We start from the raw sequence: 224193 nt of genomic DNA on the forward strand, positions 1-224193 counted from the left end.
GCGGCTGCGGCGGATGATCTCCTCCTACGTCGGGGAGAACAAGGAGTTCGCCCGGCAGTACCTCTCCGGCGAGCTCGAGGTCGAGCTGACGCCTCAGGGCACGCTCGCCGAGCGCATGCGCGCGGGCGGCTCGGGCATCCCCGGCTTCTACACCGCCACCGGCGTCGGCACCCAGGTCGCCGAGGGTGGCCTGCCGTGGAAGTACGACTCCGAGGGCAACGTGGTCGTGGCCTCGCCGCCGAAGGAGACCAAGGTCTTCTCGACGGCGGAGGGGGACAAGGAGTACGTCCTGGAGGAGGCCATCGTGGCCGACTTCGGGCTGGTGCGGGCCTGGAAGGGCGACCGCCACGGCAACCTCGTCTACCGCGACTCAGCGCGCAACTTCAACCCGCTCGCCGCGATGTGCGGGCGGGTCACGATCGCCGAGGTCGAGGAGCTCGTCGAGCCCGGCGAGCTCGACCCCAACGACATCCACACCCCCGGTGTCTACGTGCAGCGGGTGGTCGCGCTGACGTCGGAGCAGGCCGCCGACAAGCGGATCGAGAAGACCACCACGCGACCGCGCCCGGCCGGCCTGGCGGACGACGCGGCGACGCACGGACTGGGAGGCTGACATGAGCTGGAGTCGTGAGGAGATGGCGGCACGTGCCGCCAGCGAGCTCAAGGACGGGTCGTACGTCAACCTCGGCATCGGGCTGCCGACGCTGGTGCCCAACTACGTCGGCGACGACGTCGAGCTGGTGCTGCAGAGCGAGAACGGCATCCTCGGCGTGGGGGCGTACCCCTTCGAGGGCGAGGAGGACCCCGACCTGATCAACGCGGGCAAGGAGACGGTGACCCTGCGCAGGGGCGCGTCGTTCTTCGACTCCGCGCAGTCGTTCGGGATGATCCGCGGCGGCAAGATCGACGCCGCGATCCTCGGCGCCATGCAGGTCTCGGTCAACGGCGACATCGCCAACTGGATGATCCCCGGCAAGATGGTCAAGGGCATGGGCGGTGCGATGGACCTGGTCCACGGAGCCAAGCGGGTGATCGTGCTGATGGAGCACACCGCCAAGGACGGCTCCCTGAAGATCCTCGACGAGTGCGACCTGCCCTACACCGGCAAGCGCGTGGTGCAGCGGATCATCACCGACCTCGCGGTGATCGACGTCATCGACCCCGCGACCGGCGAGGTCGCGCCGTCGGGCACCCTCGGTGAGCGGGTGCTCAAGCTCGTTGAGCTCGCGCCGGGTGTCACCGAGGACGAGGTGCGGGAGAAGACCGGGCCTGAGCTGGTCTGAGGCCCTGCGGGAAGTCCCCGGATATCCGGGGACTTCCCCGGTTATCAGCCGAGATCTCGGCCCACAACCGGGAGACTCGGGTGCAGAGCCCGGTCCGGCCTCAGCCCGCCGACCAGTCCGGCAGCTGCTGGAGCGACCAGCGGTTGCCGTCGGGGTCGGCGAGGAAGACGAAGCGACCCCACTGCATCTCCTGGACCTCGCTCACCTCGATGCCCCGCTCGAGGAGCTCGGCGCGTACGGCGTCCGCGTCGGCCACGACCGCCTGGAGGTTGTCGAGCGACCCCGGCTCCAGTCGGGTGAGCCCCTTGCCGAAGGCGATCGAGCAGGCCGACCCCGGCGGGGTCATCTGCACGAACCGCACGTGGTCGCTGACCTCGTGGTCGTGGTCGGCGCTGAAGCCGACCCGTTCGTAGAACTCCTTGGCCCGGTCGACATCGGTCACAGGCACCATCACCAGCTCCAGCCTCATGTCCATGCCTCGAGGCTAGGCACGGATCCGGTCGATCCGCGTCCGGATGGCGCGCCGGGGCGCGCAGCGCCGCTTGCCGTGTGTTATCTCTAGTAACCCACTAGACAAAGACAAGGAAGCGCATGGACGCCCTCTGGTACATCCCCAACCAGGTCACCCCCGGCCACCGGTCCGACACGACGGTGGCCGGCCACAACAGCCTCGCGCGCCTGACCGAGCTGGCCCGGCTCACCGAGCAGCACGGCTGGGGAGGGGCGCTCATCGGCACCGGCTGGAAGCGGCCCGACACCTTCACGGTGGCCACCGCGCTGGCCGCAGCCACGACGACGTTCAACCCGCTCGTCGCGATCCGGCCCGGCTACTGGACGCCGGCGCACTTCGCGTCGTCGGCCGCCACCCTCGACCAGCTGAGCGGCGGTCGGGTGCGGGTCAACGTCGTGAGCGGGCCCGACCACCAGCCGCAGTACGGCGACGACGAGGGGGACCAGGCGCAGCGCTACGCCCGGACGCGTGAGTTCATGCGCCTGGTCCGCAGGCTCTGGACCGAGGACGACGTCACGTTCGAGGGCGAGCACTACCGCTCCGAGGGCGCGACGCTCGAGCACAAGCCGGTCGCGCGCGAGGGACGCCCGCACCCACAGCTGTACTTCGGGGGCGCGTCCGAGGCCGCGCAGCGCACGGCGGCGGCCGAGGCCGACGTCCAGCTCTTCTGGGGCGAGCCGCTCGACGGCGTCGCCGCGCGCATCGACCACCTGAGGTCGCTGAGCGCCGAGGTCGAGCGCGACCTCCCGCCGTTGCAGTACGGCCTGCGCATCACCACGCTGGTGCGCGACACCACCGAGGAGGCGTGGGCCGACGCCGAGGCGCGCGTCGCGGCGATGGCCGAGGGGCGCGACGAGTGGGAGGCCGACCCCGGCCGCCGCGTCGCGGAGGGTCAGCAGCGCCTGCTCGACCTCGCCGACCGGGGTGACGTGCTCGACGACTGCCTCTACACCGCTCCCGGCCGCGTCGGGGGCGGAGGCGCCGGCACGACCTGGCTCGTGGGCTCGCCCGACGACGTGGCCAAGGCGCTCCTGCGCTACGCCGACCTCGGCATCACCCACTTCGTGCTCAGCGACACGCCGTACGAGCGGGAGATCGCGCGCGTCGGCGACTCGTTGCTGCCGCTCCTGCGCTCGGCCTGACGCGTGCAAGCCGGGGTGACAGGGAGAACCGGTCACCCAAAACTGTGGTTTGTCGACCAACTTACATTACTTTGAAGACTCGTCCCCGATAGGAGAACTGTGATGTCACGACGAGGGCTCATCAGCCCCCTCACCCGCGCGGCCCTGGTGGCCACCACCACCATGCTGGCCCTGTCGGCCTGCGGCGGTGAGCAGGCGGGCCCCAAGCTCGAGCTCACCGCGGCCCTGCCCGACGCACCCGCCGACGGCACCACCCTCCGCGTCGGCGACCCCGCGACCCAGGTGGCCCTGGAGACCTCCGGTCTCATCGACGACCTCGACGTCGACGTCGAGTGGGCCAACATCACCGGCGGTCCCAAGACGCTGGAGGCCTTCCGTGCAGACGCGATCGACATCGGCTCCGTGGCCGACATCCCGCCGCTCTTCGCCCACTGGACCGGCACCGACGTGCGCATCGTCGCGGCCCGCGAGACCGTCGACCCGATGGAGCACCCGACCTACGAGCTCGGGGTCGCTCCCGGCGTCGACGTGACGTCGATCGAGGACCTGAAGGGCAAGAAGATCGCCTACAGCCCCGGCCAGGCCCAGGGCGCGCTCGTGCTCAACGTGCTGCGCGAGGCCGGCCTGACCCAGGACGACGTCGAGCTCGTCGAGATGCAGAGCGTCGACGACGCCTTCTCGGTCGCGCTGGCCGGCAAGCAGGTCGACGTGGCACCGCTCGGCCAGACGCTCGTCAAGACCTACCTCGCGAAGTACGAGCGCGACGGCGCGACCACCATCCAGCCCGGTGTCCGCGACGACGCCTGGACGCTCTACGCGCCGACGACCGTCCTGGAGGACGCCGACAAGGCCGCCGCCATCAAGGACTACGTCGGCGTCTGGGCCGAGGCCCAGCAGTGGATCTCCGACCACCCCGACGAGTTCGCCCAGGCCTACTACGTCGACCACGAGGGCCTCTCGCCCGAGGACGCGACGTACGTCGTCGACGCGCTCGGCGAGTTCACCGTCCCGACCGACTGGGACGAGTTCATCGCGCGCCACCAGCAGACCGTGGACACCCTGGTGGAGGAGCAGGACCAGGAGCCGCTCGACGTGGAGACGATCTACGACCGCCGCTTCGAGAAGGCGATCGCCGCCGCGGTCTCGAGCGAGGGGAAGGGGTCATGACCACCCTCACCGCTCCCACCCGCCCGCTCGCGGAGGCCGAGGACGTACGCCCGACGCGTCGCCGGCTCGGCCCGGGCGAGCCGATCCGCTTCGGCGGCCTGATCGGGATCGTGGCCCTGCTCGCCGCCTGGGTCGTCGGGTCGGCCACCGGCCTGCTCGACCCGCGCACCCTCACCGAGCCGTGGACCGTGGTGGCGACGGCCGAGACCCTGATCGAGAACGGGCGCCTCACCGACAGTTTGGTGACGTCGGGGATCCGCGCCGCGCTGGGCCTGGGCCTCGGCGTGCTCGTCGGCACCGTGCTCGCCCTCGTCTCCGGGCTGTCGCGGATCGGGGAGTCCCTGATCGACGGACCCATCCAGGTCAAGCGCTCCATCCCGACGCTGGCGCTGATCCCGCTGCTCATCCTCTGGCTGGGCATCGGCGAGCCGATGAAGGTGATCACCATCGCGCTGGCCGTCTTCGTGCCGGTCTACATCCACACCCACAACGGCCTGCGCACCATCGAGGGCCGCTACGCCGAGCTCGCCGAGACCCTCGGCGTGACGCGCACCGAGTTCGTGCGGCACGTGGTGCTGCCCGGCGCGATGCCCGGCTTCCTGCTCGGCATGCGCTTCGCGGTCACCTCGTCGCTGCTGGCGCTCGTGGTCGTCGAGGTCATCAACGCGACGAGCGGGATCGGCCACATGATCACGCTCGCCTCCAACTACGGCCAGACCGACATCATCGTCGTCGGCCTCGTCGTCTACGCCCTGCTCGGCGTCACCGCCGACGCAGCAGTCCGCATCATCGAGAGGAAGGCCCTGTCATGGCGTCGTACGCTCGCGAGCTGAGCACCCAGCCCGAACCAGCCGTCCGGGTGCAGGCCCTGCACCGCAGCTTCAACGAGGCCGGGGGCGTGCTCAACGGCCTCGACCTCGACATCGCCCCCGGCGAGTTCGTGGCCCTCCTGGGCCGCAGCGGGTCGGGCAAGAGCACGCTGCTGCGCGCCCTCGCCGGCCTCGACCGCGGCGTCGCCGGACACGGCCGCATCGAGGTGCCGGCGAAGGTCTCGGTGGTCTTCCAGGACTCGCGGCTGCTGCCGTGGAAGCGGGTGCTCGACAACGTCACCCTCGGCCTCCGCACGCCCGACGCCGCCCAGCGCGGCTCGCAGGCGCTGGCCGAGGTCGGCCTCGCCGGTCGGGAGGGGGCGTGGCCCCACGAGCTCTCCGGCGGTGAGCAGCAGCGCGCCTCGCTGGCCCGCTCGCTGGTGCGCGACCCGCAGCTGCTGCTCGCCGACGAGCCGTTCGGCGCGTTGGACGCGCTCACCCGGATCCGGATGCACACCCTGCTGCGCCGGTTGTGCGAGGTGCACCAGCCCGCGGTCCTGCTGGTCACCCACGACGTCGACGAGGCGATCGTGCTCGCCGACCGCGTGATCGTGCTCGACGGCGGCGTGGTGCGCCACGACGCCCGCATCGACCTCGACGGCCGGCGCTCGCAGGCCGACCCGGCGTTCGCCCGGCTGCGCGCGCAGCTGCTCACCGAGCTCGGCGTCGAGGACGACCACGACGCGGCCCCGCGCCCCACGGTCGGACAGCTCAGCGAGAGGGCGGCCTCGTGACGCGTCAGCTGCACCTCAACCTCTTCATCTACCCCGACGGCCACCACGAGGCGGCCTGGCGCCGCCCGGAGTCGCAGCCCGAGCGGATCACCGACATCACCTACTACCAGGAGCTCGCGCAGCGCGCCGAGGCCGCGAAGATGGACGCCGTCTTCTTCGCCGACGGCCCGGCGCTGGCCGACAACATCGCGTACGCCGCCCGCGGCGGCCTCGAGCCGATCACCAAGATGACCGCCATCGCCGCGGCCACCGAGCGGATCGGCGTCATCGGGACGTCCTCGACGACCTACAACGAGCCCTACAACCTGGCCCGGCAGTTCGCCTCGCTCGACCACCTGAGCAACGGCCGGGTGGGGTGGAACATCGTCACCACCTCCTCGGCCGCGGCGGCGCACAACTTCGGCCTCGAGGCGCATCCCGCCCATGCCCAGCGCTACGAGCGCGCCGAGGAGTTCCTCGAGGTCGTCACCAAGCTCTGGGACAGCTGGGAGGACGACGCCGTCCTCGCCGACCGCGAGAGCGGCATCTACGCCGACACCGACAAGATCCACCGCATCGACCACGAGGGTCCGCACTTCTCGGTGGCCGGCCCGCTCAACGCACCGCGCTCGCCGCAGGGCCGGCCGGTCTACGTGCAGGCCGGCTCGTCCCCGGACGGGCGCGCCTTCGCGCCCCGCTGGGCGGAGGCGATCTTCACCGCGCACCAGACGCTGCAGAGCGCGCAGGAGTTCTACGCCGACATCAAGGCGCGCGCGCGGTCGGTGGGGCGCGACCCCGGGCAGCCCAAGGTGCTGCCCGGGATCAGCCCGTTCATCGGCTCGACCGCCGCGGAGGCCCGGGCGCTGGAGGAGGAGTTCAACGACCTCACCCAGCCGGCGTACTCCCTGCGCCAGCTCGGCAACCTCGTCGGTGTCGACCTGACGTCGTACGACCTCGACGGGCCGTTCCCGACCGAGGTCGTGGCGCCCGTGGGCGACCGCGCGTTCCACAGCCGCTCGCAGCTGGTGCTCGACATCGTGGCGCGCGAGCAGCCCACGATCCGCCAGCTCTGCCACCGCCTCGCAGGGGCGCGCGGGCACCGGGTGGTCGCGGGCACGCCCGTCGACGTCGCCGACACCATCCAGGAGTGGGCCGAGCACGGCGCCGCCGACGGCTTCAACGTGATGCCGCCGTGGCTGCCGGGCGGGATCGAGGTCTTCATCGACGAGGTCGTGCCGATCCTGCGCGAGCGCGGGTTGTTCCGCACGGAGTACACAGGAAGCACGCTGCGCGACCACCTCGGCCTCGCGCGCCCCGCCAGCCAGTACGCCCCCTCGATCCAGGAGAAGACCGCATGAGCAGCTTCGAGCACTACCGCCCCCTCGGCCGCACCGGCGTCCAGGTCAGCCCGCTGACCCTCGGCGCGATGATGTTCGGCGCCTGGGGCAACCCCGACCACGACGAGTCCATCGCGATCATCCACCGCGCGCTCGACGCCGGGATCAACGTCATCGACACCGCCGACGTCTACGCCCGCGGCGAGTCCGAGGAGATCGTCGGCAAGGCGCTGCAGGCCCGCAAGGGAAGCCGCGACGACGTCTTCCTCGCCACCAAGTTCCACGGCAACATGCACGACGACGACCCCAACCAGGCCGGCAGCTCACGGCGCTGGATCGTCCGCGAGGTCGAGCACTCGCTGCGCCGGCTCCAGGTCGACCACATCGACCTCTACCAGGTGCACCGCCCGCGCCCGGAGGTCGACATCGACGAGACGCTCGGCGCGCTGACGGACCTCGTGCGGCAGGGCAAGATCCGCTACATCGGCACCTCGACCTTCCTGCCCTCGCAGGTCGTGGAGGCCCAGTGGGTCGCCGAGAAGCGCCAGCGCGAGCGCCCCGTCACCGAGCAGCCGCCCTACTCGATCCTCGCCCGCGAGGTGGAGCGCGACATCCTGCCGACCGCGCAGAAGTACGGCCTCGGCGTGCTGCCGTGGAGCCCGCTCGCCGGCGGGTGGCTCTCGGGCCGCTACCGCCGCGGCGAGGACCTGTCGTTCACCTCGAGCCGGCTGCAGCGCCAGCCCGCCCGGCACGACCCCTCGTCGCCGGAGAACAAGGCCAAGCTGGAGGCGGTGTTCGAGCTGCAGGAGCTCGCCGACGAGGCCGGGCTGTCGCTGATCCACCTCGCGCTCGGCTTCGTGCTCGCGCACCCGGCGGTGTCGTCGGCCATCATCGGCCCCCGCACCCTCGAGCAGCTCGAGTCGCAGCTCGGGGTGGAGAAGGTGGCGCTGCCGGCCGACGTGCTGGACCGCATCGACGAGATCGTCCCGCCCGGGACGACCCTCAACGAGGCCGACCGCGGCTACGCGCCGCCGGCGCTCGTCGACGCGTCGCTGCGTCGCCGCTGAGCAGGGGGGCGGGGCGTTCCCCGACGAGGGGTGTGAGTCATCTCTCGTCGGGGAACATCGGCGGCCGCGGCGTCGCTGAGGACGGTCGTACAGTCCTCAACTTTCCTTGGAGGCAGTCCCACATGTCCCGTGCATTCGAGTCCCTCACCGTCGGCCGCTGGCAGCTCCCGCAGCGCTTCGTGATGGCGCCGCTGACGCGCAACCGCGCCGGCGCCGGCCACGCGCCGACCGCCCTGAACGCCGAGTACTACGGCCAGCGCGCCGGCGCCGGGCTGATCATCACCGAGGGCGTCGCGCCGAGCCAGGCCGGCCAGGGCTACCTCAACGTGCCCGGCCTCTACACCGACGAGCAGGTCGCCGGCTGGCGCCTGGTCGCCGACGCCGTGCACGCCGACGGCGGCGTGGTCGTCGCGCAGCTCATGCACGCCGGTCGCATCGCCCACGCCGACAACAAGGACGGCGTCGAGACCGTCGCCCCCAGCGCTGTGCAGGCGCCCGGCGAGATGGTCACCGCCGAGGGTCCGAAGGCCCACGACGTGCCCCGTGCGGTCGAGACCGACGAGGTCGCCGGGCTCGTGGCCGACTACGTCACCGCCGCGCGCAACGCAGTGGCCGCGGGCCTCGACGGTGTCGAGGTGCACGCCGCCAACGGCTACCTGCTCCACCAGTTCCTCGACCCGACGATCAACCTGCGCGACGACGTCTACGGCGGCTCGCCGGAGAACCGCGCCCGCTTCGTCGTCGAGGTCGTCACCGCGGTCGCCGAGGCCATCGGCGCTGACCGCGTGGGCCTGCGGCTCAGCCCGGGCCACCAGTTCAACGGCATCGGCGAGGAGATCGGCACCGACCTCACCGCGACCTACCGCGCGGTCGTCGACGGCGTCGCCCCGCTGGGCCTGGCTTACCTCAGCCTGCTGGCCAGCCCGCTGGAGCCGCTCGAGTCGCTGGTGCGCGACCTGCGCGAGCGCTTCGACGGCGTGGTGCTGCTCAACGACGGGTTCGGCGACCTCACCACGCTCGACTCGGTGGAGAAGCTGCTCGGCACCGGCCTGGCCGACGCCGTCGTGGTGGGCCGCCAGTTCCTGGCCAACCCCGACCTCGTCGAGCGCTGGCGCAAGGGCGCCGACCTCAACGAGCCCGACCCGTCCACCTTCTACGGCGGCGGCGCCGAGGGCTACACCGACTACCCCACGCTCGAGCAGGCCTCCTGAGCCAAGCCTGTCAGGACGTCGTCGCGGTCCGTGAGGCCGCGACGACGCCCACCACTCCGGCGGCGGCCGCCATCGCGAACACCGCGAGGAACGGGTCGCCGCCGGAGCGCTCGGCCAGCGCGAACACCGCCCCCGCGCTCGACAACGCGAGAGCCGCGCCGAGGGAGTCGGCGATCGACAGCGCGGAGGAGTTGAAGCCTCGGTCGCGGTCGGTCGACTGCTCCAGCATGGCCACACCCAGCCGCGGGTAGGCGAAGCCCATCCCGGCGCCTGCGAGGACGTACGCCGCCCCCGGCAGCACGGCGGGCGGGCGCACGCCGGCGTCGAGCACCGCCACGGTCGCCGCGAGGCACGTGACCCCGAGCAGCACCACGGACGTGCCGACGACCATCGCGCGCCGGTGCGAGACCCGCTCGCCGAGGCGCGCCTGGAGCTGGCTCGCGCTCGCCCACGTGATGCCGACGCACGTGAGCGCGATGCCCGCACGTCCCGGGCCCAGGCCCCAGTGCTCCTGCAGGACGTAGACGATGTAGGCCTCGGTCGAGAAGAAGACCGCGCTCAGCAGTCCGCGCAGCGCCACCACGGCCGGCAGGCCGCGCGCGGCTCGCCGGGCGCCCCGCGGGAGCAGCCGCCCCAGCGCGACCCACACGACCGCAGCTGCGAGCAGCGCGCCGAGTGCGGCGTACCCGGTCGCCGAGCCGAGCAGCTCGACGGCGAGCACCGCGACCGCGGCGGCGAGCGCCCACCACAGGCGCGACCGCGGCGTGTGCGTGCCCTCGGCGTGCGGCTCGAGGCGGCGCAGCGCCGGCGCGAGGAGCGCGAGCGCACCCACGACGAGGACGACTGCGCCCAGGAACACCCAGCGCCAGCTCCACACGTCGGCGACGAGGGCGGCGACGCCCGGCCCGAAGAGGGCGGGCAGCACCCACGCGGCAGCGAACGACGCGAACACCGCAGGGCGCAGCGCGGGTGGGTAGACGAGGCCGACGATGACGTAGAGGCCGACCGTCAGCGCCCCGCCGCCGAGGCCCTGGAGGACGCGCCCCGCGAGCAGCACCTCCATCGTCGGCGCGATCCCGCAGACCAGCAGGCCGAGGGAGAACAGCGCCATCGACGCCAGGAGGGGCACCACCGGTCCCGTCCGGTCGCTCCAGGCCCCGGCGGCCACCATGCCGACCACGCTGCTGGCCAGCGGAGCGGCGAAGGCGAGCGCGAAGAGCCCGAGCCCGTCGAGGTCGCGCGCCACCGTGGGCATGATCGTGGCGACCGCCATCGCCTCGAAGGCGACGAAGGCGATCAGGCCGAACATCGCGACCGTGGTCGCGGCGTAGGCGGGGGAGAGGATCCGCTCCCGCGGCGCCGGCGTGGTCTCACTCACGCCCCGACGCTAGGACCCCGATCCACAGCGGCGCGCAGCGGGACCAGTGGAATATCGCGACCGGGGGCGGCGCTGTGCCGTCAGTGACCTCACCTGCTCCAGCCCTCTCCGTCCTCGACCTCGTGACCGTCCGCAGCGACCAGACCACCGGGGACGCCCTCGCCGCGTCGCGCGGTCTCGCCCAGGTCGCCGACGAGCTCGGCTACCGCCGCTACTGGGTCGCCGAGCACCACAACATGCCGGCCGTGGCGTCCACCAACCCGCCGGTGATCATCGCGATGCTCGCCGCGGCCACCTCGCGCATCCGGGTCGGCTCGGGCGGCGTGATGCTGCCCAACCACGCGCCGCTCGTGGTCCCGGAGCAGTTCGCGCTGCTGGAGGCGGCGTACCCCGGTCGCATCGACCTCGGCATCGGCCGCGCTCCCGGCACGGACCCGCTCACCCGCTACGTCCTGCGCGGCAGCAGCGCGGAGTCGGCCGACGAGGCGGTGACCCGGTTCCCCGACTACGTCGACGACATCCGCACCCTCATGTCCACCGAGGGCGTCGAGCTGCAGATCGGCCCGCGGCGCCAGCCGCTGCGCGCCACCCCTGCGGCCCGCTCAGTCGCCGAGATGTGGCTGCTCGGCTCGTCGGACTACTCCGCCCGCCTCGCCGCGGAGAAGGGCCTTCCCTACGTCTTCGCCCACCACTTCTCCGGTGAGGGCACCGGCGCCGCGCTGGAGCTCTACCGCTCGACCTACCGGCCCTCCCGGGAGCACCCCGAGCCCCGCACCTTCCTCACCGTCAACGCCGTCGTCGCCGAGACCGAGGAGGAGGCACGCCGCCGCGCGCTGCCCAACGTGCAGCAGATGATCGCGCTGCGCACTGGTGCCCCGCTCCACCCGCAGCGCCTCGTCGAGGACGCCGAGGCCGTCGAGATGACGCCCGACCAGCGCGCCCTCGGTCGCGCCATGCAGGGCCGCTGGATCGTCGGCTCGCCCGTCCAGGCGCGGGCACGCCTCGCCGAGCTGGCAGCGACGTACGCCGTCGACGAGGTGATGGTGCACCCGGTGGCCGGCGCCGGGCTCGGCACCGACGCGCGTACGTCGCCCGCGCGCGAGGAGACGCTGCGCCTGCTCGCTGCCTAGTGCCGCTCCTCCAGGCCGACGGCCTCGCGCAGGTTGTCCGCAGCCTCGCGCAGCTCGGGGTCGTCGGCGGCGCGGGAGTCCATCAGGGCGGCCAGCGCCTCGGCCAGCACGTTGAGCTTCTCCTGCATGGCCTCGGCGTTGCGCCGCCCGGCGTTCTCCAGCAGGACGAGCAGCAGCAGCGACAGCACGCCGCCGAAGGTGTGGATCGCCAGCTCCCACTTCGTGGTGCTCTTCCACAGCGGATAGCTGGCCGCCCAGATGACGACGACCGCCACCACGACGGCGAAGAACGGCGCGCGGCTGATCACCTTCGTCGACACCTCGACGAACCTCTCGAAGGGGTTGAGACCCCTGCTCTTCTCCCGGCTCTCGGCCGCAGCTGTGCGCTCCATCCCCGGAATCTAGCGGTGGCCCGCGCCGAGTAGGGTGCGAGCCATGACCCAGTGGGAATACCAGGTGGCGCCGATTCCGCTCCACAACGAAGCGCTCATGCTCAACAACTTCGGCCAGGACGGCTGGGAGCTGGTGGCGATCCACACCAACGCCCAGGGCGGCCTGGTGGCCTTCCTCAAGCGCGCGAAGGCCTCCTGATGGGCGCCGAGGCCCGCCTCGCCGAGCTGGGCATCACCGTGCCGGAGGTCGTGCCGCCCGTCGCGGCCTACCAGCCCACCGCGCGCAGCGGCGACCTCGTCTTCACCGCCGGCCAGCTGCCCGCGCGTGACGGCGAGATGATCGCGGTCGGCAAGCTCGGCGCCGAGGTGAGCGAGGAGCAGGGCTACGAGTGCGCGCGCCAGTGCGCCCTCAACGCGCTCGCCGCGGTGAAGGCCGAGATCGGCTCGCTCGACGACGTCAAGCGCGTCGTGAAGGTCGTCGTCTTCGTTGCCTCCACCCCCGACTTCACCGGCCAGCCCAAGGTCGCCAACGGCGCCTCCGAGCTGCTCGGCGAGGTCTTCGGCGAGGCCGGCAAGCACGCCCGCTCCGCCGTGGGCGTCTCGGTGCTGCCGCTCGACGTGCCGGTCGAGGTCGAGATCGTCGTCGAGGTCTGAGCGTGCAGCGCCTCCCGCTGCCCGAGGCACTCGTCGCCCAGGCCCGGTCGTACGCCGCCGGCGACGCCGCCCCGGCCGAGCCGCGTGACGCGGCCACGGTCGTGCTGCTGCGTCCCGGCGCGGCCGGCCCCGACGTCTACCTGCTGCGCCGGCAGACCTCGATGGCCTTCGCCGGTGGCATGTGCGTGTTCCCCGGGGGCGGGGTCGACCCGCGCGACTTCGACGACGAGCTGGTCGACCGCGGCCTGTGGGCCGGGCCCACGCCGGCCGAGTGGGCGTCGCGGCTCGGGTGCGAGGAGCCGAAGGCCCGCGCGCTGGTGTGCGCCGCTGTGCGCGAGACCTTCGAGGAGTCCGGCGTCCTCCTCGCCGGGGCCGGCCCCGACGCGGTGGTCGCCGACACGACCGGTGCCGGCTGGGAGGCCGACCGGGTCGCTCTGGAGTCGCGCGAGGTGTCGCTGACCGAGTTCCTCGAGAAGCGCTCGCTCGTGCTGCGCACCGACCTCCTCGGCGCCTGGTCGGGGTGGCTGACGCCGGTCTTCGAGCCGCGCCGCTACCGCACCTGGTTCTTCGTGGCCCACCTGCCCGAGGGCCAGGTCACCCGCGACGTGTCGACCGAGTCGTCGTCGGTCACCTGGACCGGAGCCCTGGACGCCGTCGCGCAGGTCGAGCGCGAGGAGATCCTCATGCTGCCCCCGACCTGGCTGACCTGCCTCGAGGTCGGCCAGCACGCCGACCCCGACGCGGTGCTCGCCGAGGCGCAGGCTCGCCGCGTCGACATGTTCATGCCGGAGGTCGTCGCCGACGGCGACGAGTTCATCCTGTCCACGCCGCCGCACTACGCAGCACTGATCGCGCAGCGATGACCTGGACCGGGGGGTCCTTCGGGTCGACCGGTCAGTGCGTGCTGGCGCCCAACGCCGACATCATGACGCTCGACGGCACCAACACGTGGGTGCTGCGCAACCCCGGCTCGTCCCGCTCGGTCGTCGTCGACCCCGGCCCGTCGATCACCGCCCACCTCGACGCGATCGACGCCGCCGCGGGCGACGTGTCGGTCGTGCTGCTGACCCACCACCACGCCGACCACAGCGAGGCTGCCAGGGAGTACGCCGAGCGTCACGGCTGCGGCGTACGAGCGCTGGACCCGGCCTACCGCCTCGGCTCCGAGGGCTTGGTCGAGGGTGACGTGGTCGCCGTGGGCGACCTCGAGGTGCACGTCGTCGCGACCCCCGGCCACACCGCCGACTCGCTGTCCTTCGTCGTGCCGCAGGACCACGCCGTGCTCACCGGCGACACCGTGCTCGGCCGCGGCACCACCGTCGTGGCGCACCCCGACGGCCAGCTCGGCGCCTACCTCTCCTCGCTCGAGCGGCTCCACAACCTCTGCGGCGAGCAGGGCATCACCACGGTCTGGCCCGGCCACGGACCGGTGATCGACGACGCACTGGGCGCGCTCGACTTCTACCTCGCGCACCGGCGCCAGCGCCTCGACCAGGTGCGCGAGGCGCTGCGTGACCTGCACGCCGTCGCCCGCGAGGGCGGGGGCTTCCCGCACGAGGACCTGCCGCGCGCGATCGTGGAGGTCGTCTACGCCGACGTCGACCCGGTGCTCTGGGGGGCGGCGGAGATGTCGGTGCGCGCGCAGCTGGCGTACCTCACCGAGCGGTAGGGGCTTGCGCCGGCGCCCGCTGAGGCGTGAGGTGGGGGGATGGACACCCAGCACCGAGCCGTCGTCGTCCTCTCCCGCGCGCTCGACCAGGCCGGCGACGCGCTCGCCGCGATCCACCCCGACGACCTCGACCGCCCCACACCCTGCTCCGGGTGGACGGTGCGCGAGCTCGCCGACCACCTCGCGGGCGCGCCGCATCGCTTCCTGCGCTCGGCACGCGGTGAGGAGGTCGACTGGAGCGCCAGCGCTGACGTCGGTGACGACCCGGCGGTCCTCGCCGCGCACTTCCGCGCCCACGCCGACGACCTTCTCCACCACTGGCACGGCCAGCCCGACGACCACGTCGCCCAGGCCGACTGGCAGAGCGCCGAGCTGGGCGTGCACACCTGGGACCTCGTGCAGGCGCTGGGGCGGCCGCTGCGCCTCGACGACGAGGTCGCCCAGCGCGGGCTGGCCTTCATGCGGCAGGGGCTGACCGAGGACAACCGCGGTGAGGCCTTCGGCGCACCCGTGCCAGTCGCCGACGACGCGTCGGCGTACGACCGGCTGGTCGCCTTCGCGGGACGCGACCCCCGGGCTTAGACGCGCGGCAGGAACCGGCGCCAGAGCCACCGCAGGCCCAGCAGCACGGCGATAGCTGCCGCCACGCCGAGGCCGATGATCCAGGAGATGTCGCGCTGGTCGGGGGCCAGGACGTCACCGAAGTCGTGGGTCAGTGCCTGCGACGACGTGCCGTCGAGGTCGGGTATGAGGTCGACGGCGATGCTCAGCGGCACAGCGTTCTGCGGGATGTCGCGCGCGACGATGCGGTAGGTCCACTCCGACCGGGGGCGCTCGGGCGAGGTGAAGAGGACCAGGTGCTGGCCCTCGACGTACGAGCCGGGAGGCCCGTAGGCCTGCGCCACGACGAGGTGGTCGGTCGCCCAGCCGAGCGGCGTCACGGAGGCGCCCTCGGGGTAGAGGTCCGCGGGAAGGACCCGTCCGATGGTCCTGCCCCCGGGGTCGACGAAGGTGGCTGCGTCCTCGTCGGTCCTGGGTGATGCCACCGCGACCAGCTCTCCTGTCGGGGACGGGATCCCGCGCAGCGCTGACGTCGGGAGGGGTCGCCCACCCTGCCCGGCGACGGGCAACACCCCTCCCGAGCTCGCGCCGCGACGGTCCTCGCCGGTCCAGAGGAGCCGCCGCGAGCCCGGGACCCACTCCAGGGTGGTCACGTCGGCGTGCTCGTCGTCGCCGGGGTAGTAGCTCGAGGTCCCGTCCTCGAGGTCGAGCACGTGGATGCCGCCGCGATTGCGCCACGCCAGGTGGAGGCCGTCCGGGGACAGCGCGAGTGGACCACGGTCGGCGGACAGGTCAGGCAGGTCGAGCGCGTGATAGCGGCCGTCGGTCGCGCCGATGACGACCGGCTGGGCGACAGAGGAGAAGAACGCCACCGAGGCGGGTCCAACCGCGAGGTCCGGCTCGAGCCCGAGCTCGCCCGGGTCCTGGATCCGGCTGGGGATCGCGCCACCCGCCACCTCCTCGCCGGACGCCGTACGCAGCTCGCGGTCCGTCGAGACGAGGGCGGCCGCACCGCCGACCGAGGCCAGGATCGCCAGCACGGCGGCGACGGCGAGCACCTGCCCGCGTCGCCGCGCACGGCGACCGCGGTCCCACAGGGACGGGTCGGGGGAGAAGGTCTGGGTGCGGGCGAGGGCGTCGAGCTCCTCGCGCAGGTCGGTGCTCATGCGTCTGCTCCCACCAGGTCGGCGAGCTCGGGGGCCAGGACGCGCAACCGCTGCAGGGCCTGGCGCGACATGGACTTGACCGCGCCGCTGGAGATGCCCAGCACGGTGGCCGTCTGGACCTCGGTGAGGTCCTCGAAGTAGCGCAGCACCAGCACCGTGCGCTGGCGTGCGGTCAGGCGGCGCAGGGCCTGCTCGAGACTGAGCCGCAACGTGGGGTCGGCGGCGGCGACCGGGGCGTCGTACGACTCCAGCGGGGTCTCGGCGAGCTTGCGCCGACGCCACCAGGAGATGTTCTGATGATACATCGCGCGCCGGACGTAGGCCTCGGGCGAGGTGTGGATGCGTTCCCAGTGCTTCGCCGCCTGGACCAGCGCGGACTGCACGAGGTCCTCGGCGAGGTGGTGGTCGCCCGTCAGCAGGTACGCCGTGCGCGCGAGCGCGGGCCCGCGTGCGTGGACGAACTCGTCGAACCCGGATCTGTCGGTCATCTGCCCCCCTCACGACGTACGACGCACGCGGGCGCCGGTTCGGGGGTCAGTGGTGAAAGAAACGTTGCTTTCAGCGAGCGCGGCGCGAGAGGCGCTCGAGGTCCATGATCACCACGGAGCGGGGCTCCAGGCGCAGCCAGCCGCGCGAGGCGAAGTCGGCGAGCGCCTTGTTGACCGTCTCGCGGGAGGCGCCGACCAGCTGGGCGAGCTCCTCCTGGGTGAGGTCGTGGTGGACGTGGACGCCGTCGTCGGCGGTGCGGCCGAAGCGGTCGGCGAGGTCGAGCAGCGCCTTGGCGACGCGGCCGGGGACGTCGGAGAAGACCAGGTCGGCGACGACGTCGTTGGACTTGCGCAGCCGGCCGGCAAGCTGCGACAGCAGCCCGCGCGCGACCTGCGGGCGGCCCTCGAGCCACTTCAGCAGGTCGTCGTGCGAGAGCGAGGCGAAGGTGGCGTCGGTGACGGCGGTGACCGTCGCCGAGCGCGGGCCGGGGTCGAAGAGGGAGAGCTCGCCGAACATCTGGCCGGGGCCCATGATCGCCAGCAGGTTCTCCCGGCCGTCGGAGGAGGAGCGGCCGAGCTTCACCTTGCCCTCGGTGACGACGTAGAGCTTGTCGCCGGAGTCGCCCTCGTGGAAGAGCACGTCGCCGCGACGCAGCGTGGTCTCGGCCATCGAACCGCCCAGCGCGGTCGCCGCCTCGTCGTCGAGCGAGCTGAACAGCGGTGCCTGCCGAAGCACGTCGTTGTCCACGTCAATCCTCCAAGTGAGTGCGGTCCCTCGCCGGGCCCGGGGGCGAGCCCGCGGGATCGTGCCCGATCCTAGCCGTGGTCTGGGTCACAAGGGCCACTCCGGGCCGGTGCGGCAGCGTGAACTTGGCGGTTCGGGGCCTGTCGGAGCAGGACCGTACGCTTGGCCGCGTGCCTGCCCCCAGCGTGATCGCGAAGCCCGACACCTCGCTCGTGCGTCGGGCGCGCAAGATGGAGCGGATCCTCGCCGAGACCTATCCCGACGCGGCCGCCGAGCTCGACTTCACCAACGCCTTCGAGTGCCTGGTGGTCACCGTGGTCTCCGCGCAGACCACCGACAGGAGGGTCAACGCCGCCAGCCCGGCGCTCTTCGCGGCCTACCCCACGCCCGAGGCGATGGCCGCGGCTCCGCGCGAGCACATGGAGCAGCTGCTCGGCCCGCTCGGCTTCTTCCGCGCCAAGACCGACTCGGTGCTCAAGCTCAGCCAGGCGCTCGTCGAGCGCTACGACGGCCAGGTGCCCGACCGCCTCGAGGAGCTCGTCACCCTGCCCGGCGTGGGCCGCAAGACCGCCAACGTCGTGCTGGGCAACGCCTTCGGCAAGCCCGGGATCACCGTCGACACCCACTTCGGACGTCTCGCGCGCCGCTTCGGCTGGACCGAGGAGACCGACCCGGTGAAGGTCGAGCACGCGGTCGGCGCCCTCTTCCCCAAGCGCGACTGGACGATGCTGTCGCACCACCTCATCTGGCACGGGCGCCGGCGCTGCCACGCCAAGAAGCCGGCCTGCGGCGCGTGCCCGATCGCCAGGCTGTGCCCCTCCTTCGGCACCGGCCCGACCGACCCGGTCGAGGCGGAGAAGCTCGTCACCACGCAGGGGCCGGCGTGAGGCCTGCCCTGGTCGCCGGCCTGGTCGGCGCGCTGCTCGCCGCGTCGCTGACCGCGTGCACCTCCGACGGTGGCGGCATCGACGTACGCCCTCCGGACGTGAAGGTCGACACCCCGGCGCTGCGCAAGGCCAAGGACCGCATCGGCATGGAGGACTGCGAGCCGGGCTCGGGTGAGCCGGTCGACGGCGGCCTGCCGTCGGTCACGCTGCCCTGCCTGGCCGGTGGGCCTGACGTCGACCTGTCCTCGCTCCGCGGACCGATGGTCATCAACCTCTGGCAGGCCAACTGCGGACCATGCCGCAAGGAGATGCCCGCGCTGCAGGCCTTCCACGAGCGCTACGCCGGCGAGGTGGCGGTCGTGGGCATCGACTTCAACGACGTCCACCCCGACGGTGCGATGGCACTGGCCGAGGAGACGGGCGCGACCTACCCGTCGGTCGCCGACCCCGGCGGCGACCTGATGGCCCAGGAGGCCTTCGCCATCGCGCGTCGCGGCCTGCCGGTCTTCCTGTTCGTCGACGAGTCGGGTCGGGTCGTGGGCGAGGACTCCGGCGGCATCACGTCGGTCGCCGAGGTCGAGGACCTGGTCGCCGAGCACCTCGGGATCGAGCTGTGAACCCACCCGAGACGAGCGGCCTGCCGGGCTGGCTCGGGCCGGTCGTCGAGGCGGCCTCCACGATCACCGTCCACGAGCTGACCCGCTTCATGCCGCCGGAGGACGCCGACGCACGGCGGGGAGCGGTGCTGATGGTCTTCGCCGACCGCGACGACGACCCCACTGGCCCCGACGACCTCGCCCACCGCGGCGAGCTGCTGCTCACCGAGCGGGCCCACCACATGCGCTCGCACCCCGGCCAGGTGTCGTTCCCGGGCGGCTCGCTCGACGAGGGCGAGACCGCGCGCGAGGCGGCGCTGCGCGAGGCGCACGAGGAGATCGGCCTCGACCCCGCGGAGGTCGAGGTCTTCGGCGAGCTGCCCGAGCTGTGGCTGCCGCCGAGCAACTTCGCGGTGACCCCGGTCCTGGGCTACTGGCGCGACCGCGGGCAGGTGCGCATCGCGAGCCCCGACGAGGTGCACGAGATCCACCACGTCGCGATCGCCGAGCTGCTCGACCCGCAGCACCGGATCAACGTGCGCCACCCCAGCGGCTGGACCGGTCCGGGCTTCCTGATCGGCCCCGACAAGGACGTCATCCTGTGGGGCTTCACCGCCGGCATCATCGCCCGGCTCTTCTCCTACCTCGGGTGGGTCGAGGACTGGGACCGGGCGCGGGTGCGTGACCTGCCCGACCACATGCTGCAAGGTGAGCCTCGACAGTCCGACCTGGCACCTGACCCCAGGCCGAACAACGCCAGCCCCAACACCCGGCTCGAGGAGTAGCGATGAACGTCCTCGACTGGTGCCTGGTCGCACTCGTGGGGATCTACGCCCTCTCCGGCTACTGGCAGGGCTTCATCACCGGCGCCTGCGCCACCGCCGGCCTCCTCCTCGGCGGCCTGCTGGGCATCTGGGCCGCGCCGCTCGCGCTCGGCGACGCGGCGCCGTCGCTGTGGGTGTCGCTGGGTGCGCTCTTCATCGTGATCATCTCCGCCTCGCTCGGCCAGGCGCTCTTCCAGTACGTCGGCGCCCGCATCCGCGACCGCATCACCTGGCAGCCGGTCCGGGCCGTCGACGCCATCGGCGGGTCGGCGCTGAGCGCGGTCGCGGTGCTGCTGGTGGCGTGGGCGCTGGGCGTCGCGGTGTCCGGCACCCGCATCGGTGGCATCACCCCGCTGGTGCGTGACTCCACGATCCTGGCCCGCGTCGACGAGACGCTGCCGCCCGACTCCGGCCGGGTCCTGCAGACCTTCAACAACGTCGTCGGCACGACCTTCTTCCCGCGCTACCTCGAGCCCTTCGCCCCCGAGCGCATCGTCGCGGTCAAGCCGGGCGACCCGCGCATGCTAACCGACCCCGACGTGATGGCCGCCGAGGCCAGCGTGGTCAAGGTGCGCGGCGCCAACGGCTGCGGCAGCGGCGTCGAGGGATCGGGCTTCTTCTACGCCCCGGGCCGGCTGATGACCAACGCCCACGTCGTGGCCGGCGTGACCCGCCCGGAGGTCGAGGTGGCCGGCTCCACGGTGGTCGCCTCGGTCGTGCTCTACGACCCCGACCTCGACATCGCGGTGCTCGCCGTCCCCGACGTCGGCGTGCCGCGGCTCGCGCTCGACACCGAGGCCGGGCCGCGCGACCCGGTCGCCGTCCTCGGCTACCCCCAGGACGGCCCCTACGACGTGCAGTCGGGCCGGATCCGCTCCGAGCAGCGCCTGCGCTCGCCCGACATCTACGGCGACGGCACCGTCATCCGCCAGGTCTACTCGCTGCGCGCGCTCATCCGGCCCGGCAACTCCGGTGGCCCCATCGTCACCTCGTCGGGCGAGGTCGCCGGCCTGGTGTTCGCAGCGTCGGTGAGCGACCAGGACACCGGCTACGCGCTGACCGCGAGCCAGCTCGCGGAGTCCGCGGCGCAGGGCCTCACGCGCGAGGCGCCGGTCGACACCGGCACCTGCGTGCGCTGAGGCGTCGTACGAGCCTCAGCCCTTGCCCTTGAGGGCCTGCGGGATCTGCTTGCCCTGCTCGATCGCGCGCTCGGGCGCCTTCACCTGCTTGACCTGCTTGAGGCCGATGAAGGCGAGCAGGCCGGCGATGAGGAGGTAGAGGCCGAAGACGATCAGGAAGGCCCAGTGCAGGTCGAGGCCCGCGCCGTTCCAGTGGATGAAGTAGGCGATCGACACCGACAGCATGATCACGGCGAGCAGGCCGAGGAACGCCGCGCCGGCGAAGAGGCCGATGCCGACGCCGCCGTGCTTGACGCTGACCTTGATCTCGCTCTTGGCCAGCTGGATCTCCTTGGAGATCAGCGTCGAGATGTCGCGCTGCGCGTCCATGACGAGCTTGCCGATCGTCGGGTCGCCCTGGAGATCGGTGCCGGGCTTGACCGGTTCGGTTGCCATGGAGCTTGTCCTTCGGTGTACGCCGGGGGCTGAGTGCGTCGACCCTACCAACGGCCCCGTCTACACTGGGGCCTCAGGTGAGCCGGGAAGTCTGGTCGGCCCGCGGCGTGTCGTCGCGGTCAGTAGTTACCCCGCCGACCCCCGAAGGATGCGCCCGCGCATGACCTCCCCCCCGAAGAACCCGCACGAGCCCGGCATCGACGTCGACGACGACCTGTGGGAGTCCGGCCCGGTCTACAGCGCCAGCAACCGCCCACTGGCGCGCCTGGTCGCGCGACCGGTGCGCGAGTTCCTCCGGGTCGAGGCGGCCGGCTCGCTGCTGCTGATGCTCGCCGCGGTGGTCGCGCTGGTGTGGGCCAACAGCCCGTGGGCGTCGTCGTACGACGCGCTGTGGCACACCCACCTCGTGCTCGACGTGGGCCCGCTGCACCTCGACGAGTCGCTGCAGCACTGGGTCAACGACGCGCTGATGGTGATCTTCTTCTTCGTGGTCGGGCTCGAGATCAAGTACGAGCTGGTCAACGGCGACCTGCGCGACCCCCGCACGGCCGCGCTGCCGATCGTCGCCGCCGTCGGCGGGATGGCCGTGCCGGCGCTGCTCTACGTCGCGCTCAACCCGCCGGGCAGCGAGGGCAACGCCGGCTGGGGCATCCCGATGGCGACCGACATCGCCTTCGCGGTCGGTGTGCTCGGCGTGCTGGGCAGGAGGATCCCGTCGGCGGCCCGGCTCTTCCTGCTGACCCTGGCGATCGTCGACGACATCGGCGCGATCCTGGTGATCGCGGTGTTCTACACCAGCGACCTGTCGCTGGGCTGGCTCGCGATCGCGATCGGCCTGCTCGCCCTGATGGTGGTCGCGCGACGGCTGCGGATCTGGACGGTCGTGGTCTACGCCGTCCTCGGCGTCGGCGTCTGGTTCGCCCTGCTCGAGTCGGGCGTGCACGCCACCCTGGCCGGCGTCGCGATCGGCCTGCTCGCACCGGCCACCTCCCTGCTCAACGAGGAGGTCGCCCGCGGCTACGCCACCGAGGCGCTGCGCGACCGTCGCCTCGACCCCGACGAGCTGGACAAGATGCGGTTCCTGCTCAAGGAGTCGGTCTCCGTGGTCGAGCGGCTGCAGAGCTCGCTGCACCCGGTGTCGGCCTACGTCGTGCTCCCCGTCTTCGCGCTCGCCAACGCCGGCGTCGAGCTGGGCGCCTTCGGGAAGGTCTTCACCGAGCCCGTCGGCGTCGGCATCGTGCTGGGCCTCGTGCTCGGCAAGCCGGTCGGCATCTTCCTGGCCTCGTTCGTCGCCGTACGCCTCGGGCTGGGCAGGCTGCCCGAGGACACCACCTGGCCGATGCTGCTGGGCCTCGGCGCCGTCGGCGGCATCGGCTTCACGGTGTCGATCTTCATCGCCGGGCTGTCGTTCCCGGGCGCCGACCTGCTGACCGAGGAGGCGAAGATCGCGATCCTGCTGGCCTCGCTGGTCGCGGCGGTGGTCGGCGTGCTGGTGCTGCTGGCGGCCACGCGGCGTACGTCCGACGCGGCGGAGCCGGCCGCCTGACTCCGAGCGTCATACGAACCCGCACCGATAGGTGCGGGTTCGTATGACGGATCGCGTGGAGCGCGGGGAGAGAGCGTCAGGACTCAGTCCTCGGAGGCGGCCGAGCCCTCCTTGCCCTTGATCAGGTCCATCACCGTCGAGTCGGCGAGGGTGGTCACGTCGCCGACCTCGCGGTGCTCGGCGACGTCCTTGAGCAGGCGGCGCATGATCTTGCCGGAGCGGGTCTTGGGCAGCTCGGGCACGACCATGATCTGGCGCGGCTTGGCGATCGCGCCGATCTCCTTCTGCACGTGCTTGCGCAGCTCCTCGACGATGTCGGGTCCGCCGTCGCCGGCAGCCTCGCGCAGGATCACGAAGGCACACACCGCCTGGCCGGTGGTCTCGTCGGCCGCGCCGACCACGGCCGCCTCGGCGACCTTGGGGTGCGACACGAGCGCCGACTCGATCTCGGTGGTGGACAGGCGGTGGCCGGAGACGTTCATGACGTCGTCGACGCGCCCGAGCAGCCAGATGTCGCCGTCCTCGTCGAGCTTGGCGCCGTCGCCGGCGAAGTAGAGGCCCTCCCAGCGCGACCAGTAGGTGTCCTTGAAGCGCTGGTCGTCGCCCCACAGCGTGCGGAGCATCGCGGGCCACGGCTCGCGGATCACGAGGTAGCCGCCGTTGCCGTTGCCCACCGACTCCGCGTCGTCGTTGACCACGTCGATCGCCACACCGGGCAGGGCCTTCATCGCCGACCCGGGCTTGCCGGCGGTGACGCCGGGCAGCGGGCTGATGAGGATCTGGCCGGTCTCGGTCTGCCACCACGTGTCGACGATCGGGCAGCGCTCGCCGCCGATGACCTCGCGGTACCACATGTAGGCCTCGGGGTTGATCGGCTCACCGACCGAGCCGAGGAGCCGCAGCGAGGAGAGGTCGTAGGCGTCGGGGACCTCGCGGCCCTGCTTCATGAAGGTGCGGATCGCGGTGGGTGCGGTGTAGAAGATCGAGACCTTGTAGTCCTGGATGATCTGCCACCAGCGGCCCTTCTCGGGCGTGCCCTCGTACATCACCTGGGTCGCGCCGTTGGCGAGCGGGCCGTAGGCCATGTAGGAGTGGCCGGTCACCCAGCCGACGTCGGCGGTGCACCAGTAGACGTCGTCGTCCTTGAGGTCGAAGACCGACCAGTGGGTGTACGACGTCCCGGTGAGGTAGCCGCCGGTGGTGTGCAGGATGCCCTTGGGCTTGCCGGTGGTGCCGGAGGTGTACATGACGTAGAGCGGGTGCTCGGAGTCGTGCATCTCGGGCTCGTGCTCGGCAGAGGCGCCGTCGACGACGTCGTGCCACCACACGTCGCGCGCGTCGTCCCACGCGACGTCCTGGCCGGTGCGGCGTACGACGAGCACGTGGCGCACCAGGTCGCCGGTCTTCTCCACGGCCTCGTCGACGGCGGGCTTGAGGGCGCTGGCGGCACCGCGGCGGTAGCCGCCGTCGGAGGTGATGACGACGTGGGCCTCGCAGTCGGTGACGCGCGAGGCGAGCGCGTCGGCGGAGAAGCCGCCGAACACGACGGTGTGGGGGGCGCCGAGGCGGGCGCAGGCGAGCATCGCGACGACGACCTCGGGGATCATCGGCATGTAGATCGCGACGCGGTCGCCCTTCTGCACGCCGAGGTCGGTCAGCGCGTTGGCGGCCTTCGACACCTCGTCCTTGAGCTGGGCGTAGGTGATGTCGCGAGTGTCGTCGTCCGGTTCACCCACCCAGTGGATGGCGACCTTGTCTCCGTTGCCGGCCGCGACGTGGCGGTCCACGCAGTTGACCGAGGCGTTGAGGGTGCCGCCGACGAACCACTTGGCGAACGGCGGGTCCGTCCAGTCGAGGACCTGGTCCCACTTCGTGCCCCAGTCGAGCCGCTCGGCGGCCTCGGCCCAGAACGCCTCGCGGTCGGCGTCGGCGCGGGCGTAGGCCTCCTCCTTGACGTTGGCGGCGGCCGCCAGCTCGGCGGGGGGCTCGAAGCGGCGCTCCTCGCGCGACAGGTTGGACAGGGCCGGACTCTTCGGGGACTGCTCGGACAAGGCTCTCTCCTGGTGCGGGGCACGTGCTGGGGTGATGGGGGTGACCCCCTCGCCGAACCTACTCCGGCTCGACGAGGGGGTCACGGGTCAGTGCTGGACGGCCTGCTCGGCGCCGGCGCCGGTGAGGGCGCGGACCTCGAGCTCGGTGTAGCGCTCCTCCGCCGACGGCTCCTTCGACGTGATGCTCCCGAGGTAGCCGAGGAGGAAGCCGAGCGGGATCGACACGATGCCGGGGTTCTCCAGCGGGAACCACGAGATGTCGATGCTGGTCGGCAGCAGCGAGAGGTTCTTGCCGGTGATCGGGTCGAGTCCCTTGCCGGACACGACCGGGCTGAAGATCACCAGGCCGACCGACGAGATGAGCCCGCCGTAGATGCTCCAGAGCGCTCCGCGGGTGTTGAAGCGGCGCCAGAACATGTTGTAGATGATGGCCGGCAGGTTGGCCGACGCCGCGACCGCGAAGGCCAGGGCGACGAGGAAGGCGATGTTGAGCTTCTGCGCCGGGATCGCCAGGACGATCGCGACCAGGCCGATGACGCCCGCCGCGATCCGCGAGACGCGGATCTCCTGCTCCTCCGACGCCGTGCCGTCCTTCATCACCGAGTTGTAGATGTCGTGGGCCACCGACACCGACGAGGTCAGCGTCAGGCCCGCGACCACGGCGAGGATCGTCGCGAACGCGACCGCCGCGATCAGTGCCAGCAGCACCGCGCCGCCGGTCGAGCCCGGCCCACCGCCCGCGGCCTCGGCGAGCAGCGGCGAGGCCAGGTTGCCGCCCGACGCGGCCACCTCGGCGTACGCGTCCTTGTCGAGCAGGGCCGCGGCACCGAAGCCGAGGACCAGCGTGAACAGGTAGAACGCGCCGATCAGGCCGATCGCCCACAGCACCGACTTGCGCGCGTCCCGCGAGGTCGGGGTCGTGTAGAAGCGGATCAGGATGTGCGGCAGGCCCGCCGTGCCGAGCACCAGGGCGATGGCCAGGGAGATGAAGTCGATCTTCTTGTGCAGCTCGGGGCCGTACTTCAAGCCCGGCTCGAGGAACGCCTGGCCCTTGCCGCTGTTGGTGGCGGCGGTGCCAAGGAGCTCGGAGAGGTTGAAGCCGAACTTGGCGAGCACGATCACCACGATCAGCGCGGAGCCGATCATCAGCAGCACGGCCTTGACGATCTGCACCCAGGTCGTGCCCTTCATGCCGCCGACGGTGACGTAGAAGATCATCAGCGCGCCCACGAAGAAGATCGTCAGGTTCTTCAGCGCCTCGCTCTGCACGCCGAGCAGCAGGGCCACGAGAGCGCCCGCGCCGACCATCTGGGCGAGGAGGTAGAAGATCGAGACGACCACGGTGGAGGTGGCCGCCGCCATGCGCACCGGCTTCTGCTTCATCCGGTAGGCCAGCTGGTCGGCCATCGTGTAGCGACCGGAGTTGCGCAGCACCTCCGCGACGAGCAGCAGGGCGACCAGCCACGCGACGAGGAAGCCGATGGAGTAGAGGAAGCCGTCGTAGCCCGACAGCGCGATCGCGCCGGAGATGCCCAGGAACGAGGCGGCCGACATGTAGTCGCCGCCGATGGCGAGACCGTTCTGGAAGCCGGAGAACCCACGTCCGCCGGCGTAGTGGTCGGCCGCGCCGGAGGAGTTGCGACTGGCCCAGATGGTGATGCCGACGGTGATCGCGACGACGCCGAGGAACAGCGCCGTGGTGAGGATCTGGTGGCCTTCCATGGTCAGAGACCTCCGTTGTCGGCACGCCCGTCGAGCGTGCGGTGGTAGTCCTCGGTCAGCTGGCGGGCCAGCGGGTCGAGGTGGGTGTTGGAGTAGCGGCTGTAGAGGAAGGCGATGAGGAACGTCGTCAGGAACTGCAGCAGCCCGAAGACCAGCGCGACGTTGATGTTGCCGGCGACCTTCGTGCTCATGAAGTCGTGGGCGAACATCGACAGCAGGACGTAGAGGGCGTACCAGGCCAGGAACGCGGCCGTGGCCGGGATGATGAACTTGCGATAGCGGCCGCGGAGCTCGGCGAACTCCGGTCGTGCCGACAACTCGTCGTAGACGGGGTCGTGGCGCGCGGCCTGATCGTGGGCGTCGTGTGTCACGTCAGGGTCCTTCCGGGCATGGCCACCGGGTGTGACCGCCGTCACCGTGACACCGGTCGCGACCGGGCGGGGAGGGGCACGCACGCCCGGGTCGGCCGATGGGCGTACGCCGTCGCCCAACGGTGGGTGCCACGCGACGAGCGGTCGTGGGACGCTTCGCCCGTGGACGACGACATCTCACCGCGCCGGGCGGCGCAGACACTGGGCATCACGTGGGTCCTGATCCTGCTGGGCGTGCTCGCCGTGGGGTGGGTGCTCACGCACCCGCTGCAGTCGACGGTGGACCCCTGGGACAACAGCGTGAACCGCTGGTTCGAGGACCACCGCACCTCCGGGCTCGACGTGGCGGCCGACATCGGCAGCAAGGTCGCCGACACGATCATCGGCCTCGCGCTGGCGCTCGTCCTCGCGATCGTGGTCTCCCGCAAGGTGCGCAGCTGGCGGCCGGCCATCTACTACGCCGTCCTCGTCGGGCCGACGCTGGCGCTCTACCTCATCGTCACCGCGCTCGTCCCGCGCGACCGGCCGCCGGTGAAGATCCTCGACCCCGGGCTGGTGCCCGACCACAGCTTCCCGTCGGGCCACGTCTTCACCTCGATCGTCGTCTACTGCGCGACCGCGCTGCTCCTCAACGCCTACTTCCCGCGGTGGCGCAGCTGGACCTGGCTGCTGTTCCTCGTGCCGCTCGTCGTGGCGCCGTCGCGGCTCTACCAGGGGGCGCACCACCCGACCGACGTGATGACGAGCCTGCTGTTCGCGCCGATCTGGGTCGCGGTCGTGGCGCACGTCCTGCTGCCCGAGCCGGCCGCCCGGGAGGACGACCGCTCGCCTGACATGGTGGGGGCATGACCTCTCCCTCCTCGTCTCGCGTCGTCGTCGTGACCGGCGCCAACGGCCTCGTCGGCAGCCATGTCGTGAGCGCCCTGGCCGAGCGCGGGGCGCGGGTGCGCGCCGTCGTACGCCGTGTCGGCACCGCGCCGCAGGCGCCGGGCGTCGAGGAACACGTGGGTGACTTCGGCGACCCGGCCTTCGCCGACGAGGTGGTCGCCGGCGCCGACGCGCTCGTGACGACCGTGCACCCGCTGGGGTCCGGCCGCGACGACCAGCGCCGCGTCGGCCTCGACGGCACCCTCGCGGTGGCCGAGGCCGCGGTGGCGGCCGCCGTCCCGCTCCTCGTCCACGTCTCCACCGCGGCCGTCTACGACCGCAGCCCGGGTGTCGGCGACGTCACCGAGGACTCAGCCCTGGTGGCCGACGACGCCGACGACTACGCCGTCGTCAAGCGCGACGTCGACGACGCCCTGGGCCGCCTGCGCGGCACGACCCGGGTGCTGCTGCGCCCGCCGGCCATCCTGGGTGCGGGCGCGTCCTCGGTGTGGAACACCGTGCAGCCAGCCGCGATCCGCGACGACGAGTCACGCCGCCACGGTGTCGCCGAGCAGTCCTTCGCCTGGGTGCACGTCGACGACCTGGCCGCGATCGCGGCCGACCTCGCCACCGGCGCGATCGCGACCGGGCACGACGTCGCGGCCGGTCCCGTCGAGGACGGCTGCACCCCGGTCAACGTGTCCGCCGGCCCCGCCACGTGGGGTGACTACCTCGGCGCCGTCACCTCGGCGCTCGGCGTCGAGCCCGTGTGGGACGAGCGACCCGTGTGGACCGGCCGCGTCCGCGCCGACCGGGCGCAGGGCTGGGGCTGGACGCCGCGGGTGTCGCTGGAGGACGCGCTGGCCGAGCTGCAGGCCGGGTTGCGCTCGTCGTAGCGGTTCAGGAGGAGGTGACGTCGTCCCGCACCACCCGCCACAGCGAGGAAGTAGGTATCTGCGGCCCAGTGCTCTACGGTGGAGGTGTTGAAGGGACGGAGCACCCAGCCGTCCTGGTTGCGCACAGTGCGCGACTCGTATCTCGTACTCCTGGTTTCGGTTCGCTGGACATCAGTACGCATGGATGTCTTCAGCGGCCGGAGGGCACGTCGCCCCCGGCACCGAACAAAGGAAATCATCATGGCTCAGGGCACCGTCAAGTGGTTCAACGCTGACAAGGGCTTCGGCTTCATCGCGCAGGACGGTGGCGGCGAGGACGTGTTCGTCCACTTCTCCGCCATCCAGTCCAACGGCTACAAGTCGCTCGACGAGAACCAGAAGGTCGAGTTCGACCTCGCCCAGGGCCCCAAGGGCCCCCAGGCCGAGAACGTTCGCGTCTCTTCCTGATCTTCGCCGCGTTGGCCCCCGACCGCAGCTGCGGTCGGGGGCCTTCGTGCATTTGCGGGTGCGTCTCCGAGGCTGCGCTCAGAGCACCGAGAAGCCGTCGGGCAGCCCACGCCGCCCGGTGACCGCGAGGAGCAGCGGGCCCGCGGCGTCACCGTCGGCGGCCAGCCGGGCCACCAGCCGCAGGGCCTGCGCCGCGGGTCGCGGCGGGGGCTCGCTCGCCAGGCCGAGCGCGCCGGCGAGGTCGAGGGTGTGCACGACGAGCTCGAACGTGCGGGTGGGCAGGTAGTCGGCCAGGCGCATCCCGCCGGCCACCGTCGTCAGCAGCTCGGTGCCGTCGCAGGCCGTGACCGTCGGCACGACGCGTGCGGCGATCGTGGCCACGGCGTCCGCCGGATCGTCGCCGAGCGCCTCCCCGGCCTCGCGGCCCCGGGTCGCCACGTCCGGTCCGGCGGCGATGGCGCGCGTCGCCGGGTAGTAGTCGGCGGCCGACTCGACGTCGACGCGCTCGGCAGGACGCGCGAGGTAGGCCTCGACGGTCAGCATCGACCGGCTGGTGTGGCCGACCAGGCTGCGCACGTCCCACTCGCCCAGCCCGGGCTGCGACCAGCGGTCGCCGACGCGGGCCGCGGTCGCGACGAACCAGTGCGCGGCCTCGGCGAATCCGCCGCGCGTGTCGTCCCAGGCGTCCATGCCTCGAAGGCTAGACCGCCGAGGGCCCGTCGCTCAGCGCGGCGGACGGCGTACGGCGCCGAGGGCGACCTGGGCGACCCCAGCCCCGAGCATCGCGACGACCTGGCTGAGCGACCGCAGGTGGAGAGGAGTCATGGCCCGCAGTACCCCGTCGTGGCGCCGGCATGCGCGCGTGAGGTCGTGAGGAAGATGTGACGGTCCCGCCACCGCCGCGGCAGGTCGCCCGTCACACCTCGCGGCGAGGCTCCTCGCCATGAGCACGCAGACCCCCACCCGCCGTAGCCGCCGCTGGATCGAGGACTGGCGTCCCGAGGACGCCGAGTTCTGGGAGACGACCGGTCACTCCGTGGCCCGCCGCAACCTCGTCTGGTCGATCTTCGCCGAGCACGTCGGCTTCAGCGTCTGGCTGATCTGGAGCGTGTCGTCGGCCTTCCTGCTGGCGCAGGGCTTCACGTTCACCCCGCAGCAGCTGTTCCTGCTGGTGGCGCTGCCCAACCTGGTCGGCTCGCTGCTGCGGCTGCCCTACACCTTCGCGGTGCCGAAGTTCGGCGGGCGCAACTGGACCATCGTGAGCGGGCTGATGCTGCTGGTGCCGACGCTGCTCTTCGCCTACGCCGTGCAGGACCCGACGACGCCCTACTGGGCCTTCTGCCTGATCGCCATGACCGCCGGGGTCGGCGGCGGCAACTTCGCCTCGTCGATGGCCAACATCAACTTCTTCTACCCCTCCGACCGCAAGGGCGCCGCGCTCGGCCTCAACGCCGCCGGCGGCAACCTCGGCGTCTCGCTGATCCAGCTGCTGCTCCCGGTGATGGTCGGCGGTGCCGGCATCTTCGGCCTGGTGCAGGCCTCGGGCAGCGGCATCCACCTCGAGCGGGCGGCGTACGTCTATGCGGGGCTGGCGCTGCTGGCCACCGCGGCCGCCTGGCTGCGGATGGACAACCTCGCGACCGTCTCGTCCTCGCCGCGGGAGCAGATGCAGGTGGTGAAGCAGCGCGAGACCTGGCTGCTGTCGCTGCTCTACATCGGCACGTTCGGCTCGTTCATCGGCTACTCCGCGGCGATGCCGCTGCTGATCAAGCTCAACTTCTGGGTGCCCGAGCCCGCGCCGCTCGGCACCGGCATCTTCTTCGCCTTCTACGCCTTCCTCGGCGCCGGCGTCGGCTCGCTCACCCGGCCGCTCGGCGGCTGGCTGGCCGACCGCTGGGGCGGCGCGCGGGTGACGCTGGCGTCGTTCGTGGCGATGACGGTCTTCACGCTCGGAGTGCTGTGGACCGTCGGCCGGCTCACCCCGAACCCGACCGCGGATCCGGCGATCGCGACGCAGAACGCCGACTGGTTCCCGCTGTTCCTCGGCTTCTTCCTCTGCATCTTCGCCGCCACCGGCGTCGGCAACGGCTCGGTCTACAAGATGATCCCGGCGCTGTGGAAGGCCAAGGCGGAGCGTACGACGACTCCCGGCACGCCCGAGCGCACCGCCGCGCTCACCACCGCCACGCGCCAGTCGTCGTCCGCGCTCGGCGTGATCGGGGCCGTCGGCGCGATGGGTGGCTTCCTCGTGCCGCTGGCCTTCTCCGCACCGTGGGTGGCCGACCCGCTGTCGTCGACAAAGGGCGCCTTCACGGTGTTCACCGGCTACTACCTGCTCTGCGCGGTCATGACCTGGGCGCTCTACCTGCGCCGGCCGGTGCGCGCGCACGGCCTCGCCGCCGCCGAGATCTGAGTCGTCGATGGCGACCGAGACCCACTGCCCCTACTGCTCGCTGCAGTGCGGGATGCGCCTCGCCGGGCGGCGTGTGCCGGAGGTGCAGGCGTGGGAGGAGTTCCCGGTCAACCGCGGCGCGCTGTGCCGCAAGGGCTGGGCCGCCGCCGGGCTCTACGGCAGCCGCGAGCGCCTCACCTCGCCGCTGGTGCGCGACCGTGAGAGCGGTGAGTGGTCGGCCGTGTCGTGGGACGACGCCCTCGACCGGGTCGCGGCCGGCATCCGTGCCGCGCAGGCGGCGAAGGGGCCCGACGGGGTGGCGGTCTTCGGCGGCGGGGGCCTGACCAACGAGAAGGCCTACTCCCTCGGCAAGCTCGCGCGCGCAGCGCTCGGCACCTCGCAGATCGACTACAACGGCCGCTGGTGCATGTCGTCGGCCGCCTCGGCCGGCATCCGCGCCTTCGGCCTCGACCGCGGCCTGCCCTTCCCGCTGGCCGACGTCGAGGAGGCCGACGTGCTGGTGCTCGTCGGCTCCAACCTCGCCGAGACCATGCCCCCGGCCGCGCGTCACCTCGACCGGCTGCGCGAGCGCGGCGGTCGCGTCGTCGTCATCGACCCGCGGCGTACGCCGACCGCGGACCGCGCCGACCTCGTCCTGCAGCCGGTGCCCGGCACCGACCTCGCCCTCGCGCTCGGGGTGCTGCACCTGCTGGTCGCCGCCGCTGCGGTAGACGAGGACTACCTCGCGGCCCGGACCACCGGGTGGGAGTCGGTGCGTGACTCGGTCGCCGGCTGGTGGCCCGAGCGGGGCGAGCGGGTGACGGGCATCGAGGCACATGAGCTGCGGGCGCTGGCGGCGATGCTGGCGGGTTCGCCCAAGGTCATGGTGCTCACCGCGCGCGGCGCCGAGCAGCACTCCACCGGCTCCGACACCGTGCTGGCCTGGATCAACGTCGCGCTCGCTCTCGGCATGGTCGGCAAGCGCGGCGCGGGATACGGCTGCCTCACCGGGCAGGGCAACGGCCAGGGCGGTCGCGAGCACGGGCAGAAGGCCGACCAGCTCCCCGGCTACCGCCGCATCGACGACCCCGCCGCCCGCGCCCACGTCGCAGGGGTCTGGGGGGTCGACCCCGACACGCTGCCCGGCCCCGGGCGGTCGGCGTACGAGCTGCTCGACGCGCTCGGCACCGACGACGGCCCCTCCGCGCTGCTGGTGATGGGCTCCAACATCGTCGTCAGCGCGCCCAACGCCACCCACGTCACCTCGCGGCTGGAGGCGCTCGACCTGCTCGTGGTCTGCGACGTGGTGATGTCGGAGACCGCGGCGATCGCCGACGTGGTGCTGCCGGTGACGCAGTGGGCCGAGGAGACCGGCACGATGACCAACCTCGAGGGCCGCGTCGTGCTGCGGCAGAAGGCGATCACGCCGCCGTCGGGCGTGCGCTCCGACCTCGACGTCATCGCCGGCCTGGCCGCGCGGCTCTCCGACGTGCCGTTCGCGACCGACCCGGAGGAGGTCTTCGCCGAGCTCGGCCGGGCCTCGGCGGGCGGACCGGCCGACTACTCCTCGATCACCTACGACCGGATCCGCGACGAGGGCGGGGTGTTCTGGGGCGGCGAGCGGCTCTTCGCCGAGACGTTCGCGCACGTCGACGGCCGCGCCCGGATGTACGCCGTCGAGCACCGCGGCGCCGCCGAGGTCCCGTGTGCGGACTACCCCGTGCACCTCACGACCGGGCGGGTGCTCGCGCAGTACCAGTCCGGCGCGCAGACGCGGCGCACCCGCGCGCTGCCCGACGACGGGCCGTTCGTCGAGCTGCACCCGCTCCTGGCCGGGCGACTCGGAGTCGCTGCGGGAGACCCGGTGCGGGTCGCGACGCGGCGCGGCTCGATGGCCGCGCCGGCCCGGGTGGTGACCACGATCCGCCCCGACACCGTCTTCGTGCCGTTCCACTGGGTCGGCGCCAACCGGCTGACCAACGACGCCCTCGACCCCGCGTCGCGGATGCCGGAGTTCAAGGTGTGCGCCGCGTCGGTCGCCTCGCTGCTCGAGGAGGTCGCGCAGCGACCGTCACGAGACCCGGTCACCCATGCCTGAGCGCGTCGTGGTCGTCGGCGGCGGCATGGCCGCCGTGCGCCTCGCCGAGCAGCTGGTGGGCGCCGACGTGCAGCTCACCGTCCTCGCCGACGAGCCGCACGCCCCCTACAACCGCATCCTGCTCTCCGCCGTCCTCGAGGGCACCCACCCCGCTGACGCGCTCACCCTGCGCTCGCCGGAGTGGTTCGCGGAGCGCGGCTTCGACCTGCGCCTCGGCGCGCGGGTGCTGGAGCTCGACCGGGCCGCCGGCGACGTCGTGCTGACTGATGGGGAACGAGTCGCATTCGATCGGCTCGTGCTGGCCTGCGGTTCGATCCCCACGCTGCCGCCGATCCGGGGGCTGGTGCGCCGCGACGGCACCCTAGACCCGCGGGTGCACCCGTTCCGCACGCTCGCCGACTGCACCCGGTTGTCCACCGCGCTGACCTCGCTGGTCGAGGAAGGGCGAAGCCCTGTCACGAGACCTCGAGCCGTCGTCGTCGGCGGCGGCCTCCTCGGCCTCCAGGTCGCCCGAGCACTCGCGGTGCGCGGCGTGCTGACCGAGGTCGTCGAGGGCGCCGAGCACCTCCTCGCCAGCCAGGTCGGCCCCGCCGCGGGTGGCGTGCTGGCTCGCGACCTGCGGCGCCTCGGCACCGAGGTCTACACCGGCGCCCGCGCGGTCCGGATGACCGACGACGGGGTGCAGCTCGACAACGGGGCGGTCCTGCCGACCGACCTGGTCGTGCTCACCGCCGGCGGCCGCCCATCGACCGCACTTGCCAGGCGCGCGGGGCTGATGGTCCGTCGCGGGGTCGTCGTCGACAGCACGCTGACCAGCGTCACCGACGACCGCGTCCAGGCCATCGGCGACTGCGCCGAGCACCGGCGGCGTACGACCGGGTTCGTCCCGCCGGCCTGGGAGCAGGCTGACGTGCTCGCCCGGGTGATCCGGGGCGAGGCGGCGTCGTACGACGGGCTCCGCAACGTCGCGCGGCTGCGCGCGACCGGCCTCGAGGTCGCCGTCCTCGGCGACCCGCTGACCGCCGAGGGCGAGGTGGTCGAGGTGACCAACCCGGTCTCCGGATCGCACCGGCGCCTCGTCGTCCATGGCGGGCGCATCGTCGCGGCCGCCCTGGTCGGCGACCTGTCGCGCGTCGGGCTGATCACCCAGCTCTACGACCGCGGCACGATCCTCGGCCCCGACGAGCCCGGCCAGCTGCTGCTCCCCGAGGCCGCCGAGGCACCCACGCCGCTGCCCGACGAGGCGGAGGTGTGCGCCTGCGCCGGCGTCACGGCCGGGGAGGTGCGGGCGTGCGGCTCGGTGGCGCAGTGCGTCGAGGCGACCCGCGCGACCACCGGCTGCGGCGGCTGCGCTGACGTCGTACGCCGCCTCGTCGGCGGCACGACGCGGGAGCGGGTGCCGGTCGGCTGAGCGACAACTTCTATGCGGAAGCCGTCGTCCCAGACCCGTGCTGGTCAAGGTCTCGCTCGGCGTCGCCGCCGTGGCGCTCGGGTTCGCGGGCGGGGTGCGGCTGGAGCACATGATGAGCGGTGAGCCGTCGCCTGTCGTCCGCGCGCTCGACCCCGCCGCGCACGCCGGGGAGACGGCGTACGAGGAGTGCCCGCGGCTGCCCGCCGACCCGCCCTACCCGGTCAACGACCACGGCATGACCTACGGCTCGGGCGCCGGGATCGACGCGGAGGATCCGGGCCCGGACCTCGTCTCGGCGTACGGCACCGACGGCCGGTGCGGCTTCGTCCGCGCTGCCGACCGACCGCAGCCCGAGCGCACGCTCGCCGGAGCCCTCGCCGCGACGCCCGAGAGTCGCGAGATCCCGCTCTACGCGCAGGACGGCGTCACGGTGATCGGGGTGTTCGGCGGCGGGGCACCCCGACGCTAGACCGGGATTGTGCGGAGCCAGCGCCGGGGCGACCATGCGGAGATGGGCGACATCGAGCTGGAGCTGACCCGGACGATCAAGGCGCCGGCCGCCGACGTCTTCGCGCGGCTGGCCGACATCGAGGGGCACAACGAGTGGATGCCCACCAAGGGCAGCATCCGGCGCCGGAGCACGCAGACCTCGCCCGGCCCGCCGGCGGTCGGCACGACCTACGAGGACGCGACCGTGATGGGGCGGATCCCTGGCGAGATCGTCGAGCTCGAGCCGCCGCGCCGGCTGGTCTACCACTGGTGGGACAAGACCTCGTCGGGGCGGACCAAGACCGAGGGCTGGCCCGGCTACACGCTCGAGTCGGTGGGGGAGCGGGAGACGCTCGTACGCCACGACGCGCGGCTGCGTGCCCACGGCACGTGGCGTCTCGCGACGCCGATGCTGCGGCTCATGGCACAGCGGGAGCGGACGGCAGTGCTGGATGCGCTGGAGAAGTCCTTCGCCTAGCGGGCCTCGGGTCAGCTGCCCACGAACACGCGCCCCATGGCGAAGATGCCGCGCTGCGGGATCCAGAAGTCGCCGATGCGCGCCTGTTCGGCCAACGGCGCGGGAGGCCCCAGGTCCTGACCGTTGATCACGGCGCTCGAGTCCACGACCCGCCAGATCAGCCGTGGGTTGGCGTCGAACGGGAGGCCGTTGGCCGTGAGCCCCGTCATGCTGACCTTGCCCACCCCCAGTGTCGACGTCGCGACGGCACCCATCGCCTTGAGCATCTTCTGCGACCTCCAGGCGGAGAGCGGCAGCCTGTTGCCGACCTGGCTCATCACGCGCGTCATCGGCGAGCTGTCGAGCGTGACCCGCCAGTCGAGCAGCTGCCCGGCGGAGACGTGCAGCGTGTCGGCTGCCTCCCAGGTGATGTCGATGTCGACGACCGTCGACTCCTGCACGCCGTGGCCGAACCAGCGCGAGCAGGCGAACTCGGGCTGCGCGGACTCGTAGAAGCGCCACTGCCCGTCGGGAGCTCGGTGCCATACCGAGGTGAACTGGTCACCGACGGACGAGGCGGTCCAGCGGCGCAGCCCGAGCACGTGACCAGAGGCGAACGTCTGGCCCATGACGCCGTAGCCCGAGACCCGCTCCTCCTCGCCGGGAGGAAGCAGGGGGCGTCGCTCTGACGCGAGCGCGTGGTCGCGTGGTGAGTCCACGACCCCACGGTCCTCCGCCCGACACGCGCCCGCAAGAGTCACTGATGCGCGCTCCAGCCCGTGAAGGACCTCTCCGACCGCGTCCGCCACACCGCCTACGAACACCCCGAGTCACTGCGTGACCAGATCAACCTCATCACCGGCGGCGACTACTGGCCCTACGCCACCTCCACCAGCCGCCACGTCGACCTCGACCACCCGGTCCCCTACGACCACGGCGACGACTCCCGAGAACCTCCGCCGGACCAGACCGGCTCCCACAACTCCGGCCCCCTCGGCCGACGACACCACCGCTGGAAGACCCACGCGGGCTACCAGTCACGCCAGTGCGGCGAAGGCCGCTACGTCTGGCTCACCCCCCACGGCCTGGGCTTCCTCGTCGACCACACCGGCNCCCGCCGGACCAGACCGGCTCCCACAACTCCGGCCCCCTCGGCCGACGACACCACCGCTGGAAGACCCACGCGGGCTACCAGTCACGCCAGTGCGGCGAAGGACGCTACGTCTGGCTCACCCCCCACGGCCTGGGGTTCCTGGTCGACCACACCGGCACCCACCGCATCCACCCCGAGAAGGCACGGATGATCCTCGAAGCCCCGGCCGGAGTGGACATCTACCCGAGCTGAGAAGCACGGCGCGTATGGGCCCAGGATCCGCAGGCACTGGGAGTTCTTCGCGGCGGTATGGGCTAGGTCGGGCGGACACGATGCGTGCAGCAAGACCCACCCGTCATGCCGTCCTCGTACCCCTCGTGCCCTTAAGGGTGCAGACTGGTCATCGCACGGGGAAGGAGCGCCATGCCTGAGCTGGTCGTCGATTTCATCACCTCGCTCGACGGGTATGCCTCCGCGGAGGGCTGGCCTGGCTGGTGGGGCCTGGAGGGACCGGATTACCTGGCCTGGTTGGCCGAGAGTCCCGAGAAGGACTACCTGGTCCTGTTGGGCGCCAACACCTACCGGCTCATGTACGGCCTCACCCGGGAAGGCGAACCGGGGACTGACGTCTTGGGAGGCATGTCCAAAGTCGTCTTCTCCAGGGCCCTGACCGGGCCGTTGCAGTGGGAGAACTCGACTCTAGTTGCCGGCGACGCCGTAGATGCTGTGCGGGAGATGAGGCACACCGGTGCGAGGTCCATGCGCACCATTGGCAGCCTTGCTCTGTGCCGGTCGCTGTTGACAGCCGGGCTCGTGGACCGATTCCGGGTGGTGATCTTCCCCGTGATCACCGGGGCGACCGGCAGCGAGCGGATCTACGACGGCTATCCCGACGTCGCCCTCGACATGACGAACAGTCGTACCTTCGACGGCCAAATCCAGCTGGTCGAATACCGGCCGAGGGTGCTGGACGGCCCGCCGGGCACGTCCTGAGAGTCGTCTCCCCCGCGCCCTCTCCTGGATCGGTGACGATCAAGGTCACGACCGGTTCGCGGCGGGCTGGGCTACTCGCGTGAAAAACCCCCCCAACAGCAGCCGCACCCGCACCACCGTCGCCCCCGGCGCCGACTCCACCGAGATCCCACCCCCGTGCCGCTCGACCACGATCCGGCGCGAGATGTCGAGGCCCAGCCCCGTCCCCTTCCCGACCTCCTTGGTCGTGAAGAACGGCTCGAAGGCATGCGCCGCGACCTCGCCGGTCATCCCCGGGCCGGTGTCGCAGATCTCGACGACGACGTGGCTGCCGTCGGCGTACGTCCGCACCGTCAGGGTGCCGGAGCCGTCCATGGCGTCGACGGCGTTGTCGATGAGGTTCGTCCAGACCTGGTTGAGCTCGCCGGGGTTGGCGGTGACGGTGGGGACGGAGTCGTCGTACTCCCGAACGACCGTGACGCCGTCGCGCAGCTTGTGGCCGAGCATGATCAACGTGCTCTCGAGGCCGTCGACGACGCGGACGTCTTGCACGGCGGCGCGGTCGAGCTGGGAGTAGGACTTCACTGCGGAGACCAGGTCGGAGATGCGGCGCGTGGCGTTCTGCGCCTCCGCGATCAGCGCGGTCGTGGTCACCGAGCTCGCCACCCACTCCAGGCCGGCCTGCAGCGCCGAGCCCGACAGGGTGGCTGCTGCCTGGTCGAGCCAGCCAGTCGTCACACCGGCCGCGGCCAGCGCGGGCGCGATCACCCATGACCGGTCGATGGAGTTGAGATCGAGCCAATCCGTGAGCGAGTCCTCCAGGTCGGAGAGCGCGACCCCGGTCGGCACCGAAGACGGGTCGATCGAGCGGCGCAGCTCGTCGATCCCGACGAACTGCTCCGCGGAGATGCCCTCGCCGGCCAGCCGCTGGAGGGAGGAGAAGACGTCGTCGCTCGACTGCTGCAGCGCGCCGACCGAGCGCACGGCGGCGGACGCGGGGTTGTTGATCTCGTGCGCCAGCCCGGCGGCCAGGGTGCCGAGCGCGACGAGGGCCTCGCGCTGGCGGGCGTTGACCTCGATGCGCCGGGCCGTGCCGATGAGCCCACGCAGCAGGTGGACCGCGAAGGGGAACCACGCCTCGCCGAGGCGAGCGAGCTCGGCCGCCGGCAGCCGGAAGACGCGCGTCGGCGCGCCCACCCGGGCCGATCCCATGTAGACGCCGTGCTCGTCCCACGCGCGGAAGCCGCCGGCCCACTGTCCGGGGTCGGCCATGGTCGCCATGGTCTGCTCCTCGTGGCCGATGCGACGCACGAGGTCGATGCGGCCCGCGAGCAGCAGCCACCAGTCGTCGGCCGGGCGACCCTCGTCGAAGAGCCGCGCGCCGGCGTCGTACGACTCCTCCCGCCCCGCAGCCGCGAGGGCCGCGACCTGGTCGTCGGTGAAGGCGTCGAGGATCGCGACCGCGCGCAGCTCGTCGAAGAGGGTCATGTCTGCGCCAGGTAGCGGTGGACGAGGTAGACCGACATCGCGCCCTCGCCGACGGCGGAGGCGACGCGCTTCATCGAGTCGCGGCGCACGTCGCCGGCAGCGAAGACGCCGGGCACGCTGGTCTCCAGTGCGAACGGCCCGCGCTCCAGCGGCCATGACACGTCACCCGGCAGGTCGGGGCCGGTGAGCACGAAACCGTGGTCGTCGCGCGCGACGGCGTCGCCGAGCCAGTCGGTGTGCGGGGCGGCGCCGATAAAGACGAAGACCCAGCTCGTCTCGACCTCCTCGGTGTCACCCGTGTCGCGATCCACCAGCGTGAGGGCCTCGAGGTGCCCGTCGCCGCGCGCGCCGCCGACCTCGGTGCGCAGCCGCACCTCGACATTGGGTGCGGTGAGGATCCGACCCACGAGGTATTGCGACATCGACGCCTCCAGCGAGGCGCCGCGCACGACCAGGACGACCCGCTTGGCGTAGCGGGCGAAGTTGAGCGCGGCCTGGCCGGCCGAGTTGGCCGCGCCGACGACGTACACGTCCTCGCCGACCGTCTGCGCCGCCTCGCTCGCGCTCGCGCCGTAGTGCAGCCCGCGCCCGACGAGCGCGTCGAGGCCGGGTGCCTCGAGGCGGCGGTACGACACCCCGCTGGCCACCAGCACCGCGCGCGCCTCGATGTCGGCCGAGCCGTCGAGCAGCACCGCCCGGACGGGGCCGCGGGTCTCGAAGCCGACGACGTCGCGGGTGAGCACCATCTCGGCACCGAACCGCGACGCCTGTGCGACGGCGCGGTGGGTGAGGTCGGCGCCGGAGAGCCCCTTGGGGAAGCCGAGGTAGTTCTCGATCGACGCGCTCTGCCCGGCCTGGCCGCCCGGAGCGTCACGCTCGACGACGACCGTCGCGAGCCCCTCGGAGGCGGCGTACACCGCTGCGGCGAGACCCGCCGGGCCGCCGCCGACGATGCAGAGGTCGTAGAGCGGCTTCTCCGCGCGGGTGTGCAGGCCGAGCGCGTCGGCGAGCTCGACGGTGGTGGGGGAGCGCAGCGCGACGCCGTCCGGGAGCGCCACCACGGGCAGGTCGTCGGTGCCGGCCCCGGCGAGCTCCAGCAGCCGTGCCGCCTCGTCGGACTGGTCGACCTCGAGCCAGCGGTAGGGCACGTGGTTGTGGGTGAGGAAGGTCTTCACCTCCACCGTCCGCTCCGACCAGCGGTGGCCGACGACGCGCACCTCGGAGTCGCGGTCGGGGTGGTCGTGGGCCCAGTCGCGCAGGAGGTCGTCGAGGACGGGATAGAGCCGCTCCTCGGGCGGGTCCCACGGCTTCATCAGGTAGTAGTCGAGGGCGATGTCGTTGATCGCGCGGATCGCGACGTCGGTGTCGGCGTACGCCGTCAGGAGCACCAGCTTGGAGTCCGGGGACTGCTGGCGCACCTCCTTCAGCACCTCGATGCCCGACATCTGGGGCATGCGCTGGTCGGAGACGACGGCGGCGATCGGTCGGTCCTTGAGCAGCTGGTCGGCAAGGATCTCCAGCGCCTCCGCGCCCGAGGTCGCGCGCAGCACGCGGTGGTCCTCGCCGTAGCGCTGGCGCAGGTCGCGGACGACGGCGGCGACCACCGCGACGTCGTCGTCGATCGCGAGGATGGCGGGCTTGGCCATCGGCGCCTCCCCCCTCCGGTCCCTCGGACGCTACCTGCGTTGCTGCGGGGCCGACAGGTGGTCGAGACCAGCTCTCGGGGCGAGCTGCCCTCCGACGGGTCGCGTTCCGGGCTCCCCGAACGTGCAGGGGGCTAGTCTGGGAGGACTCTCGTGGACGGTGCGTCCGGTGCTCGGTCGCCACCGTAGGAAAGGGCAACGATGCAGCTGCACGCCGTGATCGTCCCGCCGCCTGACGTGGTCCAGAGCGCCCTCGGGGCGGCGCACGACCTGATCCCGTCGGCGCCGCCTGTGACCGAGGAGCCTAAGCGCGGACGCCTGGACCGGCTCCTCGGCCGTCGGCAGGTCGAGCCCCAGGGCGCCGCGCCCGTCGTCTCCCTCGTGCCCACCGCGCCCGAAGCCGTGTTCGTCCGCCTGGCCAAGTTCGGCAACGTCACCGGGGATGATGTCGCCGTTCTCGTCAAGGCCCTCGAAGCCGAGGCACGCTCGTGGCCGGCACCGGTGCTGCACGTCACCAAGGTGGTGGTGGCCGACGCCCATCCGTTCGAGGTCACGGCCCAGCTCGAGGGCGACGTCGGCGCCCTGCGCGACATCTATAGCCACGTCATCGAGGTCGCCCGCCTGCAACGCTTCTACCTCGACCGGCGCAACTTCCGCAGCCAGCTCACCAGCCTCGGCTCGCTCGAGGGCGAGGGCGGGGCGCCCGTCCCCGACTCGGTCGCCGGCGCCGAGGTCCCCCACCCGGGTGTGCGCTGGTCGCCGTCCCACATCACGCTCCTCCGGACGTCTGTCACCAGTGGTGGGACGACCTACGCCGAGGTCGCACGGATCGAGCTGGCGCACGGAGCCGCCGAGGAGCTGGACGTCCGCACGGGCGCGTGAGGGCTGGCTGCCGTAGCCACCAGCGGAGCTACTCGTTGGTAGGGGTGACCGTCGTCACCCGAGAGGCCCGTCATGCACCGACTCATCGCAGCTGCCGCCGTCAGCATCCTCACGGCCGCGTCCGCCCCGTTCCTCGGCTCCCCGGCCACCGCCGCCGACACGGTCACCACGACCGACGGCTGCATCCAGAGCATCCCCGACCCGGGCACGACCGCCCCGGTCGACATCTGCTTCACGCTGTTCCGCCCTGCCGGGGCGTCGCGGTCGCACCAGGTGCCGATGGTGCTGCACAGCCACGGCTGGGGCGGCAGCCGTACGACGGACCCGGCCGCGTTCAGCTATCTCACCGATGCCGGCTTCGGGGTGCTGAGCTTCGACCAGCGCGGCTTCGGGGAGAGCGGTGGCCAGGCCTACATCGAGAACCCCGACGTCGAGGGCAAGGACGTCCAGAAGATCGTCGACCTCGTCGCCGCCCAGGACTGGGTGCAGAAGCAGAAGCCCGGCGACCCCGTGCTCGGTGCGATCGGCGGCTCCTACGGCGGCGGCTACCAGTTCGTCGGCGCCTTCAGCGAGCTGCGCGACAAGGGCGCGACGCGCTTCGACGCGCTGGTCCCGGAGATCACCTGGTTCTCCCTGACGCAGAGCCTCTTCCCGCAGGGCGTGCCGCGCACCGAGTGGGCCTCCGCGCTCACCGCGGCAGCGCTGCCGACCGACGCGCTGCCGCCGATCGTCATCCAGGGCTTCGCCGAGGCCGCCGCGACCGGCAACGTGCCGGCGTACCTCTATGACTTCCTCGACAAGAACGGCCCGGAGTGGCACGTGCGGCAGGGCCGCAAGCTCGACATCCCGGTGCTCTTCGGGCAGGGCGAGACCGACAACCTCTTCCCGCTCGAGCAGGGCTTCAAGAACTTCAGCCGCGCGCTCACCGACAGCGCCCGCTCGCGCAGCATCTTCCTGGGCTACAACGGCGGCCACACCCTGCCGTCGCTGCTGCCGGCCGGGTCGAACTTCGACGTCCCGCTGGCGACGACCGATGCGTGCTCGCCGACGCTCGGCAGCCCCACCTTCGCCGACCTCGGCCTGCGCTTCCTCCAGCAGAACCTGATGGGCGAGAAGGCCGGTCTGACCGGCTTCGGGAAGTACCACCTCACCACCGCCGGCGGGCGCTGCGTCACCGTCCCCGCCGTCACGCCGAACACCGACGTCGAGCTCGGGCAGGTCGTCTCCACCGTCGGCGCCGGTGCGCCCATCGCGTACCCGGTCGCGCAGGGCCCGCTGACGATCGCCGGCTCGCCCACCCTGGACGGCACGCTGACCACGCTCGGCCTCGACAACCGCGCCTTCCTGGCCCTGTCGGTCGGCACCAGCCCGCTCGACGCCAAGATCGTGCAGAACAACATGCTGCCGATCCGCGAGAGCGGCATCGTGATCGACAAGCCGCGCCGCGGCGTCGAGCTGCCGTCCGTCGCGGTCGACGTGCCTGCCGGGCAGACGCTGTTCCTCACCGTCTCGCCGATCTCCGACATGTCCTCGGGCTTCGGCTCGCGGGTCGTCGGGGCGATGCGGATGAAGGACGTCGTGGTGCACCTGCCGGTGACGACGCGCTAGAAGTCGCCCGTCCCGCGCAGCGGGCGCGGCCGGCCGTCCGGGTCGTAGAAGAGCCGGTACGCCGTCCGCGCCCACGCGCGCGTCCGGCGCGGCAGCTCGGGCGGCTCGTGGACGCCGATCCGGCTGCCGGGCGCGCCCACCCGTGAGCGCCACAGGGTCATCGGGTCGTCGATGTCGAGGAGCCGCTCGTCGTCGGCCGGCAGCCCGAGGTGCTCGGCCCACAGCGTCGTACGCAGGGAGCGCGGCAGCTCGCCGTCGGGATCGACGACCGCACAGGTCAGCTCGGAGTCGTGCGTCCACGAGCGCAGGTTGAGGTTGTCGGACCCGATGGTCATCCAGGCGTCGTCGACGATGCAGACCTTGGCGTGGACGTAGACCGGCGTGCCGGCGTCGTTGTGCAGGTCGAACATCTCGAAGCGGTCGCCGCCGGCATCGCGCAGGCGCTGCCACGCGAGCCGCTGGCCGTGGAGCATCGGCGGCCCTGCCACCCGGTTGTCCTCCTCGGGGAAGCGGGGCACGACCGCGATGACGTGCAGCCCGGGCTCGCGGCGCAGCGCGTCGGCGAGCGTGGCGGCGACGACCTCGGACCAGAAGTACTGGTCCTCGATGTAGACGAGCCGACGCGCCCGGCCGAAGGCGCGGGAGTAGGCGCGGGCGATGGAGCGCTCGCCGTGCGGGGCGAAGGGGTACGCCGGCCGCTTGGCGGGGTAGGTGCGCAGCACCTGCACCTTGTGCCGCCCGGCCTCCGGCGGCGGGTCCCACCGCTCGGGCAGGGACTCGGGGTGGCGCGGCATCCGGGCGATGCGGTGGGCCGTGGCGCGGTAGGGGTTGCGGTGGTCGAGCGGCGTGCCGTCGTCCCAGCGCTCGGTGAAGGTGTCGAGCACGTGGGCCACGGCCGGGCCGCGGATCTCCGCCATCGCGTCGTGCCAGGGCGGGGTGTCGCCGTACCTGTCGTCGAGCGGCGGTGCCTGCGGGTCGCCGGCGTGCGAGGCGTCGTCGCGCCTGCCGTGGCTCAGGTCGATGCCGCCGACGAACGCGACGTCCTGGTCGGGATGGTCCTTGCGGCGCACGACCAGCAGCTTCTGGTGGTGCGAGCCGCCGCGGCGCACCCGCTCGTCGAGCAGCGCCTCGCCGCCGCACTCGTTGAGGATGCGGCCGAGGTGGCCGTTCTCCTCGCCGTTGAGCTGGCCGGGGTGCGAGCGCCACATGAGCGCGCGGACCTCGACGCCGCGGGCGACGGCCGACTTCAGCAGCTCCCCGACGGTCGGGCCGTCGTCGGTCAGCCGCTCGTCGGAGTCACCGCGCCAGTCGGTGAAGAAGATCCGGTCCCCGGCCCCCGTCGCGCCGACGACCTCGACGAGGCGGGCGAAGTAGTCGGCGCCGTGCACCCGCGGCACGACGTGGTTGCCCGAGGTCCAGGGGCGCTCGGTCTCGGGGAGGAACCAGTCGTTCACGCCCTCAGGTTCCCAGCCCGCGGCGTTCCAGTCACCCGTGCGACCCTCGTGGGGTGGTCCCTCCCGTCCGTGCCCTCTCCTCCGAGACGCTCGGTGCGTGGCTCGTGAAGGCCAGCGGCGGCCTCACGTCGACACAGGCCCACCTGCGCGCCGGGTTCGCCGAGGCGCGCACCTGGTGCGTGCGACCGACCTACCGCACCGAGCTGGTCGCGCCCGGGCAGCGCTTGCTGCTGTGGGTCAGCGGCTGGAGCGCCGACCACCCGCCCGGGATCTGGGCGCACGGGCGCACCACCGGCGTCGCCGCCGACGGCGTCATGCCCGTCGAGCTGACTGCCCTCGCACAGCCGCTGCTGCGCTCGGAGCTCGTCGGCGACGCCGCGCTCTCGGCCATGGAGGTGCTGCGGATGCCGGCCGGCAGCAACCCGTCGTACGTCACGCCGGCGCAGCTCGCCGTGCTGGAGCGGATGAGTCCGGAGCTGCGACGCCGGTAGCGGCTTCGTCAGGGACGTCTCACGAGCACAGATCGATGTAGGCGCCGGTCATGACGGTGGCCGCTGCATCGATGCTCAGGTCCTTCTCCTCGCTGAGGGCAAGTGCGATCTCCCCCTCGGGAGTCCCGCTGTCCAGCAGCTCGCACACCACGCCGCCGTATTGGGTCAGCGTGTCGTCCGGAGTGGCGTCGAGCTCGCCACCAGCGTCGAGGTCTCGAACCGTCTGCAGGTAGCGCTTGACCTTGTTTGCGGGGAACGACGTCTCGGCGGACTCGCTCTCGCCGAAGAGGGAGTCATCGAAGCCACTGTCGTCGGGCTCAATGAAGGGTGCGATGAGGGACTCGTCGACATCTCCACCCGCAGCGAGCACACGTCGGCACTGGCTCGCGAAGTCGCTCTTGGCCGACTCCAGCTCAGGCATCAGCTCGTTGAGGCGTGCCAGAGCAGCTGCCTGGTCACCGCTGCCCTGCAGGGCGCTGACCTTGTCGTAGACAACCGACATGTCCGAAGCAGCGTCGGCCAGCCCGTCCCAGCGCTCGTCGTCCAGCGCTGCTCCCGCCGCCGTGTTCGCTGAGGAGCGGACCGTCGCGATGTACTGAGCCATCCCGCCGTCGCCGAGCAGCAGGACGTCGTTGCAGACGCCGGCGGCATCCTCCAGCACAGCCGACGTTTCCGCCGGGGTCGTCTCGCCGGCACTGGGACTCGACGACGGAGAGTTGTCGTTGCTCCCAGATCCCCCGCATCCTCCGGCGAGGAGGCCGGCTGAGGTCACGAGGGCCGCGATGGCATACCGGAGACGCATGAGGCGGATGGTAGGTGCAGGTCGACAGCGGACGTGGAGGAATGCGGAAGTGCCCCGGGCGACGTGTCCTGTGCGTGAGGCCGTGCCGCCCAGTTTTCCTGCCTGAAACATTGCGGAACGCCCCCGACAACATCCGCTTCCTACCGTCCTCGGCATGGTCACAGGCAAGCGTCAGCGGATCGTCGTCGTCGGGCACGGCATGGTCGGGCACCGGTTCGCCCAGGCTGCCGTCGAGCGCGGGCTGACCGAGACCCACGACGTCCTCGTGATCGGGGAGGAGCCGCGGGCGGCGTACGACCGGGTGGGGCTGACGAGCTGGTTCGGCCTCGGGTCCGAGGCGCTGTCGCTGCTGCCCGGCGGGGAGTACGACGACCCGCGCGTGCGGCTCGTGCTCGACAGCGTCGTGACCGAGATCGACCGCGTCCAGAAGACCGTCACGGTCGTGTCGCCGCCGAGCGCCGCGGTTGACCTCCTGACCAACCCCGGTGCGGTGACCGTCCACGACTACGACGTGCTGGTCCTCGCCACGGGCGCGGCGCCCTTCGTCCCCCCGGTCGAGGGCCGCGGCAAGGACGGCTGCTTCGTCTACCGCACCATCGAGGACCTCGAGGCGATCAAGGCGGCCAGCGAGCGCGCCACCAGCGGCATCGTCATCGGCGGCGGGCTGCTGGGCCTCGAGGCCGCCAACGCGCTCGTCCAGCTGGGCTTGAGCACGCACGTGGTCGAGATGGCGCCGCGACTGATGCCCGTGCAGCTCGACGACGCGGCCGGCACCACGCTCGTGCGGCACGTGGAGAAGCTCGGCGTGAAGGTGCACACCGGGGTGCTGACCGAGGAGATCGAGGGTGACGACGCGGTCACCGGCCTGCGTGTGAGGCAGGCCGGTACCGAGGAGGGCGCCCCGACGGAGGTCGTCGAGGCGCAGGTCGTCGTCTTCTCCGCTGGCATCCGGCCGCGGGACGCCCTGGCCCGCGAGTGCGACCTCGAGGTCGCCCCGCGCGGCGGCGTGCTGGTCGACGAGCAGTGCCGCACCGCCGACCCCGCCATCTTCGCGATCGGGGAGTGCGCGGCGCCGGGCGGCACGATGTACGGCCTGGTCGCGCCCGGCTACGCGATGGCCGAGGTCGTCGTCGACGCGCTGCTCGACGGCCCCGGCAGCTTCACCGGCGCCGACATGTCCACCAAGCTCAAGCTCCTCGGCGTCGACGTGGCGAGCTTCGGCGACGCGTTCGCGACGACCGAGGGCGCGCTCGAGCTGACGTACGCCGACGCGGTGAGCGGGGTCTACAAGAAGCTCGTCGTGAGCGAGGACGGTCGGCGGCTGCTCGGCGGGATCCTCGTCGGCGACGCGTCGGCGTACGGCATCCTGCGGCCGATGGTCAGCAGCGGGCTTGCCCTGCCCGACAACCCCGAGCAGCTGATCCTGCCGGCCAGCAGCGGTGCGCCGATGGGCATGCCCGACGAGGCGCAGGTGTGCTCGTGCAACGACGTGACCAAGGCCGACATCCTGCACGCGGTGTCCGAGCAGGGCTGCGAGGACGTCGCCGCGGTCAAGCAGTGCACCCGCGCCGGCACGACCTGCGGCTCGTGCGTGGCGACGGTCAAGAACCTCGTCGAGGAGCACTTCGCCAGTCAGGGCTTGGTCGTCGACAAGGGACTGTGCGAGCACTTCCGGCTCACCCGGCAGGAGCTCTTCGACGTCGTCGCGGTGCACGGCTACCGCCGCTTCGACGACATCGTCGAGGCGCACGGCACCGGCCGCGGCTGCGACCTCTGCAAGCCCGCGATCGCGAGCATCCTGGCCAGCCAGACCAGCACCCACATCCTCGAGCCCGCGACCGCGGGCCTGCAGGACACCAACGACAAGTACCTCGCCAACATCCAGCGCAACGGCACCTACTCGGTCGTCCCGCGCATCCCCGGCGGCGAGATCACCCCCGAGAAGCTGATCGTGATCGGCGAGGTCGCGCGCGACTACGGGCTCTACACCAAGATCACCGGCGGCCAGCGCATCGACCTCTTCGGCGCCCGGATGGAGCAGCTCCCGGCGATCTGGAAGCGGCTCGTCGACGCCGGCTTCGAGTCCGGCCACGCCTACGGCAAGTCGCTGCGCACGGTGAAGTCGTGCGTGGGCTCGACGTGGTGCCGCTTCGGCGTGCAGGACTCGGTCGGCCTGGCGATCGCGCTGGAGCTGCGCTACCGCGGGCTGCGCAGCCCCCACAAGCTCAAGGGCGGCGTCAGCGGGTGCGCGCGCGAGTGCGCCGAGGCGCGCGGCAAGGACTTCGGCGTCATCGCGACCGAGAAGGGGTGGAACCTCTACGTCGGCGGCAACGGCGGCGCCACGCCTGCGCATGCGCGGCTGCTCGCCGGGGACCTCGACACCGAGACGCTGGTCTCCTACCTCGACCGCTTCCTCATGTACTACGTGCGCACCGCCGACCGGCTCCAGCGCACCTCCACCTGGATCGAGCAGCTCGAGGGCGGGCTCGACCGGGTGCGCGAGGTGGTGGTCGACGACGCGCTCGGCCTCGGTGCGGAGCTCGAGGCGGAGATGGCGCGGCACGTGGGTGGGTACGCCGACGAGTGGGCCGAGACGCTGGCCGACCCCGCGAAGCTGGAGCGATTCGTCTCCTTCGTCAACGCCCCGGACACCCCCGACCCGACGATCGCCTTCACGACCGAGCGCGACCAGATCCAGCCCGTCGCGCCCGCGCTGATCCCTGTGGGAGCCCCGGCATGAGCGCCACCATGACCTCGACGGCGGTGTGCACCGTCGAGACGGTGCCCCTCGAGGGCGGCGTCGCGGCCCTGGTCGACGGGGTGGCCGTCGCGGTGTTCCGGACGCACGACGGCGCGGTCTTCGCCCTGTCGAACCTCGACCCGTTCAGCGGGGCGTCGGTGCTGTCCCGCGGGATCGTGGGGTCCCGCGGGGACGTGCCGGTGGTCAGCTCGCCGATGTACAAACAGGCCTTCGACCTGCGCACCGGCGCCTGCCTCGACGACGACGCCGTGCGCGTGACGGCGTACGACGTCTCGGTGGTCGACGGCGTCGTGCTCGTCGGTGCCCCGCGGGAGGTCACGTGAGCCTGCCGCTGTCGGGGTTCCGGATCGGGGTCACCGCTGCTCGCAAGGCCGAGGAGCAGGTGGCCCTGCTGGAGCGCCGCGGCGCGAGCGTCGAGTGGGCCGCCGCGTTGTCGCTGGAGCCCAACCACGTCGACCTCGCCGAGCTGCTGGCCGCGACGAAGGAGGTCGTCGCCGAGCCGGTCGACCTCTTCCTCGCCACCACCGGCATCGGGATGAAGGCCTGGCTCGACGCGGCCACCGAGGCGGGCCTGTACGACGACCTCGTGGCGGTCCTCGGGCGGGCCGAGATCCTGGCCCGCGGCCCGAAGAGCGTCGGCGTGCTGCGTCGCCACGGGCTGCGCGAGCTCTGGTCGCCGGAGTCGGAGTGCTTCGAGGACGTCCTCGCGCACCTGCGCGGGCGCGACCTCACCGGCAAGCGGATCGTCGTGCAGGAGCACGGCCAGTCGCTGTCGATGGCCGCGCACGCTCTGCGCCGGCAGGGCGCGTCGGTGCTGACGGTGCCGATCTACCGGGTGGAGTCCGCCGACGACCCGTCGCCGATGTTCCACCTGATCGACCGGATCGCCGACCGCGAGCTCGACGCGGTCACCTTCACGTCCGCCCCCGCGGTCGCGGCCCTGATGGAGGCGGCGTACTCCGTGGGGCGGCGCGACGACGTCATCTCTGCCTTCCAGTCCGACGTGGTCGCCTCCTGCGTCGGCCCGGTCACCGCGGCGGCCTTCGAGATGTGGGGCGTGCCGACGATCTTCCCCGACCGCTCGCGGCTGGCCGGGATGATCAAGCAGCTCGAGACCGAGCTGCCGACGCGCCGCGACGGCGTCGACGTACGCCTCTCCGACGGGCGCACGCTGATCGTGCACTCAGACTCGCTCCTGCTCGACGGGGTGCCGGTGGAGCTGTCACCCGCGCCGCTGTCGGTGCTGATGGCGCTGCTGGTGAACCCCGGCTTCGTGGTCTCCCGGCGCGCGCTGCTCGCTGCGCTCCCGTCGGGGCAGGCGGGGTCGGAGCACGCGGTCGAGATGGCGGTGGCGCGGCTGCGTGCGGCCATCGGGACGAAGGCGGTGCTCACGGTGGTGAAGCGGGGGTATCGGCTGGCGGTGGGGTGAGGGCCCCCGTCAGGTCTCGCCGCCGATGTCGAACTCGTAGGCCTCGAAGACGAGGTCGGAGCCGCGCTGCCGGTGCCGGACGAGCCGTCCGAGCAGCGCAGTGCCTTCGCGGCGTACTGCGTCCACGTCACTGTTGAGGTCCGGGGCGGCCAACCGGGTCAGCAGCTGGTCGGTCTGGTCACCGATCAGCGCGTGCTCCCGCGTGAGGCCGTCGACGGCGCCCGACAGCCGCGGCGAGGTCCTGAGGACGTCTCCGTAGAGGCCGCGAGGGCCCTCGGTGATGTCGATGTGTGCCCGGAAGTCACCCGAGACCTCCGACAGTGCGGCCTGCACGCGTTGGGCCCAGCGTGAGCGATCCGCGGCGGCCGGTGCGGCCAGGGCATCCTCCAGCGCGCCCATGGACTCCCGGAGCTCGGCACGGTGGCGCCGCAGCTCTTCCAGGAGGTCCCGCTCCGTCGACCTCTCCACCTGTTCCTCCGGCGTGCGTGAGGAGCAGTCCCGGCGGGTGAGCCGACGCCGGTCGTGCTGGTCGGTCTACGAGTGCTGTGATGCCGTCTGGTCGGCCATCAGGCCGAGCTGAGCCATCATGGATCCGGTGTCGAAGTACGACCTCTGGCTCCGGACCTTGCCGTTGCTGAACTCCATGACGTCACACAGCTGCAGGGTCATCGATCGCCCTGTCGCCGGGATGTCACCCATGCTGGTGGCCAGGGTCCCGGTGTGGGTGCCCCGTCCGGTGTACTCGACCACGACCTGGTCGCCGGACTCGATCACCCGGTCGATCGTCACCTTGCCGTCAGGGAAGCCGTCGGCCCACATCGTGCTGTACTGCCGTGAGCCCTCGATGCCCTCGAAGGTGTCACCCGAGCCGACGATCGTGATGGTCGCGTCCGGGGTCATCGCCTCGGCCATCTCGTCGAAGTTCCGCTCGTTCCATGCTTCGTGCAACCTGCGTGCGAGGTCTGCGTTGTCTGCCATTTGAGCCTCCGCTCTGGCGCCAGCTCACTTCGGTCCACGCTAGTCCCGACACCACGCGATGAGAAGGGCGGGTGAGGTGGGATGTTCAGCTCCAGGTTCATGCCCTGCGGCGCCTGCGGTGAGTCCCTCGATCGGACGGCTCTCCGGGTGCACGAGTGTGCGCCCGAGCGCCTCGCCGACTACGAGATGTTCGGCCTGCGCCACGAGGTCGCGCAGCTGGAGGCGGAGGTCCGCCGCTACCTGGCGACGGCTGCCGGACGCTTCGAGACCTGGCTCGCCGCCCGGCACGTACGCCGCGGTGCATGAGGCTGCCTCAGCTGCACTCGCCGGTGAGGGTCGCCGTGCGGAGCACTGCTTCGAGTCCGTGCTGGTCACGCAGCGGGCCGGCAACCATGTAGGCGTCGTTTCCCTGGTAGCGGTAGGCGACGAAGCGGACCTCGCCCACCTCGGGTGTCCACGTGTAGCGAAGCTCTCCGCTGGCGGAGTCGCCGCGGCCGTGACCGTCGACCACAAAAAGGTCCAGACCAGGAGTGCCTCGAAGGGCTCTGACCTTGCTCGACAGCTGAGGACGCAGGGCACCCTCCCCGCGATAGCCCATCGTGAGCACGTCCGGACGCCCGGGGGCATTGAAGCGTGCCTGGCCCTCCGGCGTCAGGACCAACGGCCAGTCGCGCGGCGCCATGACGCGCATGGCTGCTCCTTGGGAGGACCACGTCACCGTTCGGAACTCCAGGTGCGCCCCCAGGGGCGACGTGTCGTGGTCCGCAGCGGCGGCCGGGCCGCCAGCGGCCAGGCAGGCCGACAGCACTCCGGTCGCGAGCACGGCACTCAGTCGCTTCATGGCACTCCTCGGGGTCGGCTTGTCCCCGTGTGACGCCGCTGAGGTCACGAAGGTTGTCCCACGCTGATCGTCGCTGCGCCGAAGAGGGGGTTCGCCGTCAGTAGCCGCCGCCGAGACCGCCGTCGCCCCCGCCGCCGTAGAGGATCACCACGACGAGGAGGACCGCGGCCAGGACCGCCGCGATCCAGAGCAGCCAGCGGGGGTGGGACACGAGGCGACCAGACGCAGGTGTGGTTGCTCGGACGCGTCAGTCGCGCAGCGCAGGGCAGTTGCCCCGATCGACCGGTGCGTTCTCGAACCCGACCGGCGGCAGGGGAAGGGTCTGGGCCGGGTTGTTCTCACGGATCGCCGTGATCGCCGTGGGGTTGGCCCCACCGGCGAAGTCGGACTGCCCGCATGCGTTGGCAGGCAGCGCGACGTGGTGGAAGGCGAGGGCCGGCGCGGCGCTCGACAGGACGATGGCCGAGGTGGCGATCGACGTCGCGAGGGCAAGGCGTGCTCGGGGCATGGTTCCTCCTGGAAGTAGCGACTACTCAGGACAGACGGTCCGCGAGGGTGGAGGGTTCACGTCGTCGGCGCTTCGCCTGGGCGAATACCCCGATGACCTCCCCTGCCCGCCCGCCTAGGGTGCCGGGATGGCCGTACGACTCCACGCGCTGACGGTCCTCGCCTCGGACCCCGACGGCCTCGCCTCGTTCTGGGGCGACCTGCTCGGGTGGGAGCGCTCGGGCCTCGACCTGCTGCCGGACGCCGATGCGCCGATGCGGTTGTCCTTCGAGCACGCCGACCTGCCGCATGACCTGCTCAACCAGCTCCACCTCCACCTGACGAGCTACACCGCCTCGCAGCAGGCCAACGTCGACCGCGCCCTGTCGCTCGGCGCCACGCACCTCGACGTCGGGCAGCTCCCCGACGAGGGCCACGTCGTGCTCGCCGACCCGGAGGGCAACGAGTTCTGCATCATCGAGGAGACGAACAACTGGCTCGCCGGGACGGGCTTCCTCGGCGAGGTGGCCGCCGACGGCACGCGCGAGGTCGGTGTCTTCTGGTCCGCGGCGCTCGACTGGCCGCTCCTCCACGACGAGGACGGCGAGACCGGCATCAAGCCGCCCGCGGGCGGGATGTGGATCGCCTGGGGTGGACCGCCGCTCAACGAGCGCGCTCCGCGCAACCGGATGCACTTCGTGCTCACCGCCTCCGGTGACCTGGACGCGGAGGTGTCGCGTCTGGTCGGGCTCGGGGCCTCGGTCACCGAGCACCGCGGCGACGAGGTCGAGATGGCCGACCCGGACGGGAACGAGTTCTGGGTGCGGGGTCTCAGGTGATCGGCACGCGGATGATCGGGACCGGCAGTCCTGCCGCACGGATCGGGTCGAGCGTGGCGTCGGAGATCCCGGCAGTGAAGTCCTCGTAGCCGAACACCTTGAACAGCGCGTCGTTGCCGAACTTGGAGCTGTCGGCGACGAAGAACGCCTCTCCGGCGATCGAACGCATCTTGCGCTTCAGCTCGATCTCATAGCTCGATGCGGCATAGATCCCGTCCTCCAGGACGTGACCTGCGCCGAAGATGGCCACGTTCACGCGCATCGTCTCGATCTGCTGTATCGACGTCGGCCCCCACATGGCAAATCCGTTGGGCAGCAGCTCACCGCCGATGAAGACGAGGTTGAGGTTGGGCTTCTTCGCGACCTCGAGTCCGACCCGCAGGTCGTGCGTGACCACGGTCAGTCGCTCGTGGTGGAGCGCGCGCGCGACCTCGAGCGCCGTCGTGCCGCCGTCGAGCAGGATCGACTGCCCCTCGAGGATCCGGTCGGCCATGGCCGCGCCGATCGCGCGCTTCTCCGCCGCCCGGACGGTCGGCTTGCTCTCGTGACCGTGGTCGGCCCGGCCGACCGGCACGGCGCCTCCGTGGGTCCGGCTGACCTGACCCTGCAGCTGCAGTCGTTCGAGGTCGCGCCGGATGGTCGAGCTGTCCACGTCGAAGGCCTCTGCCAGCGCGTTCACGCTCTGGAATCCACGCTCGTTCAGCAGGGCCGTGATGTCCGCGAGCCGCGACATCGCGCTGCTCCTCTCTCGAAAGTGTGCAGAGCGTATCAGGCACCGAATGCGCGATAACGCGCACGAACTCGAAAGAAATCGCGCAAAAAGTGCGCCCTAACTGTCGACATGTGCGGCTCGACGTGACTATGGTCACCCGAAGTTGGGCGGAACCAGGCGACATGCGCGGTTCGCGGGCCCCACCAGACAAGGGAGAGAACATGAGGGTTCGGAAGAGTGTTCGGCTTGCGACCGCGGCGCTGACTGCGAGCGCCCTGCTCGCCGGGTGCGGGTCCGTGGGTGGCAGCGGTGAGGGCGGTGCCGTCGGCGACAAGGACCTGAAGCCGGAGGACATGACCATGGTCACGGTCGTGAAGCTGACCGGCATCGCCTGGTTCGACCGCATGGCGGAGGGTGTGCAGACGTTCGGCGAACGCACAGGCGTCGATGCCCGGGAGGAGGGCGCCGACGACGTCAGCCCGGAGAAGCAGATCCAGATCATCCAGGACCTGATCCCGCAGCAGCCGACCGCGATCACGGTCGTTCCCAACTCGCCCGAGGCCCTGTCCAGCGTCCTCGCCCAGGCCCGCAAGCAGGGCATCGTCGTGGTGTCGCACGAGGCCACCGGCATCGAGAACGTCGACATCGACATCGAGGCGTTCGACAACGCGGCCTACGGCGAGGAGATCATGGACAACCTCGGGGAGTGCATGGGCGGCAAGGGCGAGTACGTCCAGTTCGTCGGCGGCCTGACCGCCAAGACCCACATGGAGTGGGTCGGAGCGGCCTACGACAAGCAGCAGACCGAGTTCCCCGACATGAAGCGCGTCGAGGACCCCATCGAGAGCACCGACAACGAGGAAGCGGCGTACAAGAAGGCCAAGGAGGTGCTCGCGAAGTACCCCGACATCAAGGGCTTCCAGGGCTCGGCCGGCAACGACGTCCCCGGCATCGCCCGCGCCGTCGAGGAGGCAGGCCTGGAGGACGAGGTGTGCGTCATGGGCACCTCGATCCCGTCGGCTGCGGAGAAGTACCTCGCTAACGGCTCGATCGACAAGATCTTCTTCTGGGACCCCGCCCTGGCCGGCGAGGCACAGCTGCAGATCGCGATGATGCTCGCGCAGGGCGAGACGATCGAGGACGGGACCGACCTCGGGATCGAGGGCTACGAGTCGATCAAGAAGCTCGACGGCTACGACAACGTGTTCGTCGGTGACGCATCTGTCGCCGCGGACGCCGAGACCGCCAAGCAGTACGACTTCTGATCGACGAGCACTCTCGTGCAGGGGCCGGCCACCACGTGGCCGGCCCCCTCCCTGGAAAGGTCCCACCCATGGTCCAGCCAGAGCAGGCGGACGCGCGCCAGCCCGTGCTCGCCGTACGTGACATCACCAAGACGTACGGCGGCGTGCGGGCGCTGTCCGACGTCTCCCTCGAGCTGATGCCGGGCGAGGTGCACTGCCTCGCGGGCGAGAACGGATGCGGCAAGTCGACGCTCATCAAGATCATCTCGGGGGCCGAGCGTCCCGACCGTGGTGAGATCGTCATCGATGGAGTGGCGCACCCGGCGATGGACCCGGCCGGCGCGATCCGCAGCGGGATCCAGGTGATCTACCAGGACTTCTCGCTGTTCCCCAACCTCACCGTCGCGGAGAACATCACGCTCACCTCGGCGGTGGCGGACGGCAAGAGGCTCTACTCCGCAGCCGCGCTGCGGCCGGCAGCCGACAGGATCGTCGCCGAGCTGGGCCTCGACCTGGACCTCGACGCCGACGTGGAGCGTCTCACCGTCGCGGACCGACAGCTCACGGCCATCTGCCGGGCACTGGTGCACGAGGCGCGCGTCATCATCATGGACGAGCCCACCACGGCCCTCACCCACAGCGAGGTCGCCAGGCTCTTCGCCCTCGTCGAGCGGCTCCGCGACCGCGGTGTCGCCCTGGTGTTCGTGTCGCACAAGCTCGACGAGGTGCTCGAGGTCTCGCAGCGCGTGACGATCCTGCGATCGGGCCGACACGTCGTCACGGCCGCGGCCGGGGAGCTGAGCCCGGCCGCCATCGCACACCACATGACCGGTCGCGAGATCAACGAGGAGCGCGTCGTCAGCGCGCTGCCGATCGACGCGCCCACCGTGCTGGACGTGCGCGAGCTGAACCTGGCAGGAGCTTTCGAGGACGTCACGTTCAGCCTGCGACGCGGAGAGATCCTCGGGGTCACGGGCCTGTTGGGCTCGGGTCGCACCGAGATCGCCGAGGCCCTCTTCGGCATCACCCGACCCGACAGCGGCACCGTCCACGTGGACGGAGCACCGCTCACGGGCCATCGGATCGAAGACGCGGTGCGGGCCGGCATCGGCTACGTCCCGGAGGACCGGCTCACCCAGGGCCTGTTCCTGGAGAAGTCGATCGCGGACAACATCATCGCCGGCTCCCTCGACAGGCACCGGAGCCGCTCGCGCCTGCTCGACCGGGCCCGGGTCCGGTCCACCATCCAGTCGCTCTTCGAGCGCCTGAAGGTCAAGGCCCCCAACACCCGTGCCGTCGTACGGTCGCTGTCCGGGGGCAACGCGCAGCGCGTGGTCATCGCCAAGTGGCTGGCCACCCAGCCCAAGGTCTTGATGCTCAACGGCCCGACCGTCGGCGTCGACGTGGGTTCGAAGGCAGAGATCCTCGAGATCCTGCGCAACGAGGCGGAGCGAGGGATGGGCGTCATCGTCATCTCCGACGACGCCCCCGAGCTCGTCTCCTGCTGCCACCGGGTCCTGATCGTGCGTCGAGGACGGATCGTGCACGAGCTCGCCGGGGACGACGTCACCGTGTCCCGCATCCAGGATCGGATGGCCGCATGAGCACCGCCACGACCACTCGCAACGCCGAAGCCGCGAGCGACCTGCTGCGCCGACTGCGCGGCCCCAACAACGAGGGGATCCTCGCGCTCATCCTCATCGGTCTGGTCGTCGTGACGTCGATCGCCAACCCGACCTTCTTCTCCGTCCCCACGATGTTCGCGGTGCTCCGCAACAGCATCGTCCCGCTCATCTTCGCCCTCGGCGTCCTCATCGTGATCATCTCCGGAGGCATCGACGTCTCGTTCCCGGCCATCGCGGTCTTCGCGGCGTACTCCACGGTGCGGGCCGCGGGGGACATCGTCGACCCGGGGCTGGTGGGGGCGTTCGCGTTCGCCCTCGCGCTGGGTGCGCTGCTGGGTCTGCTCAACGGCGTCGTGATTGCGCGGTTCCGGCTCCCGACGCTGATCGTGACCCTCGGTTCACAGGGGATCTTCGTCGGCGTGCTGCTGACCTACGTCGGCTCACGCTACGTCGCGGAGCTCCCCGGGTCACTCGCGGCGCTGTCCAAGACCAACCTGCTCGAGGTGTCGAGCGACGGGCGCAACGCCTTCCTCCACGTGATGATCGTGCCGGCGGTCCTGATGTGCCTCTTCGTCTCGTGGCTGCTGCGGCGCACGATGTTCGGCCGCGGCGTCTACGCCATCGGCGGCGACGTCGAGGCGGCACGGCGGGCCGGCTTCCCGGTGGTGCGGATCCAGCTGTTCATCTACGTCCTCGTCGGCATGATGGCCGCCACCGCCGGGGTCATCTACATGATCATGGGCCGCAGCGCGAGTCCGCGTGACATGGCCGGCAGCGAGCTCGACATCATCGCGGCGGTCGTCCTCGGCGGCGCCTCGATCTTCGGTGGGCGGGGCTCGGTCCTGGGGACCGTCCTCGGGGTCCTGGTCATCCAGGTGATCGGCAGCAGCCTGATCCTGGCCGGCGTGCCCAGTGCCTGGCAGCGGGCGGCGGTCGGCGGTCTGCTGCTGGTCGGTGTCGGGGTGCAGGCGGTCGCGGCCCGACGCAGCGCACGCCACCGACGCGTGGTCCGGACCGAGGAGGCAGTCGCATGACCAGCAAGACCGACGACCGGACGGCCACGCCCATGGAGGGGATCGACGATCGCTACCAGTCGCTCCTGCGACGGGTGCACGTCGACCGCACCACGGGGCGGATGTTGCTGCTCACGGTCCTCACGTTCGGCCTCTTCGCGGCACTCAACCCCCGGGTGTTCCTCAACCCGCTCAACCTGCAGAACATCGCTGTCGCCGCTCCGGAGATCGGGGTGCTGGCCATCGCGATGATGCTCGCGATGCTGACCGGCGGCATCGACCTCTCACTGGTCGCGATCGCCAACCTGTCGGCCATCACCATCTCGATGACGTACACCGCGGTGGCCAAGGACGACCCGGGCCTGGCCGAGAGCCTGATGCCGTTGCTGGCCCTCGAGGGCGTCCTGGTGGGTGTGGCAGCAGGTGCGGTCAACGGGTTGCTGGTCTCGCGCGTGGGGATCACGCCCATCCTGGCGACCCTCGGCACCATGCAGGTCTTCAACGGCATCGCCGTCGCCTGGACCGGGGGGAGCACCCTTTACGGCCTGCCGCAGTCCCTGGCCGACCTGGGCATGTCCACCGTCGGTGGCGTCCCGGTCCTCTTCCTCGTCTTCCTGCTGGTCGCCGTGGCGACAGGCCTGTTCGTGGCGCGAACGCCAGCCGGGCTCCGGGCCCAGCTGCAGGGTGCGAACCCGGTCGCTGCGAAGTTCTCCGGGATCGAGAGCTCGTCGGTGCTCATGCGCACCTACACGGTGGCGGGCGCGCTGGGTGGCCTCGCAGGCGTGCTGTTCATCGCTCGCAACCCGACCGCCTCGGCCGACTACGGCGCGTCCTACGTCCTGCTGGTCATCGTGATCGCCGTGCTCGGAGGCACCAACCCCGCGGGAGGCTTCGCGACGGTCGCCGGCGTGGTCCTCGCCACCTTGACCCTCCAGGTCCTTGCCAGCGGCTTCACCGCGATGCGTCTCTCGGCCTACGAGTACGCCATCGCCCAAGGCGTGATCCTCATCGTCGTGATGGTGACCGACCAGGTGCGCTGGCGCCGACGACGCGGTCCTCGACGGTCGGCGCCCAGCGACGCCGCAGTCCCCCCGAACTCACACCAGACGCTCAACTCCGGAAGGCAGTCATGAAGAAGATCATCAACGAGCCCGGGAAGTTCGTCGACGAGATGGTCCAAGGGATCCTCCTCGCGCACCCCGGTGCCCTGAGGACGGTCGGCGACGACCTCCGGATCCTGGCCCGCGCCGACGCCCCCGTCAGTGGCAAGGTCGGCATCGTGACCGGCGGTGGGTCCGGTCATCTGCCGCTCTTCAAGGGTTACGTCGGCCCCGGGCTCTGCTCGGCAGTCGCGATCGGCAACGTGTTCAGCTCGCCCAGCTCGCAGCAGGTCTTCGAGGCCACCAAGGCCGTCGACGGTGGCGCCGGCGTGCTCTACCTCTACGGCAACTACGGCGGCGACGTGCTCAACTTCGACCTCGCCTGCGACCTCGCCGAGCTCGAGGACATCGAGACGCGCACGGTGCTCGGCCGCGACGACGTGGCGAGCCAGCCACGAGAGCGCGCGGACGACCGACGCGGCGTGGCCGGCATCTTCTTCGCCTACAAGGCTGCTGGTGCCGCTGCCGAGCGCGGCGACTCCCTGGACGAGGTCGCTCGGATCGCCGAGGACGTGGTGGTCAACACCGCCACGATGGGCATTGGCATCTCGCCCACCATCCTGCCGACCACGGGCAAGGCGTCCTTCGACCTGCCGGACGGGGAGATGGAGATCGGCATCGGCATCCACGGCGAGCCGGGGATCCACCGCGGACCGCTCGAGACCGCCGACCAGATCGCCGACCGGCTGGTGGGAGCGATCATCGACGACCTGTCCCTTGCCGACGGTGACCGCGTCGCCGTCCTGGTGAACGGGCTCGGTGCGACGCCGCTCGAGGAGCTCTACGTGCTCTACCGGCGCGTGGACGAGGTGCTGCGGGGCAGGGGTGTGGAGATTGAACGGACCTACGTGGGTGAGTACGCCACCAGCCTCGAGATGGCCGGCGCCTCGGTGTCGGTCCTCCGGCTGGACGACGCGCGGCTCGAGCTGCTGAACGCCCCGGCGCAATCGCCGTTCTTCCGGGAGGTGTCGGCATGAGGACGGCGGACCTCAACGTCGTGGCGCGCCGGGCGCTCGCCGACCTGGTCGGCTACGCCGACGAGCTGCGCGACCTCGACCAGGCCTTGGGGGACGGCGACCTGGGCGTCACCATCTCGCTGGGCGCCGGTGCAGTGATCGAGGCGCTCGAGCAGCTCCCCGAGGACGCCACCGCGGCCGAGCTGGCCAAGGCCTGCGCCAAAGCGTTCGCCAACGCGAATCCCTCGACGATGGCGGCCCTCGTGGCCGGCGGTCTGCTCGCCGGCTCGAAGACGCTCGTCGACTCCACGGAGCCGAACCAGGCCGACGCAGCCCGGTTCGTCCGGGCTGCGGGGGACAACATCGCCCTGCGCGGCAAGACCCAGCTGGGCGACAAGACGATCCTGGACGCCATCATGCCGGCGGCTGATGCGCTCGAGGCCGGGTCCGACCCCGTCGCCGCCCTCGACGCCGCGGTCGTCGGGGCCGAGCGGGCTGTCGCCGACACGAAGGCGCTGCAGTCCCGCCGAGGTCGCGCCTCCTGGCTGCAGGAGCGCAGCATCGGGCTCCAAGACCCGGGCGCCACCGCCTTCCTTCGACTGCTCCAGTGCTGGCAGGCGGCGCTCCACGCTGCCCCCGCAGAGAGGAACTGACATGGCAACGATCGGATATCTGGGGCTGGGCACCATGGGTGGCGGCATGGTCCGCAACCTCGTGGGTGCCGGGCACGACGTGACGGTGTGGAACCGGTCGGCGGGTCGCGCCGACGGCCTTGACGGCGTTCACGAGGCGACCACGATCGCCGAGGCGGTGACCGGCCGCGACATCGTGATGGCGTGCCTGTCCGACGACACCGCGGTCCGGGAGGTGATGCTGGGCGCGGACGGCGTGCTCGCGCACGTCGACCCGTCGTCGATCGTCGTGGACATGTCCACCATCAGCCCGGCCCTCGCGGACGAGGAGGCCGCGGCGTTCGCCGGGCGCGACGTCGCCTTCCTCGACGCGCCCGTCTTCGGGTCGCGCGACGAAGCCGCGAACGGAGGCCTGTGGGTCGTCGCAGGAGGCGACGAGGCGACGTACGAGCGAGTGCGGCCCGTGCTCGAGGCGGTCAGCGAGACCGTCCACCACATGGGTGGTGCCGGAGCCGGCGCCCGGATGAAGCTGGTCGGCAACGCGGTCGTGGCCGCGCAGCTCATGGCGCTCGGCGAGTCGTTGACCCTGGCCAAGGCTGCCGGGCTCGACCTCGACCGTGTGCTGGGGGTGCTGGCGGTGACCGACTTCCGTTCGCCGATCTTCGACGGCGTCGGTCCGACCGTCCTCGACGACGACTACACGCCGGCGTTCGCGCTCGACCTGATGGCCAAGGACGTGGGCCTCATCCAGCAGTTCGGTTCGTCGGTCGGGGTCGAGATGCATGGTGCCTCACAGGCAGCCGACACGCTCGCGGAGGCCCAGGCGCAAGGCTTCGGCCAGGAGAACGCGTCCGCCTTGATCAAGGTGATCGCCAACCACGGCGGTGTCAGGCTGGCGCGGTAGGTGGTGGTGGAGCCCGACGACCTCGCGCCACCGTCACGGCCCTCCGGCCGGCCCGTTGCGGTCGGCGTGGACTTCGGCACCCTGTCGGGCCGGGCAGTGGTCGTGCGCGTTGAAGACGGCCGCGAGCTCGGGTCGGCCGTCGCCGACTACCCCCACGGCGTCCTGGACCGCAGCCTCCCCTCGGGGCGGCGACTGCCCCCGGACTGGGCGCTGCAGGTGCCGGACGACTATCGGCACGTGCTCCGCACAGCCGTGCCCGAGGCCATCAGGTCCGCGGGGATCGACCCGCGCGACGTCGTCGGGATCGGCACGGCCTTCACCGCCAGCACGGTGCTCCCCACGCTCGCCGACGGGACGCCGCTCGTCGAGACGCACGAGCTCGCGGACGAGCCGCACGCCTTCGTCAAGCTGTGGAAGCACCACGCGGCGCAACGGCAGGCAGACCTCCTCAACCGGGCCGCCCGCGAGCGAGATGAGCCGTGGCTGGCCAGGTATGGCGGACTCATCTCCTCGGAGTGGCAGCTCCCCAAGGTGCTGCAGGTGCTGCAGGAGGCTCCCGGGGTCCACGAGGCCGCCGAGGACTGGGTGGAGGCTGCCGACTGGATCGTCCAGCAGCTCACCGGCGTCCGCGTCCGGAACGCCGGCACGGCCGGCTACAAGGGCCTCCACCAGGAGGGCGCCGATCCCTCGAGCGACTTCCTCACTGCGGTCGACCCTCGCCTGATGGGGTCCACCGGCCATCGGGTCGATGTGCCGGTGCTCGCGCTGGGACAGCCCGCGGGCGGGCTCACCCCTGAAGCAGCCTCGTGGACCGGTCTGCCTGAAGGCACCCCTGTGGCCGTCGGCACGATCGACGCGCACGTGGCCGCACCCGCAGCCCAGGCCACGCGCCCGGGCCAGCTGCTCGTGATCATGGGGACCTCGAGCTGTCACCTCGTCAGCAACGAGACCCTCGTCGAGGTCCCCGGGATGTGCGGCGTGGTCGCCGGCGGCATCGTGCCCGGCCTCTGGGGATACGAGGCGGGGCAGAGCGCGGTCGGGGACGCCTTGGCCTGGTTCGTCTCCGAGGGGGTGCCTGCTCGCTACGAGCGTGAGGCGCAGGCGCGCGGCATTCAGGTCCACGACCTGCTGACCGAGCTGGCCGGGGAGCAGGAGATCGGCCAGCACGGGCTGGTGGCGCTCGACTGGCTCAACGGGAATCGCTCCGTGCTCGTCGACCACCACCTGTCCGGTGTGCTGGTCGGGCTGACGCTCGCCACCCGTGCGGAGGACGTCTACCGGGCCCTCATCGAGGCCACCGCGTTCGGGACACGGCGAATCGTGGAGGCCTTCATGGAGGCCGGCATCGCGATCGACGAGCTCGTCGTGGGCGGTGGGCTCCTGAAGAACCCGCTCGTGATGCAGATCTACTCCAACGTCACAGGACTCCCGCTGTCGACGGTCCGGTCGGGGCAGGCCGCAGCGGTGGGCGCAGCCATCCACGGCGCGGTGGCCGCGGGTGCCCACGTCGACCTCGACGCGGCCGCGGCGGCCATGGGTGGTCGCGGTGAGACGGTCTACCGCCCGGTGCCTGCCGACGTCGCGCGTTACGACGAGCTCTACCAGCACTACCGCGAGCTCCACGACCACTTCGGCGAAGCCCGGCGCGACCTCATGCACGACCTGCGCGCGATGCGCGGCTGAGCCCCGCGCCGCACGTGTGGCGGTAGTGGCCCGTTGCGACGGATCCCGAGGGCCGCAACCGCCGCACGTGCGAGGCCGGCGCCTATCGCTTGAGGTCGACTGCCTCCGGCGTGTGCAGCCGCACCATGAACCGCCCCGCGTGGGCCGGCACCGACGCGCGGGTCAGCCGCGAGATGACCACCATGGCGAAGAACGACGCCGGCACCGACCAGGCCGCCGGCTGACCGAGCAGTGCGGAGGTCCAGCCCGGCGCGGGCGTGGCGGACAGCGTCCAGGCGACGGCGATGCCGGAGCCCAGCCCGCCCACCAGCAGCCCGGCGACCGCACCGGCGGGCGTCAGCCCGCGCCACCAGATCCCGAGCATCAGCAGGGGTGCGAACGTCGAGGCGGTGACCGCGAAGGCGAGGCCGACGGTCCGCGCGACGGCGACGTCCTGGGCGGGCAGTGACATGAGCAGGGGCACCACGACGGCGATGGCAGCCGCGACGCGGAACGACGCGACGCCGCCGAGGCGGCGGGTGCCCCAGCGCCGACCGGTCACGTCCTGCGACAGCACGCCTGCCACCGCGATCGTGAGGCCCGAGCTCGTCGACAGGAAGGCCGCGAAGGCGCCCGCGGTGACCAGCCCGGTGAGCACCGAGCCCAGCACGCCGCCGACCATCAGCGACGGCAGCTCCAGCACCAGGACGTCCGAGCGACCGGCGACGAGGTCGGGGGCGTAGATCCGGCCGAGGGCGGCGTACACCGGCGGAAGGACGTAGAACACGCCGAGCAGCACCAGCACGGCGAGGGTCGTGCGACGGGCCGCGCGGCCGTCGGGGTTGGTGTAGAAGCGCACGACCACGTGCGGGAGGCCCATCGTGCCGAGGAACGTCGCGACGATCAGGGAGTACGTCGTGTAGAGCCCGATCCCGCCCCCGGGCGCGGCCAGCGGCACCGACCACGACGCGGGCGCGGCCGAGGTCGGGTCGGCGGCGCCGTCGGCCGCCCACACCGCGAGCAGGATGAAGGCGGGCACGAGCAGCGCGGTGAGCTTGAGCCAGAACTGGAACGCCTGCACGAAGGTGATCGAGCGCATCCCGCCCGGGCTCACCGACGCCAGCACGACCAGTGCGACGACCAGCGATCCGGCCCACGGGGGCGCCCCGATCGTGGCCCGCAGGGTCACCCCGGCTCCCTGGAACTGCGGCAGGAGGTAGAGCCAGCCGATGCCGACGACCAGCACCGAGCAGAGGGTGCGCACGCCGCGCGAGCCCAGCCGCGCCTCGGCGAAGTCGGGCAGCGTGTAGGCCCCCGATCGGCGCAGGGGAGCGGCGACGAGCACCAGGAGGACGAGGTAGCCCGCGGTCCAGCCGACGGGGTACCAGAGCATCTCCGCGCCGAAGGTCAGCAGCAGGCCGGCCGCGCCGAGGAAGGAGGCAGCGGAGAGGTACTCCCCGCCGATCGCGCTCGCGTTGAGCCGCGGCCGCACCGTGCGCGAGGCGACCAGGAAGTCGCTCGTGGTGCGCGAGATCCGCAGGCCCCAGGTGCCGATCGCGAGCGTGGCGATCGAGACCAGCACGACCGCGACGACGCCCGGGACGACGTCGGTGCTCACTCGTCCTCCGGCAGCACCGAGCCGACCAGGTCGGCGAAGTCGCGCTCATGGTCCTCGGCCCGGCGCACGTAGAGCCAGCCGAGCAGCACCAGCCACGGATAGGCCAGCAGCCCGAGCAGCAGCCACGCCAGCGGCATCTGCCCGACCCGCACCTCTCCGAGCTCGGGGAAGAGGTGGAAGGCCAGCGGCAGCAGCCCCACCGTCACCCCCAGCGCGGCCAGCACGCGCAGCGCGAGCAGCAGCTGCTCGCGCAGGAGCGAGCGCATGAAGACCTCGCCCAGCGCGGTCTCCGCGTCGATCTCGCGCGTGCCGGCGGAGCGTACGACGGACGCGCGACGCCGCGGCGGTCCGGTCACCCGGACCCGCGGTGGCGGCTGGTCACTCACGCGAGCGGCTCGCGGCGGGTGAGCACCGAGCGCAGCTCGCGGGTGTGGCGCCGGCTCACGGGCAGCTCGGTGCCGCCGATGACGACGCTGACCCGGCCGCCCTCGCTGCGCACCTCCTGGACGTGGGGGAGCGCCACCAGCGCCGAGCGGTGGATCCGCACGAAGCCGGCCGCGGCCCACTGCTCGGCGAGCGACGACAGCGGCGTGCGCACGAGGTGCGAGCCCTCGGCGGTGTGCAGCCGGGCGTAGTCGCCCTGCGCCTCGACGTGGGTGATCTCGGAGCGGTTGATGAAGCGGGTGACCCCGCCGCGCTCCACCGGGATCTGCACGTCGCCCGACGGCAACGGCCCGCCGGCCTCCACCACGCGGCGTACGGCCTCGGCGAGGCGCTCCTCGCGCACCGGCTTGAGGACGTAGTCGACCGCGCGCAGCTCGAAGGCGGCCACCGCGTGCTCCTCGTGGGCGGTCACGAAGACCACCGGCGGGGGCGACTTGAAGCGTGAGAGCACCTGGGCGAGGTCGAGCCCGGTGAGCCCCGGCATCTGGATGTCGAGGAAGACCGCGTCGACCTCCTCGGCCTGCAGCACCCGCAGCGCCTCGGTCGCGGAGTCGCTGCCGCGCACCTCGCCGATCCGCGGGTCGCGGCCGAGCAGGAAGGTGAGCTCGTCGAGCGCGGGACGCTCGTCGTCGATGACGAGGACCTTGAGCGGTGTCACAGCTGCACTCCCGGGGCGAACTTGGGCACCCGCACGACCACCTTCGTGCCGGCGCCGGGCGCGGTCTCGACGACCAGACCGTAGTCGTCGCCGTAGGCGTTGCGCAGCCGCGCGTCGACATTGCCCAGCCCGACCGAGTCCATCGAGGCGTCGCCGGCGAGCGCCTGGCGCACCCGCTCCGGGTCCTCACCGGTGCCGTCGTCCTCGACCTCGATCAGGCACTCCTGGTCGAGGTCGCGGGCGGTGATGGATAGCCGCCCGACGCCGTCCTGCTTGTCGGCGCTCGCCTCGAGCCCGTGGCGTACGGCGTTCTCCACGAGCGGCTGGATGCACAGGAACGGCACCGCGACCGGCAGCACCTCCGGCGCGATCTTCAGCGTCACCTGCAACCGCTCGCCGAAGCGCGCCTGCTCGAGCAGGAGGTAGCGCTCGACGGAGCGCAGCTCCTCGGCGAGCGTCGTGTACTCCCCGTGGCGGCGGAAGGAGTAGCGGGTGAAGTCGGCGAACTCCAGCAGCAGCTCGCGCGCACGGTCGGGGTCGGTGCGCACGAAGCTGGCGATCGCGCCGAGCGAGTTGTAGATGAAGTGGGGGCTGATCTGGGCCCGGAGCGCGCGCACCTCGGCCTCCATCAGCCGGTTGCGCGACAGGTCGAGCTCGGCGAGCTCGAGCTGGCCGCTGACCCACGACGCCACCTCGTCGGCCGCGCGCACCAGCCCGCCCGTGGTGTGGGGCGCCCCCACGACGAGCGCGCCGACGAGGGTGTCCTCCACGACCAGCGGGCTGATGATCGCCTGCCGCACCTGGCAGCCGCCGTCGTCGCACACGAGCGTCCGCTCGTCGACGATCATCGTGCGTCCGGTCTCCGCGACCTGCCTGATCGTGGCCGGCAGCTGGGTGCGGTGGTGGCCGCCGAGGCCGTCCCACGCGAGCAGCCCGCTGGTGTCGCCGAGCCCCGCGGCCGGCGTGCCGAGGAGCGCGCGCAGGTGCTTGACGGAGCGCTCGGCGCTCGTGGTGGTCAGGCCCTCGCGCAGCGCCGGGCTGGCGAGCGAGGCGTTGTGCAGGGCGCGGAAGGCGGCGCGGTCGGCCTCGCCGCCCAGCGACGTACGCCGCCACCTCCACCTCGCCACGCAGCAGACCCTAGGTGGCGGGCCGGGGCACCGCTACCGCTCGCAGCTGCTCTCGCGCTCGGCGACGCAGCGATCGCGGCCCGAAGAGCCCTGGGCCGTGTCGCGACCGCGGCCGCCGAGCAGGATGTCGGCCGCGTCCCGCCCCCTCAGCCGGTCGCCCTCGGTGCCGCCGCGGATGTCGTCGCGACCCTCGCCGCCGTCCAGCGCGTCGCGACCCGCGTCCCCCCGGATGCGGTCGTCGCCGCCGCGGCCATCGATGGTGTCGTTGCCGGTCCCGCCGCGGAGGCGGTCGCCCGCCTGCCCGCCACGCAGGAAGTCGGCTGCGGGGCCTCCGTCGGCGTGCACCCGCGCGCGGCAGTCGTAGACGTAGGACTCGAAGCGGCCGTCGTAGACGTTGGCGAGCTGGTCGCGGCCGGCGTTGCCGACGAGCGTGCCGGCGCAGCCGGAGAAGAAGAGATGGTTGCCGCGGCTGTCGCCGACCATCGACACCTCCGGCGCCATGAGCGTGGCGTCCTGGATGCCGGTCACCGTGCTCGGGCGACCGTCCACGGCGAACGTCCCCTGCTCGAGGTCGATCGCCATCGACCCGGCCCGGTTGGCCGCCACGAGGAGGTTGCGGCCGATGCCGCCGTCGAACCGGCTGCCGGCGGCGATGCTCGCGGGCTCGACGACGATCTCGTCCTGGCCGGCGGCGGTGGCGATGTCGAGGACGGGAGCGGCGCCGGTGGGGTGCACGGTGACCGAGTCGTTGACCGGCGTGCCGCGGTAGGTGACGCGGCCCGCGCCGACGGTGAGGTCGGCGACCTCGAACGACGTGAAGCTCGCGGTGCCCTGAGCGCTGGCGAAGGTGCCGAGCGTCATGTCGACGGCGAGGTCGCCGTCGCCGGCCACCAGGAGGAAGGTGTCGACGTCGGCCCCACCGTCGAGGACGGCGTCGGGCGCGACGTCGGAGGTGCGCAGGCTGAGCCGGTCCTCCCCGCCACCGAGGCGTACGACGTCGTGGTCGACCGCGCCGGCCGAGCCGGTGATCGCGCTGTCGGAGCCCTCGCCGGTGTCGATCACGTCCCGCTCGGTGTCGGCCTGCGGGTCGGTCCTCGCGCCGGCGTACACCGTGTCGCCTGCCGCTCCGCCGACGAAGGTGTCGGCCCCTGGGCCGAGGGTGGCGGTGACGTAGTTGCCGCCGATCACCGCCGAGGTGTCGACCACGTCGTCACCGGCTCCCGCGTCGACGACGAGCACGTTGGAGCCGGCCACCTCGGTGACGCAGACGAGGTCGTCGCCGCCGAGGGCGTCGACCACGCCTGCGCGGCCCGTGACGATGACGTCGCGGCCCTCGGTCCCGGTCAGCGAGGGGCCGGTGCCGACGAGGGTCGCCGCCTCGCCGCGGCAGGTCTCACCGACAGCCTGCGCGGCAGTGGTGGGTGCGAGCAGGGCCAGGCCCAGCAGGCCGGCAGCGGTCAGTGTCGTCGTACGACGCATGGGGTCCCCCGCGGAAGAGTGGTGATCGGTCAGCGGTGTGATGCGGCGCGACGGGGTTCGGTTGCCGACGACCGTCAGCGGAAGTCGATCAGCAGCATGTCGGTGTCGGTGCCGTCGCTCACGACCGGTCCCTCGGGCCCGGTGCCCCCGTCGTCGTCGGTGGGCGGCTCGTCGCGGTCCACCACGACCGCGCGGTAGCAGCGCGTCACGTAGGGGACCTGCATGCCGTCCATGCCGCGGCCGTAGTCGTCGTAGAACGCGAGCACCTCGGCGAGGTGGCGCTCCTGCTCGTCCTCCTCCATCACCGCGAAGCTCGAGCGCGAGCGCGCCATGTCGAGGATCGACGCGCGGTCGACCCCCTGCCAGTGCTTGAAGCTCGCCTCCTCCACGAAGCCGAAGAGGTCGCTGTGCACGACGTGCTCGGAGGAGGAGGTGTCGAGGTCCTGGCGACCCAGGATGTCGCCCATGCGGCGCACCCACGGGATGCGCTCGTCGCGGCTGTTCCACACGAGGGCGACGTGGCCACCGGGCTTGAGCACCCGCGCGATCTCGGGCAGCGCCGCCTCGTGGTCGAACCAGTGGAAGGCCTGCGCGACGACCACCACGTCGACCGAGCGGTCGTTGGCGGGGATCTCCTCAGCGGTGGCGACCTTCGCGCTCACCTCGGGCACGCGGTCGCGCAGCACCTCGAGCATGGCCTCGTCGGGCTCCGTCGCGAACACCGCGTGGCCCTGGTCGACGAGCACGCGGGTGAGCTTGCCGGTGCCTGCGCCCAGCTCGAGGACGACCTTCGCCTCGCCGCCCGCCAGCCACGCGACCGCGTCGGCGGGGTACGCCGGTCGCCCGCGGTCGTAGGCCTGCGCCACCGCGCCGAAGGAGCGCGCGCGGTCGACGGTGGCGGGGGACTGGGGAAGTTCGTCGCTCATCCGCCTCACCGTATCGCCCGGGGGCACGCCCCTACCGGCGCGCCTCGCAGCTGTCGGTGGACTCGGCGACGCAGGTGTCGCGCCCGGAGCCGCCGTACGCCATGTCGCGTCCGCGGCCCCCGAAGATGCGGTCGCGCCCCTTCGAGCCGGTGAGCTCGTCGTCGCCGGCGCCGCCGTCGATCCTCCCGTGGTGCGAGGGGCACCCCGGCCGGTCCCACTCTGTGAGGACGACGTTGAGGTAGACGCGGTCTTCACCGCCGTCGGCGCTGACGGTGGCGCGGCACGCGCTGACGGCGATCTGCTCCCCGGCGGGGGTGCCGTCGACCTTCGCCCGCGCGGCACCGACGGCGAGGTCCTCGAAGCCGTCGAACGTGCGCCGGACCGTGCGCTTGCCGTCGCGGACCACGAATCGGCCGTCGTCGAGGTCGGCGTCGACCTCGCGCCGCCCCAGCGCCAGGCGCAGCTGGTCGCGGCCCGCCCCGCCGTCGTACGAGCTGCGCCTGCCTCCGACGCCGTCGGAGGAGTAGGAGTCCACGCCGCCGCGCAGGTCGACGATGCGGTCGTAGGTGTCCTTGGCCTCCACGCTCAGCTGCTCGGGCTCGTTGGTGCCGCGATAGCGCAGGACGCCCTTGTAGGCGGAGGTCATGAACTCCTGCGACGGGAAGCCGGTGTAGCGGGCACTGGAACCCTCGGTGACCACGGCGCGCTGGACCGCGTTGATCATCGCGTCGCCCCGGCGGGCCACCGTGCGCAGCGTGCTGACCGGACCGCCCGCGAGCCGCCCCTCCGCGGTCATGCGGCCGGTCCACTGCACCGTGCCGGCGTCGATCTCGATGACGTCGCCGTTGGGCAGGCCGTCGGTGCCCGAGTAGACCATCGCAACGCCGGAGGTCACCCGCACCACGTCGACCGCCACGTCGGGATCGGTGAAGAAGCTGGTGCGCACCTCCTGCTCGGCTCCGGAGGTGCCGAGGTAGCTGTCGGCACCTGCGCCGAGCCAGGTCAGGGTGCGCGTGCCGGCGTCGCCGGTCGCGCACACCACGTCGTCGCCGCCGAGGGCGTCGACCACCGACGCGCCGTTGGTGACGAGCACGTCGGCGCCCTCGGTGTCGGTGAGCCTCCCGCCCGGGGTGCCCACGAGCGTGGCGGGCAGGCCCTGGCAGGTCTCGGCCACCGCCACCGCGGCCGTCGGCTGGAGCGTCGCCGCCGCGAGCAGCGACGTGAGCAGGATCGTGGTGGAGCGGTGCATGGGGTCCCCCGGGGTCGGTTGGCGCAGACGCTACGTGCTGGGACGCGCCGCCCGGCCGCGGAGTTGTCGCGACTACCGTCCTCCCCATGACCGACCCGCTCGCCTGGCTCACCGACCTCGAGGGGGTCCCCTCGGCCTACGCGGGAGTCCGCGACGGGATCGACGTGATGCTGCGCGACCGGGGCCTGCGGCGTACGTCGCCGGAGATGACCGCGGAGTCGCTGCTGCGCGGCGCCCACGCGAGCGCCGTGCTCGAGGGATCGGCCTCGACCATGGAGCAGGTGCGCGCGGGCGAGGGCGACGAGATCGCCGCCGCCGCGGTGCGGCTCTCGGCGTCGATGCTGGCCCTCGCGCCGCTGCTGAAGACCGCCCCGCTGCAGGCGATCGCGCGCCTGCACGCCGTCGTCGGCGCGTCCGCCCTGGCGCCCGACGAGCTGGGCCGCCCGCGCGACGCGGCGTCCGCCGACCGGCTGCGCGGCGTCTCCGAGCTGCTCCTGTCGGGCACCGAGGCGCCGGCCCTGCTGGTCGCCGCGATCGCGCACGCCGACGTCGCCACCGCCGCCCCCTTCGCCTCCCACAACGGGATCGTCGCGCGCGCCCTCGAGCGCCTCGTGCTGGTGTCGAGGGGGGTCGACGCCAAGTCGCTCGTGGTCCCCGAGGCCGGGCACCTGGCCCAGCGCGCGGCGTACGAGTCCAACCTGCGCGCCTACGCCGACGGCGGGCCGCGCGGGGTGCACGCCTGGGCGCTCTACGCCGCAGAGGCGTTCTCGGCAGGCGCCGAGGCCTCGCCGCTGCGCGGCTGAGCGCACCGTCACCGGCACATGCGAGCGGCACCCGCTCACATGGATCGGGTGCCGCCGCCTACACGTGCCTGGGCTACCAAGCGTGCACTCGCAAGTCGCCGCCCTCGAGAGGATCTCGAATGGCTAGCACCCCATCGGATGGGTGGATCGCCGCGTGGGTACCCGCTGCACGTGCTGTCTGTGGAGTTCTTGCTTCAGTTCTATCCCTGTGGGTCGGCACCTTCAAGGGTTGACTTCTGCCCCCGCCGGTGGGTGCACGGGGACCCGAGCCGGATCAGGTGAGGCGCTTGCGCCGGTTGGCCCACATGACGCCTCCGGCGGCCATCGCACCGCCGACGGCGAGGGCGGCGAGGGTCGGTCGGGCGGGCGGGAGCGGCACCCGCGGGCGGAGCGCGACCGGGCGCACGAAGCTCAGCACCGGCCACTCCTTGGCCAGGGCGATGCGGCGCAGCTCGCGGTCGGGGTTGACGGCGAAGGGGTGCCCGACGACCTCCAGCATGTGCACGTCGGTGATGGAGTCGCTGTAGGCGTAGGACGCGGCGAGGTCGTATCCCACAGTCTCCGCGAGGCGCTCGATCGCGCGGGCCTTCTCCTCGGCGTAGGCGTAGTAGTCGATGTTGCCGGTGTACTTGCCCTCGACGATCTCCATCCGGGTGGCGACCACCCGGTCGGCGCCGAGCATCTGGCCGATGGGCTCGACCACCTCCGCGCCGGACGCCGAGACGATCACGATGTCGCGGCCCTCCGCGCGGTGCTCGTCCATGAGGCGCACCGCTTCCTCGTAGACGAGCGGCTCGACGATGTTGGTCAGCGTGTCGTGGACGATCTCGCGCACCGTCGCCACGTCCCAGCCCGCGCACAGCTGCGACATGAACTGGCGCATCTTGTCCATCTGGTCGTGGTCGGCGCCGCCGGTGAAGAACACGAACTGGGCGTACGCCGAGCGCAGCATCGCGCGCCTGGAGATGAGCCCGCCCGCCTGGAACTCGCGGCTGAAGGCCAACGTGCTCGACTTGGCGATGATTGTCTTGTCGAGGTCGAAGAAGGCCGCTGTGGGGCGGGGCATGGGCTCATCGTAGGGGCCGCGGGCCCCGCGCCCGTGGCCTCCAGTCGTCCACAGGGCCACCGTGGCGGCCACTGTCCACAGGTCGGCGGTCGGCAGGGTGGTCGGCGTCGGTGGTGGCGCGGAGTCTCGTCGGCATGCCCGTCCTCCTCCTCACCCGTTCCGCCGCCGTCCACGAAGCCGTCGTCCCGCTCTGCGCAGCAGCAGGCGTCGGCGCCGAGGTCTCCGGCGAGCCAGCGCTCTGCCTGTCGTCGTGGAGCGCCGCCGACCTGGTGCTCGTCGGGGACGACCTGCTCGAGGAGGTGGTGGCGATCGCTCCGGCGCGTCGCCCCGGGGTGCACGTCGTCGGCTCGTCACCGGGCGACCACGCCTTCCGTGCCGCCGTCACGCTGGGCGCCTCCTCCGTGCTCGACCTGCCCGACGCGGCAGGTGCCCTGGTCGACCTCGTCGCCGATGTGGGGGAGCGGTCCTCGCCCGGCCGCACGGTGGGCGTCGTCGGTGGCACCGGGGGAGCCGGTGCCACCACGCTCGCGTGCGCGCTCGCCCAGTGCCACGCCGTCCGCGCGCCGACGCTCCTCGTCGACACCGACCCGCTCGGTCCTGGCCTCGACCGGCTGCTCGGGATGGAGGGCGTCGCGGGCGTGCGGTGGGAGGCGCTGGTCGACACCGCGGGCCGCCTCGGCGCCCGGGCCCTGCGCGAGGCCGTGCCCCGTCGCGACGACCTCGGCGTGCTGACCTGGTCGGGTCTGCGCCGGCGGGTCGACGTGCCCACCGTGCGCCGCATCCTGCCGGCCGCCTCCCGTGGTCACGACCTGGTCGTGCTCGACCTGCCCCGTCAGGAGGCCGGGCTGGCCGAGCTGGTCGATCGCTGCGACGACCTGCTGGTGGTGGCCCCGGCGACGGTGCCCGCGCTCGCGGCCACGGCGCGGCTCGTCGCCGGAATGGCCCGGCACGGCCACGCCGGGCTGGTGCTGCGCCCCGGTGGGGTGGGTGATGCCGACGCGGAGCGGGTCACCGGTCTGCCCGTCGTCGCGGCCCTCGCCGACCAGCGTGGGCTCGCGGCCTCGGTCGACCGCGGCCTCGGACCGCTGCCGGGCCGCGGTCCGCTGGCCCGGGCCGCGCGGGACCTCCTGGACGCGGCGTGAGCACCCCCGTCCCGGCCGCCCCCGTCCCCTCCGCGGTGCTCGACGACGTACGCCGCCGCCTCGCCGGCTCGGCCGGCGACCTGACACCCCACCGCGTCGCCGAGGCGCTGCGGGCGTCGGGCTCGCCGGTGGGCGACGCGACCGTGCTCGCCGTGCACGACCTGCTCCGCCGCGACGTGCTGGGCGCCGGGCCGCTGGAGGAGCTGCTGCGCCTGCCCGGTGTCACCGACGTCCTGGTCAACGGGCCGCGCGCCGTCTGGATCGACCGGGGCGCCGGGCTCGAGCGTGCGTCGGCCTCCTTCCCCGACGACGCGTCCGTGCGCCGGCTGGCCCAGCGGCTCGCGGCGTCGGCCGGGCGGCGCCTCGACGACGCGACCCCGCACGCCGACCTGCGCCTGCCCGACGGCACCCGCTTCCACGCGGTGCTGTCACCGGTCGCGCGCTCGGGCACGGTGCTGTCGCTCCGGGTGCCGCGTGGTCGGGTGTGGACGCTGCCCGAGCTGGTCACGGCCGGAGCGCTGCCGCCCGACGGCGCGTTCTTGCTGGAGGAGGTGGTCGACTCCCGGTGCGCCTTCCTCGTCACCGGCGGCACGGGCACCGGCAAGACCTCGGTCCTCTCCGCGCTGCTGTCGCTCGTCGACGTGGGCGAGCGGATCGTGCTGGTCGAGGACGCCAGCGAGTTGCGTCCCGACCACCCGCACGTCGTGGCGCTGGAGAGCCGCCCGCCCAACACCGAGGGAGCGGGGGAGATCACCCTGCAGACCCTCGTGCGGCAGGCGCTGCGCATGCGGCCCGACCGGTTGGTGGTCGGCGAGGTGCGGGGCGCCGAGGTGGTCGACCTGCTGGCCGCCCTCAACACCGGCCATGGCGGTGGCTGCGGCACGCTGCACGCCAACTCGGTCGCCGACGTGCCGGCCCGCATCGAGGCGCTGGCCCTGGCCGCGGGCCTGCCGCGCGAGGCCGCCCACAGCCAGCTCGCCGCCGCGCTCGACGTCGTGGTGCACCTGGGGCGAGGGCGTGACGGGCGACGTCGGGTCATCGAGCTCGGGGTGCCGGAGCGCGACGCGTCGGGGCTCGTGGTGCTCCGCACCGCCGCGAGGTTCGAGCACGACCGTGTGGTGCCCGGTCCGGCGGCGGCTGTGCTCTCCGCACGCCTGGGCGCGAGCGTCGCGTGAGCGCGGGGGCTGCAGCGGTGGCTGCCGCGCTCGCTGTCGTGCTGTGGATGTCGCCGGGGGCTGCGGTCGTCGCGCGGGAGGGCCCGCGCCGCCGCGCGTGGCGCACCGGTTGGGCAGCTGGCCCGTGGGCGCGGCGCCGTCGCACCGCGAGCACGCAGGCGGCGGTGCTCGAGGTGTGCGACCTCCTCGCCGCCGACCTCGCGGTGGGCCGGCCTCCGGGCACCGCGCTGGCGGTGGCCTCGCAGCGCTGGCCCCCGCTGTCTGCCGCGGTGGAAGCGGCGCGGCTGGGTGCCGACGTCCCTGAGGCGCTCCGGCGGCTGGCCGCCGAGGAGCCCGGTGCCACCGACCTGCTCTGGGTCGCAGGGGCGTGGCAGGTCGCCCAGGACTCGGGCCACGGCCTGGCCGCAGCGCTGGAGCGCACCGGCCGGGGGCTCCGGGCGCGCCGGCGGACGCGTCGGCTCGTCGACTCCGAGCTGGCCTCGGCGCGGGCGACGGCCCGGCTGGTGGCCTGCCTGCCGCTGGCCGTGCTGCTGATGGGCTCCGGCGCCGGGTCCGACCCGTGGGCGTTCCTCCTCACCACGGCAGTCGGGCTGGCGTGCCTGTGCCTCGGCCTCGGGCTGCTCGCCCTCGGCCTGTGGTGGATCGAGCGGCTGGCCGAGCGGGCGGCCGCGCCGTGACGTGGCTGTCCGTGGGGTGTGCGGCGGGCGCCGTCCTGTGCTGGCTGCCGTCAGGGGTGGCGCTGCCGAGGCAGCGTGGCTCCCGCGGCCTGCCGCTGCGCCTGGTGGCCGTCGTCGGTGTCGCCCTGGCTGCGTGGCTCCTCGTCGGGGGCGCCGCGGGGGTGGTGGCCGGGCTCGTCGCTGCGGCGGTGGCCCGCCACCTGCTCGCGGGTGCCGAGCCACCCGCCGTACGCCGTGAGCGCGAGGAGGTGGAGCGCACGCTGCCCCACGTCGTGGCGCTCTTCGCCGCCACCCTCCGCGCCGGTGCCGAACCCGTCGCCGGGCTTGCCCGGGTCTGCGCCGCGCTCCCCGGACCGACCGCCGAGCGGCTGGCGCCCGTGGTCGAGCGCTCGCGGTGGGGGGCCTCGGGCGCCGAGGTCTGGGGCACGCTGGAACGTGACGAGGCGCTGGCGCCGCTGGCGCGCGCCATGGCCCGGTCGCAGACCTCGGGCGCCTCGGTGGTGCAGGCCGTCGAGCGCCTGGCCGACGAGCTCGAGCGCGAGTCGCTTGCGCGCGCCGAGGATGCCGCCCGGCGGGTGGGGGTGGCGGCAGCCGTCCCGCTCGGGGTGTGCCTGCTGCCCGCCTTCCTGCTCCTCGGCGTGGTCCCGACAGTCGCCTCCCTCTTCGGCTCGGTGGCCCCGTGACGGCCCACCACCGGTCCACAGGCCGGCCCCCGGAGCCGCCGTCCACAGCCGGCACACTGACCGGGTGCGCGGTGGGGCGCAGCACCCGAGGGTTCTGGGAGAGGGGCTCGTCCGGAGCCCCACGACGACAGGGGAAGCACATGTCGATCACTCGTCACGACAGGTCGGCCGCAGAGGCCGGCATCACCACCGCTGAGTACGCCGTGGGCACCGCCGCGGGGGCCGGGTTCGCCGGCCTGCTCTACACGCTGCTCACCGGACGCTTCGGCGACCAGCTGCTGGAGCGGCTGTTCGACCACGTCATGGGCCTGCTCGGCATCGGCTGATGCACGCCCGGTCCCGAGCCGACGCGGGCGCGGCCACGGCCGAGCTCGCGCTGGGGATCCCGCTGCTCGTCGCGCTCACCGCCGGCCTGGTCTGGATGCTGGCGGTGGGCGCCGCGCAGGTGCGGGTCGTCGATGCCTCCCGCGAGGCCGCCCGCGCCGTGGCCCGCGGCGACGACCCTTCCTCCGCGGAGGCGGTCGCCCTGCGGATCGCGCCCGACGGCGCGCGGGTGCGCATCGAGGTCGCCGCCGACGAGGTCTCGGTGACCACCAGCGCACGCATCTCCGGGCCGGGCGGCCTCCTGGCGGTGCTGCCCGGCGTCACGGTCAGCGCCGACGCGGTGGCGCTGGTGGAGGAGTGAGCGTCCGCGCCGGGGGGCGGTCGTCCGACGAGGGAGCCGCGACGGTCCTGGTGGTCGCCATGGCAGGCGTGCTGATGTTCGTGATGGTGGGCCTGGCAGCCGCCGGAGGGCTCGTGGTCGCCCAGCGCCGGGCGCAGGCGGCGGCCGACCTGGCCGCGCTGGGCGGCGCCGCCGACGCCGGCATCGGCTGTGCCACGGCGGCGCGGGTCGCGGCTGCCAACGCCGCCCTCGTCGAGGCTTGCGAGGTCGTCGGGCGCGACGTCCGGGTCACGGTGTCGGTGCCCGGGCCGCTGGTCCCGTGGCGCACCGTGCGCGTCACTGCCGAGGCACGCGCGGGCCCGGGCTGACCGGGTTCAGACGGTGTCGCGGCGCTCGGGGTCCTCGTCGCGACGCTCGGCCTCGACGCGCTCGAGCTTCTCGTTGAGCTTGGTCAGCTCCTTGCGCTCCTTGCGGTGCGCCAGGGTGCGACGGGTGCCCCACTTGAGGAGCGCGAAGCCCCAGAGGATGGCGGCGCCGGCCGCCACCCCGACGAAGAACGCTTCGAGCGTGGTCACGTCGAAGCCGAGGAGCTCGCCGCCCGTGCCCGGCTGGCTCACGAAGAGCGCGGACAGGACCGCGATGCCGCCGAGGATCATGAGGCCAAGACCGAGGATCACCATGCGGTGAATCTAGCCTGAGGCCCCCACGCGCGGTGCACCCGCGAGGAGGGCGTCGAGCAGCGCGATCGCGCCGGTCTTGTCGAGCGGGTTGTTCTGGTTGCCGCACTTGGGCGACTGGATGCACGACGGGCAGCCGCTCGCGCACTCGCAGCTCGCGATCGCCTCGCGGGTGGCCGAGAGCCACCCGACGGCCGTGCGGAAGCCGCGCTCGGCGAAGCCGGCGCCGCCCGGGTGGCCGTCGTAGACGAAGACGGTGAGCAGGCCGGTGTCGGCGTGACGGGCGGTCGACACGCCGCCGATGTCCCAGCGGTCGCAGGTGGCGAAGAGGGGCAGGAGCCCGATCGAGCAGTGCTCGGCCGCGTGTGCGGCACCCGGCACGTCGAGCGACGGCACTCCGGACTCGGCGACCACGTCGTCGGGCACGGTCCACCACACCGCGGTGGTGCGCAGCGTCCGCTCGGGCAGGTCGAGCGGCTCCTCGGCCAGCACCTCCCCGCCCGGCTGGCGCCGCTTGAGGAAGGAGACGACCTGGTGCGACACGTCGACCTCGCCCAGGGCGAGCTCGCAACCGCCCCACGACTGCCGCTCGCGGGTCGCGACGATCGTGATGTCGGTGGTCTCGCGGGCAGTGGTGCTGTAGGCCGGCTCCTCGCGCCGCATCGTCGCGACGTGGTGCTCCAGGTCGAGGTCCTCGACCAGCCAGGTCTCGCCCTGGTGCACGTAGACCGCGCCCGGGTGCGCCTGGTTGTGCGCACCACCGGCATCGACGGTGCCGACCACCCGGCCCGTGCCCGCCTCGACCAGCTGCACCGGCGAGCCGCCGGCGGAGCGGATGTCGGCGAGGTCGGCCGCCCGGCTCGGGTGCGTCCAGAACCAGCCCCTCGGGCGCCGCCGCAGCAGCCCCATCTCGGTCAGGTCGTCGACGACCTGGCGAGCCGTCTCCCCGAAGAGCGGCAGGTCGGCCTCGACGAGCGGGGCCTCCTGCGCCGCCGCGCAGAGGTGCGGACCCATCACGTGGGGGTTGGCCGGGTCGAAGACCGAGGCCTCGACCGGTGCCCCGATCAACGTCTCGGGGTGCGTGACGAGGTAGGTGTCGAGCGGGTCGTCCTTGGCGACCAGCACGCCGAGCGCGTCCTGCGCCCCGCGCCCGGCACGCCCCACCTGCTGCCAGAAGGCCGCGCGGGTGCCGGGGAAGCCCGCGATCAGCACCGCGTCGAGCCCGCTGATGTCGATGCCGAGCTCGAGGGCGTTGGTCGCGGCGAGCCCGACCAGGTCGCCGCGGCGCAGCGCCGCCTCGAGGGCGCGCCGCTCCTCGGGGAGGTAGCCGCCGCGGTAGGCCGCGATCCGCGCAGGCAGCGACGGGTCCACCTCGGCCAGCAGCTCGGCGGCGGTGAGCGCGACCTGCTCGGCCCCGCGGCGCGAGCGGACGAAGGCGAGCGTGCGCACGTCCTCGGCGACGAGGTCGGCGAGGAGGTCGGCGACCTCGGAGGAGGCGGCGCGCCGCACGGGGGCGCCGTTCTCACCCGCGTGGGAGGTGAACGGCGGCTCCCACAGCAGCAGCGAGACCTGTCCCTTCGGCGAGTCGTCACGGGTGAGCGCCACGACGTCGAGCCCGGTCAGCCGGGAGGCGGTGACCTCCGGCTGCGCGACCGTCGCCGAGGCCAGCACGAACGTCGGGTGCGCGCCGTACATCGCGCACACCCGGCGCAGCCGCCGCAGCACGTGGGAGACGTGGGCGCCGAAGACGCCCCGGTAGTGGTGGCACTCGTCGACCACGACGTACTGCAGCGACCCCAGCAGCCGCGACCAGCGCTGGTGCGAGGGCAGCAGCGAACGGTGCAGCATGTCGGGGTTGGTCAGGACGTACTCGCCGTGGTCGCGGGTCCAGTCGCGCTCCTCGCGGGAGCTGTCGCCGTCGTGCGCGGAGAGGCGTACGTCGAGACGCAGCGACGACAGGCTCGCGAGCTGGTCGTGGGCGAGCGCCTTGGTGGGGGCGAGGTAGAGCACGGAGGCCCCGCGCTCGCCGCGGGGGCCGCGCGCGGCACGGATCGCCGACAGGGCGGGCAGCTGGTAGGCCAGCGACTTCCCCGAGGCGGTGCCGGTCGCGATGATCACGTGGTCGCCGGCGTGGGCGGCCTCGGCGGCGACCACCTGGTGGCGCCACGGCCGTGCCACGCCCTGGGCGGCGTACGCCCCGCGGACGTCGTCGGGCACCCAGGTCGGCCAGTCCGCGTGGACCGCCTCCCGTGCCGGCAGCACCTCGAGGTGCTGCAGCCGCTCCTCGCGGCCGGGCACCGCGGTGAGCCGCCGCACGAGCGCGTCGACGGGGACGCGTGCGACGGGGTCGGAGTGGCTCACCATCGAAGTCTGGCAAACGCCGGGGACAGCGCCGTCGTCGGCGCCGTGCCCCGCACGTCGTCTCCCCAAGTGCCGGGGAGTCCTGCGCAACGCTTGTGGAACGTGGTTTGATACCACCCGGAACGAACAGGGGCACGTGGTGTGCCCGCAGACGCACTGTCCGAACGAGTTCGGGGACCGGGGAGCAGTCGTGGATCTCACCCTTGCTACGCGCGAGGTGGACGGCCGCGCCGTCGTGGCCGTCGGCGGCGAGATCGACGTCTACACCGCTCCCAAGCTGCGCGACTGCATCACCGACCTGGTCGCCGCCGGCACCTACGACATCGTGATCGACCTCGAGGCGGTCGAGTTCCTCGACTCCACCGGTCTCGGGGTCCTGGTCGGCGGGCTCAAGAAGGTGCGCGCGCATGACGGCTCGCTCGACCTGGTCTGCACGCAGGAGCGCCTGCTCAAGATCTTCCGCATCACCGGCCTGGCCAAGGTGTTCGTGATCCACGACGCCGTCGGCCTCGCCTCCGGCGCCTGAGCCGCCGCCTCGCCAGACCTCCTCACCCCTCCGCGCAGTGCCCGGAGGGGTCTTCGTCGCGCCCGCGCGGCACGCCGGTGTGGCGTAGGTCACCCTGCACCGTGATCTGGATCACCTCTGCGTAGACTCCGGCGCGTTCACGGATCTTTTCCAGTCCTAGGAGGACACGCATGACGGGGATCTTGCCCGCGGTCGTGAGACCGGAGCTCGAAGGTGGCAACCTGGTCCTGGTCGTCGTCGTCGCCCTGATCGCACTCGGTGCGCTCGGGATGGCCGCGATGTTCAGGTCCCAGGTGATGGCTGCCGGCGAGGGCACCGACAACATGAGGACCATCGCCCAGGCCGTGCAGGAAGGCGCCAACGCCTACCTCACCCGACAGTTCCGCACCCTGGCCATCTTCGCCGCCATCGCGTTCTTCGCGCTGCTGGTGCTGCCGGCCGACGACACCACCGTCCGCATCTTCCGCTCGGTGTTCTTCCTCGTGGGAGCGGCCTTCTCGGCCGCGGTGGGCTACCTCGGCATGAACCTCGCCGTGCGCGCCAACCTGCGTGTCGCCGCTGCCGCCGAGACCACCGGTCGCGAGCCGGCGATGACGATCGGCCTTCGCACCGGCGCCATGGTGGGCATGCTCACCGTCGGCCTCGGCCTGCTGGGCGCCAGCCTGGTTGTGCTGCTCTTCCAGGACTCGGCACCCAAGGTGCTGGAGGGCTTCGGCTTCGGTGCCGCGCTGCTCGCGATGTTCATGCGAGTCGGCGGCGGCATCTTCACCAAGGCCGCCGACGTCGGCGCCGACCTGGTGGGCAAGGTGGAGCAGAACATCCCCGAGGACGACCCGCGCAACGCTGCGACCATCGCCGACAACGTCGGTGACAACGTGGGTGACTGCGCCGGCATGGCTGCCGACCTGTTCGAGTCGTACGCCGTCACGCTGGTCGCCGCGCTGATCCTCGGCTCGCAGGCCTTCGGCGACAAGGGCCTGGTCTTCCCGCTCCTGATCCCCGCCATCGGGGCGCTCACGGCGGTCGCCGGTGTCTACCTCACCAAGCCCAAGGCGGACGAGAACGGCCTCACGACCATCAACCGGTCGTTCTACCTCTCGTCGGGCATCGCCGCCGTGGCCAGCGTCGTGCTGTCCTACCTCTACCTGCCGAGCAGCTTCGCGGAGTTCAACAACGTCGCTGCCGACCTCGCCGGGGCCGACGGCGACCCGCGCTTCATCGCGTCCTCCGCGGTCGTCATCGGCATCGTCATGTCGGCCGGCATCCTGGCGCTGACCGGCTACTACACCGGCACGGAGTACCGCCCGGTCAAGGACGTCGGCAAGACCTCGCTCACGGGCGCGGCGACGGTCATCCTGTCCGGCCTGTCGGTCGGCTTCGAGTCGGCCGTCTACACCACCCTGGTCATCGGCGCGGCGGTCTTCGGCGCCTACCTCCTCGGCGGTGCGGCGCTCACGGTGTCGCTCTTCGCCGTGGCCCTGGCCGGGTGCGGCCTGCTGACCACGGTCGGCGTGATCGTGGCGATGGACACCTTCGGCCCCGTCTCCGACAACGCCCAGGGCATCGCCGAGATGTCGGGTGACGTCAGCCCGGCCGGCGCGCAGATCCTCACCGAGCTCGACGCGGTCGGCAACACGACCAAGGCGATCACCAAGGGCATCGCGATCGCGACCGCCGTGCTGGCTGCGACCGCGTTGTTCGGCTCCTACGCCACCTCGGTGTTCGAGTCGCTCGCTGACGCCAACGTCAACCCGGACGAGGCCTACCTGCTCGACTTCAGCGTCTTCAACCCGGCGGTCATCGTCGGCGTGCTGCTCGGTGCGGCCGTGGTGTTCCTCTTCTCCGGCCTGGCGATCAACGCCGTGGCCCGGGCGGCCGGCGCGGTCGTCTACGAGGTGCGTCGCCAGTTCCGCGACATCCCCGGGATCATGGAGGGCACCGGCCGTCCGGAGTACGGCAAGGTCGTCGACATCGTCACCAAGGACTCGCTGCGCGAGCTGGTGACGCCCGGCATCCTCGCCGTGATGGCGCCCATCGCGGTGGGCTTCGGCCTCGGCGCGACCGCCCTCGCCGGCTTCCTCGCAGGAGCCATCGGCGCCGGCACCCTGATGGCCGTCTTCCTGGCCAACGCCGGCGGCGCGTGGGACAACGCGAAGAAGCTCGTCGAGGACGGCCACCACGGCGGCAAGGGCTCGGAGGCCCACGCTGCGACGGTCATCGGCGACACCGTCGGCGACCCGTTCAAGGACACCGCCGGACCCGCGATCAACCCGCTCATCAAGGTGATGAACCTCGTCTCGCTGCTCATCGCGAGCGCGGTCGTGTCGCTGAGCGTGGGCGAGGACCAGAACGACGTGCTGCGCGTCGTGATCGCCCTCGTCGCGGTGTCGATCATCGCCGTCGCGGTCGTGGTCTCCAAGCGGCGCGAGGTCACCATCGCCGACGACGGCGACAACACCGGCTCGTCGTCGTTCACCCCGCACGCGCACGACCCGCACGCCTGACGCGTCCCCCTTGGTCGCGATCCCCGGATATCCGGGGAAACTGGAGCCTCACCCCCGAAACTTCGGGGGTGAGGCTCCAGTCTTGATATGGAGGCTTGCCTCAGCGCTCGCCTCAGCGCCGTCTCAGCGCTCACCCCCCCGTCGCGCGCCGACGGTCTGGAAGGCTGGGGCCATGTCCCACGACCTCGACTTCGTCGGCCCGCTGCGCGAGGCACTGCACGCCGCTGACTTCATCTATGACCGGGTCGCCGAGGCGATCGGCGAGGACGCGCACCGCGCGCTCGGTCGCAACGAGACACTGCCCGCGCTGCGGCGTACGACGTCGGGCTCGGCGCTCGACACGCTGGTCCGCCTCTTCCTGCTGCAGACGCCGGTCGGCCGCGACGAGGCCGACCGGGCACTGCCCGGCCTGGTCGACCGGCTCTGCAACGCTGGGATGCTCGAGCAGAGCGTCAGCGAGGTGGCGGCCCGGATGGACTGCCGCCCCTACGCCGCCTCCGAGGCGGGCGAGGACCGCGACCTGTGGATCGTCTCCGACCTCACGCCCGGTCTCGACGGCGCACCGGTCGCGGTCGGCGCCGACCACGTCCTGGGCATCTCGAGCGCCTCGACGAGCCTGGCGCAGCTCACCATGCGCGAGCCGGTCGGGAGCGCGCTCGACCTCGGCACCGGCTGCGGCGTGCAGGCCCTCCACCTGGCCGCGCACGCGGACCACGTCGTCGCCACCGACGTGAACGCCCGCGCGCTGTGGATGACCCGGCTCAACGCCGAGCTCAACGGCGTCCCCGTCGATGTGCGTGACGGCTCCTTCTTCGAGCCGGTCGCGGGGGAGCGCTTCGACCTGATCGCGACCAACCCGCCCTTCGTCATCTCCCCGGCCACGGGCGAGCGCCTGGTCTACCGCGACTCCGGCCTGCCCGGGGACCGCGTCGTGGAGCACATCGTGCGCACCGGGCCCGACCACCTCACCGAGGGCGGGTGGCTGCAGGTGCTGGCCAACTGGGCGGTCGTCGAGGGCCAGCCGTGGGACGAGCGGCTCGGTTCGTGGCTGCGCCCCGACTGTGACGCGCTCGTCGTGCAGCGCGAGACCCTCGACCCCGCCTCCTACGTCGAGCTGTGGCTCAAGGACAGCGGCCACCACGGTGGTCCGGACTACGCCCGGCGCTACGACACCTGGCTGTCGTGGTTCGAGGAGACCGGCATCGCCGGCGTCGGCTTCGGCTGGATCAACGTGCGCCTCGGTGGCGCGGACCACGCCGGGAGGCACGAGCTCCTCGAGTGGCCCTACGACGTCGAGCAGCCGATCGGCCCGGCGATCCACGCCTGGGGCGAGGCGGTCGACGGCCTGCGCGACCTCGGCGACGACGCCCTGCTCGCCACAACCCTGCGGGCGCGCGACGACGTGCAGCAGGAGACCGTCGGCCGTCCCGGCGCGGAGGACCCGGAGGCGATCGTGCTGCGCCAGCAGCGCGGGTTCCGCCGGGCGCGCACGGCCGACACCGTCGAGGCCGCCCTCCTCGGCGCGTGCGACGGTGACCTATCGGTGGGCCAGATCCTGGGCGCGCTCGGCTCGCTGCTCGAGCGGGAGGAGGCCGAGCTGCACGAGACCTACCTGCCCGTGGTGCGCGAGCTCGTCGGCGAGGGCTTCCTCGAGGTGGAGCGCTCCGGCTCATAGCGCCTCCGCGAGCGAGCGGTCGCGCAGCTCGACGAGGTCGCGGCGCACCGGCGCCGACAACAGCTCGACCCGCCCGACCGGGAGCAGGGCCGGGGCGCCGATGGCCCAGGGGCGCACCGTCGCCCAGCCGAGGCGGCGTACGTGACCGAGGACCTGGGTGCCGCACGCGTGGAGCGAGCTCGTGCCGAGGTGGTCGGCGATCCGGACCTGCGTCACGGGGCCCTCCGGCCCGATGGCCGCGTTGGCCTTGCCGACCACCCAGGCGATCCCCGCGGCGAGGCGATCAGGCCCCATCCGCTCCGCGAGCTCGGGCACGCGCTCGCGCGCCAGGAGCAGGCACTCCCGCAGCGGGGCGGCGAGGTCGGCCGCGAGCAACGACTCACGCAGGTCGCTGAGCACCTCCTCGGTGACCAGCCACGGCTCGTCGGCCACCGGGTCGAGGTGGTCGGCCAGGCGCGGCAGCGCGACCGGTGAGGCCGTCATCGACAGGAGCGCGTCGCGGCCCCCGGCCACCTCGTCGAGCCACGCGAGCGCCTGCAGGTGGCGGGGCGGGGGAGGTGGCTGGACCAGCGTCGGCCGGCGCTCCTCGTCGTGGCGGCGCGCCACGTCGGCGTACGCACTCTCCTCCACGCGCTCGCTCCACGCGTCGACGATTCGGCCGTCGACGAAGACGAGGTGGTGGAGCCGGCCGACGTCGAGCAGCCGCTCGTGGGGGTCGTGCCAGAGGTGGTCGTCGCGGTAGCGGTGGTCGAGCATCGGTCCTCCTGGGGTCGGGGTCGGAGAGGGGTGCGCCACCACGGTCCGCACCCCCACCGACACGCCCGCCACCCTGTCCACAGGTGCCCGTCCAGGACGCCTCCTCCACAGCCGGGACCGGCCGAAGTGGGCCGCGACGGGGGTCCCGGATCGTCGCCCGGGGTGGCGAAGTGCGGATGTGGCGCTACCGTTGCCGCGCTGAGCAACACCTCGGCGCACAACTTGAGGGAGCAAACTGAAGTGGCAAAGCTCGTCATCGTGGAGTCGCCTGCCAAGGCCCGCACCATCGGCGGATACCTCGGCAAGGACTACGTCGTCGAGTCCTCGATCGGTCACATCCGCGACCTGCCCAACAACGCCGCGGACACACCGGCCAAGATCAAGGACAAGCCCTGGGGCCGCCTCGCGGTCGACGTCGACAACGGGTTCGAGCCCTACTACGTCGTGCCGCGCGACAAGAAGAGCCACATCGCCAAGCTGAAGAAGCTGGTCAAGGACGCCGACGCGCTCTACCTCGCCACCGATGAGGACCGCGAGGGCGAGGCCATCGCGTGGCACCTCCTCGACGAGCTCAAGCCCCCGAAGGGCCTGCCGGTCCACCGGATGGTCTTCCACGAGATCACCAAGCCGGCGATCCTCGCCGCGGTCGAGAACCCCCGCGAGATCAACGACGACCTCGTCGAGGCCCAGGAGGCGCGCCGCATCCTGGACCGCCTCTACGGCTACGAGGTCTCGCCGGTGCTGTGGAAGAAGGTCATGTCCGGCCTCTCCGCCGGCCGTGTGCAGTCGGTGGCGACCCGCCTGGTCGTCGACCGCGAGCGCGAGCGGATGAAGTTCCGCGTCGCCTCCTACTGGGACCTCGACGCCACCTTCGACGCCGGCACCGGCCACGACCCGCGGATGTTCCCCGCCAAGCTCTACGCCGTCGACGACGTGCGCGTCGCCCGTGGCTCCGACTTCGACAACACCGGCGAGCTGAAGGGCAAGGGCGAGCGCGTCCACCTGTCGCGCGCCGACGCCGAGACGCTGGCCGCCGGCCTCAGCGACACGACGTACGACGTGCGCTCGGTCGAGTCCAAGCCCTACCGCCGCTCGCCGTACGCCCCCTTCCGCACCACCACGCTCCAGCAGGAGGCCAGCCGCAAGCTCGGCATGAGCGCGAGCGTGACGATGTCGGTCGCGCAGCGGCTCTACGAGAACGGCTTCATCACCTACATGCGTACGGACTCCACGACCCTCTCGGGGGCCGCGGTCGGTGCGGCGCGCGACCAGGTGCGCGAGCTCTACGGCGCGGAGTACCTCCCCGACTCCCCGCGCACCTACGCCTCCAAGGTCAAGAACGCCCAGGAGGCGCACGAGGCGATCCGTCCGGCGGGCGAGTCGTTCCGCACGCCGGCCCAGACCGGCCTGTCGGGCGAGCAGTTCCGCCTCTACGAGCTGATCTGGATGCGCACGGTCGCCTCCCAGATGAAGGACGCGGTCGGCAACTCGGTGACCATCCGCATCGGTGGCGCCGCCGCCGACGGTCGCGACGTGGTCTTCAGCTCGAGCGGCCGCACGATCACCTTCCACGGCTTCCTCAAGGCCTACGTAGAGGACATCGACGACGCCTCGAAGCGCAAGGACGACGCCGAGACCCGCCTGCCCAACCTCAGCCAGGGCGCCGCGGTCAGCGCCGCGACGCTGTCCCCGGAGGGCCACGAGACCAAGCCGCCCTCGCGCTACACCGAGGCGACGCTGATCAAGGAGCTCGAGGACCGCGAGATCGGTCGCCCGTCGACGTACGCCTCGATCATCGGCACCATCCTCAACCGCGGCTACGTCTACAAGAAGGGCACCGCGCTGGTGCCTGCCTGGCTCGCCTTCTCGGTGGTCCGGCTGCTGGAGGAGCACTTCCCGCGGCAGGTGTCCTACGAGTTCACCGCCTCCATGGAGGACGTGCTCGACGACATCGCGGGCGGCCGGCGCGACCGCGTGACCGAGCTCGGGGAGTTCTACTACGGCGCCGGCGACGTCGTCGGCCTCAAGACGCTCGTCACCGACCTCGGCGAGATCGACGCCAAGGAGATGGCGACCTTCCCGATCGGCGAGGGCATCGACCTGCGCGTGGGTCGCTACGGCCCCTACGTCGAGGGCCCCGGCGACGGCGGCGAGGCGGGTGCCCCCGTGCGCGCCAACGTCCCCGACGACCTCCCGCCCGACGAGCTCACCGTGGCCAAGGCCAAGGAGCTGCTGGCCAACCCGGCCGGCGAGGAGCAGGTCGTGGGCAACCACCCCGAGACCGGCCTGCAGATCGTGGCGAAGAACGGCCGCTTCGGTCCCTACGTCACCGAGGTGTTGCCCGAGGACGCCCCGAAGTCGGCCAAGCCGCGCACGGGCTCGCTCTTCACGTCGATGACCCTCGACACCGTCTCGCTCGAGGAGGCGGTCAAGCTGCTCGACCTGCCCCGCGTCGTGGGCACCGACGAGGACGGCACCGAGATCACCGCGCAGAACGGTCGCTACGGGCCCTACCTCAAGAAGGGCACCGACTCGCGCAGCCTCACCTCCGAGGACCAGATCTTCGACATCACCCTCGACCAGGCCAAGGCGATCTACGCCCAGCCCAAGCAGCGCGGCCGCGGCGCGGCCACCCCGCCGCTGAAGGAGCTCGGCAACGACCCGGTCTCCGGGCAGCCGGTCATCGTGAAGGCGGGCCGCTTCGGCGAGTACGTCACCGACGGCGAGTACAACGCCACGCTGCGCAAGGACGACACCGTCGAGTCGATCACCCTCGAGCGCGCCGCCGAGCTGCTCGCCGAGCGCCGCGAGCGCGGACCTGCCAAGAAGGCGGCCAAGAAGGGCGCGAAGAAGGCCCCGGCGAAGAAGACGGCCGCCAAGAAGACGGCCGCGAAGAAGACGACGGCCAAGAAGACCGCTGCGAAGAAGGCTCCGGCGAAGAAGGCTGCCAAGAAGTCCTGAGTTCGCCCCGAGGGGCGCGGCTCAGGACTCCGACGGAGCCGCGACCTCGTGCCTGGCGCCCTTGAGCTCGAGGGCTGCCCCGACGACCCAGGCGATGCCGCCGAAGAGGGTCAGGTAGAGGCCGATGGCCGCGGCGCCGTTCATGTCGAGCAGGCCGATCAGGGTGACGAGCCCGGCGAGGACCAGCGACGCGATGAGCCCCGGCCTGGCGGGGACCTTGACCTGGTCGAGCAGCCCGGTGCGAATGGCGAGCAGGGCCGCGCCGAGCAGCGCGAGGATGAGCGTGATCATCCCGTCGCCGCGGATCCCGGAGACGCTGAAGCCGAAGACCGACACCCACGGCAGGAACGCTGCCAGCGCGACGACGATGATGGCGATGCCGGAGACGCGCTGCGGCGTGGAGAAGCGGGTGAGATCCATGCGGCGAACGCTATCGCCGGCGCGCGGCGACCGGGGTCGCTTTGACCGAAGCGCGCAGTGGTGGGTGCCCTAGGCTGCCGCCACTGGGACGGGGGCAGGCCATGACGCAGACGCTGCAGGCGCGGGCGACGTACGACGAGTGGCGCGAGCGCCGCTGGCGGCTGGTGGGCCTGCTCCTCGCCACCATGGCGCTCGCCACGGCGGCGCTCATGATCACGACCGGCCAGCGCCCCGCGACGTACGCCGACCTCCTCGCCGACGTGGCCACCAGCGAGGTCGACGAGGTGCAGTTCGTCGGCTCCGACGGCCTCGGGACGGTCGAGCTCCGCTGGACCGTCCTCGCGGGGGTCCTCGACCAGTACGCCGTGGTCCAGGTCGGGGACGACCGCTCGTACAACGCGTGGGGCGACACGACCTTCGTCACCTCCGACGACCCCCGGGAGACGCTGCGCAGCATCAACCGGTCGGTCAGGATCACGGTCGGACCGTCCGGTGGCACCCCGTCCGAGACGTTCATGGAGTGGCGGGTGCCCGGGCCGGTCGCCCTCCTTGCGATGGCCACGTGGCTGGGCGTGCTGCTGCTCATCATCGGCGGCCCGGAGCCCTGGCGCGCCACCCGGTGGGCCTGGGGGTGGGCGTTGCTGCTGGCCGGCCCACTGGGCGGGGTGGCCTACCTCCTCCTCGGCGGACCGCTCGGCGTGGTGCGGCCGCATCCCGGGCACCGCCGCCTGACCGGCGGCTGGGCCTTCCTGCTCGCCTGGTTCGTCTTCGCCGGGTGGCGAGAGACCGACGGGTGGTGAGGCGGGCCTGTCCCACCCCGCCCGTAGTCTGTCCCGCGTGAACACCCCACGGCGTTCTTCTCCGCCGGTCCGCTCCCCCGAACAACGCCGCGGGGACCCCGCGTGAGCGCCGGAGTCTTCTCAGAGCACGGACTCTTCGTCTGCTTCGAGGGCGGCGAGGGGGCCGGCAAGTCGACCCAGTCGCGCCTGCTGCGCGACTGGCTGGTCGAGCGCGGGGAGACGGTGCTGCTCACCTTCGAGCCGGGTGACACCGGGGTCGGCAAGGAGCTGCGACGCATCGTCCTCGACCCGGCGACGGGCGAGCTGTCCGACCGCACGGAGGCGCTGCTCTACGCCGCAGACAAGGCCGAGCACGTCGACCACGTCGTGCTGCCGGCCCTGGCCCGTGGCGAGGTCGTGATCACCGACCGCTACGTCGACTCCACGCTGGCCTACCAGGGCGCCGGCCGCACCCTCGACGTCGCCGAGGTCGAGGCCGTCGCCCGGTGGGCGACCCACGACCTGCGCCCGCACCTCACCGTCGTGCTCGACCTGGCACCCGAGGCGGGGCTGGGACGCTTCGAGGAGCGCGACCGGATCGAGGGACAGTCGCTGGAGTTCCACCAGCGGGTGCGCCAGGGCTTCCTCGACCTGGCCGCCGCCGACCCCGACCACTACGTCGTGCTCGACGCGCGTGCGCCGATCGAGGAGATCGCCGCAGCCGTCCAGGCCCGGACCGAGCCGTTGCTGGAGCCGCGATGACCGTCTGGGACGACCTCGTCGGCCAGCAGCCGGTCCTCGACACGCTGCGCCGCGCCGCCGGCGGCGAGGGGATGACGCACGCCTGGCTCTTCACCGGCCCGCCCGGGTCGGGGCGCTCCAACGTGGCACGGGCCTTCGCCGCAGCGCTGCAGTGCGAGACCCGCACCGGGTGCGGCGAGTGCGAGGCGTGCCGCCTCGGCATCAGCGGGTCGCACCCCGACATCAAGTGGGTGAAGTCCGAGACGTCGGTGCTCTACGTCAACGACATGCGCGACTTGGTGCTGTCGGCCGGCAAGTTCCCGTCCGTCGGGCGGTGGCAGATCGTGGTGATCGAGGACGCCGACCGGCTCGGCACCCCGGAGAACCCCCGCACCGGCAACGCGCTGCTCAAGGCCATCGAGGAGCCCACCCCGCGCACGGTCTGGCTGCTGTGCGCGCCCACCCGTGCCGACGTCCTGCCGACGATCGCCTCGCGCTCGCGCCACGTCACGCTGGCCACGCCCACCGGCGAGCAGATCACCGACTTCCTGGTCAGGTCGGGCATCGACGCGACGGTGGCGTCCTTCGCCGCCCGCGCCAGCCAGGGCCACATCGGGCGCGCCCGGGCGCTCTGCGTCGACGAGGGCACCCGCACCCGGCGCCGCGAGATCGTGTCGCTGCCGGCGCGGCTCACGAGCATCGGCAGCTGCATGACCGCGGCCACCAACCTCAACGAGCTGGCCAAGGAGGAGACCGAGGCGATCACGGCCGAGATCGAGCAGCGCGAGCTCAAGGAGCTCCAGTCGATGTTCGGCAGCGAGCGCAAGGACCTCGCCAGCCGCTCCTACCGCGCCGCCCTCGGCTCGCTCGAGAAGCTGCAGAAGCAGAAGGCCAAGCGGCGCGTGCTCGACGTGATCGACCGCGCGCTGATGGACCTCGTCTCGGTCTACCGCGACGCCATCGCCCTCGCGATGGGCGCCCCCGGGCTGCTCGTCAACGAGGAGCTGCGCGGTGACGTGGCGACGATCGCGCGGAACGCCACCCCCGAGGAGCTGCTGCGCATGATCGACGCGATCTTCACCGCCCGGGAGCAGATGCTGGAGTTCAACGTGCCGCCGCAGCTGGCGCTGGAGTCGATGACCGTCGCGCTGCGCCTGCCCGGGGCCCGTCGATGAAGAAGGTCGTGGCCGTGGTGGCGGTCCTCGCCCTCGCGCTCACCGCCTTCGTCGCCATCGGTCTCGCGGTCCAGGGGTTCGCCCCGGACGACAGCGCGCCCAGCGCCCGCCCGACCCCGTCCCCGACGACCCCGCCGCCGCCCTCGGTCACCCAGCCGCCGGCGCCCGCGTTGGCCGACTTCTACTCCCAGCGCATCGACTGGCAGCCCTGCGAGAGCGACGCCGACCAGGACTGCGGCACGCTCACGGTGCCCGTCGACTACCGCGAGCCCGGCGGCGAGACCCTCGACCTGTCGCTGCTGCGGGTGCCGGCCACCGGCGCGCGCGTCGGCTCGATGGTGGTGAACCCGGGCGGTCCCGGCGCCCGCGGGACGTCGTACGCCGCTGCCGCGAAGCAGGTCTTCCGCGAGCCGCTGCGCCAGGGCTTCGACATCGTCGGCTTCGACCCCCGCGGCGTCGGACGCTCCGACCCCGTCGACTGCCTCACCGACGCCGAGCTCGACGACTACCTCGCCGGCGACCCGACACCGGACACGCCCGCCGAGGTCGCCGACTACAAGGCATCGGTGCTCTCCTTCGGCGAGCGCTGCGTGGCGGCCTCCGGGCCGGTGCTCGGCCACGTGACGACGATCGAGGCCGCGCGCGACATGGACGTCCTGCGCTCCGCGCTCGGGGAGGAGACGCTGACCTACTTCGGTGCGTCGTACGGCACCAAGCTGGGCGCGACCTATGCCGAGCTGTTCCCCGAGCAGGTGGGCCGTTTCGTGCTCGACGGCGCCGTCGACGTCTCGCTCGACCCGCGCTCGCTCGCCCTCGACCAGGCGGCCGGCTTCGAGACCGCCCTGCGCGCCTACGTGCAGAACTGCCTGGACTCCACCGACAACTGCTTCCTGGGCGACTCCGTCGACGAGGGCCTGGCCACGATCAGCGACCTGCTCGACTCGATCGAGCAGGAGCCGCTGCCCGCCGGCGACCGCGAGCTGACGGTGGGCAACGCGTTCTACGGCATCATCACGCCGCTCTACAACCGTGACTACTGGTTCCTCCTCAGCACCGCGCTGGCCTCGGCCCTCGACGGCAAGGGCACCGCGCTGATGCAGCTCGCCGACGCCTACGCCTCGCGCAACCCCGACGGCAGCTATGCCGACAACTCGGTCGAGGCCAACTACGCCGTCAACTGCCTCGACGACCCCACCTCGGTCCCGTTCGCCAAGGTCCCGTCGCTGTTCGACGCCTTCGAGGCGGCCTCGCCGACCTTCGGCGACGTCTTCGCCTGGGGGATGGCCGGCTGCCGCGGCGTGGCGGTCACCTCCAGCGAGGAGCCGCTGGTGATCCGGGCCGAGGGCGCCGCGCCGATCCTGGTGCTCGGCACCAGCCGCGACCCCGCCACCCCGCTGAAGTGGGCGCGCTCGCTCGCCGGCCAGCTCGACTCCGGCGTGCTCGTCGAGCGCGACGGCGACGGCCACACGGCCTACAACGCCGGCAACGAGTGCATCGACACGATCGTCGAGGACTACCTCCTCGACGGCGACGTCCCGCCCGACGACACGGCCTGCTGACGCGTCACCCGCTGGTCGAGGAAGGCCGGAGCGACCTCCTCGACCAGCGGCCGCGCCTCAGCCCTCGAGGGCTGCGTCGAGCGTGATGTCGACGCCTGTGAGCGCCTTGCTGACCGGGCAGCTGGCCTTGGCCTTCTCGGCCGCGTCCTTGAAGCCGGCCTCGTCGAGCCCGTCGACCTCACCGCGGACCGTCAGCTTGATGCCTGTCAGCTTGAAGCCGCCGGCCTCCTTGTCCTCGCCGAGCATGACGTCGGCCTTCACCTCGAGCGCCTGCGGCGTGCCGCCGGCCTCGGCGATGAGCGCCGAGAGCTGCATGGCGTAGCACGAGGAGTGCGCGGCCGCGATCAGCTCCTCGGGGCTGGTGGTGCCCCCGGCATCCTCTGCGGCGCGCTTGGGGAACGAGACGTCGTACGTCCCGACGCCCGAGCTGGTGAGCTCGACCTGGCCGGAGCCGTCCTGCAGGCCGCCGTTCCAGGCGGTGCGTGCGGAGCGAGTGGGCATGGATCCTCCTCGGTGCAGGTTCTACGGACGCCCCGACCCTAGCCACACCTTCCACACCGTTGCCGGGCTGATTTCAGTCCCGGCCCGCTCGCTCCGTATACTCGCCCGCGGTCCACCGAGCGCGTCTCGGCAGGCCACGCCGCCTTAGCTCAGTCGGTAGAGCGAGTCACTCGTAATGACTAGGTCGTCGGTTCGATTCCGACAGGCGGCTCCGACGCCCCCGGGGACCCGAGACCCTGGGGGCGTCTCTGCGTGCAAGGATCGAGCGGTGAAGGTCGCCCTCCAGGTCACCTGCGTCAACGACGCCATGTTCCCCGAGACGGGGAAGGCGGTCGTGCGGCTGCTGCGCCGCCTCGGTGTCGACGTCGACTTCCCGATGGCGCAGACGTGCTGCGGCCAGCCGATGGTCAACACCGGCTACCTCGACGAGGCCGTCCCCGTCGTGCGGACGTACGTCGACGCCTTCGCCGGCTACGACGCGATCGTCACGCCGTCGGGCTCGTGCGCCGGGTCCGCGCGGCACCAGCACTCGATCGTCGCCGAGAGGTCCGGCGACCCCGCGCTGGTCGCCGCGGTCGCCGAGACCGGGCCGCGCACCCACGAGCTCACCGAGTTCCTCGTCGACGTGCTCGGCGTGACCGACGTCGGTGCCTACTTCCCGCACCGGGTGACCTACCACCCGACGTGCCACAGCCTGCGGATGCTCGGCGTCGGCGATCGCCCGACCCGGCTGCTCGAGGCGGTCCGCGGCATCGAGCTCGTCGACCTCCCGATGGCCACCGAGTGCTGCGGCTTCGGCGGCACCTTCGCCCTCAAGAACGCCGACACGTCCGTCGCGATGGGCGCCGACAAGGCCCGCCACGTGCGTGACACCGGCGCGGAGGTGCTGGTAGCGGGCGACAACTCCTGCCTGATGCACGTCGGCGGGCTGCTGTCGCGCCAGCGGGCCGGCGTACGGGTCATGCACCTGGCCGAGGTGCTGGCCGCGACCGAGGAGGGCGCGTCATGAGCGGCGCCTTCGTCGGGATGCCGGCCTTCCCGACCGCGGCGCGCGCGGCGCTCGGCGACACCCAGCTGCGCCGCAACCTCGCCCACGCCACCCGCACGATCCGCGACAAGCGGGCGAAGGTCGTCGCGGAGGTCGAGGACTGGGAGGAGCTGCGGCTCGCCGGGGCCGGGGTGAAGGAGGCCGCGCTGCGCGACCTCGCCACGCACCTCGAGACGCTCGAGGCGTCGCTGGTCGGGGCCGGCGCGACCGTCCACTGGGCCCGCGACGCCGCGGAGGCGTGCGCGATCGTCGCGGAGGTGACGAAGGCCCACGGCGCCGACGAGGTGGTCAAGGTGAAGTCGATGGCGACCGCCGAGATCGGCCTCAACGAGGCGCTCGAGGCCGAGGGGATCGCCGCCTGGGAGACCGACCTCGCCGAGCTCATCGTCCAGCTCGGTGACGACCTGCCCTCGCACATCCTGGTGCCGGCGATCCACCGCAACCGCGCCGAGATCCGCGAGGTCTTCCGCCGCCGCATGGGCGACGTCGGGCGGCCCGCACCCGACGACCTGACCGACGAGCCGGCGGTCCTGGCGGGTGCCGCGCGCGAGCACCTGCGTGAGAAGTTCCTGCGCGCGAAGGTCGCGATCTCCGGCGCCAACTTCGCCGTCGCCGACACCGGCACGCTCGTCGTCGTCGAGTCCGAGGGCAACGGCCGGATGTGCCTGACGCTGCCCGAGGTGCTGATCAGCGTCGTGGGGATCGAGAAGGTCGTGGCCACGTGGGCCGACCTCGACCCGCTGCTGCGCCTGCTGCCGCGCTCGTCGACCGGCGAGCGGATGAACCCCTACACCTCGACATGGTCGGGCGTGACTCCCGGCGACGGCCCGCAGGAGGTGCACGTCGTCCTACTCGACAACGGCCGCACCCGGGCGCTGGCCGACGACGTCGGGCGCCAGGCGCTGCGCTGCATCCGCTGCTCAGCGTGCCTCAACGTGTGCCCGGTCTACGAGCGCGTCGGCGGCCACGCCTACGGCTCGGTCTACCCCGGCCCGATCGGCGCGATCCTCAACCCCCTGCTCCACGGCGTCTCCGACGAGCAGACCGCGTCGCTGCCCTACGCCTCGTCACTGTGCGGCGCGTGCTTCGAGGTGTGCCCGGTGCGCATCGACATCCCGTCGGTGCTGGTCGACCAGCGCGCCGCGGTGGTCGACTCCCACCGCGGCGACCGCGTGCCCAAGCCCGAGGCGCTGGCCATGCGCGCAGCCGCATGGACGTTCTCCGACTCCCGTCGGCTGGCCTGGGCCGAGCGCGCCTCGGGCCTGGCCGGACGCGTCATCAGCCGCCTCTCCCGTACGACGCTGCCCGGCGGCCGCGCCGCCGCGGGTCGCCTGCCCGGTCCGGCGGCCGGCTGGACCGGGGCACGCGACCTGCCCGTCCCGCCGGAGGAGTCCTTCCGCGAGTGGTGGGCCCGCACGGACGGGGGCCGCAAGTGAGTGCGCGCGACCACATCCTCCGGCGTGTCCGGACCGCACTCGACGGCGTGTCGCCGGCCGTCGAGGTCCCTCCGGCCCCCAGGGCACCCGACCGCGGCGACCTGGTGGCGCTGTTCGTCGAGCGCGTCGAGGACTACCGCGCGGTGGTCACCCGGTGCGCGGCCGACGAGGTGGAGCAGGTGGTCCGCGACGTGGTCGGGGCCGCGCGGGTCGTCGTACCCCCAAGCCTCGGGATCGCCGTCGATGACGCGGTGGGCGACGAGGGCTTCACCGCGACCGAGCTCGACGGCTTCGCGGCGGTCGTCACCCGTGCCCGCGTCGGCATCGCCGAGACCGGCACGATCGTGCTCGACCACACGCCCGACCAGGGCCGCCGCGCGATCACGCTGGTGCCCGACCTGCACGTCTGCGTCGTCGACGCGAGCCAGGTCGTCGCCGACGTGCCCGACGCGATCGCCCTGCTCGACCCGGCCCGCCCGCTCACCTGGATCAGCGGCCCGTCGGCCACGAGCGACATCGAGCTCGACCGGGTCGAGGGCGTGCACGGCCCGCGCACGCTGCACGTCGTGCTGGTGGGCTGACCCGGACGACTCGGGCCGATCGGCACTTCCCGCGCGCACGCATGAGCGGTGTGCTGGGAGGACGAGGAGGTGTGACGTCATGAATAGCATGTCGAGGACGGACGCGGCGAGGGCCGCGCAGGAGGCGAGGGACCGCACGCCCGGGCCACGCGGGTCCTCCTCCGAAACGATCGAGGCCGCGATGCGGCGCTACCTGAGCGCCGAGCAGTACCACGAGCTCATGGAGGACGACCGGCCGAAGGACGGCAAGGCCTCGACCGACCCGTCAGAGTGACGGGTCGGTCCCCGACGGGCCTGCACGTTGTCCGTGGTGGAGGCCGCCGGGGCTCGCTAGCGTGCCGACGTGAGCACACTCCAGCGCAGCACGAGCAACGTCATCGGCGGGGTCGCCGGCACGGGCACGGGTCCCGAGCAGTCGGTCATCGACCCCTCGACCGGCGAGGAGATCTGGCGCTACGCCGCCGACGACGCCTCCAGCGTGGACGCGGCGGTCGCGGCAGCGACGACGGCGTACGCCGAGTGGTCGCGCACCACACCCGCCGAGCGCTCCGGCGCGCTGGTCGCGCTGGCCGCGCACCTCGAGGGCATGGCCGAGGAGCTCGCGCTGGCCGAGACCGCGCAGACGGGAAAGCCGATCCGGCTGAGCCGTGAGTTCGACGTGCCGGGCTCGATCGACAACGTCGCCTTCTTCGCCGGGGCCGCACGCCATCTCGACGGGCACGCGTCGGCGGAGTACAGCGGCGACCACACCTCGACGATCCGGCGCCAGCCCATCGGCGTCGTCGGCTCGATCGCGCCGTGGAACTATCCCCTCCAGATGGCGATGTGGAAGGTGCTCCCGGCGGTCGCGGCCGGCAACACCATCGTGCTCAAGGCCGCGGAGAACACCCCGCTCACCACCCTGATGCTGGCCGAGGCCTGCCTCGAGGTCGGCATCCCCGCCGGCGTGGTCAACGTGGTCAACGGGCCCGGCCCGCTGACCGGCGAGGCACTGGTCACCCACCGCGGCATCGCGATGACGTCCTTCACCGGCTCCACCGCGGTCGGGCGCCACATCGCCGGCCTGGCCGCCGCCAACGGCACCCGGCTGCACCTCGAGCTGGGCGGCAAGGCGCCGTTCGTGGTCTTCGACGACGCCGACCTCGACGCCGCGATCCGTGGCGCGGTGGCCGCGACGCTCATCAACACCGGCCAGGACTGCACGGCCGCGACGAGGGCGTACGTCCACCGCTCGCGCTTCGACGAGTTCGTCGACGGCGTCGCCGACCTGATGTCGCGGGTGCGGCTCGGTGCCCCCACCGACCCGGCGACCGACCAGGGCCCGCTGGTGTCGTTCAAGCAGCGCGACAAGGTGGCCGCCATGGTCGAGCGCGCGGTCCTCTCAGGCGTGAAGGCCGTCACGGGCGGAGCGGCGCCGGGCGGCGACCTCGCGAAGGGCGCCTACTACCAGCCGACCCTGCTGGTCGACGCGGCGCAGGACAGCGAGATCGTGCAGGACGAGACCTTCGGTCCGGTGCTCGCGGCGCTGCCCTTTGACTCCGACGACGAGGCGATCCGCCTCGCCAACGACGTGCCCTTCGGCCTCGCCGCCTCGGCGTGGACCCGCGACGTCTACCGCGCCCAGCGGGCCGCCCGCGAGATCGACGCCGGCACCGTGTGGGTCAACGACCACATCCCGATCATCTCCGAGATGCCCCACGGCGGGATGAAGGCCTCGGGCTACGGCAAGGACATGTCGTCCTACTCCTTCGAGGAGTACACCCAGGTCAAGCACGTGATGGCCGACATCACCGGCGTCGCCGCCAAGCCCTGGCACGCCACGATCTTCGAGCTGCCCGACCGGCCCGACCGGAGCTGACCGGCGACACACTGTCGACGGGCAGTCGCCCCGGGCGACACACCGTCGGGGGTTCAGCAGGCCCCTGCGCGGCACGATGGGGGGCATGACCACCACCATCACGCACTGGGTCGACGGGAGCCGGTTCGACGGCACCTCGGACCGGTGGGCCGACGTCACCAACCCCGCGACCGGTCAGGTGTCCGGCCGCGTCGCCCTCGCCAGCGAGGCGGACGCCCAGGCGGTCATCGCCTCGGCGTCACGCGCGGCGCAGGAGTGGGGCCAGACCTCGCTCGCGCGTCGTACGCAGGTGGTCTTCGCCTTCCGCGAGCTGCTCAACAGTCGCCGCGACGAGCTCGCCCGGCTGATCACCGCCGAGCATGGCAAGGTGCACTCCGACGCCCTCGGCGAGGTCGCCCGCGGCCAGGAGGTCGTGGAGTTCGCCTGCGGCATCTCCCACCTGCTCAAGGGCGGCCACAGCGACGGCGCCTCGACGGACATCGACGTGCACTCCAAGCGCGCCCCGCTCGGCGTCGTGGGGATCATCAGCCCCTTCAACTTCCCCGCCATGGTGCCGATGTGGTTCTTCCCCGTGGCGATCGCGGCCGGCAACACGGTCGTGCTCAAGCCGAGCGAGAAGGACCCCTCGGCGTCGCTGTGGCTGGCCGAGTTGTGGAAGGAGGCCGGCCTGCCCGACGGTGTCTTCAACGTGCTCCAGGGCGACAAGGTCGCCGTCGACGCGCTGCTCACCTCGCCCGAGGTGCAGGCGATCAGCTTCGTCGGCTCGACCCCCATCGCGGAGTACGTCTACGAGACCGCCAGCCGCAACGGCAAGCGCGTGCAGGCCCTGGGTGGGGCGAAGAACCACATGGTGGTGCTGCCCGACGCCGACCTCGACCTGGCCGCCGACGCCGCGGTCAACGCCGGCTTCGGCTCGGCGGGGGAGCGCTGCATGGCGATCAGCGTGCTGGTGGCCGTCGAGCCCGTGGCCGACGACCTCGTCGCCCGCATCGCCGAGCGCACCCGGACGCTGCTCATCGGCGACGGTGGCACGGAGGCGACGCAGGCGGGTGACGGCAAGGAGGCCGACATGGGCCCGCTCGTGACGAAGGCCCACCGCGACAAGGTCAGCTCCTTCATCGACTCCGGCGAGCAGGCCGGCGCCAAGGTGGTCGTCGACGGCCGCGACGTCGCGGCCCGCGGCGGCGACCAGGGGTTCTACCTCGGCCCCACCCTCTTCGACCACGTGACGCCCGACATGGAGGTCTACCGCGAGGAGATCTTCGGGCCGGTGCTCAGCGTCGTGCGTGTCGCGTCGTACGCCGACGCGCTGGAGCTCGTCAACGCCAACGACTACGGCAACGGCACCGCGATCTTCACCAACGACGGCGGCGCCGCCCGGCGCTTCGAGAACGACGTCCAGGTCGGGATGATCGGCATCAACGTGCCGGTCCCGGTGCCGGTCGCCTACTACTCCTTCGGCGGCTGGAAGCGCTCGCTCTTCGGCGACACCCACGCCCACGGCACCGAGGGCGTGCACTTCTTCACCCGCGGCAAGGTCGTCACCACCCGGTGGATCGACCCCGCCAACCGCCCTGCAGGCGGCCTCGAGCTGGGATTCCCGCAGAATGTCTGACCGCGACTTCGACGACCCGGCCCGCGCCTACGAGCTCGACCGCAGGCACGTCTTCCACTCCTGGTCGGCCCAGGCCGCCCTCGACCCGATGGTCGTCACCAAGGCCGAGGGGTCCTACGTCTGGGACGGCGACGGCAACCGGCTGCTCGACCTCACCTCCCAGCTGGTCTTCACCAACCTCGGCCACCAGCACCCGCGCATCGTCGCCGCGATCCAGGAGCAGGCCGCGACGCTGTGCACGGTGGCGCCGGCGTACGTCAACGGCGCCCGCTCCGAGGCGGCGCGGCTCATCGCCTCGCACACCCCCGGCGACCTCGACCGGATCTTCTTCACCAACGGCGGCGCCGACGCCAACGAGCACGCCATCCGGATGGCGCGGCTGCACACCGGCAAGCACAAGGTCCTGTCGACCTACCGCAGCTATCACGGCGGCACGCACCTCGCGGTCAACGTGACCGGTGACCCGCGGCGGTGGGCCAACGACCTCGGCAGCGACGGCACGGTCCACTTCTTCGGGCCCTTCCTCTACCGCAGCGCCTTCCACGCCACGACCGAGGAGGAGGAGTGCCAGCGCGCGCTGGCGCACCTCGAGGAGGTCATCGCCCTCGAGGGCGCGAGCACGATCGCGGCGATCATCCTCGAGTCGATCCCCGGCACCGCCGGCATCATGCTGCCACCCCCGGGTTACCTCGCCGGCGTGCGCGAGCTCTGCGACCGCTTCGGGATCATGCTGATCGCGGACGAGGTGATGTCGGGGTTCGGGCGCTCGGGGAAGTGGTTCGCCATCGACCACGCCGAGGTGGTGCCCGACCTGCTCACCTTCGCCAAGGGCGTGAACTCCGGCTACGTCCCGCTCGGCGGCGTCGCCATCAGCGAGGCGATCTACCGCACGTTCGCCGACCGGGTCTATCCCGGCGGGCTCACCTACTCCGGCCACCCGCTCGCGTGCGCGGCCGCGGTCGCGACCATCCGGACGATGGAGGACGAGGGCGTCGTCGAGCACGCCGCCCGCCTGGGCGACGAGGTCATCGGGCCCGAGCTGCGTGCCCTGGCCGAGCGGCACGAGGTGATCGGCGAGGTCCGCGGCACGGGCGTCTTCTGGGCGCTCGAGCTGGTGGCCGACCGCGCGACCCGCGAGCCGCTCGCGCCCTACGGCGCCAGCAGCCCGGCGATGAACGCGATCCTCGCCGCCTGCCGCCGGGGCGGCGTGCTGCCCTTCGCCAACTTCAACCGGATCCACGTGGTGCCGCCGCTGACGATCACCGCCGACGAGGTCCGCGAGGGCATCGGCGTGCTGGACGTGGCGCTGGCGCAGGCATAGTCGGCCGTCCGCCGGTGTTGTGCCCCTGACACGACTCCCGAAGGAAGGACACCTGATGCGTGCTGTGGTCTACACCGAGAGCGGCGACTCCTCCGTGCTCGAGCTCGTCGAGCGAGAGGCCGCTGAGCCCGGCCCGGGCGAGGTGCGCGTGCGGATCGTCCGCGCCGGGGTCAACCCCACCGACTGGAAGTTCCGCGCCGGCGGCATGGGCGAGCTCGCCTTCCCCGAGATCGTGCCGGGCCAGGACGGCGCGGGTGTCGTCGACGCCGTCGGGCCCGGTGTCACCGACCTCGCGGTCGGCGACCGGGTCTGGACGATGCTCGCCCAGCACACCCGCCCGGGCGGGACGGCGCAGGAGCTCGTCGTGCTGCCGACCGCCCACCTGACCGTGCTGCCCGACGCGGCGTCGTACGACCTGGGCGCCTCCCTCGGCGTCCCGGCGGTCACCGCCCACCGCGCCCTGACCACCTCCGAGGACGGTCCCGACCGGCTCGCCCCTGGCGCCCTGGCCGGGATGACGGTCCTGGTCGCCGGCGGTGCGGGCGCGGTCGGCAACGCCGCGATCCAGCTCGCGCGCTGGGCCGGCGCGACGGTGATCAGCACGGTGAGCAGCCCCGAGAAGGCCGACCTCGCGACGGCCGCCGGCGCCCACCACGTCGTGAACTACCGCGACGGCGATCCGCGCGATGCGATCCGCGACCTCGCGCCCGACGGCGTCGACATCGTGGTCGAGGTGGCGCCTGCGCAGAACCTGCGCCTCGACGTCAGCGTCATCAAGCCCCGCGGCACGATCGCGATCTACGCCAACAACGGCGGCGACGAGGTGACCCTCAGCGTGCGGGAGACCTTCTCCACCAACGCGCGCTTCCAGTGGGTGCTGCTCTACACGGTCGGGCAGGCGGCGCTGCGCGCGGCGGCCGAGGACATCACCGCGGCGGTCGCGGCCGGGGCGTACGGCGTCGGCGCGGAGCACGGCCTGCCGCTGCACCACCACCCGCTCGAGCAGACCGCCGAGGCGCACGCCGCCGTCGAGGGCGGCGCGGTCGGCAAGGTGCTGCTCGACGTGGCCGACGCCTGAGGCTCAGCCCCGCAGCGCCGCGTCGACCGCGGCGGGCGAGAGCACCTGGTCGAGCGCGAGCTGGGCGCACCCGACGAGCCCGGCGCGGTCCCCGTGGCTGACCGGGACGACCTGGAGGTCGCGCCCGGCCAGTGCGGTGGTGCTCGCGAAGAGCGACTCGCGCAGCCCGGCGGCGAAGACGTCGAAGGCGTCGGCCATGTCGCCGCCGACGACGACCACGCGTGGGTTGGTGACGATGACCAGCGAGGCGAGCGCCTCGCCGATGTGGCGGCCCGACTCGCGCACCAGGGCGCGGGAGGGGCCGTCGCCCTGCACGGCCTGCGCGACGAGGTCGCGCACGTGGTGGACCTCGTGGCCGTCCGCGCGCAGGCGCTCGACGAGCGCCCAGCCGCCGGCCACGGTCTCGAGGCACCCGACGTCGCCGCAGCGGCACGGCAGGCCGGTGGCCGCGGCGACCTTGACGTGCCCGAGCTGGCCGGCGGCGCCGCGGTGGCCGCGCCAGATGCGGCCGTCGGCGACGAGGCCGACGCCGATCCCGGTCGAGGCCTTGAGCACGAGGGCGTCGTCGCGCTCGCCGAGCGTGCTCGGCGCGACGCGCAGCTGCGACAGCGCCATCACGTTGCAGTCGGTGTCGATGACGACCGGCGCGCGGGTGACCTGCTCGATCCACGGGGCGAGCGGCACGCCGTCCCAGCCGACGAGGGCGGGGGAGTCGACGCTCTGCACCGACCGCGGGTCGACGACCCCGGCGAGCGAGATGCCCACGCCGCGTACGTCGTCGGCCGATCGGCCGAGCGAGGCCAGCATCTCGCGCAGGTGGTCGACGACCACCGGCATCACGTCGTCGGGGCCGGCGCCGACCTCCTGCTCGTGGCTCACCGACGCGAGCTCGGTGCCGTCGAGGTCGCACACCGCCACCTGTGAACGGCTGCGGCCCAGGGCGATCGCGAGCACGAGCCCGGCGTCGGCGTTGAAGACCAGCGTGCTGGCGGGCCGGCCCCCGGTGGCCGACTCCTGCTCGCCGTCGACCACGAGTCCGGCGCGCTCCAGGGGCACCAGTCGCGCGCTCACCGCCGTACGCGACAGGCCGGTGATGCGACCCAGCGCGCCGCGCGTCGTGGCCTGGCCGGAGCGGATGAGGGCGAGCAGGTCGCCCGCGCCGGTGGCCTGCGGGGTGGAGGGAGCGGTCGACGTCGAGGGGGACATGGTGCGCTGATCATGGCACCTGGGAGGGCATGGCTCCGCAAATAAGTCTCGAAAAGACTGAAGTTCTGTTGCGCGAAGACCTAAAGGGTCCGTACCGTCCCGGGCATGGCTTTCCCCCCGTCCCCTGTCGAGCCGTGCGACTTCACGGTCTTCGGCGGCACCGGTGACCTCGCTCTGCGCAAGCTCCTGCCCGCCCTCTACCTCCGCGACCGCGACGGCCAGCTCCCCGACGGCTTCCGCGTCATCGGCGTCTCCCGCTCCGACGTCGACGACGAGGGCTACCGCGCGATGGTCCGCGAGGCGCTCGCCGCGCACGTCACCGCGCCGGACCTCGACGAGACGGTCGTCTCGCGGCTGCTCGGACGCCTCCACCACGTCGAGCTCGACATCGAGGACGTCGGCGCGTGGCACCTGCTCCACGCGCGGCTCAAGGACGGCGCCGCGAGCGAGGACGTCATCCGCGTGTTCTACCTCGCGGTCGCGCCCGGGCTCTTCGGCACGATCTGCGAGCACCTCGACGAGGTCGGCCTGGTGACCGAGCGCTCGCGGGTGGTGCTGGAGAAGCCGGTCGGCTCCGACCTCGCGAGCGCGCGACTCATCAACGAGGCGGTCGGACGGGTCTTCGACGAGTCGAGCATCTTCCGCATCGACCACTACCTCGGCAAGGAGAGCGTGCAGAACCTGCTCGTCACGCGCTTCGCCAACACCTTCCTCGAGCCATTGTGGAACAGCCGCTGGGTCGACCACGTGCAGATCACCGCGGCCGAGACGATCGGCGTCGGCGAGCGCGGGTCCTACTACGACCGCTCCGGCGCGCTGCGCGACATGGTGCAGAACCACCTGCTGCAGCTGCTCTGCCTGGTCGCGATGGAGCCCCCGACCTATGTCGACCGCGAGACGGTGCGCGACGAGAAGCTCAAGGTGCTTCAGGCCCTGCGCCCCATGACGCCCGAGCTCGTCGAGCGCAACGTCGTGGCCGGGCAGTACGGCGCGGGGCTCTGCGAGGGCAGCCCCGCCCGGGCGTACGCCGACGAGGTCGGCGCCGAGTCGCGCACCGAGACCTTCGTCGCGCTGCGCACCGAGGTGCAGAACTGGCGGTGGGCCGGGGTGCCGTTCTACCTTCGCACCGGCAAGCGCCTGCCCGAGCGGGTCTCGGAGATCGTGGTGGTCTTCAAGGAGCCGCCGCACGCGATGTTCCCCCACAGCGAGGGCCCGACCGAGGCCAACCGCCTCCACATCCGGGTGCAGCCCGACGAGGGCATGCGCCTGCACATGACCGCCAAGGAGCCGGGCCCCGGTGGAATCCGGCTGCACCCGGTCTCCCTCGACCTCAGCTATGCCGCGGCCTTCGGCGCGCGCTCCCCCGACGCCTACGAGCGGCTCCTGATGGACGTCGTGCGCGGCAACCCGACCCTCTTCATGCGGCGCGACGAGGTGGAGGCCGCCTGGACGTGGGTGGCGCCGATCCTCGACCACTGGTCGCGCCCCACGCACCGACCCCGGCGCTACCCCGCCGGCACCAACGGCCCCGCCGCCGCCACGACGCTCCTCGAGCGCGACGGCCGATCCTGGCAGGAGACAGAATGAGCACCCGTCCGAGCAAGCCGCAGATCCACCCCGTGGTGGCCGAGGTCACCGACCGCATCACCCGCCGCAGCGCCGGCACCCGGGCGGCGTACCTCGCCCGCGTCGACGCCGCCCTCAGCACCGGTCCGGCGCGCGGCAAGCTCGCCTGTGCCAACCTCGCGCACGGCTTCGCCGCCGCCGAGGGCCCGGTCAAGGAGGGCCTGAAGTCGGGCCGCAAGCCCAACGTCGCGATCGTGTCGTCCTACAACGACATGCTCTCGGCCCACCAGCCCTTCCGGGGCGTGCCCGAGGTGCTGAAGAAGTCGATCATCCGCGCCGGCGGCCTCGCCCAGTTCGCCGGCGGCGTGCCGGCGATGTGCGACGGCATCACGCAGGGCCGCGCCGGCATGGAGCTCTCGCTCTTCAGCCGCGACCTGATCGCCATGTCGACCGCGGTCGCGCTCTCGCACGACATGTTCGACGCTGCGATCATGCTCGGCGTCTGCGACAAGATCGTGCCGGGCCTGCTCATCGGTGCCCTGTCCTTCGGCCACCTGCCCACCGTCTTCGTGCCCGCCGGGCCGATGCCCTCAGGCCTGCCCAACGGCGAGAAGGCGCGCGTGCGCCAGCTCTACGCCGAGGGCAAGGTGGGTCGCGAGGAGCTGCTGGAGGCCGAGTCGGCGTCCTACCACTCCGCCGGCACGTGCACGTTCTACGGCACCGCCAACAGCAACCAGATGCTGATGGAGGTCATGGGGCTGCACCTGCCCGACGCGACCTTCGCCAACCCGGGCACCCCCCTCCGCGAGGCCCTCACGCGCGCCGCAGGGGAGCGCGCGGTCGCCATCACCGCGGCGGGGGGCGAGCCCACCCCGGTCGGGCACCTCGTCGACGAGAAGGCGATCGTCAACGCGTGCGTCGCGCTGCTCGCCACCGGCGGGTCGACCAACCACACGATGCACCTGGTGGCGATGGCCTCGGCCGCCGGCATCACGCTGACGTGGGACGACCTGTCCGACCTGTCCGCGGCGGTGCCGCTGCTGACCCGGATCTACCCCAACGGCTCGGCCGACATCAACCACTTCGTCGCCGCCGGCGGTACGCCGTTCCTCGTGCACACGCTGCTCAAGCACGGCTACCTCCACGACGACGTGCGCACCGTGTCGGGCCGCGGCCTGTGGCGCCACACGCACGAGGCGCGCCTCGACGGCTCGGGCGAGAAGGCGGGCGTCACGTGGGAGGAGGGTCCGAAGCGCTCCCTCGACACCGACGTCCTGCGCGGTGCCGACGACCCGTTCGCCCCCGACGGCGGCCTGCGGATGCTGTCGGGCCGGCTCGGCCGCGCGGTGGTCAAAACCTCCGCAGTAAGACCCGAGCACCGCGTCGTCACCGCAGCCGCGATGGTCTTCGACGACCAGGCCGACTTCCTCGCGGCCTTCGCCGAGGGCCGCCTCGACGGCCGCGACCTCGTCGCCGTCGTGCGCTACCAGGGCCCCGCGGCCAACGGCATGCCCGAGCTGCACAAGCTCATGCCCGCGCTCGGCGTGCTGCAGGACCGCGGCCAGCAGGTCGCGATCGTCACCGACGGCCGCATGTCGGGCGCCTCCGGCAAGGTCGCCGCTGCCATCCACGTCACCCCCGAGGCGGCGCTGGGCGGACCGATCGCACGGGTCCGCGACGGCGACCTGCTCACCGTCGACGCCGAGGCCGGCGTGCTCGAGGTCGCGCTCAGCGACGCCGACCTCGACCGCCGCGAGACCACCGGCCGCGCCCCCCACGACGTCGAGTGGGCCGGCACCGGGCGCGAGCTGTTCTCCGGCTTCCGCGCCATCGTCGGCACCGCCGAGACCGGCGCCAGCGTCATCCGTCCCCTGCCCGCCCCCTCCGAGGAGGCTCCCCTTGCCCAGCACGTCTGACGTCCTTCCCGCCACCCGGCCGCGCTCGCTGCTCTCCCTGGCCCCGGTCGTGCCGGTCGTCGTCCTCGACGACCTCGCGCACGCGGTGCCGCTCGCCCGGGCGCTCGTGGCCGGCGGCCTGCCGGTCATCGAGCTGACCCTGCGCACGCCGGTGGCGCTGGACGCGCTGCGGGCCATCGCCGCCGAGGTCCCCGAGATCACCGTGGGCGCGGGCACCGTGCTCACCCCCGCCCACGCCGAGCAGGCGGTCGCCGCCGGTGCCCAGTTCCTCGTCTCGCCCGGCGCCACGCCCGACCTGCTGCGCGCCATGGGCGACTCCGGCGTCCCGTTCCTCCCCGGCACCGCGACCGTGTCGGAGGTGATGACCGTCCTCGAGGCCGGCGTCACGGAGATGAAGTTCTTCCCCGCCGAGGCCTCCGGTGGTGCGGCGTACCTCAAGGCGATCGCCTCTCCGGTGCCGGCCGCGCGCTTCTGCCCCACCGGCGGCATCACCGCGGCCACGGCCGCGTCCTACCTGGCGCTGCCCAACGTCGGCTGCGTCGGCGGCTCGTGGCTCGCGCCGCGCGACCTCCTCGAGGCCGGCGACTGGGCGGGCATCACCGCGATTGCGGCAGAGGCGGCGGCGCTGCGCCCCTAGGATGCGCGACATGGGGGAGACCGGATCGCGACGGGGCGCAGGCCGCTCGCCGAGCATGGCCCAGGTCGCCGAGCGCGCGGGCGTCTCGCACCAGACCGTGTCGCGGGTGCTCAACGACGCCTCGCTGGTCAAGGAGGAGACGCGGCTGCGCGTGCTCGCCGCCATCGACGAGCTCGGCTACCGGCGCAACTTCGCCGCCCGACTGCTGGCCACCAACCGCTCGCGGCGCATCGGCATGGTCACCGCGCACCTCGCCCTGCACGGCCCCAGCATGATCGCGCTCGGGGTGCAGGAGGCGGGCTACGCCGAGGGCTACGACGTCTCGCTGGTCGGGCTGCCCGAGTTCTCCTCCGAGCTCCTCGACAACGCCGTGCAGCGGCTGCTCGACCAGGCGGTCGAGGCGGTCGTCGTCGCGGTCGCGCACCGCGAGGCCGCGGAGATGGTGCGCTCGCTCCAGCTCTCCATCCCGGTCGTGACGGTGCAGGGCGTCGTGGCCGGCACGCCGCTCTCGGCCGGCATCGACCAGGAGGCCGGGGCCGCGCTGGCCGTCGGGCACCTGCTCGACCTCGGCCACCGCCACGTGGCACACGTCGGCGGCCCCGCGGACTGGATCGAGGCCGAGCAGCGCCGCGCCGGGTGGCGCCGGGCGCACGAGGACCGTGGGCTGCTGCCCGGCCCGGAGCTCGAGGGTGACTGGTCCCCCGCGAGCGGGCACCGCGCAGGCCTGTTGATCGCCGACGACCCCGACGTGACGGCCGTCTTCGCGGGCAACGACCCGATGGCGCTCGGCCTGCTCAACGCCCTGCACCAGCGCGGGCGCCGGGTGCCCGACGACGTGAGCGTCGTGGGCTTCGACGACGTGCCGGAGGCGGAGTTCTACTGGCCGGCCCTGACCACCGTGTCGCAGGACTTCGCCGAGCTCGGCCGCCGCGCGCTCAGCCTTGCGCTCGCCGCCCTGCAGGGCGACGACGACGCCGTCATCGACCCCATCGCGCCGACCCTCGTGGTGCGGCGCTCCACCGCTCAGCGGGGGTAGGCCACCAGCAGGGCGCCGGGGCCGAGCCCGAGCAGGCGCTCCAGCCGCTCGCGCGAACGGGCGCTCGGCACCGCCCGCCCGTTCTCCCACGCCCGGACCGTGGTGCGGTGCAGGCCGCAGCGGTGCGCCACCTCGGCCTGCGTCAGTCCGGTCCACGCGCGTAGCGTCGCCAGCACCTCCGGCAGGTCGCCGGCGGACCACCGGGCCGGGTCGAGCAGGCGCGGTGCGGCCAGGCCGACGAGCCCGGCCAGCTGGGAGACCTGCACGCCGTAGACGCCCGCGAGTCGGCGTACGGCCCACAGCGGAGGCACCTCCCCGCGCTCCCACGCACCCACTCGGCGCCGGGTGGTGCCCACGCGACGGGCGACCGCCTCCTGCGACAGGCCCGTACGCCGCCTCAGCCGGCGCAGCGGTGGAAGCGGGGTGACGGGGAGGGACGGCGACGAGGCCAGGCGCTCGCGCAACCGCGGCTCGGACGTCCCGAGCAGCCGCGCCAGCGCGGGCAGGTGCGCGTCGGGGATCCGCACCCGACCGGCCTCCCAGTTGTAGACCGTCGACTCGTGGAGGCCGAGGTGGGCGGCGATGTGTCGGACCGGCACCCCGGCCTCGTGTCGCAGGGCCCGCAGCCCGGTCCCGCGGACCCCCGCCGGAGCAGGCGCCGGGGTGCGCGCCTCGTCGAAGAAGGAGGCGACCCGCGACACGTCGACGGCCAGTGCCCCGGCCAGCGCACGCAGGTGCTCGGGCCCGGGGAGGCGCTCGCGACGCTCCCACCGCAGGACCGACGTGGGGTGCACGTCGACGCGACGCGCGACCTCGTGGGCCGACAGGGCGCGGCGGGTGCGCTGGTCGCGGAGCGGGGTGTCCACCGGTGCCTCCTGCTGGGGGAGATGGTTGGGCGGGTCCTGGGTGAACGCTCACATTCGTTGTGAGACATTCTCGACGGAACACTTGACGACCGGAATGTTAGCGCTCACACTTATCACCACGTGACACCGGTCACACGGGCGAGACAGCCCCTTTGATGTGGAGGAAAGACAGTGGTGAAGAAGACCTTGGTCGCCGCGGCGGCGATCTCTTTGAGCACCTTCGCTCTCAGCAGCTGCGGCAGCAGCTCCGGCGCGGACTCGGGGTCCGACAGCAACGACGGCACGATCACCATGGGCTTCGCCCAGGTCGGCGCCGAGAGCGGGTGGCGCACGGCCAACACGAAGTCCATCCAGGACACGGCCAAGGCCGAGGGCGTCGACCTGAAGTTCACCGACGCCCAGGGCAAGCAGGAGAACCAGATCCAGGCGATCCGCTCCTACATCCAGCAGAAGGTCGACGTCATCGCCTTCAGCCCGGTGGTGGAGACCGGCTTCGACGCCGTGCTGCAGGAGGCCAAGGCCGCCAACATCCCGGTCATCCTCACCGACCGCGCGGTCGACGCCGACCCGTCGCTCTACAAGACCTTCCTCGGCTCCGACTTCGTCGTCGAGGGCGAGAAGGCCGGCGACTGGCTGGTCGAGAACGCCAAGGACGCTGACGTCGACGGCGACGGCACGGTCAACGTGGTCCAGCTCGAGGGCACGACCGGTGCCGCTCCGGCCATCGACCGCGCCGAGGGCTTCGCGGAGAAGATCAAGGCCGACGACTCGATCGAGATCACCGCCTCGCAGACCGGCGACTTCACCCGTGACGGCGGCAAGCAGGTCATGGAGTCGTTCCTGCAGTCCGACGACTCGATCGACGTCGTCTTCGCGCACAACGACGACATGGGCCTCGGCGCCATCGAGGCCATCGAGGCGGCCGGCCTCGAGCCCGGCAAGGACATCAAGATCATCACGATCGACGCCGTCAAGGACGGCATGCAGGCCCTCGCCGACGGCAAGATCAACTACATCGTCGAGTGCAACCCGCTCCTCGGCCCGCAGCTGATGGACCTCGCCAAGAAGGTGCTCGACGGCGAGGAGGTCCCCGCCCGGGTCCTCACCGACGAGACCGCCTTCACCCAGGAGGACGCCAAGGCGGCCCTCCCGGACCGTCAGTACTGAGCGAACGACCGCTGCGCGGCCCGTGCGACGCACGGGCCGCGCCGCACCCCCGGAGAGGAACGAGATGACCCAGATGCGGACGCAGCCGGAGACCGCGACGACAGCCGCGGCAGAGGCGCAGCCGGTGATCGAGATGCGCGACATCTCCATCACGTTCGGCACCGTGCGCGCCCTCGACGAGGTCTCGGTGCGGCTCTTCCCCGGTGAGGTGCACGCCCTCATGGGCGAGAACGGCGCCGGGAAGTCCACCCTGATCAAGGCGCTCACCGGGGTCTACACCATCGACTCGGGCGTCATCACGATCGACGGCGAGCAGCACGAGTTCCACTCGCCCGCGGCCTCCCAGGCCGCCGGCATCAGCACGGTCTACCAGGAGGTCAACCTGGTGCCCAACCTGACCGTCGCGGAGAACATGCTCCTCGGTCGCGAGCCGCGCCGCTTCGGGTCGATCAACGTGCGCGAGATGAACCGCCGCGCACGCCGCACGCTCCTGCACCTCGGCATCGACGTCGACCCGCGCACCGTCCTCGACGAGCACCCGATCGCGGTGCAGCAGCTCGTGGCCATCGCCCGCGCCGTCGACGTCGAGGCCAAGGTCCTCATCCTCGACGAGCCCACCTCCAGCCTGGACGCCGACGAGGTGGAGAAGCTCTTCACCGTCATGCGCCGGCTGCGCGACGAGGGCGTGGCCATCGTCTTCGTGTCGCACTTCCTCGACCAGATCTACGAGATCGCCGACCGCATGACCATCCTGCGCAACGGCCGGCTCGTGGAGGAGCGGATGGTCGCCGAGACCTCCCAGCTCGAGCTCGTACGCCTCATGATCGGTCGCGAGCTCGAGACGCTCGACAAGCTCGACCGGGCCGCGCCGCGGACCGAGTCCGAGACCGGCACCCCGGTGCTCACGGCGGTCGGCCTCGGTCGCAAGAACACCCTGGAGGCCACCGACCTCGAGCTCTTCGAGGGCGAGGTCGTCGGCATCGCCGGCCTCCTCGGCTCGGGCCGCACCGAGCTGGCCCGGCTGCTCTTCGGCGCCGACACCGCAGACACCGGCGACCTCACGGTCCGCTCGCACAAGCGCAGGCTGCGCAGCCCCCGCCACGCCATCGACCGCAAGATCGCCTTCTCCAGCGAGGACCGCAAGGCCGAGGGCGTGGTGGGCGACCTGACCGTCGCCGACAACATGCTGCTCGCGCTGCAGGCCTCGCGCGGCTGGCTGCGCCCTATCCCGCAGGCCACGCGCACCCGCCTGGTGAAGGACTACATCGAGGCGCTCGACATCCGGCCCGCCGACCCGACCGCGCTGATGCGCAACCTCTCGGGCGGCAACCAGCAGAAGGTGCTGCTCGCCCGCTGGCTCATCACCGATCCGGAGGTGCTGATCCTCGACGAGCCCACCCGCGGCATCGACATCGGCGCCAAGGCGCAGATCCAGGCCAAGGTCGCCGAGCTCGCGGCGAAGGGCATGTCGGTGGTCTTCATCTCCGCCGAGCTCGAGGAGGTGCTGCGCCTCAGCGACCGGCTGGTCGTGATGCGCGACCGCCGCAAGATCCACGAGCAGACCAACGACGACGTCAGCGTCCGCGACGTCCTCGAGATCATCGCGGGTGAGGCCCGCGGGGAGGAGCGGACCGATGCCTGAGACCGCGACCCGGGCGCAGCGCGTGCTGCGCCACCCGCTCCTGTGGCCAGTCATGGCCCTCGTCGTCCTCCTGCTGGTCAACGTCGTCGCCAAGCCGTCGTTCCTCGACGTGCGGATGCAGGACGGCCACCTCTACGGCAACCTGATCGACATCATGCGCAACAGCGCGCCGGTGATGCTGGTCGCGCTCGGCATGACGCTGGTCATCGCCACCCGAGGCATCGACCTCTCCGTCGGCGCCATCGCTGCGATCGCCGCAGCGGTGGCGTGCACCCGCATCATCGGCGCCGGTGACGAGGCCGCACTGAGCACGGCCGTGATGGCGATGACGTACGCCGTCGTGGTCTGCATCGTGCTCGGCGCGTGGAACGGACTGCTCGTCTCCGTGCTCGGCATCCAGCCGATCATCGCGACGCTGATCCTCATGGTCGCCGGCCGCGGCATCTCGATGGCGATCACCGACGGCCAGATCACCACGGTCAACAACCCGTTCTTCAGCGACCTCGCCTCCGGCTTCGTGCTGACGCTCCCGCTCGCCTTCCTGGTCGCGGTCGCGATGGTGCTGTTCACCGCCGTGCTGACGCGGCGTACGGCGCTGGGCATGCTGATCGAGGCGGTCGGCATCAACCCCGAGGCGAGCCGGCTCGCCGGCGTGCGGGCCCGCACGATCATCTGGACGGTCTACGCCTTCTCGGGTCTCTGTGCCGGGCTGGCGGGCCTGGTGATCGCGGCCAACACCAACTCGGTCAACGCCAACAGCCTCGGTCTGTGGATCGAGCTCGACGCGATCCTCGCCGTGGTCATCGGCGGCACGTCGCTGATGGGCGGGCGCTTCTCGCTCGCCGGCACCTTCGTCGGTGCCCTCTTCATCGCCACCCTGGCCCGCACCATCCCCAACATCGGGATCCCCTCGGAGGTCAACTACCTCTTCAAGGCGGTCGTCGTGATCGCGGTGTGCCTCCTCCAGTCGCCGAAGGCGCGCGCCCTGCTGCGGGTGCGCCGGTCGGCTGCCCCGACCCTCGCGAAGGCAGGTTCCCCCGCATGAGCGCCGTCACCGCCCCCACCGGCTCGAGCTCCGCCTCGACCTGGGACCGAGTCCGCACCTTCCGCCCGCCCAACCGCTACCTGCCGATCATCGCCACCGCGGCGCTGTTCATCGGACTCTTCGGGGTCGGCGGCATGCGCTACGACGGGCTCACCGACCCCCAGGTCCTGCTCTCGCTGCTCATCGACAACGCCTTCCTGATCGTGCTCGGCGTCGGGATGACCTTCGTGATCCTCACCGGCGGCATCGACCTGTCGGTCGGCTCGGTGGTCGCGCTGTCGACGATGATCGCCGCCAAGACGCTCGACATGGGCTGGTCGCCCTACCTCTCGATCGTCGCGGTGCTCGCCACCGGCACGCTGCTCGGGCTGCTGATGGGCCTGCTGATCCACTACTTCGACATCCAGCCCTTCATCGCGACGCTGGCCGGGCTCTTCCTGGCCCGCGGCCTCACCTACCTGATCAGCGTCGAGTCCATCTCGATCAAGGACCCGACCTTCACCGACCTGGCGTTCCGGACGGTCTGGATCGGTGACTACTACATCCGGTGGACCGCGATCATCGCGCTGCTCACCGTCGCGGTGGCGGCCTACGTCCTGGGTCGCACGCGCTTCGGCCGCACGGTCTACGCCATCGGCGGCAACGAGGCCTCGGCGATGCTGATGGGCCTGCGCGTCGCCTTCACCAAGGTCGGCGTCTACGTCATCAGCGGCTTCTGCGCCGCGCTGGCCGGGCTGCTGTTCTCCCTCTACATCCTCTCCGGCAACAGCCTGCACGCCATCGGCATGGAGCTCGACGCCATCGCCGCCGTCGTCATCGGCGGCACCCTGCTCACCGGCGGTCGCGGCTACGTCGTCGGCTCGCTGCTCGGGGTGCTGGTGCTCGGCATCATCAAGACCCTCATCTCCTTCGACGGCACCCTGAGCTCCTACTGGATCCGCATCATCACCGGCGTGCTGCTGCTGGCCTTCGTCGTCGTGCAGCGCTTCGCCACCAGGCGCCGGGCATGACGGAGGTGGAGCCCGCCGTGCGGCGTACGCCGGTCATGGCCGACGTCGCGCGCCTCGCCGGCGTCTCGCACCAGACCGTCTCCCGGGTCATCAACGGCCAGGACAACCTGCGCCCCGCGACCCGCGAGAAGGTCGAGGACGCGATCCGCCAGCTCGGCTACCGCCCCAACACCGCCGCCCGCGCGCTGGTCACCCGCAAGTCGGCGACCATCGGCGTGATCGGCTCCAAGAGCGGCTACTGGGGTCCCTCGACGGTGCACCGCACCATCCAGGCCGCCGGCCGCGACGCGGGCTACTTCGTGAGCTCGGTCAACCTGCAGAGCATGACCCGCGAGGAGCTCGTCGACGCGATCGACCACCTGCGCAACCAGGGCGTCGAGGGCATCGTGCTCATCCACGCGACCGACGACGCGCTCGAGGTCGCGCGCGCCCAGGAGCAGTGGGGCGTGCCGGTCGTCGTGGTCGAGGGCGACCCGTCGAAGGCGCGCTGGACCGTCGGCGTCGACCAGGTCGCAGGCGCCGAGCTCGGCACCCGGCACCTGATCGAGCTCGGCCACACCGACATCGTCCACCTCGCCGGACCGCAGGAGTGGACCGAGGGCCGGGCGCGGCTCCAGGGCTGGCGCAACGCGATGTATGCCGCCGGCCTGCGGCCCTCGCAGCACCTCATCGGCGACTGGTCGGCCGCCAGCGGCTTCGAGGTCGGTCGCGAGATCGCCGCCCGCGAGGACGTCACAGCCGTGTTCGCCGCCAACGACCAGATGGCGCTCGGGCTGCTCCGCGCGCTGAGCGAGGCCGGTCGCACCGTGCCCGACGGCCCGCGCGGCGTCAGCGTCGTCGGCTTCGACGACATCCCCGAGGCGGCCTACCTCATCCCGCCCCTGACCACCGTCCGGCAGGACTTCGAGTCCGTCGGTCGCCGCGCGATCGAGATCCTGCGCGCCGCCCTCGCGGGCCGGCCCGCCCCCGATCGCCTGATCAAGCCCGAGCTCGTGGTGCGCGCCAGCAGCGCCGCGCCCGCTGCCGGGGCTACCGAGAGGAAGCCATGATCGACCAGTCCCACACCGACGAGCACTACGTCGTCGGCGTCGACTACGGCACGCTGTCCGGGCGCGCCGTCGTCGTACGCGTCTCCGACGGCGCCGAGCTCGGCACCGGGGTCCACCCCTACCCGCACGCCGTGCTCGAGCGGGCCGTGCCTGCCGACCTGGCTGGCACCGAGGTGCCGCTGCCGCCGGAGTGGGCGCTGCAGGTGCCCGAGGACTACCGCGAGGTGCTGCGGGTCGCCGTGCCACAGGCCGTCGAGGCCGCCGGCATCGACCCCGCGCGGGTCATCGGGATCGCCACCGACTTCACCGCGTGCACGATGGTGCCGACGCTCGCCGACGGCACGCCCCTCAACGAGGTCGACGGGCTGGCCGACCGGCCGCACGCCTACGTCAAGCTCTGGAAGCACCACGCCGCGCAGGCGCAGGCCGACCGGATCAACGCCCTCGCCCGCACCCGCGGCGAGACCTGGCTGCCGCGCTACGGCGGGCTGATCTCCTCGGAGTGGGAGTTCGCCAAGGGCCTGCAGGTCTTCGAGGAGGACCCCGCGCTCTACGACCGGATGGAGCACTGGGTCGAGGCGGCCGACTGGATCGTGTGGCAGCTGTGCGGCACCTATGTCCGCAACGCCTGCACCGCGGGCTACAAGGGCATCCGTCAGGACGGCGCCTACCCGTCCCCGGAGTTCCTCACCGCGCTCGCGCCGGGCTTCGGTGACTTCGTGGCCGACAAGCTCGAGCACCGCATCGGCGCGCTCGGCGAGAAGGCCGGCACGCTCACGGCCGAGGCGGCCGCGTGGACCGGCCTGACCGAGGGCATCGCCGTGGCCGTCGGCAACGTCGACGCCCACGTCACCGCGCCTGCCGCGCAGGCGGTCGGGTCGGGCCAGATGGTCGCGATCATGGGCACCTCGACGTGCCACGTGATGAACGCCGAGGTGCTGCGCGAGGTGCCGGGCATGTGCGGCGTCGTCGACGGCGGCATCGTCGACGGGCTCTGGGGCTACGAGGCCGGGCAGAGCGGGGTCGGCGACATCTTCGGCTGGTTCACCGAGCACGGGGTGCCCGCGTCGTACACCCAGGCGGCAGCCGTCGCGGGGGAGTCGGTGCACGAGCACCTCACGCGCCTGGCCGCCCAGCAGGAGATCGGCGAGCACGGCCTGGTCGCGCTCGACTGGCACTCCGGCAACCGCTCCGTGCTCGTCGACCACGAGCTGTCGGGCCTGGTCGTCGGGCAGACGCTCGCGACCCGCGCCGAGGACGTCTACCGTGCGCTGCTCGAGGCCACCGCCTTCGGGACCCGCGTCATCGTCGAGACCTTCCGCGACAGCGGGGTCCCGGTGGAGGAGTTCATCGTCGCCGGCGGCCTGGCGAAGAACGCGCTGCTCATGCAGGTCTACGCCGACGTCACCCGGCTGCCGCTGTCGATCATCGACTCCGAGCAGGGCCCCGCGCTGGGCTCGGCGATCCACGCCGCTGTGGCCGCTGGGGCCTACGGCGACGTGCCCACCGCGGCCAAGCAGATGGGCAAGGTGCGGCGCCACGTCTACGTGCCCGACGAGGCCCGGGCGGCGGCGTACGACCCGCTCTTCGAGCAGTACGTCGCGCTGCACGACCACTTCGGTCGCGCCACCACGACGATGCGGCGGCTCAAGGCGATCCGGCGCGACGCCGTGGCGCGTCGCTCGTCAGGCAAGGCGGCCCGCGCATGACCGTCGTCGCCGACGTCACCGACACCATCCGCGCGCTGCGCCAGGAGGTGTGCGCGCTCCACGAGCAGCTCACCCGCTACCAGCTCGTCGTGTGGACCGCGGGCAACGTCTCCGCGAGGGTGCCGGGCCACGACCTGCTCGTCATCAAGCCGAGCGGGGTGTCCTACGACGACCTCACGCCCGACAACATGGTGGTCTGCGACCTCCACGGCAAGGTCGTCGAGGGCGAGCACGCCCCGTCGTCCGACACCGAGGCGCAGGCCTACGTCTACCGCGAGATGCCCGAGGTCGGCGGCGTCGTCCACACCCACTCGACGTACGCCACTGCGTGGGCCTCGCGCGCCGAGCCGGTGCCGTGCGTGCTGACGATGGGCGCCGACGAGTTCGGCGGGGAGATCCCGATCGGGCCGTTCGCGATCATCGGCGACGACTCGATCGGCCGCGGCATCGTCGAGACGCTGCGCGGCAGCCGCTCGCCGGCGGTGCTCATGCAGAACCACGGCGTCTTCTCGATCGGCCCCACCGCCCGCGCCGCTGTGAAGGCGGCCGTGATGTGCGAGGACGTCGCCCGCACCGTGCACATCTCGCGCCAGCTCGGCGATCCCGTGCCGATCCCGCAGCAGCACGTCGACGCCCTCTTCGACCGCTACCAGAACGTCTACGGCCAGCGCTGACCGCGCGACCACCTATCCCACGGAGGAACACCCGCATGAGCATGACGTCCGCACCCACCACCGAGGTCTGGTTCCTGACCGGGAGCCAGGGCCTCTACGGTCCGGAGACCCTGGACCAGGTGGCGTCGCAGTCGCAGGCCATCGCCGAGCGCCTCGGCGGCAGCGACCTGCCCGTCAAGGTGGTGTGGAAGCCGGTGCTGCTCGACGCGGCCTCGATCCACCGCCAGATGCTCGACGCCAACTCCGACCCCGGCTGCGTCGGCGTCATCGCGTGGATGCACACCTTCTCCCCGGCCAAGATGTGGATCGCGGGGCTCGACGCGCTGCGCAAGCCGCTGCTGCACCTGCACACACAGGCCGGCATGGAGCTGCCGTGGTCGACGATCGACATGGACTTCATGAACCTCAACCAGGCCGCGCACGGCGACCGCGAGTTCGGCTACATCCAGTCGCGGCTCGGCGTCGCCCGCAAGACCGTCGCCGGCCACGTCGACTCCCCGGTCGTCGCCGAGCGGGTCGCGCTGTGGGCGCGTGCCGCGCTCGGCCGCCACGAGCTCGCGCACCTCAAGCTCGCCCGCTTCGGCGACAACATGCGTGACGTCGCGGTCACCGAGGGCGACAAGGTCGAGGCGCAGCTGCGCTTCGGCGTCTCGGTCAACACCTACGGCGTCAACGACCTGGTCGCCGTCGTCGACGAGGTCTCCGACTCCGACATCGACAAGCTCGTCCAGGAGTACGCCGACACCTACGCCGTCGCCGCCGAGCTGCTGCCGGGTGCGGAGCGGGCCGACTCGCTGCGCTACGGCGCGCGGATCGAGCTCGGCATGCGTGAGTTCCTCACCGCGGGCGGGTTCGGCGCGTTCACCACCAACTTCGAGGACCTCGGCGGCCTGCGGCAGCTCCCGGGCCTCGCCGTGCAGCGGCTGATGGCCGACGGCTACGGCTTCGGCGGCGAGGGCGACTGGAAGACCTCGGTGCTGCTGCGCGCGATGAAGACGATGGCCGCGGGCCTGCCCGGCGGCACGTCGTTCATGGAGGACTACACGTATCACCTGGTCCCGGGGGCGGAGAAGATCCTCGGCGCCCACATGCTCGAGGTCTGCCCGACCATCACGACGCAGCAGCCCTCGCTCGAGGTGCACCCCCTGTCGATCGGCGGGCGGGAGGACCCCGTACGCCTGCGCTTCACCGCCGACCCCGGTCGCGCCGTCGTGGCCGGCCTGTCCGACCTGGGCGACCGCTTCCGCCTCACCGTCAACGACATCGACGTGGTCGAGCCCGACGAGGCGCTGCCCCTGCTGCCGGTCGCGTGCGCGGTCTGGGAGCCGCGCCCGTCGCTGTCGACGTCCGCCGAGGCGTGGCTGATGGCCGGCGCCCCGCACCACACGGTGCTGTCGAAGGCGATCGGCGTCGAGGTGCTGGAGGACTTCGCGGAGATGTGCGGAGTGGAGATGGTGACCATCGACGACGACACCACGACGCGCGGCTTCAAGCGCGAGCTTCGCTGGAACGCGGCGTACCACCGTCTCGCCCAGAGCCTGTGACCGAGCGTCTGTGAGGATGCCTTCCATGGAACACCGCACTCTGGGCAGGACCGGCCGCGAGGTCTCGGTCGTGGGTCTCGGCACGTGGCAGCTCGGCGCCGACTGGGGCGACGTCAGCGAGGCCGACGCCCGCGCGGTGCTCGAGGCCTCGGCCGAGGCCGGCGTGACGTTCTACGACACCGCCGACGTCTACGGCGACGGCCGCAGCGAGCAGATCGTCGGCCGCTTCGTCGCCGCGCACCCGGACGCCGGCTTCACCGTCGCGACCAAGATGGGTCGCCGGATGGACCAGGTGCCGTCGAGCTACGTCGAGTCCAACTTCCGCCAGTGGCTCGACCGCTCGCGCACGAACCTCGGCGTGGACACGGTCGACCTCGTGCAGCTGCACTGCCCGCCGAGCGAGGTGATCGACGACGACGAGACCTACGACGTGCTCGACCAGCTCGTCGCGGAGGGCGTCATCGCCGCATATGGCGTGAGCGTCGAGACCTGCGCCCAGGCGCTGAGCGCCATCTCGCGGCCCCACGTCGCGAGCATCCAGATCATCCTCAACGCCTTCCGGATGAAGCCGCTCGACGAGGTGCTCCCAGCAGCAGCCTCGGCGGGCGTGGGGATCATCGCGCGGGTGCCGCTGGCCTCGGGCCTGCTGTCCGGGAAGTACGACCTCGACACCACCTTCGCCGCGGACGACCACCGCACCTACAACCGCGACGGCTCCGCCTTCGACGTCGGTGAGACGTTCTCGGGCGTGGACTACGTGACAGGCGTGAAGGCTGCGCAGGAGTTCTCCGCCCTCGTCGCCTCGACCGGCCTGGACGTCACGCCGGCCCAGGCCGCGATCGCGTGGATCATCCAGCAGCCCGGGGTGTCGACGGTGATCCCGGGGGCGCGCAACACCTCGCAGGCGTCGTCCAACGCCGCTGCCGGCGGGGTCGGCGAGCTCCCCGCATCGTTCCTCGCGGACGTCGCTGCCCTCTACGACCGCTCGATCCGCGAGCAGGTGCACGGGCGCTGGTGACCACGCCCTGGCGGCAGCGCAGCACGCTGGTCCGGTGGTGGCGCCTGTGGCGCACCCGTCGACCGCGCACCTTCACCGAGAAGGTGCGCTACAAGATGCTGCGCGACCACCGCGCGTTGATGGTCACCTTCTCCGACAAGGTCGCGGTGCGCGAGCACGTGGCTGCCCTCGCCGGACCGGGCGTGCTCCCGCAGGCGCTGGCGGTGCTCGACGACCCCACCGCGCTCGCGGACGTGCGGCTGCCCGAGGCGTACGTCGTCAAGCCCAGCCACGGCAGCGGTGTCGCGGTCATCGTGTCTCCCACGGCGCCCGCCGACGCTCGGCTGCCGCCACCCGAGCACGGCTGGGTCTACAGCCACGTGCGCCCGGAGCACGCGCCGGTGGAGCACCTGGTCGCGATGGGGGACGTGTGGTTGACGAAGCTCTACGGCCAGGGGCCCAACCGGGAGTGGGCCTACGGGCACGTGCCCCGGCGGGTCGTCGTGGAGGAGTTCCTGGGCGGCGCGGACGGCGACGTGCCGGACGACTACAAGTTCTTCGTCTTCCACGGGACGTGCCGCTACGTGCAGGTCGACCGTGGTCGGTTCCGGGCGCGCACGCAGGACTTCTTCACCGCCGACTGGACGCACGTCCCCTTGAGCGGTGGCCACCCCTGGGCGACGCCGCCACTCGCGCGCCCCGAGCGGCTGGACGAGATGGTGGACCTGGCGCAGCGCCTCGGGCAGGACACCGACTTCGTGCGGGTGGACCTGTACGACCTTCCCGGACGCATCGTGTTCGGTGAGCTGTCGAGCTTCCCCGCCGGTGGCGACAGCCCGTTCGAGCCCGAGTCGTACGACGCGGAGTTCGGCAGCCACTGGACTCCGCCGCGGCGCTACGTGTGAGCCGGTCCTCCCCGGACCGCTCGCGCCGACCGACGACGAGGTCGTCCGGCTCGACGTCGTAGCCGCCCGCGGCTGCGGAGGGCGGCGTACAGTCAAGAACAGCCGGACGGCTCACCTTCGAGCCGGCGGCCGGTCTGCAGCGTCTCGTGACGAGCGCCTCTCTGTGTGCCTCCTCCAAATGCACTGAGGGAGCTCCACCATGCCGGACCCATCCGACTTCGCCGGCTCGATCGCCGAAGCCGCGCGCACCATGAACAGGCCGCGCAGCCTGCCCGACACGTTGAAGACCATCGTCGAGGTCGCCTGCAACTCCGTCCCCGGCTTCGACCACGCGGGCATCTCGACGGTGGCGCGCAAGGGACACGTCCAGACCCGGGCCGTGACCGGTGACCTGGCGCTTCCGCTCGACGCCCTGCAGTACGCCCTGCACCAGGGTCCGTGCTCGGTCGTGCTCCTGGGCGGCGAGGCGATGTCGGTGTCCCACCTGCGGGACGAGGCTCGGTGGCCCGCCTACGTGCGGGCGGCCCTGCATGCCGGCGTGCGCTCGCAGCTCGCGGTCAAGCTGCACCTGGACGCGGCGACCATGGGGAGCATCAACTTCTACTCCACGCTCCACGACGAGGTGAGCGACGACGCTCGCGCACTTGCCGGGCTGTTCGCCACCCACGCAGCCATCGCGCTGGGGCACGCGCAGGAGAGGGAGACCTTCGGGGTCGGCCTGGAGTCGCGCCGCACCATCGGCCAGGCCCTGGGAGTCCTCATGGAGCGCTACGACATGAGCGAGGACCATGCCTTCGGCTTCCTCGTGCGGGCCTCCTCGCACCGCAACATCAAGCTCCGCGCGATCGCCCAGGAGCTGGTGGACGAGGCCAACGTGAAGGGGATGGAGTCCCGCCGCGCACCTAGACTGTCGCCATGAGCGACGAAGCAGGCCTCGTCGAAGCATCGCGGCGACTCGCTGCGGCACTGCGGCCAGGTGACCTCGACACGACGTTGTCCAACATCACCGCCGCTGCCGTGGAGGTGCTGCCGGACGTCGACGCCGCCAGCCTGACCGTCAAGCACGCGGACGGCCGTCTGGAGACCGTCGCGCCGACCGACGAGAAGCTCATGGACATCGACGCGGCACAGTACGAGCTGCGCGAGGGCCCGTGCTACGAGGCCGCGGTCGACACTGTCCATGTCACGTCTCCCGACCTCGAGAACGACGAGCGGTTCCCGCGCTACGCGCCGGTGGTGCTCCGGGCGGGGATCCGGGCGCAGGCCGGGGTGCGGCTGTTCGAGTCACCGGAGTCCAACGGTGCGCTCAACCTCTACTCCGGCAGGGTCGGCGCCTTCTCCGACCTCGGGCTCCTGTCGCGGCTCTTCGCCCACCAGTCGGCGATGGCGCTCGACTACGCACGTCAGATCGGCCAGCTGCGCGAGGCGATCGCGACGCGACAGGTGATCGGTCAGGCCGTCGGCATCGTGATGGAACGCTTCGGGATCGACGAGGCCCATGCGTTCGGCTTCCTGGCGCGCCTGTCCAGCCACGAGAACGTGAAGCTGCGCGTGGTCGCCGAGCGCCTCGTCCAGGCCCACGGCCAGGCCGTCCCCGACGCCTAGCCTCCCTGCTGGAGCTCGATGATCACGCGTGCGAGCGTGCTCATCGGGACGCCGGCGCGGACGGCGGAGTCCTCGAGCTGTTCGCGCGCGGCGTCGAAGGAGACCGCACGCGATGCGGCCAGGATCCCGACGGCGGTGTCGACGAGCGCGTCCTCGCGCAGCCGTGCGGGAGCCTTCTCAGCGAGCCGCCGGGTGGAGAACGTCAGGTCGGCGTTGGTCACTGCGCCCGGGGCGTACGCCCGGAACACGTCCGCGAGCTGGGCGTGCAGGCCGTCGAAGGTGTGCTCGGTGTGTCCGTAGAGGTTGACCGAGCCGGTCACCTCGTCCCCGTCGACGATCGGGAAGGTCACGGTGCTGTGGATGCCTGCCGCCGCGGTGGCGCGGGCGAGGTCCTGCCAGCGCGCCTCGCTGAAGAGGTCGTCCGACGTGGTGGCCATGCCCCGGGGGAGCCCCTCCTCGACCACCAAGACGCACGGCCCGCTCGTGAGGTACTGGATCGCGTCGAGGGCCGCGATCTCCTCGTCGGAAGCCACGAGGGTGAACGTCAGGTCGTGGACACGCAGGGCGACGCTCACCCCGGCCAGGCCCGGGGCAATGACCTGGGCGCGTGTGGCCGTGCGCCGGAGCTCGTCCAGCAGGGTGCCGTCGTCGAGCAGCGCGTCGAGCTCGGCGATCGCCTCGAGGGTCTCCGGGATGGGTTTCATGACCCTGGGCGTACCCACCCGGTGCCGTGCCCATTCGCCGGGGGGAGTCTCGGGTGATCGGCATTGCGAAGGTGTGCCGATCGCAGGCGCTTACGGCCGGTCTGCGCCACACTCAGGTCATGGGACTCAGTGGTGACATTCGGACGACCGCCCGCCGCGTGTCGTGGAGGCTCTTCAGTGCAGGTGCCGCCGTTGCCCTCTTCGCTTCTTGCGCCGTCGTCGCCCTGGCGACGCGCAGCGTGCCCCCCGTGCTGGCGCTCTTGGTCGGCGGCCTGGTCGTGGTGTTTCTCGCGGGCCTCACCCTGGACGCCCTCAAGGCACCTTTCGACCGCGCCCCTGGGCCCCGTTCCGGCTCGCGCGGCGGCTGGATCTGACTGACGCGCACGTCGGCACGGTCCGGTGAATCCGGCCCTACGGAGCCTCCACGACCGCCTCAGGGTTGGCGGTGTTGCGGAAGAGGTAGACGCCGACGGTCACGCCGCTGACGGCAGTGGCTTCCCCGCTCATGAACACGCGGGCGGTGCTGGTCTCCCCGGTGACCATGAAGAAGTAGCTCGCATGTTGCAGCTGCCAGCCCAGCGCCTCGATGGCCGCGAGCGTCTCTGCCGAGCTGGACGTCGTCCTGCGCCCGTCGATGCTGCCGAAGCCGGCGCTTCCCAGGTGGCCCCCGACCTCGAGCTGGACCTCGAAGAACGTCTGCCCCTCATCCCTTGCCACGGTGGCAGCGCCGACAGGTGTGGCGACGAATGCTGCGCGCCGCCGCTCCTCCTCTGCGTTCCTGGCATCTTCGGCCCGGGCCGCTTCGCGGTTGGCGTGCTCCGCTTCGCGCGCGCGTCGCTCGGCCTCGCGCTCCTCGGCACTCTTGAACATACGTCCCCCTCGCAGTGTCGGCGCCCGAGCGTACCGACGACCGGGGCGACCTTCGGGGACCTCAGGCTGGGGCGTACTCCAACACCTCGGTGGTGAAGTAGACCTCCACGCCGTCCTCGATCGCCTCAGCGATCGCCTCGCCCTGCTCCGGGCTCAGCCGGGACGTGCCCGCGTGGTCGACGAGGAACGCCTGGCCGTGGGGTGTGCGCCAGAGATGTCGTCCGGGTCCGACGACCCGCGTGGTGAGCCCACCGTGGGTCTTGGTGCGGTGGTGGCGCCGGCGCAGCGGTCCGGAGTTGTGGGGGCCGGTCTGCCCGGGCGGTCCGGTGTCGTCGTAGGGGACGGCGTGGTCGTAGTCGACGCCGTCGCGGGTCGCCGTACGCGGCGTGAAGGGGAAGCAGTCGCCGCCGGTCTGCACCCAGACGTGGTCCTTGACCACCTCGGGGTGCTCGTAGGCGTCGACGCGCCGTCGCATCGCGAGGTCGAGGACCGGCGTGACGGTGACGTCGGCGTGGCCGAGGACCTCGTGGAGCTGGCGTACGTCGATGGGGCCGACGCCCTCGACGCGCGCGACCCCGACCCCGGTGCGCAGCGCCTCCTCGGAGACGTGCACGAAGAGGCGGCCGCGGTTGCGGAGCCGGGCCAGACGGCGGGCAGGCAGGGAGCACAGCGTCGCCACGGTCTCGGCGAGGTCGTCCGCCGCCCAGGCAGGACGCTCGTCGCCCGAGAGGTCCGAGAGGTCGGTGTGCTCGAGCAGCAGCTTGAGCAGGTCGAGGGGCCGGGCGAGCCAGCCGAGCGCGAGGGAGCGGAGCTCGTCGTGGTTGTGGTCGTGGCCCATCGTCGCGGCGAGGATCTCGGCGACGCGCTCGACGATGGCGTCGATCCAGGCGGCGTCGCCGGAGGTCACGCGGGCGATGAGGTGTCGGTAGCCGAGCTCGTCGGAGCGCGAGAGGCGGACGTAGCGCTCGTGGCGTGAGCGCTCCTGCTCGACGCGGTGGGTCTCGGGGTCGGCCTCGATGACCTTCGCCCGGGCGATCTCGAGCACGGTGGACGGCGCGTGCCCGGCGATGGCCCTGGCCACGGCCCGGTCGACGCGGCCGACCTGCTCGGCCAGCAGGGCGCGCGAGAGGACGGCGACCTTGCGCGCCACCCACGGCTCGCAGGCGCCGGCCTCGACGACCGCCCAGGTGCGGGGGAGCCGGTGGACGAGGTCGAGCCCGTCGGCGATCAGCGCCCGGGTGGTCGCGGGGTGGGTCTCGCGGGCCATGGCCAGCTCGGGGATCGCGTGCTCGCGGACCCCGGGGGTGCCGTCGCCGCCGGGCGTGACCATCGGGTCGTGGTCGTCGCCCGGGTGACCCTGGAGCACCGCCCACCGGATCGCGAGCCGCAGCTCCTCGACCTCGGCGAGGCGACGTGTCCGCACCGCGCCGGTAGCCAGCTCCAGCACCCGCGCCGCAGACGCGTCAGCGGCCGCCTGGGGCGGCTCCGGGGCTGGGCTGGCGATTGACATGCCTCATTGTATCGAACACATGTTCGACACGCAAGGGTTGAGGGCAGGGTCAGTTGCCCCGGCACGCCACCCCGGGCGACGGCACGACGTCCTTCAGCCCGGCGCGCACGAAGATGCCGTAGCTCTGCACGCCGTGGTAGCGGTCGACACCGCCCGGGCTCTGGTTGCCGCGCATCGCCAGCGCGCCGTCGTCGAAGCCCTCCGGGTTGCCCTCGATGGCGTCGAGGGTGTCCTGGCCGGAGAACGCGCACTCCGACGAGGCGTTGTTCGTAGGGCCTCACCCGCACAGGGGAGGCCGTCGGGCAGGCATGCCCGGCGGGGGACAGCCTCGTCCGGTCGACAGCCGGCGGCATCGCTCAGACTGAGGACTTCCGAGCCCGGGTCAGCGCGCGGCGTAGCCCAGGACCAGGTGGTCGTGGTGGCTGCCCCAGGTCAGGTCGAGCGACCAGCACCCGGGCTCCGGGAGGTCGAGGATCGAGGGGCCCGGAGCCGGCTCCACCTCGCGGGTCGCCGTCCGTCCCGTGTCCGCCAGCACGGCGTCGATCTGCAGCGGTCCGTCGCCGCCGCCCACGCGCGCGACCCACAGGACCTTGTTGTTGCGCCCCTCGGCGGGCGGCGCGGTCAGGGGGTCCTTCTCCGCCCACAGGATCGCGGTGATGTCGCCCCCGTCCCCGACGACGTGCGGCATGGCCGGCTCGGGGTCGGAGAAGCCGACGCGCGCCCAGGTGGGGAGGACGGTCGCCGGGGGACTGGTGGTGCAGTGGGGCGCGGACACGGGCGCGGACCGCGGCGGCTCGGACGTGCACCCGCCCAGCGTCAGCGCGACCACTGACACCGTCACCGCTGCCCGGGCGACCAGCGCCCTCCGCCTCATCCCTCCACGCTACGCCGACCACGGTCCCTGGGAAACGCCACCGCCCGGGCCCCATCGGGACCCGGGCGGTGCGCGCGGCAGTGGTCAGCGCCGGGCGCGGACCGTCACCTTCGCCGAGGAGGGAGCGACCGCGTCGGAGCCGGCGTACGACACCGCCAGCACGTGCTTGCCCGCGGAGAAGGACAGCCGGAGCACCGCCCTGCCGTCGGAGAGCCGCAGCCGACGCACGACCTTGCCGTCGACCCGCACGACCACCCGACCGGTCGCGCCGACCGACGCCGGGACGGAGGCCACCTTCACCACGACCTTGGTCCTCGCGCCGGCGTCCGGCGTCCGGTCCATCACGACCTTCACCCGCGACGGCGCCTTGACCACCGGGGTGGTGGGCGCGGGGCCGGGAGGCCAGGCGGCCGCGATCGCGAGCGACTGCACCGAGGAGGTGTTGCCCGCGACGTCGCTCGCCCGCACGTCGATGGCGTGGGCGGCTCCGTCGAGCTGCACCGGCGCGGTCCAGGCGAGCCACGGGCCCCCGTCGAGACGGTAGTCCCGCACCGCCACGCCCGACGCGTCGTCGGTGGCGGTGACCGTCAGCACCCGGTCGGCCGAGACGGAGCCCGCGGCGACCGGCGGGGTGTCGTCCACCTTCACCGAGCGCGTCCAGACCTCGCTCCACATCCCGTTGGCCGAGCGCGAGCGCCAGGCGACGTCGTAGGAGCCCGCCGGCAGGTCGACCGGACCCGCGTACGCCGTCCACGCGCCGTCGCCGAGCCGGACCTGCTTCACCGACGAGCCGCCGGTCAGCGTGAGCGTGGCGTCCGCGCCGAACCAGCCGGAGTCGCCGGCGTCGGACACCGATGCCGTGACCACGCCGTCGGAGTAGGCCAGCGGGTCGACCGACGACAGCGTCGGCACCACCTTCTGGATCAGCCCGTCGGCGCCGAAGGTGAGCCGGTCGATCGTGGTCTCCCGGTGCGTGCCGTCACCACCGGCCGAGGCGAATGTGGGGATGGCGAAGCGGTGGTAGGCGATGTACCACTCGTCGGTGCCGGGCACCTGGACGATCGAGCTGTGGCCCGTGGCGAGGATGCCCTGCGAGACGTCCTTCTCCAGGATCACGCCGCGGTAGGTCCACGGTCCGGTCGGCGACGTCGAGGTGGCGTAGCCGACGCGGTAGTTGGGCGAACCGGTGTCGTCGATCGCGTAGGTGAGGTGGTAGGTCCCGTCGCGGTAGTTCATGAACGAGCCCTCGCGGAAGTCGGTCAAGCCGGTCATCCGCGCGATCGTGCCGGGCTTGAGCGACACCATGTCGTCGGCGAGCTCCGCCATGACAGGGGAGCCGTTGCCCCAGTAGAGGTAGTACTTCCCCGACACCGGGTCGTGGAAGGCGGCCGGGTCGATGGCCTGCCCGGAGGTGACTGCCTCGTTGTTGAGGATCATCGCCTGCGGCTGCGCCGTGAACGGGCCCGTCGGGCTGTCCGCGACAGCGACGCCGATCGTCTTGCGGTTGAGCGCGGCGTTGTGGCCGGAGAAGTAGAAGTAGTACTTCCCACCACGCTCGATGATCGTCGGTGCCCACGCGTTGCCGCTCGCCCACGGGACGTCGCCGTTCGGGCCGTCGAGGGTCAGGATCGGCTCCTCCGAGCGGGTCCAGTGCGCCAGGTCCGGCGAGCTCCAGACGTAGAAGTCCTTGCCGCCCCAGCCGGGCGTGCCGTCGGTGGTCGCGTAGATGTAGTAGGTGCCGTCGAAGACCGCGATGTTGGGGTCGGCGTAGAGCCCCGGCAGCACCGGCGAGCGCATCTCGACGGCCTTCACGGTCCACACCCGGCTGTCCGCACCGTTGGTGACGGTGAGCGCGACCGGCGAGCTGTAGTCGGCCGGCCCGTCCGGCGAGGCGGTCGCGCCCGCCACGACGGCGTACGTCGGGTCGAGGGCGGTCAGGTCGGTCCCGGGCTGCACCGGCAGCGTGATCTTCCCGGCCGCGGCGTCGATGATCGCCGGCACCTCGAGGGAGTCGAGCTGCACGTCCAGCACGTCGGTCGGCGCGGCCGCCAGCTCGGCGACCTCCGCGCCCGAGAGGGCACGCGACCAGAGACGGAAGTCACGCACCTTGCCGCGCAGCCGGTTGTCACCGGCGTACGCCGAGCGCCCGATGTAGTTGGCGGTGGTCACGCCGTCGCCGATGTCGCCCGGCCTGATGGAGACGTTGGCGTTGCGGGCGACCTGGCGGCCGTCGAGGTAGAGCGTCGAGACGCCGCCGCCGAGGGTGTAGGTCAGCGTCTTCCACGCACCGCGCTGGAGCGCGGAGCCGGACGTCATGCCCTGCTCGGTCGTCCAGTTCCCCGACGCGATCGCGGCGCGGTAGGTGCTGTTGCCGGTCGTGAAGAGGTAGCCCTTGCCGACGCCGTCGGTGCCGGTGTTGCCGAGGTTCCACACGAAGTAGTTGCCCGACTGCGCCGGGTCGACCCACACCTCGGCCGAGACCGTGATGGCGTCGAGGCCGCTCATCATGTTGTCCGGCAGCCTCACGTGGCCGGTCGAGCCGCCGAGGGTCAGCGCGCCGTCGGCGAAGGTGGCGTCACCGGTGACGGTGCCGTCGTAGCCGTGGCCGCTCACGTCCGCGGCGTCGCCGGTCAGCGGGAGGTGCGCGACCAGCCCGTCCGCGTCGCTCTGCACAGGCGGCGGCGGGGGCGGCAGGTCGGCGCGCAGCGCGTCGAGCTCGGCCTGGGTCACCGGCAGCACCGTGCCGTGGCGCGGGCTGGCGGGCAGCTTGTAGTCGGCCGGCACCTTCCAGTCGGGCGCCTCGAGGTCGTCGGTGGTCAGCGGGATGTAGCCGCGGCCGCCGTACTCGTCGACGAACAGGTAGTACTGCTTGCCCGAGGTGTCGCCCGGGTTGCGCTTGAAGACCGTCGGGCCCTCGACCGCCGAGGTGCCGGCGTCGCGACCGATGCAGCCGTCCTGGAAGGCCCACGCCTTCGCGCCCACGAGGTCCGGCTCGGTCAGCGAGTCGTTCTTCTCCTGGATGATGTCGGAGCAGCCGGTGGTGCCGGCGCCCTCGTCCTTGGTGAAACGGTAGTAGCTGCCGCCCTCCTTGATCACCGTCGAGTCGATGCGCGAGGACCCGATGTCCTGCCAGGTCCTGGCCGGGCTGAAGGTCACGAAGTCGCGGGTCGTGGCGTAGAGCATCCGGTTGTAGGTGCCGCCGGTGTGGCCCGGGTCGTCCTCGGCGTAGAGCTTCGAGGCCCAGAAGACGACGTACTGCTGGAGGTCGGTGTCCCAGTAGGCCTCCGGCGCCCAGGTGTTGCCCGCGGTCGGCGGGGACACCCGCACGTGGCGCTGCTCCGACCAGCTCTTCAGGTCGGTCGACTCCCAGATCTCGAGGTAGCGGCTGCCCTGGCGCTGCGCGCGGTCCCAGTCGCCGTTGCGGCCGATCGAGAGGTCGGTGGCGATGAGGAAGAAGCGGTCGCCCTCGGGGGAGCGGATGAGGAACGGGTCGCGCAGGCCCATCTCGCCGTACGTCGACTCGAGCACCGGCTGGCCGCCGTTGAGCTCGTCCCACTTGAGCGCGTTGTTGCCGCGGCTGGCCGCGAAGTAGATCTTCTCCCCGGCGATCGAGTTGCCGGTGAAGTAGCTGAAGGCATAGCCGGCGTACGGCGCCGGGGCCGGGAGCTCGCGCACTGTAAGGGGGATCGACCGGAGCGCCGTGGCCGAGCCCACGGTGACCGTCGCGGTCAGGGTGACGGCGGCGTCGCCGGTGCCGTGGGCGGGCCGCTGCACGATGCCGTCGGGAGCGACGACCGCCGGGGCCGATGACGCCCAGGTGATGGTCGAGCCCATGGTGCCCTCCGCAGGCAGGGTGAGGTGGCCCCGCACGTCGTCGGGGTGCACGAGCTCGATGGCGGCGGCGGCCGCGTCGGCCTTGGCCTGGTCGCTCTCGTCGGGCAGCACCGTGGCGTCGAAGGTCTTCGTGGCGGTGCCGGAACCCCGGGTCAGGGTCGCCGTGAGCGTGACGACCGCCGGGTCCTGGCCGGCGCCGGGCCGGGTGACGCCGCCGCCGGCGGTGATGACCGCCGGGTCGCTGGAGGCCCACGCGATGCTCGAGCCGAACTGACCGGTGGCGGGCAGGGTGAGGTCGGCGGTGACGCCGGACAGGTCGCCGAGCGACAGGGCAGCGGTGTCGGAGGCGAGCCGGTTGTCGTCGGTGAGCGAGATCGCCGAGACCTCGGCCGGGCTGAGGGCCCGGTCGTAGACGCGGAAGTTGCGGAGCTTCCCCTTGAGCGTGTTGTCGGTGGCGTAGTTGGACTCGCCGAGGACGTTGTTGGTGGTGGTGCCGTTGCCGATGGCGCTGGGCAGCACGGTGACGCCGGTGTTCTGCCCGACCTGCACCCCGTCCTCGTAGAGGGTGCCGGTGGTGCCGGCCTGCGTGTAGGTGACCGTCTTCCACACACCGCGCGCCAGGTTGCCACCGGAGCTGCGCGCGGTGACCTTCTCGCCCGACCAGTTGGTGGTGGTCGTGGCCGCGCGGAAGGCGTTGCCGCTGGCCATCAGGTAGCCCGTCCCGGAGCCGGAGGACGCGGTGTTGCCGAGACCCCAGATGAAGTAGGGGGTGGCCTGGGAGGGCTCGATGTAGACGTCGGTCGAGATCGTGATCGCGCTCAGCCCGGCCATCAGGTCGTTCGGCAGCTTGACGTGGTCGTCGACGCCGTCGAGCACGAGCCCGCTCGACCCGGTCCACGTGCCACCCCCGCTCAGCGTCCCGTCGCGCCCGTTGCCCGAGGAGTCGGTGACGGTCGTCCCGGACGTCTGGGTGAGGTCGTAGCGCAGGAGCAGGCCGTCGGTGACGTCCGCGGCCGCCGCGGGGGCGGCCGGCAGGGCGAGCAGCAGCCCGGCCAGAATGGCGAGCACGGTGGAGACGGCGGACACCCGGCGCGCGGGTGGGGCGAGGTGGCGATCAACGGCAGGCATGGGGTCCTCTTCGGCATGTGAGCGTTAACAGTTGCAGTGTGACCACGGTCACCGAGATCCGTCAACGACTGGCGTCAATCGCGAGACGGCTCTTGACGCACGTCGTGTTAGCGTTAACACTGCGGTTGTGGTGCCCGTCACATCCGAGTGACAGCCCTGGACCTCGAGGACTCGCATGTTGTTCCCCCAGCGCCTGGCCGCAGCCTCCACCGCGGCCGCCCTGCTCGCCGCCGGACTGGCAGCCACGACCGCCGCGACGGCACCGGCGTCGGCCGCCGTCGGCGACGTCACCTGGACCGACACCTTCGACGGCTCGTCGCTCGACGCGCGCTGGGACGTGGTCAACCCCGACCCCGCCCACCTCGCGGTCGCGGGCGGCGCGCTGCGCCTCGCCGGGCAGCCCGGCGACACCTACCAGACCAACAACACGGCGAAGAACGTCGTCGTGCTCGACGTGCCCGCGGGCGACTTCACCGCCACCGCCGACCTGTCGGCCTCGGTCGCGAAGGTCTACCAGGGCGCCGGCCTCATCGCCTGGCAGGACATGGACAACTACGTCCGCTCCGGCCTCACCTTCGTCGGCTCGCTGTCACCGTCGGGCACCGCGATCGAGACCGACCTCGAGACCGGCGGCTCCTTCAGCGCGGTCTCCTTCGCCGACCGCCCGGCGTCGAGCGCCGAGCGGCTGCGGCTGCAGCGCGTCGGCGACACCCTGACCTCGAGCTTCTGGGACGGCAGCGCCTGGGTCACCGCGGCGACCACGCCGGTCGGCTTCGACACCACCCAGGTCGGCCTCTACGCCCTCGCCGCGCAGGACGGCACCGTCCTCGACGCGGCCTTCGACTCCTTCACCATCGAGCACGCGCCCGGCGCCGACGTCACGCCGTCCGGCCCGTTCGTGCTGCAGGCCGACGGCGACCTGCCCTACCTCGTCGCCGACGGCAGCGTGCTGCGCCTGAGCGCCGACCAGCCGACCGCGAGCCTGCGCCTGCGCGCGAGCGACGCCGGCGACGGTGCCGTCACGCTGGCCACGGACGCCGGTCCGCTCGTCCTGGTCGACGGCGCCCTCGAGGTCGGCGCGGTGGGTGACGACCCCACGCCGCTGCGCCTCACCGACGCCGGGGGCGGCACGGTCGTGCTGCGCGACGCGGCCGACCCGTCGTCGTACGTCGTGCTGGGCGAGGGCGACGCGCTGGTCACCGGCGCCGAGGCCGACGCCGTCCGCTTCGTGCTGTCGCAGGTCGACGACGGCACCTCCACGCTCACCATCGACGGTGACGGCACGGGCGCGTCGATCAACGACGACATGTTCGGCATCTTCTACGAGGACATCAACTACGCCGCGGACGGCGGGCTCTACGCCGAGCTCGTGCGCAACCGGTCCTTCGAGTTCAACACCTCCGACAACTCGTCCTTCACCGGGATGACGGCCTGGCAGGTGCTCGACCGCAGTGGCGCCGGCACCACCGCGACCGTCGTCGACGACGCCACCCGGCTCAACGCGATGAACCGCAACCACCTGCGCCTGACCGCGGCCGCGGCCGGCGACGGCGTGCGCAACATCGGCTACAACAACGGCTTCGCCGTCAAGGCCGGAGCGACGTACGACGGCTACCTCTGGGCGCGCAGCACCACCGCGCAGCCGCTGGCCGTCCGCGTCGAGAACGCCGCCGGCGACGCCACGCTCGCCTCTGCCACGGTCGCGCTCGACGGCAGCGACACGTGGAAGAAGTACCCCTTCACGCTGACCGCCTCGACCACCTCCGACGCCGGGCGCCTCGCCGTGCTGGCGGGCGCGCCGTCGGTCGTCGGGCTCGACATGGTCTCGGTGATGCCGAGCGACCGCTGGGTCGGCCCGGTCAACGGCAAGTCCGTCCTCCGCAAGGACCTCGCCGAGAAGATCGAGGCGATGAACCCCGGCTTCCTCAGGTTCCCCGGCGGCTGCGTCACCAACGTCGGCACCTTCCGCACCTACGAGGAGAGCGGCTACACCGACCGGCGCCGCACCTACCAGTGGAAGGAGACCATCGGCCCGGTCGAGGAGCGCCCGACCAACTGGAACTTCTGGGGCTACAACCAGTCCTACGGCATCGGCTACCTGGAATACCTCGAGCTCGCCGAGGACCTCGGCGCCGAGCCGCTGCCGGTCGTCTCCGTCGGCGCCAACGGCTGCGGCGGTGCGGGCATCCCCGAGATGCACGACCCCGACCTGATCGCCCGCTGGGTCGACGACACGGTCGACCTCATCGAGTTCGCCAACGGCGACGTGACCACGGAGTGGGGCGCGAAGCGCGCGGCCCTCGGCCACCCGGAGCCCTTCGGCCTCGACATGATCGGCCTGGGCAACGAGGAGAACACCACGACGTTCGAGCAGAACTTCCCCGAGTTCCGCGACGCGATCGAGGCGCGCTACCCCGACATCAAGATCATCTCCAACTCCGGTCCGGACTCCTCCGGCGCCCGCTTCGACACCCTGTGGGACTTCAACCGCGCGCAGCACGTCGACCTCGTCGACGAGCACTACTACCGCGACCCGCAGTGGTTCCTGGAGAACAACGCCCGCTACGACTCCTACGACCGCGACGACCCGAAGGTGTTCCTCGGTGAGTACGCCTCGCGCGGCAACACGCTCTACAACGCGCTGTCCGAGGCCTCCTACATGACCGCGCTGCAGCGCAACGCCGACGTCGTGCGCCTGGCGTCCTACGCGCCCCTGCTCGCCAACGAGTCGCACGTGCAGTGGAACCCCGACGCGATCTGGTTCGACAACGACGAGTCGTGGGAGACGCCCAACTGGGAGGTGCAGAAGCTCTTCGGCAACAACGTCGGCGACGAGGTCGTGCCGAGCACGTACGACGCCCCTGCCGACGCGGCGCAGCCCATCACCGGCGGCGTCTTCCTCTCCACGTGGGCGACGGCCGCGAACTACGACAACGTGACGGTCACGTCCAACGACACGGGCGCCACCCTGTTCTCCGACGCCTTCGCCGACGCGAGCCAGTGGTCGCCGCAGGCGGGCACCTGGGGCCTCAGCAACGGCGCGTACCGCCAGTCGAGCACGTCGGTCACCGACGCCCGCAGCATCCCGACGGGCGCCTACGACAAGGACTGGAGCAACTACACGCTCGAGCTCGACGCCACCAAGACCGCCGGCTCCGAGGGCTTCCTCGTCGGCTTCGGCGCCACCGGCGCCAACGACTTCTACTGGTGGAACCTCGGCGGCTGGAACAACAGCCGCTCGGTGCTGCAGCGCGCCACCGGGGGCGCGGCCAGCGAGGTCAAGGCGCTCGAGGGCCGCAGCGTCACCACCGGCCGGGCCTACCACCTGAAGATCGTCGTCGAGGGCACGCACATCGAGCTCTACCTCGACGGTGAGCTGCAGATGGACTACGACCAGCCTGCCCCACCGGCCAGGCTCTACCAGGTCGTCACCCGCGACGACCGCACCGGCGACCTCGTGGCCAAGGTGGTCAACACCTCGACCAGCCCGGCCCGCACGCAGGTCGAGGTCTCCGACGCCGGCGTCGAGGACACCGCCACCGTCACCACCCTGAGCGGTGCGCCCGGCGCGACCAACACGAAGGCTGCGCCCAACGCGATCAAGCCGCGGGTGCGCCAGGTCGACGGCATCGGCAGCTCGTTCACCTACGAGTTCCCGGCCTCGTCGGTGACCTTCATCCGGATGCACACCGCCGACGCGGTCGCACCGGTGGTCGACGACCTCTCGGTGGCCGGCACGGGCGTCAACGGCTGGTACGCCGACCCCGCCACCGTGCGGGTCAGCGCCTCCGACGACCGCGCCGTCGAGCGGCTCGAGGTCTCCGTCGACGACGCCGCCTGGACCACCCTGCCCGGCGACAGCGGCGAGGTGCGCGTGGCCGGCGACGGCGTCCACACCGTCGAGGTCCGCGCCGTCGACAGGGCCGGCAACGTCGGTGAGGTCCGGCCGCTGACCGTCGGCATCGACGCCACGGCGCCGGTGACCCGGGCGAGCCTGGAGGGCCGCTCGGTCACCCTGGCCTCGGCCGACGCCGGCGCGGGCGTCGACCGGGTGGACTACCGGCTCGGCGACGGCCCCTGGACGGCGTACGCCGCCCCGGTGCAGGTGGGCGACGCGGCCACCACCGTCGGCTTCCGAGCCGTCGACCGCCTCGGCAACACCGAGGAGGCCGGGGTGCTACAGGTGCCCGCCGCCGGCGCGCGGCTCGCCGCCACCGCCACCGCGGCGGTCGTGCTCCGCGACGAGGTCGCTCTCGGACGCACGGCACGCATCGCGGTGACCGTCACCGGCGACGGCACCACGCCCACCGGCACGGTCACCGTCACCGGGCCCTCCGGCGCCCTCGCCACCGCGACCCTCGTCGCGGGCCGCGCGGTCCTGGGCGTCGACACCGAGGACCTCGGGGTGGGCACGCACCAGCTCACCGTCCGCTACTCCGGCGACGCGGCCAGAGCCCCGTCGCAGGACGCCGTCAGCCTCGCGGTGGTCAAGGCGCGCTCCCGGACCACGGTCTCGGTCCGCAAGTCCGTCGCGCTCGTGGAGGTCGAGGCGCTCGTGGACCCGTCGGGCCGGGTGCGGATCACGGTCCGCACCGCCGGCGAGAAGGCCCGCACGAGGACCGTCTCCCTGCACGACGGGCGCGCGCGCCTCGCCCTGCGTGACCTCGCGCCGGGGCGCCACCGCATCACCGCGACGTACGCCGGCTCGCCGGACGTCGCGCGCTCCTCGGACACCGTCGTCCTCCGCGTCACCCGCAACGAAGGGAACAACTGACATGACGAGCAAGTGGATGGCCGGCGCGCTCGCGCTGGCCGCCTCGATGGGCGGCGCGCTCGCGGGGGTCGGGCCGGCGTCCGGTGCCGACACAGGACTCGAGACCGGCCTCGTCGGCTGGTGGAAGCTCGACGAGACGACCGGCACCGTCGCGGCCGACTCCTCGGGCAACGGCCGCAACGGCACCGTCACCGGCGCCGCGAGCTGGAACGCCGGCGACGGCTTCACCTTCTCCGGTGGCGCCAACAGCTCGGGCAACGCGATCACGCTCCCGAACAACCTGCTCGCCGGGCTCGAGGACGTCACCATCGACTTCGACGTGTGGGTCGACCCGAGCCTGACCAGCGGCAACTGGTTCATGTACAACTTCGGCAACGCCGCGACCTACCCCAACGGCACCGGCTACCTCTTCACCACCAACGACAGCTCCAACCGGCTGCGCTCCACCATCGCGGAGAACGGCTTCGCCACCGAGCAGAGCGCGTCGCGGCCCGGTCGGGTGCCCACCGGCCAGTGGCGCCACATCACCTACAGCATCGACGGCGGCACGCCGGCGGTCCCCGGCACGGCCCGGGTGTACGACGACGGCGTGCTGGTCGCGACCAACGCCAACCTCACCACCAACCCGGCGCTGCTCGGGGAGCCCGACGGCACCACCACCCGCAACGTGCTGGGTCGCTCGGCGTACTCCGGCGACCTCTCCTTCAAGGGCCGGTTGCGTGATTTCCGGGTCTACTCCCGGGCCCTGAGCGCCGCCGAGGCCTCGGCCAGCGCGGCCGACACCAACACCGCGGCCGCCGAGTCGGACGCGTCCGCGCTCGACCTCGGTGACACCTCCGCGGTCACCTCCGACCTCGTCCTCTCGACGACCGGCACCACCATCACGTGGGCCACCAGCGACGCGGGCGTCGTCGGCGCCGACGGCACGGTCCACCGCCCGGCCTACGGCCAGCCCGCCGGGCAGGCGGTGCTCACCGCGACGGTCACCCGCGGCGACGTCTCGCGCACCGGCGGACCGTTCACCGTCACCGTCCCGGCCGAGGAGCAGGACGACGCCGGCAAGGCCCAGGCCGCGGTCGACGCGATCGACCTCGTGCACCCCGACGACGTCCGCGGCAACCTCACCCTGCCCGCGAGCGGCCTCCACGGCACGACGTTCGGCTGGGCCAGCAGCGACCCCGCGGTGGTCAGCGCCACCGGCGTGGTCACCCGGCCCGCCCACGGCAGCGCCCCGGTCGACGTCGTCCTCACCGTGACCGGCACGCTCAACGGTGCCACCGCGACCCGCAACATCCCCCTGCGGGTGCAGCCCCTGCCTGCCCCGGCCGACTACGACGCCTACGCCTTCGCCTACTTCGCCGGCGAGAGCACCGACGACGGCGAGAAGATCTACCTCGGCGCCAGCCGCGGCAACGACCCGCTCGACTACGACGTGCTCAACGACGGCCGCCCGATCCTGTCGTCGCGGCTCGGCACCCAGGGCCTGCGCGACCCGTTCGTCATCCGCTCCGCGGAGGGCGACCGGTTCTACCTCCTCGCCACCGACCTCAAGGCCTACCCGGCCGTCGACTTCGGCGAGGCGCAGGAGACCGGCTCGAAGTACCTCGAGGTCTGGGAGTCCACCGACCTCGTGCACTGGTCCGACCAGCGCCACGTCAAGGTGTCGTCCGACTTCGCCGGCAACACGTGGGCGCCGGAGGCGTTCTACGACGCCGACGCCGGTGAGTACGTCGTCTACTGGGCCTCCGCGCTCTACCCGACCACCGACACCACCGGCCGCGACATCAACACGTCCTACCAGCGGATGATGTTCGCCACGACCCGCGACTTCGTGACCTTCAGCGAGCCGCAGCCGTGGATCGACGTCAAGCGCGGCACCGGTCGCGGCATGATCGACGCCACGGTCGTCAAGGACGGGGAGACCTACTTCCGCTTCGTCAAGGACGAGGCCGTGATGACCCCGCGCCAGGAGCGCTCCACCGACCTGCGCGCCACCGTCACCGGCTCGCTGCCGACCACCACCTCCACGCCCGGCTGGCAGCTGGTCAAGGACCAGGTCGGCGTCGGCCAGCCCAACCCGTGGGGCGGCACCTACACCCAGGGCGAGGGCCCGACTGTGTTCCGCGACAACGAGGTCGCCGGCCGGTGGTACATGTTCATCGACCAGCCCAGCTATCACGGCGGACGCGGCTACCTCGCGTTCCGCACCGACGACATCGACAGCGGCGAGTGGACCTCCGTGCCCACCGCCGACCTGCCCAGCAGCCCGCGCCACGGCACGGTGATCCCGGTGACGCAGGCCGAGCTCGACACCGTGCGCGCGGCCTACCAGCCCGACCTGCTGGTCACGTCGGTCGGCGACGCCGCGGTCACCACCCGCCAGGGCACGGCACCGGTGCTGCCGGCGACCGTTCCGGCGCAGATGGGCGACGGCACGACCGAGCAGGTCGCGGTGCGCTGGGACGACGTCGACCCCGCGCGCTACGCCGCCCCCGGCACGTTCACCGTGGACGGCACCGTCGTGAGCGGGTCGGCCGACCACCCGGTCGCCACCGTCACGGTCACCGACGCCGCCGACCCGGTCGTCAGCCTCTCCGCCGGCACCGCCGACGGGGACGCCGGCTGGTGGGTGACCGACCCGGTCCGGGTGACCGCGACTGCGAGCGACTCCTCCGGGATCTCCGGCGTGGAGGTCTCCGTCGACGGCGCGCCCTGGGCGTCCACCGCCGGCTCGAGCGGGACCGGCCTCGTCACCGGTGACGGCACCCACGAGGTCCGGGCCCGCGCCACCGACACGACCGGCAACCGGTCGGCCACGGAGTCCCTCGAGGTGCGCCTCGACGCGACCGACCCGGTCAGCCGGGCGACGTACGACGCCGAGCGCAGGGTGACGGTGCGCGCCGCCGACGCCACCTCGGGCCTGGCCCGGATCGAGACCCGCGTCGGGTCGGGGGCCTGGACGGCGTACGCCGGCCCGGTCGCAGTGGGGTCTGCCCGCACGATCGACTACCGCGCGGTCGACCGCGCCGGCAACGTTGAGCCCGCCAACACCCTCGCCGTGCCCGCGGCCGGTGACGACCTCGTCGTGACCTCGGTGGCGGCGTCCGCGCCCGCCACCGCCCGCTTCGGTGCCCGGCCGTCGGTGGTGGTGCGCGTCGCCGGCGCCACCGGCGTGGCGACCGGGGTCGTGCGGGTGGTCAGCGGTGGCCGCCTCGTCGGCTCGGCCGAGCTCGCCGACGGGCGTGCCCGGGTGGCGGTGGACACCGCGGCGCTGGGTGTCGGCCGCCACGACCTCGAGGTCCGCTACGACGGCAGCGCCAGGCACGCCCCGGCCACCGCGACGGTGCGACTGCGGGTCGTGCGGGCCGGGTCGAGCACCCGGGTCCGCGTCGTCCGTGAGGGCGGGAGCACGACCGCCCGCGTGCGGGTCGTGACCGACCCGGCCGGGCAGGCGCCCGAGCGGGTGCGCGCGACGCTCCTGCGCAACGGCACCGTGCTGCGGTCGGCCTGGGTCGACCTGACCGATGCCGGACGCGCCCGCTGGGCGGTCCGGGCGAAGCGCCCGGGCGCCTACGTCGTGCGTGTCGTGACCCCGCGCTCGTCGACCCTGGCGCGGTCCGCCGACAGCACCCGCGTGCGGCTGCGCTGACGAGCCCGCGCTGACAGGCCTGGTCGGCCGGGGTGCTGTGATGGTCGCCCCGGCCGGCCGGTTCCACCATGGACGAGGATGGACCCGTGACGCGAGACCGTGTGTTCGGCCGGCTGCCCGACGGGCGCGACGTGCGCCTGCTGACGATCGGGGCCGAGCCCGGCCCGGTGGTCGAGGTGCTGACGCTGGGGGCCACGGTCCACCGGCTGCTGGTGACCGGCGGCGACGACCAGCGGCGCAACGTCGTGCTCGGCCACCCCGACGTCGACGAGCGGCTCGCGAGCGGTGACTACGTCGGCGGCACCATCGGCCGCTACGCCAACCGGATCGCCGGCGGCCGCTTCCCGCTGGCCGGGCGCGAGGTCGAGGTCGGCGCCCACGACCGCGGCAACAGCCTCCACGGCGGGCCGGACGGCTTCGACGTACGGCTCTGGGACGTGGTCTCGCACACTGCGGACGAGGTCGTGCTGTCGATGGTCAGCCCCGACGGCGACCAGGGCTTCCCCGGCGAGGTCGCAGTGACGACCACCTACCGCGTCGTCGGCGACGCCGTGACGGTCACGATGGAGGCGAACACCGATGCGACAACGGTCGTCAACCTGACCAACCACGCCTACCTCAACCTCGACGGCGAGGGTGCCGGCACCGTCGACGACCACGAGCTGCTGGTCGAGGCCGACGAGTTCACGCCGGTGGATGCCACCGGCATCCCGACCGGCGGCCACGAGCCGGTCAGCGGCACTCCGTTCGACCTGCGCGAGCCGCGCCTGCTCGGACCGGTGGTCCGGGCCGAGCACCCGCAGGTCGTCGACGCGCGGGGCATCGACCACGACTACGTCGTGCGCGGCACCGGCCTGCGCCGCGCCGCGGCCCTCACGTCACGACGTACGGCGACGAGCGTGGAGCTCTGGACCGACCAGCCCGGCCTGCAGGTCTACACAGGCAACTTCCTCGACGGCACCCGCCGGGGCACCGGGGGCAGGCGCTACCGCCAGGGCGACGGCATCGCCCTCGAGCCGCAGCTCCACCCCGACTCGCCGCACCACCCCGAGTGGCCGTCGGCGACGCTGGAGCCGGGGGAGACCTACCGCGCGGCGCTCGAGTGGCGGTTCGTCGCACCGCGGAATTGAACGGGCGGTCACAATGTTCTGCGACACGGCCAGGACGGCCGAGCAGAGGAGTGACGGTGCCCGAGGACAACCCCATCGTGACGGACTTCGTCGACCTCGCCCAGGCGCTGGGCGCGGCTGACGCGGACCGGCACCGGCTCGAGCTGGCGGTCGAGGCCGCCGTCGAGCTCATCGGACCCTGCGGCCATGCGGGCATCACCCTCTTCCGCGACGGCGAGTGCCACACCCTCGCCGGCAGCAGCGAGGTGCCGTCGATGGTCAACAAGCTGCAGAACGAGACCGGCCAGGGCCCGTGCCACATCCCCGGGCGCGAGCAGGAGACCATCACGTGCACCGACCTCGCGCGCGACGCGCGATGGCCCGACTGGGGTCGCCGGGTCGACGCCGAGCTCGGTCTCGGCTCCTCGATGTCGCTGCTGGTCTTCACCGCCCGCGACCACTACGGCACGCTCAGCCTCTACTTCGGCGAGCCGCACGCCTTCGGTCCCGACGACCTGGCGATCGCCCAGGCGCTGGCGGGGCACCTCGCCGTGTCGCTGGCCGCGAGTCGCGAGATCGACGGGCTCGGGATCGCGCTGGCCAGCCGTACGGTCATCGGCCAGGCCGAGGGCATCGTCATGGAGCGGCTCACGGTCGACGCCGACCAGGCCCTGGCCTACCTCAAGCGTGTCTCCTCGCACACCAACACCAAGCTGGTCCAGGTCGCCCACGAGCTGGTGCGCACGCGCCAGCTCCCGGAGATCCCGTAGGGCTCAGGCCAGGCGGTTCAGCACCGTGGTCATGTCGTCCTCGGTGTCGCTGCCGATCTTCTCGAAGACGACCTTCATGACCGGGTCGGCCAGCTTCGCCGCCCCCTTCATCTCTATGTTCGCCTCGTAGGTCACCCGGCTGCCGGGGCCGTCCGGGCTGGGCACGACGGTGATGGTGTCGGTGGAGGTCGCGCGGTCGTTGCGACCGACGAGCACGATCGTGTCGGCGGTGAGCTTCTCGAGGGTGTAGTCGAGCTCGGTCGTCACGCCGGCGATCTTCGAGGTGTTGTGCCAGGTCGACCCCACGCCGACGGGTCCGGAGTCGGTGCGCGTGCAGGACTCCGTGCCCGGGTCCCACTCCTCGGCGTTGCTGAAGTCCTTGAGGTAGTCCAGCACCACGGCGGGCTCGGGACGGACGTCGAACGTGCGGTTCACAGTGGTCATGGCCTCGACAGTAGGCACGTGCTCGCGCACCACAGACCGCCCGAAGGGGTGCGCGTTGCTGCCGTCTGGCTAGCCTCGGAGCATGGCCCCCTCGATCGCCACGAACACCTCCGTCGAGCTCGACGAGCTCCTCGACTTCGTCCGGCCGCGCCACCACATGGTGCTCATCACCAGCCGCGCCGACGGCTCCCCGCAGGCCTCGCCGGTGTCCGGCGGGGTCGACGACAGCGGCCGGATCGTCATCGCCACCTATCCCCAGCGCGCCAAGACGAAGAACGCGCGCAAGCGGCCGCAGGTCTCGGTGATGGTCCTCTCCGACGACTGGGACGACGCGTGGGTCCAGGTCGACGGCGACTGCGAGGTGCTCGACGCGACCGAGGGCGACGAGGCGCTCGACGCCTTCGTGGAGTACTTCCGCAACATCGCCGGCGAGCACTCCGACTGGGAGGACTACCGACGAGCGATGGTCGAGCAGGGCAAGTCGCTGCTGCGGATCACCCCGACCCGCTGGAGCACGGTGTCCACCGGCGGCTTCCCGCCCGAGGTGGCTGCGCGCTCGTGACCAGCAGCTGGCAGCGGGCCGCCGTGCTCGTCGGCGGCTTCGTGGGGCTGCTGTGGGTGCTGGAGGTCGTCGACACCGTGACCGGGCACCCGCTCGACGCCTGGGGCGTACGCCCCCGCACCGACGAGGGCCTGGTCGGTGTGGTGGTCGCGCCGATGCTCCACTTCGGCTTCGCCCACCTCGTCGGCAACACCGTGCCCGTGCTCGTGCTCGGCTTCCTCACCCTCGCGACCGGCATCGCGCGCGGGCTGCTCGCGACCGCCATCATCTGGCTCGTCGGCGGCCTCGGCGTGTGGGCCGTCGCGCAGCCCGGCAGCGTCCACGCCGGTGCCTCGGTGCTGATCTTCGGCTGGATCGTCTTCCTGGTCGTGCGCGGACTGCTGGACCGGCACCCGCTGGAGATCCTCATCGGCGTCGCGGTCTTCCTGCTCTACAGCAGCGCCCTGCTCGGCGTGCTGCCCGGCCAGCCGGGCATCTCGTGGCAGGGCCACCTCTTCGGCGCCCTCGGCGGCTTCGTCGCGGCCCGCCTGCTGCGCCGCCGGCGCGATGAGGCGAGCATCACGTACTGAGCAGTAACAAACCCCGGACGGGCGGCGCACCCCGCTCCTAGCCTGCGGGCATGCGTGCTCTCCTCCCCGCCCTCGCCCTCGTCCTGACCGCCCTCTCCGCGTGCTCCGCGGAGGCGGAGGAGGCTCCCGAGCAGTCAGCCAACCCCGTGCAGCGCGAGGACGCCACTGCTGCCGAGTGGCGCGCCGACCTGGCCGCCGAGCTCGGCACCGACGCCTTCGACTTCCTCGCCCTCCAGCAGGCGGCCGCCGTCGACTGCCAGCGCACCGACGCCGGGGCCTGGGCCGTCGAGCTCGCGCTGAGCGGCGACGTCTCCACCTCGGCACTGACGCGCATCGGGCTCGAGCACGCCTGCGCCGACGTCGTGGCGGCCTTCGACGAGGGCCTCGCCGCGGTCGAGCAGGCCGGGGACCCGCTCGACCTCGTGTGCGGCCCCGGCGTGCGGCTGTCCTCGCAGGACCGGCTGCGCGCCGACCTGGTCTGCGCCCAGCGCTGAGCTACTGGTCGGGAGCCGTACGCCGCTTCAGCGGGCGGGTGGCCGGGCCCTCGAGGACCTGGCCGTCCGGAGTGAACCGCGAGCCGTGGAGCGGGCAGTCCCACGTCTCCTCGGCGTCGTTCCACTTCAGCAGCCCGCCGAGGTGGGTGCACACGCCCACCACCCCACACTCCCGCGCGGTGGCAGCGGCACCTGCGCCGGGCAGCCTCTCGCGGGCGACCCGGGCTGCGCCCGCGGCGAGCGAGGCGGCGACCCCGAGGTTGATCCGGGCCACCTCGGCGGCGCTCGACGCGCTCGGCGCGCGACCGTGGAGCTCGCGCGCCCATGGCGGCACCTCGCCGAGGATGTCGCCGGAGATGGTGCGCGCGGCGGCGACGGCGTTGGCCATGCCCCACTTCTCGTAGCCGGTGGCGACGTGGACCCGGCCGCGTGACCCGGGCAGCCGGTCGACCATCGGCAGGCCGTCGGGCGTGCGGTAGTCCTGTGCCGACCAGTGGTGCGTCTCGGTGGCCTGCGGGTAGTGGCGCGCGCTCCATGCGCGCAGCTCCTCGAGGTGCTCGCGCTCGGAGCGCGTACGACCCACGACGTGCCCGCTGCCGCCCACCACCAGCACCCCGCCGGGGGCGTCGCGGACCGACCGGGCGTCGGAGCCGGCGGAGAGGTACATCCCGTCCAGCGCGGTCGCGCCGGTGAAGGCCAGCGCGTAGGAGCGCATCGGCTCGAGCCGCGCGAAGTGGGCGCCGCGGTCGAGGACGGGGGTGCCGGTCGCCAGCACGACGTGTCGCGCGCGCAGCTCCCCGCCGCGCTCGAGGCCGACGACGGGCTCGCCGGTCCGTGACACTGACACCACCCGGTGCCCCTGGTGCAGCGTGCCGCCGTGCTCGCGCAGCTGCTCCACCAGCGCCAGCAGCACCTGCACCGCGTCGAGCTGCGCCTGGTCGGGCAGCACCGTCGCCCCGACGTGGGGGAACGGCACGTCCAGCCGCTCCTGCCACGTCACGGGCAGCCCGAGCGAGCCGGCCGCCCGGTGCTCGTCCTCGACGGAGCCCAGCTCGTCGTGCGTCGCGGCGTACGTCACCGCGGCGCGGCGCTGCACCTCGACGCCGTGGTCGGCGCAGAAGCGCAGGAGCCACTCCATGCCCTCGCGGTTGCTGTCGACGTAGGCGCTGGCGAGGGACTGCGAGCGGTGCCGGCGGATCCGCGAGAGGTGCGTGCCCTGGAGCAGCGAGACCTTGCCGGTGGTGTGGCCCGTCGTGACGGCGCCGACGTGGCGGGCCTCGACGCACGCCACGCGCAGCCCGGCGCGCGCCAGCAGCAGCGCGGTCGTCAGGCCGGTCAGGCCGGCGCCCGCGACGACCACGTCGAGCTGCTCCTCGGTCGGGAGCGGGTCGTCGTCGACCGGCGCGGCGCGGTCGAGCCACAGGGAGGTCACGAGTCGTCGTCCGGGTCGTTGACCGGGTCGGTGTCGAGGTGCGTCTGGGGATCGGCCATCGGGCCGTCGGGGGGTGTGGGGTGCTGGGGCTCGGGGCTCGGCACTGTGCTCGTCCTCTCGTGGGGTGGCGCTGGGCGGACGTCCCGTACCCCCTCGGAAGAAGATCAGTAGCGCGTGCATGGACCTCGCAGGGAGGGGTACTGGGCTGCTGCGGGGCCGTCCCGGCGACCCCGCACCAGGTTCCACGAGACCCGTCGAGGACCCCCAGCCGTACGCCGTGCATGGAGCCCCCGACGGGTCTCGTGCATGTGGTGCCCGTGCCGGGGTACCGACCGCCGCATGCCCGACATGACTCGCGACCTGTCCTGCCTCGTCCTCAGCTGCACGCTCAAGCCGTCACCGGCCGAGTCCAGCTCCGACCTCCTTGGCTCGCAGGTGCTGGCGGCCTTCGGCGAGCTCGGCGTCACGGGGTCGGTGGAGCGCGTGGTGGACCACGACGTCCGCTTCGGCGTGAGCACCGACGAGGGCGACGGCGACGCGTGGCCGACGTTGCGCCAGCGGGTCCTCGACGCCGACATCCTGGTGCTGGTGACCCCGATCTGGATGGGGCAGCCCGCCTCGGTCGCCAAGATGGTGCTCGAGCGCCTCGACGCCGAGCTGTCCGAGACCGATGACGACGGCCGGTTGCTGACCTTCGGCAAGGTGGCCGCCGTGGGCGTCGTCGGCAACGAGGACGGCGCCCACCACGTGAGCGCCGAGCTCTTCCAGGCGCTTGACGACGTCGGCTTCACCATCCCGGCCCAGGCGGTCACCTACTGGGTGGGAGAGGCCATGCAGACAGTGGACTACAAGGACGTCTCCCCGACGCCGGAGAAGACGGCCGGCGCCACCCAGGTCCTTACCCGCCACGCGGCGCACCTGGCCGGCCTGCTCAAGGCCTCGCCCTACCCCGCGGGGGACTGACCGCCTCAGTGCGAGCGCAGCGGCCCGCCCTCGAGTCGCTCGAGGAGGTCGCGCGGGCCGTCGTAGACCCACGAGGCGCCGGCCGACCGCAGCCGCTCGGCACTGATGCCACCGCTGCGCACCCCGATGCTGGCCACGGAGGCGGCCTCGGCGGACAGGGCGTCCCAGACGGCGTCGCCCACGACGACGGGCTTGCCCCCACCGCTGCCGCCGGCGCGCTCGATCGCGAGCTGCACCGAGTCGGGCGCCGGCTTGCTGGCCGCGCCGTCGGACCCCGTCACGATCGCCGTGAGGTGGCGGCGTACGTCGAGGAGGTCGAGCAGCTCGTCGACGATCTCGTTCTCCGACGAGCTGGCGAGCGCGAGCCGGTGGCCGTGCCGGGCCAGCTCCTCGACGAGCTCGGAGGCGCCGTCGAGCGCACACACGGTGCGGAGCGTGGCACGGAAGTACTTGTCGTGCAGCTCGCGCACGTCGTTTCCTACGGCGGCCTCGGCTGCGTCACCCGCCACGTGCGCGACGAGGCGGTCGCCGCCCATGCCGATGGCCTCGTGGACCCGCATCGCCGACACGTGGCGCCCGACGTCGTGGAAGGCCGCCTGCCAGGCCACGACGTGCTGGTAGACCGAGTCGACGAGGGTGCCGTCGAGGTCCAGGACGACGACGGGGCGGGGCAGCTCTGCGGGGGTCACGGCGGGGCCGTACCCCGCGCCCGCGGCCGTCATGCGCCCGCCCGGGCGGGTGTGGTGTCCCTTGGGTGCCCGGGGGACCATCGAGGAGCACGCACCGCACATCGACCTGGGGGCGAAAGGGGTGAGGGCATGGAGCTGCTGCCCGAGAGCCGCGAAGCCCTGGACGAGTACGTCACGCCGACCGTCGACGACGTCGAGGGGCTGCTGCGCGTGATCGAGGGCTGGGCGCTGCGGGCGGTGCCGGAGTGCGTCGCGCTGAGCGTCACGATCCTCGACGAGGACCTGACCTTCACCCTCGTCGACGACATGAGCACCGTCGGCGATCGTGTGCCGTCGCCGACACCTGACGCGGGGCCTGACCAGGCGTGGGTGCCGGTGGTCGAGGACGACGGGTCGCTCGACGAGGGCGGCTGGGCCGAGATGGCGCGCGAGCGCGCCTTCGCCGGCATCGAGAGCACGGTGTGCCTGCCGGTCGTCGAGCACGGCCGGGCAGTGCTCAACATCGACCTCTACGCCTCCACCGCCCACGCCTTCCGGGGCCGCATCGACGGACTGGTCGAGGCCCTGGGCGCCTGGCAGGCGGGCGCGGTGACCAACGCCGACCTCGGCTTCGAGTCGCTCAAGCGGGCGGAGGCCGCTCCCGAGCGGCTGCGCGAGCAGCGCGTGGTCGACGTGGCCGTCGGCCTGGTGGCCGCTCGGGTCGGGGTCACCACCGACGATGCGCTGGTGCTCCTGCGGGTCGCGGCGGACCGCGCCGGCACGAGCGAGACGCAGGCGGCGACGATCGCCCAGGCACTCCTGGGCTGAGGCGGCGGCGTATGGGCCCCGCCCATCGGGGTACCTCGCTGCCATGGAACGCCCCCCGACACCCGGTCACCGACACATCAAGGTCGCGGTCGTGGACGAGAGCGAGCTCGTCGTCCACGGTCTGCGCACCATGCTCGAGCCGCACTCCGCGATCATCTCCATCGTCCCGCATCGCTCAGCCGAGCCTGCCCCCCTGTGCGACCTCACGCTCTACGAGCCGTCGGGTCACCGGCGTACGCCGTCCACGCGGGCGACGCCGCGCAAGTTCCCCTCCCGGATGGTGGCCTACGGCTGGGACTGCAGCCCGGAGGCCGTCTCGACCGAGATGGCACGCGGCGCGGCCGGCTTCGTCAGCAAGTGGCTGCCGGGTCGGCGCCTGGCCTGGAACCTGCTTCAGATCGCCGACGGCCGCACGGTCGTCGACGCCTGGTCGGGCCAGCCCGAGCCGACGCGGGCCGGCGCCGAGAAGTGGCCGCTCACCCAGCGCGAGACCGAGGTGCTCTCGATGATCGCCTCGGGCAAGGCCAACCGCGACATCGCCGAGGAGACCAACCTCAGCATCAACTCGGTGAAGTCCTACATCCGCGGGGCTTACTCGAAGATCGAGGTGACCTCGCGCTCGCAGGCAGTGCTCTGGGCCATCCAGCACGGCCTGCTCGTCCCGGGCGAGTCGGCCTCGGAGAACCTGCGGGTCTCCCACCCCGCCAAGGTGTGACCCTGCGGGGTCAGGCCCCGGTGCCCTCCGGAGGGCCGGGCCTGGCCTCGTGCCCCTCGCGCCCCGCCGTGCGGCGCAGCTCCTTCATCTCGGCCTCGAAGATGTGTCGCCTGCCCTCGACGAGCTCGTCGAGGGCGCGCTGGTGCAGACCCTTCGCGCGGGCGTAGAAGCCGTCGTCGAAGAGCTCCACCATCTGGAACGACCACATGCCCGGCAGTGGGTTCGCCCCGAGCGCGTCGCGGTCGAGCGCGTCGGCGAGGTCGGAGTGCCCGGCCGCGCGCACCATCGCCGTCGCCTCCTCCAGGGTGCTCTCCGCGCTCCCCATCAGGCGGTGGAAGGCGTAGATGTGTCCGCGGGCGTCCTCGATGTGGTCGAGGGCGGCCGACAGCTTGCCCAGTGCCTCGATCGTCTCGTCGCTGACGCCCTCGGGGCGTTGGTGTGCGGCATCGCGTTGGTCGGTCATGGCACGAGCCTCGCACCGCCGTGACGGGCGTCGCCACGTTCGAAGGGATGCGCATGGTCCGCCGCCTGCTGGGCACTGACGGCCCATGAAGGCAGTCACCTGGCAAGGCAGACAGGACATGCAGGTCATCGAGGTGCCCGACGCGGTCATCGAGGAGCCCACCGACGTCGTCGTGGAGATCACCTCGACCGGCCTGTGCGGCTCCGACCTGCACCTCTACGACCCGCTCACCCCGTTCATGACGAGCGGCGACATCGTCGGCCACGAGCCGATGGGTGTCGTGCGCGAGGTGGGGTCGGCGGTCGAGACCCTGCAGGTGGGCGACCGCGTCGTGGTGCCGTTCAACATCAGCTGCGGCTCGTGCTGGATGTGCGACCGCGGCCTGTTCAGCCAGTGCGAGACCACGCAGAACCGTGACACCGGCACCGGCGCGAGCCTGTTCGGCTACAGCAAGCTCTACGGCCAGGTGCCCGGCGGGCAGGCCGAGCTGCTGCGCGTGCCCTTCGGCGACACGCTGCCGATCAAGGTCCCGCACGGCCCGGTCGACGACCGCTTCCTCTTCCTCTCCGACGTGCTGCCGACCGCCTGGCAGGCGGTGGAGTACGCCGACGTCGAGCCCGGCGGCACGCTGCTGGTCATCGGCGCCGGCCCGATCGGCGACATGGCGGCCCGCATCGCCCTGCACCGCGGCCTGGACGTGATCGCCGTCGACTCCGTGCGCGAGCGGCTCGCCCGCGTCCACGGCCGCGGTGCCGAGACGATCGACCACACCGAGGTCGACGGCATCGGTGACCGCGTGCGCGAGCTCACCGACGGCCGTGGCGCCGACGGCGTGATCGACGCGGTGGGGATGGAGGCCCACGGGTCACCCGTCGCCGAGACGGCCCAGAAGGCGCTCGCGCTGCTGCCCAAGAAGGTGCAGGAGAAGATCATGCTCACCGCCGGCACCGACCGGCTCGCAGCGCTGATGAGCGCGATCGACAGCGTGCGCCGCGGCGGCACGATCAGCATCTCGGGCGTCTACGGCGCCCCGACCGACCCGCTGCCGATGTTCCAGCTGTTCGACAAGCAGGTGCAGATCCGCATGGGCCAGGCCAACGTGCGCCGCTGGAGCGACGACATCCTCGCGCTGCTGCAGCAGGAGGACGACGTGCTCGGCGTCGAGTCGTTCGCCACGCACCACCTCCCGCTCGAGGACGCCCCCGAGGCCTACCGGAAGTTCCGCGACAAGGAGGACGGCATGGTCAAGGTGGTGTTCACCCCGTGAGGCTGCCCAAGCCTCGCGGCGTGCTCAGCGAATGGGTGCTGGGCCGCCTCGCCGGCACCCCGTCTGTCGGCGACGCCCCCGCGGCCGACGGCCCCGACGACGAGGCGATCGCGCTGTGGGCCCTGCACGAGGTGCTCTACCGCGGCTTCGAGGACGCCTCCGACGACGCCGAGGGCGACGTCGGCCTGTTCGCCGTGCGCCACCGGCTCGAGTCCGGACTCGAGGAGCGGCTGCGCTCGCGCTGGGCGGGCTCGGACGCCACCGCCGACGTCGGCCCTGCCGGCGTACCTGCCGCGCTGGAGGCGCTCGTCGCGGCCGACCACGGCCCGTCGCTCGCCGACCACGTACGCCGTCACGCCGACCGCGACCAGGTGATGGAGCTGTTGCGACAGCGCTCGGTCTACCACCTCAAGGAGGCCGACCCCACGGCCTGGGTCGTGCCGCGTCTGCCGGTGCGCGCCAAGGCGGCGCTGGTGGAGCTGCAGTTCGACGAGTACGGCGCCGGCGACCCCAACCGGCTGCACGCGCACCTCTTCGCCCGCGGGCTCGAGGCGGTCGGCCTGCGCCCGGAGTACGGCGCCTACGTCGACGACGCGCTGCCCGAGACCCTCGAGCTCAACAACGCGCTGTCCCTCTTCGGGCTCCGGCGCAGGCTGAGGGGAGCGGCGGTCGGGCACCTCGCCGCCTTCGAGATGACCAGCTCGCTGCCCTCGCGCAAGCTCGTCCAGGGCCTCGACCGGCTGGGGATGGACGGCCCGATGGCGACCTACTATGACGAGCACGTGGAGGCCGACGCCGTCCACGAGCAGCTGGCCGCCCACGACATCTGCGGCACCCTGGCCGAGGACGAGCCCGACCAGGTCGACGCGATCCTCTTCGGGGCCTTCACCTGCCTCGACCTCGAGGCCCGGTTCGCCACCGCGATGTTCAGCAGCTGGGGGGTGGCTCGATGAGCCAGGACTTCGCCCACCCCGACGTGGTGCTGTGCCCGCACGGGCCGATGCTGGTGCGTGGTGCGACCTCGATCCAGGACGCGGACGGCACCGTGCACGCCGTGGAGCGCCCGGTGGTGGCCCTGTGCCGCTGCGAGAAGTCGAGCCGGCTCCCGTGGTGCGACGGCACCCACAAGCTCATCCCGCGCTAGCGGGCCGCTCGATCAGGGCCAGCACCCCGCGCGTCTCCTGACGCACCTCGCCCATCAGCAACGGGCCGTCGGCGAAGGCCGGCTCGGCCAGCAATGCCCCGGCCTGGTCGGTCGTGCCCAGCTGGAGGACGGCGGCGCCACCCGGGGCCAGGTGCGCGGCGATCACGGCGACGCAGGCCCGCGCGACGTCGAGGCCGTCGTCGCCGCCGTCGATGGCCGAGAGCGGGTCCTCGGGGAACTCCGTCGTCCGGCTGCGCGGCACCCACGGCGGGTCGGCGACGACGACCGCGAACAGCTCGTCGTCCCCGAGCGCCGACTCGAGGCGTCTCTCACGGATGTCGACCCGGTCGGCCAGGCCGGCCCGGGTGGCGTTGGTGCGCGCGTGCGCACAGGCGGCCGGGTTGGCGTCGACCATCACGAGCCGCCGGTCGTTGTCGGCCACGGCGAGGAGGCCGATGTGTCCCGCGCCCGAGCACAGCTCGAGCACCGGACCCGCGGGTGCGCCCGCCATGAGCTCGGCCGCCCACCGCGACTGGGCCGCGGTCCACTCGCGCGGGCGCAGCACCCGGTCGTCGAAGTCGATGGTGAGGGGTCCGAAGGCCATCGTCTGCGTCATCGGACCGCCCTCGGCGTACGACGCCCGGGCAGGGCGTGCGTGCGGTGGTGCCAGATGGCCGCGCGGGCCGCGTTGGCGCCGGCCGAGCCGTGCACCCCGCCGCCGGGGTGGGCCGAGGCCGAGGCGAGGAACAGGCCCGGCAGCCCGGTCGCGGCGCGTCCGCGCATCGCGGGCACCGGACGGAACACCAGCTCCTGGTGCAGCTGGGAGGTGCCGCCGTTCACGGCGCCGCCGACCAGGTTGGCGTTGCGGGACTCCAGCTCGTGGGGGCCCATGACGCGGCGCGCGGAGACCAGGTCGCCGAAGCCCGGGGCGCGCTCCTCGATGCGGGCCTGCATGCGGTCGGCGAAGCGCTCGAGGTCGTCGTGGTCCCAGCGTCCGGTGATCTCGCCGCCGGCGTCGGTGCGCGTCGCCGCGGGCTGCGGGACGTGGGTGTAGGCCCACATCGACTCCGTGCCGGCGGGGGAGCGCGTCGGGTCGCTCGTGGTCATCTGGCCGGTGAGCAGGAACGGCCGGTCCGGCACCTCTCCCGACGACACCTGCGCCAGCGTGCGCGTCATCTCCTCGACCGAGTCGGCCACGTGCACGGTCCCGGGCACGTCGTCCGGCCGGCCCGTCCAGGGCACGGACCCGGTCAGGGCCCAGTCGACCTTCACGGTGCCGGGGTCCATCTCGAAGTCACGCATCCCGCGCACGACGCGCGGGGGCAGGTCCTCGTCGCGGACGAGGCCGCCGAAGAGGTGGGGAGCCACGACGTCGGCCAGCACCGCGGGGGCGTCGTAGGACTCGCCCTCGGCGGTGACGACACCCGTGACACGGCCGCCGGAGACGACGACACGGGCCACGGGCGTGCCGGTCAGCAGCTCACCGCCCCGGCTCGCCAGGCGCCGGACCAGCGCGTCGGTCAGCGACTGCGCGCCGCCGCGCGGCACGGGGAAGCCGACCGTCTGCCCGAGCATCGTCATCAGCACCCCGAACACCCCGGAGCCGGGGGAGGAGAGGGGGAAGTCGGCGTGCCCGGCGTTGCCGGCCAGCAGCAGCGCCCCGGCCGGTCCTCCGAACAGCTCGCGACCGAGCGAGGACACGGGCGTGGCCAGGCGTCGTACGACGTCGAGGCCACCGGCGCGGGCGATGGCCGGCAGCAGGCGCGCGCCCGCCCGCACCGGCGGGAAGGGCGAGGTCAGGCCGTCGACCAGCGCGGGGCCGATGCGGTCCCACGTCGAGCACAGCTCCAGCCAGGCGTCGCCGTCGCCGGCGTGCAGCTGCTCGAGGCCGGCCGCGGTGCGGTGGCGGTCGCGGTGCAGCACCGCCCACTGGCCCTCGCCGAAGGGGTGGCCGAGCACGGCGGGGGCGTGTTCCCACACCAGTCCGTGCTCCTCGAGCCTCAGCGACGTCATCGCGCGCGAGGCCACCGCGAGGGGGTAGAAGGCGCTGAAGGTGTCGTGCACGAAGTCGGGGTGCAGCTCGCGGTCGCTGCGCACGGCACCGCCGGGTGTCGTCTGCGCCTCGAGCACGAGCACCCGCCAGCCCGCGTCTGCCAGCACGTTGGCCGCCACCAGGCCGTTGGGCCCGGCGCCGATGACGATCGCGTCGTGCGAGCGGCCTGCCGCGGCCGTGCTCACCTGGTCCGGCCCTCCACGACGAAGGCGAGGCGGCGCAGGGTCTCGACGTTGCGCAGGTGGAGCTGGGGGTCCTGGACCGCCTTGGGCAGCAGTGCTCCGGGGCCGGCCACCGCCTGCTCGACGATGGTGACCACGGTGGCGTCGTTGCCCGGCTGCAGCGAGATGTCCACGTGGGCCTCGCCGGCCGGCCAGCCGCGCGCCCGCAGCGCGAGCCGGCGACCCTCCTCCACCTCGACCACCTCGGTGGTGTCGTCGATCAGGAGCGGCCACACGCCGACGCTGTGGTGCAGCTTCGAGCCCACCGCCGGCCACGTCTCGTCGACGTCGCGCATCCGGGAGGCGCCCACGACGAAGAGGGGGTAGAGCCAGCCGTCGGCCAGCACCGACCAGACCTGCTCGGGGGTCGCGGCGATCGGTCGGCTGGTGGTGCTCATCGGGTGTGCTCCTTCATGCGCGCGACGTACCCCTGATGCGGCCCAGCATGCGTGCCCGCGGCGCGAGGACGTCCGAAGGTAGGTGTCGCGTTGAACGACGGTGCGTCGGGAGGATAACTTTCCCCCGGACTCGAGAACACGGGTCGTAGGTGCTCTGTCCCGAGGTCTGTCTTGTCGTCCCACGACTCCCTGCCCGTGTTCGCCCGGTTGGCCGTCGAGCTCCACCAGGAGCCCGACGAGCACGCCGCCTCGTACGCCGTCGTTGCCCGCATGCACGAGGTCGTGCCCGACGCCGACAAGGTGGGCCTCTCTGCCCGCGAGTCCCGCGGTCGCCACCGCCACCTCGCGGCCAGCCACCCGCTGGCGGCGAAGGCCGACACGCTCCAGCACGAGCTGGGCGAGGGCCCCGGCGTCGAGGTCGCCGAGGACGGCGGCTGGGTGCGGGTCGGCGACGTCGCGGCCGACGCGCGCTGGACGTCCTGGGCGCCGCAGGCGCTCGACCTGGGGATCCGCTCGCTGCTCGCGGTGGAGCTGGCCGAGCGGCTCGGCGCGCTCACGCTCTACAGCACGGTGCCCGGCTGCTTCGCCGAGCGCGAGGTCGTCGACCGGGCGCTGGCCTACGCGGCCCACGCCGCGGTCGCACTGTCGTGCGCGCGGCAGTCGACGTCCCTCGAGGCGGCGGTCGGCTCGCGCCACGTGATCGGGATGGCCCAGGGGATCGCCATGGAGCGCTACGGCCTCGACCAGGGCCAGAGCTTCGAGCTCCTGCGGCGCCTGTCGTCGACGACCAACGTCAAGCTGCGCGACGTCGCGGCCCAGATCGTCGAGACCCGGGTGATCCCGCAGGACCACCCGCGCGAGGAGCTCGACGAGCAGTGAGCCGCCTCAGACCGGAAGGGCGCCGGTCTCGAGGACCTGCTCGGCCACCAGGCCGATCTTCGTGCGGCGGCTGCGGGCGGCGGTGCGCAGCGCGTTGAAGGCCGCGACCGGGTCGGTCGACTCCTTCGCCATCAGGTAGCCCACGGCCCGCTCGATGACGACGCGGTAGTCGAGGGCGTACTGCAGCTGGCGGGCGAGCTCGCCGGCGGTGTGCGCCTGCACGGCGGCCATCAGCGTGGTCGCGATGACCTCGGCGTAGCGGGCCAGCGCGGTCACCTCGCTGTCGTCCCAGTCGTGGGCGTGCTCGCGGTAGACGTCGAGGGTGCCGACCGGCACGCCGCCGACCCGCACGGGGGTGCCGAGCACGGCGCGCACCGGCTGGGCGGCCATCGCGCGCGCGAGGGTGGGCCACCGGTGCTCGGGGTCGTCAGTGACGTCGCGGGTGGTGATCACCCGCGCCTCCACGAAGGCCTCGGTGCACGGGCCCTCCCCGGCCGCGGCCTCGGTCTGCTCCAGCAGCCGGCCGGGCCCCTCGGTGGCCGCGACGTAGCGCAGCATGTCCTGCTCGTCGGCGACGAGCAGGCCGGCGCCGCGGACGTCGAAGAGGTCGACGCAGGCGTCGAGCACGGCCTCGAGGGCGGTGACGACGCTCCCGTTGTCCTCGCGGGAGAGGGTGAGCCGTCGCAGGCTCTCGGCCAGCGCCGCCGCATCGATGCTCATGGCGCCAGATCTTCCTCCGTCCATGGTCCGGTTGGCCAGCCGGACGGTGGGAGGTGGTCGACGAACGTGGCGAGCACGGCGGCGTCCGCAGCGTCGGCGGATCCGTCGTGCGTGGCCACCAGGATGCGCGCGACGGTGCGGACCTTGGTGTTGCTGTCCTGCGAGACGCGGAGCATGGTGCGCCAGGCCTGCTCGGTGCTGCAGGAGTAACGGGCGCTCAGCAGGCCGATGGCCATGCCGATGTCGCGCTGAGACCTGACGGCCTCGTGCAGGTGCGCGACCTCGTCACGCAGCGCGTCGGTGGGCTCGGCAGGCCCGCCCGGGGGTGGGGGTGTCCCAGACATGCGGTCACCTTTCAATGACAACAGTCCGCGGACACAGGGCGGAGCTCCGGTGGAGCATCCCCACCCTACAGGGGGAGCCCCCGGACTCGCTCGATGCCGCCCCACGCCGGACTTGGGTTACAGTCGAGGGGACTCCAGCCAACGGGTCGCCGACACCCTCCTCCGGGGAGGTGGTGCCCTGTGCCACACACTCGTGCCAAGCGTGGCTCGCCCGACGCCTTCGACTTCGAGGGCACCGGCGCGCGGGCGCGCGACTGGCTGGACCGGGCCTACGGCGCCTCCTTGCGCCTCACCGGACGGGTCGGCACCGTGCAGCACCGCCGCGTGGACCACGGCACGTTCGCCTTTGACCACCTCGTCATCGGTTCGCCCTTCGCCGCCGACTCCGATGCGATGCCGGGCCTCGTCGTGGTCGACCTCATCAACGGCGACTCCGCCTACAGCCGCGACCACATCACCGACTACAGCCACGACGGCGACTCGGTCCTCGCCGCCGGTTGGGACATGCCCCACTCCAACAGCAGCGAGGGCTTCGAGGTGCGCGCCACCACCATCACGGGCCAGGCGCTAGCCCTCGCGGTCGAGGACCTCCTTCCCGGCCATCCGTGGGAGCACATCTCCTTCGACTCCTACGTCCCGCACTCGCAGGCCGCCGGCGCACGCTGGCGCGCACTGGTCGACCAGCTCAGCGCTGCCGTCCCCGCAGTGCAGGCCGGGGACCCCGACCACGCGGGCGAGGCCGCGGCCGAGGCGGGCCGCCTGCTGGCGCACACGCTGCTCGCGACCTTCCCCAACGACGTGATGGCCGAGGCGGTCAGGCTGGAGCAGGAGGCGGGCCAGGGTGAGTCGTCCCCGACGCTCGTGGCCCACGCGATGCGCGTGGTCGAGGCCCGGGCGGGCGACGAGATCACGCTCGAGGAGCTGGCAAGGGAGTGCTCGATGTCGCCGCGCGCGCTGCAGTACGCCTTCCGCAAGCACCTGGGATGCTCGCCGCTGGACTACCTGCGCCTCGTGCGCCTCGACCTCGCGCGCGCAGCGCTGCGCGACGGCTCGAAGACCACCGTGAGCGACGCCGCCGCGCGGTTCGGCTTCCACAACCCGGGCCGCTTCGCCTCCGACTACCGACAGGTCTTCGACGAGAACCCTCGACAGACCTTGAACAGGAACCCCTCCTGACGGAGGTGTTCGTTTTGCGGCTGTTGCACAAGTCCCCGTCAAGGGCAAGGTTGGTCTAGACGTGCTCGCTGAAGACAACGGTGAGAGTCCTGCAAGGCAAGGAGCTCACCATGGCTCACGCAACGACCCTCACGCCGACGGACCACCGTCCGGCCCGTGACGCCCTCATCGACGAGCACCTCGCGGTCGCACGTTCGATGGCCTCGCGCTACCGCAACCGCGGCATCGAGCTCGACGACCTCGAGCAGGTGGCCCTCCTCGGGCTGACGAAGGCCGCTCAGCGCTTCGACCCCGACGCCGGCTTCGACTTCCTGTCGTTCGCCGTGCCCACGATCCGCGGCGAGCTGCGCCGCCACTTCCGCGACGCCGGCTGGGCTGTCCGCCCGCCGCGGCGCATCCAGGAGCTCCAGGCCCGTATCGCGGCCGCGCAGGAGGAGCTCGCTGCCACCCTGAATCGTTCGCCGCGGCCCACCGAGGTAGCCGCCCACCTCGGCGCCCCGCTCGACGACGTGGTCGAGGCCCTGGCGGCAGACGGCTGCTTCAGCCCCACCTCGCTCGACGCCCCCGTCGGTGACGGGGCGTCCACGCTGGGCGACCTCATGCCCGGCGACGAGCGCGAGGTGGCCCAGGCCGAGGCAAGGATCGTGCTCGCCCCGATCGTGGGCCGGCTGTCGACGCGCGATCGCCGCATCGTCCACATGCGCTTCTTCGAGGAGCGCACGCAGCAGGAGATCGCGACCGCCATCGGGCTCACCCAGGCGCAGGTCTCCCGCGTGCTCACCCGCATCCTGGCCGAGCTGCGTGGTGCGCTCGCCGAGCCGCCGATGGCGGCCTGACCAGATTCCCGATCCAGACCCCGGTCAGGTCCCGTCCCGGGGCACCCCGACGTCGTGCACGTCCATCAGCTGGGCGAGCGTGCGGTAGTAGCCGACGAGCACCACGAGCTCGGTGAGCGCGGTGGTGCCCAGGGTGCGGGACAGGTCGGCGTAGTCGTCGTCGTCGAGCCGCGCGCGGTCCTCGAGCAGCCGCCGGCACAGGGCGTACGCCGCCTGCTCGCCCGAGTCGGCCGGGGCGAAGGTGCCGTCCGCGAGGGCGGCCAGCTCGTCGTCGGCGAGCCCGGCCGCGCGACCCACACGCTCGTGCGCGTGGCGCTCGAAGGCGTTGTCGGTGGCGTGCGCCACCGCGAGGATCGCGATCTCGCGCGTCCGCTCGGGAAGCGTGCCTGCGTAGCGCAGGGCGCTGCCGAGCTCCTGGAGCGGAGCCCCGATCGCCGGCTCGTGGACCATCACGCCGAACGGACCGGTCAGCGCACCGTGCTCGTCGGTGAGGGCGAAGTGCTGGGGGCCCGAGCCCCGCGGACCGCCGACGATGCGCTCGCGCAGCGACAGCTGCTCGGTGTCCATGTCAGCGGGGGTGAGGTCTGGAAGGCGCACGATCGTGAGGATGCCGCATCCGGCATGCTGGTCGCATGCGCTTCACCGAGCACGAGCTGACCGTCGCCGTGACCGCCGCCGCGAAGGTCGTGGCAGCCGGCAAGGCGCGCCGTCGCACGAAGGGCGAGGCGGCGTGGGACGCGCTCAGCAAGATCGAGCGCTACCACCTCCTCGAGGCCGTGGGCAGCCAGGTGCTGCCGGTGCTGATCGCGCTGCCCGACGTCGAGGTGCCCGCCGGCACCCGTCCGACCTTCACCGACGCGCAGATCGCCGCCGCGGTGGACGACACGCTCGGGGAGAGCGGCGTGGGTCGGATCCGGCAGAAGGTGGCGCTCGCCGCCCGACTCACGCTCGTGCGTACGGCCCTCGCCCAGCTCCCGGTGCGCCAGGACCCCGACGCGCTCACCTGAGAGCGCCCTCAGGTTCGGTGCGTACGGTCGAGCGCGATGACTCACACCATGCGCACCCACCGAACCCGTACGTCGCTCGGCGCCCTCGCGGTCGCCGCGCTGCTCACCCTCTCCGCCTGTGGTGGCGGCGGCTCCTCGAAGGCCGACCCTGCCTCCTCGTCGAGCGACTCCGCCTCGGCCGACGCCTCTGCCTCGGCCGGCGCCGACCTCGAGGGCGTCCCGGAGGTGGTGGCGGAGGTCAACGGCGAGGAGGTCACCCGCGACGAGTTCGCGCCGATCTACTCCGCCCAGCTCGCGCAGGCCCAGGCGCAGGCCCAGTCCGGCGGCCCGGCTCCCGACGAGGAGGCGCTGAAGAAGCAGACGGTCGACGACCTCGTCGACACCGAGCTGCTCGCGCAGGAGGCCGACTCGCGCGGCATCGAGGTCTCCGACGACGACATCGACGCCGAGCTCACCACCCTGGCCGAGCAGAACGGCATGAAGTCGGGCGACGAGCTCCTCGCCGCCATCGCCAAGCAGGGCATGGACGAGGAGACCGCGCGCGACCAGGTCGAGACCCAGGTGATGGTCGAGCGGCTCGTCGCCGACGAGGACGGCCCCTTCAAGCCGACCGACAAGGAGCTGCGTGCGCTCTACGCGCAGGCCGCGAAGCAGGCGAAGGCCAGCGGTTCCGGCCAGGTGCCGCCCTTCGCCAAGGTGCGCGACCAGCTCGTCGAGCAGGCCAGGACCCAGGAGATCGGGTCCGTCGCCGGAGCGCTGGTCAAGAGCCTGCGCAAGGACGCCGACATCACCGTCAACCTCTAGTCGCCCCGCGGGCCGCACTCGGCGATCTGGCGATGTGGCTCCCGCGTGCCCCGTGGGAGAAGTAGTGTTCCGCCCGTGTGTCGGTCCCGTGTGCGCCCGTGTCGTGACCGCGCGTGCCGGATCGTGACGGAGGCGCGCGCGTGACCGTGCGTCCGGCCCTGTCGCTGCCCCGTGCGCTGGGCTTCGCGCTCGTCTACGCCGTTCTCGGTGTGGTGGCACGCCTGACCGTCGTCGACGGCCAGACCGTGAGCCTGATCTGGCCCGGCGCAGGCGTGGCCGTGCTGTGGCTCCTGGCCGAGTCGCCGCACCGGCAGTGGAGGGTGCTGGCGTCGTTGCTCGCGATCCATGCGGGGGTGGCCTGGGTCACCGGTGCGCCGGGCCCGCTCGTGCTGCTCGGCGCGACGTCGCTCGTGTGCCAGACCTGGGTCGTGGTGGCGCTCCTGCGCCGGTGGTGCCCCACGCTGCTCGGCGCCGGCGGCACGGCGAGCTTCCGCTCCCCACGCACCCTGGCGCGCACGTGCGCCGCGGCTGTCGTCGGCAGCGCGGTCGGCGCCGGGATCGGTGCCACGGGGGTGTGGGCCTCGGGCGGCGCATGGGACGGGTGGGTGCTGCAGGCGTGGTTCGCCCGGCACTTCACCGGGATCCTGGTCGTGGCCTGCGTGGGCCACCTCGCCTGGGAGTGGCGCACCCAGCACGTCGCACCGAGGGCCCGTGGCGGACACCGCACCGAGCTGGTCGTGCTCTGGGCGATCTCCGCCGTCGCGGTGTTCCTGATCTTCCTCCAGCCGCTGCCGCTGGTCTTCCTCGTGATGCCGTTGTCGGTGTGGTCCGCGGCACGCTTCCCGACCTTCCACGCCGCCCTGCACGCGCTCGCGCTCGGCGCGGGCGGGCTGCTGCTGACCCTCGTCGGCCAGGGCCCGTCGCAGATCCTGCCCGACCCCGTGCAGGCCGTGCTGGTCGCGCAGCTGTTCCTCATCGCGGTGCTGCTCACCGGCCTGGCCGTCGGCACCCTCAGCGACCGCATCGACGAGCTGGTCGTCCGCATGGGGCACGCCCGCGCCCGCGCCGCCGAGCAGGCCGAGCTCCTCGCGGAGATGACCGAGAGCATGGACGAGGGCCTCGTCGTGCTCGACCGCGACGGACGCATCGAGCGCAGCAACGGCGCCAGCCGACGCCTCGCCCACCACGTGAGCCCGGGCAAGCGTGACGCCGTCGCGCTGATGGACCTCGTCGAGCTGGCCCTCAACCCCTCGGCCGACAACACCAGCGCGGCACGGGCAGAGCTCGGCGTGGGCGACGTGTGGGTCCCGCTCGACTCCGGGGAGGACCTGGTGCTCGCCGTGTCGTGCTCCGTGCTCGCGGGACAGGGCGAGGAGACCGACGACGGTGAGGCCCACGCCGGCAGGCTGCTGGTCCTGCGCGACGTCACCGAGCACCGCCGCGGCATCCGTCCGCTGGTCGGCTTCGCCTCGACCGCCGCGCACGACCTGCGCGGACCGCTCACCGCGATCCGCTCGTGGCTCGACCTCGCCGAGGCCGACCTCGACCCCTACAGCGACACCGCCGCCTCGCTGGCCCGTGCAGGGAAGGCTGCCGACCAGATGGCCCACCTCATCGACGACCTCCTGGCCCACGCGATGGCCGAGGCCGGCGACCTGGTGGTCAGCGACGTCCCGCTGAGCGGCCCCGACGCCGCGCTCGCGCGGGCGGTGGCGCTGCTCGGCCCCGACGACGTGCTCGAGGTGCCCGACGACCTGCCCGCCGTCCACGCCGACGAGGTCGCCGTGCGCCAGCTCTTCGCCAACCTGGTCGGCAACGCCGTGAAGTACGCCCGCCCCGGTGTCCCGGCGCGGGTGCGGGTCTCGGCGGAGCGCCACGGCCCCCGCGTGGTCATCGAGGTCGAGGACAACGGCGTCGGCGTCGACGAGCTTGAGCGGGTGGCCATCTTCCAGCGCTTTCACCGCAGCGACTCCGTGCGCGCCGGCTTCCGGGGCACCGGCATGGGACTGTCGATCTGCCAGACGATCGTGCAGCGCCACGGCGGCACCATCGAGTGCCTCGCCGCCGACCCCGGCCCCGGCTCGGTGTTCCGCTTCGACCTTCCCGCCGCCGGTGCCGCGGTCGACGTACCCCCGCTGACCGTGCGCGAGGTGCTCAGCCGCACCTGAGGGTTCCGGCAGGCTCATCACCTGGCGTCGCGTTCCCCGGATATCCGGGGAAACTGGAGCCTCCAGTGCGAAGTTTCGGGGGTGAGGCTCCAGGTTCGAGGGTTATCCGGGGATCGCGACCGGCCAGCCGACGTGCCCCGGCAGGCTCAGACGTTGCGGCGGTACTGCCCGCCGACCTCGAAGAACGCCTCGGTCACCTGCTGCAGCGAGCAGACCCTCGCTGCGTCCATCAGGACTGCGAAGACGTTGTCGCCGTGGATCGCCGCGTCCTTGAGCCGCGCCAGCGCCTCCTGGGCCTCGGCGCCGTGGGCGGCCTGGAAGGCGCGCACGCGCTCGAGCTGCGACGACTTCTCGGTCTCGGTGGCGCGGGCGAGCTCGATCTCCTTGGGCTGCGCGTCCGCCGCGGACTCCTTGACGAAGGTGTTCACGCCGATGATCGGCAGCGAGCCGTCGTGCTTGCGGTGCTCGTAGAGCATCGACTCGTCCTGGATCCGGCCGCGCTGGTAGCCGGTCTCCATCGCGCCGAGGACGCCGCCGCGCTCGTTGATCGAGTCGAACTCGGCCAGCACCGCCGCTTCCACGAGGTCAGTGAGGTCGTCGATGACGAACGAGCCCTGGAGCGGGTTCTCGTTCATCGCCAGGCCCCACTCGCGGTTGATGATCAGCTGGATCGCCAGCGCGCGGCGCACGGAGTCCTCCGTCGGGGTCGTCACCGCCTCGTCGTACGCGTTGGTGTGCAGGCTGTTGGCGTTGTCGTAGATCGCGATCAGGGCCTGCAGCGTGGTGCGGATGTCGTTGAAGTCCATCTCCTGCGCGTGCAGCGACCGGCCGGACGTCTGCACGTGGTACTTCAGCTTCTGCGAGCGCTCGGAGGCGCCGTACTTCTCCTTCATCGTCACCGCCCAGATGCGGCGCGCGACGCGGCCCAGGACGGAGTACTCCGGGTCCATGCCGTTGGAGAAGAAGAAGCTCAGGTTGGGTGCGAAGTCGTCGATGTGCATGCCGCGTGCGAGGTAGGCCTCGACGTAGGTGAAGCCGTTGGCGAGGGTGAAGGCGAGCTGGCTGATGGGGTTCGCCCCGGCCTCGGCGATGTGGTAGCCGGAGATCGACACCGAGTAGAAGTTGCGCACCTGGTGCTCGATGAACCACTCCTGGATGTCGGCCATCATCCGCAGGCTGAACTCCGTGGAGAACAGGCAGGTGTTCTGCCCCTGGTCCTCCTTGAGGATGTCGGCCTGCACCGTGCCGCGCACGTTGGCCAGGGCGTACGCCGCCAGCTCGGCGCGCTCGTCGTCGCTCGGCTCGCGGCCCTCCCGCTCGCGGAAGGCGTCGACCTGCTGGTCGATGGCGGTGTTGAGGAAGAACGCCAGCACGGTGGGCGCGGGACCGTTGATGGTCATGCTCACGCTGGTCGTCGGCGAGACGAGGTCGAAGCCGTCGTAGAGCGCCTTCATGTCGTCGAGCGTGGCCACCGAGACGCCGGAGGTGCCGACCTTGCCGTAGACGTCGGGGCGCGGGTCGGGGTCGCGGCCGTAGAGGGTGACGGAGTCGAACGCCGTCGACAGCCGGGTCGCGTCGTTGCCCTCCGACAGGATCTTGAAGCGGCGGTTGGTGCGCGCGGGGTCGCCCTCGCCGGCGAACATGCGCGCCGGGTCCTCGTTGTCGCGCTTGAACGGGAAGACGCCCGCGGTGAAGGGGTAGTAGCCCGGCAGGTTCTCGTTGCGCCAGAACGTCACCAGCTCGCCGTGGTCGGCGAAGCGCGGCAGCGAGACGCGGGGGATCTTGTTGCCGCTGAGCGACTCGCGGGTCAGCCTGGTGGTGATCTCGCGGTCGCGGACCACCACGGTCTGCTCGTCACCGGAGTAGGACTCCACGACCGCGGGCCAGCCCTCGATCTGGTCGGCGACCTCGTGGGGCACGGCCTTGCGGGCGGCCTCGAGCAGCGCGGGGACGCCGCCCGGGTCGCCGTCGCCCAGCTGGTCGGCGACGTACTGCACGCGCTGCAGGTTGCGCGCCGCCTCGGCGAGCTCGGTGGTGCGGGCGTGGTAGCCGCGGACCGTCTCGGTGATCTCCGAGAGGTAGCGCACGCGCTCGGCCGGCACGACCTGCCGGATGCCGGAGGAGTGGCGTACGTCGACGTGCGGCAGCGTGCCCTCGGCGACGACGAGGCCGGCGGCGGCCAGCTCGGAGCGCAGGTGCTGGTAGAGCGCGGTGACACCGTCGTCGTTGAAGGTCGCGGCGCTGGTGCCGAAGACCGGCATCTCGTGCGGCTGCTTGCCGAACGCATTGCGGTTGCGCACGAGCTGGCGACCCACGTCGCGCAGCGCGTCCTTGGCGCCGCGGCGCTCGAACTTGTTGATCGCGACGCTGTCGGCGAAGTCGAGCATGTCGATCTTCTCCAGCTGCGAGGCGGCGCCGAACTCCGGCGTCATGACGTAGAGCGAGTGGTCGACCAGCGGCACGATGCCCGCGTCGCCCTGGCCGATGCCGGGGGTCTCGACGATCACCAGGTCGTTGCCCGCGGCCTTGAGCACGTCGATCACGTCGGCGAGGTGCTCGGGCACCTCGTGGGCCCCGCGGGTGGCCAGCGAGCGGAAGAACACGCGGTCGCCGTCGAGCGAGTTGGCGCGGATCCGGTCGCCGAGCAGCGCCCCGCCGCCCTTGCGGCGGGTGGGGTCGACGGCGACGACCGCGATGCGCAGCTTGTCCTGCTGGTCGGTGCGGAAACGGCGCACGACCTCGTCGGTCAGCGACGACTTGCCCGACCCACCGGTGCCGGTGATGCCGAGGACCGGCACCACGCGCCGCGTCGCCGCGGCCCGGATCTCGGCGAGCGTCGCCTCGTCGAGGCGGCCGCCCTCGGCGCCGGTGATGGCGCGGGCGACGGCGAACCGGTCACCGGAGAGCACGGCGTCGGCGGTGACCTGCTTGTCCTGCCACAGGTCGACGTCGCAGTCGGCGACGACCGAGTTGATCATCCCGACGAGGCCCATCTTCTGGCCGTCCTCGGGGGAGAAGATCGTCACGCCCGACTCGCGCAGGCGGGTGATCTCCGACGGCACGATGACGCCACCGCCACCGCCGACGACCCGGACGTGGCCGGCGCCCTGGGCGCGCAGCGACTCCACGAGGTACTCGAAGTACTCCACGTGGCCGCCCTGGTAGGACGACACCGCCACGCCCTGGACGTCCTCCTCGAGCGCGGCGTCCACGACCTCCTGCACCGAGCGGTTGTGCCCGAGGTGGATCACCTCGCAGCCCTGGCTCATGAAGATGCGCCGCATGATGTTGATCGAGGCGTCGTGGCCGTCGAACAGCGCGGACGCGGTCACCAGGCGGATGGGGTGCTGCGGCGTGTGGAGGTCGGCCATGCCCCGATAGTAGGACTTCCAACTATTACTGGCGAGTCACGAGTTCCCGGGCAGGGAAGTCCCCGGATATCCGGGGAGTCTCCCGGTTGTCACCCCAGATCTCGGCCGACAACCAGGAGACTCGGGTGCAAAGGTGCTCAGGACGAGTCGCCGAGGCCGGTCCGCAGCTCGGTCAACCGGTCGGTCAGCTCGCGTACGCCGTCCGCGGGCAGGCCCGGGGACTCGAAGACCTCCGCGTTGAGCGCCGCCGTCGCGGCCTCCACGGCCTCGCGTCCGGCGTCGGTGAGCACCGCGCGCACGACGCGCTTGTCGGCGTCGCTGCGCACCCGCTCGACGTAGCCCTGGGCCACCAGCCGGTCGACGGCGTTGGTGACGCTGGTCGGGTGCACCTGGAGCAGCGAGCCGAGTCGCGACATCGGCATCGCGGAGCCGCGCGTGAAGGACAGCAGGCGCAGCACCTCGTAGCGGGCGAAGGTGAGCTCGCGCGGTCGCAGCACGGCGTCGATGCGCTCGAGCAGCAGCTGCTGCGCGCGCACCACCGAGGTCACCATCGCCATCCCGTCGGCGGCCTCGGGCCAGCCGTGGGCCACCCACTGGCGGTGGGCCTCGACGATCGGGTCGCGCGTCATGGGGATGGAGGCTAACCGGACAGACCGGTGAGCACCGCGTGCGCCTCGACCATCGCCGGCCCGTACCAGGTGAGCAGCCGCCCGGACACGAGCCGCGTCGGGGTGGCGAAGGCCTCCGGCCCGTCGTCGGCGGTGAAGACGTAGGGCTCGTCGGGCAGCAGCACGACGTCGGCGCCGGTCGCGTCGATCTCCTCGAGGGGGATCGTGGGGTAGCGGCCCTCGCGGGCGGACAGCACGTTGACCAGCCCGGCCCGGGTGAGCAGGTCGTCGGTGTAGGTCGGCGACCCGACGACCATCCACGGGTCGCGCCAGATCGGCACCGCGACCCGCAGCCGCGGTGCGACCGGGGCGGACCAGAGCCCGCGCGCCTCGACGAGCCACGACGGGTCGCGCAGGTCGAGCGCCTCGTCGAGCAGGCGCGACATCGACGCCAGCGACTCCTCGACGGTCTCGATGCGGGTCACCCACACCGCGACGCCGGCCTCGCGCAGGCGGCGTACGTCGAGCTCGCGGTTCTCCTCCTGGTTGGCCACCACCAGGTCGGGTGAGAGGGCGCGGACCGCGGCGAGGTCGGGGTTCTTGGTGCCGCGCACGCGGGGCACGTCGAGGTCGGCGGGGTGCGTGCACCAGTCGGTGGCGCCGACGAGCCGGTCGGGCGCGGTGGCCGCGAGCGCCTCGGTCAGCGAGGGGACGAGGCAGACGACGCGGCGGGCCGGGGCGGTCAGGGGGACGTCGGCACCGAGGTCGTCGCGCATGTGGTCGAGGGTAGGGGGCCGCGACCGGCTCAGCGCCGCACGCCCTTGCGCCACGCGCTGAAGGAGGTCAGGCGCTGGTCGGCGGGCCGGACCAGCCACGGCCAGGGGAGCAGGTGCGCGACGTCGAGGGACGCCGCGCGGCGCACGAAGCCCGGCACCGGGGCGAAGGTGACGGCGAGCGGCCTGCCCGCCAGCTCGTCCACCGGCCGCCCGAGGCGTACGTCGACCTCGCGGCGCCCGGCCAGGTCGGCGAGGCACTCGACCAGGAACACCAGGCGCTTGCCCGACAGGCGCAGCGAGCGCAGCAGCGGCTCGTCGAGGACGAAGACCACGGGCAGGTCGGGGTGCGCGGCCAGCGCCGGGTCGGCGTCGCCCAGGGACTCGGCGGTCAGCCACACCGTCTCCGGCTCGCCGCGGCGGACGGGGGACTCCGGCCCGGCGCCCGGCTCGTGACCGGTCGCGGGCGGGGGCGACGTGCGCGGCCCCGGTGTCGCGTCGGGCCAGCCCTGGATCGGGCACGCCTCGCGCAGGGGGCACGAGCGGCACAGCTGGGGCGCCCGGTTCTCGACCTGCCAGCGGCTGAACCCGTAGGGCTTGCCGGTGCCCGCGCCGACGGTCCACTGCCAGCCGAGGCGGTTGGCCGCGCGCGAGCCGTCGAGCAGGTGGCGGAAGAAGTCGTCCTCACCCTCGCGCCAGCTGCGGCCGTGACGCACGGTCCAGTGCGAGGCCCACCACATGCGGGTCTGGTTGACCAGCCAGCCCTCGCCCTCGAGCTCCCCGCGCAACCACGACGTGCAGGCCATCTCCTCGCCCCAGCCCGCGGCCGGCGCGGGCGGTCGCGGGGGCTCGAATCGCAGCGGCTCGGCCAGCGCGGACGGCGTACGGGCGTAGAGGTGGCGGGCGAACTCCTGCCACATGAGCTCGTCGCGGTAGCGGTTGCGGTCCGAGGTCGGCGCCGCGGCCACCGCGTCCCACAGGTCGGGCAGCGTCACGAGTCCGTGGCGGACGTAGGGCGACATGCGGCTGGCGCCGCGTCGGTGCTCGGGCAGGACGGTCGAGCGCGAGCGGGCGTAGCCCGTGACGTCGAGGGTGGCGAGAGCCGCGTCGGCCGCGGCCTGCCCGCCCGTGTGGCCGCCGGCCCGGACGCCGTCCGGCCCCTCCAGGGCCAGGTGCCCGAGGTGGGTCGCGACCCACGCCAGCACCGCGTCGTGGTCGTCGACGTCCGGCAGGGCTGCGAGCGAGGGCACGTAGTCACCCTGCCACCCACGGGTTCGGACGACCGGGTGATGGGGTCGGGCCCCCGTGCGTGGTGGAGTTGTCCCCATGAGCAAGCATCGGTCCTCCGCGGGGCTGCCGGTCGACGGTGTCGAGCGCGAGACGGTCGAGGGCTGGACCTTCCCGGCCCGCAGCCCCGCCACCGGCGAGCGGCTCTGGGACGTGCCCGACGCCGGGGTCGCCGACGTCCATGGCGCCATCGCCGCGGCCCGACGCGCGTTCGACGAGACTCCCTGGAGCACCGACGCGGCGCTGCGCCGCGACGCCGTGGTGCGCCTCCAGGAGGCGCTCGCGGCCCGTTCGGACGACCTCGCGCTGCTGCTCGCCGCCGAGACCGGGGTGCCGGTGTCGCTGCGCGCGGCGCACCTCGACGCTGCGATCGCCCACATGTGGGAGCCCGGCTCCGCCCCCGACGGGCCTCCCGGCGTGACCGCCGTGGTCACCCCCGCCACGTCCCCGCTCGCGGTCGCGCTGGAGGAGGTCGGACGCGCGCTCACCGCGGGCGGCACGGTCGTGCTCAAGCCCGCCCCCGAGGCAGCCAGTGCGGCGCTCGAGCTGGGACGGACAGCGCTCGACATCCTGCCGCGCGGCGTGCTCAACGTGGTGTCCACGCGCGACGTCGACGTCGCGATCGCCCTCACCCTCGACGCGCGCGTGGACGAGGTGTCGTTCACCGGGTCGGCCGTGGCCGGCGAGCGGGTGCAGCACGCGGCCTCGATGGCCGGCAAGCGGGTGCGGCTCGACGTCGGCGGCCCGCTCACGATCCGTGCCGCCGACGACGGCGACCTCGCCGCCGTGGTCGCGGCGGCCGCGGTCACCGTCGCGGCCAACGCGGGGCAGGGGTGCCGGTTGCCGGCCACCGTCGTGGTGCCCCCGCACCGCTACGCCGAGGCGCTGGCCGCTGCCGTGGAGGCCATGGACGACGTCGTCGTCGGCGACCCGGCCGAGCCCGCCACCGTCTGCGGACCGCTGCGTTCGGTGGTCGCGCGCGACCGCGTGCTGCGCTACCTCGACCTGGCCCGCTCGGAGGGCGGTGACGTCGCGCTCGGCGGGAACCGCCTCGAGCGCGACGGGTGGTGGGTCGTCCCCACCGTGGTCGGCGGCCTGACGCCCGCCTCGCGCCTCGTGCGCGAGGAGGTGCTGGGCCCGGTGCTCATGGTCGTGCCCGCGAGCTGATCAGTCCTCCGGGAGGTGCGGGTCGGCCAGGAGGTACTGGGTGAGCTTGCCCTGGTGGTCCCGGTCGTGGTGGCGCACGACCTCGGGGACCATCCGGCCCTCCGCGGTGTCCCAGAAGCGGTCGGTGCGGCGGGCGACCGCGCGCGCCAGGTGCCCGACGACGCCCTGGTGCGGGATCCACGGGTGCGGCCGGGTGGGCGAGGCCAGCTCGGCATGGTGCAGCCGGGTGCCGAGGTCCTCCGGTCCGTCCACCTCGGCGTCGAGCAGGGCCTCGGCGAGGCGTCGCTCGAGGTCGCACACCACGTCGAAGTCGCGCCGCACGTCCTGCCAGATCGAGGACCAGGGGCGAGCGACGGCGTAGGTGCTGCCGTAGAGCCTGGCCTTGACCTGCGCGAGCGACTCCTCGTAGGTGCGGCTGGCGACCAGGAACTCGTGGGCGAGGTCGTGGCCGTCCGGGAGGTGGCGCACGAGCGGCGCGATGGCGTCGACCATCGCGGCGTTGTGCCTGCTGGCCGCAGCGAGGAAGGTGTCGATCGCCGTGTAGTGGTCACGGGGGTGGCGCAGGTCCGGTTGCGCGCTGCCGGCCAGGGACAGGCGGTGCCCGAGATCGTGGTGGATGCTGTCGAGGTCGTGCGCGAGGGTGATCACGGCGATCATCTCCTAGGGGTTGCCGTGTCCCTCCAGTCTGGCTCGCCCCACGCCGGGCACAAGGCCTACCGGGCGTCGGCCCCTGCCCGGGCCATCGGCACGTGCATGATCCCGTCCTCGTCGAACTCCTGCCCCGTCACCTCGAAGCCGAAGCCGGCGTAGAGCCCGGTCATCGCGGTCTGCGCGTCGAGGCGCACCTCGCGCCCACCGCACAGAGCCAGCGCCTCGTCCATCATCAGCGACGCGAGCCCGCGCCCGCGCGCGGAGGGGGCGACCACGACCCGGCCGATGCGCGCCGCGTCGCCGTCGTCGAGCACCCGCAGCGTGCCGACGACCGCGTCGCCGTCGTCGAGCAGCACGACGTGGCGGGTGGCGGGCTCGAGGTCGCGGCCGTCGAGGTCGGGGTAGGGGCAGTCCTGCTCGATGACGAAGACCTGCTGGCGCAGCCGCCACACGTCGTACGCCGTGCGCGCGGGGAGGTCGTCGAAAGAGGAGGTGACGACCCTCATCGCACGCTGTGCCCGTTCACGAAGGCCACGACCTGGCGGAACGCGCGGGCGCTCTCGGGGGTGGCGGGCAGCAGGCCGTAGACGTGGATGAGGTCGGGCTCCTCGACGGCCGTGAGGTCCCAGCCGGCCTCGCGCGCACGTCGTACGAGCAGGCGGCAGCCCGGGTGCAGAAGGTCTCGGGTGCCGTAGAGCACCAGCGCGCGCGGGAGGCCGGCCAGGTCGCCCAGGGCGGGGGAGACCTCGGGCCGCGCCAGGTCGTCGGGCGAGCCGGCCCACCAGCGGGCGTAGGCCTCGATCTTGCCGATGAACAGCCACGGGTCCACGGCGTCGACCGCGCGGGTCTCCGGGGTCGACGTGGTCAGGTCCACCCAGGGTGCGTGCATCACCAGGTGGGTCGCCGGGGTGGCGCCCCGGTCGCGCATCGACAGGGCGATCGCGAGGGCCAGCCCGCCGCCCGCGGAGTCGCCGGCCAGGACGATGCCGCCCTCCTCGGCGGCCCAGCGTGCGGCGTCCGCGACGAGCGCGTCGTGCGAGTCGGCCCACGTGTGCTCGGGGGCGAGGGGGTAGTCGGGCATCACGACCCGCGCGCCGATCGCGTCGGCGAGGCGGGTCGCGTAGCGCACGTGGAAGGCGTCGATCGGCGCCATGTAGCCGCCACCGTGGGCGTAGTAGAGCGTGCGGCGCACCGGCCGGTCACGCGGGGTGAGGACGTGGCAGGGGAAGCCGATGTCGACGACCGAGGCGTCCCACCGCTTCGCGAAGCCGGGCACCGCCCGCGTCGGCAGCGACCGGTCGAGGGTGCGGTGCCACGCCTCGACCCGGGCGCGCTCGTCGGCCTCGTCGCCCATCTCGCGGGCCTGGCGGAGGCGGGGGATGACGGTGGCGAGGAGCTGGTGGCGCAGGCTGGGCATGGGACGCAGCGTAGGGCGCTGGAGCGTCGGGTCTAGGCTGCCCCCACAAGACAGGGGAGCACGTGCGAGACGTGCTGAGAGTGCGGACCAGCCGCAGACCCTACGAACCTGATCCGGTTAGCACCGGCGATAGGGAGTCCACATGAATCACGCATCCGTCCGCGCTGCCCTCGCGACCGCGTCCGCCGCCCTGCTGCTCACCAGCTGCAGCCTCACCGGCGGCTCCGAGCCGTCGGGCACTGCCTCCGACGCAGGCGGCGCCGGGTCGTCGGGCACGACGAGCGGCGGCACCGTCGTCCTCGCCACGCACGAGTCCTTCCACCTGCCCAAGAAGCTGATCAAGGACTTCGAGGAGCAGAGCGGCTACACCCTCGAGGTGCGCGCCGCCGGCGACGCCGGCACGCTCGCCACCAAGCTCAGCCTCACCGCCGACAACCCGACCGCCGACGCGTCCTACGGCATCGACAACACCTTCGCCTCCCGCCCGCTCGGTGAGGGCGCCTTCGCCGAGGTGACGCCGTCGGCGACCCCACCCGAGCAGTACGCCCTCGACGAGGGCGCCGACCGGCTGGTGCCGATCGACTCCGCCAGCGTGTGCGTCAACGTCGACACCGACTGGTTCGACGCCGAGGGCCTCACCCCGCCGAGGACGCTCGACGACCTCACCGACCCGGCGTACGCCGACCTGCTGGTGACGCCGGGCGCCTCGACCAGCAGCACCGGCATGGCCTTCTTCCTCGCCACGGTCGCTGCCTACGGCGACGACTGGCAGGGCTACTGGACCGACCTGGTCGGCAACGGCGCGAAGGTCGTCGACGGCTGGGAGGACGCCTACTACGGCGACTTCACCGCCGGCTCCAAGACCGGCACCCGCCCGATCGTGGTGTCCTACGACTCCTCGCCGGCCTTCACCGTCAAGGGCGGGCGCACCACGACGGCCGCACTCCTCGACACCTGCTTCCGCCAGGTGGAGTACGCCGGCGTGCTGGCCGGCGCCGACAACCCCGAGGGCGCCGCGGCGCTGGTCGACTGGATGCTCAGCGACGAGGTGCAGAGCGCCCTGCCGGAGTCGATGTACGTCTACCCGGTGATGCCGGGCGCGAGCGTCCCGGACGACTGGGCGCAGTTCGCCCCGCAGCCCACCGACCCCTACGAGGTCTCGCCCGCGGAGATCACGGCCAACCGCGAGCAGTGGCTGACCGAGTGGACCGACGTCGTCTCCCGGTGAGCCGGGGATGAGGCGCATCGCCGGGCTCCTGCTCCTGGCCGCCGGCCCGGTGCTGGTGCTCGGCGTGCTCTTCGTCCTGCCCGTGAGCGGCATGGTCGGCGAGGGCTTCCTGACCGACGGCCGCTTCACCCCTGGCGCGGTGCTGGAGGTGCTCGCCCGCCCGCGCGTGCACCGCGTCGCGTGGTTCACGCTGTGGACCTCCGCGGTCGCGACGCTGCTCGCGGTCGTCCTGGGCCTGCCGGCGGCGTACGCCCTGCACCGCCTCGCGCTGCCCGGCCGGGCAGCGGTGCGCGCCGCGCTGCTGGTGCCGTTCGTGCTGCCGACCGTCGTGGTCGGGGTCGCCTTCCGCCAGCTGCTCGGCGAGGGCGGTCCGCTCGGCGGGCTCGGCCTCGACGGCACCCCGGCCGCCATCGTCTGCGGGCTGGTGTTCTTCAACGTCGCCGTCGTGGTGCGCACGGTGGGTGTCGCGTGGGAGTCGCTCGACCCGCGGCCGGGCCAGGCGGCCGCGGCCCTCGGTGCCTCTCCGTCGCAGGTGCTGCGCACGGTCACGCTGCCGGCGCTGCGACCGGCGATCGTGGGCGCCGCGAGCATCGTCTTCCTCTTCTGCGCCACCGCCTTCGGCATCGTGCTCACCCTCGGTGGCGTGCGCCACGCGACGATCGAGACCGAGATCTACCTGCTCACCACCACCGTCTTCGACCTGCGCGCCGCCTCCGCGCTGTCGGTGCTTCAGATCGTCGCGGTCGTCGCCCTGCTGGCGCTCGCCGCGCGGCTGCGGGCCGTCCCCGACCCGACCGCCCAGCGCGCAGTCGCCCCCGCCCGCGCCGTACGTCGTGGCGACACCGCCGTCGTCCTCGCCACCCTCGTCGTGCTCGGCGCGATGCTCCTGCCGATCGTGACCCTGGTGCTCGGCTCGCTCAGCGTCGGCGAGGGCTGGGGCCTGGCCAACTACCGCGCGCTCACCACGGTCGGCGACGACCAGGCCCTCGTCGTGCCGGTGACGGCCGCGCTGCTGACGAGCCTGCGCACGGCCGTCGACGCGACATGGATGGCCCTGCTCGTCGGGGTGACGGTCTCGCTGATCGTGACCCGGCGCTCGCACTCGGTGGCCGAGCGGCGGGTGCGCTCGACGCTCGACGGCTTCTTCATGCTGCCGCTCGGGGTGAGCGCGGTGACCCTCGGCTTCGGCTTCCTGATCACCCTCGACCGGCCGCCGCTCGACCTGCGCGACTCGCCGCTGCTGGTGCCGATGGCGCAGGCGCTGGTCGCCCTGCCCCTCGTCGTGCGCACGCTGACGCCCGTGCTGGGCGGGATCGACGACCGGCAGCGCCAGGCCGCGGCCTCGCTCGGCGCCTCGCCGTGGCGCACCCTGCTCACCGTCGACCTGCCCGTGGTGTGGAAGCCGGTGCTCGCCGCGAGCGGCTTCGCCTTCGCCGCCTCCCTCGGCGAGTTCGGGGCCACCTCCTTCCTGGCGCGCGACGACACCCCGACCCTGCCGGTGGTGATCTTCCGGCTGCTCGGGCACCCCGGGGAGATGAACTACGGCATGGCGCTGGCCGCCTCGGTCGTGCTCGCGGGCACCACGGCCCTCGTCGTGCTCGCCGTCGAGCGGCTGCGCGTGCCGGGTGTGGGAGCGTTCTGACGATGCTCACCCTCCGCGACGTCACGGTCCGCTACGGCGACACCGCCGCGGTCGACCACGTCTCGCTCGACCTCGGATCCGGGCAGGTGCTCGCGGTGCTCGGCCCCTCGGGCTGCGGCAAGTCGACGCTGCTGCGCGCCGTCGCCGGGCTCGAGCCGCTCTCGGCGGGCTCGATCTCGTGGGACGGCGTCGACCTCGCCGGCACGCCCACGCACCGGCGCGGCTTCGCGCTGATGTTCCAGGAAGGCCAGCTCTTCGCCCACCTCACCGTCGCCCGCAACGTCGCCTACGCGCTCCGGCTGCGGCGTACGCCGTCCGCGCGACTGCGCGCCCGGGTGCGCGAGCTGCTCGAGCTCGTCGGGCTCGCCGGCTACGACGACCGGCTGCCCGGCACGCTGTCGGGCGGGGAGCGCCAGCGGGTCGCGCTGGCGCGGGCGCTGGCCGTCGAGCCGCGCCTGATCCTGCTCGACGAGCCCCTGTCGGCCCTCGACGCCAACCTGCGCGAGCGGCTCGCGGGCGACCTGCGCGACATCCTGCACGCCGCCGGCACGACCGCGCTGCTGGTCACCCACGACCACGAGGAGGCGTTCGCCCTCGCCGACCGTCTCGCGGTGATGCGCGCGGGTCGCGTCGTGCAGTCCGGCGGCATCGACCAGGTGTGGCGCGAGCCGGTCGACGAGCAGACCGCGCTGTTCCTCGGCTACGCGCGGGTCCTGCGCGACGACGCCGCCCGCCTCGTGCTGGAGGCGGCCGGCCTGCCGCCCGCGCCCGCCGTCGCCGTACGCCGCTCCGCGCTGGTCGTGGACGGCGCGGGGCCGATCCGCGCCCGGGTGGAGTCGGCGCGGGTGACGCCGGAGCAGGTGCGCCTCGTCGTGGACGCCGGCGGCCTCGGCCGGCTCGACGCGGTGGCTTCCCTCGGCAGCCGGGTCTCGCCCGGCGACGAGGTCGCGGTGCGCGTCGACGTGACCCGCGTCGCGGTGCTGCCGATCGTGCCTGCCCCTTGACCCGTCCCTAGACTGGCCCGCGTGTACAGACCGGCCTATGCCCTGCTCGTGGGAGTCGCCGCGACCATGGGCGCACTGGCCCTGGCCGCCGCTCTCACGCTCGACCGATCGCTGGTCGACCCCGACGGCTTCCTCGGTCCGTCGTGGCTGCGGCTGCCGCTGATCATCCTCGGCGCGTTCCTGCTCGACGTCCTCCCGCGCACGCTCTGGGCCTCGCGCTTCAAGCCCGCACTGATGCCCGACCTCGTGCGCCAGCGGGTGCGCGAGCACTGGGACCGCGAGCGGATCATCCTGGTCGTGCTCGGGCTGGTCTCCTTCTACATCACCTACGTCTGCTACCGGAACCTCAAGTCGTTCCTGCCCTTCATCATGGGCGAGGACAAGTACGACCGCGAGCTGCACCTCATCGACCGGGCGCTGATGTTCGGCCACGAGCCCGCGACGATCCTGCACACGATCTTCGGCACCGGCGTCTCCGCGCACTTCCTGTCCACGATCTACTTGTGGTTCCTGCCGCTCGTGCCGCTGGCGCTCGCCGCCTGGCTGGTGTGGTCGCGCAACATCACCTTCGGCTACTGGTTCGCCACGTCGCAGTGCATCGCGTGGACGCTCGGCACCGCGTCCTACTACGCGCTGCCGACCCTGGGCCCGGGCTTCCAGTACAGCTACCTCTACGCCGACCTGCCCGACACGGGGTCCAGGGCGCTCATGGCTGCTCTCTACAACGGTCGGCAGGGGGTGCTGCGTGACGGCGCTGTCGGGGCCGTCCAGTCGGTCGCGGGGTTCGCGTCGCTGCACGTCGCGATCACGCTGCTGGTCGCGCTGATGGTGCAGTACACGCTGCGCAACCGGATCCTGCACGTCGTCTTCTGGGCCAACTTCGCGATCACCGTCGTGGCCACGCTCTACTTCGGCTGGCACTACATCGCCGACGACCTCGCCGGCGTGGTCATCGCGCTCTTCTCCTTCTGGCTCGGGGGGCTGGCGAGCGGGCAGAAGTTCGATCGGCGGGGGTTGTCGTCGCACCCCACCTCCACGACGCACCAGGTGCCCGTCGACGTCGACTGAGCGGCGTACGCCTCTCCTCGCCCTGGAGTCCCCGGATATCCGGGGACTCTCCCGGTTGTCACACGAGATCTCGGGTGACAACCGTGAGTCTCGGGTGCAAAGCCGTCGTCACGACGCCAGCTTGTTGCGCGCTGCCATCACGCCGCGGATCCGGCTCGCGAGCCGCTCGGGCTGCGCCAGGTCGACCCACCCGATCCGGATGCACACCCATCCGGTGAGCAGGCACACCAGCTCCTCGCGCGTCTTCTCGCGCATGAGGAACTCCTCCAACGTCTCGCCCTCCCTGCGGTGTCGCTCGTACTTCACCTTGCCGTCGAACTCGAGGAACACGTTCAGCTCCGGCCAGGCGAAGTCGAGCCGTGCGACGAGCGTGCCCTGCTCGTCGTACACCTCGAACTGGGGGTCGGCCTTGGGGATGCCCTGCTTGTAGGCCAGGTAGCTGAAGCGGTCTTCCCCCACCGACTCCAGGCGGGGGTCGGCCAGGCGGATGACGAGGTCCGACGTCAGGCTGCCCGGCCACCAGCGATGGGTCTCCACCTGCGCGGCGAGCTCGTCGAGGGTCATCGCACCCGCGTGGAGCAGGCGGTTCACCGCGACGAGTGAGCGTTCGACGTCACTGATCGTCGTGGTCTCGAACGCCGCACGCGCCGGCGTGCTGACCACGATGCCGTTGAGCTCCTCACGATCGTCCTCGCCGAGCACGGCGCGGTGCGGCACCCAGTCGCGTTGCCGCCGACCGGCCCTCTCGGGTCCGGTGCGGGTGGTGTGGACGACATCGAGGGAGAAGCCCCACAGGGGCAGGCCGCGCTCGATGATCGACGAGACGTGGGTCAGCGCCGTGGCTCCGTGGGCCCGCGCGAGGACGGCTAGGGCCAGGAGGCGATGGCGGTCTCCCGGCGTGAGCTGCTCCCAGACGGCCATGTCGACGAACGCGCCGTACCGGATCCGTTTGAGCACCTTGGCCCGCACCAGACGGTCGATCTGGTTGTCGGTCAGCCCGTCGGCGATGAGGTCGCGGCGCAGGCGCACCAGGCCGTCGAGGTCGCGCTGCTGTGGGGTCATGGGCTGGCACCTGCCCTCGACCCCCGGGCTCCAATCCGGCGTTCCAGCATCTGTGGACAGTGGGCTTGGTCGGCGGGGTTTGCACCCAAGACTCCCGCATGGTGCCCGAGATCTGGTGTGACAACCGGGGAAGTCCCCGGATATCCGGGGACTCCAGTCCGTGATGCCGACGACTTACACCCGTGTAGTTCACGAATTACACCGCTGTAGTCTGTCAAGTCGACACGCCGGCACAAAGTGAAAAAGATGAGCAAAGTGTTCCCAGTGTGACGAAAGTTCACTAGCGTGCCTCGAGTTGCCCGTGCGATGGGGAAGTCGCACGGGCACCCCGAGCCCAAGGGAGCCCCCGTGCCCGTCGTCCCGCAGTCCGCACCGCCACGTCGTGCGACGTCGCGCTGGGCGACCGCGTGCACGCTGGTCGTCGCGCTGGCGATCGGCGGCGGGCTCCCGACCGCCTTCGCCGACGACGGCGACGCAGTGCCGAGCCAGGCCGACGTCGCGAATGCCCAGGAGAAGGCGGACGCCAAGGGGCGCGACGTCGCCTCCGTGCAGGCCGACCTGATCCGCGCCAACCTCGCGCTGGAGACGGCGGGCGACACCGCCGCCCAGGCCGCGGAAGCCTGGAACGGTGCCCGCTGGCGCGTCGAGCAGGCCCGCGAGGACGCCCGGCAGGCGGAGGCCGCTGCCGCGTCGGCCCGTGCGGACGTCGAGGCCCAGCGCGAGCTCTACGCAGACACCGTGGTCCGGTCTTACGAGGAGGCCTCCGGGGTGCAGGGCCTGTCCGCAGTGGTCGAGGCCGACGGCATCGAGTCGCTGATCGACCGCACGGTGACGATGGGCAACACCTCGGACGCCCTCGACAGCCAGTACGACGCCTACATCGCCTCCTCGGCGGTCGCGGACGTCACCGCGACCACCGCCGCCCAGGCCTCCGAGCGGGCCGAGGCGGCCGAGCGCGAGGCCGAGCAGGCGCGCGACGCCGCGGCCCAGGCGCAGGCCGAGGCCGGCACGCAGGCTGAGGCGATCGCCGCGACCAAGTCCGAGCTCATCGCCGAGCTCGCCGAGCTCCAGGGCATCAGCGTGCGCCTCGCCGAGAGGCGCCAGTCGGCACTCGAGCAGGCGGCCGCCGAGGCAGCCGCCGCCGCCGCGCAGGCCGAGGCCGATCCCCAGGCCCAGGCTGAGGCAGACGCACAGGCCCAGCAGGAGCAGGACGAGCAGCAGCCGACCCCCACCCCCACCCCCACCACGAAGCCGACGCCGACGCCGACCAGTACACCGACTCCGTCCAGCACGCCCACCCCCACGCCCCAACCGACCCCGACCCCGACGCCGACTGAGACGCCGACCCCCACGCCCACCCCCACGCCGACAGAGACGCCGACCCCCACCCCGGCGCCCACCCCCACCCCGACCCCCGCCCCCACCCCGACGCCCACCCCCACGCCCCCGCCCCCGGCCGGCGGCGCGGCGGCCGCGATCGCCTTCGCGACCGCGCAGCTGGGCGAGCCCTACCGCTGGGGCGCCTCGGGACCCGACGCGTGGGACTGTTCCGGGCTGACGGCGGGCGCCTGGGCCGCCGCCGGGACCTACCTCCCGCACTACTCCGTCGCGCAGTACACCCAGTCCACGCGCATCACCGCGGCCCAGCTCGCGCCCGGCGACCTCGTCTTCTGGGGCTCCTCGAGCAGCGCGAGCTCGATCTACCACGTGGCGCTCTACGTCGGCGACGGCCAGGTCATCCACGCCCCGCGCACCGGCCGCGACGTGAGCCGCGAGTCGATGTACGCCTGGCGCGCACCGAACTTCTTCGCGCGGCCCTGACCGTCGTGGGGAGGGCCGCGCGAGGGGTCACCGCACCTTGCGGGCGAACCTCGCTGCCAGCTCGGCCGGGTCGAGGTCGCCGTCGAGGATGAGCCGCGTCGCCCACCCCGACGTGTCGATGCCGGACAGCTCCTCGAAGAGCGCGAGGTCCTTGGCGTAGACCTCGGCCAGCCGCGCGAGGTCGTCGCCGCTCGGTGCGGTGCCGGGCACCTGCTCGGCCCCGGCGTGCCAGTTCTTCAGCGGCGGCACCCGCTCGAAGCGCGGGAGGTCGAGGAAGTCGGTGGTGCGGTGGATGGTCTGCTCGAAGTCGCCGAGCATCTCGCGCAGCTCCAGCAGCAGCCACTGACGGCGGTCGAAGAGCTCGAAGCCGCGCTGCAGCTGCTCGCCGTAGAAGCCACGCGCCAGGCCGGTCATGTGCCGCCACCGCATCGTGCGTACGTCGTCGGGCACCGCGTCGGGGAGCGAGGTGTGCGGCCACTCGGTCAGGAAGTCCGGCCAGTCGGGCCAGGCCAGGTTGCGCGAGCGCAGCATCACCCAGTGGGAGAACAGCCGCTCGAGGGGGTCGCGGAAGACGGCGATGAGCGGCAGGTCGGGGTCGTAGGCCTGCATCCGGCGCAGCGCCTGCGGCCAGTAGAGGTAGGTGGGGCTGGCGTCGCCGAGCAGGCGGTGGATCGGGGCTCGGCGTGGCGCGGTGTAGTCGGCCGCGTAGTCCGGCGCCGACCAGTCGACGGTCTCGTCGTCGAAGTAGTGCCGCTCCTTGTCGGGGGCCTGGCACACCAGCGGGTGCTGGTTGAGCGTCACCGCGAGCGTCGACGTGCCGCCCTTCTGCACGCCGACGACGGCGAAGTTGTAGGCCATCTTCCCGGCGGCGTTCCCCGTGCCCTCGCCCGCAGGGGTGTCAGCGGTGGTGTTCATCGCGAGGAACCTACCCGTCGGGCTAGTTTGGGCGGTATGGCCACCGACCAGGTCCCTCCGATCGCCGACGAGATTCCCACGCCCGTGCCCGAGGCCGCTGCGGTCGCGGGCGACGACGACGCGGTGCATGCAGCCGACCGCGGCTACGCCGAGCCGGTCGTCGACGTCGCCGCGCTGCGCAGCCTCCTCGACGGCCGCTACCGCGAGGTCCGCGACCTGGTGCGTGCCAACCTCGCCGAGCACGCGCAGGTGCTGCTGGACGCCGAGCAGATGACCACCTCCGAGTTCCGCGACCGGGTGCGGGACGTCGTGGTGATGATGGCCGAGTCCGGCCAGACCGGCATGGGATTCCCCACCGAGCACGGCGGCGGCGGCGACATCGGCGCCTCGGTCGCCGCCTTCGAGACCCTGGCCTACGGCGACCTGTCGGTGCTGGTGAAGGTGGGTGTGCAGTTCGGCCTCTTCGGCGGCGCGATCCTCCAGCTCGGCACCCAGCACCACCACGACGCCTACCTCGCCGACCTCGTCACCGGCCGCACCATGGGCTGCTTCGCGATGACCGAGACCGGGCACGGCTCCAACGTGCAGGCGCTGGGCACAGTGGCGACGTACGACGCCGAGGCGCAGGAGTTCGTCATCACCACCCCCGACGACGTCAGCCGCAAGGACTACATCGGCAACGCCGCGGCCCACGCCGAGCTCGCAGTCGTCTTCGCCCAGCTTGAGGTCCCGAGCGAGGAGGGCGTCGAGCGCCACGGCGTGCACGCCTTCGTGGTGCCGATCCGCGAGGGCGGACGCGTCCTCGACGGCGTGAGGATCGAGGACTGCGGTCCCAAGATGGGCCTGGACGGCGTCGACAACGGCCGGCTGTGGTTCGACCACGTGCGGGTGCCGCGCACCGCGCTGCTCAACCAGTTCGCCGAGGTGACGCCCGAGGGCCGCTACCTCTCGCCGATCGACAACCCCAACAAGCGCTTCTTCACCATGCTCGGCACCCTCGTGCAGGGCCGGGTCTGCGTCGGCGGCGCCGGGATCAACGCCGCCAAGGTCGCGCTCACGATCGCCACCCGCTACGCCGACCGTCGTCGGCAGTTCGAGGCGGTCTCGCCCGACGAGGAGCAGGTGCTCCTCGACTACGGCATGCACCAGCGCCGCCTGCTGCCGCTGCTGGCGCGGACGTACGCCCTCCACTTCGCGCAGGAGGTCGTCGCCGGGCAGCTGCACGAGGTCTTCTCCGGCCCCGGCCCGACCGAGCCCGGCAGCGACGAGCACGCCCGCCGGATGCTCGAGTCGCGCGCCGCCGGCACCAAGGCCCTCGGCACCTGGCACGCCACCCGCACCATCCAGGAGTGCCGCGAGGCCTGCGGGGGAGCGGGCTACCTCAGCGAGAACAGGTTCGCCGCGCTCAAGGCCGACACCGACGTCTTCACGACCTTCGAGGGCGACAACCACGTCCTGCTGCAGCTGGTGGCCAAGGGGCTGCTCACCGACTACGCCGGCGAGTTCGAGGACATGGACCAGCTCGGCATGGCGCGCTTCGTCGCCGGCCTGGCCGTCGAGACGGTCGTCGAGCGCACCGCGGTGCACAAGCTCGTGCAGTCGGTGCGCGACCTGCTGCCCGGCGGCGACCGGTGGGACCAGGAGGCCGGGCTGCTCGACCCGGCCTACCAGCTGGCCATGCTGCGTTTCCGCGAGGAGCACATGATCGGCGGCGTCGCACGCCGCCTCAAGCGTGGCATCGACCAGGGGGCCAACCCCGGCGCGGTCTTCTCGCGCGTGCAGGACCACGTCATCGCCGCGGCGCGCGCCCACACCGAGCGCCTCGTGCTCGAGGCGTTCGTCGCCAAGGTCGCCGCGCTGCCCGACGGCGACCTCAAGGTCGCGCTCAACCTGCTCTGCGACCTGCACGCGCTGGCCACCATCGAGGCCGACCGCGCGTGGTTCATGGAGCACGGGCGCCTCTCCAGTGCCCGCTCCAAGGCGATCAGCCGCGAGGTCAACGCGCTGTGCCGCAAGGTCCGCCCACTGGCGGTGGACCTGGTCGACGCGTTCGGGGTGCCCGAGGAGATGCTGCGGTCCGAGGAGCTCATCGGGTGAGGCCGTGTCCTTCATGAGGCTGCCGGGGCTCGGCGGCTGGAGCGAGGACCCCCTCTGGTCCTACGTCTACCCCTGGCTCGTCGACCACGAGCCCGTCGGTCCGCTCGCCTGGCGCCTCGGCACCGGCAGCGACCTCTCGCTGCTCCACGACGCGGCGGCGGAGCTGGGCACGCTGCCTGCCGGTGCGCGGGTGCTGGACGTGCCGACCGGCTCCGGCGTCGCGCTGCGCGGCGTACGCCCCGGGCAGGGCCTCGACGTCGTCGTGGCCGACATCTCCGCCACCATGCTCCGGCGCGCGACGGCGACGGCACGGCGCCTCGGCGTGGCCGACCAGGTGACGCCGGCGGTGACCGACGTGGCCTCGATGCCGTTCGCCGACGGCTCCTTCGACCTGGTCGTGTCGTTCACCGGCCTGCACTGCTTCCCCGACCCGCGCCGCGCGATCCAGGAGATGGTCCGCGTGCTCGCCCCCGGCGGCGTGATCACCGGCAGCTCGATCTTCACCGACACCGGCCGGCGCTACGAGCTGCTGCGCCGCAGCGGCACCCGCGCGGGCATCCTCGGCCCGATGTGCACCTCGACCGAGGCGCGCACGTGGCTGCTGGAGGCCGGCTGCGACGTCGTCGAACTCACCCTGCACGGCGCCCTCGGCTACTTCCGCGCGACCCGACAGCCGGGCCGGGAGGCGACCGCATGACCTTCGGAGGACTACCGACCCGCTGGGAGCCCGCGGGCCGTAGCCGCGGCCTCGCGCTGGTCGTGCCGGGACGGGCGTACTCGCCCTCGGCGCCGCTCCTCGAGCTCGCCCGTCGCGCCCTGCTGCAGCACGGCTTCGCCGTCCAGCAGGTCTGGTGGGACACCACGACCAAGGGCGACGAGGACGGCGACTCGTGGGTGCGCAGGCACGTGGTCGAGGCGCTCGCGCAGGAGGACGCCGACCGGGTGCTGGTCGTCGCGAAGTCGCTGGGCACCCGCGCCGCGTCGTACGCCGCCGAGCGCGGGCTCGACGCGATCTGGTTCACCCCGCTGCTGGTCGAGGCGCCGCTCGCGGAGGCCATCGCCGCCAACCCCGGACGCCAGCTGCTCGTCGGCGGCCTGGCCGACGAGCTGTGGGACACCGACGTCGCGCGCGAGCTGGGAGCCAACGGCTGCGACGTGCTCGAGGTCGCCGACGCCGACCACTCCATGGCCACGCCCGATGCCGTGCGCACCGCGGAGATCCACCTCGAGGTCGCGCGGGCGGTCGAGGTGTTCCTGTCCGGGCTGTGAGCCGTCAGCCCCACAGCAGGGCGAGGAACCGCTCCGCGTCGCCGGCGCGCGGGATGTTGTTGAACAGGACGTAGGGCGAGGGCCTGCCGTCGATCCGCTCACGCAGCCGGAGCAGCTCGTCGTCGGTGTGGACGTGCCGCGAGCCCGTGGTGCCGTGCAGCCGGTAGTAGGTCCGGTCGGGGGTGACGGTCTCGGTCTGCATCGGGTCGACGACGTGCACCAGGTCCAGCTCGGAGCAGAGCTCGGCGAGCAGCTGGGCGGGCCACTCGCCCCGTGGCTCCCAGAGGAGGCGACCGGCCGGTCGCTCGACCTGCGCCAGGAAGGTCCGCATGCGGGCGACGTTGCCGGGCGTCGGGCGGAAGCTGCGCGGGCACTGCAGCAGCACGGCCGTCGCCCGCAGCACGCGGGCGCACTCCAGCGTGCGCTGCCACCCCGCCAGCACGGGAGGCGTCGTCCGGAACGCTCCCACCTGTCCCCGGGCGCTGTCGGGCAGCGGCGTCCTGAGCCGCCGGTAGGTCGGGCTGCCCGACTCGTGGGTCACGACCTGCCAGGCCTTGATGGTGAACTCGAAGTCCGGCGGCACCTGGGCGCGCCAGCGGGCGAGCAGCGTGTCGGACGGCGGCTCGTAGAACGTGTGCTGCACCTCGACGAGCGGGAAGCGGCGCACGTAGGACGCCTGCGACACCGTCCAGCCACACAGCCCGACGCGCACATCCACCGATCCAGCATCGTGGGCCAGCCGGCCTGTCACACCACCCACCCGGGCGGTGTCTCCATGTCAACACCCACGACAACAGGAGGACAGATGCCCAGCCAGTTCCGGATCCCGAAGGCCCGCATCGACGGGGCATACGGCGCCGTCATGACCCGTGTCGCGCGGCGCACGTGGGGCCAGGTGCCCGACAACGCCTACGTCCTGTGGCACAACTTGCCCGTCCTCAAGGCGGTCTTCGGCTTCGAGCAGAAGGTCGGCCGGTGGAAGGCGCTCGACCCGCACCTCAGGTCGTACGCCGAGATGGCGAGCGCGGGGGCGATCGGCTGCTCGTGGTGCCTGGACTTCGGCTACTTCATCGCCCACACCCAGGGCCTCGACGAGGCCAAGGTGCGCGAGGTGCCGCGGTGGCGCGAGTCGGAGGTCTTCACCGACCTCGAGCGCGAGGTGATGGCCTATGCCGAGGCGATGACCGTGACGCCTCCGGAGGTCACCGACGAGATGGTGGCGAGCCTCGACGAGCAGCTCGGCCACGCAGCCGTCGTCGAGCTCACCATGATGGTGGCGGTGGAGAACGAGCGCTCGCGCTTCAACTCCGCGATGGGGCTGGCCTCGCAGGGCTTCAGCGACGTCTGCGAGCTGCCGCTGGCGCAGGCTGGGACGATCAGCAGGTGACGGACGACTTCTCTGCCCACCGGAGCCTGCTGTTCACGGTGGCCTACGAGATGCTCGGCTCCGCCGCCGACGCCGAGGACGTCGTCCAGGAGGTGTGGCTGCGGTGGGCGGGCGTGTACGTCGCCGAGGTGCGCGACCCGCGCGCCTATCTCGTCCGGATGACCACGCGGCTCTCGCTCAACCGCCTGCGCACGCTGTCGCGACGGCGTGAGGACTACGTCGGCACGTGGCTGCCCGAGCCCGTGCTCACCGCGCCGGACGTCGCCGACGACGTCGCGCTCGCCGACAGCGTGTCGACCGCCATGCTGCTGGTGCTCGAGACCCTGCCGCCCACCGAGCGCGCGGTCTTCGTGCTGCGCGAGGTCTTCGACGTGCCCTACGCCGAGATCGCCGAGGCGGTCGAGAAGTCCGAGCCCGCGGTGCGTCAGATCGCCAGCCGGGCGCGTGCGCACGTCGCCGAGCGCCGTCCGCGCTCGTCCGTCAGCGCTGCGGAGCGCGACGCGGTCATCGAGAGGTTCCGGGCCGCCGCGGCGGGCGGTGACCTCCAGGCGCTGATGGACGTGCTCGCGCCCGACGTGGTGCTGATGACCGACGGCGGCGGCCGGGTGAAGGCGGCGCTCAACCCGATCTTCGGGCGCGAGAAGGTGCTCCGCTTCCTGTCCGCGGTCGCGCCCGGCGCGCTCGAGCTCGTGCCGGTGTGGCTCAACGGCTCGCCCGCGATCCAGTTCGTGGTCGCGGGTCAGCGCGACGGCGTGGGCACGATGGTCGTCGAGGACGGCGTCGTGACGCGCCTGTTCCTCGTGCGCAACCCCGACAAGCTCGGGGCGGTCGGCGAGGAGGTCGGCCTCAGCAGGTGAGGCCGGCGTACGTCAGGCGTCCTCGCCCAGGCTGTCGTCGGCGAGGTTGTCGACGTCGTTGCCGTGGCCCTCGGTCTTGAAGCGCTCGAACGACGCGCGCACCTCGGCCTCGGCCTCGACGCGGCCGACCCAGTCAGCGCCCTCGACGGACTTGCCGGGCTCGAGGTCCTTGTAGACCTCGAAGAAGTGCTGGATCTCGAGCCGGTCGTACTTCGAGACGTGGTTGATGTCGCGCAGGTGCTCCAGGCGCGGGTCGTGCGACGGCACGCACAGCACCTTGTCGTCGCCGCCGGCCTCGTCGGTCATGCGGAACATGCCGATCGCGCGGCACTCGATGAGGCAGCCCGGGAACGTCGGCTGCTGCAGGATGACCAGCGCGTCGAGCGGGTCGCCGTCCTGGCCGAGGGTGTTCTCGATGTAGCCGTAGTCGGCCGGGTAGGCGGTCGAGGTGAACAGCATGCGGTCCAGGCGGATGCGCCCGGTCTCGTGGTCGACCTCGTACTTGTTGCGCTCGCCCTTGGGGATCTCCACCAGCACGTCGAACGTCAGCACGTCTTCCTCCACACTCCCGGCACGTCATCGCCGCCATCTCAGGGTCCTGCTCGCAGCCTCGAGCGGGAGCCCGAGGCGAGGGTCTGGGGGCAGTGTCGCGCACAATGGCCCCGATGCGCGAAGCGAGAGGGTCGAAACGTCGGCGACGTGAGGTACGCCACTCCGGCGGTGGCCGGGTGCGCACGTGGCTCCCCACCCTGCTCGTCCTCGCCCTGCTCGCCTCTGGCGTGGCCGCCTACCGCTTCGAGTGGGGCCAGCGCTACCTGCCCTGGCTGGCCGCCGACCCCGTCAGCGAGCCCGAGCAGGTCCTGCCCCCGGCCGGCCTCGACCTGCCGGCCTGGACCGAGCCCCCCGCTGCGACCCCGGTCGACGCGGCGGGGCAGGTCGTCCCGGCCCGCGTGGCCGCGGCCGTCGCCGCCGACCTGGCCGATCCCGACCTCGGGCGGCACGTCGTGGGCGAGGTGACCTCGCTGGCGCCGGGAGGCCCGACGTGGACGAGCGGGGACGGCCGCTACGTGCCGGCCTCCACCACCAAGCTGCTCACCCTCTGCGCCGCCCTCGAGACGCTCGGCCCCGACCACACCTTCACCACCTCGGTCGTGCGCGGCGAGGGGCCGCGCGAGGTGGTGCTCGTCGGTGGGGGAGACCCGCTGCTGGCGAGCAAGCCGCTCACCGTCGACGAGGCCGCCTCGACCTATCCCGCGCGCGCCGACGTCGCCACCCTGGCGCTGCAGGCCGCCGAGGCGCTCGGCGGTCGCGGCCGGGTCGAGGTTCGCTACGACGACAGCCTCTTCACCGGGCCCACGGACAACCCGGCCTGGCGACGCGACTACGTCCCCGACGACATCGTCAGCCCCATCACCGCGCTGATGGTCGACGGAGGCGTGGCCCCCGACGGCCTCACCCGCTCCGACGACCCCTCCCGGGCCGCGGCCCGCGCCTTCGCCGACGCCCTCGCCGCCGCCGGGCTGCGCGTGGCCGGCGAGCCGCAGCGGGTCGTCGTACGTCCCGGGGCCGAGGAGCTCGCCGCCGTCGAGAGCGCGCCGGTGGCCGAGATCGTCGAGCGCATCCTCGACGTCAGCGACAACGAGGGAGCCGAGGTGATGGGCCACCACGTCGGCCTCGCGACCTCGGGCACGGGGTCGTTCGAGGCGGGTGCGGCGGGCGTCCTCGACACCCTGCGCGGGCTCGGCATCGACACGTCGGCTGACGAGGTGTACGACGGCTCCGGCCTGTCGCGGCGCAACCGGGTGGCCACGTCCACGATCATCGCGCTCCTCCAGCACGCGGCCGGACCCGGGGGCGAGGCGATGCGCAGCCTCGTCACGGGCATGCCGGTCGCCGGGTTCACCGGGTCACTGACCTATCGCTTCGCCGACGGCCCCGCGCTCGCCCGGGGCCTGGTGCGCGCCAAGACCGGCACCCTGACCGGGGTGCACGCCCTCGCCGGGATCGCGATCGGCCGCGACGGTGTGCCGATGGCGTTCGTGCTCGCCGCCGACCGGGTGGCCGACGCCGACAAGGTCGACGCGCAGGAGGCCCTCGACCTGGCCGCGGGCGCGCTCGCGGCCTGCCGCTGCTCACGAGCCCCCGGCTAGGGTCGGGACATGAACCTCGTGGACTGGGACCTCGCCGTGACAGTGGGGTCCAGGGTGGCCGGCCCCGGGCCCGAGGTCAGTGCTGCCGAGGCGGAGGCCGCGGTCCTCGAGCTGCGTGAGGGAGCCGCCCGCTCCACGCCGCTGGTGCGCGAGTTCACCGGCCTGCACACCGAGTCGGGCACCGCACCCGTGCTCGTGGTCGACCGCACCGGCTGGCTGCGCGCCAACGCCGACGCCTTCTCCAAGATCCTCGCCCCGGTCGTCGACAAGCTCGTGGAGAAGAAGGGGCCGCCGTCCCCGCTCGCCGAGGCCTTCGGGTCCCGCGTCACCGGCGCCGAGGTGGGGCTCATGCTCGGCTTCCTCGGCTCGAAGGTGCTGGGCCAGTTCGACCCGTTCTTCGCCCCGCACGGCCGGCTGCTGCTCGTGGCGCCCAACATCGTCCACGTCGAGCGCGAGATCGGCGCCGACCCCACCGACTTCCGGCTCTGGGTGTGCCTGCACGAGGAGACCCACCGGGTGCAGTTCACCGCCAACCCGTGGCTCGGCGACCACCTGCTCGCCCAGATGCACGCGGTGGCCGACACGATCGAGCCGAGCGCGCTGCTCGACGGACTGCGCCGCGGGGCCGAGGCGATCCGCGGCGGCAACGGCAGCGTCCTCGACCTCATCTCCTCGCCGGAGCAGAAGGAGATCCTCGACCGGGTCACGGGCGTGATGTCGCTGCTCGAGGGCCACGCCGACGTGGTCATGGACGGCGTCGGCCCCAGCGTCATCCCGTCGGTCGAGCAGATCCGCACGAAGTTCAACCAGCGCCGCAAGGGCACCGGCGGCCTCGACAAGCTGCTGCGTCGGCTGCTCGGGCTCGACGCCAAGATGGCGCAGTACCGCGACGGCGCGATCTTCGTGCGCCACGTCGTCGACAAGGTCGGCATGGACGGCTTCAACGCCGTGTGGAGCGGACCGGAGACGCTGCCCAGCAAGGCCGAGATCGAGGACCCGGACGCCTGGGTCGCCCGGGTGCTGTGACGCTCCACCCCTCCGTCGCGGCGGTGCGCGTCCCGGTCCGGGCCGCGCTCTCGTCGCTCACCCCCGGTGACGTGGTGGCGGTGGCGTGCAGCGGTGGCGCTGACTCCCTGGCGCTGGCCTCCGCCGCGGTCTTCGAGGGTCGCAAGCTCGGCCTGCGCGTCGTCGGCGTCACCGTCGACCACGGCCTGCAGCCGGGCTCGGACGCCCAGGCCGACCGGGTGGTGGCCCAGCTCGCTGCCCTCGGCGTCCACGAGACCCTGACCGCGCGCGTGCACGTCGACGAGGCCTCCGGTCTCGGCCCCGAGGCCGCTGCGCGGGAGGCGAGGTACGCCGTCATGGAGCAGGTCGCCGAGCACCTCGGCGCGGCGGTGGTGCTGCTGGGCCACACCCTCGACGACCAGGCCGAGACCGTGCTCCTCGGCCTGGCCCGCGGCTCGGGCGGCCGCTCGCTGCAGGGCATGCGGCCGGGCTTCGGGGTGTTCGCGCGCCCGCTGCTCGGCGTACGCCGCGACGACACCGTGACCGCCTGCCAGGTCGAGGGCCTGGAGGTCTGGGACGACCCGCACAACCACGACGCCGGCTACGCCCGGGTCCGGGTGCGCGAGCGGGTGCTGCCGGTGCTCGAGGACGAGCTCGGCCCCGGCGTCGCGCAGGCGCTCGCCCGCACCGCCGACCAGCTGCGCGACGACACCGCGCTGCTCGAGGAGCTCGCTGCCGCTGCCTTCGAGCGCGTGCGCCACCTCGACGGCCTCGACGCGGTCGCGCTGGCCGCCGAGCCGCCGGCGCTGCGCCACCGGGTGCTCCACCGCTTCGCCCTCGACGCCGGCGCCCCCGCCTCCGAGCTGACGCGCGGTCACGTGCTGGAGGTCGACAAGCTGCTCGTCGCCTGGCGCGGCCAGCGCTGGGTCGACCTCCCCGGGCCGCTGCGGGCGATCCGTCGCGACGGGGTGCTGGTCCTCGAGGCGCCCTGACGCCCCGCCCTCCCCGGCCCGCGCCCTAGGCTGCACCCATGGACTCGTCCCACGTGGAGAACGACCTGGTCAACATCCTCTTCACCGAGGAGCAGATCCAGCAGCGGCTGGCCGAGATGGCGGTGCAGATCACCGAGGACTACGAGGGACGCGACCTGCTCGTCGTCGGCGTGCTGCGCGGTGCGGTCATGGTGATGGCCGACCTCGCGCGCTCCATGCCGCGCCACCTCGAGATGGACTGGATGGCGGTGAGCTCCTACGGCTCCGGCACCAAGTCGAGCGGCGTCGTACGGATCCTCAAGGACCTCGACACCGACATCAGCGGACGCGACGTGCTGATCGTCGACGAGATCATCGACACCGGCCTCACGCTCAGCTGGCTGGTCAACAACCTCTCCAGCCGCAGCCCGGCGAGCGTCGAGATCGCCACCCTGCTGCGCAAGCCCGAGGCGCTGTCGATGCCCGTGGAGCCGAAGTACGTCGGGTGGGACATCCCCAACGAGTTCGTCGTCGGCTACGGCCTCGACTACCGCGAGCGCTACCGCAACCTGCGCGACATCGGCACCCTCGCGCCCCACGTCTACAGCTGAGCGGGCCTGAGCGGCTCGCCCCGCTTCACCCCGCCTGAAAGAATGGGCGCCCGAGCGACCTGTAGCGTCGCCCCACCAACTCCGAACCGGTGAAAGTTGCCTGTGAAGCGCATATTCAAGGGTCCCTGGCTGTGGATCGTCCTGTCCGCGTTCGCGGTGCTGCTGGCGATCCAGTTCCTCGCGCCCAGTGACGGCTACGACGAGGTCAACACCTCGACCCTCGCCTCCTACATCGACGACGGCAAGGTCGACAAGATCACCTTCGTCGACGGCGACCAGGAGATCCAGGCCACCCTGGACGCGGGCACCCGCGCCGAGGGCGACAAGGTCGTGGCCTACTACATCCAGGGCGAGCAGGAGCAGATCCTCACCGCGGTGAAGGAGGCCAAGGCCGCCGGGACGCTGGACACCTACAACTCCAAGAACCCGCAGCCGAGCTTCCTCGGCTCGCTGGTCGCGACGCTCCTGCCGTTCGCGCTGATCATCCTGCTCTTCATCTTCTTGATGAACCAGGCGCAGGGCGGCGGCGGACGCGGCGTGATGCAGTTCGCCAAGTCCAAGGCCAAGCTCATCACCAAGGACATGCCGAAGACGACGTTCAGCGACGTCGCCGGCTGCGAGGAGGCGATCGAGGAGCTCGGGGAGATCAAGGAGTTCCTCACCGACCCGGCCAAGTTCCAGGCCGTCGGCGCCAAGATCCCCAAGGGCGTGCTGCTCTACGGCCCGCCCGGCACCGGCAAGACGCTGCTCGCCCGCGCGGTCGCAGGTGAGGCGGGCGTCCCGTTCTACTCGATCTCGGGCTCCGACTTCGTCGAGATGTTCGTCGGCGTGGGCGCCTCCCGCGTGCGCGACCTGTTCGAGCAGGCCAAGGAGAACCCGCCGGCCATCGTCTTCATCGACGAGATCGACGCCGTCGGCCGCCACCGCGGCGCCGGCATGGGCGGCGGCCACGACGAGCGCGAGCAGACGCTCAACCAGCTGCTGGTCGAGATGGACGGCTTCGACGTGCGCGGCGGGGTCATCCTGATCGCTGCCACCAACCGTCCCGACGTGCTCGACCCCGCGCTGCTGCGACCGGGCCGCTTCGACCGCCAGATCGGCGTCGACGCCCCCGACCTCAACGGCCGCCACCAGATCCTCAAGGTCCACTCGCGCGGCAAGCCGATCGCGCAGGACATCGACCTGCTGAGCATCGCCCGCCGCACGCCCGGCTTCACCGGTGCCGACCTGGCCAACGTGCTCAACGAGGCCGCGCTGCTCACCGCGCGCAACAACCAGAAGCTCATCACCGACGGGGCCCTCGACGAGGCGATCGACCGCGTCATCGCGGGCCCGCAGCGTCGTACGCGCCTGATGAGCGAGCGCGAGAAGCTCGTCACCGCCTACCACGAGGGCGGCCACGCCCTGGTCGCCGCGGCGCTGCCCGGCACCGACCCGGTGCACAAGGTCACGATCCTGCCGCGCGGTCGCGCGCTCGGCTACACGATGGTGCTGCCCGACCGCGACAAGTACTCCCAGACGCGCAGCGAGATGCTCGACTCCCTCGCCTACATGCTCGGCGGCATGGCCGCGGAGGCGCTGATCTTCCACGACGTGACCTCCGGTGCCGGCAACGACATCGAGAAGGCCACCAACCTGGCTCGCGCGATGGTGACCCAGTACGGCATGACCGAGCGCCTCGGCGCGGTCAAGCTCGGCGACAACAACTCCGAGCCCTTCCTGGGCCGCGACATGGGGCACACGCGCAACTACTCCGAGGAGACCGCCGCCGCGGTCGACGGGGAGGTCAAGAGCCTGCTCGGTCACGCGCACCAGGAGGCCTTCGAGATCCTGGAGACCAACCGCGACGTGCTCGACGCCCTGGTGCTCGCGCTGCTCGACAAGGAGACGCTCGACAAGGCCGAGATCGCCGAGATCTTCGAGCCCCTCTCCCGGCGTCCCGCGCGGCCGGCGTGGACGGGCTCCCCGCAGCGCGTGCCGTCGGCCATCCCGCCCGTCGACATCCCGCAGGAGATCCGCGACCGGGTGCACGCCGACGCGACGGCGCAGGAGGAGGGGACCCGCGGTGCGGGCGCGATCCTGACCCCGCCGGGTGCGGGCGGTGACGTCCACGGCGGCCCCCAGGCCCACCCCGACACCCCGACCCCGCCGTCCCCGGAGGCACCGTGACCGACCCCGTGACCCTGCCCGAGCGCCGTCCCGAGGACGTGCCGGCCTTCGACCAGGCGCGTGCCGAGGCCGCCGTGCGCGAGCTGCTGCACGCCATCGGGGAGGACCCCGACCGCGAGGGCCTGCTCGACACCCCCGCCCGCGTGGCCCGTGCCTACGCCGAGCTGACCCAGGGCCTGCGCCAGACCGCGGAGGACGTGCTCACGACCACCTTCGACATCGGCCACGAGGAGATGGTGCTGGTGCGCGACATCGAGCTGTGGTCGATGTGCGAGCACCACCTCGTGCCGTTCACCGGCGTGGCGCACGTGGGCTACATCCCGGCCGAGACCGGCAAGATCACCGGGCTGTCCAAGCTCGCGCGGCTCGTCGACGTCTACTCCAAGCGCCCGCAGGTGCAGGAGCGGCTCACCACCCAGGTCGCCGACTCGCTCATGGAGATCCTCGAGGCGCGCGGCGTCATCGTGGTGATCGAGGCCGAGCACCTCTGCATGACGATGCGCGGGGTCAAGAAGGCCGGTGCCCGCACGATCACCTCCGCGGTGCGCGGCGCGTTCCTCACCCACCAGGCCACCCGGGCCGAGGCGATGGCGCTGATCCACTCAGGCACCAGGTGACCGTCGGCGCCTCCTTCCGCATGCCCCGGGTGATGGGGATCGTCAACGTCACCCCCGACTCCTTCTCCGACGGGGGTCGCTGGGACACCACCGAGCGAGCGGTCGCCCACGGCCTCCAGCTGCTGGGCGACGGCGCGGACGTCCTGGACATCGGGGGCGAGTCGACGCGTCCCGGTGCGACCCGGCCGCTCGTCGCGGAGGAGCTCGACCGGGTCGTCCCGGTCATCCGTGAGCTCGTCGCCGCAGGGGCGTCCGTGTCGGTCGACACCATGCGGTCCGAGGTCGCGGAGGCCGCGCTGGCCGCCGGCGCGCGCACGGTCAACGACGTGTCCGGAGGACTCGCCGACCCGCGGGTCCTCGAGGTCGTCGCCGACCACGGCGCGACGTACGTCGCGATGCACTGGCGCGCCCACGCCGACCGGATGCGCGACTTCACCGACTACTCGCCCGACGGGGTCGTCGCGACCGTACGTCGGGAGCTCGCCGAGCGCCTCGACGCCGCGCTCGCCGCCGGGATCGACCTCGGGCGGATCGTCCTCGACCCCGGGCTGGGCTTCGCCAAGACCGCGGAGCACAACTGGCAGCTGCTGGTCTTCCTCGACCTCCTCGAGCCGCTGGGCTGCCCGCTGCTGGTCGGGGCCAGCCGCAAGTCGTTCCTCGGCTCGCTGCTGGGCGTCGACGGCGTGCCGCGCCCCGTCGACGAGCGCGAGCACGCCCACGCGGCGCTGGTCGCCCTGCTGGCCGCCCGCGGGGTCGACTGCCTGCGCGTGCACGACGTACGAGCCACCCGCGACGCCCTCGCGGTGGCCGAAGCCATGAGCCTGCGACAGCCCGGCCGGACGAGCTGGGTCACCACCCGGGAGGACGACGCATGACCGACGAGCTGAGCGTCAGTGGCATCGAGTGCTTCGCGCACCACGGTGTCTTCGACTTCGAGAAGCGTGAGGGGCAGGTCTTCGTGGTCGACCTCGTGCTGGGCATCGACACCCGCCCGGCCGCGGCCTCCGACGACCTGGTCGACACCGTGAACTACGGCACGCTGGTCATGGACGTGAAGGCGGCCGTCGAGAGCGAGCCGGTCGACCTGATAGAAACCGTCGTCCAGCGCATCGCGGACACGTGCCTGAGCGACCGTCGTGTTGAATGGGCGCGAGTCACGCTGCACAAGCCTGATGCACCCATCGACGCGACGTACTCGGACGTCGCGCTGACGATCACCAGAACGCGAGGCAACGCTCATGACTGAGACCCCCAACCCCAACATCGTGGACACCGACTCCCTCACCGGAGAGATGCACCCGATCCGGCGGGTGGTCCTGGCTCTCGGGTCCAACCTCGGCGAGCGGATGGCCACGCTGCAGGGGGCCGTGGAGGCCCTCGCCGACACCCCCGACTTCTTCGTCACCGGCGTCTCGCCGGTCTACGAGACCGACCCGGTCGACGCCCCCGACGGCTCCGGGCCCTACCTCAACGCCGTCCTGCTGGCCGACACCACGCTCCCCGCGGCCCGACTGATGGAGCGCGCGCTCGCCGTCGAGGACGCCTTCGAGCGCGAGCGCAGCGAGGTGCGCAACGCGCCGCGCACGCTCGACGTCGACCTCATCGTCGTCGGTGACCGTCGCTCCAACGAGGACTTCCTGCGCCTGCCGCACCCGCGGGCGCACCAGCGCGCGTTCGTGCTGCAGCCGTGGCACGACCTCGAGCCCGACGCGGTCTTCCCCGAGCACGGCCCCATCGCCGAGCTCCTCGACGCCGCCGACGCCACCGGTGTCCGCCGGCGCGAGGACCTCTCGCTCGAAGTCGGATGACCACCCCACGACGTCCCGCTCCTCCGCTGCGCTCCTCCGCACGACGCCGCGGGGACGGGTGAACGACGCCCCCGACGGCGAGCCGCCGCAGCCCAGCGGCACGCTGCGGCCCACCTCGGCCGGCTCCCTGACCGCCTGTGCGGTCGCCGGGCTGGTCGTCGGGTGGGGCCTGCACCCCGTCATGAGCCGGCTGGTCGGGCGTCCCCCGCTCATCTCGTGGGTGCAGGCGCTCGCCCTGGTGCTGGTCGCGGGGATCATGGCCTTCCTGGCGTGGCAGACCTGGCAGACCGTGCAGGTGCGCGGCGAGCGGCTCGAGCCGCACCGGGCGGTCAACCGCCTGGTCCTGGCCCGCGCGTGCGCACTGGGCGGCGCCGTGGTGACCGGCGGCTACGTCGGCTACGCCGTCAGCTGGCTCGGTGACGCCTCCCAGCTCGCCGACCGCTGGATCGTGCGGTCGGTCGTGGCGGCCGCGGGAGCCGCGGGGGTGACGCTCGCCTCGCTGGTGCTGGAGCGTGCGTGTCGCACGGGCGACCGGGGCTCGCAGCCCTAGTCTGGGGCCCATGTCCTCCCAGCAGCCTCAGCAGTCACAGGCGTCCCGCACCCCGGCCCGCCGTCGCCAGCGCAGCACGCGCCTGGCGGTCGCGGTCGGCCTGCTCGCCGTCGCTGCCGTGGTGGTCGTCGTCGCGCTCGCGTCGTCGTCGGCCGGCTTCACCGCCGTCGCTGCCGTCCTCGCCGTGCTGATGGGCGCCGCGGCGACCCGCATCACGCACTCCGAGCTGATGCAGGCCCGGCGGGACGCGGCGCGTGACCGCGCCGAGCAGGCGCAGGAGTACCGCGTCCTGACCGAGCGTCGTACGGCCGAGTCCGCGACCTTCGCCGCCGACATGCGCCGCAAGATCCTCGAGCGCGAGGAGGCCATCGACGTGCTCGAGCGCGCGCTGTCCTCGGCGCAGAAGAACGCTGCGGAGCAGACCCTCAAGCGTGGCCAGGAGGCCCGCCGCGCCGACGCCGCCGAGCGTGGTCGCGATGCCGCCGAGCGGGGCCGCGACGACGCGGAGAACCGCGCCGCCGAGGCCATCGTCGCCGTCGCCGAGCTCGAGGCCGAGATCGACGTCGTCCGCGCCGAGCTCGACTCGCTGCGCGCCGCCGCCGCGCGCCGCAACCACCGCAGCGCCTGAGCCTTTCCGCCACCGCTGTCCGGGCGTACGGAAGAATGGTCGTCCATGATCCCCGAGGACAACCGGTTCGAGAGCGACCCCGACGACGCGCTGCCCGACGACCCGGGGCTCCCGAAGGGCTGGAGCGCCGAGGCGCCTGACGGCGAGGACCCCGCCACCGTGGAGCGGCTGACCGAGCTGCTCCGTGCCCACGAGCGCGCCGGTCGCGGGTGGGCCGGCTCGGGCCAGGACGAGGTGCTCGTCGAGGTCTCCGAGCACGGCCTCGCGATGCGCGAGAATCTCGTCGTGCGCGACGGCCAGGGCCGCATCCGCGCCTGGGGGAGCGTGCACGACCGCGCGGAGGGCCGCATGCTCTTCGTGCACATCGTCGACCGCGAGATCGACGACCGCGCGGCCGACCGCTGCAGCGATGTGCTCTTCGAGTGGGCCGAGGCGCAGGCTCGAGCGGTCGGCGCCGCCCGCGGCCTCGAGGTCCAGCAGATCGACACCGGCGCCTTCGCCGACGACGAGCGCCAGCACGCGTGGCTCGCCGCTGCCGGCTTCGAGCGCGTACGCACGTGGTGGCAGATGAGCCGCTCGGTGGAGGCCGACGAGGCCGAGCTCGTCCCCGACCCGGCCCGCTGGGAGCGCAAGGGCGTCGTGTTCCGCCTGGTCGCTCGTGAGGGCGGTCCGGACTCCGGCGGCATGCCCGACGTCGACGACCTGCGCGCGGTGCACGAGGTGCTCGAGGGCGCCTTCACCGACCACTTCAACTCCGCGGAGGAGACCTTCCAGGAGTTCATCCACCGCCTGCGCGAGGACCCCGGCCACCGGTGGGACCACTGGTGGCTCGCGGAGATCACCGACGGCGACGGCGACCCCGAGCCGGCCGGTGCGCTCGTCGGCACGGTCAGCGAGTCCGACGCGGGCCCGGACGGGTCCTACGTCTCCTACCTCGGCGTGCTCGAGTCCGCCCGAGGCCGCGGCGTCGCCACCGGCCTGCTGCGCACGATCATCGCCGACGCCGCGTCGCGCGGACGCGACCGCGTGGGCCTCGAGGTCGATGCCGACTCACCGACCGGCGCCGACGGCCTCTACACCGCGATGGGCTGGGGCACGAAGTACGTCACGCAGTCCTGGCACCGGGACGTGCCGGTCACCTGACCCGCTGACGATCAGCGCAGCGAGGCCCGCAGGGCCCTGTGCACCCCGGCCGGGGTGAGCACGCCGAGGAAGGTCGGGCCGCGGCGCACGCCGATCATCGCCTTGTCGTCGCGCAGCATCGCGGCGAGCGCGTCCTCCAGCGAGGAGTCGATGTCGATCGCCGAGCCCAGGTCGCCGGTGGAGACGCCGTCGAGCGGCTCGAGGTGCTCCTCGCGGAGGCGGGTGACGGTGAGGGTGCGCAGGCCGCCGGCACCGACGAAGTCGGCCACCTGCTCGTCGGCGGGGTGGGCGAGCAGCTCGCCGGGGGTGGCGTACTGCGCGAGGCGGCCGCCGGCGGCGAACACCGCGACGCGGTCGCCCATGCGGATCGCCTCGTCGATGTCGTGGGTCACCAGCACGACGGTCTTGCCGAGCTCGGCCTGGAGACGACGGAACTCGTCCTGCAGCCGGCCGCGGACGATCGGGTCGACCGCGCCGAACGGCTCGTCCATCAGCAGCACGGGCGGGTTGGCGGCGAGCGCGCGAGCGACGCCGACGCGCTGTCGCTGGCCGCCCGAGAGCTCGTGGGGGTACTTGCGGGCGTACTGCGCCGGCTCGAGGCCGACGGTGGCGAGCAGCTCGTGGGCCCGCTCGCGCGCGGTCGACTTGGACTCGCCGTAGAGCAGCGGGACGGTCATCACGTTCTGCTCGATGCGCTGGTGGGGGAAGAGCCCGATCTGCTGGATGACGTAGCCGATGCCACGGCGCAGCTCCACCGGGTCGGCGTCGGTGACGTCCTGGCAGTCGAGCCAGATGCGGCCGGTGGTCGGCTCGATCAGCCGGTTGATCATCTTCAGCGTCGTGGACTTGCCGCAGCCGGAGGGGCCGACCAGGCAGACCATCTCGCCGCGGGCCACGTCGAGGTCGAGCTCGTGGACGGCGACGGTGCCGTCGGGGTAGGTCTTGCCGACGCCCTCGAGCCTGATCATCGGCTCCGCGCTGCGTGTAGCGTCCATGCGGTGACCTTACTGGGAGCCGCCGACGATCCGAGCTGCTACAGCCGCCTCGTCAACGACTGGGTCTGCCTCGACTACGTCGGCGACCGCCAGCAGGAGATCGTCGACGCCACCATCCAGCACGTCGGCATCACCGTCGTGTCGGTCGCGCTCGGCCTGGCCATCGCCTTCCCGCTCGCGCTCCTCGCCCGCCGGTTGCCGCGCCTGGAGTCGGCGATCCTCGCGGTCACCACCGGCATCTACACCGTGCCCTCGCTCGCGCTGTTCCCGCTGCTCGTGCCCTTCACCGGCCTGACCGCGACCACCGTCGTGATCGGCCTGGCCCTCTACGCGCTGACGATCCTGGTGCGCAGCCTGCTCGAGGGCCTGCGGTCGGTGCCCGACGACGTACGCGAGTCGGCGACCGGCCTCGGCTACGGCCGCGGCCAGCTCCTGCTGCGCGTCGAGCTCCCGCTCGCGCTCCCCGTCGTCATGGCCGGGCTCCGCGTGGCCACGGTCTCCACCGTCGCGCTCACCACCGTCGGCTCCCTGGTGGCCTACGGCGGTCTCGGCAACCTCATCAAGGACGGCGTGCTCACCAACTTCCGCGCCGAGCTCTTCACCGCCTCCCTGCTGTGCGTGGTGCTGGCCTTCGCCCTCGACGCGCTGCTGGTGCTGGTGCAGAGGATGCTCACGCCCTGGACGAGGGGAGCGAGAGCATGACCGTCTTCGGCGACATGTGGCGCTACCTCTCCGACGGCGCCAACTGGTCGGGCAGCGACGGCATCGCTGCCCTGCTCGGCCAGCAGCTCCTGCTGACGCTGACCGCGCTGCTGATGGCCATGGTCATCGGCCTGCCGGTCGCGCTGTGGCTGGGCCACCTGGGTCGCGGCGGGTTCCTTGCCATCAACATCTCCAACGTCGGACGCGCGATCCCGACCTTCGCGTTGCTGGCGCTGCTCGTCGTGGCGCCGTGGCCCGGCACCGACGAGCTCGGTCCCTACGGACGCGCCGGGCTGGCGACCCTGCTCGCGCTGACCCTCTTCGCGCTGCCACCGATCATCACGAACTCGTACGTCGCGATGCGCGAGGTCGCGCCCGACGTGCGCGAGGCGGCGCGCGGCATGGGGATGACCGGGTGGCAGCGGTTCTGGCGCGTCGAGCTGCCCCTCGGGCTGCCCCTGGTCGTGTCGGGCCTGCGGCTGGCGCTGGTGCAGGTGTGGGCGACCGCGACCATCGCCGCGCTCGTCGCCGGACCGGGTCTGGGACAGATCATCACCGACGGGTTCTTCCGCTCCAACTACGGCAAGGGCATCGCGGGCGCGCTCGTGGTGGCCGCCGTCGCCCTCGTGCTCGAGCTGCTGGCCGCGCTCGCCCAGCGCGCGGTGGACCCCTCCCGGCGCGGCACCCCAACAGGTGGTCGCGCAGACGCCTTGTCGGTGGCCCCGGCTACCGTTGACCCGACTGCCGAAACCGTCGGCTGACGACGCACATCCGGACACGCGCAGCCGACGCTGCGGGACACAGAAGGAACACCATGCACCTGGCTCGCTCCCTGGCCGCGGTCCTCGCCGCCAGCGCCCTCGCCCTCACCGGCTGCGCCGGTGACGACCTGTCCAACGACAAGACCTCCGACGACTCGTCCTCGGCGAGCGCCGACAAGGGCTCGGTGACCATCGCCGGGCAGAACTTCCCCGAGGCCACGCTCGTGGCCTCGATGTACGAGCAGCTCCTCGAGGACGCCGGCTACACGGTCGACACCAAGCTGGTCGACTCGCGTGACGCCTACATGCCCACCTTCCCCGGCGACGTCGACATCGTCCCCGAGTACGTCGGTGGCATCGTCAACTTCCTCAACGCCCAGGCCAACGGCGACAAGGCCGAGCCCTTCGAGGCCGGCGACGGCCAGCAGCTCGCCGACGACGGCAAGAGCCTGCTCGACGACGCCGGGATCACGCTGCTCGACATCTCCCCGGCCACCGACACCAACGCCTTCTTCGTGACGAAGGACTACTCCGAGTCCGAGGGCGTCACCACGCTCTCCGACCTCGAGGGCAAGAGCGTCGTGCTCGCCGCGGCGCCCGACTGCGAGGGCCGCCTCGACTGCGAGGGCGGTCTGTCCGACCAGTACGGCATCGACGTCACCAAGGTGCTCGAGCTCGGCTACGCCTCCGACCAGACCTACCAGTCGGTGATCGACGGCGAGTCGCAGCTCGGCGAGACCTCCACGACCGACGGCACCCTGGAGTCGCAGGGCCTCGTCGTGCTCGAGGACGACAAGGCGATCCAGCCCGCGCAGAACCTCGTGCCGGCCGTCTCCGCCGACTTCCTCGCCGACCACGCGGACGTCGCCGACATCCTGAACCCGCTGATGGCGGCGCTGACCACCGAGAAGCTCACCGAGCTCAACGGCAAGATGGCGGTCGACCGGGCCAAGCCCGAGGACGTCGCCAAGGAGTTCCTCACCTCCGAGGGCCTGCTCGGCTGAGACTGCTGCAGCCACGAGCCCCGGTCCGCGTCTCGCGGTCCGGGGCTCGTCTGCGTCCCGACCCTCGTGCGTCCTCGCGCGGCAGCCTCAGACCTCGTGGTCCCGCAGCGCCAGCGCCTCCGGTGCGATGCTCGTCTCGTCCAGGACCGAGGGCGGCACCGAGAGCCGCCACGCACCGGTCGCGACGTCCTGCACCCGCGGCGCCGGACCCTCGAGGCTCGCCGCCCACTCCATGAGGGCGGTCACGTCGGCGCGCCGGTCCTCGGCCACGAGCCACCCCGCGAGCCGGTGCACCGGCGGCAGCCCGCTGTGCACGAGCGAGCGCTGCCCCCACATCTCGAGGACGCCCGAGCGCAGCAGCCGCCACCACTCGGGCGAGCAGCCCGGCACGAGCAGGAAGTAGCGCCACAGGTCGCCGGCCAGCACCCGGTCGACGAAGACCTGCTCCACCTCGGCCGACCCGTGCGCGCGCACCGACGCCAGCGCCTCCCGCTTGGTCGACCAGCGGTCGGTGAGGTCCTGCACCGATGACGCGCGGGTCTGGGTGATCGACCCGGCACGGATGCGCCAGTGGTAGACCACCTCGTCGAGCACGTCGAAGGTGCCGTCGAGGAAGGCCCGGGTCGTCGTGGGCTGGTCCTCGTAGCGCACGCCCTCGGGCCAGGTCAGCCCGGCTGCGTCCCAGGAGGAGCGGCGCCACACCTTGTTCCACGCGAAGACGTCGCCGAGGATCTCGGGGCGCTGCTCGATCCGCGCGCCGCGGAGCGGGCGGTGCAGCCGGCGCATCCAGGGCGGCTCGACGAGCCGGCCGTCCTCCCAGCGCACGATCGAGCCGGTCGCGAAGTCGGAGCCCGATCGCTCGAGCGCGCCCACCAGGTCGGCGTACGCCGTGGGCGGGAGGACGTCGTCGGAGTCGAGGAAGGCGAGGTGGTCGCCGCGCACGTGCCGGGCGCCGAGGTTGCGTGCGGCGCCGAGCCCGCCGTTGGCCGAGTGCACGACGCTGATGCGGTTGTCGCGGCGCGCCCACTCGTCGGCGATCTCGCCGGTGCGGTCGGTCGCGCCGTCGTCGACGATCACCGCCTCCCAGCGCGTGTGCGTCTGGGCGAGCAGCGACCGCACGCAGTCGTCGAGGTAGTCCTCCACGCCCCACGCAGGGATGACCACGCCGAGCAGCGGAGCCCGGGAGAAGAGCCTCATACGGCCGGACCCTAGCCGCCGGTAGGCTGCCCGCCGTGACCGAGCAGCCGAGAGCCATCGACGAGATGAACCCCGACGGAGTGCCGCGCAAGGTCCTCTTCGTCGCCGGTGCCGGCCGCAGCGGCACGAGCACCCTGGCCGGCATCGTGTCCCGGCTCGGCATGCACGTCCCCCTGCCCGAGGTGCCGCCCGACGACTCCAACCCGCGTGGGTTCAGCGAGCCGCAGTGGGTCGTCGACGTCCACGACGAGTGGCTCGCCGAGGCGCTCGTGCAGGTGAGCGACTCGCGGCCCAACGCGTGGTTCGACACCGGCCGCATCTGCAGCCGCGAGCCCGCCCGCATCCGGGTCAGCGAGTGGCTCGAGCCGCACTTCGGCGAGCACCCCGAGCTGGTCGTCAAGGACCCGCGGCTGAGCTGGTTCCTCGGCCTGTGGCGGGTCGCGGCGATCCGCACCGGCGCCACGCCGGTCTTCGCCACGATGCTCCGCCCGCCGGCCGAGGTGGTCGGCTCGAAGCAGAAGTACTACGCCAACAAGCTCGGCTCGGCCCACCTCGCCGCCAGCTGGGTCAACATGCTGCTGCACACCGAGCGTGCCACCCGGCCCGCCGAGGGTGACGGCGGCCGCGTCTTCGTCCGCTACGAGGACCTGCTGACCGACTGGGTGAGGACCACGACGGCGCTGGGGCACGCGCTCGACCTGCAGACGATCATCCACACCCGCAGCGACCAGATCCGCGAGGTGCACCGCTTCATCGACCCGCACCTGCGCCGGGTCACGTCCACGCTCGACGACCTCGCGCTGCCCAGGCGGCTGCACGAGCTCACCGCGGCGACCTGGGACGAGCTCAACAAGCTCGCCGACGAGGGAGGCGACACCACTGCCGCCCACGCGACCTTCGACCAGCTGCGCGCTGAGTACGTCGACCTCTACGAGGAGGCCGAGGCGATCACCCGCTCGACCGCCCTCCACGCCCGGCTCCAGGGCAAGCGCCAGGCGCTCGCCGAGGCCCGCGAGGAGCCGCGCTCGCTGGCCGACCGGGTGCCCCACGACGTACGCGCCGCGATCCCGCCGTCGGTGCGTCGCGGGGTGCGCAAGGCGCTCGGGCGCACCCGGGACGACCAGTGACCGTCCCGATCGGCTCGGGCGACGGCCTCACCAACATCGAGGGCCACACGGACTTCGACATCGTCTGGCCCTGGAACCAGTCCGGTGGGCTGCGCCGTGGCGCGACGGCGGTGCTCCGGGTCAAGAACGAGGCACCGGGCCTGAGGTTCGTGCTCCCGCCGCTGCTGCGCGCGTGCGACCACGTGCTGCTCGTCGACAACGGCTCCGACGACGGCACCGGTGAGGAGGCGCTCCGCGTCGCCGCCGAGCACGGGCTGTCGGACAGGTTCACGTTGAAGGACTACCCCTTCGAGGTGGCCCGCGCCGGCGCCGAGCACCTCGCGGTCAACGAGCGCTCCGTGCACTCCCTGGCCTACTTCTACAACTGGTGCTTCTCCCACGTCCGCACCCGCTACTCGTGGAAGTGGGACGGCGACATGGTGCTCACCACCGAGGGCGAGGTGTCGATGGCCGACCTGTCGTGGCAGGTCGGGATGGCCGAGGCGGTCATCCGCTTCCCGCGCCACGGGCTCTACATCGAGTCCGAGCGGCGCGCCTTCCTCGACCTGGGCCTGCGCAACATCGAGGAGTGGGGCTTCCCGATGAGCCCCGACTACGTCTACACCAAGGCCCCGGAGTGGGAGATCCGCACGACGCCCGACCGCATCGAGCAGTTCGCGCTGCCGCAGGGCCTGTGCGTGGAGCTCAAGTGGCTCGACGGCGACGAGTTCGCCCACTGGACCAACCCGGAGTCCTTCGCGACCTCGATCCGCAACCGCCGCAAGCGGCGGGAGTGGCTGGTGTGGAACGCGCTGCACGACGGCGAGGTGCCCGAGGGCGTCGTGGAGATCGTGGCCCCCGACGGCGTGCACGTCGTCGACCACGTCACCCACACCTGGCTGCCGCGGGCGCCGCGGCCGTTCGTCGTCGACGACCCCGACCACGCCAAGCTCCACCTCCGCGCCTGACGACGTACGCCGTCACTCGTGGCAGGCGTGGCGTGCGTCACGCCTCGAGCCGTTCCCACCACGGAATCCGCAGGCGTAGGCTCCTTGTTGATCGCAGTAGATCGGTACCCGCGAGGGACTGAAACGAAGAGGTCGACATGACGAAGCTCTCCATCGGTGTGGTCGGTGCCGGCCGCGTCGGCGCCGTCCTGGCCGCCGCGCTCCGCGCCGCGGGCCACGAGGTCGTCGCCGCAGCCGGCGAGTCCGACGCCTCCCGTGGCCGCATCGAGGCGCTGCTGCCCGGCGTCGCAGCCGCCAAGCCCTCCGACGTGGCCCGCGCGTGCGACCTGCTGCTGCTCACCGTGCCCGACGACATGCTGTCCAACGTCGTCACCATGCTGAGCGCGAGCGGCGCGATCCGCGAGGGACAGGTCGTGGTGCACACCAGCGGTCGCCACGGCCTCGCCGTCCTCGAGCCGGCGCGCGAGGTGGGGGCGCGCACGGTCGCCCTGCACCCGGCGATGACCTTCACCGGCACCGAGGTCGACCTGCCCCGGCTGGCCGGCTGCGTCTTCGGCGTGACCGCCGCGGAGGCCGACCGTGCCCTGACCGAGGACCTCGTCGAGGACCTCGGCGGTCGCGCGATGTGGGTGCCCGAGGAGCGCCGCACGCTCTACCACGCGGGTCTGGCGCACGGTGCCAACCACCTCGTCACGCTGGTCGCCGAGGCGATAGAGATCCTGTCCGCCGCCGGCGCCGACGACCCCGCCGCGACCCTGCGCCCGCTGCTCACCGCGGCGCTCGACAACGCCCTGGCCGACGGCGACGCCGCGCTGACCGGACCGATCGTGCGCGGCGACGTCGAGACCGTGCGCGCCCACGTGGCCGGTCTCGTCGCCGACGCACCGCAGACCCTGCCGTCCTACGTCGCGCTCGCGCAGGCCACCATCGACCGGGCCGTCACCGACGGCCGCCTCCTGCCGATCCGCGCCTCGGCGATGCTGCGGGTGCTCGACGCCGCCCAGGCCTCGGCCCTGGCGCGGGCCTCGGACGTCGCTCGATGACCTCGCGTCCCGTCCTCGCCCACACGCGCGAGGAGCTCGCCGGCCTGCTCGCGGACGCCCGGCGCTCCGGTCTTCGCGTCGCGTTCGTCCCGACGATGGGCGCTCTGCACGAGGGGCACGCGAGCCTGGTGCGCACCGCCCGGGCCGTGACCGACGGGCCGGTAGTGGTGAGCATCTTCGTCAACCCGATGCAGTTCTCGCCGACCGAGGACCTCGACCGCTACCCCCGCACCCTCGAGGCCGACCTCGAGGTCTGCGCCGCCGAGGGTGTCGACATCGTCTTCGCGCCGAGCGTCGAGGAGATGTACCCCGGGGGCTTCAGCCACGACTCGGTGCACGACGGCGTGACGGTGGCCCCGGGCGCGCTGGCCACGATCCTCGACGGGGAGTCACGGCCGGGCCACTTCGACGGGGTGCTGACGGTGGTCGCCAAGCTCTTCGGGCTGGTCCGCCCCGACGTGGCCGTCTTCGGCGAGAAGGACTACCAGCAGCTGACCCTGGTCCGCCGCATGGTGCGCGACCTGTGCATGGGCATCGAGATCATCGGCGCCGAGACGGTGCGCGAGCCCGACGGCCTCGCGCTCTCCAGCCGCAACCGCTACCTCGACGCCGAGCAGCGTGGGACCGCGGCGCTGCTGAGCAAGGCGCTGCGGGCCGCGCAGGAGCGGGCGACGTACGGCGTCCCTGCCGCGCGCTGGGCGGCGATGTCGGTCCTCAACGTCGCGCCGGGGCTGGAGCTCGACTACCTCGCCCTCACCTCGCCCGAGCTCGGCGAGGCGCCGGAGACGGGCGAGGGCCGCATCCTGGTCGCCGCCCGCGTCGGCTCCACGCGCCTGATCGACAACATGCCGATCGTCTTCGAACGCTCGGTCCCCCTGGCGGGCACCGCACTCGCGGGCTCGACCACCACCTGAAGGAGCGGCTGATGCTGCGCACGATGATGAAGTCGAAGATCCACCGGGCCACCGTCACCCAGGCCGACCTGCACTACGTCGGGTCGGTGACCGTCGACGAGGACCTGCTCGACGCCGCCGACCTGCTGGCCGGCGAGCTCGTGCACATCGTCGACGTCACCAACGGCGCCCGCCTGGAGACGTACACGATCGCCGGCGAGCGCGGGTCGGGCGTGATCGGCATCAACGGCGCCGCCGCCCGGCTGGTGCACCCCGGCGACACCGTGATCCTCATCGGCTACGCCCAGATGGAGACCGCGGAGGCCAGGGAGCTCAAGCCGCACGTGGTGTTCGTCGACGCCGACAACAAGGTGATGGGCACCGGCTTCGACCCCGCGGAGACGTTCGGCGACGCCTCGCTCTCACGCGGCGACCTGGTCACTCGCTAGCCTCGCCGGATGAACGACGACCGGCCGGTCCCCGGCCGCCTCCGCGCGCCGGCACCCGGCTGGACCACCCGTGCCGACGTCGTGGTGGTCGGGTCCGGGATCGCCGGGCTCACCGCCGCGCTGCGGATCCACGCCGCCGATCCCTCGCTGCACCTGCTCGTCGTCACCAAGGACGTCCTCTCGGCGGGCTCGACCCAGTGGGCCCAGGGCGGCATCGCGGCCGCGCTCGGCCCGGGCGACACCCCCGAGCAGCACGAGCACGACACGCTGGTGGCCGGCGCGGGGGCCTGTGACGTCGCCGCCGTGCGCGCGCTGGTGACCGAGGGCCCCGAGGCCGTGCGCGAGCTGATCGCGCTCGGCACCCAGTTCGACCACCACCCCGACGGCGAGCTGTCGCTGACCCGCGAGGGCGGCCACCACCGCGACCGCATCGCCCACGCGGGGGGTGACGCCACGGGAGCGGAGATCCAGCGCGCCCTCATCGCCGCCGTCGAGCGGGCTCCTGAGATCGAGGTCGTCCAGCACGCGCTCGCCGTCGACCTGCTCCTCGGCGACGACGGCGGTGTGGCCGGGCTGACGCTGCACGTGCTGGGGGAGGGCCAGCGCGACGGCGTCGGCGCCGTCCACTGCCGCGCGGTCGTCCTGGCCTCGGGTGGGCTCGGGCAGGTCTTCAGCCAGTCGACCAACCCCAGCGTGTCCACCGGCGACGGGATGGCCGTGGCGCTGCGTGCCGGCGCCCGGCTGCGCGACCTCGAGTTCGTGCAGTTCCACCCGACCGTGATGTGGCTCGGGCCCGACTCGCAGGGCCAACAGCCGCTGATCTCCGAGGCGGTCCGCGGTGAGGGCGCCTTCCTCGTCGACTTCGAGGGCACCCGCTTCATGCAGGGCCAGCACGAGCTCGCCGACCTCGCCCCGCGCGACGTCGTGGCCAAGGCCATCACCCGACGGATGATCGAGACGGGCAAGCCGCACATGTGGCTCGACGCGCGTCACCTCGGACAGTCGTTCTGGGAGCGACGCTTCCCCACCATCCTGCGCGTCTGCCGCGAGCACGGGGTCGACCCGGTCACCGACCTGATCCCCGTGGCCCCCGCCCAGCACTACGCCTCGGGCGGCGTCGCGACCGACCTGTGGGGACGTACGACCGTGCCCGGGCTCTACGCCACCGGAGAGGTGGCGTGCTCCGGCGTGCACGGCGCCAACCGCCTGGCCTCCAACTCGCTGCTCGAGGGGCTGGTCTTCTCGCGCCGGATCGCCGACGTGCTGCCCGGCGAGCTGCGTGCCTGGGCGGACCCGGTCGTCGACGAGCGCCTCGAGGGCATCGTCGACGGCGAGCGCCGGCGGGGCATGCAGGACGTGATGACCACGCGCGTCGGCGTGCTCCGCCAGGCCGACGGGCTCGCCGAGGCGCTGGCCTACCTCTCCGGCCTCGACCACGGCGACGCCGTCATCGAGCCGGCCTCGTGGGAGACCACCAACCTGCTCGCGATCAGCACCGCGCTGGCCGAGGCCGCCGCGCTGCGCACCGAGACCCGCGGCTCGCACTGGCGTGAGGACTTCCCCGATCGCGACGACTCGCGGGCCGGGCACGTCGACTCGTGGCTCGACGCCGACGGCACCATCCGGGTCGAGTGGACCTACTCGCCCTCGACCGATCCCTCGACCAGTGAGGTCACCGCATGACCAGCCTCGACGACGTCCCTGTCGGACTCCGCGACGAGATCGCCGCTGCCGGCCTCGACCTCGACCACGTCTGGGACCTCCTGCGCCGCGCGGTCGAGGAGGACCTCCCCGACCCTGAGGCGGGCGACCCGACCAGCACCTCGACGATCGCCCTCGACGCGCGGGCCGAGGCCGTCCTCGCCGCCCGCGAGCCCGGTGTCGTCGCCGGTCTCGGGGTCGCCGCCCTGACCTTCTTCATGCTCGGCGCCGACGCCACCGTCACCGACCGGGTGCCCGACGGCACGCGGGTCGCGGCAGGCGACGTCGTCATGCGGGTCACCGGGCTGACCCAGCGGATGCTCGTCGCCGAGCGCACCGCGCTCAACCTCGCCTCGCACCTCTCCGGCATCGCCACCGCGACCGCCCGGTGGGTCGACGCGCTCGAGGGCTCGCCGACCCGGGTGCTCGACACCCGCAAGACCCTGCCCGGCCTGCGCGCGCTGCAGAAGTACGCCGTGCGCTGCGGTGGCGGCGTCAACCACCGCAGCAGCCTCCAGGACATGGCGATGGTCAAGGACAACCACGTCATCGCCGCCGGGGGAGTGCTGCCGGCGCTGGAGGCGATCCGCAGCCGCCACCCCGGCCTGCCGGTCGAGGTCGAGGTGACCACCCTCGACCAGCTCGACGAGCTGCTCGCGCTGCCGGAGCCGCCCGAGCGCATCCTGCTCGACAACATGGACGACGCGACCATGACCGAGGCCGTACGCCGCACCGGCGGACGCGTCCCGCTGGAGGCGAGCGGCGGCATCACGATCGAGCGGGCCGCCCGCGTCGGCGCCACCGGCGTCGACTTCGTCTCGGTGGGCGCGCTGACCCACTCGGTGCGGGTCCTCGACCTCGGCATGGATCTCTCCGCATGAGCCTGCTCGCCGCCGACATCGGCAACAGCCACACCTTCCTCGGCCTGCTCGACGGCGACGAGGTCACCGCCCACTGGCGGGTGGCCACCGACGAGCGACGCACTGCCGACGAGTGGTCGGTGCTGATCCGTGGGTTGCTCGCCGGGCGCTTCGACGACGTCGACGGCATCGCGGTGTGCGCGACCGTGCCGGCGGTGCTCCACGAGTGGCGCGAGATGCTCGAGCGGCACTTCGCCGCCGTGGATGCGATCGTGGTCGAGCCCGGGGTGCGCACCGGGATCCCGGTGCTGATGGACAACCCGCGCGAGGTCGGCACCGACCGCATCGTGAACTCGCTCGCCGCCGCCACCCTCTACGGCGGTCCGGCGATCGTGGTCGACTTCGGCACCGCCACGACGTTCGACGTGGTCAACGCGAAGGGGCAGTACGTCGGCGGCGCGATCTCGCCGGGCATCGAGATCTCCCTCGAGGCGCTGGGGCGGCGCGGCGCGCAGCTGCGCAAGGTCGAGCTCGCGCGCCCGCGCTCGGTGATCGCCAAGAACACGGTCGAGGCCTTGCAGAGCGGCATGGTCTTCGGCGTCGCGGCCCAGGTCGAGGGCCTCGTCGCGCGCATGATCGCCGAGCTCGGTGAGGACGAAGCCGACGTCACGGTGATTTCCACCGGCCATTTGGCAGCGCTTCTCGTGGATGATTGTTCATGTTTCACCCACCATTCCCCGTGGCTCACGCTGCAGGGATTGCGGCTCGTATTCGAGCGCAATTCCTGAATTGTCCGCGTCAGGGAATTCCTGACTCCTTGTCTTTCCTCGTTCTTTCTTTTGTGCCAATGCAAGATTGCTGTCACACTCCAATTCCCTCCTCGCCGAAAAAGAGCAAAGGAAACAACTCCCATGGCACAAAAGGTCAACATCGTCCTCGTCGACGACCTCGACGGCTCCGAGGCCACCGAGACCGTCTCCTTCGGCCTCGACGGCGCGTCCTACGAGATCGACCTCAACGACGCCAACGCCGCCGCGCTGCGCGACGCGATGAGCGGCTACGTCGGCCACGCGCGCAAGGTCACCGGCGGCGGCCGCCGGGCGCGCAAGTCGTCGGGATCCACCTCCTCGGCGTCCAACACCAAGGACGTGCGCGAGTGGGCCAAGGCGCAGGGCATGGAGGTCTCCGAGCGCGGGCGCATCTCCGCCGACGTGCAGCAGGCCTACGACGCCGCGCACTGACGTCACCCCTCCTCGTCACGGGCCCGTTCGCTGTGAGCGGACGGGCTCGTGCATGGGGCGGGAACACGTAGGCTGATCTCGGGCGTTGAGCCCAGTGTCCGCACCCCGGCCCCGTGCCGGACCCGTGGACCACGCAGACGTAGAGGAGCGCACATGTTCGAGCGGTTCACCGACCGAGCCCGGCGAGTTGTCGTGCTGGCCCAGGAAGAGGCCCGCATGCTCTCCCACAACTACATCGGGACCGAGCACATCCTGCTCGGCCTCATCCACGAGGGCGAGGGCGTCGCTGCCAAGGCCCTCGAGTCCCTCGACATCTCCCTGGAGGCCGTGCGCGCCCAGGTCGAGGAGATCATCGGCCAGGGCCAGCAGGCCCCGTCCGGCCACATCCCGTTCACCCCGCGCGCCAAGAAGGTGCTCGAGCTCTCGCTGCGCGAGGCGCTCCAGCTCGGCCACTCCTACATCGGCACCGAGCACATCCTGCTCGGGCTGATCCGTGAGGGCGAGGGCGTCGCGGCGCAGGTGCTGCAGAAGCTCGGCGCCGACCTCAACCGGGTGCGCCAGCAGGTCATCCAGCTGCTCAGCGGCTTCCAGGGCAAGGAGTCGGCCGCGTCCGGCGCCCAGACCACCGGCTCCGGTGGCGAGGCCCCCTCGAGCTCGCTCGTCCTCGACCAGTTCGGCCAGAACCTCACCCAGGCCGCCCGCGAGGGCAAGCTCGACCCGGTCATCGGGCGCGAGCAGGAGATCGAGCGCGTGATGCAGATCCTGTCGCGCCGCACGAAGAACAACCCCGTCCTCATCGGCGAGCCCGGTGTCGGCAAGACCACGATCGTGGCCGGCCTCGCGCAGGACATCGTCAAGGGCAACGTGCCCGAGACGCTCAAGGACAAGCAGATCTACACCCTCGACCTCGGTGCGCTCGTCGCCGGCTCGCGCTACCGCGGTGACTTCGAGGAGCGCCTCAAGAAGGTGCTCAAGGAGATCCGCACCCGCGGCGACATCGTGCTGTTCATCGACGAGATCCACACCCTCGTCGGGGCCGGTGCGGCCGAGGGCGCGATCGACGCCGCCAGCATCCTGAAGCCGATGCTGGCCCGTGGCGAGCTGCAGACCATCGGGGCCACCACGCTCGACGAATACCGCAAGTACCTCGAGAAGGACGCCGCGCTCGAGCGCCGCTTCCAGCCGATCCAGGTGCAGGAGCCCTCGATCGCGCACACGATCGAGATGCTCAAGGGCCTGCGCGACCGCTACGAGGCGCACCACCGTGTGACGATCACCGACGAGGCCCTGGTCTCGGCGGCGACGCTGGCCGACCGCTACATCTCCGACCGCTTCCTGCCTGACAAGGCCATCGACCTCATCGACGAGGCCGGTTCGCGACTGCGCATCCGCCGGATGACCGCGCCGCCGGACCTGCGCGAGTACGACGAGAAGATCGCCGACGTGCGCCAGCGCAAGGAGGCCGCCATCGACGGGCAGGACTTCGAGGCTGCGGCCCGCCTGCGCGACGAGGAGAAGCAGCTCGCTGCCCGCCGTGCCGAGCGCGAGAAGCAGTGGCGCGCCGGTGACCTCGACGAGGTCGCCGAGGTCGACGAGGAGCTGATCGCCGAGGTCCTGGCCGTCGCCACGGGCATCCCGATCGTCAAGCTCTCGGAGGAGGAGTCGACCCGTCTGCTCAAGATGGAGGACGAGCTCCACAAGCGCGTGATCGGTCAGGAGGAGGCCGTCAAGGCTCTCTCCCGCGCCATCCGTCGTACGCGTGCGGGTCTCAAGGACCCCAAGCGCCCCGGTGGCTCGTTCATCTTCGCCGGCCCGTCCGGTGTCGGCAAGACGTGGCTGTCCAAGACGCTCGCGGAGTTCCTCTTCGGTGACGAGGACGCGCTGATCCAGCTCGACATGAGCGAGTTCAGCGAGAAGCACACGGTGTCGCGCCTGTTCGGCTCGCCCCCCGGCTACGTCGGTTATGAGGAGGGCGGCCAGCTCACCGAGAAGGTGCGCCGCAAGCCGTTCTCGGTCGTGCTCTTCGACGAGGTCGAGAAGGCCCACCCCGACATCTTCAACAGCCTGTTGCAGATCCTCGAGGAAGGCCGCCTGACCGACTCCCAGGGTCGTGTGGTCGACTTCAAGAACACCGTCATCATCATGACGACCAACCTCGGCTCGCGTGACATCGCCAAGAGCGTCAACCTCGGCTTCGGCGCGGTCGGCGCAGACCCGGCGGGCTCCTACGAGCGGATGAAGAGCAAGGTGTCGGAGGAGCTCAAGCAGCACTTCCGCCCCGAGTTCCTCAACCGAGTCGACGAGATCGTCGTCTTCCCCCCGCTGTCGCAGGAGCAGATCGTGGCGATGGTCGACAACATGATCGCCGCCGTCGAGCTGCGCATGAAGGACCGCGACATGTCGCTCGAGCTGACCCAGCCCGCGAAGGCGCTGCTGGCCGAGCGCGGGTTCGACCCGGTGCTCGGTGCACGCCCGCTGCGTCGCACGGTGCAGCGCGAGATCGAGGACGTGCTCGCCGAGAAGATGCTCTTCGGCGAGGTCGGCCCCGGCCAGATCGTGCTCGTGGACGTCGAGGGCGAGGGCCCGACGGCGAAGTTCACCTTCAGGGGTCAGAAGAACTCCACGGTCCCCGACCTGCCGCCGTTCGAGACCGCCGACCTGGCGATCGAGCCGCAGCGTGACGACGAGGGCAACCTCGAGGGTCCGGACGACTCCGACGGTCCGGTCGACGTGCCCAAGGCCCCCGAGGCCTGACCGAGCGGGCACTTCGTGCCCGTCCTGACCGCCGACCGGGCGGTTCGTGCCCACTCACCGGCACGAACCGCCCGGTCGCTGCACGCGACGGGCACGAGGTGACGTCTCAGCGGGGGAGCGACCAGCAGCCAGGGCTGACCTCCGCCAGGAGCCCGTCGGCGACGAGCCCGGCGAGGCAGCGCGCGCGCTGCTCCGCACCCGGCCACGCCGCCTCGACCTGCGCCGTGGAGACCGAGTCGGCCTCACGCGCGAGCGCCATGATGCGCCCGCGGCACTGGCGGTCGGTGCCGGCCCAGGCCTGCCCGCGGCGGGGTGGGCCGTCGTACGCCGGGAAGCCGGCGCCGCGCCAGGCGCAGAGCCGCGCGACCGGGCAGGCGTCGCAGGTCGGCTGGCGTGCGGTGCACACCAGCGCGCCCAGCTCCATCGTGGCGACCGCCCACGTGGCGGCGGTCGCGGGGTCGTCGGGCAGCAAAGCGGTCGCGACGTCGCGCTCGGCGCGGGTGACCGCCGTCGCGGGGAACTCCGTCCCGGTGACCGCGCGCGCCAGCACCCGGCGCACGTTGGTGTCGAGCACGACGTGGCGCTGGCCGAAGGCGAAGCTGGCGATGGCCGAGGCGGTGTAGTCGCCGACGCCGGGCAGCGCGAGCAGGTCGTCGTACGACGCCGGCACCTCGCCGCCGTGGCGCTCGACGATCGCCACCGCCGCGGCGTGCAGCCGGAGCGCCCGGCGGGGATAGCCCAGCCGGCCCCACATGTGCACCGCCTCACCGGTGGGCTCGTCGGCGAGGTCGGCCGGCGTCGGCCAGCGCTCGACCCACGCCGCGTGGACCGGCAGCACCCGGGCCACGGGGGTCTGCTGGAGCATGAACTCGCTGACCATCACCGACCAGGGGGACGCCTCGGTGCCGCGCCAGGGCAGCTCGCGCGCGTGGTCGTCGTACCAGTCCAGCACGGGGGCGTGCAGCGCGCGGGGGTCGGAGGCATCCATCGCCCGCGATCGTAGGTGAGCCGGTGCGCCTCCGCCGAGACGGCCTGCCGGCTCCCTAACCTGACCCCATGCCGCCGACCGCACGACCTCGCGGGCCCCTGCCGGCCCGGGTCTACTGGACCCGGCGCATCGTGGTGCTCGCCGTCCCGCTGATCCTCGTCGTCGTGCTGGCGCGCGTGCTGGGCGGGTCGTCGGACGGCAAGGACGACTCGAGCGCGAGGGCCACCCAGGCCGGCGCCACCGTCGAGCAGCCCGTCGCGGCTCCGTCGGCGGGGCCGACCGCGCCGGCCGGGACCGGCAAGTCGGGTGGCAAGGGTCGCAAGAAGCGTGACCAGGTGATCGTGCCGCCCGAGCCCGTCCTCGCCGAGCCCACGGGCCCGTGCGAGGACTCCGACATCGTCGCCACGCCGGCCCTCACCTCGATCCCCGGCGGCGGGCCCGTCGCGATCCCGATCAACCTGCACACCGTGGTGACCGAGGCCTGCACGTGGCAGGCCTCCCCGGAGACCCTGACCGTCACGATCACCTCGGGCAGCGACTACATCTGGAGCACGCGCGAGTGCCCGGGCGCCATCGCGCCGCAGGACGTGGTGGTCCGTCAGGCCGTCGACACCCCGGTCGTCGTCACCTGGTCGGCGAGGCGGTCCGACGAGGACTGCTCCAAGCTCACGGACTGGGCCTACCCGGGCTTCTACCACGTGCAGGCGGCCGCCCTCGGCGGCGAGGGGACCGACGTGCAGTTCGAGCTCACGGGCGCCCCGGCCGAGGTGATCACGAAGACCGCCGACCCCCAGCCGCAGGGCGGGAAGGGCAGGAAGGGCGACACCTCACACACCCCCGGCGAGGACGGCGCGGGGAACTCCGCGGGCTGATCCTCGGGCTCGCCCCTCTCGCGTCGTCGCGATCCCCGGATATCCGGGGAAGCTGGAGGTTCCACCCCGAAGCTTCGGGGGTGAGGCTCCAGCTTCGATCTGGAGGCTGTGACGTGCAGGCTCGTACGTCGCTGCGCTGGGGCCTCCGAGGGCCTAGATGTAGCGCTCGGTGATGCTCGACTCCGCGAGCCGGGACAGCCCCTCGCGGACGCTGCGGGCGCGCAGCTCGCCGACGCCCTCGACGGCCTGGAGGTCGTCGATGCCGGCGGAGAGCAGCTGCTGCAGACCGCCGAAGTGGTCGACGAGCCGGTCGACGACGGCGGCGGGGAGACGCGGCACCTTGGCGAGCAGCCGGTAGCCGCGGGGCGCGACGGCTGCGTCGAGGTGCTCGGCCCCGCCGAGGCCGATGGCCCGGGCGACCGCCGCGGGGTCGACGAGCTCGGTCGGCGAGAGGCCCTCGAGCTCGGCGAGGTGCGACTCGGGGCTGGCCTGGCGCCGCTTGCCGGTGGGGAGGTAGTCGCGGACCACGAGCTCGCGCTCGGCGTCGACGCCGGTGACGAGCTCCTCGAGCTGCAGCGAGAGCAGGCGGCCGTCGGTGCCGAGCTCGAGCACGTAGTCCTCGATCTCGCGCGCGATGCGGATCACCATCTCCAGGCGCTGGGCGACCACCGCGACGTCGCGCACGGTCACCAGGTCCTCGATCTCGAGCGCGGAGAGGGTCGCGGACACCTCGTCGAGGCGGAGCTTGTAGCGCTCGAGGGTGGCCAGGGCCTGGTTGGCGCGCGACAGGATCTTGCCGGAGTCCTCCAGGACGTGGCGGATGTCGCCGACGTAGGCGGCGATGATCTGCATCGACTGCGACACCGAGATGACCGGGTGCCCGGTCTGCTTGGCCACGCGCTCCGCGGTGCGGTGGCGGGTGCCGGTCTCCTCAGAGGGGATGGTGTGGTCGGGCATCAGGTGGACCGCAGCGCGGTGCACCCGGGTGATGTCCTTGTCGAGGATGATCGCGCCGTCCATCTTGGCCAGCTCGCGCAGCCCGGTGGCGGTGAAGGGGACGTCGAGGGTGAACCCGCCCGTCGCGATCGAGTCCACCGTGCGGTCCAGGCCCAGCACGATCAGCGCGCCGGTGCGACCGCGCAGGATCCGCTCGAGCCCGTCACGCAGGGGAGTGCCCGGGGCGATCGATGCCAAGGTGGCGCGCAGCCGCAGCTGCTCGTCGTTGCGCTCGGCCACCGGTCCTCCACGTGTGTCTGTGTGGCACCCCCTCCGGCACCCCGAGGGAAGTGTAGGGCGCGGCCGGCGTTTCGACGTTTCCGTTTCCCAGTCGTGACCTGGGCGTCGCCAGGCCTAGAGGGGCGGCGTCAGCTCGAGGGTCAGCAACGCCCCGAACACGTCGTCGACCTCGACCACTCGCAGCCCGTCGACGGTGCGGTGGGCGGGGATGCCGCGCTCGCCGGGGAGCGTACGACCCCGCGGGACGATCGCGACCCGGAAGCCGAGACGGGCCGCCTCGGCGATGCGCTGGGGCAGGTCGCGGACCCGGCGCAGCTCGCCCGCGAGACCGATCTCGCCGATGGCCACCGCACCCCGCGGCGCCGGGACGCCGAGGTGGGAGCTGGCCACGGCGACGGCGATCGCGAGGTCGGCGGCCGGGTCGTGGAGCCGGGCGCCGCCGACGGTGGCGACGAAGGTGTCGCTGCCGGTGATGCGCAGCCGGGCGTGGCGCTGCAGCACCGCCAGCACCATGTCGACGCGCGAGGGCTCCACGCCCGAGACGGTGCGGCGCGGGCGCTCCAGCGGGGACGGCGTCAGCAGTGCCTGGACCTCGGCGAGCAGGGGTCGGCGTCCCTCCATCGTCACCGCGACGCAGGTGCCGGCGACGTCCTGGGTGTGGTGCTCCACGAAGAGGCCGGTGGGGTCGGTGACCGCGGAGATGCCCTCGGAGGACAGGTCGAAGCAGCCGACCTCGTCGACGGGGCCGTAGCGGTTCTTCATCGCGCGCACCATGCGGAAGCGCGAGTTGCGGTCTCCCTCGAAGTGGAGCACGACGTCGACGAGGTGCTCGAGCACGCGCGGGCCCGCGATGGAGCCGTCCTTGGTGACGTGGCCGACGAGCATCGTGGTGATGTTGCGGGTCTTGGCCACCCGGACCAGGGCCGCCGCGACCTCCTTGACCTGCGTGACACCGCCGGGGACGCCGTCGATGCCCGAGGCGCCGATCGTCTGGACGGAGTCGACGACCAGGAGGGTCGGGCGCACCTCCTCGATGTGCGTCAGCACGGCGCCGAGGTCGGTCTCGGCGGCCAGGAAGAGCTCGTCGTGCACGCCGCCGGTGCGGTCGGCGCGCAGCCGCACCTGCGCGGCGGACTCCTCGCCGGTGACGTAGAGCGTGCGGTGGCGCCCGCGCGCGGTCTGCGCGGCCACCTCGAGCAGCAGCGTGCTCTTGCCGACGCCGGGCTCCCCGGCGAGCAGGATCGCCGCGCCCGGGACCAGCCCCCCGCCCAGCACCCGGTCGAGCTCGGGCACGCCGCTGGAGCGGGCCACCGACTCGGAGATCGGCACCTGGCCTATCGGCACGGCGGGGGTGGAGACCGGCCCGGCTGCCGCGCGCAGCGTGGGTGCGCCGGCCTCGACGACCGACCCCCACGCCTGGCACTCGCCGCAGCGCCCGACCCACTTGCCGGTCTCCCAGCCGCACTCGGAGCAGCGGTAGGACGAGCGGGTGCGGGCGGCCTTCGTCGACATGCGCACCACGCTAGGCGAGGGCACCGACAGCACCGGGTCCCGACCCGCCCGGCCGGGTCGCCGGCGACGCCGCGGCACGTCCACCCCTCGGGAGGCCGTGCCCCCGGCGGGCCAAGGCTTATGCTGGCGCCCGGTTGGATCGATCAAGGGGGCGACATGGGGCGCAGCGACCATCGGCTCGGCAGCCAGCTGCCGGTCACGCCGCCGACCCTCGCCGACGTCGCCGAGCGCGCCGGGGTCTCGCGCCAGACGGTCTCCAACGCGGTCAACAACCCCGACCTGCTGCGCCCCGACACCCTCGAGCGGGTCCGTCAGACGATCGCCGAGCTCGGCTACTCGCCCAACCGCGCGGCGCGCAACCTGCGCACCCGCACCTCCTCGCTGATCGGCCTGCGCTTCACCCCGGTCCAGGAGGGCACCGCCAACGCCACCATGGACCGCTTCGTGCACTCACTGGTCGAGGCCAGCGAGGAGGCCGGCTACCACGTCCTGCTGTTCCCGGCCGACGACGACGACCCGATCAGTGGCTACGACAACCTGATCAGCTCCACCGCGGTCGACGCGTTCGTCGTGACCGACACCTACCTCGGCAACCCCCAGGCCACCTGGCTCAGCCGGCAGCGGGCGCCCTTCGTCGCCTTCGGCCGGCCGTGGGACGACGACGTCGCGCGCCACGTGTGGGTCGACGTCGACGGCGCCGCCGGCACCCGCCTGGCCACCCAGCACCTCATCGACCGCGGCCACACCCGCATCGCGTGGATCGGCTGGCGCAAGGACTCGCCGATCGGCGAGGACCGTCGCGCGGGCTGGCTCTCGACGATGCACGCCAACGGCCTGCCCACCACCGGGCTGGCCTCGCGGGTCGAGGACGTCGTGCACAGCGGTGCCGAGGCGGCCGCGGTGCTGCTCGACGAGTCGCGCCCCACGGCGTTCGTCTGCGCCTCCGACACCCTCGCCATGGGGGTGCTCCACACGCTCTGGATCCGCCAGCTCGCCCCGGGCCGTGACGTCGCGGTCGTCGGCTTCGACGACTCGCAGGTCGCGCAGGTCTACCCGGTCGGTCTCACGTCCGTGCGCCAGCCGCTGGAGGACGTGGCGGTCGAGATCGTGCGCACCCTGCGCGCACTGCTCTCGCACCAGCAGGTCGAGACGCGGGGCGTGCTCCTCGAGCCGACGCTCACGATCCGTCAGTCGAGCTAGAAGTCGCGCCACCAGAGGTTGACCGCGTAGTCGACCTCGGTGCCGGTGTGCGAGGCGAGCGCCTCCTCGGCCGCGGCCGGCGGCAGCTCGATGCGTACGACGGCCTCGAGCGCCTCGCGGGAGTCGAAGGACCAGCCCATGTCGATGCGCCGGCGCCGCCACCCGTGCATCGACCAGAACCGCTCCACCGCGACCGGGTCGACCTCGGGGAAGCCGCGGTGGAACCACGCGCCGAAGGTCGACCGGGTGGGGTCGTTGTCGATCACGAACGCGGTGCCCCCGCGGCGTACGACCCGGTCGAGCTCACGCAGACCCGGCTCGGAGCCGGGCCCGAAGAAGTAGGCCCAGCGCGCGTGCACCACGTCGACGGAGGCGTCGGGCAGTGGCAGCGCCTCGGCCATGCCCTTGGCGACCGTGACGTTCCGCAGCCGCTTCGTACGCCGCCGCGCCAGCGCCACCAGCGGTGGGTGCGGCTCCACGCCGATCACGCGCTGCGCGCACTCCGCCCAGAGGGGGAGGTGGAAGCCGCTGCCGCAGCCGAGGTCGAGGACCGTGCGCCCTGCCCAGTCGCCGAGCTCCCTCATCGCCGCCGGGATGCGCCCGTGCGGGTCGGCGGCCCGGTTCTCCAGCTCGTAGAGCTCCGGGGTGTTCCAGATGTTGGGGGAGGGGCGGGCCCTCAAATCCGGACGAGCCCGTTCGGGGTCTGGATCTGCACCGCGACGATGCCGGGGGTGCCGTTGGGGGCGACCCACTCGACCTTGACGTCCTCGAGCGGGGCCTCGACGGTCTCGCCGAGCCACTCGCTCACGCGCTGCGGGTCGCCGGCGATCTCGAGGCAGGCCAGCGAGTAGTCGCCGGTGGCGCCGTTGCTCGGGTGCATCTCGGCGGGGGACTGCCACTGGATGAAGAAGGGCAGCTGCGGGTCGGAGATCAGGCCGTTGACGCCGATCTGCTGCCACACCAGCTCGGTGCCGTCGGGACGGTGTCGGTTGCCCTTGACGGCCTCGCGGCCCAGGCGCGACTCGATGGTGGCGATGTCGTCGACCGAGACGACCCAGCCCATCCAGCCGCCGCCGAGGGCCGAGCGGGCGCGCACGGCCTGGCCGAACGGCGCCTTGTCGCTCGCCGGGTGGTCGAGCACCTCGACGATCTCCATGTAGGTGTTGCCCGCGAGGGGCAGCGTGACGTTGCGGGTGCCGAAGCGGGGGTGCACACCACCGTCGACGAACTCCGTGCCGAGCAGCCCCGCGATGCGCTGGGCAGTGCTGGCAAGTCCATCAGGTCCGGCGGCGAAGCTGACGTGGTCCAGGCGCATGCAGAGATTCTCGGCTCAGCCCTCGGGGCGGCTGACACCGGGGTCCCGATCTCTTGACGTCGAGCGACCTGGGGTGCGGATTCCGTGGTGCCGGCCCGGCTCAGCGCGGGTCGGCGGGGTGCAGCGCGAGCGCCGAGCGCGACCGGACGTGGGCCTCGCAGTGGCGGCCGAGCTCGACGTAGGCGTCGCGTCCCATGAGCTCGACCAGCTCGGCCTCGTGGGTGACCCAGACCGGCTCCGCGGCCACGTGGGCCTCGGTGTTGCCCGAGCAGTACCAGTCGAGGTCGTGCCCGCCGGGGCCCCAGCCGCGACGGTCGTACTCCCCGATCGACACCTCGGTGTAGGAGGTGCCGTCCTGGCGCTCGACGGTGCGGTACTGGCGGCGGATCGGCAGCTGCCAGCACACGTCGGGCTTGGTCTCCAGCGGGTTGCGGCCCTGGCGCAGCGCCAGGCCGTGCAGCGCGCAGCCGGCCCCGCCCTGGCCCGACGCGGGCGCGAAGTCGGTGCGGTTGTGGAACACGCACGCCTGCTGGCCGTCGACCTCCACGGCGAGGGTCTTGCGCTCGCCCTCGTCGTCGGTCTCGATCCAGTCCGACTTCTTCGGCGTACGCCCCGGGTGCAGCTGCCAGTCGTCGGGCGTGAGCTGGGCGACGAACCCGGCGACCCGGCGCTCGTCGTCGGTGTCGGCGAAGTGCGCGCCGAGGGTGCAGCAGCCCACGTCGGGGGCGTCGGCGTAGATCCCCTGACATCCCTGTCCGAAGATGCAGGTGTAGGCCGAGGTCAGCCACGTCAGGTCGCAGCGAAAGACCTGCTCCTCGTCGGCGGGGTCGGCGAACTCGACGAACGCGCGGGGGAACACCAGGTCGACCTCAGGCACCCGACAACCCTAGTGCCGTGCCCCACGCCTAGTAGCGTGGCAGTCATGCGCCTGGGCGTCCTCGACATCGGATCCAACACCGGCCACCTGCTGGTGGTGGACGCGCACGGCGGCGCCGCCCCGCTCCCGGCCTCCTCGCACAAGCAGCCGCTGCGCCTGGCCGAGCACCTCGACGACGACGGCGCGGTGACCAAGAAGGGCATCAAGGCACTCACCGACTTCTGCGCCTCGGCCACGCAGATCGCGGAGGACAAGGGCTGCGAGGAGATGATCGGCTTCGCGACCTCCGCGGTGCGCGACTCGGTGAACTCCGACGAGGTCCTGGCCCACGTCGAGAAGCACAGCGGGGTCACCCTGGAGGTGCTCTCGGGCGAGGACGAGGCGCGACTGACCTTCCTGGCCGTACGCCGCTGGTTCGGCTGGTCGGCCGGGCGGCTGGCCGTCTTCGACATCGGCGGCGGCTCCCTCGAGATCGCCGGCGGCGCCGACGAGGCGCCCGACGTGGCCTGGTCGCTGCCACTCGGCGCGGCGCGGATGGCGAAGGCGTGGTTCGGTGGCGGCCGCCCGTCGGAGGACGACGTACGCGCGCTGCGCAAGCAGGTGCGCGCCGAGATCGCCCGCGACGCGGGCAACCTGCTGCGCCCCGGCGCGCCCGACAAGGCGGCGGCCACGTCGAAGACCTTCCGCTCCCTGGCCCGGATCTGCGGTGCCGCGCCGAGCGGCGACGGTCCGCTCGTGCCGCGGGTGCTCGAGCTCGAGACGCTGTCGGACTGGATCCCCAAGCTGATGGACATGTCCGACGACGAGCTCGCCGACCTGCCCGGTGTCTCCCCGAGCCGCACGCACCAGATCGTGCCGGGCGCGCTGGTCGCCGAGGCCTGCATGGACATCTTCGACCTGCCGGCCCTCGAGATCTGCCCCTGGGCGCTGCGCGAGGGCGTGATCCTCGAGCGCCTCGACCAGATCTCCGTCGTCGTCAGGCTGCACTGACCATGGCGCCGCGCTCGCCCCTCATCGGGCTCTCCACCGCCTCGGTCTACCCCGAGTCCACCGCCCACGCCTTCGGCTGGGCCTCGTCGCTGGGCTACGACGCGGTGGAGGTGATGGTCGGCATCGACGCGCTGAGCCAGCAGGTCGACGCGGTCAAGAAGCTGAGCGACCACCACCAGGTGCCGGTGTGCGCGGTGCACGCCCCCTGCCTGCTGTTCACCCAGCGGGTCTGGGGCACCGAGCCCTGGGGCAAGCTGGAGAAGTCCGCCGAGATGGCCGAGGCCGTGGGCGCCGACGTGGTCGTGGTGCACCCGCCGTTCCGGTGGCAGAAGGACTACGCCGCGGGCTTCGTCGAGGGGATCGCCTCGCTCGAGGCGCGCACGGGCATCGCCTTCGCGGTGGAGAACATGTATCCGTGGCGGGCCTCCTCGCGCCGCGGCATGCAGATGTACCTCCCCGGCTGGGACCCCAGCGAGGAGGACTACGCGCACACGACGATCGACCTCTCCCACGCCGCCATCGCGCGCTCCGACGTGGTCGAGATGGCCGGGCGGATGGGGGAGCGGCTGCGCCACATCCACCTCACCGACGGCACCGGCTCGGCCAAGGACGAGCACCTCGTGCCGGGTCGGGGTGTGATGCGTGCCGCGGAGTTCCTCGGGCACCTGGCGGGCACCGGGTTCGGCGGCCACGTCGTGCTGGAGATCAACACCCGTCGCGCCGCCGACCGCGCCGAGCGGGAGGCCGACCTCGCCGAGTCGTTGGCCTTCGCCCGCGCGCACCTGGGAGTCACGACGCCGTGAGCGCGCCCGTCGTGGCGGTGCGCGACCTCGTCGTCGTACGGGGCGGGGTGGAGGTGCTGCCCGGCATCTCGCTCGACGTCGCGCCCGGCGTGACCGGCCTGCTGGGGCCAAGCGGCTGCGGCAAGACGACCCTGATGCGGGCGCTGGTCGGCGCGCAGCGGGTGCGGTCCGGGACGGTCGAGGTGCTCGGGGAGCCCGCGGGCAGCGCGGGCCTGCGCACCCGCGTCGGCTACGTCACCCAGGCCGCGAGCGTCTACGACGACCTCACGGTCGCGGAGAACCTCGCCTTCTTCGCCCGGGTGCTTGGCGTCGACAGGGCCTCGGCCGAGGAGGCCGTCGCGGCCGTCGGGCTGCACGACACCCGCGAGAAGGTGGTCGGGCGTCTCTCCGGCGGGCAGCGCAGCCGGGTCAGCCTGGCGGTGGCGCTGCT

The 224193-nt window shown here is 72.5% G+C and carries 217 protein-coding genes, 1 tRNA gene, 1 pseudogene and 1 riboswitch (2 of these 220 cut by a window edge); of the genes and pseudogenes, 148 read left to right on the forward strand and 71 right to left on the reverse strand.

What is annotated here, in order from left to right; genetic code table 11:
* Nucleotides 1–613: the 3' portion of a CoA transferase subunit A gene (locus ASG76_RS07730; protein ID WP_056601894.1), read on the forward strand. 203 nt of this gene lie to the left of the window's left edge; 613 of the gene's 816 nt are visible here — the last part of the coding sequence; its start codon lies off the left edge, out of view; its stop codon occupies nt 611–613.
* Nucleotide 614: 1 nt separating this feature from the next.
* On the forward strand, nt 615–1283 hold the full coding sequence (locus tag ASG76_RS07735) for a 3-oxoacid CoA-transferase subunit B (RefSeq protein ID WP_056601895.1): 669 nt from the start codon (nt 615–617) through the stop codon (nt 1281–1283).
* A 100-nt stretch (nt 1284–1383) separates the two neighbouring features.
* On the opposite strand, the gene ASG76_RS07740 is transcribed toward ASG76_RS07735, so the two are convergent.
* Nucleotides 1384–1758 (reverse strand): VOC family protein, encoded by a 375-nt coding sequence (locus tag ASG76_RS07740; RefSeq protein WP_056601896.1) that lies wholly within the window; start codon nt 1756–1758, stop codon nt 1384–1386.
* A gap of 116 nt (nt 1759–1874) precedes the next feature.
* On the opposite strand from ASG76_RS07740, the gene ASG76_RS07745 reads away from it, so the two are divergent.
* The 7 genes from ASG76_RS07745 (at nt 1875) to ASG76_RS07775 (ending at nt 9300) form a co-directional block, all read left to right on the forward strand.
* Nucleotides 1875–2936, forward strand: a complete 1062-nt coding sequence (locus tag ASG76_RS07745) for an LLM class flavin-dependent oxidoreductase (protein WP_056601897.1) — start codon at nt 1875–1877, stop codon at nt 2934–2936.
* A gap of 102 nt (nt 2937–3038) precedes the next feature.
* The gene (locus ASG76_RS07750) at nt 3039–4103 is read left to right on the forward strand and encodes an ABC transporter substrate-binding protein (RefSeq protein ID WP_056601898.1); all 1065 of its coding nucleotides are present in this window, start codon (nt 3039–3041) and stop codon (nt 4101–4103) included.
* Complete coding sequence (locus ASG76_RS07755) at nt 4100–4936, forward strand: ABC transporter permease (RefSeq protein WP_056601899.1); 837 nt, start codon at nt 4100–4102, stop codon at nt 4934–4936. The genes ASG76_RS07750 and ASG76_RS07755 overlap by 4 nt, the downstream gene beginning before the upstream one ends.
* A complete protein-coding gene (locus ASG76_RS07760; RefSeq protein WP_056601900.1) occupies nt 4912–5706 on the forward strand; it encodes an ABC transporter ATP-binding protein in 795 nt (264 codons plus the stop codon). Before ASG76_RS07755 ends, ASG76_RS07760 begins: the two co-directional genes overlap by 25 nt.
* Entirely contained in the window at nt 5703–7043 is a 1341-nt protein-coding gene (locus ASG76_RS07765) for an LLM class flavin-dependent oxidoreductase (RefSeq protein ID WP_056601901.1), read from the forward strand. The genes ASG76_RS07760 and ASG76_RS07765 overlap by 4 nt, the downstream gene beginning before the upstream one ends.
* The gene (locus ASG76_RS07770) at nt 7040–8089 is read left to right on the forward strand and encodes an aldo/keto reductase (RefSeq protein WP_056601902.1); all 1050 of its coding nucleotides are present in this window, start codon (nt 7040–7042) and stop codon (nt 8087–8089) included. Before ASG76_RS07765 ends, ASG76_RS07770 begins: the two co-directional genes overlap by 4 nt.
* Before the next feature lie 122 nt (nt 8090–8211).
* A complete protein-coding gene (locus ASG76_RS07775; protein ID WP_056601903.1) occupies nt 8212–9300 on the forward strand; it encodes an alkene reductase in 1089 nt (362 codons plus the stop codon).
* A gap of 10 nt (nt 9301–9310) precedes the next feature.
* On the opposite strand, the gene ASG76_RS07780 is transcribed toward ASG76_RS07775, so the two are convergent.
* A complete protein-coding gene (locus ASG76_RS07780; RefSeq protein ID WP_200948099.1) occupies nt 9311–10678 on the reverse strand; it encodes an MFS transporter in 1368 nt (455 codons plus the stop codon).
* A gap of 83 nt (nt 10679–10761) precedes the next feature.
* Between ASG76_RS07780 and ASG76_RS07785 the strand changes: the two genes are divergently transcribed.
* Entirely contained in the window at nt 10762–11808 is a 1047-nt protein-coding gene (locus ASG76_RS07785) for an LLM class flavin-dependent oxidoreductase (RefSeq protein ID WP_056601904.1), read from the forward strand.
* Here ASG76_RS07785 and ASG76_RS07790 read toward each other — a convergent pair.
* Nucleotides 11805–12200, reverse strand: coding sequence for a low affinity iron permease family protein (locus ASG76_RS07790; protein WP_056601905.1), 396 nt, complete (start codon nt 12198–12200; stop codon nt 11805–11807). The genes ASG76_RS07785 and ASG76_RS07790 overlap by 4 nt on opposite strands.
* A 43-nt stretch (nt 12201–12243) precedes the next feature.
* On the opposite strand from ASG76_RS07790, the gene ASG76_RS19390 reads away from it, so the two are divergent.
* From ASG76_RS19390 to ASG76_RS07810, 5 genes are read left to right on the forward strand one after another with little or no spacing between them, the layout of a single operon-like run.
* Nucleotides 12244–12399: a hypothetical protein gene (locus tag ASG76_RS19390; protein WP_200948100.1), complete on the forward strand. Its 156-nt coding sequence runs from the start codon at nt 12244–12246 to the stop codon at nt 12397–12399.
* Nucleotides 12399–12854, forward strand: coding sequence for a RidA family protein (locus ASG76_RS07795; RefSeq protein WP_056601906.1), 456 nt, complete (start codon nt 12399–12401; stop codon nt 12852–12854). The genes ASG76_RS19390 and ASG76_RS07795 overlap by 1 nt, the downstream gene beginning before the upstream one ends.
* A gap of 2 nt (nt 12855–12856) precedes the next feature.
* Nucleotides 12857–13717 (forward strand): NUDIX hydrolase, encoded by an 861-nt coding sequence (locus tag ASG76_RS07800; RefSeq protein ID WP_056601907.1) that lies wholly within the window; start codon nt 12857–12859, stop codon nt 13715–13717.
* Nucleotides 13714–14523, forward strand: a complete 810-nt coding sequence (locus ASG76_RS07805) for an MBL fold metallo-hydrolase (RefSeq protein ID WP_056601908.1) — start codon at nt 13714–13716, stop codon at nt 14521–14523. Before ASG76_RS07800 ends, ASG76_RS07805 begins: the two co-directional genes overlap by 4 nt.
* A 39-nt stretch (nt 14524–14562) precedes the next feature.
* Complete coding sequence (locus ASG76_RS07810) at nt 14563–15105, forward strand: TIGR03086 family metal-binding protein (protein WP_056601909.1); 543 nt, start codon at nt 14563–14565, stop codon at nt 15103–15105.
* Here ASG76_RS07810 and ASG76_RS07815 read toward each other — a convergent pair.
* The 3 genes from ASG76_RS07815 to ASG76_RS07825 all read right to left on the reverse strand — a co-directional run bounded on the left by ASG76_RS07815 (nt 15102) and on the right by ASG76_RS07825 (nt 17486).
* Nucleotides 15102–16250: a hypothetical protein gene (locus tag ASG76_RS07815; RefSeq protein WP_056601910.1), complete on the reverse strand. Its 1149-nt coding sequence runs from the start codon at nt 16248–16250 to the stop codon at nt 15102–15104. The two genes, ASG76_RS07810 and ASG76_RS07815, sit on opposite strands and share 4 nt — an antisense overlap.
* Nucleotides 16247–16738 carry a SigE family RNA polymerase sigma factor gene (locus ASG76_RS07820; RefSeq protein WP_056601911.1) on the reverse strand — a complete coding sequence of 164 codons (492 nt, stop codon included), beginning with the start codon at nt 16736–16738 and terminating at the stop codon, nt 16247–16249. Before ASG76_RS07820 ends, ASG76_RS07815 begins: the two co-directional genes overlap by 4 nt.
* A gap of 70 nt (nt 16739–16808) precedes the next feature.
* On the reverse strand, nt 16809–17486 hold the full coding sequence (locus ASG76_RS07825) for a Crp/Fnr family transcriptional regulator (protein ID WP_056601912.1): 678 nt from the start codon (nt 17484–17486) through the stop codon (nt 16809–16811).
* A 227-nt stretch (nt 17487–17713) separates the two neighbouring features.
* Between ASG76_RS07825 and nth the strand changes: the two genes are divergently transcribed.
* Genes nth through ASG76_RS07845 form a run of 4 tightly spaced genes read left to right on the forward strand, consistent with a single transcriptional unit; the run spans nt 17714 to nt 20929 of the window.
* A complete protein-coding gene (gene nth, locus ASG76_RS07830; protein ID WP_082587395.1) occupies nt 17714–18370 on the forward strand; it encodes an endonuclease III in 657 nt (218 codons plus the stop codon).
* Entirely contained in the window at nt 18367–18987 is a 621-nt protein-coding gene (locus tag ASG76_RS07835) for a TlpA family protein disulfide reductase (protein WP_056601914.1), read from the forward strand. The genes nth and ASG76_RS07835 overlap by 4 nt, the downstream gene beginning before the upstream one ends.
* Entirely contained in the window at nt 18984–19751 is a 768-nt protein-coding gene (locus ASG76_RS07840; protein WP_235529447.1) for an NUDIX hydrolase, read from the forward strand. The genes ASG76_RS07835 and ASG76_RS07840 overlap by 4 nt, the downstream gene beginning before the upstream one ends.
* Before the next feature lie 2 nt (nt 19752–19753).
* Complete coding sequence (locus ASG76_RS07845) at nt 19754–20929, forward strand: MarP family serine protease (RefSeq protein ID WP_056601915.1); 1176 nt, start codon at nt 19754–19756, stop codon at nt 20927–20929.
* A gap of 15 nt (nt 20930–20944) precedes the next feature.
* Here the strand turns inward: ASG76_RS07845 and ASG76_RS07850 are convergent, their stop codons facing one another.
* Entirely contained in the window at nt 20945–21364 is a 420-nt protein-coding gene (locus ASG76_RS07850) for a phage holin family protein (RefSeq protein ID WP_056601916.1), read from the reverse strand.
* A 160-nt stretch (nt 21365–21524) separates the two neighbouring features.
* On the opposite strand from ASG76_RS07850, the gene nhaA reads away from it, so the two are divergent.
* The gene (nhaA, locus tag ASG76_RS07855; protein ID WP_082587342.1) at nt 21525–22910 is read left to right on the forward strand and encodes a Na+/H+ antiporter NhaA; all 1386 of its coding nucleotides are present in this window, start codon (nt 21525–21527) and stop codon (nt 22908–22910) included.
* Between the two features lie 83 nt (nt 22911–22993).
* On the opposite strand, the gene acs is transcribed toward nhaA, so the two are convergent.
* The 3 genes from acs to ASG76_RS07870 all read right to left on the reverse strand — a co-directional run bounded on the left by acs (nt 22994) and on the right by ASG76_RS07870 (nt 27054).
* Complete coding sequence (acs, locus tag ASG76_RS07860; RefSeq protein WP_056601917.1) at nt 22994–24961, reverse strand: acetate--CoA ligase; 1968 nt, start codon at nt 24959–24961, stop codon at nt 22994–22996.
* Nucleotides 24962–25048: 87 nt separating this feature from the next.
* Complete coding sequence (locus ASG76_RS07865; protein WP_056601918.1) at nt 25049–26683, reverse strand: cation acetate symporter; 1635 nt, start codon at nt 26681–26683, stop codon at nt 25049–25051.
* Nucleotides 26684–26685: 2 nt separating this feature from the next.
* Nucleotides 26686–27054, reverse strand: coding sequence for a DUF485 domain-containing protein (locus tag ASG76_RS07870; protein WP_056601919.1), 369 nt, complete (start codon nt 27052–27054; stop codon nt 26686–26688).
* A gap of 162 nt (nt 27055–27216) precedes the next feature.
* On the opposite strand from ASG76_RS07870, the gene ASG76_RS07875 reads away from it, so the two are divergent.
* The 3 genes from ASG76_RS07875 (at nt 27217) to ASG76_RS07885 (ending at nt 29264) form a co-directional block, all read left to right on the forward strand.
* Nucleotides 27217–27903, forward strand: a complete 687-nt coding sequence (locus tag ASG76_RS07875; protein WP_056601920.1) for a phosphatase PAP2 family protein — start codon at nt 27217–27219, stop codon at nt 27901–27903.
* Nucleotides 27900–28817 carry an NAD-dependent epimerase/dehydratase family protein gene (locus tag ASG76_RS07880; RefSeq protein WP_056601921.1) on the forward strand — a complete coding sequence of 306 codons (918 nt, stop codon included), beginning with the start codon at nt 27900–27902 and terminating at the stop codon, nt 28815–28817. Before ASG76_RS07875 ends, ASG76_RS07880 begins: the two co-directional genes overlap by 4 nt.
* Nucleotides 28818–29057: 240 nt before the next feature.
* A complete protein-coding gene (locus ASG76_RS07885) occupies nt 29058–29264 on the forward strand; it encodes a cold-shock protein (protein ID WP_056601922.1) in 207 nt (68 codons plus the stop codon).
* A gap of 78 nt (nt 29265–29342) precedes the next feature.
* Here ASG76_RS07885 and ASG76_RS07890 read toward each other — a convergent pair whose 3' ends face one another.
* The gene (locus tag ASG76_RS07890; protein ID WP_056601923.1) at nt 29343–29954 is read right to left on the reverse strand and encodes a maleylpyruvate isomerase N-terminal domain-containing protein; all 612 of its coding nucleotides are present in this window, start codon (nt 29952–29954) and stop codon (nt 29343–29345) included.
* A 253-nt stretch (nt 29955–30207) separates the two neighbouring features.
* On the opposite strand from ASG76_RS07890, the gene ASG76_RS07895 reads away from it, so the two are divergent.
* From ASG76_RS07895 to ASG76_RS07915, 5 genes are read left to right on the forward strand one after another with little or no spacing between them, the layout of a single operon-like run.
* The gene (locus tag ASG76_RS07895) at nt 30208–31677 is read left to right on the forward strand and encodes an MFS transporter (protein ID WP_056601924.1); all 1470 of its coding nucleotides are present in this window, start codon (nt 30208–30210) and stop codon (nt 31675–31677) included.
* 7 nt (nt 31678–31684) lie between these two features.
* Nucleotides 31685–33754 carry a molybdopterin oxidoreductase family protein gene (locus ASG76_RS07900; protein ID WP_056601925.1) on the forward strand — a complete coding sequence of 690 codons (2070 nt, stop codon included), beginning with the start codon at nt 31685–31687 and terminating at the stop codon, nt 33752–33754.
* The gene (locus ASG76_RS07905; protein ID WP_056601926.1) at nt 33747–35165 is read left to right on the forward strand and encodes an FAD-dependent oxidoreductase; all 1419 of its coding nucleotides are present in this window, start codon (nt 33747–33749) and stop codon (nt 35163–35165) included. Before ASG76_RS07900 ends, ASG76_RS07905 begins: the two co-directional genes overlap by 8 nt.
* 37 nt (nt 35166–35202) lie before the next feature.
* Nucleotides 35203–35634, forward strand: a complete 432-nt coding sequence (locus tag ASG76_RS07910; protein WP_056601927.1) for a hypothetical protein — start codon at nt 35203–35205, stop codon at nt 35632–35634.
* Nucleotides 35635–35676: 42 nt separating this feature from the next.
* Nucleotides 35677–36132, forward strand: a complete 456-nt coding sequence (locus tag ASG76_RS07915; protein WP_056601928.1) for an SRPBCC family protein — start codon at nt 35677–35679, stop codon at nt 36130–36132.
* 11 nt (nt 36133–36143) lie between these two features.
* Here the strand turns inward: ASG76_RS07915 and ASG76_RS07920 are convergent, their stop codons facing one another.
* On the reverse strand, nt 36144–36830 hold the full coding sequence (locus ASG76_RS07920) for a hypothetical protein (RefSeq protein WP_056601929.1): 687 nt from the start codon (nt 36828–36830) through the stop codon (nt 36144–36146).
* A gap of 60 nt (nt 36831–36890) precedes the next feature.
* Between ASG76_RS07920 and ASG76_RS19595 the strand changes: the two are divergent.
* Both ASG76_RS19595 and ASG76_RS07925 read left to right on the forward strand, forming a co-directional pair.
* Nucleotides 36891–37223: pseudogene (locus tag ASG76_RS19595) on the forward strand (hypothetical protein); the annotation flags it as partial.
* A gap of 404 nt (nt 37224–37627) precedes the next feature.
* Nucleotides 37628–38197, forward strand: coding sequence for a dihydrofolate reductase family protein (locus ASG76_RS07925; RefSeq protein WP_056601930.1), 570 nt, complete (start codon nt 37628–37630; stop codon nt 38195–38197).
* Nucleotides 38198–38242: 45 nt separating this feature from the next.
* Here the strand turns inward: ASG76_RS07925 and ASG76_RS07930 are convergent, their stop codons facing one another.
* Nucleotides 38243–39664: a sensor histidine kinase gene (locus ASG76_RS07930; protein WP_056601931.1), complete on the reverse strand. Its 1422-nt coding sequence runs from the start codon at nt 39662–39664 to the stop codon at nt 38243–38245.
* Nucleotides 39661–41310, reverse strand: a complete 1650-nt coding sequence (locus ASG76_RS07935; RefSeq protein ID WP_056601932.1) for an FAD-dependent oxidoreductase — start codon at nt 41308–41310, stop codon at nt 39661–39663. The genes ASG76_RS07930 and ASG76_RS07935 overlap by 4 nt, the downstream gene beginning before the upstream one ends.
* Before the next feature lie 198 nt (nt 41311–41508).
* Here ASG76_RS07935 and ASG76_RS07940 point away from each other — a divergent pair, with 198 nt between their 5' ends.
* Both ASG76_RS07940 and ASG76_RS07945 read left to right on the forward strand, forming a co-directional pair.
* Nucleotides 41509–42189 (forward strand): hypothetical protein, encoded by a 681-nt coding sequence (locus ASG76_RS07940; RefSeq protein ID WP_056601933.1) that lies wholly within the window; start codon nt 41509–41511, stop codon nt 42187–42189.
* 72 nt (nt 42190–42261) lie between these two features.
* A complete protein-coding gene (locus ASG76_RS07945) occupies nt 42262–43797 on the forward strand; it encodes an alpha/beta fold hydrolase (RefSeq protein WP_056601934.1) in 1536 nt (511 codons plus the stop codon).
* Here the strand turns inward: ASG76_RS07945 and ASG76_RS07950 are convergent.
* The gene (locus tag ASG76_RS07950) at nt 43794–45251 is read right to left on the reverse strand and encodes a phospholipase D-like domain-containing protein (protein ID WP_056601935.1); all 1458 of its coding nucleotides are present in this window, start codon (nt 45249–45251) and stop codon (nt 43794–43796) included. The two genes, ASG76_RS07945 and ASG76_RS07950, sit on opposite strands and share 4 nt — an antisense overlap.
* A gap of 53 nt (nt 45252–45304) precedes the next feature.
* On the opposite strand from ASG76_RS07950, the gene ASG76_RS07955 reads away from it, so the two are divergent.
* Complete coding sequence (locus tag ASG76_RS07955) at nt 45305–45742, forward strand: hypothetical protein (protein WP_056601936.1); 438 nt, start codon at nt 45305–45307, stop codon at nt 45740–45742.
* 19 nt (nt 45743–45761) lie between these two features.
* On the opposite strand, the gene ASG76_RS07960 is transcribed toward ASG76_RS07955, so the two are convergent.
* Nucleotides 45762–46403: a DUF732 domain-containing protein gene (locus tag ASG76_RS07960; RefSeq protein ID WP_056601937.1), complete on the reverse strand. Its 642-nt coding sequence runs from the start codon at nt 46401–46403 to the stop codon at nt 45762–45764.
* 295 nt (nt 46404–46698) lie between these two features.
* Here ASG76_RS07960 and nirB point away from each other — a divergent pair, with 295 nt between their 5' ends.
* The 3 genes from nirB to ASG76_RS07975 are packed head-to-tail and all read left to right on the forward strand — an operon-like array spanning nt 46699 to nt 50734.
* Entirely contained in the window at nt 46699–49284 is a 2586-nt protein-coding gene (gene nirB, locus ASG76_RS07965; protein ID WP_056601938.1) for a nitrite reductase large subunit NirB, read from the forward strand.
* Nucleotides 49281–49628, forward strand: coding sequence for a nitrite reductase small subunit NirD (gene nirD / locus ASG76_RS07970; RefSeq protein ID WP_056601939.1), 348 nt, complete (start codon nt 49281–49283; stop codon nt 49626–49628). Before nirB ends, nirD begins: the two co-directional genes overlap by 4 nt.
* Nucleotides 49625–50734: a uroporphyrinogen-III synthase gene (locus ASG76_RS07975; protein WP_056601940.1), complete on the forward strand. Its 1110-nt coding sequence runs from the start codon at nt 49625–49627 to the stop codon at nt 50732–50734. Before nirD ends, ASG76_RS07975 begins: the two co-directional genes overlap by 4 nt.
* A 9-nt stretch (nt 50735–50743) precedes the next feature.
* Here ASG76_RS07975 and ASG76_RS07980 read toward each other — a convergent pair whose 3' ends face one another.
* Both ASG76_RS07980 and ASG76_RS07985 read right to left on the reverse strand, forming a co-directional pair.
* Nucleotides 50744–51202 carry a hemerythrin domain-containing protein gene (locus tag ASG76_RS07980; RefSeq protein WP_056601941.1) on the reverse strand — a complete coding sequence of 153 codons (459 nt, stop codon included), beginning with the start codon at nt 51200–51202 and terminating at the stop codon, nt 50744–50746.
* 66 nt (nt 51203–51268) lie between these two features.
* Nucleotides 51269–51712 carry an ester cyclase gene (locus ASG76_RS07985; protein WP_056601942.1) on the reverse strand — a complete coding sequence of 148 codons (444 nt, stop codon included), beginning with the start codon at nt 51710–51712 and terminating at the stop codon, nt 51269–51271.
* 147 nt (nt 51713–51859) lie between these two features.
* On the opposite strand from ASG76_RS07985, the gene ASG76_RS07990 reads away from it, so the two are divergent.
* Entirely contained in the window at nt 51860–52018 is a 159-nt protein-coding gene (locus ASG76_RS07990) for a hypothetical protein (protein WP_157559018.1), read from the forward strand.
* Nucleotides 52019–52025: 7 nt separating this feature from the next.
* On the opposite strand, the gene ASG76_RS07995 is transcribed toward ASG76_RS07990, so the two are convergent.
* A complete protein-coding gene (locus ASG76_RS07995) occupies nt 52026–52403 on the reverse strand; it encodes a hypothetical protein (protein ID WP_157559019.1) in 378 nt (125 codons plus the stop codon).
* 397 nt (nt 52404–52800) lie between these two features.
* Nucleotides 52801–53061 carry a hypothetical protein gene (locus ASG76_RS08000; protein WP_056601945.1) on the reverse strand — a complete coding sequence of 87 codons (261 nt, stop codon included), beginning with the start codon at nt 53059–53061 and terminating at the stop codon, nt 52801–52803.
* Between the two features lie 127 nt (nt 53062–53188).
* On the opposite strand from ASG76_RS08000, the gene ASG76_RS08005 reads away from it, so the two are divergent.
* The gene (locus ASG76_RS08005; protein WP_056601946.1) at nt 53189–53878 is read left to right on the forward strand and encodes a VOC family protein; all 690 of its coding nucleotides are present in this window, start codon (nt 53189–53191) and stop codon (nt 53876–53878) included.
* On the opposite strand, the gene ASG76_RS08010 is transcribed toward ASG76_RS08005, so the two are convergent.
* Nucleotides 53871–54611, reverse strand: a complete 741-nt coding sequence (locus ASG76_RS08010) for a DeoR/GlpR family DNA-binding transcription regulator (protein WP_056601947.1) — start codon at nt 54609–54611, stop codon at nt 53871–53873. The two genes, ASG76_RS08005 and ASG76_RS08010, sit on opposite strands and share 8 nt — an antisense overlap.
* A 200-nt stretch (nt 54612–54811) precedes the next feature.
* On the opposite strand from ASG76_RS08010, the gene ASG76_RS08015 reads away from it, so the two are divergent.
* The 8 genes from ASG76_RS08015 (at nt 54812) to araB (ASG76_RS08050) (ending at nt 63807) form a co-directional block, all read left to right on the forward strand.
* Nucleotides 54812–55855, forward strand: coding sequence for an autoinducer 2 ABC transporter substrate-binding protein (locus tag ASG76_RS08015; RefSeq protein ID WP_056601948.1), 1044 nt, complete (start codon nt 54812–54814; stop codon nt 55853–55855).
* 68 nt (nt 55856–55923) lie between these two features.
* The gene (locus tag ASG76_RS08020; protein WP_056601949.1) at nt 55924–57438 is read left to right on the forward strand and encodes a sugar ABC transporter ATP-binding protein; all 1515 of its coding nucleotides are present in this window, start codon (nt 55924–55926) and stop codon (nt 57436–57438) included.
* On the forward strand, nt 57435–58493 hold the full coding sequence (locus ASG76_RS08025) for an ABC transporter permease (RefSeq protein WP_082587344.1): 1059 nt from the start codon (nt 57435–57437) through the stop codon (nt 58491–58493). The genes ASG76_RS08020 and ASG76_RS08025 overlap by 4 nt, the downstream gene beginning before the upstream one ends.
* Nucleotides 58490–59605, forward strand: coding sequence for an ABC transporter permease (locus ASG76_RS08030; RefSeq protein WP_056601950.1), 1116 nt, complete (start codon nt 58490–58492; stop codon nt 59603–59605). The genes ASG76_RS08025 and ASG76_RS08030 overlap by 4 nt, the downstream gene beginning before the upstream one ends.
* The gene (locus ASG76_RS08035; RefSeq protein ID WP_056601951.1) at nt 59602–60609 is read left to right on the forward strand and encodes a dihydroxyacetone kinase subunit DhaK; all 1008 of its coding nucleotides are present in this window, start codon (nt 59602–59604) and stop codon (nt 60607–60609) included. Before ASG76_RS08030 ends, ASG76_RS08035 begins: the two co-directional genes overlap by 4 nt.
* Nucleotides 60606–61241 carry a DAK2 domain-containing protein gene (locus ASG76_RS08040; protein WP_056601952.1) on the forward strand — a complete coding sequence of 212 codons (636 nt, stop codon included), beginning with the start codon at nt 60606–60608 and terminating at the stop codon, nt 61239–61241. Before ASG76_RS08035 ends, ASG76_RS08040 begins: the two co-directional genes overlap by 4 nt.
* Before the next feature lies 1 nt (nt 61242).
* Nucleotides 61243–62124 (forward strand): NAD(P)-dependent oxidoreductase, encoded by an 882-nt coding sequence (locus tag ASG76_RS08045; RefSeq protein ID WP_056601953.1) that lies wholly within the window; start codon nt 61243–61245, stop codon nt 62122–62124.
* A 66-nt stretch (nt 62125–62190) separates the two neighbouring features.
* Nucleotides 62191–63807 (forward strand): ribulokinase, encoded by a 1617-nt coding sequence (gene araB, locus ASG76_RS08050; protein ID WP_235529448.1) that lies wholly within the window; start codon nt 62191–62193, stop codon nt 63805–63807.
* An 82-nt stretch (nt 63808–63889) separates the two neighbouring features.
* On the opposite strand, the gene ASG76_RS08055 is transcribed toward araB (ASG76_RS08050), so the two are convergent.
* From ASG76_RS08055 to ASG76_RS08085, 7 genes are all read right to left on the reverse strand, one after another.
* Nucleotides 63890–65404 (reverse strand): cation acetate symporter, encoded by a 1515-nt coding sequence (locus ASG76_RS08055; RefSeq protein WP_056601954.1) that lies wholly within the window; start codon nt 65402–65404, stop codon nt 63890–63892.
* Nucleotides 65401–65790: a hypothetical protein gene (locus ASG76_RS08060; RefSeq protein WP_056601955.1), complete on the reverse strand. Its 390-nt coding sequence runs from the start codon at nt 65788–65790 to the stop codon at nt 65401–65403. The genes ASG76_RS08055 and ASG76_RS08060 overlap by 4 nt, the downstream gene beginning before the upstream one ends.
* Nucleotides 65787–66506, reverse strand: coding sequence for a LytR/AlgR family response regulator transcription factor (locus tag ASG76_RS08065; RefSeq protein WP_056601956.1), 720 nt, complete (start codon nt 66504–66506; stop codon nt 65787–65789). Before ASG76_RS08065 ends, ASG76_RS08060 begins: the two co-directional genes overlap by 4 nt.
* A complete protein-coding gene (locus ASG76_RS08070; RefSeq protein WP_082587345.1) occupies nt 66503–67633 on the reverse strand; it encodes a sensor histidine kinase in 1131 nt (376 codons plus the stop codon). Before ASG76_RS08070 ends, ASG76_RS08065 begins: the two co-directional genes overlap by 4 nt.
* A 33-nt stretch (nt 67634–67666) precedes the next feature.
* Nucleotides 67667–69112 carry a calcium-binding protein gene (locus ASG76_RS08075; protein WP_056601957.1) on the reverse strand — a complete coding sequence of 482 codons (1446 nt, stop codon included), beginning with the start codon at nt 69110–69112 and terminating at the stop codon, nt 67667–67669.
* 74 nt (nt 69113–69186) lie between these two features.
* Nucleotides 69187–70038 carry a class I SAM-dependent methyltransferase gene (locus ASG76_RS08080; protein WP_056601958.1) on the reverse strand — a complete coding sequence of 284 codons (852 nt, stop codon included), beginning with the start codon at nt 70036–70038 and terminating at the stop codon, nt 69187–69189.
* A 31-nt stretch (nt 70039–70069) separates the two neighbouring features.
* Nucleotides 70070–71287: a hypothetical protein gene (locus ASG76_RS08085; RefSeq protein ID WP_056601959.1), complete on the reverse strand. Its 1218-nt coding sequence runs from the start codon at nt 71285–71287 to the stop codon at nt 70070–70072.
* Between the two features lie 86 nt (nt 71288–71373).
* Between ASG76_RS08085 and ASG76_RS08090 the strand changes: the two genes are divergently transcribed.
* Nucleotides 71374–72090, forward strand: a complete 717-nt coding sequence (locus ASG76_RS08090; RefSeq protein ID WP_056601960.1) for a hypothetical protein — start codon at nt 71374–71376, stop codon at nt 72088–72090.
* A 274-nt stretch (nt 72091–72364) separates the two neighbouring features.
* Here ASG76_RS08090 and ASG76_RS08095 read toward each other — a convergent pair whose 3' ends face one another.
* A complete protein-coding gene (locus ASG76_RS08095) occupies nt 72365–73156 on the reverse strand; it encodes an HAD family hydrolase (RefSeq protein WP_056601961.1) in 792 nt (263 codons plus the stop codon).
* Between the two features lie 134 nt (nt 73157–73290).
* On the opposite strand from ASG76_RS08095, the gene ssd reads away from it, so the two are divergent.
* From ssd to ASG76_RS08130, 7 genes are all read left to right on the forward strand, one after another.
* Entirely contained in the window at nt 73291–74298 is a 1008-nt protein-coding gene (ssd, locus tag ASG76_RS08100; RefSeq protein WP_056601962.1) for a septum site-determining protein Ssd, read from the forward strand.
* Nucleotides 74295–75473, forward strand: a complete 1179-nt coding sequence (locus tag ASG76_RS08105) for a TadA family conjugal transfer-associated ATPase (protein ID WP_056601963.1) — start codon at nt 74295–74297, stop codon at nt 75471–75473. The genes ssd and ASG76_RS08105 overlap by 4 nt, the downstream gene beginning before the upstream one ends.
* The gene (locus ASG76_RS08110) at nt 75470–76150 is read left to right on the forward strand and encodes a type II secretion system F family protein (protein ID WP_157559020.1); all 681 of its coding nucleotides are present in this window, start codon (nt 75470–75472) and stop codon (nt 76148–76150) included. Before ASG76_RS08105 ends, ASG76_RS08110 begins: the two co-directional genes overlap by 4 nt.
* Nucleotides 76147–76833 carry a type II secretion system F family protein gene (locus ASG76_RS08115; protein WP_056601965.1) on the forward strand — a complete coding sequence of 229 codons (687 nt, stop codon included), beginning with the start codon at nt 76147–76149 and terminating at the stop codon, nt 76831–76833. Before ASG76_RS08110 ends, ASG76_RS08115 begins: the two co-directional genes overlap by 4 nt.
* A 140-nt stretch (nt 76834–76973) precedes the next feature.
* Nucleotides 76974–77159 (forward strand): DUF4244 domain-containing protein, encoded by a 186-nt coding sequence (locus ASG76_RS08120; RefSeq protein WP_056601966.1) that lies wholly within the window; start codon nt 76974–76976, stop codon nt 77157–77159.
* Nucleotides 77159–77518 (forward strand): TadE family protein, encoded by a 360-nt coding sequence (locus ASG76_RS08125; RefSeq protein WP_056601967.1) that lies wholly within the window; start codon nt 77159–77161, stop codon nt 77516–77518. Before ASG76_RS08120 ends, ASG76_RS08125 begins: the two co-directional genes overlap by 1 nt.
* Nucleotides 77515–77865, forward strand: coding sequence for an Rv3654c family TadE-like protein (locus ASG76_RS08130; protein ID WP_056601968.1), 351 nt, complete (start codon nt 77515–77517; stop codon nt 77863–77865). The genes ASG76_RS08125 and ASG76_RS08130 overlap by 4 nt, the downstream gene beginning before the upstream one ends.
* Before the next feature lie 6 nt (nt 77866–77871).
* Here the strand turns inward: ASG76_RS08130 and ASG76_RS08135 are convergent, their stop codons facing one another.
* Nucleotides 77872–78177: a hypothetical protein gene (locus ASG76_RS08135; RefSeq protein WP_056601969.1), complete on the reverse strand. Its 306-nt coding sequence runs from the start codon at nt 78175–78177 to the stop codon at nt 77872–77874.
* 9 nt (nt 78178–78186) lie between these two features.
* The gene (locus ASG76_RS08140) at nt 78187–80535 is read right to left on the reverse strand and encodes a DEAD/DEAH box helicase (RefSeq protein WP_235529449.1); all 2349 of its coding nucleotides are present in this window, start codon (nt 80533–80535) and stop codon (nt 78187–78189) included.
* Nucleotides 80536–80725: 190 nt separating this feature from the next.
* On the opposite strand from ASG76_RS08140, the gene ASG76_RS08145 reads away from it, so the two are divergent.
* The 3 genes from ASG76_RS08145 to ASG76_RS08155 all read left to right on the forward strand — a co-directional run bounded on the left by ASG76_RS08145 (nt 80726) and on the right by ASG76_RS08155 (nt 85240).
* The gene (locus ASG76_RS08145) at nt 80726–81061 is read left to right on the forward strand and encodes an anti-sigma factor antagonist (protein WP_056601971.1); all 336 of its coding nucleotides are present in this window, start codon (nt 80726–80728) and stop codon (nt 81059–81061) included.
* Nucleotides 81062–81231: 170 nt separating this feature from the next.
* Complete coding sequence (locus ASG76_RS08150) at nt 81232–83565, forward strand: sodium-translocating pyrophosphatase (protein WP_056601972.1); 2334 nt, start codon at nt 81232–81234, stop codon at nt 83563–83565.
* 172 nt (nt 83566–83737) lie between these two features.
* The gene (locus tag ASG76_RS08155; RefSeq protein WP_056601973.1) at nt 83738–85240 is read left to right on the forward strand and encodes a methyltransferase; all 1503 of its coding nucleotides are present in this window, start codon (nt 83738–83740) and stop codon (nt 85238–85240) included.
* On the opposite strand, the gene ASG76_RS08160 is transcribed toward ASG76_RS08155, so the two are convergent.
* Nucleotides 85235–85996 carry a hypothetical protein gene (locus ASG76_RS08160; protein WP_056601974.1) on the reverse strand — a complete coding sequence of 254 codons (762 nt, stop codon included), beginning with the start codon at nt 85994–85996 and terminating at the stop codon, nt 85235–85237. The genes ASG76_RS08155 and ASG76_RS08160 overlap by 6 nt on opposite strands.
* A gap of 240 nt (nt 85997–86236) precedes the next feature.
* Here ASG76_RS08160 and topA point away from each other — a divergent pair, with 240 nt between their 5' ends.
* Complete coding sequence (gene topA / locus ASG76_RS08165; RefSeq protein ID WP_056601975.1) at nt 86237–88957, forward strand: type I DNA topoisomerase; 2721 nt, start codon at nt 86237–86239, stop codon at nt 88955–88957.
* Between the two features lie 21 nt (nt 88958–88978).
* Here topA and ASG76_RS08170 read toward each other — a convergent pair whose 3' ends face one another.
* On the reverse strand, nt 88979–89377 hold the full coding sequence (locus ASG76_RS08170; protein WP_056601976.1) for a hypothetical protein: 399 nt from the start codon (nt 89375–89377) through the stop codon (nt 88979–88981).
* A 101-nt stretch (nt 89378–89478) separates the two neighbouring features.
* Between ASG76_RS08170 and ASG76_RS08175 the strand changes: the two genes are divergently transcribed.
* From ASG76_RS08175 to ASG76_RS08190, 4 genes are all read left to right on the forward strand, one after another.
* Nucleotides 89479–90177 carry a hypothetical protein gene (locus tag ASG76_RS08175; protein ID WP_056601977.1) on the forward strand — a complete coding sequence of 233 codons (699 nt, stop codon included), beginning with the start codon at nt 89479–89481 and terminating at the stop codon, nt 90175–90177.
* 102 nt (nt 90178–90279) lie between these two features.
* Nucleotides 90280–90918 (forward strand): dTMP kinase, encoded by a 639-nt coding sequence (tmk, locus tag ASG76_RS08180; RefSeq protein WP_056601978.1) that lies wholly within the window; start codon nt 90280–90282, stop codon nt 90916–90918.
* Nucleotides 90915–92072: a DNA polymerase III subunit delta' gene (locus tag ASG76_RS08185; RefSeq protein WP_056601979.1), complete on the forward strand. Its 1158-nt coding sequence runs from the start codon at nt 90915–90917 to the stop codon at nt 92070–92072. The genes tmk and ASG76_RS08185 overlap by 4 nt, the downstream gene beginning before the upstream one ends.
* Nucleotides 92069–93631, forward strand: a complete 1563-nt coding sequence (locus ASG76_RS08190; protein WP_056601980.1) for an alpha/beta hydrolase — start codon at nt 92069–92071, stop codon at nt 93629–93631. Before ASG76_RS08185 ends, ASG76_RS08190 begins: the two co-directional genes overlap by 4 nt.
* Before the next feature lie 57 nt (nt 93632–93688).
* On the opposite strand, the gene ASG76_RS08195 is transcribed toward ASG76_RS08190, so the two are convergent.
* A complete protein-coding gene (locus tag ASG76_RS08195; RefSeq protein ID WP_056601981.1) occupies nt 93689–94132 on the reverse strand; it encodes an OsmC family protein in 444 nt (147 codons plus the stop codon).
* A 138-nt stretch (nt 94133–94270) separates the two neighbouring features.
* Between ASG76_RS08195 and ASG76_RS08200 the strand changes: the two genes are divergently transcribed.
* The 9 genes from ASG76_RS08200 to ASG76_RS08240 all read left to right on the forward strand — a co-directional run bounded on the left by ASG76_RS08200 (nt 94271) and on the right by ASG76_RS08240 (nt 103069).
* Nucleotides 94271–94343 (forward strand) — tRNA-Thr (locus tag ASG76_RS08200).
* Nucleotides 94308–95141: a (Fe-S)-binding protein gene (locus tag ASG76_RS08205; RefSeq protein ID WP_200948101.1), complete on the forward strand. Its 834-nt coding sequence runs from the start codon at nt 94308–94310 to the stop codon at nt 95139–95141. The genes ASG76_RS08200 and ASG76_RS08205 overlap by 36 nt, the downstream gene beginning before the upstream one ends.
* Nucleotides 95138–96616 (forward strand): lactate utilization protein B, encoded by a 1479-nt coding sequence (locus ASG76_RS08210; RefSeq protein ID WP_056601983.1) that lies wholly within the window; start codon nt 95138–95140, stop codon nt 96614–96616. The genes ASG76_RS08205 and ASG76_RS08210 overlap by 4 nt, the downstream gene beginning before the upstream one ends.
* Nucleotides 96613–97197 carry a LutC/YkgG family protein gene (locus tag ASG76_RS08215; protein WP_056601984.1) on the forward strand — a complete coding sequence of 195 codons (585 nt, stop codon included), beginning with the start codon at nt 96613–96615 and terminating at the stop codon, nt 97195–97197. Before ASG76_RS08210 ends, ASG76_RS08215 begins: the two co-directional genes overlap by 4 nt.
* 88 nt (nt 97198–97285) lie before the next feature.
* Complete coding sequence (locus ASG76_RS08220) at nt 97286–97471, forward strand: hypothetical protein (protein ID WP_157559022.1); 186 nt, start codon at nt 97286–97288, stop codon at nt 97469–97471.
* 69 nt (nt 97472–97540) lie between these two features.
* A complete protein-coding gene (locus ASG76_RS08225; protein WP_082587346.1) occupies nt 97541–99055 on the forward strand; it encodes a gamma-aminobutyraldehyde dehydrogenase in 1515 nt (504 codons plus the stop codon).
* An 85-nt stretch (nt 99056–99140) separates the two neighbouring features.
* Nucleotides 99141–100670 (forward strand): CoA-acylating methylmalonate-semialdehyde dehydrogenase, encoded by a 1530-nt coding sequence (locus ASG76_RS08230; RefSeq protein ID WP_056601986.1) that lies wholly within the window; start codon nt 99141–99143, stop codon nt 100668–100670.
* Nucleotides 100663–101991: an aspartate aminotransferase family protein gene (locus tag ASG76_RS08235; RefSeq protein WP_056601987.1), complete on the forward strand. Its 1329-nt coding sequence runs from the start codon at nt 100663–100665 to the stop codon at nt 101989–101991. The genes ASG76_RS08230 and ASG76_RS08235 overlap by 8 nt, the downstream gene beginning before the upstream one ends.
* Before the next feature lie 55 nt (nt 101992–102046).
* Nucleotides 102047–103069: an NADPH:quinone reductase gene (locus ASG76_RS08240; protein ID WP_056601988.1), complete on the forward strand. Its 1023-nt coding sequence runs from the start codon at nt 102047–102049 to the stop codon at nt 103067–103069.
* 3 nt (nt 103070–103072) lie between these two features.
* Here the strand turns inward: ASG76_RS08240 and ASG76_RS08245 are convergent, their stop codons facing one another.
* The gene (locus tag ASG76_RS08245; RefSeq protein WP_056601989.1) at nt 103073–104275 is read right to left on the reverse strand and encodes an ROK family transcriptional regulator; all 1203 of its coding nucleotides are present in this window, start codon (nt 104273–104275) and stop codon (nt 103073–103075) included.
* A 105-nt stretch (nt 104276–104380) separates the two neighbouring features.
* Between ASG76_RS08245 and zwf the strand changes: the two genes are divergently transcribed.
* The 4 genes from zwf to ASG76_RS08265 are packed head-to-tail and all read left to right on the forward strand — an operon-like array spanning nt 104381 to nt 109430.
* On the forward strand, nt 104381–105862 hold the full coding sequence (gene zwf / locus ASG76_RS08250; RefSeq protein ID WP_056601990.1) for a glucose-6-phosphate dehydrogenase: 1482 nt from the start codon (nt 104381–104383) through the stop codon (nt 105860–105862).
* A gap of 23 nt (nt 105863–105885) precedes the next feature.
* Nucleotides 105886–107757 carry a phosphogluconate dehydratase gene (edd, locus tag ASG76_RS08255; RefSeq protein ID WP_414858319.1) on the forward strand — a complete coding sequence of 624 codons (1872 nt, stop codon included), beginning with the start codon at nt 105886–105888 and terminating at the stop codon, nt 107755–107757.
* Complete coding sequence (gene eda / locus ASG76_RS08260) at nt 107741–108394, forward strand: bifunctional 4-hydroxy-2-oxoglutarate aldolase/2-dehydro-3-deoxy-phosphogluconate aldolase (RefSeq protein WP_056601992.1); 654 nt, start codon at nt 107741–107743, stop codon at nt 108392–108394. Before edd ends, eda begins: the two co-directional genes overlap by 17 nt.
* A 10-nt stretch (nt 108395–108404) precedes the next feature.
* Nucleotides 108405–109430, forward strand: a complete 1026-nt coding sequence (locus ASG76_RS08265) for a LacI family DNA-binding transcriptional regulator (protein ID WP_056602294.1) — start codon at nt 108405–108407, stop codon at nt 109428–109430.
* On the opposite strand, the gene ASG76_RS08270 is transcribed toward ASG76_RS08265, so the two are convergent.
* Nucleotides 109418–110296 carry a helix-turn-helix transcriptional regulator gene (locus tag ASG76_RS08270; protein WP_056601993.1) on the reverse strand — a complete coding sequence of 293 codons (879 nt, stop codon included), beginning with the start codon at nt 110294–110296 and terminating at the stop codon, nt 109418–109420. The two genes, ASG76_RS08265 and ASG76_RS08270, sit on opposite strands and share 13 nt — an antisense overlap.
* A 174-nt stretch (nt 110297–110470) precedes the next feature.
* On the opposite strand from ASG76_RS08270, the gene ASG76_RS08275 reads away from it, so the two are divergent.
* The 12 genes from ASG76_RS08275 to ASG76_RS08330 all read left to right on the forward strand — a co-directional run bounded on the left by ASG76_RS08275 (nt 110471) and on the right by ASG76_RS08330 (nt 123643).
* The gene (locus ASG76_RS08275) at nt 110471–111463 is read left to right on the forward strand and encodes an ABC transporter substrate-binding protein (RefSeq protein ID WP_200948102.1); all 993 of its coding nucleotides are present in this window, start codon (nt 110471–110473) and stop codon (nt 111461–111463) included.
* A 64-nt stretch (nt 111464–111527) separates the two neighbouring features.
* Nucleotides 111528–113105, forward strand: a complete 1578-nt coding sequence (locus tag ASG76_RS08280) for a sugar ABC transporter ATP-binding protein (protein WP_056601995.1) — start codon at nt 111528–111530, stop codon at nt 113103–113105.
* Nucleotides 113098–114150: an ABC transporter permease gene (locus ASG76_RS08285; protein ID WP_082587347.1), complete on the forward strand. Its 1053-nt coding sequence runs from the start codon at nt 113098–113100 to the stop codon at nt 114148–114150. The genes ASG76_RS08280 and ASG76_RS08285 overlap by 8 nt, the downstream gene beginning before the upstream one ends.
* Nucleotides 114147–115160, forward strand: coding sequence for a galactofuranose ABC transporter, permease protein YjfF (yjfF, locus tag ASG76_RS08290; RefSeq protein ID WP_056601996.1), 1014 nt, complete (start codon nt 114147–114149; stop codon nt 115158–115160). Before ASG76_RS08285 ends, yjfF begins: the two co-directional genes overlap by 4 nt.
* Complete coding sequence (locus tag ASG76_RS08295) at nt 115157–116209, forward strand: LacI family DNA-binding transcriptional regulator (RefSeq protein WP_200948103.1); 1053 nt, start codon at nt 115157–115159, stop codon at nt 116207–116209. Before yjfF ends, ASG76_RS08295 begins: the two co-directional genes overlap by 4 nt.
* Nucleotides 116206–117918, forward strand: a complete 1713-nt coding sequence (gene araB, locus ASG76_RS08300; RefSeq protein WP_056601997.1) for a ribulokinase — start codon at nt 116206–116208, stop codon at nt 117916–117918. The genes ASG76_RS08295 and araB (ASG76_RS08300) overlap by 4 nt, the downstream gene beginning before the upstream one ends.
* Nucleotides 117915–118592: an L-ribulose-5-phosphate 4-epimerase gene (locus ASG76_RS08305; RefSeq protein WP_056601998.1), complete on the forward strand. Its 678-nt coding sequence runs from the start codon at nt 117915–117917 to the stop codon at nt 118590–118592. Before araB (ASG76_RS08300) ends, ASG76_RS08305 begins: the two co-directional genes overlap by 4 nt.
* Before the next feature lie 41 nt (nt 118593–118633).
* Complete coding sequence (gene araA, locus ASG76_RS08310; protein WP_056602297.1) at nt 118634–120136, forward strand: L-arabinose isomerase; 1503 nt, start codon at nt 118634–118636, stop codon at nt 120134–120136.
* 25 nt (nt 120137–120161) lie between these two features.
* A complete protein-coding gene (locus ASG76_RS08315) occupies nt 120162–121154 on the forward strand; it encodes an aldo/keto reductase (protein ID WP_056601999.1) in 993 nt (330 codons plus the stop codon).
* Nucleotides 121151–122038 carry an ATP-grasp fold amidoligase family protein gene (locus ASG76_RS08320; RefSeq protein ID WP_200948104.1) on the forward strand — a complete coding sequence of 296 codons (888 nt, stop codon included), beginning with the start codon at nt 121151–121153 and terminating at the stop codon, nt 122036–122038. The genes ASG76_RS08315 and ASG76_RS08320 overlap by 4 nt, the downstream gene beginning before the upstream one ends.
* A 199-nt stretch (nt 122039–122237) precedes the next feature.
* The gene (locus ASG76_RS08325) at nt 122238–122957 is read left to right on the forward strand and encodes an ANTAR domain-containing protein (protein ID WP_056602000.1); all 720 of its coding nucleotides are present in this window, start codon (nt 122238–122240) and stop codon (nt 122955–122957) included.
* Entirely contained in the window at nt 122954–123643 is a 690-nt protein-coding gene (locus tag ASG76_RS08330) for a GAF and ANTAR domain-containing protein (RefSeq protein ID WP_082587348.1), read from the forward strand. Before ASG76_RS08325 ends, ASG76_RS08330 begins: the two co-directional genes overlap by 4 nt.
* Here ASG76_RS08330 and ASG76_RS08335 read toward each other — a convergent pair.
* Nucleotides 123640–124347 (reverse strand): ANTAR domain-containing protein, encoded by a 708-nt coding sequence (locus tag ASG76_RS08335; protein ID WP_056602002.1) that lies wholly within the window; start codon nt 124345–124347, stop codon nt 123640–123642. The genes ASG76_RS08330 and ASG76_RS08335 overlap by 4 nt on opposite strands.
* 53 nt (nt 124348–124400) lie before the next feature.
* On the opposite strand from ASG76_RS08335, the gene ASG76_RS08340 reads away from it, so the two are divergent.
* Nucleotides 124401–124721, forward strand: a complete 321-nt coding sequence (locus tag ASG76_RS08340) for a hypothetical protein (RefSeq protein WP_056602003.1) — start codon at nt 124401–124403, stop codon at nt 124719–124721.
* Between the two features lie 37 nt (nt 124722–124758).
* On the opposite strand, the gene ASG76_RS08345 is transcribed toward ASG76_RS08340, so the two are convergent.
* From ASG76_RS08345 to ASG76_RS18755, 5 genes are all read right to left on the reverse strand, one after another.
* Complete coding sequence (locus ASG76_RS08345) at nt 124759–125217, reverse strand: hypothetical protein (protein ID WP_056602004.1); 459 nt, start codon at nt 125215–125217, stop codon at nt 124759–124761.
* A 61-nt stretch (nt 125218–125278) separates the two neighbouring features.
* Nucleotides 125279–126727, reverse strand: coding sequence for a hypothetical protein (locus ASG76_RS08350; protein ID WP_157559024.1), 1449 nt, complete (start codon nt 126725–126727; stop codon nt 125279–125281).
* A 49-nt stretch (nt 126728–126776) separates the two neighbouring features.
* Complete coding sequence (locus ASG76_RS19740; RefSeq protein WP_268788352.1) at nt 126777–126902, reverse strand: hypothetical protein; 126 nt, start codon at nt 126900–126902, stop codon at nt 126777–126779.
* A gap of 207 nt (nt 126903–127109) precedes the next feature.
* A complete protein-coding gene (locus ASG76_RS08360) occupies nt 127110–127601 on the reverse strand; it encodes a hypothetical protein (protein WP_082587349.1) in 492 nt (163 codons plus the stop codon).
* An 84-nt stretch (nt 127602–127685) separates the two neighbouring features.
* Nucleotides 127686–132563 (reverse strand): family 43 glycosylhydrolase, encoded by a 4878-nt coding sequence (locus tag ASG76_RS18755; protein WP_082587350.1) that lies wholly within the window; start codon nt 132561–132563, stop codon nt 127686–127688.
* A gap of 175 nt (nt 132564–132738) precedes the next feature.
* Between ASG76_RS18755 and ASG76_RS18760 the strand changes: the two genes are divergently transcribed.
* From ASG76_RS18760 to ASG76_RS08385, 4 genes are all read left to right on the forward strand, one after another.
* Complete coding sequence (locus ASG76_RS18760; protein WP_082587351.1) at nt 132739–137337, forward strand: alpha-L-arabinofuranosidase C-terminal domain-containing protein; 4599 nt, start codon at nt 132739–132741, stop codon at nt 137335–137337.
* Nucleotide 137338: 1 nt separating this feature from the next.
* A complete protein-coding gene (locus ASG76_RS08375) occupies nt 137339–140986 on the forward strand; it encodes an immunoglobulin-like domain-containing protein (RefSeq protein ID WP_056602007.1) in 3648 nt (1215 codons plus the stop codon).
* Between the two features lie 86 nt (nt 140987–141072).
* On the forward strand, nt 141073–142116 hold the full coding sequence (locus ASG76_RS08380) for an aldose epimerase family protein (RefSeq protein WP_200948105.1): 1044 nt from the start codon (nt 141073–141075) through the stop codon (nt 142114–142116).
* 56 nt (nt 142117–142172) lie between these two features.
* A complete protein-coding gene (locus tag ASG76_RS08385; RefSeq protein ID WP_162254098.1) occupies nt 142173–142865 on the forward strand; it encodes a GAF and ANTAR domain-containing protein in 693 nt (230 codons plus the stop codon).
* 3 nt (nt 142866–142868) lie between these two features.
* On the opposite strand, the gene ASG76_RS08390 is transcribed toward ASG76_RS08385, so the two are convergent.
* Nucleotides 142869–143309, reverse strand: coding sequence for an SRPBCC family protein (locus tag ASG76_RS08390; RefSeq protein WP_056602010.1), 441 nt, complete (start codon nt 143307–143309; stop codon nt 142869–142871).
* A gap of 82 nt (nt 143310–143391) precedes the next feature.
* Here ASG76_RS08390 and ASG76_RS08395 point away from each other — a divergent pair, with 82 nt between their 5' ends.
* Genes ASG76_RS08395 through ASG76_RS08405 form a run of 3 tightly spaced genes read left to right on the forward strand, consistent with a single transcriptional unit; the run spans nt 143392 to nt 144934 of the window.
* Nucleotides 143392–143871, forward strand: a complete 480-nt coding sequence (locus tag ASG76_RS08395) for a PPOX class F420-dependent oxidoreductase (RefSeq protein WP_056602011.1) — start codon at nt 143392–143394, stop codon at nt 143869–143871.
* Nucleotides 143868–144440: a rhomboid family intramembrane serine protease gene (locus tag ASG76_RS08400; protein ID WP_200948106.1), complete on the forward strand. Its 573-nt coding sequence runs from the start codon at nt 143868–143870 to the stop codon at nt 144438–144440. Before ASG76_RS08395 ends, ASG76_RS08400 begins: the two co-directional genes overlap by 4 nt.
* 50 nt (nt 144441–144490) lie before the next feature.
* Nucleotides 144491–144934, forward strand: a complete 444-nt coding sequence (locus ASG76_RS08405; RefSeq protein ID WP_056602012.1) for a hypothetical protein — start codon at nt 144491–144493, stop codon at nt 144932–144934.
* Between the two features lies 1 nt (nt 144935).
* Here the strand turns inward: ASG76_RS08405 and ASG76_RS08410 are convergent, their stop codons facing one another.
* Nucleotides 144936–146366 (reverse strand): FAD-dependent oxidoreductase, encoded by a 1431-nt coding sequence (locus tag ASG76_RS08410; RefSeq protein WP_056602013.1) that lies wholly within the window; start codon nt 146364–146366, stop codon nt 144936–144938.
* A 339-nt stretch (nt 146367–146705) separates the two neighbouring features.
* Here ASG76_RS08410 and ASG76_RS08415 point away from each other — a divergent pair, with 339 nt between their 5' ends.
* Complete coding sequence (locus ASG76_RS08415; RefSeq protein WP_235529451.1) at nt 146706–147329, forward strand: flavodoxin family protein; 624 nt, start codon at nt 146706–146708, stop codon at nt 147327–147329.
* A 5-nt stretch (nt 147330–147334) separates the two neighbouring features.
* Here ASG76_RS08415 and ASG76_RS08420 read toward each other — a convergent pair whose 3' ends face one another.
* On the reverse strand, nt 147335–148018 hold the full coding sequence (locus tag ASG76_RS08420; RefSeq protein ID WP_162254099.1) for an HAD family hydrolase: 684 nt from the start codon (nt 148016–148018) through the stop codon (nt 147335–147337).
* Nucleotides 148019–148147: 129 nt separating this feature from the next.
* Between ASG76_RS08420 and ASG76_RS08425 the strand changes: the two genes are divergently transcribed.
* The gene (locus ASG76_RS08425) at nt 148148–148825 is read left to right on the forward strand and encodes an ANTAR domain-containing protein (protein ID WP_056602015.1); all 678 of its coding nucleotides are present in this window, start codon (nt 148148–148150) and stop codon (nt 148823–148825) included.
* A 91-nt stretch (nt 148826–148916) separates the two neighbouring features.
* Nucleotides 148917–149540 (forward strand): response regulator transcription factor, encoded by a 624-nt coding sequence (locus ASG76_RS08430; protein WP_056602016.1) that lies wholly within the window; start codon nt 148917–148919, stop codon nt 149538–149540.
* Between the two features lie 10 nt (nt 149541–149550).
* Here ASG76_RS08430 and ASG76_RS08435 read toward each other — a convergent pair whose 3' ends face one another.
* Nucleotides 149551–150003: a hypothetical protein gene (locus ASG76_RS08435; RefSeq protein ID WP_056602017.1), complete on the reverse strand. Its 453-nt coding sequence runs from the start codon at nt 150001–150003 to the stop codon at nt 149551–149553.
* A 118-nt stretch (nt 150004–150121) separates the two neighbouring features.
* On the opposite strand from ASG76_RS08435, the gene ASG76_RS08440 reads away from it, so the two are divergent.
* Genes ASG76_RS08440 through ASG76_RS08450 form a run of 3 tightly spaced genes read left to right on the forward strand, consistent with a single transcriptional unit; the run spans nt 150122 to nt 152414 of the window.
* Nucleotides 150122–151270, forward strand: coding sequence for an alcohol dehydrogenase catalytic domain-containing protein (locus ASG76_RS08440; protein WP_414858318.1), 1149 nt, complete (start codon nt 150122–150124; stop codon nt 151268–151270).
* A gap of 20 nt (nt 151271–151290) precedes the next feature.
* Nucleotides 151291–152223: an iron-containing redox enzyme family protein gene (locus ASG76_RS08445; RefSeq protein WP_235529452.1), complete on the forward strand. Its 933-nt coding sequence runs from the start codon at nt 151291–151293 to the stop codon at nt 152221–152223.
* Entirely contained in the window at nt 152220–152414 is a 195-nt protein-coding gene (locus tag ASG76_RS08450; protein WP_056602020.1) for a CDGSH iron-sulfur domain-containing protein, read from the forward strand. The genes ASG76_RS08445 and ASG76_RS08450 overlap by 4 nt, the downstream gene beginning before the upstream one ends.
* Here ASG76_RS08450 and ASG76_RS08455 read toward each other — a convergent pair.
* The 3 genes from ASG76_RS08455 to ASG76_RS08465 are packed head-to-tail and all read right to left on the reverse strand — an operon-like array spanning nt 152401 to nt 155086.
* On the reverse strand, nt 152401–153030 hold the full coding sequence (locus tag ASG76_RS08455; protein ID WP_056602021.1) for a methyltransferase: 630 nt from the start codon (nt 153028–153030) through the stop codon (nt 152401–152403). The two genes, ASG76_RS08450 and ASG76_RS08455, sit on opposite strands and share 14 nt — an antisense overlap.
* Nucleotides 153027–154652, reverse strand: coding sequence for a phytoene desaturase family protein (locus tag ASG76_RS08460; RefSeq protein WP_056602022.1), 1626 nt, complete (start codon nt 154650–154652; stop codon nt 153027–153029). The genes ASG76_RS08455 and ASG76_RS08460 overlap by 4 nt, the downstream gene beginning before the upstream one ends.
* Nucleotides 154649–155086 (reverse strand): SRPBCC family protein, encoded by a 438-nt coding sequence (locus ASG76_RS08465; protein WP_056602023.1) that lies wholly within the window; start codon nt 155084–155086, stop codon nt 154649–154651. Before ASG76_RS08465 ends, ASG76_RS08460 begins: the two co-directional genes overlap by 4 nt.
* Before the next feature lie 195 nt (nt 155087–155281).
* Here ASG76_RS08465 and ASG76_RS08470 point away from each other — a divergent pair, with 195 nt between their 5' ends.
* A complete protein-coding gene (locus ASG76_RS08470) occupies nt 155282–155965 on the forward strand; it encodes a GAF and ANTAR domain-containing protein (RefSeq protein WP_056602024.1) in 684 nt (227 codons plus the stop codon).
* 6 nt (nt 155966–155971) lie between these two features.
* On the opposite strand, the gene ASG76_RS08475 is transcribed toward ASG76_RS08470, so the two are convergent.
* A complete protein-coding gene (locus ASG76_RS08475) occupies nt 155972–156685 on the reverse strand; it encodes a GAF and ANTAR domain-containing protein (RefSeq protein WP_056602025.1) in 714 nt (237 codons plus the stop codon).
* Nucleotides 156682–157029 carry an ANTAR domain-containing protein gene (locus ASG76_RS08480; RefSeq protein ID WP_056602026.1) on the reverse strand — a complete coding sequence of 116 codons (348 nt, stop codon included), beginning with the start codon at nt 157027–157029 and terminating at the stop codon, nt 156682–156684. Before ASG76_RS08480 ends, ASG76_RS08475 begins: the two co-directional genes overlap by 4 nt.
* 180 nt (nt 157030–157209) lie before the next feature.
* Between ASG76_RS08480 and ASG76_RS08485 the strand changes: the two genes are divergently transcribed.
* Nucleotides 157210–158205, forward strand: coding sequence for a helix-turn-helix transcriptional regulator (locus tag ASG76_RS08485; RefSeq protein WP_056602027.1), 996 nt, complete (start codon nt 157210–157212; stop codon nt 158203–158205).
* A gap of 110 nt (nt 158206–158315) precedes the next feature.
* Nucleotides 158316–159041, forward strand: coding sequence for a sigma-70 family RNA polymerase sigma factor (locus tag ASG76_RS08490; RefSeq protein WP_056602028.1), 726 nt, complete (start codon nt 158316–158318; stop codon nt 159039–159041).
* Between the two features lie 24 nt (nt 159042–159065).
* Here ASG76_RS08490 and ASG76_RS08495 read toward each other — a convergent pair whose 3' ends face one another.
* Nucleotides 159066–159638, reverse strand: coding sequence for a carboxymuconolactone decarboxylase family protein (locus tag ASG76_RS08495; protein ID WP_200948107.1), 573 nt, complete (start codon nt 159636–159638; stop codon nt 159066–159068).
* Nucleotides 159639–159673: 35 nt separating this feature from the next.
* On the opposite strand from ASG76_RS08495, the gene ASG76_RS08500 reads away from it, so the two are divergent.
* The 3 genes from ASG76_RS08500 (at nt 159674) to ASG76_RS08510 (ending at nt 163020) form a co-directional block, all read left to right on the forward strand.
* Entirely contained in the window at nt 159674–160048 is a 375-nt protein-coding gene (locus tag ASG76_RS08500; protein ID WP_056602030.1) for a hypothetical protein, read from the forward strand.
* Nucleotides 160049–160096: 48 nt separating this feature from the next.
* On the forward strand, nt 160097–160852 hold the full coding sequence (locus ASG76_RS08505; RefSeq protein ID WP_056602031.1) for a SurA N-terminal domain-containing protein: 756 nt from the start codon (nt 160097–160099) through the stop codon (nt 160850–160852).
* Nucleotides 160853–160992: 140 nt separating this feature from the next.
* Nucleotides 160993–163020, forward strand: coding sequence for an ATP-binding protein (locus ASG76_RS08510; RefSeq protein ID WP_056602032.1), 2028 nt, complete (start codon nt 160993–160995; stop codon nt 163018–163020).
* Nucleotides 163021–163166: 146 nt separating this feature from the next.
* On the opposite strand, the gene icmF is transcribed toward ASG76_RS08510, so the two are convergent.
* From icmF to ASG76_RS08530, 4 genes are all read right to left on the reverse strand, one after another.
* Nucleotides 163167–166391 (reverse strand): fused isobutyryl-CoA mutase/GTPase IcmF, encoded by a 3225-nt coding sequence (icmF, locus tag ASG76_RS08515; RefSeq protein WP_056602033.1) that lies wholly within the window; start codon nt 166389–166391, stop codon nt 163167–163169.
* A gap of 137 nt (nt 166392–166528) precedes the next feature.
* On the reverse strand, nt 166529–167020 hold the full coding sequence (locus ASG76_RS08520; RefSeq protein ID WP_056602034.1) for a MarR family winged helix-turn-helix transcriptional regulator: 492 nt from the start codon (nt 167018–167020) through the stop codon (nt 166529–166531).
* Between the two features lie 11 nt (nt 167021–167031).
* Complete coding sequence (locus ASG76_RS08525; protein WP_056602035.1) at nt 167032–167775, reverse strand: helical backbone metal receptor; 744 nt, start codon at nt 167773–167775, stop codon at nt 167032–167034.
* Between the two features lie 29 nt (nt 167776–167804).
* Nucleotides 167805–169022: an FAD-binding domain-containing protein gene (locus ASG76_RS08530; RefSeq protein ID WP_056602036.1), complete on the reverse strand. Its 1218-nt coding sequence runs from the start codon at nt 169020–169022 to the stop codon at nt 167805–167807.
* Between the two features lie 76 nt (nt 169023–169098).
* Between ASG76_RS08530 and ASG76_RS08535 the strand changes: the two genes are divergently transcribed.
* A complete protein-coding gene (locus tag ASG76_RS08535; protein ID WP_056602037.1) occupies nt 169099–170226 on the forward strand; it encodes an aldehyde dehydrogenase family protein in 1128 nt (375 codons plus the stop codon).
* On the opposite strand, the gene ASG76_RS08540 is transcribed toward ASG76_RS08535, so the two are convergent.
* The 3 genes from ASG76_RS08540 to ASG76_RS08550 form a co-directional block, all read right to left on the reverse strand.
* Nucleotides 170227–170874 carry a hypothetical protein gene (locus ASG76_RS08540; RefSeq protein ID WP_157559025.1) on the reverse strand — a complete coding sequence of 216 codons (648 nt, stop codon included), beginning with the start codon at nt 170872–170874 and terminating at the stop codon, nt 170227–170229. It abuts the gene before it with no gap.
* Between the two features lie 65 nt (nt 170875–170939).
* A complete protein-coding gene (locus tag ASG76_RS08545; RefSeq protein WP_056602039.1) occupies nt 170940–171383 on the reverse strand; it encodes a GNAT family N-acetyltransferase in 444 nt (147 codons plus the stop codon).
* Nucleotides 171380–172294 (reverse strand): alpha/beta hydrolase, encoded by a 915-nt coding sequence (locus ASG76_RS08550; protein WP_056602040.1) that lies wholly within the window; start codon nt 172292–172294, stop codon nt 171380–171382. Before ASG76_RS08550 ends, ASG76_RS08545 begins: the two co-directional genes overlap by 4 nt.
* A 42-nt stretch (nt 172295–172336) precedes the next feature.
* Nucleotides 172337–172447, forward strand: a riboswitch (TPP riboswitch).
* Here ASG76_RS08550 and ASG76_RS08555 point away from each other — a divergent pair.
* The 4 genes from ASG76_RS08555 to ASG76_RS08570 all read left to right on the forward strand — a co-directional run bounded on the left by ASG76_RS08555 (nt 172437) and on the right by ASG76_RS08570 (nt 177236).
* Entirely contained in the window at nt 172437–173522 is a 1086-nt protein-coding gene (locus tag ASG76_RS08555; protein WP_056602041.1) for a thiamine ABC transporter substrate binding subunit, read from the forward strand. Its footprint overlaps the riboswitch before it by 11 nt.
* A 7-nt stretch (nt 173523–173529) precedes the next feature.
* Nucleotides 173530–175164: an ABC transporter permease gene (locus tag ASG76_RS08560; RefSeq protein WP_056602042.1), complete on the forward strand. Its 1635-nt coding sequence runs from the start codon at nt 173530–173532 to the stop codon at nt 175162–175164.
* A gap of 2 nt (nt 175165–175166) precedes the next feature.
* Nucleotides 175167–176168 carry an ABC transporter ATP-binding protein gene (locus ASG76_RS08565; RefSeq protein WP_056602043.1) on the forward strand — a complete coding sequence of 334 codons (1002 nt, stop codon included), beginning with the start codon at nt 175167–175169 and terminating at the stop codon, nt 176166–176168.
* Between the two features lie 21 nt (nt 176169–176189).
* Nucleotides 176190–177236 (forward strand): phosphatase PAP2 family protein, encoded by a 1047-nt coding sequence (locus tag ASG76_RS08570; protein ID WP_235529453.1) that lies wholly within the window; start codon nt 176190–176192, stop codon nt 177234–177236.
* A 108-nt stretch (nt 177237–177344) separates the two neighbouring features.
* On the opposite strand, the gene ASG76_RS08575 is transcribed toward ASG76_RS08570, so the two are convergent.
* Entirely contained in the window at nt 177345–178298 is a 954-nt protein-coding gene (locus tag ASG76_RS08575) for a hypothetical protein (protein ID WP_056602045.1), read from the reverse strand.
* Between the two features lie 348 nt (nt 178299–178646).
* Between ASG76_RS08575 and ASG76_RS08580 the strand changes: the two genes are divergently transcribed.
* Nucleotides 178647–180119 carry a C40 family peptidase gene (locus ASG76_RS08580; protein ID WP_157559026.1) on the forward strand — a complete coding sequence of 491 codons (1473 nt, stop codon included), beginning with the start codon at nt 178647–178649 and terminating at the stop codon, nt 180117–180119.
* A gap of 27 nt (nt 180120–180146) precedes the next feature.
* On the opposite strand, the gene ASG76_RS08585 is transcribed toward ASG76_RS08580, so the two are convergent.
* Nucleotides 180147–181034, reverse strand: coding sequence for a sulfotransferase domain-containing protein (locus ASG76_RS08585; protein WP_056602047.1), 888 nt, complete (start codon nt 181032–181034; stop codon nt 180147–180149).
* Between the two features lie 36 nt (nt 181035–181070).
* Between ASG76_RS08585 and ASG76_RS08590 the strand changes: the two genes are divergently transcribed.
* From ASG76_RS08590 to ASG76_RS08600, 3 genes are read left to right on the forward strand one after another with little or no spacing between them, the layout of a single operon-like run.
* On the forward strand, nt 181071–183131 hold the full coding sequence (locus tag ASG76_RS08590) for an acyl-CoA dehydrogenase (RefSeq protein WP_082587357.1): 2061 nt from the start codon (nt 181071–181073) through the stop codon (nt 183129–183131).
* A gap of 13 nt (nt 183132–183144) precedes the next feature.
* Nucleotides 183145–183828, forward strand: coding sequence for a class I SAM-dependent methyltransferase (locus ASG76_RS08595; protein WP_235529487.1), 684 nt, complete (start codon nt 183145–183147; stop codon nt 183826–183828).
* Nucleotides 183825–184400 carry a hypothetical protein gene (locus ASG76_RS08600; RefSeq protein WP_056602049.1) on the forward strand — a complete coding sequence of 192 codons (576 nt, stop codon included), beginning with the start codon at nt 183825–183827 and terminating at the stop codon, nt 184398–184400. The genes ASG76_RS08595 and ASG76_RS08600 overlap by 4 nt, the downstream gene beginning before the upstream one ends.
* A gap of 4 nt (nt 184401–184404) precedes the next feature.
* Here the strand turns inward: ASG76_RS08600 and ASG76_RS08605 are convergent, their stop codons facing one another.
* The gene (locus ASG76_RS08605) at nt 184405–185118 is read right to left on the reverse strand and encodes a DUF72 domain-containing protein (RefSeq protein ID WP_200948108.1); all 714 of its coding nucleotides are present in this window, start codon (nt 185116–185118) and stop codon (nt 184405–184407) included.
* An 87-nt stretch (nt 185119–185205) separates the two neighbouring features.
* Between ASG76_RS08605 and ASG76_RS08610 the strand changes: the two genes are divergently transcribed.
* Nucleotides 185206–185787, forward strand: coding sequence for a carboxymuconolactone decarboxylase family protein (locus ASG76_RS08610; protein WP_056602051.1), 582 nt, complete (start codon nt 185206–185208; stop codon nt 185785–185787).
* A complete protein-coding gene (locus ASG76_RS08615; protein WP_056602052.1) occupies nt 185784–186644 on the forward strand; it encodes an RNA polymerase sigma-70 factor in 861 nt (286 codons plus the stop codon). Before ASG76_RS08610 ends, ASG76_RS08615 begins: the two co-directional genes overlap by 4 nt.
* Nucleotides 186645–186656: 12 nt before the next feature.
* Here the strand turns inward: ASG76_RS08615 and ASG76_RS08620 are convergent, their stop codons facing one another.
* Entirely contained in the window at nt 186657–187193 is a 537-nt protein-coding gene (locus ASG76_RS08620) for an inorganic diphosphatase (RefSeq protein WP_056602302.1), read from the reverse strand.
* 179 nt (nt 187194–187372) lie between these two features.
* On the opposite strand from ASG76_RS08620, the gene dacB reads away from it, so the two are divergent.
* The 12 genes from dacB (at nt 187373) to ASG76_RS08680 (ending at nt 198296) form a co-directional block, all read left to right on the forward strand.
* Entirely contained in the window at nt 187373–188794 is a 1422-nt protein-coding gene (gene dacB, locus ASG76_RS08625) for a D-alanyl-D-alanine carboxypeptidase/D-alanyl-D-alanine-endopeptidase (protein ID WP_056602053.1), read from the forward strand.
* A gap of 9 nt (nt 188795–188803) precedes the next feature.
* Nucleotides 188804–189820 (forward strand): zinc-dependent metalloprotease, encoded by a 1017-nt coding sequence (locus ASG76_RS08630; protein WP_056602054.1) that lies wholly within the window; start codon nt 188804–188806, stop codon nt 189818–189820.
* Nucleotides 189817–190791 carry a tRNA lysidine(34) synthetase TilS gene (gene tilS / locus ASG76_RS08635; protein ID WP_056602055.1) on the forward strand — a complete coding sequence of 325 codons (975 nt, stop codon included), beginning with the start codon at nt 189817–189819 and terminating at the stop codon, nt 190789–190791. Before ASG76_RS08630 ends, tilS begins: the two co-directional genes overlap by 4 nt.
* A gap of 38 nt (nt 190792–190829) precedes the next feature.
* On the forward strand, nt 190830–191381 hold the full coding sequence (hpt, locus tag ASG76_RS08640; protein WP_056602056.1) for a hypoxanthine phosphoribosyltransferase: 552 nt from the start codon (nt 190830–190832) through the stop codon (nt 191379–191381).
* A 102-nt stretch (nt 191382–191483) separates the two neighbouring features.
* Nucleotides 191484–193550, forward strand: a complete 2067-nt coding sequence (gene ftsH / locus ASG76_RS08645; RefSeq protein ID WP_056602057.1) for an ATP-dependent zinc metalloprotease FtsH — start codon at nt 191484–191486, stop codon at nt 193548–193550.
* An 8-nt stretch (nt 193551–193558) separates the two neighbouring features.
* Nucleotides 193559–194167, forward strand: a complete 609-nt coding sequence (folE, locus tag ASG76_RS08650) for a GTP cyclohydrolase I FolE (RefSeq protein ID WP_414858320.1) — start codon at nt 193559–193561, stop codon at nt 194165–194167.
* Nucleotides 194168–194187: 20 nt separating this feature from the next.
* Nucleotides 194188–195042, forward strand: coding sequence for a dihydropteroate synthase (gene folP, locus ASG76_RS08655; protein ID WP_056602303.1), 855 nt, complete (start codon nt 194188–194190; stop codon nt 195040–195042).
* Nucleotides 195039–195413 carry a dihydroneopterin aldolase gene (folB, locus tag ASG76_RS08660; RefSeq protein ID WP_056602059.1) on the forward strand — a complete coding sequence of 125 codons (375 nt, stop codon included), beginning with the start codon at nt 195039–195041 and terminating at the stop codon, nt 195411–195413. The genes folP and folB overlap by 4 nt, the downstream gene beginning before the upstream one ends.
* Nucleotides 195406–195975: a 2-amino-4-hydroxy-6-hydroxymethyldihydropteridine diphosphokinase gene (folK, locus tag ASG76_RS08665; RefSeq protein WP_056602060.1), complete on the forward strand. Its 570-nt coding sequence runs from the start codon at nt 195406–195408 to the stop codon at nt 195973–195975. Before folB ends, folK begins: the two co-directional genes overlap by 8 nt.
* A 58-nt stretch (nt 195976–196033) precedes the next feature.
* The gene (locus ASG76_RS08670) at nt 196034–196525 is read left to right on the forward strand and encodes a DUF3180 domain-containing protein (protein WP_056602061.1); all 492 of its coding nucleotides are present in this window, start codon (nt 196034–196036) and stop codon (nt 196523–196525) included.
* 10 nt (nt 196526–196535) lie between these two features.
* Nucleotides 196536–197153: a hypothetical protein gene (locus ASG76_RS08675; protein ID WP_056602062.1), complete on the forward strand. Its 618-nt coding sequence runs from the start codon at nt 196536–196538 to the stop codon at nt 197151–197153.
* Nucleotides 197154–197198: 45 nt separating this feature from the next.
* The gene (locus ASG76_RS08680) at nt 197199–198296 is read left to right on the forward strand and encodes a GNAT family N-acetyltransferase (RefSeq protein ID WP_082587360.1); all 1098 of its coding nucleotides are present in this window, start codon (nt 197199–197201) and stop codon (nt 198294–198296) included.
* Nucleotides 198297–198307: 11 nt separating this feature from the next.
* On the opposite strand, the gene ASG76_RS08685 is transcribed toward ASG76_RS08680, so the two are convergent.
* Nucleotides 198308–199291 carry an ABC transporter ATP-binding protein gene (locus tag ASG76_RS08685; protein ID WP_056602063.1) on the reverse strand — a complete coding sequence of 328 codons (984 nt, stop codon included), beginning with the start codon at nt 199289–199291 and terminating at the stop codon, nt 198308–198310.
* Between the two features lie 3 nt (nt 199292–199294).
* On the opposite strand from ASG76_RS08685, the gene ASG76_RS08690 reads away from it, so the two are divergent.
* From ASG76_RS08690 to ASG76_RS08700, 3 genes are read left to right on the forward strand one after another with little or no spacing between them, the layout of a single operon-like run.
* On the forward strand, nt 199295–199993 hold the full coding sequence (locus ASG76_RS08690; RefSeq protein WP_082587361.1) for an ABC transporter permease: 699 nt from the start codon (nt 199295–199297) through the stop codon (nt 199991–199993).
* Complete coding sequence (locus ASG76_RS08695) at nt 199990–200754, forward strand: ABC transporter permease (protein WP_056602064.1); 765 nt, start codon at nt 199990–199992, stop codon at nt 200752–200754. Before ASG76_RS08690 ends, ASG76_RS08695 begins: the two co-directional genes overlap by 4 nt.
* A 53-nt stretch (nt 200755–200807) precedes the next feature.
* Nucleotides 200808–201758, forward strand: coding sequence for an ABC transporter substrate-binding protein (locus ASG76_RS08700; RefSeq protein WP_056602065.1), 951 nt, complete (start codon nt 200808–200810; stop codon nt 201756–201758).
* Nucleotides 201759–201845: 87 nt separating this feature from the next.
* Here the strand turns inward: ASG76_RS08700 and ASG76_RS08705 are convergent, their stop codons facing one another.
* The gene (locus tag ASG76_RS08705; protein ID WP_056602066.1) at nt 201846–202955 is read right to left on the reverse strand and encodes a glycosyltransferase family 2 protein; all 1110 of its coding nucleotides are present in this window, start codon (nt 202953–202955) and stop codon (nt 201846–201848) included.
* 35 nt (nt 202956–202990) lie between these two features.
* On the opposite strand from ASG76_RS08705, the gene ASG76_RS08710 reads away from it, so the two are divergent.
* From ASG76_RS08710 to ASG76_RS08755, 10 genes are all read left to right on the forward strand, one after another.
* Entirely contained in the window at nt 202991–204082 is a 1092-nt protein-coding gene (locus ASG76_RS08710) for a sulfotransferase family protein (RefSeq protein WP_056602067.1), read from the forward strand.
* Complete coding sequence (locus ASG76_RS08715; protein WP_056602068.1) at nt 204079–205029, forward strand: glycosyltransferase; 951 nt, start codon at nt 204079–204081, stop codon at nt 205027–205029. The genes ASG76_RS08710 and ASG76_RS08715 overlap by 4 nt, the downstream gene beginning before the upstream one ends.
* Before the next feature lie 137 nt (nt 205030–205166).
* Nucleotides 205167–206072, forward strand: coding sequence for a Rossmann-like and DUF2520 domain-containing protein (locus ASG76_RS08720; protein WP_056602069.1), 906 nt, complete (start codon nt 205167–205169; stop codon nt 206070–206072).
* Complete coding sequence (gene panC / locus ASG76_RS08725) at nt 206069–206986, forward strand: pantoate--beta-alanine ligase (RefSeq protein WP_056602070.1); 918 nt, start codon at nt 206069–206071, stop codon at nt 206984–206986. The genes ASG76_RS08720 and panC overlap by 4 nt, the downstream gene beginning before the upstream one ends.
* Nucleotides 206987–206997: 11 nt before the next feature.
* Nucleotides 206998–207414 (forward strand): aspartate 1-decarboxylase, encoded by a 417-nt coding sequence (panD, locus tag ASG76_RS08730; RefSeq protein WP_056602071.1) that lies wholly within the window; start codon nt 206998–207000, stop codon nt 207412–207414.
* 9 nt (nt 207415–207423) lie between these two features.
* On the forward strand, nt 207424–209097 hold the full coding sequence (locus ASG76_RS08735) for an L-aspartate oxidase (RefSeq protein ID WP_056602072.1): 1674 nt from the start codon (nt 207424–207426) through the stop codon (nt 209095–209097).
* On the forward strand, nt 209094–209996 hold the full coding sequence (gene nadC / locus ASG76_RS08740; protein ID WP_056602073.1) for a carboxylating nicotinate-nucleotide diphosphorylase: 903 nt from the start codon (nt 209094–209096) through the stop codon (nt 209994–209996). The genes ASG76_RS08735 and nadC overlap by 4 nt, the downstream gene beginning before the upstream one ends.
* Entirely contained in the window at nt 209993–210763 is a 771-nt protein-coding gene (locus tag ASG76_RS08745) for a type III pantothenate kinase (protein WP_056602074.1), read from the forward strand. The genes nadC and ASG76_RS08745 overlap by 4 nt, the downstream gene beginning before the upstream one ends.
* A gap of 123 nt (nt 210764–210886) precedes the next feature.
* Complete coding sequence (locus tag ASG76_RS08750) at nt 210887–211216, forward strand: histone-like nucleoid-structuring protein Lsr2 (protein WP_056602075.1); 330 nt, start codon at nt 210887–210889, stop codon at nt 211214–211216.
* 153 nt (nt 211217–211369) lie between these two features.
* Complete coding sequence (locus ASG76_RS08755) at nt 211370–213970, forward strand: ATP-dependent Clp protease ATP-binding subunit (RefSeq protein WP_056602076.1); 2601 nt, start codon at nt 211370–211372, stop codon at nt 213968–213970.
* Between the two features lie 106 nt (nt 213971–214076).
* Here the strand turns inward: ASG76_RS08755 and ASG76_RS08760 are convergent, their stop codons facing one another.
* Complete coding sequence (locus ASG76_RS08760; RefSeq protein ID WP_056602077.1) at nt 214077–214958, reverse strand: A/G-specific adenine glycosylase; 882 nt, start codon at nt 214956–214958, stop codon at nt 214077–214079.
* Between the two features lie 68 nt (nt 214959–215026).
* Between ASG76_RS08760 and ASG76_RS08765 the strand changes: the two genes are divergently transcribed.
* On the forward strand, nt 215027–215830 hold the full coding sequence (locus ASG76_RS08765) for a hypothetical protein (RefSeq protein WP_056602078.1): 804 nt from the start codon (nt 215027–215029) through the stop codon (nt 215828–215830).
* 153 nt (nt 215831–215983) lie between these two features.
* Here ASG76_RS08765 and disA read toward each other — a convergent pair whose 3' ends face one another.
* Both disA and radA read right to left on the reverse strand, forming a co-directional pair.
* Nucleotides 215984–217066, reverse strand: a complete 1083-nt coding sequence (gene disA / locus ASG76_RS08770; RefSeq protein ID WP_056602079.1) for a DNA integrity scanning diadenylate cyclase DisA — start codon at nt 217064–217066, stop codon at nt 215984–215986.
* Between the two features lie 114 nt (nt 217067–217180).
* On the reverse strand, nt 217181–218578 hold the full coding sequence (radA, locus tag ASG76_RS08775) for a DNA repair protein RadA (protein ID WP_056602306.1): 1398 nt from the start codon (nt 218576–218578) through the stop codon (nt 217181–217183).
* 156 nt (nt 218579–218734) lie between these two features.
* Between radA and ASG76_RS08780 the strand changes: the two genes are divergently transcribed.
* Nucleotides 218735–219778: a LacI family DNA-binding transcriptional regulator gene (locus ASG76_RS08780; RefSeq protein WP_056602080.1), complete on the forward strand. Its 1044-nt coding sequence runs from the start codon at nt 218735–218737 to the stop codon at nt 219776–219778.
* On the opposite strand, the gene ASG76_RS08785 is transcribed toward ASG76_RS08780, so the two are convergent.
* The 3 genes from ASG76_RS08785 to ASG76_RS08795 all read right to left on the reverse strand — a co-directional run bounded on the left by ASG76_RS08785 (nt 219775) and on the right by ASG76_RS08795 (nt 221970).
* Nucleotides 219775–220458: a class I SAM-dependent methyltransferase gene (locus ASG76_RS08785; protein WP_056602081.1), complete on the reverse strand. Its 684-nt coding sequence runs from the start codon at nt 220456–220458 to the stop codon at nt 219775–219777. The genes ASG76_RS08780 and ASG76_RS08785 overlap by 4 nt on opposite strands.
* On the reverse strand, nt 220455–221093 hold the full coding sequence (locus ASG76_RS08790; RefSeq protein ID WP_056602082.1) for a VOC family protein: 639 nt from the start codon (nt 221091–221093) through the stop codon (nt 220455–220457). Before ASG76_RS08790 ends, ASG76_RS08785 begins: the two co-directional genes overlap by 4 nt.
* Nucleotides 221094–221193: 100 nt before the next feature.
* Nucleotides 221194–221970 carry a hypothetical protein gene (locus ASG76_RS08795; RefSeq protein WP_056602083.1) on the reverse strand — a complete coding sequence of 259 codons (777 nt, stop codon included), beginning with the start codon at nt 221968–221970 and terminating at the stop codon, nt 221194–221196.
* Between the two features lie 45 nt (nt 221971–222015).
* On the opposite strand from ASG76_RS08795, the gene ASG76_RS08800 reads away from it, so the two are divergent.
* The 3 genes in view from ASG76_RS08800 to ASG76_RS08810 are tightly spaced (at most 2 nt apart) and all read left to right on the forward strand, a layout consistent with a single transcriptional unit that may run on beyond the window.
* Complete coding sequence (locus ASG76_RS08800) at nt 222016–222960, forward strand: Ppx/GppA phosphatase family protein (protein ID WP_056602084.1); 945 nt, start codon at nt 222016–222018, stop codon at nt 222958–222960.
* Nucleotides 222961–222962: 2 nt separating this feature from the next.
* Nucleotides 222963–223763 (forward strand): sugar phosphate isomerase/epimerase family protein, encoded by an 801-nt coding sequence (locus ASG76_RS08805; RefSeq protein WP_056602085.1) that lies wholly within the window; start codon nt 222963–222965, stop codon nt 223761–223763.
* Nucleotides 223760–224193 carry the 5' portion of an ABC transporter ATP-binding protein gene (locus ASG76_RS08810; RefSeq protein ID WP_082587363.1) on the forward strand. The gene runs 286 nt beyond the window's last position, so only the first 434 of its 720 coding nucleotides appear in the window; the start codon lies at nt 223760–223762; its stop codon lies off the right edge, out of view. Before ASG76_RS08805 ends, ASG76_RS08810 begins: the two co-directional genes overlap by 4 nt.

The sequence above is a fragment of the Nocardioides sp. Soil774 genome (assembly GCF_001428125.1).
Taxonomy (GTDB): domain Bacteria; phylum Actinomycetota; class Actinomycetes; order Propionibacteriales; family Nocardioidaceae; genus Nocardioides.

What these genes read in the sequence shown, in the direction of transcription:
- ASG76_RS08230 (WP_056601986.1), top strand. Translation starts at nt 99,141, where the DNA reads ATGACCACCACCATCACGCACTGGGTCGACGGGAGCCGGTTCGACGGC.
- folB (WP_056602059.1), top strand. Translation starts at nt 195,039, where the DNA reads ATGACCGACGAGCTGAGCGTCAGTGGCATCGAGTGCTTCGCGCACCAC.
- ASG76_RS08330 (WP_082587348.1), top strand. Translation starts at nt 122,954, where the DNA reads ATGAGCGACGAAGCAGGCCTCGTCGAAGCATCGCGGCGACTCGCTGCG.
- ASG76_RS08245 (WP_056601989.1), bottom strand. Translation starts at nt 104,275, where the DNA reads ATGTCCCCCTCGACGTCGACCGCTCCCTCCACCCCGCAGGCCACCGGC.
- ASG76_RS08025 (WP_082587344.1), top strand. Translation starts at nt 57,435, where the DNA reads ATGAGCACCGCCACGACCACTCGCAACGCCGAAGCCGCGAGCGACCTG.
- ASG76_RS08700 (WP_056602065.1), top strand. Translation starts at nt 200,808, where the DNA reads ATGCACCTGGCTCGCTCCCTGGCCGCGGTCCTCGCCGCCAGCGCCCTC.
- folP (WP_056602303.1), top strand. Translation starts at nt 194,188, where the DNA reads ATGCCCCGGGTGATGGGGATCGTCAACGTCACCCCCGACTCCTTCTCC.
- ASG76_RS08085 (WP_056601959.1), bottom strand. Translation starts at nt 71,287, where the DNA reads ATGCACCGCTCCACCACGATCCTGCTCACGTCGCTGCTCGCGGCGGCG.
- ASG76_RS08780 (WP_056602080.1), top strand. Translation starts at nt 218,735, where the DNA reads ATGGGGCGCAGCGACCATCGGCTCGGCAGCCAGCTGCCGGTCACGCCG.
- ASG76_RS07775 (WP_056601903.1), top strand. Translation starts at nt 8,212, where the DNA reads ATGTCCCGTGCATTCGAGTCCCTCACCGTCGGCCGCTGGCAGCTCCCG.
- ASG76_RS08005 (WP_056601946.1), top strand. Translation starts at nt 53,189, where the DNA reads ATGGCCGTACGACTCCACGCGCTGACGGTCCTCGCCTCGGACCCCGAC.
- panC (WP_056602070.1), top strand. Translation starts at nt 206,069, where the DNA reads ATGACCTCGCGTCCCGTCCTCGCCCACACGCGCGAGGAGCTCGCCGGC.
- ASG76_RS08565 (WP_056602043.1), top strand. Translation starts at nt 175,167, where the DNA reads ATGCTCACCCTCCGCGACGTCACGGTCCGCTACGGCGACACCGCCGCG.
- ASG76_RS07890 (WP_056601923.1), bottom strand. Translation starts at nt 29,954, where the DNA reads ATGGACGCCTGGGACGACACGCGCGGCGGATTCGCCGAGGCCGCGCAC.
- ASG76_RS08175 (WP_056601977.1), top strand. Translation starts at nt 89,479, where the DNA reads ATGACGCAGACGCTGCAGGCGCGGGCGACGTACGACGAGTGGCGCGAG.
- ASG76_RS08555 (WP_056602041.1), top strand. Translation starts at nt 172,437, where the DNA reads ATGAATCACGCATCCGTCCGCGCTGCCCTCGCGACCGCGTCCGCCGCC.
- ASG76_RS08695 (WP_056602064.1), top strand. Translation starts at nt 199,990, where the DNA reads ATGACCGTCTTCGGCGACATGTGGCGCTACCTCTCCGACGGCGCCAAC.
- ASG76_RS07850 (WP_056601916.1), bottom strand. Translation starts at nt 21,364, where the DNA reads ATGGCAACCGAACCGGTCAAGCCCGGCACCGATCTCCAGGGCGACCCG.
- ASG76_RS08185 (WP_056601979.1), top strand. Translation starts at nt 90,915, where the DNA reads ATGACCGTCTGGGACGACCTCGTCGGCCAGCAGCCGGTCCTCGACACG.
- ASG76_RS07735 (WP_056601895.1), top strand. Translation starts at nt 615, where the DNA reads ATGAGCTGGAGTCGTGAGGAGATGGCGGCACGTGCCGCCAGCGAGCTC.
- radA (WP_056602306.1), bottom strand. Translation starts at nt 218,578, where the DNA reads ATGTCGACGAAGGCCGCCCGCACCCGCTCGTCCTACCGCTGCTCCGAG.
- ASG76_RS08150 (WP_056601972.1), top strand. Translation starts at nt 81,232, where the DNA reads ATGACGGGGATCTTGCCCGCGGTCGTGAGACCGGAGCTCGAAGGTGGC.
- ASG76_RS08190 (WP_056601980.1), top strand. Translation starts at nt 92,069, where the DNA reads ATGAAGAAGGTCGTGGCCGTGGTGGCGGTCCTCGCCCTCGCGCTCACC.
- ASG76_RS07790 (WP_056601905.1), bottom strand. Translation starts at nt 12,200, where the DNA reads ATGGAGCGCACAGCTGCGGCCGAGAGCCGGGAGAAGAGCAGGGGTCTC.
- ASG76_RS07925 (WP_056601930.1), top strand. Translation starts at nt 37,628, where the DNA reads ATGCCTGAGCTGGTCGTCGATTTCATCACCTCGCTCGACGGGTATGCC.
- ASG76_RS08425 (WP_056602015.1), top strand. Translation starts at nt 148,148, where the DNA reads ATGGAGCTGCTGCCCGAGAGCCGCGAAGCCCTGGACGAGTACGTCACG.
- ASG76_RS08745 (WP_056602074.1), top strand. Translation starts at nt 209,993, where the DNA reads ATGAGCCTGCTCGCCGCCGACATCGGCAACAGCCACACCTTCCTCGGC.
- ASG76_RS07880 (WP_056601921.1), top strand. Translation starts at nt 27,900, where the DNA reads ATGACCTCTCCCTCCTCGTCTCGCGTCGTCGTCGTGACCGGCGCCAAC.
- araB (WP_056601997.1), top strand. Translation starts at nt 116,206, where the DNA reads ATGATCGACCAGTCCCACACCGACGAGCACTACGTCGTCGGCGTCGAC.
- ASG76_RS08680 (WP_082587360.1), top strand. Translation starts at nt 197,199, where the DNA reads ATGATCCCCGAGGACAACCGGTTCGAGAGCGACCCCGACGACGCGCTG.
- ASG76_RS08325 (WP_056602000.1), top strand. Translation starts at nt 122,238, where the DNA reads ATGCCGGACCCATCCGACTTCGCCGGCTCGATCGCCGAAGCCGCGCGC.
- ASG76_RS08360 (WP_082587349.1), bottom strand. Translation starts at nt 127,601, where the DNA reads ATGAGGCGGAGGGCGCTGGTCGCCCGGGCAGCGGTGACGGTGTCAGTG.
- ASG76_RS07930 (WP_056601931.1), bottom strand. Translation starts at nt 39,664, where the DNA reads ATGACCCTCTTCGACGAGCTGCGCGCGGTCGCGATCCTCGACGCCTTC.
- ASG76_RS08585 (WP_056602047.1), bottom strand. Translation starts at nt 181,034, where the DNA reads ATGAACACCACCGCTGACACCCCTGCGGGCGAGGGCACGGGGAACGCC.
- ASG76_RS07905 (WP_056601926.1), top strand. Translation starts at nt 33,747, where the DNA reads ATGCCTGAGCGCGTCGTGGTCGTCGGCGGCGGCATGGCCGCCGTGCGC.
- ASG76_RS08265 (WP_056602294.1), top strand. Translation starts at nt 108,405, where the DNA reads ATGGGGGAGACCGGATCGCGACGGGGCGCAGGCCGCTCGCCGAGCATG.
- folK (WP_056602060.1), top strand. Translation starts at nt 195,406, where the DNA reads ATGACTGAGACCCCCAACCCCAACATCGTGGACACCGACTCCCTCACC.
- ASG76_RS07915 (WP_056601928.1), top strand. Translation starts at nt 35,677, where the DNA reads ATGGGCGACATCGAGCTGGAGCTGACCCGGACGATCAAGGCGCCGGCC.
- ASG76_RS08675 (WP_056602062.1), top strand. Translation starts at nt 196,536, where the DNA reads ATGTCCTCCCAGCAGCCTCAGCAGTCACAGGCGTCCCGCACCCCGGCC.
- ASG76_RS07755 (WP_056601899.1), top strand. Translation starts at nt 4,100, where the DNA reads ATGACCACCCTCACCGCTCCCACCCGCCCGCTCGCGGAGGCCGAGGAC.
- ASG76_RS08750 (WP_056602075.1), top strand. Translation starts at nt 210,887, where the DNA reads ATGGCACAAAAGGTCAACATCGTCCTCGTCGACGACCTCGACGGCTCC.
- ASG76_RS08375 (WP_056602007.1), top strand. Translation starts at nt 137,339, where the DNA reads ATGACGAGCAAGTGGATGGCCGGCGCGCTCGCGCTGGCCGCCTCGATG.
- ASG76_RS08090 (WP_056601960.1), top strand. Translation starts at nt 71,374, where the DNA reads ATGACCGACCCGCTCGCCTGGCTCACCGACCTCGAGGGGGTCCCCTCG.
- ASG76_RS08800 (WP_056602084.1), top strand. Translation starts at nt 222,016, where the DNA reads ATGCGCCTGGGCGTCCTCGACATCGGATCCAACACCGGCCACCTGCTG.
- ASG76_RS07900 (WP_056601925.1), top strand. Translation starts at nt 31,685, where the DNA reads ATGGCGACCGAGACCCACTGCCCCTACTGCTCGCTGCAGTGCGGGATG.
- nth (WP_082587395.1), top strand. Translation starts at nt 17,714, where the DNA reads ATGGAGCGGATCCTCGCCGAGACCTATCCCGACGCGGCCGCCGAGCTC.
- ASG76_RS08595 (WP_235529487.1), top strand. Translation starts at nt 183,145, where the DNA reads ATGAGGCTGCCGGGGCTCGGCGGCTGGAGCGAGGACCCCCTCTGGTCC.
- ASG76_RS08395 (WP_056602011.1), top strand. Translation starts at nt 143,392, where the DNA reads ATGGCCCCCTCGATCGCCACGAACACCTCCGTCGAGCTCGACGAGCTC.
- ASG76_RS08350 (WP_157559024.1), bottom strand. Translation starts at nt 126,727, where the DNA reads ATGTCAATCGCCAGCCCAGCCCCGGAGCCGCCCCAGGCGGCCGCTGAC.
- ASG76_RS08030 (WP_056601950.1), top strand. Translation starts at nt 58,490, where the DNA reads ATGACCAGCAAGACCGACGACCGGACGGCCACGCCCATGGAGGGGATC.
- ASG76_RS08705 (WP_056602066.1), bottom strand. Translation starts at nt 202,955, where the DNA reads ATGAGGCTCTTCTCCCGGGCTCCGCTGCTCGGCGTGGTCATCCCTGCG.
- ASG76_RS07760 (WP_056601900.1), top strand. Translation starts at nt 4,912, where the DNA reads ATGGCGTCGTACGCTCGCGAGCTGAGCACCCAGCCCGAACCAGCCGTC.
- ASG76_RS08505 (WP_056602031.1), top strand. Translation starts at nt 160,097, where the DNA reads ATGCGCACCCACCGAACCCGTACGTCGCTCGGCGCCCTCGCGGTCGCC.
- nirD (WP_056601939.1), top strand. Translation starts at nt 49,281, where the DNA reads ATGAGCGCCACCATGACCTCGACGGCGGTGTGCACCGTCGAGACGGTG.
- ASG76_RS08525 (WP_056602035.1), bottom strand. Translation starts at nt 167,775, where the DNA reads ATGCGCGACGACCTCGGTGCCGACGTCCCCCTGACCGCCCCGGCCCGC.
- ASG76_RS08765 (WP_056602078.1), top strand. Translation starts at nt 215,027, where the DNA reads ATGCCGCCGACCGCACGACCTCGCGGGCCCCTGCCGGCCCGGGTCTAC.
- ASG76_RS18755 (WP_082587350.1), bottom strand. Translation starts at nt 132,563, where the DNA reads ATGCCTGCCGTTGATCGCCACCTCGCCCCACCCGCGCGCCGGGTGTCC.
- ASG76_RS08500 (WP_056602030.1), top strand. Translation starts at nt 159,674, where the DNA reads ATGCGCTTCACCGAGCACGAGCTGACCGTCGCCGTGACCGCCGCCGCG.
- ASG76_RS07885 (WP_056601922.1), top strand. Translation starts at nt 29,058, where the DNA reads ATGGCTCAGGGCACCGTCAAGTGGTTCAACGCTGACAAGGGCTTCGGC.
- ASG76_RS08120 (WP_056601966.1), top strand. Translation starts at nt 76,974, where the DNA reads ATGTCGATCACTCGTCACGACAGGTCGGCCGCAGAGGCCGGCATCACC.
- ASG76_RS19390 (WP_200948100.1), top strand. Translation starts at nt 12,244, where the DNA reads ATGACCCAGTGGGAATACCAGGTGGCGCCGATTCCGCTCCACAACGAA.
- ASG76_RS08220 (WP_157559022.1), top strand. Translation starts at nt 97,286, where the DNA reads ATGTCGAGGACGGACGCGGCGAGGGCCGCGCAGGAGGCGAGGGACCGC.
- nhaA (WP_082587342.1), top strand. Translation starts at nt 21,525, where the DNA reads ATGACCTCCCCCCCGAAGAACCCGCACGAGCCCGGCATCGACGTCGAC.
- ASG76_RS08010 (WP_056601947.1), bottom strand. Translation starts at nt 54,611, where the DNA reads ATGTCGCGGCTCGCGGACATCACGGCCCTGCTGAACGAGCGTGGATTC.
- ASG76_RS08450 (WP_056602020.1), top strand. Translation starts at nt 152,220, where the DNA reads ATGAGCCAGGACTTCGCCCACCCCGACGTGGTGCTGTGCCCGCACGGG.
- ASG76_RS07985 (WP_056601942.1), bottom strand. Translation starts at nt 51,712, where the DNA reads ATGGCAGACAACGCAGACCTCGCACGCAGGTTGCACGAAGCATGGAAC.
- ASG76_RS08020 (WP_056601949.1), top strand. Translation starts at nt 55,924, where the DNA reads ATGGTCCAGCCAGAGCAGGCGGACGCGCGCCAGCCCGTGCTCGCCGTA.
- ASG76_RS08415 (WP_235529451.1), top strand. Translation starts at nt 146,706, where the DNA reads ATGCCCGACATGACTCGCGACCTGTCCTGCCTCGTCCTCAGCTGCACG.
- ASG76_RS07770 (WP_056601902.1), top strand. Translation starts at nt 7,040, where the DNA reads ATGAGCAGCTTCGAGCACTACCGCCCCCTCGGCCGCACCGGCGTCCAG.
- ASG76_RS08790 (WP_056602082.1), bottom strand. Translation starts at nt 221,093, where the DNA reads ATGCGCCTGGACCACGTCAGCTTCGCCGCCGGACCTGATGGACTTGCC.
- ASG76_RS08755 (WP_056602076.1), top strand. Translation starts at nt 211,370, where the DNA reads ATGTTCGAGCGGTTCACCGACCGAGCCCGGCGAGTTGTCGTGCTGGCC.
- ASG76_RS08550 (WP_056602040.1), bottom strand. Translation starts at nt 172,294, where the DNA reads ATGCCCAGCCTGCGCCACCAGCTCCTCGCCACCGTCATCCCCCGCCTC.
- yjfF (WP_056601996.1), top strand. Translation starts at nt 114,147, where the DNA reads ATGAGCGCCGTCACCGCCCCCACCGGCTCGAGCTCCGCCTCGACCTGG.
- ASG76_RS07750 (WP_056601898.1), top strand. Translation starts at nt 3,039, where the DNA reads ATGTCACGACGAGGGCTCATCAGCCCCCTCACCCGCGCGGCCCTGGTG.
- nadC (WP_056602073.1), top strand. Translation starts at nt 209,094, where the DNA reads ATGACCAGCCTCGACGACGTCCCTGTCGGACTCCGCGACGAGATCGCC.
- ASG76_RS08035 (WP_056601951.1), top strand. Translation starts at nt 59,602, where the DNA reads ATGAAGAAGATCATCAACGAGCCCGGGAAGTTCGTCGACGAGATGGTC.
- ASG76_RS08720 (WP_056602069.1), top strand. Translation starts at nt 205,167, where the DNA reads ATGACGAAGCTCTCCATCGGTGTGGTCGGTGCCGGCCGCGTCGGCGCC.
- ASG76_RS08805 (WP_056602085.1), top strand. Translation starts at nt 222,963, where the DNA reads ATGGCGCCGCGCTCGCCCCTCATCGGGCTCTCCACCGCCTCGGTCTAC.
- ASG76_RS08535 (WP_056602037.1), top strand. Translation starts at nt 169,099, where the DNA reads ATGAGCAAGCATCGGTCCTCCGCGGGGCTGCCGGTCGACGGTGTCGAG.
- ASG76_RS08440 (WP_414858318.1), top strand. Translation starts at nt 150,122, where the DNA reads ATGCAGGTCATCGAGGTGCCCGACGCGGTCATCGAGGAGCCCACCGAC.
- ASG76_RS08575 (WP_056602045.1), bottom strand. Translation starts at nt 178,298, where the DNA reads ATGACCCCACAGCAGCGCGACCTCGACGGCCTGGTGCGCCTGCGCCGC.
- panD (WP_056602071.1), top strand. Translation starts at nt 206,998, where the DNA reads ATGCTGCGCACGATGATGAAGTCGAAGATCCACCGGGCCACCGTCACC.
- ASG76_RS08195 (WP_056601981.1), bottom strand. Translation starts at nt 94,132, where the DNA reads ATGCCCACTCGCTCCGCACGCACCGCCTGGAACGGCGGCCTGCAGGAC.
- ASG76_RS07865 (WP_056601918.1), bottom strand. Translation starts at nt 26,683, where the DNA reads ATGGAAGGCCACCAGATCCTCACCACGGCGCTGTTCCTCGGCGTCGTC.
- ASG76_RS08155 (WP_056601973.1), top strand. Translation starts at nt 83,738, where the DNA reads ATGTCCCACGACCTCGACTTCGTCGGCCCGCTGCGCGAGGCACTGCAC.
- ASG76_RS08760 (WP_056602077.1), bottom strand. Translation starts at nt 214,958, where the DNA reads ATGGATGCCTCCGACCCCCGCGCGCTGCACGCCCCCGTGCTGGACTGG.
- nirB (WP_056601938.1), top strand. Translation starts at nt 46,699, where the DNA reads ATGGTCACAGGCAAGCGTCAGCGGATCGTCGTCGTCGGGCACGGCATG.
- ASG76_RS07815 (WP_056601910.1), bottom strand. Translation starts at nt 16,250, where the DNA reads ATGAGCACCGACCTGCGCGAGGAGCTCGACGCCCTCGCCCGCACCCAG.
- ASG76_RS08000 (WP_056601945.1), bottom strand. Translation starts at nt 53,061, where the DNA reads ATGCCCCGAGCACGCCTTGCCCTCGCGACGTCGATCGCCACCTCGGCC.
- ASG76_RS08280 (WP_056601995.1), top strand. Translation starts at nt 111,528, where the DNA reads ATGACCCAGATGCGGACGCAGCCGGAGACCGCGACGACAGCCGCGGCA.
- ASG76_RS08235 (WP_056601987.1), top strand. Translation starts at nt 100,663, where the DNA reads ATGTCTGACCGCGACTTCGACGACCCGGCCCGCGCCTACGAGCTCGAC.
- ASG76_RS08040 (WP_056601952.1), top strand. Translation starts at nt 60,606, where the DNA reads ATGAGGACGGCGGACCTCAACGTCGTGGCGCGCCGGGCGCTCGCCGAC.
- ASG76_RS08480 (WP_056602026.1), bottom strand. Translation starts at nt 157,029, where the DNA reads ATGTCTGGGACACCCCCACCCCCGGGCGGGCCTGCCGAGCCCACCGAC.
- ASG76_RS18760 (WP_082587351.1), top strand. Translation starts at nt 132,739, where the DNA reads ATGTTGTTCCCCCAGCGCCTGGCCGCAGCCTCCACCGCGGCCGCCCTG.
- hpt (WP_056602056.1), top strand. Translation starts at nt 190,830, where the DNA reads ATGGACTCGTCCCACGTGGAGAACGACCTGGTCAACATCCTCTTCACC.
- ASG76_RS08295 (WP_200948103.1), top strand. Translation starts at nt 115,157, where the DNA reads ATGACGGAGGTGGAGCCCGCCGTGCGGCGTACGCCGGTCATGGCCGAC.
- ASG76_RS08435 (WP_056602017.1), bottom strand. Translation starts at nt 150,003, where the DNA reads ATGACCGACCAACGCGATGCCGCACACCAACGCCCCGAGGGCGTCAGC.
- ASG76_RS08075 (WP_056601957.1), bottom strand. Translation starts at nt 69,112, where the DNA reads ATGCGTCGTACGACGACACTGACCGCTGCCGGCCTGCTGGGCCTGGCC.
- ASG76_RS07820 (WP_056601911.1), bottom strand. Translation starts at nt 16,738, where the DNA reads ATGACCGACAGATCCGGGTTCGACGAGTTCGTCCACGCACGCGGGCCC.
- araA (WP_056602297.1), top strand. Translation starts at nt 118,634, where the DNA reads ATGACGTCCGCACCCACCACCGAGGTCTGGTTCCTGACCGGGAGCCAG.
- ASG76_RS08455 (WP_056602021.1), bottom strand. Translation starts at nt 153,030, where the DNA reads ATGACGCAGACGATGGCCTTCGGACCCCTCACCATCGACTTCGACGAC.
- ASG76_RS08240 (WP_056601988.1), top strand. Translation starts at nt 102,047, where the DNA reads ATGCGTGCTGTGGTCTACACCGAGAGCGGCGACTCCTCCGTGCTCGAG.
- ASG76_RS08305 (WP_056601998.1), top strand. Translation starts at nt 117,915, where the DNA reads ATGACCGTCGTCGCCGACGTCACCGACACCATCCGCGCGCTGCGCCAG.
- ASG76_RS08335 (WP_056602002.1), bottom strand. Translation starts at nt 124,347, where the DNA reads ATGAAACCCATCCCGGAGACCCTCGAGGCGATCGCCGAGCTCGACGCG.
- ASG76_RS08630 (WP_056602054.1), top strand. Translation starts at nt 188,804, where the DNA reads ATGAACCTCGTGGACTGGGACCTCGCCGTGACAGTGGGGTCCAGGGTG.
- ASG76_RS07810 (WP_056601909.1), top strand. Translation starts at nt 14,563, where the DNA reads ATGGACACCCAGCACCGAGCCGTCGTCGTCCTCTCCCGCGCGCTCGAC.
- ASG76_RS08170 (WP_056601976.1), bottom strand. Translation starts at nt 89,377, where the DNA reads ATGGATCTCACCCGCTTCTCCACGCCGCAGCGCGTCTCCGGCATCGCC.
- ASG76_RS08095 (WP_056601961.1), bottom strand. Translation starts at nt 73,156, where the DNA reads ATGCCCCGCCCCACAGCGGCCTTCTTCGACCTCGACAAGACAATCATC.
- ASG76_RS08045 (WP_056601953.1), top strand. Translation starts at nt 61,243, where the DNA reads ATGGCAACGATCGGATATCTGGGGCTGGGCACCATGGGTGGCGGCATG.
- zwf (WP_056601990.1), top strand. Translation starts at nt 104,381, where the DNA reads ATGGCTTTCCCCCCGTCCCCTGTCGAGCCGTGCGACTTCACGGTCTTC.
- ASG76_RS08520 (WP_056602034.1), bottom strand. Translation starts at nt 167,020, where the DNA reads ATGACGCGCGACCCGATCGTCGAGGCCCACCGCCAGTGGGTGGCCCAC.
- ASG76_RS07745 (WP_056601897.1), top strand. Translation starts at nt 1,875, where the DNA reads ATGGACGCCCTCTGGTACATCCCCAACCAGGTCACCCCCGGCCACCGG.
- ASG76_RS08080 (WP_056601958.1), bottom strand. Translation starts at nt 70,038, where the DNA reads ATGAGCGACGAACTTCCCCAGTCCCCCGCCACCGTCGACCGCGCGCGC.
- ASG76_RS08345 (WP_056602004.1), bottom strand. Translation starts at nt 125,217, where the DNA reads ATGTTCAAGAGTGCCGAGGAGCGCGAGGCCGAGCGACGCGCGCGCGAA.
- ASG76_RS08405 (WP_056602012.1), top strand. Translation starts at nt 144,491, where the DNA reads ATGCGTGCTCTCCTCCCCGCCCTCGCCCTCGTCCTGACCGCCCTCTCC.
- ASG76_RS08685 (WP_056602063.1), bottom strand. Translation starts at nt 199,291, where the DNA reads ATGGACGCTACACGCAGCGCGGAGCCGATGATCAGGCTCGAGGGCGTC.
- ASG76_RS08475 (WP_056602025.1), bottom strand. Translation starts at nt 156,685, where the DNA reads ATGAGCATCGATGCGGCGGCGCTGGCCGAGAGCCTGCGACGGCTCACC.
- ASG76_RS07805 (WP_056601908.1), top strand. Translation starts at nt 13,714, where the DNA reads ATGACCTGGACCGGGGGGTCCTTCGGGTCGACCGGTCAGTGCGTGCTG.
- ASG76_RS08015 (WP_056601948.1), top strand. Translation starts at nt 54,812, where the DNA reads ATGAGGGTTCGGAAGAGTGTTCGGCTTGCGACCGCGGCGCTGACTGCG.
- ASG76_RS08160 (WP_056601974.1), bottom strand. Translation starts at nt 85,996, where the DNA reads ATGCTCGACCACCGCTACCGCGACGACCACCTCTGGCACGACCCCCAC.
- ASG76_RS19740 (WP_268788352.1), bottom strand. Translation starts at nt 126,902, where the DNA reads ATGCGCGGCAACCAGAGCCCGGGCGGTGTCGACCGCTACCACGGCGTG.
- ASG76_RS08735 (WP_056602072.1), top strand. Translation starts at nt 207,424, where the DNA reads ATGAACGACGACCGGCCGGTCCCCGGCCGCCTCCGCGCGCCGGCACCC.
- ASG76_RS07995 (WP_157559019.1), bottom strand. Translation starts at nt 52,403, where the DNA reads ATGCGCGTCATGGCGCCGCGCGACTGGCCGTTGGTCCTGACGCCGGAG.
- ASG76_RS08560 (WP_056602042.1), top strand. Translation starts at nt 173,530, where the DNA reads ATGAGGCGCATCGCCGGGCTCCTGCTCCTGGCCGCCGGCCCGGTGCTG.
- icmF (WP_056602033.1), bottom strand. Translation starts at nt 166,391, where the DNA reads ATGGCCGACCTCCACACGCCGCAGCACCCCATCCGCCTGGTGACCGCG.
- ASG76_RS08285 (WP_082587347.1), top strand. Translation starts at nt 113,098, where the DNA reads ATGCCTGAGACCGCGACCCGGGCGCAGCGCGTGCTGCGCCACCCGCTC.
- ASG76_RS08490 (WP_056602028.1), top strand. Translation starts at nt 158,316, where the DNA reads ATGGCTCACGCAACGACCCTCACGCCGACGGACCACCGTCCGGCCCGT.
- ASG76_RS08135 (WP_056601969.1), bottom strand. Translation starts at nt 78,177, where the DNA reads ATGGTGATCCTCGGTCTTGGCCTCATGATCCTCGGCGGCATCGCGGTC.
- ASG76_RS08600 (WP_056602049.1), top strand. Translation starts at nt 183,825, where the DNA reads ATGACCTTCGGAGGACTACCGACCCGCTGGGAGCCCGCGGGCCGTAGC.
- ASG76_RS08390 (WP_056602010.1), bottom strand. Translation starts at nt 143,309, where the DNA reads ATGACCACTGTGAACCGCACGTTCGACGTCCGTCCCGAGCCCGCCGTG.
- ASG76_RS07845 (WP_056601915.1), top strand. Translation starts at nt 19,754, where the DNA reads ATGAACGTCCTCGACTGGTGCCTGGTCGCACTCGTGGGGATCTACGCC.
- ASG76_RS07940 (WP_056601933.1), top strand. Translation starts at nt 41,509, where the DNA reads ATGCAGCTGCACGCCGTGATCGTCCCGCCGCCTGACGTGGTCCAGAGC.
- ASG76_RS08210 (WP_056601983.1), top strand. Translation starts at nt 95,138, where the DNA reads ATGAGCGGCGCCTTCGTCGGGATGCCGGCCTTCCCGACCGCGGCGCGC.
- ASG76_RS08315 (WP_056601999.1), top strand. Translation starts at nt 120,162, where the DNA reads ATGGAACACCGCACTCTGGGCAGGACCGGCCGCGAGGTCTCGGTCGTG.
- ASG76_RS07740 (WP_056601896.1), bottom strand. Translation starts at nt 1,758, where the DNA reads ATGGACATGAGGCTGGAGCTGGTGATGGTGCCTGTGACCGATGTCGAC.
- ASG76_RS07795 (WP_056601906.1), top strand. Translation starts at nt 12,399, where the DNA reads ATGGGCGCCGAGGCCCGCCTCGCCGAGCTGGGCATCACCGTGCCGGAG.
- ASG76_RS08545 (WP_056602039.1), bottom strand. Translation starts at nt 171,383, where the DNA reads ATGAGGGTCGTCACCTCCTCTTTCGACGACCTCCCCGCGCGCACGGCG.
- ASG76_RS08125 (WP_056601967.1), top strand. Translation starts at nt 77,159, where the DNA reads ATGCACGCCCGGTCCCGAGCCGACGCGGGCGCGGCCACGGCCGAGCTC.
- ASG76_RS08610 (WP_056602051.1), top strand. Translation starts at nt 185,206, where the DNA reads ATGCCCAGCCAGTTCCGGATCCCGAAGGCCCGCATCGACGGGGCATAC.
- ASG76_RS07945 (WP_056601934.1), top strand. Translation starts at nt 42,262, where the DNA reads ATGCACCGACTCATCGCAGCTGCCGCCGTCAGCATCCTCACGGCCGCG.
- ASG76_RS08465 (WP_056602023.1), bottom strand. Translation starts at nt 155,086, where the DNA reads ATGAGCACCACCAGCCGACCGATCGCCGCGACCCCCGAGCAGGTCTGG.
- ASG76_RS08590 (WP_082587357.1), top strand. Translation starts at nt 181,071, where the DNA reads ATGGCCACCGACCAGGTCCCTCCGATCGCCGACGAGATTCCCACGCCC.
- ASG76_RS07895 (WP_056601924.1), top strand. Translation starts at nt 30,208, where the DNA reads ATGAGCACGCAGACCCCCACCCGCCGTAGCCGCCGCTGGATCGAGGAC.
- ASG76_RS08205 (WP_200948101.1), top strand. Translation starts at nt 94,308, where the DNA reads ATGACTAGGTCGTCGGTTCGATTCCGACAGGCGGCTCCGACGCCCCCG.
- ASG76_RS07935 (WP_056601932.1), bottom strand. Translation starts at nt 41,310, where the DNA reads ATGGCCAAGCCCGCCATCCTCGCGATCGACGACGACGTCGCGGTGGTC.
- ssd (WP_056601962.1), top strand. Translation starts at nt 73,291, where the DNA reads ATGCCCGTCCTCCTCCTCACCCGTTCCGCCGCCGTCCACGAAGCCGTC.